General features: G+C 71.3%; 222 protein-coding genes, 1 tRNA gene and 3 pseudogenes (2 of these 226 cut by a window edge). 122 read left to right on the forward strand and 104 right to left on the reverse strand.

Going from position 1 to position 224,619, the window contains the following annotated elements:
* Positions 1–118: the 5' end (the start) of a 4a-hydroxytetrahydrobiopterin dehydratase gene (locus ACIBZJ_RS22155; protein WP_395932427.1), read on the reverse strand. Its footprint begins 164 nt before the window's first position; 118 of the gene's 282 nt are visible here — the first part of the coding sequence; it begins with the start codon at positions 116–118; its stop codon lies off the left edge, out of view.
* A gap of 135 nt (positions 119–253) precedes the next feature.
* Between ACIBZJ_RS22155 and typA the strand changes: the two genes are divergently transcribed.
* The 6 genes from typA (at position 254) to ACIBZJ_RS22185 (ending at position 8,555) form a co-directional block, all read left to right on the forward strand.
* Entirely contained in the window at positions 254–2,146 is a 1,893-nt protein-coding gene (gene typA, locus ACIBZJ_RS22160) for a translational GTPase TypA (RefSeq protein WP_395932429.1), read from the forward strand.
* Positions 2,147–2,489: 343 nt separating this feature from the next.
* Positions 2,490–3,569: an ABC transporter permease gene (locus ACIBZJ_RS22165; protein ID WP_395932431.1), complete on the forward strand. Its 1,080-nt coding sequence runs from the start codon at positions 2,490–2,492 to the stop codon at positions 3,567–3,569.
* An 86-nt stretch (positions 3,570–3,655) separates the two neighbouring features.
* Positions 3,656–5,398, forward strand: a complete 1,743-nt coding sequence (locus ACIBZJ_RS22170) for an ABC transporter substrate-binding protein (RefSeq protein ID WP_395932433.1) — start codon at positions 3,656–3,658, stop codon at positions 5,396–5,398.
* An 81-nt stretch (positions 5,399–5,479) separates the two neighbouring features.
* Positions 5,480–6,469: an ABC transporter permease gene (locus ACIBZJ_RS22175; RefSeq protein WP_395932435.1), complete on the forward strand. Its 990-nt coding sequence runs from the start codon at positions 5,480–5,482 to the stop codon at positions 6,467–6,469.
* Entirely contained in the window at positions 6,466–7,533 is a 1,068-nt protein-coding gene (locus tag ACIBZJ_RS22180; RefSeq protein WP_395932437.1) for an ABC transporter ATP-binding protein, read from the forward strand. Before ACIBZJ_RS22175 ends, ACIBZJ_RS22180 begins: the two co-directional genes overlap by 4 nt.
* Positions 7,534–7,541: 8 nt before the next feature.
* Positions 7,542–8,555 (forward strand): ABC transporter ATP-binding protein, encoded by a 1,014-nt coding sequence (locus ACIBZJ_RS22185; protein ID WP_395933217.1) that lies wholly within the window; start codon positions 7,542–7,544, stop codon positions 8,553–8,555.
* A gap of 157 nt (positions 8,556–8,712) precedes the next feature.
* On the opposite strand, the gene ACIBZJ_RS22190 is transcribed toward ACIBZJ_RS22185, so the two are convergent.
* Complete coding sequence (locus ACIBZJ_RS22190) at positions 8,713–10,806, reverse strand: prolyl oligopeptidase family serine peptidase (protein WP_395932439.1); 2,094 nt, start codon at positions 10,804–10,806, stop codon at positions 8,713–8,715.
* A 52-nt stretch (positions 10,807–10,858) separates the two neighbouring features.
* Between ACIBZJ_RS22190 and mshB the strand changes: the two genes are divergently transcribed.
* From mshB to ACIBZJ_RS22205, 3 genes are read left to right on the forward strand one after another with little or no spacing between them, the layout of a single operon-like run.
* Entirely contained in the window at positions 10,859–11,710 is an 852-nt protein-coding gene (gene mshB / locus ACIBZJ_RS22195; RefSeq protein WP_395932441.1) for an N-acetyl-1-D-myo-inositol-2-amino-2-deoxy-alpha-D-glucopyranoside deacetylase, read from the forward strand.
* Positions 11,707–12,084 carry a hypothetical protein gene (locus tag ACIBZJ_RS22200; RefSeq protein WP_395932443.1) on the forward strand — a complete coding sequence of 126 codons (378 nt, stop codon included), beginning with the start codon at positions 11,707–11,709 and terminating at the stop codon, positions 12,082–12,084. Before mshB ends, ACIBZJ_RS22200 begins: the two co-directional genes overlap by 4 nt.
* 42 nt (positions 12,085–12,126) lie before the next feature.
* Positions 12,127–12,618: a hypothetical protein gene (locus tag ACIBZJ_RS22205; protein ID WP_395932444.1), complete on the forward strand. Its 492-nt coding sequence runs from the start codon at positions 12,127–12,129 to the stop codon at positions 12,616–12,618.
* Here ACIBZJ_RS22205 and ACIBZJ_RS22210 read toward each other — a convergent pair.
* Positions 12,608–13,561: a GNAT family N-acetyltransferase gene (locus ACIBZJ_RS22210; RefSeq protein WP_395932446.1), complete on the reverse strand. Its 954-nt coding sequence runs from the start codon at positions 13,559–13,561 to the stop codon at positions 12,608–12,610. The two genes, ACIBZJ_RS22205 and ACIBZJ_RS22210, sit on opposite strands and share 11 nt — an antisense overlap.
* 119 nt (positions 13,562–13,680) lie before the next feature.
* On the opposite strand from ACIBZJ_RS22210, the gene fdxA reads away from it, so the two are divergent.
* A complete protein-coding gene (fdxA, locus tag ACIBZJ_RS22215; protein ID WP_395932448.1) occupies positions 13,681–14,007 on the forward strand; it encodes a ferredoxin in 327 nt (108 codons plus the stop codon).
* Positions 14,004–15,104, forward strand: coding sequence for a succinyldiaminopimelate transaminase (gene dapC / locus ACIBZJ_RS22220; RefSeq protein ID WP_395933220.1), 1,101 nt, complete (start codon positions 14,004–14,006; stop codon positions 15,102–15,104). The genes fdxA and dapC overlap by 4 nt, the downstream gene beginning before the upstream one ends.
* Positions 15,105–15,114: 10 nt before the next feature.
* On the opposite strand, the gene dapD is transcribed toward dapC, so the two are convergent.
* Positions 15,115–16,098: a 2,3,4,5-tetrahydropyridine-2,6-dicarboxylate N-succinyltransferase gene (dapD, locus tag ACIBZJ_RS22225; protein WP_395932450.1), complete on the reverse strand. Its 984-nt coding sequence runs from the start codon at positions 16,096–16,098 to the stop codon at positions 15,115–15,117.
* A gap of 24 nt (positions 16,099–16,122) precedes the next feature.
* Between dapD and dapE the strand changes: the two genes are divergently transcribed.
* From dapE to ACIBZJ_RS22245, 4 genes are read left to right on the forward strand one after another with little or no spacing between them, the layout of a single operon-like run.
* Positions 16,123–17,184: a succinyl-diaminopimelate desuccinylase gene (gene dapE, locus ACIBZJ_RS22230; RefSeq protein ID WP_395932452.1), complete on the forward strand. Its 1,062-nt coding sequence runs from the start codon at positions 16,123–16,125 to the stop codon at positions 17,182–17,184.
* 31 nt (positions 17,185–17,215) lie between these two features.
* The gene (locus tag ACIBZJ_RS22235; protein ID WP_395932454.1) at positions 17,216–17,995 is read left to right on the forward strand and encodes a TIGR00730 family Rossman fold protein; all 780 of its coding nucleotides are present in this window, start codon (positions 17,216–17,218) and stop codon (positions 17,993–17,995) included.
* Positions 17,996–18,595: a TIGR00730 family Rossman fold protein gene (locus tag ACIBZJ_RS22240; RefSeq protein ID WP_395932456.1), complete on the forward strand. Its 600-nt coding sequence runs from the start codon at positions 17,996–17,998 to the stop codon at positions 18,593–18,595.
* Positions 18,596–18,641: 46 nt separating this feature from the next.
* The gene (locus tag ACIBZJ_RS22245) at positions 18,642–21,611 is read left to right on the forward strand and encodes a BTAD domain-containing putative transcriptional regulator (RefSeq protein WP_395932458.1); all 2,970 of its coding nucleotides are present in this window, start codon (positions 18,642–18,644) and stop codon (positions 21,609–21,611) included.
* Positions 21,612–21,614: 3 nt separating this feature from the next.
* On the opposite strand, the gene ACIBZJ_RS22250 is transcribed toward ACIBZJ_RS22245, so the two are convergent.
* Entirely contained in the window at positions 21,615–21,782 is a 168-nt protein-coding gene (locus ACIBZJ_RS22250; RefSeq protein WP_395932460.1) for a hypothetical protein, read from the reverse strand.
* 208 nt (positions 21,783–21,990) lie between these two features.
* Between ACIBZJ_RS22250 and ACIBZJ_RS22255 the strand changes: the two genes are divergently transcribed.
* The 5 genes from ACIBZJ_RS22255 to ACIBZJ_RS22275 all read left to right on the forward strand — a co-directional run bounded on the left by ACIBZJ_RS22255 (position 21,991) and on the right by ACIBZJ_RS22275 (position 26,654).
* The gene (locus tag ACIBZJ_RS22255; protein WP_395932462.1) at positions 21,991–22,122 is read left to right on the forward strand and encodes a hypothetical protein; all 132 of its coding nucleotides are present in this window, start codon (positions 21,991–21,993) and stop codon (positions 22,120–22,122) included.
* Between the two features lie 52 nt (positions 22,123–22,174).
* Positions 22,175–22,306, forward strand: a complete 132-nt coding sequence (locus tag ACIBZJ_RS22260; RefSeq protein WP_395932464.1) for a hypothetical protein — start codon at positions 22,175–22,177, stop codon at positions 22,304–22,306.
* A 63-nt stretch (positions 22,307–22,369) separates the two neighbouring features.
* The gene (locus ACIBZJ_RS22265; RefSeq protein ID WP_395932466.1) at positions 22,370–23,614 is read left to right on the forward strand and encodes an FxsB family cyclophane-forming radical SAM/SPASM peptide maturase; all 1,245 of its coding nucleotides are present in this window, start codon (positions 22,370–22,372) and stop codon (positions 23,612–23,614) included.
* Positions 23,611–25,404: an HEXXH motif domain-containing protein gene (locus ACIBZJ_RS22270; RefSeq protein ID WP_395932468.1), complete on the forward strand. Its 1,794-nt coding sequence runs from the start codon at positions 23,611–23,613 to the stop codon at positions 25,402–25,404. Before ACIBZJ_RS22265 ends, ACIBZJ_RS22270 begins: the two co-directional genes overlap by 4 nt.
* A complete protein-coding gene (locus tag ACIBZJ_RS22275; protein ID WP_395932470.1) occupies positions 25,401–26,654 on the forward strand; it encodes an MFS transporter in 1,254 nt (417 codons plus the stop codon). The genes ACIBZJ_RS22270 and ACIBZJ_RS22275 overlap by 4 nt, the downstream gene beginning before the upstream one ends.
* A gap of 3 nt (positions 26,655–26,657) precedes the next feature.
* Here ACIBZJ_RS22275 and folP read toward each other — a convergent pair whose 3' ends face one another.
* Positions 26,658–27,521 (reverse strand): dihydropteroate synthase, encoded by an 864-nt coding sequence (gene folP / locus ACIBZJ_RS22280; RefSeq protein ID WP_395932472.1) that lies wholly within the window; start codon positions 27,519–27,521, stop codon positions 26,658–26,660.
* 56 nt (positions 27,522–27,577) lie between these two features.
* Here folP and ACIBZJ_RS22285 point away from each other — a divergent pair, with 56 nt between their 5' ends.
* From ACIBZJ_RS22285 to ACIBZJ_RS22305, 5 genes are all read left to right on the forward strand, one after another.
* Complete coding sequence (locus tag ACIBZJ_RS22285; protein WP_395932474.1) at positions 27,578–28,057, forward strand: DivIVA domain-containing protein; 480 nt, start codon at positions 27,578–27,580, stop codon at positions 28,055–28,057.
* On the forward strand, positions 28,054–28,548 hold the full coding sequence (locus tag ACIBZJ_RS22290; protein WP_395932476.1) for an SRPBCC family protein: 495 nt from the start codon (positions 28,054–28,056) through the stop codon (positions 28,546–28,548). The genes ACIBZJ_RS22285 and ACIBZJ_RS22290 overlap by 4 nt, the downstream gene beginning before the upstream one ends.
* Positions 28,545–29,138 (forward strand): DNA-3-methyladenine glycosylase I, encoded by a 594-nt coding sequence (locus ACIBZJ_RS22295; RefSeq protein ID WP_395932478.1) that lies wholly within the window; start codon positions 28,545–28,547, stop codon positions 29,136–29,138. The genes ACIBZJ_RS22290 and ACIBZJ_RS22295 overlap by 4 nt, the downstream gene beginning before the upstream one ends.
* A 212-nt stretch (positions 29,139–29,350) precedes the next feature.
* On the forward strand, positions 29,351–29,518 hold the full coding sequence (locus ACIBZJ_RS22300; protein ID WP_142703152.1) for a DUF3117 domain-containing protein: 168 nt from the start codon (positions 29,351–29,353) through the stop codon (positions 29,516–29,518).
* 113 nt (positions 29,519–29,631) lie between these two features.
* Positions 29,632–31,239: a leucyl aminopeptidase gene (locus ACIBZJ_RS22305; RefSeq protein ID WP_395932480.1), complete on the forward strand. Its 1,608-nt coding sequence runs from the start codon at positions 29,632–29,634 to the stop codon at positions 31,237–31,239.
* A gap of 119 nt (positions 31,240–31,358) precedes the next feature.
* Here ACIBZJ_RS22305 and glgA read toward each other — a convergent pair whose 3' ends face one another.
* Positions 31,359–32,510 (reverse strand): glycogen synthase, encoded by a 1,152-nt coding sequence (gene glgA / locus ACIBZJ_RS22310; RefSeq protein ID WP_395932482.1) that lies wholly within the window; start codon positions 32,508–32,510, stop codon positions 31,359–31,361.
* Positions 32,511–32,634: 124 nt separating this feature from the next.
* On the opposite strand from glgA, the gene glgC reads away from it, so the two are divergent.
* A complete protein-coding gene (gene glgC / locus ACIBZJ_RS22315; protein WP_395932484.1) occupies positions 32,635–33,849 on the forward strand; it encodes a glucose-1-phosphate adenylyltransferase in 1,215 nt (404 codons plus the stop codon).
* Here the strand turns inward: glgC and ACIBZJ_RS22320 are convergent.
* The gene (locus tag ACIBZJ_RS22320) at positions 33,839–34,486 is read right to left on the reverse strand and encodes an O-methyltransferase (RefSeq protein ID WP_395933222.1); all 648 of its coding nucleotides are present in this window, start codon (positions 34,484–34,486) and stop codon (positions 33,839–33,841) included. The two genes, glgC and ACIBZJ_RS22320, sit on opposite strands and share 11 nt — an antisense overlap.
* 203 nt (positions 34,487–34,689) lie before the next feature.
* Here ACIBZJ_RS22320 and sigE point away from each other — a divergent pair, with 203 nt between their 5' ends.
* From sigE to ACIBZJ_RS22345, 5 genes are all read left to right on the forward strand, one after another.
* Complete coding sequence (gene sigE / locus ACIBZJ_RS22325) at positions 34,690–35,328, forward strand: RNA polymerase sigma factor SigE (RefSeq protein WP_395932486.1); 639 nt, start codon at positions 34,690–34,692, stop codon at positions 35,326–35,328.
* Entirely contained in the window at positions 35,325–35,948 is a 624-nt protein-coding gene (locus tag ACIBZJ_RS22330; RefSeq protein ID WP_395932488.1) for an anti-sigma factor family protein, read from the forward strand. The genes sigE and ACIBZJ_RS22330 overlap by 4 nt, the downstream gene beginning before the upstream one ends.
* Complete coding sequence (locus tag ACIBZJ_RS22335; RefSeq protein WP_395932490.1) at positions 35,945–37,114, forward strand: sigma-E factor regulatory protein RseB domain-containing protein; 1,170 nt, start codon at positions 35,945–35,947, stop codon at positions 37,112–37,114. Before ACIBZJ_RS22330 ends, ACIBZJ_RS22335 begins: the two co-directional genes overlap by 4 nt.
* Before the next feature lie 592 nt (positions 37,115–37,706).
* The gene (locus ACIBZJ_RS22340; RefSeq protein ID WP_395932492.1) at positions 37,707–38,813 is read left to right on the forward strand and encodes a S1C family serine protease; all 1,107 of its coding nucleotides are present in this window, start codon (positions 37,707–37,709) and stop codon (positions 38,811–38,813) included.
* A 130-nt stretch (positions 38,814–38,943) separates the two neighbouring features.
* Positions 38,944–39,348: a sec-independent translocase gene (locus ACIBZJ_RS22345; RefSeq protein WP_395932494.1), complete on the forward strand. Its 405-nt coding sequence runs from the start codon at positions 38,944–38,946 to the stop codon at positions 39,346–39,348.
* A gap of 281 nt (positions 39,349–39,629) precedes the next feature.
* On the opposite strand, the gene ACIBZJ_RS22350 is transcribed toward ACIBZJ_RS22345, so the two are convergent.
* Positions 39,630–40,775, reverse strand: coding sequence for an Mrp/NBP35 family ATP-binding protein (locus ACIBZJ_RS22350; RefSeq protein WP_395932496.1), 1,146 nt, complete (start codon positions 40,773–40,775; stop codon positions 39,630–39,632).
* A 45-nt stretch (positions 40,776–40,820) separates the two neighbouring features.
* Here ACIBZJ_RS22350 and ACIBZJ_RS22355 point away from each other — a divergent pair, with 45 nt between their 5' ends.
* Entirely contained in the window at positions 40,821–41,498 is a 678-nt protein-coding gene (locus ACIBZJ_RS22355) for an AzlC family ABC transporter permease (protein ID WP_395932498.1), read from the forward strand.
* Positions 41,495–41,800, forward strand: a complete 306-nt coding sequence (locus ACIBZJ_RS22360) for an AzlD domain-containing protein (RefSeq protein ID WP_395932500.1) — start codon at positions 41,495–41,497, stop codon at positions 41,798–41,800. Before ACIBZJ_RS22355 ends, ACIBZJ_RS22360 begins: the two co-directional genes overlap by 4 nt.
* 13 nt (positions 41,801–41,813) lie before the next feature.
* Here the strand turns inward: ACIBZJ_RS22360 and ACIBZJ_RS22365 are convergent, their stop codons facing one another.
* The 3 genes from ACIBZJ_RS22365 to ACIBZJ_RS22375 all read right to left on the reverse strand — a co-directional run bounded on the left by ACIBZJ_RS22365 (position 41,814) and on the right by ACIBZJ_RS22375 (position 44,236).
* Positions 41,814–42,386, reverse strand: coding sequence for a DUF1003 domain-containing protein (locus ACIBZJ_RS22365; RefSeq protein WP_395932502.1), 573 nt, complete (start codon positions 42,384–42,386; stop codon positions 41,814–41,816).
* An 18-nt stretch (positions 42,387–42,404) separates the two neighbouring features.
* A complete protein-coding gene (locus ACIBZJ_RS22370) occupies positions 42,405–43,655 on the reverse strand; it encodes a magnesium transporter MgtE N-terminal domain-containing protein (protein WP_395932504.1) in 1,251 nt (416 codons plus the stop codon).
* A gap of 80 nt (positions 43,656–43,735) precedes the next feature.
* Positions 43,736–44,236 carry a hypothetical protein gene (locus tag ACIBZJ_RS22375; protein ID WP_395932506.1) on the reverse strand — a complete coding sequence of 167 codons (501 nt, stop codon included), beginning with the start codon at positions 44,234–44,236 and terminating at the stop codon, positions 43,736–43,738.
* Positions 44,237–44,255: 19 nt separating this feature from the next.
* On the opposite strand from ACIBZJ_RS22375, the gene ACIBZJ_RS22380 reads away from it, so the two are divergent.
* Together ACIBZJ_RS22380 and ACIBZJ_RS22385 are read left to right on the forward strand one after the other, a co-directional pair.
* Complete coding sequence (locus ACIBZJ_RS22380) at positions 44,256–45,149, forward strand: DMT family transporter (RefSeq protein ID WP_395932508.1); 894 nt, start codon at positions 44,256–44,258, stop codon at positions 45,147–45,149.
* 91 nt (positions 45,150–45,240) lie between these two features.
* Entirely contained in the window at positions 45,241–46,200 is a 960-nt protein-coding gene (locus ACIBZJ_RS22385; RefSeq protein ID WP_395932510.1) for an HpcH/HpaI aldolase/citrate lyase family protein, read from the forward strand.
* Between the two features lie 33 nt (positions 46,201–46,233).
* Here the strand turns inward: ACIBZJ_RS22385 and ACIBZJ_RS22390 are convergent, their stop codons facing one another.
* Positions 46,234–46,725, reverse strand: coding sequence for a DUF4190 domain-containing protein (locus ACIBZJ_RS22390; RefSeq protein WP_395932512.1), 492 nt, complete (start codon positions 46,723–46,725; stop codon positions 46,234–46,236).
* A gap of 108 nt (positions 46,726–46,833) precedes the next feature.
* Between ACIBZJ_RS22390 and ACIBZJ_RS22395 the strand changes: the two genes are divergently transcribed.
* Positions 46,834–47,622, forward strand: a complete 789-nt coding sequence (locus tag ACIBZJ_RS22395) for an SDR family NAD(P)-dependent oxidoreductase (protein ID WP_395932514.1) — start codon at positions 46,834–46,836, stop codon at positions 47,620–47,622.
* Positions 47,623–47,883: 261 nt separating this feature from the next.
* Positions 47,884–49,086 (forward strand): acyl-CoA dehydrogenase family protein, encoded by a 1,203-nt coding sequence (locus ACIBZJ_RS22400; protein WP_395932516.1) that lies wholly within the window; start codon positions 47,884–47,886, stop codon positions 49,084–49,086.
* A 205-nt stretch (positions 49,087–49,291) separates the two neighbouring features.
* Here the strand turns inward: ACIBZJ_RS22400 and ACIBZJ_RS22405 are convergent, their stop codons facing one another.
* Positions 49,292–50,323, reverse strand: a complete 1,032-nt coding sequence (locus ACIBZJ_RS22405; protein WP_395932518.1) for an Rv2578c family radical SAM protein — start codon at positions 50,321–50,323, stop codon at positions 49,292–49,294.
* Between the two features lie 121 nt (positions 50,324–50,444).
* Between ACIBZJ_RS22405 and ACIBZJ_RS22410 the strand changes: the two genes are divergently transcribed.
* Positions 50,445–51,545 (forward strand): DUF2332 domain-containing protein, encoded by a 1,101-nt coding sequence (locus tag ACIBZJ_RS22410; protein ID WP_395932520.1) that lies wholly within the window; start codon positions 50,445–50,447, stop codon positions 51,543–51,545.
* A gap of 47 nt (positions 51,546–51,592) precedes the next feature.
* Positions 51,593–52,003, forward strand: coding sequence for a thiol-disulfide oxidoreductase DCC family protein (locus ACIBZJ_RS22415; protein WP_395932522.1), 411 nt, complete (start codon positions 51,593–51,595; stop codon positions 52,001–52,003).
* On the opposite strand, the gene ACIBZJ_RS22420 is transcribed toward ACIBZJ_RS22415, so the two are convergent.
* Both ACIBZJ_RS22420 and ACIBZJ_RS22425 read right to left on the reverse strand, forming a co-directional pair.
* Positions 51,960–52,808, reverse strand: a complete 849-nt coding sequence (locus ACIBZJ_RS22420; RefSeq protein WP_395932524.1) for an MFS transporter permease — start codon at positions 52,806–52,808, stop codon at positions 51,960–51,962. The genes ACIBZJ_RS22415 and ACIBZJ_RS22420 overlap by 44 nt on opposite strands.
* Positions 52,805–53,251 (reverse strand): hypothetical protein, encoded by a 447-nt coding sequence (locus tag ACIBZJ_RS22425; RefSeq protein WP_395932526.1) that lies wholly within the window; start codon positions 53,249–53,251, stop codon positions 52,805–52,807. The genes ACIBZJ_RS22420 and ACIBZJ_RS22425 overlap by 4 nt, the downstream gene beginning before the upstream one ends.
* A gap of 87 nt (positions 53,252–53,338) precedes the next feature.
* Here ACIBZJ_RS22425 and ACIBZJ_RS22430 point away from each other — a divergent pair, with 87 nt between their 5' ends.
* The 7 genes from ACIBZJ_RS22430 to ACIBZJ_RS22460 all read left to right on the forward strand — a co-directional run bounded on the left by ACIBZJ_RS22430 (position 53,339) and on the right by ACIBZJ_RS22460 (position 58,228).
* A complete protein-coding gene (locus ACIBZJ_RS22430; protein ID WP_395932528.1) occupies positions 53,339–53,848 on the forward strand; it encodes a MaoC family dehydratase in 510 nt (169 codons plus the stop codon).
* 69 nt (positions 53,849–53,917) lie between these two features.
* On the forward strand, positions 53,918–54,565 hold the full coding sequence (locus tag ACIBZJ_RS22435) for a TrmH family RNA methyltransferase (protein ID WP_395932530.1): 648 nt from the start codon (positions 53,918–53,920) through the stop codon (positions 54,563–54,565).
* A 56-nt stretch (positions 54,566–54,621) separates the two neighbouring features.
* Positions 54,622–55,284, forward strand: a complete 663-nt coding sequence (locus tag ACIBZJ_RS22440) for a DUF6758 family protein (RefSeq protein WP_395932532.1) — start codon at positions 54,622–54,624, stop codon at positions 55,282–55,284.
* A gap of 86 nt (positions 55,285–55,370) precedes the next feature.
* Positions 55,371–55,523 (forward strand): hypothetical protein, encoded by a 153-nt coding sequence (locus ACIBZJ_RS22445; RefSeq protein WP_169745130.1) that lies wholly within the window; start codon positions 55,371–55,373, stop codon positions 55,521–55,523.
* Between the two features lie 116 nt (positions 55,524–55,639).
* Positions 55,640–56,359: a PH domain-containing protein gene (locus ACIBZJ_RS22450; RefSeq protein ID WP_395932534.1), complete on the forward strand. Its 720-nt coding sequence runs from the start codon at positions 55,640–55,642 to the stop codon at positions 56,357–56,359.
* Positions 56,360–56,450: 91 nt separating this feature from the next.
* A complete protein-coding gene (locus ACIBZJ_RS22455; protein ID WP_395932536.1) occupies positions 56,451–57,338 on the forward strand; it encodes a PHP domain-containing protein in 888 nt (295 codons plus the stop codon).
* 56 nt (positions 57,339–57,394) lie between these two features.
* Entirely contained in the window at positions 57,395–58,228 is an 834-nt protein-coding gene (locus ACIBZJ_RS22460) for a RecB family exonuclease (RefSeq protein WP_395933224.1), read from the forward strand.
* 322 nt (positions 58,229–58,550) lie between these two features.
* On the opposite strand, the gene ACIBZJ_RS22465 is transcribed toward ACIBZJ_RS22460, so the two are convergent.
* Together ACIBZJ_RS22465 and ACIBZJ_RS22470 are read right to left on the reverse strand one after the other, a co-directional pair.
* Positions 58,551–59,411: an oxygenase MpaB family protein gene (locus ACIBZJ_RS22465; protein ID WP_395932538.1), complete on the reverse strand. Its 861-nt coding sequence runs from the start codon at positions 59,409–59,411 to the stop codon at positions 58,551–58,553.
* A gap of 32 nt (positions 59,412–59,443) precedes the next feature.
* Positions 59,444–60,286, reverse strand: a complete 843-nt coding sequence (locus tag ACIBZJ_RS22470; protein WP_395932540.1) for an alpha/beta fold hydrolase — start codon at positions 60,284–60,286, stop codon at positions 59,444–59,446.
* A gap of 139 nt (positions 60,287–60,425) precedes the next feature.
* Here ACIBZJ_RS22470 and ACIBZJ_RS22475 point away from each other — a divergent pair, with 139 nt between their 5' ends.
* Positions 60,426–60,962, forward strand: a complete 537-nt coding sequence (locus ACIBZJ_RS22475) for a DUF2231 domain-containing protein (RefSeq protein WP_395932542.1) — start codon at positions 60,426–60,428, stop codon at positions 60,960–60,962.
* Between the two features lie 12 nt (positions 60,963–60,974).
* Here the strand turns inward: ACIBZJ_RS22475 and ACIBZJ_RS22480 are convergent, their stop codons facing one another.
* Together ACIBZJ_RS22480 and ACIBZJ_RS22485 are read right to left on the reverse strand one after the other, a co-directional pair.
* Entirely contained in the window at positions 60,975–61,430 is a 456-nt protein-coding gene (locus ACIBZJ_RS22480) for a hypothetical protein (RefSeq protein ID WP_395932544.1), read from the reverse strand.
* A gap of 10 nt (positions 61,431–61,440) precedes the next feature.
* On the reverse strand, positions 61,441–63,396 hold the full coding sequence (locus tag ACIBZJ_RS22485; RefSeq protein WP_395932546.1) for a DEAD/DEAH box helicase: 1,956 nt from the start codon (positions 63,394–63,396) through the stop codon (positions 61,441–61,443).
* 293 nt (positions 63,397–63,689) lie between these two features.
* On the opposite strand from ACIBZJ_RS22485, the gene ACIBZJ_RS22490 reads away from it, so the two are divergent.
* On the forward strand, positions 63,690–64,388 hold the full coding sequence (locus ACIBZJ_RS22490; protein ID WP_395932548.1) for a ferritin-like fold-containing protein: 699 nt from the start codon (positions 63,690–63,692) through the stop codon (positions 64,386–64,388).
* 69 nt (positions 64,389–64,457) lie between these two features.
* On the opposite strand, the gene ACIBZJ_RS22495 is transcribed toward ACIBZJ_RS22490, so the two are convergent.
* Both ACIBZJ_RS22495 and ACIBZJ_RS22500 read right to left on the reverse strand, forming a co-directional pair.
* Entirely contained in the window at positions 64,458–64,685 is a 228-nt protein-coding gene (locus tag ACIBZJ_RS22495) for a DUF3107 domain-containing protein (RefSeq protein ID WP_395932550.1), read from the reverse strand.
* Positions 64,686–64,768: 83 nt separating this feature from the next.
* Complete coding sequence (locus ACIBZJ_RS22500) at positions 64,769–65,431, reverse strand: TetR/AcrR family transcriptional regulator (protein ID WP_395932552.1); 663 nt, start codon at positions 65,429–65,431, stop codon at positions 64,769–64,771.
* A 210-nt stretch (positions 65,432–65,641) separates the two neighbouring features.
* Here ACIBZJ_RS22500 and ACIBZJ_RS22505 point away from each other — a divergent pair, with 210 nt between their 5' ends.
* From ACIBZJ_RS22505 to moeZ, 4 genes are all read left to right on the forward strand, one after another.
* On the forward strand, positions 65,642–68,176 hold the full coding sequence (locus tag ACIBZJ_RS22505) for a hypothetical protein (RefSeq protein WP_395932553.1): 2,535 nt from the start codon (positions 65,642–65,644) through the stop codon (positions 68,174–68,176).
* Between the two features lie 48 nt (positions 68,177–68,224).
* On the forward strand, positions 68,225–69,187 hold the full coding sequence (locus ACIBZJ_RS22510) for an alpha/beta hydrolase (RefSeq protein WP_395932555.1): 963 nt from the start codon (positions 68,225–68,227) through the stop codon (positions 69,185–69,187).
* A gap of 123 nt (positions 69,188–69,310) precedes the next feature.
* The gene (locus ACIBZJ_RS22515) at positions 69,311–70,255 is read left to right on the forward strand and encodes a DUF3152 domain-containing protein (protein WP_395932557.1); all 945 of its coding nucleotides are present in this window, start codon (positions 69,311–69,313) and stop codon (positions 70,253–70,255) included.
* Between the two features lie 68 nt (positions 70,256–70,323).
* Positions 70,324–71,484, forward strand: a complete 1,161-nt coding sequence (moeZ, locus tag ACIBZJ_RS22520; protein ID WP_395932559.1) for an adenylyltransferase/sulfurtransferase MoeZ — start codon at positions 70,324–70,326, stop codon at positions 71,482–71,484.
* Between the two features lie 81 nt (positions 71,485–71,565).
* Here moeZ and ACIBZJ_RS22525 read toward each other — a convergent pair whose 3' ends face one another.
* Together ACIBZJ_RS22525 and ACIBZJ_RS22530 are read right to left on the reverse strand one after the other, a co-directional pair.
* Positions 71,566–73,053 carry an amino acid permease gene (locus ACIBZJ_RS22525; protein WP_395932561.1) on the reverse strand — a complete coding sequence of 496 codons (1,488 nt, stop codon included), beginning with the start codon at positions 73,051–73,053 and terminating at the stop codon, positions 71,566–71,568.
* Between the two features lie 51 nt (positions 73,054–73,104).
* A complete protein-coding gene (locus ACIBZJ_RS22530) occupies positions 73,105–73,446 on the reverse strand; it encodes an MGMT family protein (RefSeq protein WP_395932563.1) in 342 nt (113 codons plus the stop codon).
* A 66-nt stretch (positions 73,447–73,512) separates the two neighbouring features.
* Between ACIBZJ_RS22530 and ACIBZJ_RS22535 the strand changes: the two genes are divergently transcribed.
* The 6 genes and pseudogenes from ACIBZJ_RS22535 to ACIBZJ_RS22560 all read left to right on the forward strand — a co-directional run bounded on the left by ACIBZJ_RS22535 (position 73,513) and on the right by ACIBZJ_RS22560 (position 78,099).
* A complete protein-coding gene (locus ACIBZJ_RS22535) occupies positions 73,513–74,928 on the forward strand; it encodes an MFS transporter (RefSeq protein WP_395932565.1) in 1,416 nt (471 codons plus the stop codon).
* Entirely contained in the window at positions 74,925–76,370 is a 1,446-nt protein-coding gene (locus tag ACIBZJ_RS22540) for a pyridoxal phosphate-dependent decarboxylase family protein (protein ID WP_395932567.1), read from the forward strand. The genes ACIBZJ_RS22535 and ACIBZJ_RS22540 overlap by 4 nt, the downstream gene beginning before the upstream one ends.
* Positions 76,371–76,458: 88 nt before the next feature.
* Positions 76,459–76,686, forward strand: coding sequence for a hypothetical protein (locus ACIBZJ_RS22545; RefSeq protein ID WP_395932569.1), 228 nt, complete (start codon positions 76,459–76,461; stop codon positions 76,684–76,686).
* 10 nt (positions 76,687–76,696) lie between these two features.
* A pseudogene (locus tag ACIBZJ_RS22550) lies at positions 76,697–76,993 on the forward strand (Clp protease N-terminal domain-containing protein); the annotation flags it as partial.
* A 99-nt stretch (positions 76,994–77,092) separates the two neighbouring features.
* Positions 77,093–77,275 carry a Clp protease N-terminal domain-containing protein gene (locus ACIBZJ_RS22555; RefSeq protein WP_395933225.1) on the forward strand — a complete coding sequence of 61 codons (183 nt, stop codon included), beginning with the start codon at positions 77,093–77,095 and terminating at the stop codon, positions 77,273–77,275.
* Positions 77,272–78,099, forward strand: a complete 828-nt coding sequence (locus tag ACIBZJ_RS22560; RefSeq protein ID WP_395932571.1) for an alpha/beta fold hydrolase — start codon at positions 77,272–77,274, stop codon at positions 78,097–78,099. Before ACIBZJ_RS22555 ends, ACIBZJ_RS22560 begins: the two co-directional genes overlap by 4 nt.
* Here ACIBZJ_RS22560 and ACIBZJ_RS22565 read toward each other — a convergent pair.
* From ACIBZJ_RS22565 to ACIBZJ_RS22575, 3 genes are read right to left on the reverse strand one after another with little or no spacing between them, the layout of a single operon-like run.
* Positions 78,068–80,224 carry an FtsX-like permease family protein gene (locus ACIBZJ_RS22565; protein ID WP_395932573.1) on the reverse strand — a complete coding sequence of 719 codons (2,157 nt, stop codon included), beginning with the start codon at positions 80,222–80,224 and terminating at the stop codon, positions 78,068–78,070. The two genes, ACIBZJ_RS22560 and ACIBZJ_RS22565, sit on opposite strands and share 32 nt — an antisense overlap.
* Positions 80,221–80,892 carry an ABC transporter ATP-binding protein gene (locus ACIBZJ_RS22570; RefSeq protein ID WP_395932575.1) on the reverse strand — a complete coding sequence of 224 codons (672 nt, stop codon included), beginning with the start codon at positions 80,890–80,892 and terminating at the stop codon, positions 80,221–80,223. Before ACIBZJ_RS22570 ends, ACIBZJ_RS22565 begins: the two co-directional genes overlap by 4 nt.
* On the reverse strand, positions 80,889–81,413 hold the full coding sequence (locus tag ACIBZJ_RS22575) for a PadR family transcriptional regulator (protein ID WP_395932577.1): 525 nt from the start codon (positions 81,411–81,413) through the stop codon (positions 80,889–80,891). Before ACIBZJ_RS22575 ends, ACIBZJ_RS22570 begins: the two co-directional genes overlap by 4 nt.
* Before the next feature lie 237 nt (positions 81,414–81,650).
* Between ACIBZJ_RS22575 and ACIBZJ_RS22580 the strand changes: the two genes are divergently transcribed.
* Together ACIBZJ_RS22580 and ACIBZJ_RS22585 are read left to right on the forward strand one after the other, a co-directional pair.
* Positions 81,651–84,770, forward strand: coding sequence for an ATP-dependent helicase (locus tag ACIBZJ_RS22580; protein ID WP_395933227.1), 3,120 nt, complete (start codon positions 81,651–81,653; stop codon positions 84,768–84,770).
* Positions 84,767–88,003: an ATP-dependent helicase gene (locus tag ACIBZJ_RS22585; RefSeq protein ID WP_395932579.1), complete on the forward strand. Its 3,237-nt coding sequence runs from the start codon at positions 84,767–84,769 to the stop codon at positions 88,001–88,003. The genes ACIBZJ_RS22580 and ACIBZJ_RS22585 overlap by 4 nt, the downstream gene beginning before the upstream one ends.
* On the opposite strand, the gene ACIBZJ_RS22590 is transcribed toward ACIBZJ_RS22585, so the two are convergent.
* Positions 87,981–88,814 (reverse strand): alpha/beta fold hydrolase, encoded by an 834-nt coding sequence (locus ACIBZJ_RS22590; protein WP_395932581.1) that lies wholly within the window; start codon positions 88,812–88,814, stop codon positions 87,981–87,983. The genes ACIBZJ_RS22585 and ACIBZJ_RS22590 overlap by 23 nt on opposite strands.
* Positions 88,811–89,524 (reverse strand): VOC family protein, encoded by a 714-nt coding sequence (locus tag ACIBZJ_RS22595; protein ID WP_395932583.1) that lies wholly within the window; start codon positions 89,522–89,524, stop codon positions 88,811–88,813. Before ACIBZJ_RS22595 ends, ACIBZJ_RS22590 begins: the two co-directional genes overlap by 4 nt.
* 285 nt (positions 89,525–89,809) lie before the next feature.
* Between ACIBZJ_RS22595 and ACIBZJ_RS22600 the strand changes: the two genes are divergently transcribed.
* Both ACIBZJ_RS22600 and ACIBZJ_RS22605 read left to right on the forward strand, forming a co-directional pair.
* Positions 89,810–90,052 (forward strand): hypothetical protein, encoded by a 243-nt coding sequence (locus ACIBZJ_RS22600; protein ID WP_395932585.1) that lies wholly within the window; start codon positions 89,810–89,812, stop codon positions 90,050–90,052.
* 36 nt (positions 90,053–90,088) lie between these two features.
* The gene (locus ACIBZJ_RS22605; RefSeq protein WP_395932587.1) at positions 90,089–90,991 is read left to right on the forward strand and encodes a hypothetical protein; all 903 of its coding nucleotides are present in this window, start codon (positions 90,089–90,091) and stop codon (positions 90,989–90,991) included.
* A 138-nt stretch (positions 90,992–91,129) separates the two neighbouring features.
* On the opposite strand, the gene ACIBZJ_RS22610 is transcribed toward ACIBZJ_RS22605, so the two are convergent.
* Positions 91,130–92,980 (reverse strand): AMP-dependent synthetase/ligase, encoded by a 1,851-nt coding sequence (locus ACIBZJ_RS22610; protein WP_395932589.1) that lies wholly within the window; start codon positions 92,978–92,980, stop codon positions 91,130–91,132.
* Positions 92,981–93,156: 176 nt separating this feature from the next.
* On the opposite strand from ACIBZJ_RS22610, the gene ACIBZJ_RS22615 reads away from it, so the two are divergent.
* The 4 genes from ACIBZJ_RS22615 to ACIBZJ_RS22630 all read left to right on the forward strand — a co-directional run bounded on the left by ACIBZJ_RS22615 (position 93,157) and on the right by ACIBZJ_RS22630 (position 97,516).
* Positions 93,157–94,482, forward strand: coding sequence for a M16 family metallopeptidase (locus ACIBZJ_RS22615; protein ID WP_395932591.1), 1,326 nt, complete (start codon positions 93,157–93,159; stop codon positions 94,480–94,482).
* Positions 94,479–95,822 (forward strand): M16 family metallopeptidase, encoded by a 1,344-nt coding sequence (locus ACIBZJ_RS22620; protein ID WP_395932593.1) that lies wholly within the window; start codon positions 94,479–94,481, stop codon positions 95,820–95,822. The genes ACIBZJ_RS22615 and ACIBZJ_RS22620 overlap by 4 nt, the downstream gene beginning before the upstream one ends.
* On the forward strand, positions 95,819–96,895 hold the full coding sequence (gene nudC, locus ACIBZJ_RS22625) for an NAD(+) diphosphatase (protein ID WP_395932595.1): 1,077 nt from the start codon (positions 95,819–95,821) through the stop codon (positions 96,893–96,895). Before ACIBZJ_RS22620 ends, nudC begins: the two co-directional genes overlap by 4 nt.
* A 171-nt stretch (positions 96,896–97,066) precedes the next feature.
* On the forward strand, positions 97,067–97,516 hold the full coding sequence (locus ACIBZJ_RS22630) for a hypothetical protein (protein ID WP_395932597.1): 450 nt from the start codon (positions 97,067–97,069) through the stop codon (positions 97,514–97,516).
* Here the strand turns inward: ACIBZJ_RS22630 and ACIBZJ_RS22635 are convergent.
* Positions 97,467–98,051: a uridine kinase gene (locus ACIBZJ_RS22635; protein ID WP_395933229.1), complete on the reverse strand. Its 585-nt coding sequence runs from the start codon at positions 98,049–98,051 to the stop codon at positions 97,467–97,469. The two genes, ACIBZJ_RS22630 and ACIBZJ_RS22635, sit on opposite strands and share 50 nt — an antisense overlap.
* A gap of 111 nt (positions 98,052–98,162) precedes the next feature.
* Between ACIBZJ_RS22635 and ACIBZJ_RS22640 the strand changes: the two genes are divergently transcribed.
* Entirely contained in the window at positions 98,163–99,575 is a 1,413-nt protein-coding gene (locus ACIBZJ_RS22640) for an MFS transporter (protein WP_395932599.1), read from the forward strand.
* 9 nt (positions 99,576–99,584) lie between these two features.
* Here the strand turns inward: ACIBZJ_RS22640 and ACIBZJ_RS22645 are convergent, their stop codons facing one another.
* Positions 99,585–99,836 carry a mycoredoxin gene (locus tag ACIBZJ_RS22645; protein ID WP_395932601.1) on the reverse strand — a complete coding sequence of 84 codons (252 nt, stop codon included), beginning with the start codon at positions 99,834–99,836 and terminating at the stop codon, positions 99,585–99,587.
* 91 nt (positions 99,837–99,927) lie between these two features.
* On the opposite strand from ACIBZJ_RS22645, the gene ACIBZJ_RS22650 reads away from it, so the two are divergent.
* The 3 genes from ACIBZJ_RS22650 (at position 99,928) to ACIBZJ_RS22660 (ending at position 102,919) form a co-directional block, all read left to right on the forward strand.
* Positions 99,928–102,024 (forward strand): ATP-dependent DNA helicase UvrD2, encoded by a 2,097-nt coding sequence (locus tag ACIBZJ_RS22650; RefSeq protein WP_395932603.1) that lies wholly within the window; start codon positions 99,928–99,930, stop codon positions 102,022–102,024.
* Positions 102,025–102,232: 208 nt separating this feature from the next.
* Positions 102,233–102,520 carry a hypothetical protein gene (locus ACIBZJ_RS22655; protein ID WP_395932605.1) on the forward strand — a complete coding sequence of 96 codons (288 nt, stop codon included), beginning with the start codon at positions 102,233–102,235 and terminating at the stop codon, positions 102,518–102,520.
* 111 nt (positions 102,521–102,631) lie between these two features.
* Positions 102,632–102,919: a WhiB family transcriptional regulator gene (locus ACIBZJ_RS22660; RefSeq protein WP_395932607.1), complete on the forward strand. Its 288-nt coding sequence runs from the start codon at positions 102,632–102,634 to the stop codon at positions 102,917–102,919.
* 220 nt (positions 102,920–103,139) lie between these two features.
* On the opposite strand, the gene ACIBZJ_RS22665 is transcribed toward ACIBZJ_RS22660, so the two are convergent.
* Genes ACIBZJ_RS22665 through ACIBZJ_RS22675 form a run of 3 tightly spaced genes read right to left on the reverse strand, consistent with a single transcriptional unit; the run spans position 103,140 to position 105,891 of the window.
* The gene (locus ACIBZJ_RS22665) at positions 103,140–104,519 is read right to left on the reverse strand and encodes an ABC1 kinase family protein (RefSeq protein ID WP_395932609.1); all 1,380 of its coding nucleotides are present in this window, start codon (positions 104,517–104,519) and stop codon (positions 103,140–103,142) included.
* A gap of 4 nt (positions 104,520–104,523) precedes the next feature.
* Positions 104,524–105,723, reverse strand: coding sequence for a thiamine biosynthesis protein ThiF (locus tag ACIBZJ_RS22670; protein WP_395932611.1), 1,200 nt, complete (start codon positions 105,721–105,723; stop codon positions 104,524–104,526).
* 15 nt (positions 105,724–105,738) lie between these two features.
* Positions 105,739–105,891: a DUF5679 domain-containing protein gene (locus tag ACIBZJ_RS22675; RefSeq protein WP_169745129.1), complete on the reverse strand. Its 153-nt coding sequence runs from the start codon at positions 105,889–105,891 to the stop codon at positions 105,739–105,741.
* A gap of 507 nt (positions 105,892–106,398) precedes the next feature.
* On the opposite strand from ACIBZJ_RS22675, the gene ACIBZJ_RS22680 reads away from it, so the two are divergent.
* Positions 106,399–106,950, forward strand: a complete 552-nt coding sequence (locus tag ACIBZJ_RS22680) for a M48 family metallopeptidase (RefSeq protein ID WP_395932613.1) — start codon at positions 106,399–106,401, stop codon at positions 106,948–106,950.
* A gap of 1,404 nt (positions 106,951–108,354) precedes the next feature.
* On the opposite strand, the gene ACIBZJ_RS22685 is transcribed toward ACIBZJ_RS22680, so the two are convergent.
* A complete protein-coding gene (locus ACIBZJ_RS22685) occupies positions 108,355–109,566 on the reverse strand; it encodes a zinc-dependent metalloprotease (protein WP_395932615.1) in 1,212 nt (403 codons plus the stop codon).
* A 44-nt stretch (positions 109,567–109,610) separates the two neighbouring features.
* Between ACIBZJ_RS22685 and ACIBZJ_RS22690 the strand changes: the two genes are divergently transcribed.
* Positions 109,611–110,699, forward strand: a complete 1,089-nt coding sequence (locus ACIBZJ_RS22690; protein WP_395932617.1) for an NAD-dependent epimerase/dehydratase family protein — start codon at positions 109,611–109,613, stop codon at positions 110,697–110,699.
* Between the two features lie 28 nt (positions 110,700–110,727).
* Positions 110,728–111,747, forward strand: a complete 1,020-nt coding sequence (locus ACIBZJ_RS22695) for a PDZ domain-containing protein (protein ID WP_395933231.1) — start codon at positions 110,728–110,730, stop codon at positions 111,745–111,747.
* Between the two features lie 2 nt (positions 111,748–111,749).
* Here ACIBZJ_RS22695 and ACIBZJ_RS22700 read toward each other — a convergent pair whose 3' ends face one another.
* On the reverse strand, positions 111,750–112,304 hold the full coding sequence (locus tag ACIBZJ_RS22700; RefSeq protein WP_395932619.1) for a PPA1309 family protein: 555 nt from the start codon (positions 112,302–112,304) through the stop codon (positions 111,750–111,752).
* A 125-nt stretch (positions 112,305–112,429) separates the two neighbouring features.
* Here ACIBZJ_RS22700 and ACIBZJ_RS22705 point away from each other — a divergent pair, with 125 nt between their 5' ends.
* Entirely contained in the window at positions 112,430–115,459 is a 3,030-nt protein-coding gene (locus ACIBZJ_RS22705) for a UPF0182 family protein (RefSeq protein WP_395932621.1), read from the forward strand.
* A 35-nt stretch (positions 115,460–115,494) separates the two neighbouring features.
* Here ACIBZJ_RS22705 and ACIBZJ_RS22710 read toward each other — a convergent pair whose 3' ends face one another.
* Both ACIBZJ_RS22710 and ACIBZJ_RS22715 read right to left on the reverse strand, forming a co-directional pair.
* Positions 115,495–115,923 carry a hypothetical protein gene (locus tag ACIBZJ_RS22710; protein ID WP_395932623.1) on the reverse strand — a complete coding sequence of 143 codons (429 nt, stop codon included), beginning with the start codon at positions 115,921–115,923 and terminating at the stop codon, positions 115,495–115,497.
* Positions 115,920–116,135 carry a DUF2945 domain-containing protein gene (locus tag ACIBZJ_RS22715; protein ID WP_395932625.1) on the reverse strand — a complete coding sequence of 72 codons (216 nt, stop codon included), beginning with the start codon at positions 116,133–116,135 and terminating at the stop codon, positions 115,920–115,922. Before ACIBZJ_RS22715 ends, ACIBZJ_RS22710 begins: the two co-directional genes overlap by 4 nt.
* Before the next feature lie 146 nt (positions 116,136–116,281).
* Between ACIBZJ_RS22715 and ACIBZJ_RS22720 the strand changes: the two genes are divergently transcribed.
* Positions 116,282–116,358 (forward strand) — tRNA-Met (locus ACIBZJ_RS22720).
* Positions 116,359–116,406: 48 nt separating this feature from the next.
* Positions 116,407–116,904 (forward strand): hypothetical protein, encoded by a 498-nt coding sequence (locus ACIBZJ_RS22725; protein ID WP_395932627.1) that lies wholly within the window; start codon positions 116,407–116,409, stop codon positions 116,902–116,904.
* Between the two features lie 73 nt (positions 116,905–116,977).
* On the opposite strand, the gene ACIBZJ_RS22730 is transcribed toward ACIBZJ_RS22725, so the two are convergent.
* The 4 genes from ACIBZJ_RS22730 to ACIBZJ_RS22745 form a co-directional block, all read right to left on the reverse strand.
* A complete protein-coding gene (locus ACIBZJ_RS22730) occupies positions 116,978–117,181 on the reverse strand; it encodes a cold-shock protein (RefSeq protein WP_395932629.1) in 204 nt (67 codons plus the stop codon).
* A gap of 192 nt (positions 117,182–117,373) precedes the next feature.
* Entirely contained in the window at positions 117,374–117,712 is a 339-nt protein-coding gene (locus tag ACIBZJ_RS22735; protein WP_395932631.1) for a hypothetical protein, read from the reverse strand.
* 94 nt (positions 117,713–117,806) lie between these two features.
* On the reverse strand, positions 117,807–117,989 hold the full coding sequence (locus ACIBZJ_RS22740) for an antitoxin (RefSeq protein WP_395932633.1): 183 nt from the start codon (positions 117,987–117,989) through the stop codon (positions 117,807–117,809).
* A gap of 12 nt (positions 117,990–118,001) precedes the next feature.
* Positions 118,002–118,889 (reverse strand): hypothetical protein, encoded by an 888-nt coding sequence (locus ACIBZJ_RS22745; RefSeq protein ID WP_395932635.1) that lies wholly within the window; start codon positions 118,887–118,889, stop codon positions 118,002–118,004.
* Between the two features lie 87 nt (positions 118,890–118,976).
* Between ACIBZJ_RS22745 and ACIBZJ_RS22750 the strand changes: the two genes are divergently transcribed.
* A complete protein-coding gene (locus ACIBZJ_RS22750; RefSeq protein WP_395932637.1) occupies positions 118,977–119,468 on the forward strand; it encodes a winged helix-turn-helix transcriptional regulator in 492 nt (163 codons plus the stop codon).
* A gap of 27 nt (positions 119,469–119,495) precedes the next feature.
* Positions 119,496–120,260, forward strand: coding sequence for a GntR family transcriptional regulator (locus tag ACIBZJ_RS22755; RefSeq protein ID WP_395932639.1), 765 nt, complete (start codon positions 119,496–119,498; stop codon positions 120,258–120,260).
* Between the two features lie 261 nt (positions 120,261–120,521).
* Here the strand turns inward: ACIBZJ_RS22755 and ACIBZJ_RS22760 are convergent.
* The 5 genes and pseudogenes from ACIBZJ_RS22760 to aroA all read right to left on the reverse strand — a co-directional run.
* A pseudogene (locus tag ACIBZJ_RS22760) lies at positions 120,522–121,472 on the reverse strand (hypothetical protein); the annotation flags it as partial.
* Between the two features lie 101 nt (positions 121,473–121,573).
* Positions 121,574–122,368: a histidinol-phosphatase gene (gene hisN / locus ACIBZJ_RS22765; protein WP_395932641.1), complete on the reverse strand. Its 795-nt coding sequence runs from the start codon at positions 122,366–122,368 to the stop codon at positions 121,574–121,576.
* A gap of 16 nt (positions 122,369–122,384) precedes the next feature.
* Positions 122,385–122,723 (reverse strand): hypothetical protein, encoded by a 339-nt coding sequence (locus ACIBZJ_RS22770; RefSeq protein ID WP_395932643.1) that lies wholly within the window; start codon positions 122,721–122,723, stop codon positions 122,385–122,387.
* 224 nt (positions 122,724–122,947) lie between these two features.
* The gene (gene rsgA / locus ACIBZJ_RS22775; RefSeq protein WP_395932645.1) at positions 122,948–123,967 is read right to left on the reverse strand and encodes a ribosome small subunit-dependent GTPase A; all 1,020 of its coding nucleotides are present in this window, start codon (positions 123,965–123,967) and stop codon (positions 122,948–122,950) included.
* Positions 123,940–125,223 carry a 3-phosphoshikimate 1-carboxyvinyltransferase gene (gene aroA, locus ACIBZJ_RS22780; protein ID WP_395933233.1) on the reverse strand — a complete coding sequence of 428 codons (1,284 nt, stop codon included), beginning with the start codon at positions 125,221–125,223 and terminating at the stop codon, positions 123,940–123,942. The genes rsgA and aroA overlap by 28 nt, the downstream gene beginning before the upstream one ends.
* Before the next feature lie 55 nt (positions 125,224–125,278).
* On the opposite strand from aroA, the gene ACIBZJ_RS22785 reads away from it, so the two are divergent.
* From ACIBZJ_RS22785 to ACIBZJ_RS22795, 3 genes are all read left to right on the forward strand, one after another.
* Positions 125,279–125,992, forward strand: coding sequence for an SOS response-associated peptidase (locus ACIBZJ_RS22785; protein WP_395932647.1), 714 nt, complete (start codon positions 125,279–125,281; stop codon positions 125,990–125,992).
* Positions 125,993–126,163: 171 nt separating this feature from the next.
* Positions 126,164–126,559, forward strand: a complete 396-nt coding sequence (locus ACIBZJ_RS22790; RefSeq protein ID WP_395932649.1) for a WhiB family transcriptional regulator — start codon at positions 126,164–126,166, stop codon at positions 126,557–126,559.
* Complete coding sequence (locus ACIBZJ_RS22795; protein ID WP_395933235.1) at positions 126,556–127,176, forward strand: alpha/beta family hydrolase; 621 nt, start codon at positions 126,556–126,558, stop codon at positions 127,174–127,176. Before ACIBZJ_RS22790 ends, ACIBZJ_RS22795 begins: the two co-directional genes overlap by 4 nt.
* Here the strand turns inward: ACIBZJ_RS22795 and ybaK are convergent.
* Positions 127,173–127,652, reverse strand: a complete 480-nt coding sequence (ybaK, locus tag ACIBZJ_RS22800) for a Cys-tRNA(Pro) deacylase (RefSeq protein WP_395932651.1) — start codon at positions 127,650–127,652, stop codon at positions 127,173–127,175. The genes ACIBZJ_RS22795 and ybaK overlap by 4 nt on opposite strands.
* 273 nt (positions 127,653–127,925) lie before the next feature.
* Here ybaK and ACIBZJ_RS22805 point away from each other — a divergent pair, with 273 nt between their 5' ends.
* Complete coding sequence (locus ACIBZJ_RS22805) at positions 127,926–128,573, forward strand: sigma-70 family RNA polymerase sigma factor (protein WP_395932653.1); 648 nt, start codon at positions 127,926–127,928, stop codon at positions 128,571–128,573.
* A complete protein-coding gene (gene rsrA / locus ACIBZJ_RS22810; RefSeq protein WP_395932655.1) occupies positions 128,570–128,878 on the forward strand; it encodes a mycothiol system anti-sigma-R factor in 309 nt (102 codons plus the stop codon). Before ACIBZJ_RS22805 ends, rsrA begins: the two co-directional genes overlap by 4 nt.
* Positions 128,879–128,931: 53 nt before the next feature.
* Here rsrA and ACIBZJ_RS22815 read toward each other — a convergent pair whose 3' ends face one another.
* The 3 genes from ACIBZJ_RS22815 to bioD form a co-directional block, all read right to left on the reverse strand.
* Positions 128,932–129,006, reverse strand: coding sequence for a 50S ribosomal protein bL37 (locus ACIBZJ_RS22815; RefSeq protein WP_376981713.1), 75 nt, complete (start codon positions 129,004–129,006; stop codon positions 128,932–128,934).
* Between the two features lie 32 nt (positions 129,007–129,038).
* Positions 129,039–129,560 carry a GNAT family N-acetyltransferase gene (locus ACIBZJ_RS22820; protein WP_395932657.1) on the reverse strand — a complete coding sequence of 174 codons (522 nt, stop codon included), beginning with the start codon at positions 129,558–129,560 and terminating at the stop codon, positions 129,039–129,041.
* A 101-nt stretch (positions 129,561–129,661) separates the two neighbouring features.
* Entirely contained in the window at positions 129,662–130,396 is a 735-nt protein-coding gene (bioD, locus tag ACIBZJ_RS22825; protein ID WP_395932659.1) for a dethiobiotin synthase, read from the reverse strand.
* Positions 130,397–130,519: 123 nt separating this feature from the next.
* On the opposite strand from bioD, the gene ACIBZJ_RS22830 reads away from it, so the two are divergent.
* The 3 genes from ACIBZJ_RS22830 (at position 130,520) to ACIBZJ_RS22840 (ending at position 132,780) form a co-directional block, all read left to right on the forward strand.
* Positions 130,520–131,383, forward strand: a complete 864-nt coding sequence (locus tag ACIBZJ_RS22830; protein ID WP_395932661.1) for a helix-turn-helix domain-containing protein — start codon at positions 130,520–130,522, stop codon at positions 131,381–131,383.
* A gap of 831 nt (positions 131,384–132,214) precedes the next feature.
* On the forward strand, positions 132,215–132,415 hold the full coding sequence (locus ACIBZJ_RS22835) for a DUF397 domain-containing protein (protein ID WP_395932662.1): 201 nt from the start codon (positions 132,215–132,217) through the stop codon (positions 132,413–132,415).
* Positions 132,416–132,579: 164 nt separating this feature from the next.
* Positions 132,580–132,780 (forward strand): DUF397 domain-containing protein, encoded by a 201-nt coding sequence (locus ACIBZJ_RS22840; protein ID WP_395932664.1) that lies wholly within the window; start codon positions 132,580–132,582, stop codon positions 132,778–132,780.
* 135 nt (positions 132,781–132,915) lie between these two features.
* Here the strand turns inward: ACIBZJ_RS22840 and ACIBZJ_RS22845 are convergent, their stop codons facing one another.
* Complete coding sequence (locus ACIBZJ_RS22845) at positions 132,916–133,386, reverse strand: SMI1/KNR4 family protein (RefSeq protein ID WP_395932666.1); 471 nt, start codon at positions 133,384–133,386, stop codon at positions 132,916–132,918.
* 545 nt (positions 133,387–133,931) lie between these two features.
* On the opposite strand from ACIBZJ_RS22845, the gene ACIBZJ_RS22850 reads away from it, so the two are divergent.
* The gene (locus ACIBZJ_RS22850) at positions 133,932–136,364 is read left to right on the forward strand and encodes a lysylphosphatidylglycerol synthase domain-containing protein (protein WP_395932668.1); all 2,433 of its coding nucleotides are present in this window, start codon (positions 133,932–133,934) and stop codon (positions 136,362–136,364) included.
* A gap of 152 nt (positions 136,365–136,516) precedes the next feature.
* Entirely contained in the window at positions 136,517–136,966 is a 450-nt protein-coding gene (locus tag ACIBZJ_RS22855; RefSeq protein WP_395932670.1) for a hypothetical protein, read from the forward strand.
* Between the two features lie 7 nt (positions 136,967–136,973).
* On the opposite strand, the gene ACIBZJ_RS22860 is transcribed toward ACIBZJ_RS22855, so the two are convergent.
* Positions 136,974–138,137, reverse strand: a complete 1,164-nt coding sequence (locus ACIBZJ_RS22860) for an 8-amino-7-oxononanoate synthase (protein ID WP_395932672.1) — start codon at positions 138,135–138,137, stop codon at positions 136,974–136,976.
* Positions 138,138–138,405: 268 nt separating this feature from the next.
* On the opposite strand from ACIBZJ_RS22860, the gene ACIBZJ_RS22865 reads away from it, so the two are divergent.
* Positions 138,406–139,881, forward strand: a complete 1,476-nt coding sequence (locus ACIBZJ_RS22865) for a sensor histidine kinase (protein WP_395932674.1) — start codon at positions 138,406–138,408, stop codon at positions 139,879–139,881.
* A 55-nt stretch (positions 139,882–139,936) separates the two neighbouring features.
* Here ACIBZJ_RS22865 and ACIBZJ_RS22870 read toward each other — a convergent pair whose 3' ends face one another.
* A complete protein-coding gene (locus tag ACIBZJ_RS22870) occupies positions 139,937–140,185 on the reverse strand; it encodes a WhiB family transcriptional regulator (protein WP_395932676.1) in 249 nt (82 codons plus the stop codon).
* A gap of 444 nt (positions 140,186–140,629) precedes the next feature.
* Positions 140,630–141,592: a diacylglycerol/lipid kinase family protein gene (locus ACIBZJ_RS22875; RefSeq protein WP_395932678.1), complete on the reverse strand. Its 963-nt coding sequence runs from the start codon at positions 141,590–141,592 to the stop codon at positions 140,630–140,632.
* Between the two features lie 33 nt (positions 141,593–141,625).
* On the opposite strand from ACIBZJ_RS22875, the gene ACIBZJ_RS22880 reads away from it, so the two are divergent.
* A complete protein-coding gene (locus tag ACIBZJ_RS22880; protein ID WP_395932680.1) occupies positions 141,626–142,042 on the forward strand; it encodes a hypothetical protein in 417 nt (138 codons plus the stop codon).
* Between the two features lie 21 nt (positions 142,043–142,063).
* Here ACIBZJ_RS22880 and ACIBZJ_RS22885 read toward each other — a convergent pair whose 3' ends face one another.
* The 5 genes from ACIBZJ_RS22885 to sodN form a co-directional block, all read right to left on the reverse strand.
* Positions 142,064–143,059 (reverse strand): SigB/SigF/SigG family RNA polymerase sigma factor, encoded by a 996-nt coding sequence (locus ACIBZJ_RS22885; protein ID WP_395932682.1) that lies wholly within the window; start codon positions 143,057–143,059, stop codon positions 142,064–142,066.
* Complete coding sequence (locus tag ACIBZJ_RS22890) at positions 143,056–143,448, reverse strand: hypothetical protein (RefSeq protein WP_395932684.1); 393 nt, start codon at positions 143,446–143,448, stop codon at positions 143,056–143,058. Before ACIBZJ_RS22890 ends, ACIBZJ_RS22885 begins: the two co-directional genes overlap by 4 nt.
* A gap of 241 nt (positions 143,449–143,689) precedes the next feature.
* Positions 143,690–144,172, reverse strand: coding sequence for a GNAT family N-acetyltransferase (locus tag ACIBZJ_RS22895; RefSeq protein WP_395932686.1), 483 nt, complete (start codon positions 144,170–144,172; stop codon positions 143,690–143,692).
* Entirely contained in the window at positions 144,169–144,804 is a 636-nt protein-coding gene (locus tag ACIBZJ_RS22900) for a histidine phosphatase family protein (RefSeq protein ID WP_395932688.1), read from the reverse strand. The genes ACIBZJ_RS22895 and ACIBZJ_RS22900 overlap by 4 nt, the downstream gene beginning before the upstream one ends.
* Positions 144,801–145,205 carry a superoxide dismutase, Ni gene (gene sodN / locus ACIBZJ_RS22905; RefSeq protein WP_395932690.1) on the reverse strand — a complete coding sequence of 135 codons (405 nt, stop codon included), beginning with the start codon at positions 145,203–145,205 and terminating at the stop codon, positions 144,801–144,803. Before sodN ends, ACIBZJ_RS22900 begins: the two co-directional genes overlap by 4 nt.
* Between sodN and ACIBZJ_RS22910 the strand changes: the two genes are divergently transcribed.
* Both ACIBZJ_RS22910 and ACIBZJ_RS22915 read left to right on the forward strand, forming a co-directional pair.
* The gene (locus ACIBZJ_RS22910) at positions 145,204–145,641 is read left to right on the forward strand and encodes a S24 family peptidase (protein WP_395932692.1); all 438 of its coding nucleotides are present in this window, start codon (positions 145,204–145,206) and stop codon (positions 145,639–145,641) included. The genes sodN and ACIBZJ_RS22910 overlap by 2 nt on opposite strands.
* A 159-nt stretch (positions 145,642–145,800) precedes the next feature.
* Complete coding sequence (locus tag ACIBZJ_RS22915; protein ID WP_395932694.1) at positions 145,801–146,994, forward strand: NADP-dependent malic enzyme; 1,194 nt, start codon at positions 145,801–145,803, stop codon at positions 146,992–146,994.
* A gap of 51 nt (positions 146,995–147,045) precedes the next feature.
* On the opposite strand, the gene ACIBZJ_RS22920 is transcribed toward ACIBZJ_RS22915, so the two are convergent.
* Positions 147,046–147,291: a cell division protein CrgA gene (locus ACIBZJ_RS22920; RefSeq protein ID WP_395932696.1), complete on the reverse strand. Its 246-nt coding sequence runs from the start codon at positions 147,289–147,291 to the stop codon at positions 147,046–147,048.
* Between the two features lie 110 nt (positions 147,292–147,401).
* Here ACIBZJ_RS22920 and ACIBZJ_RS22925 point away from each other — a divergent pair, with 110 nt between their 5' ends.
* The 3 genes from ACIBZJ_RS22925 to ACIBZJ_RS22935 are packed head-to-tail and all read left to right on the forward strand — an operon-like array spanning position 147,402 to position 150,120.
* Entirely contained in the window at positions 147,402–148,556 is a 1,155-nt protein-coding gene (locus ACIBZJ_RS22925; RefSeq protein ID WP_395932698.1) for an alkane 1-monooxygenase, read from the forward strand.
* Positions 148,537–149,163 carry a TetR/AcrR family transcriptional regulator gene (locus ACIBZJ_RS22930; RefSeq protein WP_395932700.1) on the forward strand — a complete coding sequence of 209 codons (627 nt, stop codon included), beginning with the start codon at positions 148,537–148,539 and terminating at the stop codon, positions 149,161–149,163. Before ACIBZJ_RS22925 ends, ACIBZJ_RS22930 begins: the two co-directional genes overlap by 20 nt.
* 9 nt (positions 149,164–149,172) lie before the next feature.
* On the forward strand, positions 149,173–150,120 hold the full coding sequence (locus ACIBZJ_RS22935) for a zinc-binding dehydrogenase (RefSeq protein WP_395932702.1): 948 nt from the start codon (positions 149,173–149,175) through the stop codon (positions 150,118–150,120).
* 175 nt (positions 150,121–150,295) lie between these two features.
* Here ACIBZJ_RS22935 and ACIBZJ_RS22940 read toward each other — a convergent pair whose 3' ends face one another.
* The 6 genes from ACIBZJ_RS22940 to ACIBZJ_RS22965 form a co-directional block, all read right to left on the reverse strand.
* On the reverse strand, positions 150,296–150,865 hold the full coding sequence (locus ACIBZJ_RS22940; protein ID WP_395932704.1) for a hypothetical protein: 570 nt from the start codon (positions 150,863–150,865) through the stop codon (positions 150,296–150,298).
* A gap of 392 nt (positions 150,866–151,257) precedes the next feature.
* A complete protein-coding gene (locus tag ACIBZJ_RS22945; protein WP_395932706.1) occupies positions 151,258–151,572 on the reverse strand; it encodes an acyl carrier protein in 315 nt (104 codons plus the stop codon).
* A gap of 167 nt (positions 151,573–151,739) precedes the next feature.
* On the reverse strand, positions 151,740–152,459 hold the full coding sequence (locus ACIBZJ_RS22950; RefSeq protein WP_395932708.1) for a hypothetical protein: 720 nt from the start codon (positions 152,457–152,459) through the stop codon (positions 151,740–151,742).
* A 68-nt stretch (positions 152,460–152,527) separates the two neighbouring features.
* Positions 152,528–152,707: a DUF6104 family protein gene (locus ACIBZJ_RS22955; protein ID WP_395932710.1), complete on the reverse strand. Its 180-nt coding sequence runs from the start codon at positions 152,705–152,707 to the stop codon at positions 152,528–152,530.
* Entirely contained in the window at positions 152,707–156,612 is a 3,906-nt protein-coding gene (locus tag ACIBZJ_RS22960; protein WP_395932712.1) for a multifunctional oxoglutarate decarboxylase/oxoglutarate dehydrogenase thiamine pyrophosphate-binding subunit/dihydrolipoyllysine-residue succinyltransferase subunit, read from the reverse strand. The genes ACIBZJ_RS22955 and ACIBZJ_RS22960 overlap by 1 nt, the downstream gene beginning before the upstream one ends.
* Positions 156,613–156,853: 241 nt before the next feature.
* Positions 156,854–157,261, reverse strand: a complete 408-nt coding sequence (locus ACIBZJ_RS22965; RefSeq protein WP_395932714.1) for a DUF3052 domain-containing protein — start codon at positions 157,259–157,261, stop codon at positions 156,854–156,856.
* 184 nt (positions 157,262–157,445) lie between these two features.
* Between ACIBZJ_RS22965 and ACIBZJ_RS22970 the strand changes: the two genes are divergently transcribed.
* The 6 genes and pseudogenes from ACIBZJ_RS22970 to cydD all read left to right on the forward strand — a co-directional run bounded on the left by ACIBZJ_RS22970 (position 157,446) and on the right by cydD (position 166,564).
* Positions 157,446–158,150 carry a hypothetical protein gene (locus tag ACIBZJ_RS22970; RefSeq protein ID WP_395932716.1) on the forward strand — a complete coding sequence of 235 codons (705 nt, stop codon included), beginning with the start codon at positions 157,446–157,448 and terminating at the stop codon, positions 158,148–158,150.
* Between the two features lie 120 nt (positions 158,151–158,270).
* Complete coding sequence (locus tag ACIBZJ_RS22975) at positions 158,271–160,145, forward strand: MFS transporter (RefSeq protein WP_395932718.1); 1,875 nt, start codon at positions 158,271–158,273, stop codon at positions 160,143–160,145.
* Entirely contained in the window at positions 160,142–160,621 is a 480-nt protein-coding gene (locus ACIBZJ_RS22980; protein WP_395932720.1) for a MarR family winged helix-turn-helix transcriptional regulator, read from the forward strand. The genes ACIBZJ_RS22975 and ACIBZJ_RS22980 overlap by 4 nt, the downstream gene beginning before the upstream one ends.
* A gap of 104 nt (positions 160,622–160,725) precedes the next feature.
* Positions 160,726–162,153, forward strand: a complete 1,428-nt coding sequence (locus tag ACIBZJ_RS22985) for a cytochrome ubiquinol oxidase subunit I (RefSeq protein WP_395932722.1) — start codon at positions 160,726–160,728, stop codon at positions 162,151–162,153.
* A 13-nt stretch (positions 162,154–162,166) separates the two neighbouring features.
* Positions 162,167–163,213, forward strand: a complete 1,047-nt coding sequence (cydB, locus tag ACIBZJ_RS22990) for a cytochrome d ubiquinol oxidase subunit II (protein ID WP_395932724.1) — start codon at positions 162,167–162,169, stop codon at positions 163,211–163,213.
* Positions 163,210–166,564: pseudogene (cydD, locus tag ACIBZJ_RS22995) on the forward strand (thiol reductant ABC exporter subunit CydD). The gene cydB and the pseudogene cydD overlap by 4 nt, the downstream one beginning before the upstream one ends.
* 73 nt (positions 166,565–166,637) lie before the next feature.
* On the opposite strand, the gene ACIBZJ_RS23000 reads toward cydD, so the two are convergent.
* The 8 genes from ACIBZJ_RS23000 to ACIBZJ_RS23035 form a co-directional block, all read right to left on the reverse strand.
* The gene (locus tag ACIBZJ_RS23000; protein ID WP_395932726.1) at positions 166,638–166,901 is read right to left on the reverse strand and encodes a hypothetical protein; all 264 of its coding nucleotides are present in this window, start codon (positions 166,899–166,901) and stop codon (positions 166,638–166,640) included.
* 106 nt (positions 166,902–167,007) lie between these two features.
* Positions 167,008–169,563 (reverse strand): valine--tRNA ligase, encoded by a 2,556-nt coding sequence (gene valS, locus ACIBZJ_RS23005; RefSeq protein WP_395932728.1) that lies wholly within the window; start codon positions 169,561–169,563, stop codon positions 167,008–167,010.
* Positions 169,564–169,584: 21 nt separating this feature from the next.
* A complete protein-coding gene (locus tag ACIBZJ_RS23010) occupies positions 169,585–170,226 on the reverse strand; it encodes a response regulator transcription factor (protein ID WP_395932730.1) in 642 nt (213 codons plus the stop codon).
* A gap of 3 nt (positions 170,227–170,229) precedes the next feature.
* Entirely contained in the window at positions 170,230–171,423 is a 1,194-nt protein-coding gene (locus ACIBZJ_RS23015) for a sensor histidine kinase (protein ID WP_395932732.1), read from the reverse strand.
* The gene (locus tag ACIBZJ_RS23020) at positions 171,420–172,709 is read right to left on the reverse strand and encodes an FtsX-like permease family protein (RefSeq protein ID WP_395932734.1); all 1,290 of its coding nucleotides are present in this window, start codon (positions 172,707–172,709) and stop codon (positions 171,420–171,422) included. The genes ACIBZJ_RS23015 and ACIBZJ_RS23020 overlap by 4 nt, the downstream gene beginning before the upstream one ends.
* Entirely contained in the window at positions 172,706–173,416 is a 711-nt protein-coding gene (locus ACIBZJ_RS23025) for an ABC transporter ATP-binding protein (protein ID WP_395932736.1), read from the reverse strand. The genes ACIBZJ_RS23020 and ACIBZJ_RS23025 overlap by 4 nt, the downstream gene beginning before the upstream one ends.
* A 74-nt stretch (positions 173,417–173,490) precedes the next feature.
* Positions 173,491–173,694, reverse strand: coding sequence for a DUF3072 domain-containing protein (locus ACIBZJ_RS23030; protein WP_395932738.1), 204 nt, complete (start codon positions 173,692–173,694; stop codon positions 173,491–173,493).
* Positions 173,695–173,697: 3 nt separating this feature from the next.
* The gene (locus tag ACIBZJ_RS23035; protein WP_395932740.1) at positions 173,698–174,354 is read right to left on the reverse strand and encodes a dienelactone hydrolase family protein; all 657 of its coding nucleotides are present in this window, start codon (positions 174,352–174,354) and stop codon (positions 173,698–173,700) included.
* A 62-nt stretch (positions 174,355–174,416) separates the two neighbouring features.
* Between ACIBZJ_RS23035 and ACIBZJ_RS23040 the strand changes: the two genes are divergently transcribed.
* Positions 174,417–175,187, forward strand: a complete 771-nt coding sequence (locus ACIBZJ_RS23040) for a helix-turn-helix transcriptional regulator (RefSeq protein WP_395932742.1) — start codon at positions 174,417–174,419, stop codon at positions 175,185–175,187.
* Positions 175,188–175,233: 46 nt separating this feature from the next.
* Here ACIBZJ_RS23040 and ACIBZJ_RS23045 read toward each other — a convergent pair whose 3' ends face one another.
* Positions 175,234–175,959: an ABC transporter permease gene (locus ACIBZJ_RS23045; protein WP_395933237.1), complete on the reverse strand. Its 726-nt coding sequence runs from the start codon at positions 175,957–175,959 to the stop codon at positions 175,234–175,236.
* Between the two features lie 53 nt (positions 175,960–176,012).
* Complete coding sequence (locus ACIBZJ_RS23050; protein WP_395932744.1) at positions 176,013–176,996, reverse strand: ABC transporter ATP-binding protein; 984 nt, start codon at positions 176,994–176,996, stop codon at positions 176,013–176,015.
* 116 nt (positions 176,997–177,112) lie between these two features.
* Here ACIBZJ_RS23050 and ACIBZJ_RS23055 point away from each other — a divergent pair, with 116 nt between their 5' ends.
* A complete protein-coding gene (locus tag ACIBZJ_RS23055; RefSeq protein WP_395932746.1) occupies positions 177,113–178,102 on the forward strand; it encodes a YihY/virulence factor BrkB family protein in 990 nt (329 codons plus the stop codon).
* 26 nt (positions 178,103–178,128) lie between these two features.
* Here the strand turns inward: ACIBZJ_RS23055 and ACIBZJ_RS23060 are convergent, their stop codons facing one another.
* Together ACIBZJ_RS23060 and ACIBZJ_RS23065 are read right to left on the reverse strand one after the other, a co-directional pair.
* On the reverse strand, positions 178,129–181,647 hold the full coding sequence (locus ACIBZJ_RS23060) for a BTAD domain-containing putative transcriptional regulator (protein ID WP_395932748.1): 3,519 nt from the start codon (positions 181,645–181,647) through the stop codon (positions 178,129–178,131).
* A 10-nt stretch (positions 181,648–181,657) separates the two neighbouring features.
* Positions 181,658–182,095 carry a GNAT family N-acetyltransferase gene (locus ACIBZJ_RS23065; RefSeq protein WP_395932750.1) on the reverse strand — a complete coding sequence of 146 codons (438 nt, stop codon included), beginning with the start codon at positions 182,093–182,095 and terminating at the stop codon, positions 181,658–181,660.
* A gap of 143 nt (positions 182,096–182,238) precedes the next feature.
* Here ACIBZJ_RS23065 and ACIBZJ_RS23070 point away from each other — a divergent pair, with 143 nt between their 5' ends.
* Entirely contained in the window at positions 182,239–183,606 is a 1,368-nt protein-coding gene (locus ACIBZJ_RS23070) for an FAD-binding oxidoreductase (protein WP_395932752.1), read from the forward strand.
* 17 nt (positions 183,607–183,623) lie between these two features.
* On the forward strand, positions 183,624–183,962 hold the full coding sequence (locus ACIBZJ_RS23075) for a hypothetical protein (RefSeq protein WP_395932754.1): 339 nt from the start codon (positions 183,624–183,626) through the stop codon (positions 183,960–183,962).
* Between the two features lie 12 nt (positions 183,963–183,974).
* Here the strand turns inward: ACIBZJ_RS23075 and ACIBZJ_RS23080 are convergent, their stop codons facing one another.
* From ACIBZJ_RS23080 to ACIBZJ_RS23090, 3 genes are read right to left on the reverse strand one after another with little or no spacing between them, the layout of a single operon-like run.
* Positions 183,975–184,862, reverse strand: a complete 888-nt coding sequence (locus tag ACIBZJ_RS23080; protein WP_395932756.1) for a hypothetical protein — start codon at positions 184,860–184,862, stop codon at positions 183,975–183,977.
* 13 nt (positions 184,863–184,875) lie between these two features.
* Positions 184,876–185,649 (reverse strand): sulfotransferase family protein, encoded by a 774-nt coding sequence (locus ACIBZJ_RS23085; RefSeq protein ID WP_395932758.1) that lies wholly within the window; start codon positions 185,647–185,649, stop codon positions 184,876–184,878.
* 57 nt (positions 185,650–185,706) lie between these two features.
* Entirely contained in the window at positions 185,707–187,965 is a 2,259-nt protein-coding gene (locus ACIBZJ_RS23090) for a transglycosylase domain-containing protein (RefSeq protein WP_395932760.1), read from the reverse strand.
* Between the two features lie 182 nt (positions 187,966–188,147).
* On the opposite strand from ACIBZJ_RS23090, the gene ACIBZJ_RS23095 reads away from it, so the two are divergent.
* A complete protein-coding gene (locus tag ACIBZJ_RS23095) occupies positions 188,148–189,668 on the forward strand; it encodes a potassium/proton antiporter (protein ID WP_395932762.1) in 1,521 nt (506 codons plus the stop codon).
* Between the two features lie 29 nt (positions 189,669–189,697).
* Positions 189,698–190,474, forward strand: coding sequence for an ANTAR domain-containing protein (locus ACIBZJ_RS23100; protein ID WP_395932764.1), 777 nt, complete (start codon positions 189,698–189,700; stop codon positions 190,472–190,474).
* 22 nt (positions 190,475–190,496) lie between these two features.
* Here ACIBZJ_RS23100 and treZ read toward each other — a convergent pair whose 3' ends face one another.
* Genes treZ through glgX form a run of 3 tightly spaced genes read right to left on the reverse strand, consistent with a single transcriptional unit; the run spans position 190,497 to position 196,689 of the window.
* A complete protein-coding gene (treZ, locus tag ACIBZJ_RS23105) occupies positions 190,497–192,224 on the reverse strand; it encodes a malto-oligosyltrehalose trehalohydrolase (RefSeq protein ID WP_395932766.1) in 1,728 nt (575 codons plus the stop codon).
* Positions 192,225–192,283: 59 nt separating this feature from the next.
* Positions 192,284–194,581 carry a malto-oligosyltrehalose synthase gene (gene treY / locus ACIBZJ_RS23110; protein ID WP_395932768.1) on the reverse strand — a complete coding sequence of 766 codons (2,298 nt, stop codon included), beginning with the start codon at positions 194,579–194,581 and terminating at the stop codon, positions 192,284–192,286.
* Positions 194,578–196,689 (reverse strand): glycogen debranching protein GlgX, encoded by a 2,112-nt coding sequence (glgX, locus tag ACIBZJ_RS23115; protein ID WP_395932770.1) that lies wholly within the window; start codon positions 196,687–196,689, stop codon positions 194,578–194,580. Before glgX ends, treY begins: the two co-directional genes overlap by 4 nt.
* Positions 196,690–196,855: 166 nt before the next feature.
* On the opposite strand from glgX, the gene ACIBZJ_RS23120 reads away from it, so the two are divergent.
* The 4 genes from ACIBZJ_RS23120 (at position 196,856) to ACIBZJ_RS23135 (ending at position 201,778) form a co-directional block, all read left to right on the forward strand.
* Entirely contained in the window at positions 196,856–198,403 is a 1,548-nt protein-coding gene (locus tag ACIBZJ_RS23120) for a Na+/H+ antiporter (RefSeq protein ID WP_395932772.1), read from the forward strand.
* A gap of 365 nt (positions 198,404–198,768) precedes the next feature.
* Positions 198,769–199,101 carry a hypothetical protein gene (locus ACIBZJ_RS23125; protein WP_395932774.1) on the forward strand — a complete coding sequence of 111 codons (333 nt, stop codon included), beginning with the start codon at positions 198,769–198,771 and terminating at the stop codon, positions 199,099–199,101.
* A gap of 71 nt (positions 199,102–199,172) precedes the next feature.
* Entirely contained in the window at positions 199,173–200,186 is a 1,014-nt protein-coding gene (locus tag ACIBZJ_RS23130; RefSeq protein WP_395932776.1) for an SDR family oxidoreductase, read from the forward strand.
* On the forward strand, positions 200,183–201,778 hold the full coding sequence (locus ACIBZJ_RS23135) for a phytoene desaturase family protein (RefSeq protein WP_395932778.1): 1,596 nt from the start codon (positions 200,183–200,185) through the stop codon (positions 201,776–201,778). The genes ACIBZJ_RS23130 and ACIBZJ_RS23135 overlap by 4 nt, the downstream gene beginning before the upstream one ends.
* A gap of 65 nt (positions 201,779–201,843) precedes the next feature.
* Here ACIBZJ_RS23135 and ACIBZJ_RS23140 read toward each other — a convergent pair whose 3' ends face one another.
* From ACIBZJ_RS23140 to ACIBZJ_RS23160, 5 genes are all read right to left on the reverse strand, one after another.
* Positions 201,844–202,317, reverse strand: a complete 474-nt coding sequence (locus tag ACIBZJ_RS23140; RefSeq protein ID WP_395932780.1) for an SRPBCC family protein — start codon at positions 202,315–202,317, stop codon at positions 201,844–201,846.
* Between the two features lie 16 nt (positions 202,318–202,333).
* The gene (locus tag ACIBZJ_RS23145) at positions 202,334–203,560 is read right to left on the reverse strand and encodes an alpha-amylase family glycosyl hydrolase (protein ID WP_395932782.1); all 1,227 of its coding nucleotides are present in this window, start codon (positions 203,558–203,560) and stop codon (positions 202,334–202,336) included.
* A 36-nt stretch (positions 203,561–203,596) separates the two neighbouring features.
* Complete coding sequence (locus ACIBZJ_RS23150; protein ID WP_395933239.1) at positions 203,597–204,394, reverse strand: RNA polymerase sigma factor SigF; 798 nt, start codon at positions 204,392–204,394, stop codon at positions 203,597–203,599.
* A gap of 173 nt (positions 204,395–204,567) precedes the next feature.
* Positions 204,568–205,044, reverse strand: coding sequence for an ATP-binding protein (locus ACIBZJ_RS23155; protein WP_395932784.1), 477 nt, complete (start codon positions 205,042–205,044; stop codon positions 204,568–204,570).
* 61 nt (positions 205,045–205,105) lie between these two features.
* Positions 205,106–205,675, reverse strand: coding sequence for an SRPBCC family protein (locus ACIBZJ_RS23160; RefSeq protein WP_395932786.1), 570 nt, complete (start codon positions 205,673–205,675; stop codon positions 205,106–205,108).
* 335 nt (positions 205,676–206,010) lie between these two features.
* Between ACIBZJ_RS23160 and ACIBZJ_RS23165 the strand changes: the two genes are divergently transcribed.
* Positions 206,011–207,270, forward strand: coding sequence for a glycosyltransferase (locus ACIBZJ_RS23165; protein WP_395932788.1), 1,260 nt, complete (start codon positions 206,011–206,013; stop codon positions 207,268–207,270).
* A 4-nt stretch (positions 207,271–207,274) separates the two neighbouring features.
* Here the strand turns inward: ACIBZJ_RS23165 and ACIBZJ_RS23170 are convergent, their stop codons facing one another.
* Positions 207,275–207,694 carry an STAS domain-containing protein gene (locus ACIBZJ_RS23170; protein WP_395932790.1) on the reverse strand — a complete coding sequence of 140 codons (420 nt, stop codon included), beginning with the start codon at positions 207,692–207,694 and terminating at the stop codon, positions 207,275–207,277.
* Between the two features lie 237 nt (positions 207,695–207,931).
* On the opposite strand from ACIBZJ_RS23170, the gene ACIBZJ_RS23175 reads away from it, so the two are divergent.
* From ACIBZJ_RS23175 to ACIBZJ_RS23195, 5 genes are all read left to right on the forward strand, one after another.
* Positions 207,932–208,912 (forward strand): YihY/virulence factor BrkB family protein, encoded by a 981-nt coding sequence (locus ACIBZJ_RS23175; RefSeq protein ID WP_395932792.1) that lies wholly within the window; start codon positions 207,932–207,934, stop codon positions 208,910–208,912.
* A gap of 17 nt (positions 208,913–208,929) precedes the next feature.
* A complete protein-coding gene (locus ACIBZJ_RS23180) occupies positions 208,930–209,367 on the forward strand; it encodes a phage holin family protein (RefSeq protein WP_395932794.1) in 438 nt (145 codons plus the stop codon).
* Positions 209,364–209,795, forward strand: coding sequence for a DUF3618 domain-containing protein (locus tag ACIBZJ_RS23185; RefSeq protein ID WP_395932796.1), 432 nt, complete (start codon positions 209,364–209,366; stop codon positions 209,793–209,795). The genes ACIBZJ_RS23180 and ACIBZJ_RS23185 overlap by 4 nt, the downstream gene beginning before the upstream one ends.
* Positions 209,792–210,061 (forward strand): DUF4235 domain-containing protein, encoded by a 270-nt coding sequence (locus tag ACIBZJ_RS23190; protein WP_395932798.1) that lies wholly within the window; start codon positions 209,792–209,794, stop codon positions 210,059–210,061. Before ACIBZJ_RS23185 ends, ACIBZJ_RS23190 begins: the two co-directional genes overlap by 4 nt.
* Before the next feature lie 158 nt (positions 210,062–210,219).
* Positions 210,220–210,444, forward strand: coding sequence for a hypothetical protein (locus tag ACIBZJ_RS23195; RefSeq protein WP_395932800.1), 225 nt, complete (start codon positions 210,220–210,222; stop codon positions 210,442–210,444).
* On the opposite strand, the gene ACIBZJ_RS23200 is transcribed toward ACIBZJ_RS23195, so the two are convergent.
* Positions 210,441–211,424 carry a Gfo/Idh/MocA family protein gene (locus ACIBZJ_RS23200; RefSeq protein ID WP_395932802.1) on the reverse strand — a complete coding sequence of 328 codons (984 nt, stop codon included), beginning with the start codon at positions 211,422–211,424 and terminating at the stop codon, positions 210,441–210,443. The two genes, ACIBZJ_RS23195 and ACIBZJ_RS23200, sit on opposite strands and share 4 nt — an antisense overlap.
* 147 nt (positions 211,425–211,571) lie before the next feature.
* Between ACIBZJ_RS23200 and ACIBZJ_RS23205 the strand changes: the two genes are divergently transcribed.
* Positions 211,572–211,781, forward strand: a complete 210-nt coding sequence (locus tag ACIBZJ_RS23205; protein ID WP_395932804.1) for a hypothetical protein — start codon at positions 211,572–211,574, stop codon at positions 211,779–211,781.
* Positions 211,782–211,792: 11 nt separating this feature from the next.
* Here the strand turns inward: ACIBZJ_RS23205 and ACIBZJ_RS23210 are convergent, their stop codons facing one another.
* From ACIBZJ_RS23210 to ACIBZJ_RS23230, 5 genes are read right to left on the reverse strand one after another with little or no spacing between them, the layout of a single operon-like run.
* Entirely contained in the window at positions 211,793–212,461 is a 669-nt protein-coding gene (locus tag ACIBZJ_RS23210; protein WP_395932806.1) for a glycosyltransferase, read from the reverse strand.
* A complete protein-coding gene (locus ACIBZJ_RS23215) occupies positions 212,455–213,063 on the reverse strand; it encodes a methyltransferase (RefSeq protein ID WP_395932808.1) in 609 nt (202 codons plus the stop codon). Before ACIBZJ_RS23215 ends, ACIBZJ_RS23210 begins: the two co-directional genes overlap by 7 nt.
* Positions 213,060–213,773 carry a PIG-L deacetylase family protein gene (locus tag ACIBZJ_RS23220; RefSeq protein ID WP_395932810.1) on the reverse strand — a complete coding sequence of 238 codons (714 nt, stop codon included), beginning with the start codon at positions 213,771–213,773 and terminating at the stop codon, positions 213,060–213,062. Before ACIBZJ_RS23220 ends, ACIBZJ_RS23215 begins: the two co-directional genes overlap by 4 nt.
* Positions 213,770–214,822: an acyl-CoA dehydrogenase family protein gene (locus tag ACIBZJ_RS23225; protein ID WP_395932812.1), complete on the reverse strand. Its 1,053-nt coding sequence runs from the start codon at positions 214,820–214,822 to the stop codon at positions 213,770–213,772. The genes ACIBZJ_RS23220 and ACIBZJ_RS23225 overlap by 4 nt, the downstream gene beginning before the upstream one ends.
* 51 nt (positions 214,823–214,873) lie before the next feature.
* Positions 214,874–215,608: an ATP-binding protein gene (locus tag ACIBZJ_RS23230; protein ID WP_395932814.1), complete on the reverse strand. Its 735-nt coding sequence runs from the start codon at positions 215,606–215,608 to the stop codon at positions 214,874–214,876.
* Between the two features lie 182 nt (positions 215,609–215,790).
* Between ACIBZJ_RS23230 and ACIBZJ_RS23235 the strand changes: the two genes are divergently transcribed.
* Complete coding sequence (locus ACIBZJ_RS23235) at positions 215,791–216,447, forward strand: hypothetical protein (protein ID WP_395932816.1); 657 nt, start codon at positions 215,791–215,793, stop codon at positions 216,445–216,447.
* Here the strand turns inward: ACIBZJ_RS23235 and ACIBZJ_RS23240 are convergent.
* From ACIBZJ_RS23240 to ACIBZJ_RS23255, 4 genes are read right to left on the reverse strand one after another with little or no spacing between them, the layout of a single operon-like run.
* Positions 216,399–218,351 carry an acyltransferase family protein gene (locus ACIBZJ_RS23240; protein WP_395932818.1) on the reverse strand — a complete coding sequence of 651 codons (1,953 nt, stop codon included), beginning with the start codon at positions 218,349–218,351 and terminating at the stop codon, positions 216,399–216,401. The two genes, ACIBZJ_RS23235 and ACIBZJ_RS23240, sit on opposite strands and share 49 nt — an antisense overlap.
* Positions 218,352–218,398: 47 nt before the next feature.
* Entirely contained in the window at positions 218,399–220,102 is a 1,704-nt protein-coding gene (locus ACIBZJ_RS23245; RefSeq protein WP_395933241.1) for a CheR family methyltransferase, read from the reverse strand.
* On the reverse strand, positions 220,033–220,242 hold the full coding sequence (locus ACIBZJ_RS23250) for a hypothetical protein (RefSeq protein WP_395933243.1): 210 nt from the start codon (positions 220,240–220,242) through the stop codon (positions 220,033–220,035). The genes ACIBZJ_RS23245 and ACIBZJ_RS23250 overlap by 70 nt, the downstream gene beginning before the upstream one ends.
* Before the next feature lie 57 nt (positions 220,243–220,299).
* Entirely contained in the window at positions 220,300–221,295 is a 996-nt protein-coding gene (locus ACIBZJ_RS23255) for a chemotaxis protein CheB (RefSeq protein WP_395932820.1), read from the reverse strand.
* A 170-nt stretch (positions 221,296–221,465) separates the two neighbouring features.
* On the opposite strand from ACIBZJ_RS23255, the gene ACIBZJ_RS23260 reads away from it, so the two are divergent.
* Genes ACIBZJ_RS23260 through ACIBZJ_RS23270 form a run of 3 tightly spaced genes read left to right on the forward strand, consistent with a single transcriptional unit; the run spans position 221,466 to position 223,810 of the window.
* A complete protein-coding gene (locus tag ACIBZJ_RS23260) occupies positions 221,466–221,939 on the forward strand; it encodes an ATP-binding protein (RefSeq protein WP_395932822.1) in 474 nt (157 codons plus the stop codon).
* Between the two features lie 28 nt (positions 221,940–221,967).
* Positions 221,968–222,795 carry an MBL fold metallo-hydrolase gene (locus ACIBZJ_RS23265; RefSeq protein ID WP_395932824.1) on the forward strand — a complete coding sequence of 276 codons (828 nt, stop codon included), beginning with the start codon at positions 221,968–221,970 and terminating at the stop codon, positions 222,793–222,795.
* Positions 222,782–223,810, forward strand: a complete 1,029-nt coding sequence (locus ACIBZJ_RS23270; RefSeq protein WP_395932826.1) for an iron-containing redox enzyme family protein — start codon at positions 222,782–222,784, stop codon at positions 223,808–223,810. The genes ACIBZJ_RS23265 and ACIBZJ_RS23270 overlap by 14 nt, the downstream gene beginning before the upstream one ends.
* Here ACIBZJ_RS23270 and ACIBZJ_RS23275 read toward each other — a convergent pair.
* On the reverse strand, positions 223,736–223,903 hold the full coding sequence (locus tag ACIBZJ_RS23275) for a CDGSH iron-sulfur domain-containing protein (RefSeq protein ID WP_395933244.1): 168 nt from the start codon (positions 223,901–223,903) through the stop codon (positions 223,736–223,738). The genes ACIBZJ_RS23270 and ACIBZJ_RS23275 overlap by 75 nt on opposite strands.
* A gap of 17 nt (positions 223,904–223,920) precedes the next feature.
* Positions 223,921–224,619, reverse strand: the 3' portion of a protein-coding gene (locus ACIBZJ_RS23280) for a Rieske 2Fe-2S domain-containing protein (protein WP_395932828.1). 201 nt of this gene lie beyond the right edge of the window; 699 of the gene's 900 nt are visible here — the last part of the coding sequence; its start codon lies beyond the right edge, outside the window; its stop codon occupies positions 223,921–223,923.

Here is a 224,619-nt window from a genome sequence, read left to right on the forward strand (position 1 = left end):
GCGCGATCGCGTCCGGGAACGAGGCCGCCTCGACGGTCCGGCTGAGGGCCGAGGTGTCGCCGGCCCAGCCCGGGAGCCGGGCCAGCCCCGCCGTCACCTCGGATTCACTGAGAGTCATAAGCAACGGTAGCGCCGAAGGCAGAGAGTCCGTCCGGCAGCGTCGTTCACGAAGCGCCGTGCACCGTAGAATGGTCGGTGGCCCGGTGTCGAGAAGTCGCGGGCGCAACCCGAAAACTCACAGGAGCGACCTCGCATGCCCGCCCACTCCGACGACACGGTGCTCTCGCGCCGCGACGATCTGCGCAACGTGGCGATCGTCGCCCACGTCGACCACGGTAAGACCACGCTGGTCGACGCCATGCTCTGGCAGTCCGGTGCGTTCAGCGCCCACCAGAAGGAACAGGGCGACGTCGACGACCGGGTCATGGACTCGATGGACCTCGAGCGCGAGAAGGGCATCACGATTCTCGCGAAGAACACCGCCGTGCGTTACGGCGAGACCACGATCAACATCATCGACACCCCCGGCCACGCCGACTTCGGTGGTGAGGTCGAGCGCGGCCTGTCGATGGTCGACGGCGTCCTGCTGCTGGTCGACGCCAGCGAGGGTCCGCTGCCGCAGACCCGGTTCGTGCTCCGCAAGGCGCTCGAGGCCAAGCTCCCGGTGATCCTGGTCGTCAACAAGGTCGACCGACCCGACTCCCGGATCGCCGAGGTCGTCGACGAGGCCTACGAGCTGTTCCTCGATCTGGACGCCGACGAGCACCAGATCGAGTTCCCGATCGTCTACGCCAGCGCGAAAGCCGGCCGGGCGTCGCTGGAGCGGCCCGCCAACGCGAGCCTGCCGGACGCCGAAGACCTCAAGCCGCTGTTCGACGCGATCCTGGAGACGATCCCGGCGCCGCGATTCGACCCGAACGTGCCGCTGCAGGCCCACGTCACGAACCTCGACTCGTCGCCGTACCTGGGTCGTCTCGCGCTCTGCCGGGTGCACAACGGGACGATCAAGAAGGGGCAGCAGGCCGCCTGGTGCCGCACCGACGGCACGATCGAGCGGGTCAAGATCACCGAGCTGCTGATGACCGACGCGCTCGAGCGCCGGTCGGTCGAGTCGGCCGGTCCCGGCGACATCATCGCGATCGCGGGTATCCCGGAGATCACGATCGGCGAGACGCTGGCCGACCCGGACGACCCCCGTCCGCTGCCGGTCATCACGGTCGACGAACCGAGCATCTCGATGACGATCGGTATCAACACGTCACCACTGGCCGGTGAGAGCGGCAAGAAGCTCACGGCCCGCCTGGTGAAGAGCCGGCTCGACGCCGAACTCGTCGGCAACGTCAGCATTCGTGTGCTGCCGACCGAGCGGCCCGACACCTGGGAGGTCCAGGGCCGAGGCGAACTGCAGCTCGCGGTGCTGGTCGAGATCATGCGCCGGGAAGGCTTCGAGCTCACCGTCGGCAAGCCCCAGGTCGTCACCCGGGAGATCGACGGCAAGGTGAACGAGCCGATGGAGCGGCTGACCATCGACATCCCGGAGGACTACCTCGGGGTCGTCACGCAGCTGATGGCCCTGCGCAAGGGCCGGATGGAGCAGATGGTCAACCACGGCACCGGCTGGGTGCGGATGGAGTACCTGGTGCCGGCGCGGGGCCTGATCGGTTTCCGTACCGAGTTCCTCACCGACACCCGGGGCACCGGCCTGCTGCACCACGTGTTCGAGCGGTACGAACCCTGGCACGGCGAGCTGCGCACGCGTCCGACCGGGTCGCTGGTGGCCGATCGGCGCGGTCCGACGACCGGCTTCGCGCTGGCCAACCTGCAGGAACGCGGCGTGATGTTCGTCGGTCCGGGTACCGAGGTCTACGAGGGCATGATCGTGGGTGAGAACTCCCGGCAGGACGACATGGACGTCAACCCGACCAAGGAGAAGAAGCTCACCAACATGCGCCAGTCCTCGGGCGACATCCTGGTGCCGCTGATTCCGCACCGCCAGATGTCGATGGAGCAGGCGCTCGAGTTCTGCCGTGAGGACGAGTGCATCGAGGTCACTCCGGCGACCGTGCGGATCCGGAAAGTAGTTCTCTCCGGGCACGAGCGCGAGAAGACCCGCGGCCGTCGCAAGTGGGCCAACCCGCCCGCCTGATCGTTCTGCGGAAGAGACATCGAGCCCGGCTGCGAGAGCGGCCGGGCTCGTTCTCGTTAGCGAATTGATACTTCGGCCGAATCCGTGGACGTAGAGCTACCCACTGTCGCGTCGGCGCAGCGCTCGTGATTGAGCTGTTACACGATTGTGGGCACATGCCGCCTCGCCGTTATGAACATTCGCGTAGCTTTTCGGCGGGGCGGCGCAGATCGGCATGTGCACGTCACAACAGGGACGACCTACGCGGGTCGTCTGCGCAGCCGCGTCCTTCGGAGGACGCTGTCTCACATAGGTCGTTCCACGTCCGGTGTGGGCCGCTACGGCAAGGAAGGAGACGCCAGCGATGAGCACTGTCGGCGGCGATCGATCCGCGACGGAGGCAGCGGGCAGCCTCAGTGGCCCAGGCCCCGTCCTGCCGCTCGACACGGAGGCCGTGCTCGCGCCTGCTTCCGGCGACGAGCCTGGCGACATCGGCCGAGGTGACGCGCCCAAGATCGAGGGACGCTCGCCCGGCCAGATCGCCTGGGCGCGCCTGCGCCGCGACAAGATCGCGGTTGCCAGTGCCGTTGTACTGGTGTTCTTCGTCCTGGTGGCGATCTTCGCAGACCTCATCGTGTCTGCCTACGGAATTAACAAGGACCAGCTCTTCCAGGACCAGCTCGACTCGCTGGGCTACCCGCTCGGCTACCTCGGCGGCGTCGGTGGCGACCACTGGTTCGGCCTCGAACCGCAGCTCGGCCGCGACATCTTCGTGCAGCTGGTCTTCGGTGCCCGTACTTCGCTCGGGATCGCCCTCGCGGCGGCTCTGTTCAGCACCATCGTCGGCGTGATCATGGGCCTGGTCTCGGGTTTCCTGGGCGGCTGGGTCGACTCGGTGATCAGCTGGATCACCGACCTGTTGCTGGCGTTTCCGTTCATCATCTTCTCGCTTGCCGCTATTCCGATCATCAACACGTTGATCACCGGTTCCGTGCAGAAACAACCGAGTGTGGAATCACGGATCTACGTCGTCGTCGGAGTGCTGGTGACGTTCGGCTGGATGAGCACCAGCCGGCTCGTCCGCGGTCAGGTTCTCTCGCTGCGCGAACGGGAGTTCGTCGACGCCGCCCGCGCGGCCGGCGCGGGGACCAGGCACATCATTTTCCGTCAGTTGCTCCCGAACCTCTGGGCGCCGATCCTGGTGACGTTCTCGCTGGCGGTTCCGCAGTACGTGACCACCGAGGCGGCACTGTCTTTCCTCGGTATCGGCGTCACCGAACCGGTGCCGGACTGGGGGCGGATGATCTTCCGCTCGACCAGCTTCGTGTCCGCCGACCCGGCGTACGCGTTCTTCCCTGGCATCGCTCTGTTCTTGCTCGTGCTGGCGTTCAACCTCTTCGGAGACTCGCTGCGCGATGCGCTTGATCCCCGGTCTGCGCGATGACCGGTCGTTACGGGCAAAACCCACCCTCCGCGCGGCGGACGATCTTCGGACGCTCAGTGGTGTGCCCAATGGAAAGAGAGGTACTCGTGCGACGACCAGTACGTACGCTGAGCGTCGGCATCCTCGCAGTGGTGCTTGCCGCTGCCGGTTGCAGCAAGAACACCGGTGAGAACAATTCCACCGGAGATGACACCAAGGCGTCGAAGCAGACCGCCACCCTCGCGGAGAACTCCGACGGACCAGCTCCGGCGGTACCCGGTGCCAAGAAGGGCGGCACCGTAACGATCTACACCAGCGGGGACTTCGAGCACATCGACCCGCAGCAGAACTACGTCGTCCCGGCGCAGACCACCGGTACGAACCTGCTCTACCGGTCGCTCACGACGTACCGCGAGAACGGGGACGGCAAGCTGGAGGTCGTCGGTGACCTCGCCACGAACACCGGCGAGGAGTCCAACGGCGGTAAGACCTGGAAGTTCACGCTGAAGGACGGGCTGAAGTACGAGGACGGCACGCCGATCACGGCGAAGGACGTCGCGTACGGCATCTCCCGGTCGTTCAGCCCCGACCTGCCCAACGGCCCGCACTGGTGGGCGCAGTGGCTGTCCGGCGACCCGGACTACAACAAGACGTACAAGGGTCCGTACAACGGTGGCGCGCTGATTCCGCCGAACACCCAGGTGCCGGACGACAAGACGATCATCTTCAACTTCCCGGAGCCGCACGCGGACACTCCGTTCGCGGCCGCGCTGTCGACCACGGCGCCGGTGCCGCAGGCTCGGGACACGAAGATCCAGTACGACAACCGGCCGTTCTCGTCCGGTCCGTACAAGATCCAGACGTACCAGCGGACCCAGAAGATGGTGCTGGTCCGTAACCAGTACTGGGACCCGAAGACCGACCCGGCGCGTCACGACTACCCGGACTCCTACGTCGTCGACTTCACCCGGACCGCGGAGCAGGCCAGCGAGCTGCTGATCTCCGACGCCGGCACGGCGCAGACGGGTCTGACGTTCCAGGACATGACGATCCCGGCCAGCGTGTACCCGAAGGCCGTTTCGCAGGCCAAGGACCGGATCCTCACCGGCCCGGACCAGTTCGTCTGGCAGTTCAACTTCAACACCCAGCGGGTGACGGACGTCAAGGTCCGGCAGGCGTTGAACTACGCGATCGACCGCCAGGGCCTGCTGAAGGTCTGGGGCTCCTACGCCGGTGACCCGGGCACGACGCTGCTCTCGCCGACGACGTCGGGCTACGAGAAGTACAACGCCTACGACGGTGGCCCGACGGGCAACGTCGCGAAGGCCAAGGAACTGCTGGGTGGCAAGACGATCACGCTGACCTACGGCTACCGCAACACCGAGCGCAACCAGGCGATCGCCGCGTTCCTGCGCAGCAGCTTCAAGCAGGTCGGCGTCAACCTGAACATCCAGCCGATCGACGAGGACCAGTACTACACAGTCATCGGCAAGAAGAACAACCAGTTCGACATGTACATGTACGGCTGGGGTTCGGACTGGCCGGGAGCCGGCACGGTCATCCCGCCGCTCTGGGACGGTAAGCGGATCACGCCCGAGGGCAACAACAACACCGCGTACCTGAACGACCCGAAGACCAACGCGGAGATCGACCGGATCCTGAAGCTGTCCGACCTGACCGAGGCCGACAAGGCCTGGGCCGCGCTGGACAAGGACATCATGACCCGCCTCGCGCCGGCCATCCCGGTCATCTACGACAAGCAGACGACCCTGTACGGCTCGAAGATCGGCGGCATCTACCTGAGCGCGCCGTACGGCAACTCGGGTCTGAACAACCTGTACGTGAAGTAAGTAGTACCAACCCGCTGATCCGGTCGGCCGCCCCTGCGGCGGTCGGCCGGATCGGGTCGAATTCCCTGGTGGGAGAGGCTCGTGGTCCGGTTCATCCTCCGGCGAGGATCGCTCGCGCTGCTGACGTTGTTCGGCGTGAGCATCCTGACCTTCGCAATGTTCTTCGCGGTTCCGACCAGCCCGGCCGAACTGCAGTGCGGACGGGACTGTCGTCCTGCCCAGGTTCAGAACATCGAGAAGCAGTTGGGTCTCGATCGTCCGATCTATGTGCAGTACGGCGAGTACATGAAGGGCATCGTCGCCGGCCGGACGATCGGCTCCGGTGACACCGCGATCGAGTGCAACGCTCCCTGCCTGGGCTGGTCCTTCCGTAGTAGCGAGGCCGTGACCAGCATCGTCGGACGCGCTCTTCCGGTGACGATCTCGATCGTGGTCGGTGGTGCCGTGCTCTGGGCACTGCTGGGCGTCTCGCTGGGCTTCGTCTCGGCGTTGCGCCGGGGTACCTGGATCGACCGTTCGGCGATCGGGTTCTCGCTGGCCGGTGCTTCGCTGCAGATCTACTTCGTCGGCCTGCTGCTGCAGGTGTTGTTCGTCTACACCTTGAAATGGCTACCGACGCCGACGTACACGAGCCCGTTCGAGAACGTCGGTGACTGGTTCCTGGGGATGATCCTGCCCTGGACGACGCTCGCGTTCCTGAACTCGGCGATCTACGCCCGGCTCACCCGCGCGCAGATGCTCGAGACGCTGTCCGAGGACTTCGTCCGGACCGCTCGGGCGAAGGGACTCCCGTCCCGCCAGGTCTACCTGCGCCACGCGCTGCGGGCCGGCATCACGCCGATCGTCACGATCTTCGGTCTCGACCTGGGCGTCTCGCTCGGTGGTGCGGTGATCACCGAGAACGTGTTCGGTATGCCCGGGCTGGGCTTCACCGCGGCCGAGGCGGCCCGCCAACTCAACCTGCCCGTCGTCATGGCCACGGTGCTGCTGGCCGCGTTCTTCATCATCCTGACGAACGTCATCGTCGACTGGCTCTACGCGTATATCGACCCGCGGGTGAGGCTCGGATGAGCAACAACGAAGCTGACACCGACTCTTCAGCGGACTACCTGGAGGTCGAAGACCTCAAGGTGAGCTTCCGGACGATGGACGGCGTGGTGCGTGCCGTCGACGGGGTGTCGTTCGGCGTCCGGCGTGGACAGACGCTCGGCATCGTGGGCGAGTCCGGGTCCGGCAAGTCGGTCACCAGCATGTCGATCATGGGCCTGCACGACGCGCATCGCGCCGAGATCACCGGGCACATCCGGGTGGGCGGCAACGAGATCGTCGGCTGCCCGGACGAGCAGATCCGGAAGCTCCGCGGTCAGACGATGGCGATGATCTTCCAGGACCCGCTCTCGGCACTGCACCCGTACTACACGGTCGGGCGCCAGATCGTCGAGGCGTACCAGATCCACCACCCGGGTGCGTCGAAGAAAGTCGCCCGCAAGCGCGCGGTCGACATGCTCGACCGGGTCGGCATCCCGCGGCCGGACCGCCGCGTCGACAGCTACCCGCACGAGTTCTCCGGCGGTATGCGTCAGCGCGCGATGATCGCGATGGCCCTGGTGAACGACCCCGACCTGCTGATCGCGGACGAGCCGACGACCGCGCTCGACGTGACCGTGCAGGCGCAGATCCTGGACCTGCTCGAGGATCTGCAGCGTGAGTTCCACTCGGCGATCATCATCATCACGCACGACCTCGGCGTGATCAGCCAGATCGCGGACGACGTCCTGGTCATGTACGCCGGGCGCGCCGTCGAGACGGGCTCGGTCGAGCAGGTGCTCCGGCGTCCGCAGCACCCGTACACGTGGGGTCTGCTGAACTCGGTGCCGTCGCTGCACGGGGACGCGGAAGCAGACCTGGTGCCGATCAAGGGCAGCCCGCCCAGCCTGCTGAACCGGCCCTCCGGGTGCGCGTTCCACCCGCGCTGCCCGTACGCCGGCCAGAACGGCGACCGCTCGTTCACCGACGTGCCCGAGCTGCTGCCGGTGCTGGACGACGCCGGGCACGCGGTGGCGTGCCACCTGCCGGCGGACCGCCGGCGCGAGATCTACCAGCGGGACGTCGCTGAGGCAGGGGTGGCGCTGTGAGCGAGAACGTGGGCGTGGCCGAGAAACCGGCCGAGGAGTCGAAACCGGCGAAAGACGCGCTGCTGAGCGTCCGTGGTCTCACGAAGCACTACCCGGTGACCGGCGGCCTGTTCGGCGAGAAGGCGGTCGTGCGCGCGGTCGACGGCGTCGACTTCGACGTGTCGGCCGGTGAGACCCTCGGGCTGGTCGGCGAGTCGGGCTGCGGCAAGACCACGACCGGCCGGATGGTGATCCGGCTGCTCGAGTCGTCGGGGGGCTCGATCACGTTCGAAGGCAAGGACGTGACCAAGGCGCACGGGCGGTCGCTGACCCAGCTGCGCCAGGACATGCAGATCATCTTCCAGGACCCGTACTCGTCGCTGAACCCGCGGCACACGGTCGGCCGGATCATCGAGATGCCGTTGAACGTCAACGGGATCGATCCGCCGGGCGGCCGCAAGAAGCGCGTCCAGGAGATGCTCGAGATCGTCGGCCTCAACCCGGAGCACTACAACCGGTACCCGCACGAGTTCTCCGGCGGGCAGCGGCAGCGGATCGGGATCGCGCGGGCCCTGGTCGTGCAGCCGCGGTTCATCGTCGCGGACGAGCCGGTCTCGGCGCTGGACGTGTCGATCCAGGCGCAGATCATCAACCTGCTGCGGAAGCTGCAGAGCGAGCTGGACCTGGCGTTCCTGTTCATCGCGCACGACCTCGCGGTGGTGCGGCACTTCTCGCAGCGGATCGCGGTGATGTACCTCGGGAAGATCGTCGAGATCGGCGAGCGCGAGGCGATCTACGAGCGGCCGTCGCACCCGTACACCCGGGCGTTGCTGTCGGCGGTGCCGGACGTGACGAAGCTCGGTAACGCCGACTCCAAGCGGATCCGGCTCGCCGGTGACGTGCCGACGCCGCTGGACCCGCCGTCCGGCTGCCGGTTCCGCACCCGCTGCTGGAAAGCCCAGGACAAGTGCGCCACCGAGGTCCCGCTTCTCACGATCAAGAACGGCGGCAGCCAAGCCGCCTGCCACTTCCCCGAGACCTAGTGGGCGGCCCGCCCAGGACAACGCTGCCGAGCGGGCGCGACCACTTGAGTACTAGCTTGTACGCGGCGTGTACGCGCCCGGTCGGCAGCGCTGCCCTGGGCGGGCTCCAGGTCAGGACGAAAGGCCCCCGCGGCGGCGGGGGCCTTTTCGGTTGCGGCTACGGCGCCAGTGAGCGGTGGAGGAAGTCGAGCTGTAGCAGGAGCAGGTTTTCCTTGACCGACTCGTCCGTCGCCATGTGGGTGATGCCGGTCAGGGGCAGCACCTCGTGGGGGCGGCCGGCCGCCAGCAGCGCGGAGGAGAGCTGCAGCGTGTGCGCGGCCACGACGTTGTCGTCCGCGAGGCCGTGCACGATCATCAGCGGCCGGGACAGCTTCCCGGCGTCCGGGATCAGCGACGACCGGCTGTACGCCTCCGGCTGTTCGGACGGCAGTCCCAGGTACCGCTCGGTGTAGAACGTGTCGTACAGCATCCAGTCGGTCACCGGCGCACCGGCGATCCCGGCGTGGAACACGTCCGGCCGCCGCAGCACGGCGAGCGCCGCCAGGTAGCCGCCGAACGACCAGCCCCGGATACCGACCCGTCCCAGATCCAGGTCCGGGTGGTCCTTCGCCACCGCCAGCAGACCGTCGACCTGGTCGTCGAGCACCGCGGTCGCGAGGTCGAACCGGATCGCCTGCTCGAACGACGGCGACACGCCGGGTGTCCCTCGCCCGTCGACGACCACGACCGCGAACCCCTGGTCGGCCCACCACTGCGGCTCGAGCCACATCGTCCCGGCCGCCATCACCTCCTGGTGGTGCGGCCCGCCGTACGGGTCCATCAGCACCGGCAGCCGGGTGCCGGGCACGTGGTCACGGGGGTAGAGCACGGCCGCGGGCAGCCGCCGGTCGGTGACCCGGGTCAGCACCGGCGCCGCCACGAACGGCGGCACCGCGGCCGAGGACTCGAGCGTGTGGGCCCCGATCGTGTAACGGACCCCGACGGTGTCGAGCGTGCGCCGGATCTCGACGGTCGTCGCGCCGCCGGACACCGAGCTGAACCAGCCGACGCCCTCGGTGAGCCGCCGCGCCGTACCGTCCGGGCCCACCCGGTACACGTGGTTCTGCTCCGGGGCGTCCTCGGTGCCTTCGACCAGGAAATCGTCGCCCTCCTGACCGACGTACCGGCGCACGTACAGACCCGCCGGAGTCACCCGCGAGCCGCCGACGGTGAGCTGCCGGGCGTCACCGTCGGAGGAACCGAGCACCAGACGGCCGTCGCCCAGCATCGCCGGGGTTCCCGGCAGAAGCTCCAGCCAGGGTGCACCGGACAGCGACGAGTGCGTGGTGAGCTCGCCGGTATCGGGGTCGGCGCCGAGGACCAGCGCCGTCGACTGACGGCGGTCCATCACCGTGAACAGCGGGCAGCCGCTGTCGTCCCAGCCGCCGGTGACCAGGTAGGGGTAGGCCGCGGTGTCCCAGGCGAGGTCGAGCCGGTCGCCTGCCAGCGGAAGCACGTGCAGGCTGACGGACGCGTTGGGGCTGCCGGCCCGGGGGTAGCGGATTTCCGTCGGCTTGCGGCCGGGCTGCGCCGGGTCGGCGATGTACCAGGTCTGCACCGGGGACTCGTCGACCCGGGCGGCGAGGATGCGCGAGGAGTCCGGCGACCACCAGTAGCCGCGGAACCGGTTCATCTCCTCGGCCGCGGCGAATTCGGCGACGCCCCAGGAGACGCCGTCCTCGGCGATCAGCGTGCGGTCGGTCCAGGTCTCGTCGAGCCGCTCCAGCACGTGCAGTGCGCCGCCGGTGACGTACGCGACCCGCTCGCCGGTCGGGGACGGACGCGGGTCGAGCACCGGCCCGGCCACCGGCAGCTCCACCGGGGTGGGCTCGTCGCCGGGCAGCAGACCGATCCGGAACAGCTTGCCGCCGAGCGTGAACACCACCGTGCGGGTGTCCTCGTCGGTGGCGTACGAGACGATGCCGCCGCCGGCCTCGCGACGCCGCTCGCGCAGCGCCTTCTCCTCGGGCGGGAGGTCTTCGTCGTCGGAGTCACCGGAGTCACGGAACGCGCGCGGATCGGCGACCACCCGCTCGGTGCCGGACCCGACGTCGTACACCCAGAGCGCGTGCACGGGATCGGTCGGGCCGGAGGATCGGAGGAACACGACGCGCTCGCCGTCGCCCGACACGGCAACGGTGCGCGGCGCCCCGAGCGTGAAGGTGCGGGTGCGCGCGGCCAGACGGGGGAACGACGTCGTCTGCGAGTTCACCCGGTCCATAGTGCCAAAGGGCCTGGACGGCCCCGGCCGTACCCTTGAACCCATGACCGCCCGCCGCCTCCTGCTCGTGCACGCACACCCGGACGACGAGACGATCACCTGCGGCGCGACGATGGCCCGGTACGCGGCCGAAGGCGCGCACGTCACGCTCGTCACCTGCACTCTCGGCGAGGAGGGCGAGATCCTGGTGCCGTCGCTGGCCGGGCTGGCGGCAGACCGGGCCGACCAGCTGGGCGGGTACCGGATCGGCGAGCTGGGCCGGGCCCTGGAGGCGCTCGGCGTCACCGACCAGCGGTTTCTCGGCGGTACCGGTCGCTACCGCGACAGCGGCATGATCGGCACCCCGCAGAACGACCACCCGCGCGCGTTCTGGCGGGCCTCCGTCGACGAGGCCGCATCCGAGCTGGCCGAGGTGGTGCGCGAGGTCCGGCCGCAGGTCGTGATCACCTACGACCCGGACGGCCTGTACGGCCATCCGGACCACATCCAGGCCCACCGCGTGACGATGCGGGCCCTCGAACTCGCCGCGGACGAGTGGCGAGTGGAGAAGGTCTACTGGCCGTCGGAGCCGCGCTCACTGCTGGCCCGGGGCATCGAGCAGTTCGCGACCTCGAAGGAGAACCCGTTCGCCGGGGTCCGCGACGTCGACGCGCTGCCGTTCGTCACGCCGGACGAGAAGCTGGGGGCCCGGATCGACGCGTCCGCGTTCGCGCCGGCCAAGCAGGCCGCGATGCGGGCGCACGCGACCCAGGTCGACCCCGGGACGTGGCTGCACGTGCTCGCGGAGAACCTCGGGGTCGAACCGGTCGGCGTCGAGTACTTCATCCGGGCCGTGGGCGAGGCCGGCACCGGCGGCGAATGGGAAGACGATCTGTTCGCGGGGGTCGCGGAGTGAACCCGGACTGGGTGTTGCGGATCTCCGCGGTGTTCGTCGGCACCGTGCTGATCGCGGTCACCGCGATCCTCGCCGCGTTCCTGACGCCGTTCGCGATCGGTACGACCCCGATCCCGATCAGCTGGGTGATCACGGTGGCCGGCATCGTCGCCGGGATCTGGGTCACCGGATACGGCTCCGGAGTGACGCTGCTGACCGGGATCCCGGCGCTGGCCTGGTTCGGCGTGATGCTGACGCTGTCGTCGAAGACGTCCGAGGGCGACCTGCCGGTAGTGGGCAACTGGGTCGGTTACGGGCTGCTGCTGATCGGCATGGCCGCGATCATCGTCACGATTGCGGCGTTCGTCACGAGTACCGCACGCAGAATTTCCTGAGGACCCGGACCGGCCTGGCGCGGATGTCCTAACGTTCCGAGGATGCAGAACAGGTGGACCCGCGTCGGCGTGGTCGTCGCGGTGCTGGTGGCGGTCAATTTCGGCGCACGGATCGTGCTGCGGATCGCGAGTGGAACGAGTGAAGACACCGAGCTCCGGACCGGCATCGTGTCGCTGGCCGGGATGGGAGTCGTGCTCGCGGTCGCCGCGTTCCTGACCGCCCGGCGGTTCCTTCCCGCGGTCACCTCCGGTGACCTGTTCTTCGACATCGTCGTCACGTCGCTCCTGGTGACGCTCGTCGGCCCGTTCATTTCCGGTGGGACGCCGTTCGTCGACGGGCCGGGCCAGTGGCTGCTCCAGCTCGTGGTGTGCGTGGGCGTCCTGCTGGTCGGGGCCGCGCTCGGGGGGCTGCTGGCGGTGGCGTTCGGCGTCGACCCGAAGAGCCGTGCCTGGGGTGCCTACGCGTCCCAGGTCAAGCTCCCGGCCAACGCCAAGCGCCCTGGCAAGGCCCGGACCAAGCCGGTCAAACGGTAGGGCGGTAGTAGCGGTAGGTGTGGTGCTGCCGGAAGCCCAGCTTTCGGTAGAGCGCTACGGCGATCGTGTTGCCGGGGTCGACCTGCAGGTAGACGGCCCGGGCGTCGGTGCGGTCGAGTACGCCGGCCAGCAGGTGGGTGGCCAGCCCGCGTCTGCGGTGCGCAGGGTCGACCTCGACCGCGGTGATCCCGAGCCAGCCCTCGTCGAGCACGGTCCGGCAGATCGCGAGCGGGACGCCGTTCTCCCGCACGGAGGCGAAGCCCGGAGCGTCCGCGGTCCGCAGCACCTCGACGGCGACGTCGGGGATCGGCCGGCCCCGGTACTGGTAGCCGGCCAGCCAGGCGGCGTCCGGGTCGTCGTCGACGGTGACCGGGGGCAGGCCGGGGACCGCCAGGCGGGCGGCCCGGAGCGCGGGCACGCTCGCGACCAGCACCAGCGCGCCCCAGCGGTCGGTCCAGCCGCGGTCTTCGAGTTGCTCGCGGAGGTCGTCGCGGGCGGGGAGCGGGAGCTGGATCGTGGGTTCGAGGCCGCGTTCGGCGTACCAGGCCCGGACGGTGTCGAGCGCGGTGTCGAGCGGGACGCCGGGGTCGCCGAGCGGAAGCACGGAGTTCGCGCGTCCCGTCCACCCGCCCGCGGCCCGCAACTGCCAGCCGCCGAGCGTCGCGGTGTCCAGGCCTCGCCACCCGAGTGCGGCGATCCGCTCCAGCTCCAGCGCGTCGATCCGGGGCACGGGCTTCGGCGGCACCCGTTTCGCCGCCACCACGTCGGCCACGGCCACGGCGACGTCGCCCGCCGCGGTTCTCACCACCACCCGCTGGCGATCCGGGTCGAGCTCGATAAGCTCCCCGAGAAGGTCGCCGAACTCACGCCGACCGTCGTTCTCCTCGCCGAGGATCCGGCGTACGACGACGCGGTGACCGACATCGGTCGGGCGGAGTGACATCCCAAGACCCACCTCTGCATCAGGTTCCGCAGCCAGCGATACTAGATCTCGCAACGGCGGCACTGCACTGCAGTAATGATCCGAAGCAAGCCGCCACCGCGCCTGGAAGGACTACCTACGTGACGTACGTCATCGCCGAGCCCTGTGTCGATGTCAAGGACAAGGCGTGCATCGAGGAGTGCCCCGTCGACTGCATCTACGAGGGGGAGCGGATGCTCTACATCCACCCCGACGAGTGCGTCGACTGCGGTGCCTGCGAGCCGGTGTGCCCGGTCGAGGCGATCTTCTACGAGGACGACGTGAAGGAAGAATGGCGCGAGTACTACAACGCCAACGTCGTCTTCTTCGACGAGATCGGTTCCCCGGGTGGCGCGTCCAAGCTCGGGCTGATCAAGCACGACGCTCCGCTGGTGGCCGCGCTCCCGCCGCAGGAGGCTGAGCACTGAGCGGCCGGCCCAGCCGTTCCGCGTCGCTGCCCGACTTTCCCTGGGACACGCTGGCGCCCTTCGGGAAGCGGGCCCGGGAGCACCCGGACGGCATCGTCGACCTCTCGATCGGAACACCCGTCGACCCGACGCCCGCGGTCGTGCGCGACGCGCTGGTCGCGGCGGCGGACGCACCGGGTTACCCGCTGACGGCGGGAACTCCGGCGCTGCGGGCCGCGATGTCGGCCTGGGTGGCGCAGCGGCTCGCCTGCTCGGCGACGGTCGGCGTACTGCCGACGATCGGGTCGAAGGAGCTCGTCGCCTGGGCGCCGACGCTGCTCGGCCTCGGGCCGTCCGACACCGTGCTCTTTCCCGAGCTGGCCTACCCCACCTACGACGTGGGCATCCGGCTGGCGGGCGCCGTCGGCCTGCGCTCCGACGCGACGACCGCGGCCGGTCCGGGGCGGGTCGCCGCGATCTGGGTGAACTCGCCGTCGAACCCGACCGGGCGGGTGCTCGGCGTCCCGCACCTGCGCAAGGTCGTGGCCTGGGCGCGCGAGCGGGGCACGATCGTGATCTCCGACGAGTGCTACCTGGAACTGGGCTGGGACGTCGAGCCGGTCTCCGTCCTGTCCGACGAGGTGAGCGACGGCGACGTCACCGGGCTGATCGCGGTGCACTCGCTCTCGAAGCGCTCGAACCTGGCCGGCTACCGGGCCGGGTTCGTCGCCGGCGACCCGGCGATCGTCGGCGAGTTGCTCGCGGTGCGCAAGCACGGCGGGATGATCGTGCCCGGGCCGGTGCAGGCCGCGATGGTGGCGGCGCTCGGTGACGTGGAGCACGTCGCCGAGCAGCGTGCGCGCTACGCGGCCCGCCGCACCGTGTTGCGGGAGGCGTTGGTTTCCGCGGGCTTCCGCATCGACCACTCCGAAGCCGGCCTCTACCTGTGGGCCACCCGCGGTGAGCCCTGCTGGGACACCGTGGCCTGGCTGGCCGACCGGGGGATCCTGGTGGCGCCGGGGGCGTTCTACGGCCCCACCGGCGCCCAGCACGTCCGGGTGGCGCTCACCGCCACCGACGAGCGGGTGGCGGCGGCGGTGAAACGGCTCGGAGCCTGAGGGCATCCGTTCAGTTCGCGTGCAGGGCCTCGTTCAGGCCGCCCCAGGAACGCCCGGCCCGGGGTACGGCCTCGAGTGCGCCGGTCAGCGAGTTGCGCCGGAAGAGGATGCCGTCCGCACCGGCCAGCGCCGCCGCCTTCACGACGCTCCCGTCGGGCAGCGTCACTTTCGACCCGGCCGTGATGTAGGTACCGGCCTCCACCACGGAGTCGTCGCCGAGCGGGATGCCCAGCCCCGAGTTGGCCCCGAGCAGGCACCGCTCGCCGATCGAGATCACGGTCGTGCCGCCTCCCGACAGCGTCCCCATGATCGACGCGCCGCCACCGACGTCGGAGCCGTCGCCCACCACGACGCCGGCCGAGATCCGGCCTTCGACCATCGACGACCCGAGCGTGCCCGCGTTGAAGTTGACGAAGCCCTCGTGCATCACGGTCGTGCCGGACGCGAGGTGCGCACCGAGCCGTACCCGGTCGGCGTCGGCGATCCGGACGCCGGACGGGACCACGTAGTCGGTCATCCGCGGGAACTTGTCGACGCCGTACACCTCGAAGTGCGTCCGGGAGGCCCGGGCCCGCGCCCTGACGTCTTCCACCGCCGCGACCGCCACCGGCCCGGCGGAGGTCCAGGCCACGTTCGCCAGGTGCCCGAAGATCCCGTCGAGGTTCACGCCGTGCGGCTTCACCAGCCGGTGCGACAGCAGGTGGAGGCGCAGGTACACGTCGGCGGCGTCCACCGGGGCGGCGTCCGGGTCGGTGACGACCGACACGGCGAAGACCTCGACGCCGCGCAGCGCGTCGGGCCCAACCGCCCCGGCCAGTTCGGGGCCGAGAACGGTCTCTCCCTGGGCCTTGTCGAGCCGCACGACGCCGGGGCCTGTCTGTGGTACCCCCGGTTCGCCCGATCCCAACTTCCCGGCGGGAAACCACACGTCCAGAATCTGCCCGGCGAACTCGGTCGCGAGGCCCACACCCCAAATGCTCGTCACGGACGTCACCCTATCGAGCGCTAGCGTGGCGCCATGACGTTGGACCTCGCCGGTGACCCGATCGCGCTCACGACCACCCTGGTCGACTTCCCTTCGGTCTCGGGTACCGAAAAGCCGCTCGCCGACGAGGTGGAAGTCGCGTTGCGCGCGCTCGACGGCTTCGGCGTGGACCGCGACGGCGACACGATCGTCGCCCGCACCGACCTCGGGAAGTCCCACCGGATCGTGCTGGCCGGCCACCTCGACACGGTGCCGATCGTCGGCAACGTCCCCTCCCGGCGCGACGGTGATCTGCTCTACGGCTGCGGCACGTCGGACATGAAGAGTGGCGTCGCGGTGCTGCTGCACCTGGCCGCGACCGTCGAGGATCCGGTGTTCGACCTCACGCTGGTCCTCTACGACAACGAAGAGGTCGAAGCGGTCAGGAACGGGCTCGGCCGGGTCGGCCGGAACCACCCCGAGTGGCTGGCCGCCGACTTCGCGGTGCTGCTCGAGCCGACCGGCGGGACGGTCGAGGGCGGCTGTCAGGGCACCCTGCGAGCCCGGGTGACGACGCACGGCAAGCGGGCGCACTCGGCCCGGAGCTGGTTCGGCGTCAACGCGATCCATGCGGCGGCGAGCGTGCTCGACCGGCTCACCACGTACGAGGCCAGGACCGTCGACATCGACGGCTGCGTCTACCGCGAGGGGCTGAACGCGGTCGGCATCGAGGGCGGAGTGGCCGGCAACGTGATCCCGGACCGCTGCGACGTCGTCGTCAACTACCGCTTCGCCCCGGACCGGTCGGAGGCCGACGCCGAGCGGCACGTCCGCGAGGTGTTCGACGGGTTCGACGTCGAGGTCACCGACTCCGCGCCCGGTGCGCTGCCCGGCCTGAACTCACCGGCGGCCGAGAGCTTCATCGCGGCACTGGAGGCGCCGGTACAGGCGAAACTGGGTTGGACCGACGTGGCCCGGTTCGCGACGCTCGGCGTCCCGGCGGTGAACTTCGGCCCCGGCGACCCCGGCCTGGCCCACCAGGCCGGGGAGTACGTCGACGTCCGGCAGATCACCGACGCCGCGGCTGCGCTGCGCCGATACCTCACTGCCCACTGACGTTCACCGCCTGCGGGATACGGTGACGGGCATGAGCAGTAGCCCCGAACACCAGCGTGGACCGGTCACGCTCCGCCGCAAGCAGGTGCCGTCGAGCACCACCGACCAGCGTCTGCTCGACAACCGCAGCGGCCGGGCGGATTTCATCCACTCGGACACCTGGCGGGTGCTGCGGATCCAGAGCGAGTTCGTCGAGGGGTTCGGTGCGCTCGCCGAGCTCGGCCCGGCGGTCAGCGTGTTCGGCTCGGCCCGCACGCCCGTCGGGCACCCCGATTACGAGCTGGCCGAGCGGCTGGCACGCGCGCTGGTCGAGGCCGGCTTCGCGGTGATCACCGGCGGCGGCCCGGGCACGATGGAGGCCGCGAACAAGGGCGCCAGCCAGGCCGGCGGGGTCAGCGTCGGGCTCGGCATCGAGCTGCCGTTCGAGCAGTCGATGAACAAGTGGGTCGACGTCGGGGTCGACTTCCGGTATTTCTTCGCCCGCAAGACGATGTTCGTCAAGTACGCCCAGGCGTTCTGCGTCCTCCCCGGCGGGTTCGGCACGCTCGACGAATTGTTCGAGGCGCTCACGCTGGTGCAGACCCGCAAGGTGACCCGGTTCCCGGTCGTCCTGATCGGGACGAAGTACTGGGGCGGGCTCGTCGACTGGCTGCGCGCGACCATGCTGGCCGACGGCAAGATCTCCGAGCAGGACCTCGACCTGATCCAGCTCACCGACGATATCGACGAGGCCGTCGCGGCCGTGCTCTCGGCCGAGCGGCTGACTTCCGACCAGGCCACCGGCATCAACGATGCCCCGGTGGAGGCCTGAGTGGCGGCGGTCTGCGTCTACTGCGCTTCCTCGACGTCGATCGGGCCGTCGTTCGTGGAGCTGGCGCGTCAGGCCGGGGTGGAGCTGGCCCGGCGGGGACACACGCTGGTGTCCGGCGGCGGCCGGGTCTCGATGATGGGCGCGGTCGCGGCCGCGGCGCGGGCCGGGGGAGCACGCACGATCGGCGTCATCCCGGAGGCCTTGAGCAGCCGGGAGATCGCGGATTTCGACTCCGACGAGCTGATCCTCACGACCGGCATGCGGGAGCGGAAGGCCGCCATGGACGCCCGTGCGGACGCGTTCCTCGGCCTCCCCGGCGGGATCGGGACGCTCGAAGAGGTGTTCGAGGTCTGGACGTCCCGATCGCTGGGCATGCACGCCAAGCCGGTCGTGGTGCTGAACGCCGACGGGTTCTACGACGGGTTACTGAACTGGCTGCACGAGCTCGCCGGTTCGTCGTTCGTGCGTCCGGAGGCGCTCGCGCTGCTGATCGTCGTCGAGACGGTACCGGCCGCGTTCGACGCGATCGACGAAGGACTTCGTCATACCGCCCGAATCGAAGCCGGACCGTCTGCTCCGGTGCGAGTGCAGCCCGAATAGACGCAACTGCCCCCACCGGCACCGGCCGTTGTGGACGATGTGAGGCGTGGCCGTTCCCCACTCCGTCGCGCTGCGCCTGCTCGGCGCGGTGGGCCTGCGCACCCGTGAGGTCGAGCACCGCCTCGGCGGCCGGAAGATCCGAATCGTCCTGGCGTCGCTCGGCCTGCGGTTGAACCAGACGGTGCCGGTCGGCCAGCTGATCGCGGACGTCTGGGGCGAGGCGCACCCGGCCACCGCGCGCAATACCGTCCAGGTCTACCTCTCCGGCATCCGAAGAGCCTTGGAGACGACCGGGCACCCGTTCCAGCTCGATCGGTTGCCGGGCGGCTACCGGCTTTCCGGCCGTCCCGAGCAGGTGGACTGGCTGCGTTTCGAGCTGCTGGCCGGCCGGGCCCGGACCGCCGGTCGGAACGGGGAGCACGAGGCCGCGCTGAGCACGCTCACCGAGGCCCTGCTGCTGTGGGAGGGTGCTCCGCTCGCCGACATCTTCGGGTCGCCGTTGCACACGGCGTTCGCGGCCCGTCTGGACGCCGCCCGCCTCGGCGCGCTGTCCGACCGCTTCGGCGCCGACCTGGCGCTGGGGACCCCCGGCCTGGTCGCGGAGCTGGCCGAGCTGGTGGCGGCCCACCCGCTGGACGAGCAGTTCACCCGGCACCTGATGCACGCGCTGGCGAACGACGGCCGGCCGGCCGAGGCGCTCGCGCTGTACGCCGAGTTCCGCGACCGGCTGTTCGCCGAGCGCGGGGTGGAACCCAGTGTCCGGCTCACCCGCCGCTACCAGGCCATTCTGACGAACGACAGGCCGGATCCGGTCGCCGTGCGCCCGGTCGGGCCAGTGCCGCCGCGGGTCTCCGGTGACCTGATCGGGCGGGAGATCGAGGTCGCCCAGGTGCTCGGCCTGCTCACCGAACCCGGGCTGGTGACGCTGACCGGCCCGCCGGGCGTCGGCAAGTCCCGGCTGGCGGCCGAGGTGATGGCGCGGTGCACGAGCCTTCACCCGCTGGTCGTGCGGCTCGACGCGGTATCGGACGCGGCCGATGTCGGCACCGCCGTCGCCGACGCCTGCGGACCGCAGCCCGCGGCCGTGGCCCGGCGATCCGCGCGGGAGCGGATCCGGTACTCGCTGGTCGGGAGCTCGGCGCTGCTGGTGCTCGACAACTGCGAGCACGTCGCGGCCGAGTGCGCCGACCTCTGGAACGACCTGCTCTCCGACGGGTCGCTCCGGGTGCTCGCGACCAGCACGCGTCCGCTGCACGCGCGAGGTGAGACCACGGTCCGGCTGTCACCGCTGGCTGTCCCGCCGGCCGACGGTGTCACCGCCGCCGAGATCGGCGGGGTCGACTCGGTGGCGCTGTTCTGCGCCCGGGCCCGTGCGCTGCGTCCGGCGTTCGTGCTGACCGACGACCTGGCGCCGGCCGTCGGTGAGATCTGCCGTCTCGTCGACGGGATTCCGCTCTCGCTGGAGCTGGCCGGCAGCCGGACCCAGGTCCTGAGCCCGGCCGAGCTGGCCGAGCGGCTCGGCGACCAGCTCCAGATGCTCCGCTCGGTGCCCCGCCGACCGGACGATCGCCACGATTCGCTGGTCTCCGCGGTGGCGGCCGCCGTAGCGCCGCTGGACGCCGACGAACGCACGCTGTTCGCCCGGCTGTCGGTGTTCTCGGACTCGTTCACGTTGCGCGCCGCCGAGGCGGTGGCCCCGCCCGGTGCGCCGGTCATCGACGTGCTGCACGGTTTGGTGGACGCATCGCTGCTGGTCGCCGACGTGTCCGGCCGGGAGAGCCGATTCCGGATGCTGGAGTCGGTGCGGCAGTTCGGCCGGTCGATCCTGAGCACGAGCGAGACCGCGGAGGCCAACGAACGCCGCGCCGTGTACCTGCGGGACCTGGCCGACCGCGCGGCCGCCGGACGCCATGGCCCGGACCGCCTGATTTGGCGACGGCGGCTGGACGGGATGCGTCAGGACCTCCGGCACACCCTCGACGACACGTTGCGTGCAGGGCGGCTGGACATCGCTTTACCGCTGGTCGCGGCGTTGGGCTGGTGGTGGTCGAACACGCCGCAGACGGGTCTGGAGTGGTACCGCCGGGCGCTGTCGGCAGCCGGGGAGACCACCGCCGTCGTACCCGCCCAGCTGCTCGCCGTCGAGTTGTCGGCGGCGGTCATCGCGTCGTATCTGGTCCTGCCGGAGGCGCTGGAGTACGCGCGGGCCGCGGAGGCGACCGCCGACCGGCTCGCCGACAGCGCCGGGCGGATGCGTGCGCTCCAGCACCAGGCGGACATCGCGCACGAGCTGGGTGACCTCGACCGGGCCCGGGAAGCGGCCGACGAGGCCTGGCAGCTCGCGGCCGCCCGCGGTGAGCCCTGGGCGGCCGGTCGGTGCGGGCTGTCGGTCGCTTACAACCACCTCGCGGCCGGCGCGGCCGATCAGGCCGAACGCTGGGCCGCCGACGCCGCCGGGCACTTCGGCCGGGCCGGGGACGAAGGAGGCCGGGCCGACGCGCGTCTGCTGATCGCCGAAGTGCGCCTGCACGAGGGAGCCCACCAGGAGGCCGAGGCGCTGCTCACCGAGGCCCTCGAGGTCTTCCGCGCCCAGGAGGACGACGAGCAGACCGCCCGCGCAGCCACGCTGCTCGCGGACGCGGTCCACCGGCGCGGAGCCCGATCGGACGCGGAGGACCTGATGGAGGACGCGTTCGATCATCACGCCGAGATCGGACACCCCTGGGCGATCGCCCATGACCTGGACGTCCTGGCGTCGGTTTGCGCCCGGCAGAACTCGAGCCGGGACGCAGCCGTGCTCCTGGGAGCCGCCGACGCCGTGCGTACCTCCGCGGGCCTGACCCCGACGCCGTACGACGACGCCCGCCGGGCGAGCGTCGCGGCCGCCTGTGAACGGGTGCTGGGCCAGCGGGGAGCACGAGAGGCCGTGCGGGCCGGCGCGACCAGCGACCCCACTGCCGTGCTGGGTGATGCCCGGTCGGTGCTACGCCGCCCGGCCGAGACTTCGGTCGCCTGAGCGCTACGGCTTCGGGGTGGCCGAGGGGGACGGCGTGGGCGCCCCGTCGTCGAGGTTCCATTTGTTGGGGCACGGGAGCGCCGAGGCCGGTGAACTGACGAGGAAGAACGTGGCCGACGCGGTGAGGACGGCGAGCAGTACGGAGAGGGCCAGCTTCGTGGACGTTGGCATGATGCTCCGATCCAAGGCGGTCTCCCGTCAGGCTAGGTCGACTCGGCAGCCATCGGAAGCCGGACCGCCTTTCAGGATTTCTTCAGGGTTTTCGCCGCTTTCGGCGTGAGCCTTTCAGGTCGTTTCAGGATTCCCGCCGGACCTGTTCACCGTGACGCTTTCGTCAATAGAGTGCTGCTCATCGACCTCCCGGAAGGAGGTGAAGGAAATGCTGGATCTGGAGTTCGTCGAATACGTCCGCTTGGACAAGATCCCGGCCGGACTCGCCTGTGAACTCATCGAACTGGACTCGCAGGTCGCCGAAGAAAGTCAGTGGAACGGATTCCTGAGCTGTATCTGATCGTTCGTGCACCAACCGGAATCAGTGCATTTTCACACGGAGGAGAACCGACATGCTGGACCTCGAGAACATCGAAGAAGTGAACCTGACCGACCTTCCGGACGCGCTGGCGGGTGAGGTCACCGACGCCGAGGCGCAGGTCGCCGGGGAGCTGCAGTGGAACGGGTTCGGCAGTTTCATCTGATCGTCCGACCCGGCCCGGGCCCAGTGCCCGGGCCGGGTTCCGCGTCCGGCGAGGAGAACGCACATGGCTGCGATCGAGTTGGAAATGCCTACCTCGGGCCCGGTCGAGGAATGGCCGGCCCAATTGTTGGACGTCGGTGCATTGACCCGGGACGGATGGCGTCCGGAGCCGTTCGGTGAATTCGTCGTCAAGGTGCACAGTAGATGCAATTTGGCGTGCGACTACTGCTACATGTACGAGATGGCCGACCAGAGTTGGCGCTCGCAGCCGGCGGTCATGTCGGACCGGGTGATGGAGCAGGTCTGCTTCCGGATCGCCGAACACGCGGCGACTCACCAGCTCGACGTCGTTTCGATAGTGCTGCACGGCGGGGAGCCGCTCCTGGCGGGGGCGACCGCGATCCGCCGGTTCATCCGGCTCGCCCGCGAGGTCGCCGCGCCGACCCGGGTCGAGTTCGGCGTGCAGACCAACGGCATCCTGCTCACCCGCGAATTCCTCGACCTGTTCGGCGAGTACGGCGTCCGGATCGGCGTGAGCCTGGACGGGGACGAGGCCGGGCAGAACCGGCACCGCCGCTACGCGAACGGCCGGGACAGCTACGACCGGGTCGCGGCGGGGCTGCGCCTGCTGACCTCGGACGAGTACCGGCCTCTGTTCAGTGGTCTGCTCTGCACGATCGACGTCGACAACGATCCGCTCGCGACCTATCGGGAGATGGCCGGCTGGGGGCCGCCGAAGGTGGACTTCCTGCTTCCGCACGGGACCTGGGAGACACCGCCGCCGCGGCGGACTCCGGACCCCTCGTCGACGCCGTACGCCGACTGGCTGATTCCGATCTTCGACCACTGGTACTCCGGTGCCCGGCCCGCGCCGCGCGTCCGGATGTTCAGCGCGATCATCCGCCTGCTCCTCGGACGCGCGGCTGCCAGCGAACACGTCGGCCTCGGCCCGATCCGGCTGCTCGTCGTCGAGACCGACGGCACCCTGCAACAGGTCGACACGCTGAAGAGCGCCTACGCCGGAGGGCCCGACACCGGACTGACCGTGGCCGCCAACGCCCTGGACGACGCGCTCTTGCACCCCTCGATCGTCGCCAGGCAGATCGGCGTCGAAGCGCTCGGCCCGGCCTGTCGGTCGTGCTCGCTCCGCGACGTCTGCGGCGGCGGCGACTACCCGCATCGCTACCGGGCGGGCTCCGGCTTCCGTCACCCGTCGGTCTACTGCCCGGACCTGATGCGGCTGATCACGCACGTCAAAGACCGCGTTCGCGTCGATCTCGTCGTCGCCCGGAAGGAGACCCGCTCATGAGCGCACCCACTCGGGCTTCGTCGGTGGAAGAGCTGGCGTCTGCCCTCGCCGCCGGAACCGGACCCGCGGTGTCGGTCGGCCGGCTGTACTCCGGGCAGCTGAAAATTCGGACCAGTCGCCTGCGCGCGCTGGTCGCGAAGGCCGGCGACGCCGATCCGTCGGGGTTGCTCATCGAGAGCTACGCCACCCTGCGCGCCGTCCAGGCGAGTCACCCGCGGATCGTCACCGCGTTGCTGCTCTACCCGCACGTCGGGGCCTGGCTGGCGGACAGCCTTCGCCGGCTCGACCCGGCGCGGGCGACCGACGGCGCTCCGCACGCCGGACCGGGATACCTGTCCGGGCTGGCCGCCGCGGCCGTCCTGCGCGCAGGCACCGGGGCTACCGCCCGGCTGACCGTCACCGAATCCGGGCAGGTGTTCCTCCCGACGCTCGGCACGTGTCTGCTGCCCGCCGGTCCGGCGTCCACCTGGAGGTTGGAGGGACACCGGATCACCGACGGACAGCGGGATGTTCCGCTCCCGGCGGATCTCTCCGAGCAGACCGACACGTGGGTGCCGATCCGGCGGTTGCGGTCGGACCACGGAGCGCCGATCGACGTCGCTTTCGACGACCAGGACCCCGCACGGACCTGTGGGCCGCACCTCACGCTCAGCTCACGGCTCGGTGAGGTGGAGTGGGCAGCCTGGCAGCGGGCGTTCGACGACGGGTGGGCGATGCTGCGCGCCGATCACCCGGAGTACGCGGACGGCATCCGGGCCGGCTTGCAGTGCGTGGTGCCGCTGGACGCGCTCGGCGGCGGAAGCAGCTCGAGCCTGACCGTCGGGGACGCCTTCGGCGCGGTGGTCACGACGCCGCCGGCTGACGGCGGGGCGATCGCGCTCACGCTGGTCCACGAGTTCCAGCACAACAAACTCTCGGCCCTGCTCGATCTCGGTCCCCTCTACGAAGGGGACTCGGACGAGCGCTTCTATGCGCCCTGGCGGGACGACCCACGTCCGTTCGGCGCGGTGCTGCAGGGCGTGTACGCGCACCTGGGCGTGACCGATTTCTGGAGGGTCCACCGCTGGTCGGCCCCGGAGGAGTCCGCGGCGCTGGCTCATCTCGAGTTCACTCGCTGGCGTCAGCAGACCGAGGAGGCCGCAGCCGAGTTGGCGCGGGCGTCCGTGGTCACCGACCTCGGACGGGACTTCCTCGCGGTCATTTCGGGGCGATTGGCGCAGTGGGGTACCGAACCGGTTCCCGGCTCCGCCGAGGCGGCCGCGGCCGCGGCTCGCTTCGAGCACCGGATCGGCTGGCGGCTGCGGAACATGCGGCTCACTCCGGCCCAGATCGCATTGCTGGCGGACGCCGTGCGCGACGAGCCGTTGACGCCGCTGGACGCCCCGGTCGACGCCCGCGCGATGACCGTTCCCTGGACCCAGGTGTGGAGCGCCCGGCTGCGGCTGATGTACGCGGCGGTAGACCGGCCGGACTTCTACGAGCGGCTGCGCAGCGGTGCCGAGACGGTGGACGACCCGGTGGCGGTTTCCGACGCCGATCTCGCGTGCCTGGTGGGCGACTACCAGGCGGCCGAGCCGATCTACGAGGCGGAAATCGCCGCCGGTGGATCGTGGGAGACCGGCGCGTCGTGGGAAGCCTGGGCCGGTCTCGTGCATTGTTACCGGATCACCCGTCCGGGGCCGGCCGCGGACTTTCTCCGGACCCGTCCCGAGGTGGTCGCGGCGGTGCACGCGGTGGTCGGCCTCTCGCCGTACGAGACGGCCCGGCGACTCGCGGAGGTTTGGCCATGACCGCGCCGACCAACTGGCGCCGGGATTTTCACCTGCTGTGGACCGGGACGACGCTGACCCAGCTCGGCGGCGCCGGGTCGGTCTTCGTCTACCCGCTGCTCGCGCTGGCGCTGACCGGGTCGCCGGTGCTCGCGGGCTGGGTGGTGTTCGCGGCCCTGGTGCCCGCGACGATCCTGTACTTGCCCGCGGGGGTCCTCGCCGACCGGCTCGATCGGCGGACGGTTCTGGTGGTCAGCGCCGGTGTACGGGGGGTTGCCGCGCTGAGTCTGCCGCTGGCGCTCGGGACCGGCCACGAGTGGGTCTGGATGCTGCCGATCGTCGCGCTCGTCGATGGCGCCTGCGCGACGCTGTACTCGGTGACCGAGGCCTCGTACGTCCCTCGGCTGGTTCCTCCCGAGGCGCTCTCCGGCGCGATCGCACGCAACGAGGCGCGGTTCCACCTGGCGACGCTGCTCGGGCGTCCGCTGGGCGGACTGTTGTTCGGCCTGGCGCAGATCCTGCCGTTCGTCCTCAACGCGGTGTCGGGGATTGCCGCGGCGATACTCGCCGGGCTGGTGCGGGGTCCCCGGGCAACCGGTACCCGCACGTTCTCCGGGCTGTCGGCGGACCTGCGGGGCGGGCTGGTCTGGGTGGCCCGCCAGCGGGTCGTCCGCCTCGGGATCGCACACGACACCGTGCAGAACTTCCTCATGCAGGCGGTAGGTCTGACGGTGATCGCCCGGGCTCTCGAGCAGGGGATTTCCGGGTGGGTCATCGGGATCGTGATGGCTGCCGGGGGAGCGGGCGGGGTGCTCGGGGCCTGGATCGCGCCGACGACGCTGCGCGGCCGGAGCGTCCGGCAGGTACTGGTCGCTCTGGGTTGGGCCTGGGTGGTGTTCGCGGGCTGTCTGACGGCCGCGCCGCAGCCGGGCGCACTGGTCGCCGCCTTCGTGCTCTTCGGGTTGATCTCGGCGCACACGAACGTGGCGATGGTGAACTACCAGGCTCGAGAGGTGCCGCCCGATCTGCTCGGGCGGGTCATCAGCGTCGACCGGTTCGTCTCGATGTGCATGGTGCCGGTCGGTGCTCTCGTGGCCGGGTACGCGCTGCCGACGGTGGGCGCCCAGTGGACCTTGGGACTGCTCACGATGGGCGGAGTGGCGTGGGCGGCGCTGCTGACCGTGGTGCTCGGCCGGATGCCGGCGGCGGACGTCGGAGTGGCGGCGGTGCCGGAACGTGCCCCGGCCGTACCGGAGCAGGTGCCGGCCTGAGCGTCAGGCCAGTCCCCGGCGGGTGAAAGCGGGCGGCCGGGTGCCTCGGATGGACGCGACCATGTCGAGCACCCTCCTGGTGGCCAGGACGTCGTGGGCCCGGAACACCCGGGCCCCGAGCCACGCGCTCACCGCCGTCGCGGCCAGCGTGCCCTCCAGCCGGTCGTCCACCGGCAGGTCGAGCGTCTCGCCGACGAAGTCCTTGCGGGAGAGCGCCACCAGCACCGGCCACCCGGTCGCGACCAGCGCCTCCAGTTCGCGGGTCAGCGTCAGCGAGTGCCAGGTGTTCTTGCCGAAGTCGTGCGCCGGGTCGATCAGGATCCCGTCCGGCCGCACGCCCGCCTCGACCGCCGCCGAGGCCAGGCGCGTCACGGTCGCGACGACGTCCGCGGTGACGTCCGGGAACGTCGGCCGGTGCGGACGCGAGCGGGGCGTCAGCCCGCCGGCGTGGGAGCAGATCAGCCCCGCGCCGGTGTCGGCGGCCACCCGGGCCAGTCCGGGGTCGGCACCCGACCAGGTGTCGTTGAGCAGGTCGGCACCGGCCTCGACCGCCGCCTCGCCGACCTCCGCGCGCCAGGTGTCGATGCTGATCACCAGGTCGGGGTAGCGGCCGCGCACCTCCCGGATGAGCGGAACCGTGCGGCGCGCCTCCTCGGCGGCGTCCACCACCGCGCCGGGGCCGGCCTTGACCCCGCCGATGTCGACGATCTGCGCCCCGTCGCGCACCGCGGCGTCGACCGCGGCCAGCGCGGCGTCGTCGGTGAACGTGGCTCCGCGGTCGTAGAACGAGTCGGGTGTGCGGTTGACGATGGCCATCACCAACAGGTCATCGTCGTCGAACTGCTGGCGGCCGAGCCGGAGTGGCATGCCCTCATTCTGCGTCGGGCTGCATGGTCTCGTGACAGGCGTGCCACGATGCGGGGGTGGGAAGCTTCCTCCTCATCGTCGTGGCCGCGATCATCCTGGCCGGCATCGTGTTCGGTGCCGCCGCGTTCACGCTGGGCCGTGACCGCGGGCTGACCCCGCCACGACCGGACGGCGTGCCGTTCGACCTGCCGGCCGACCGGCCGCTCGACCGGGCCGACGTCGACGTGCTGCGGTTCGACACCGGCCTCCGGGGCTACCGGATGGACCAGGTCGACGACCTGCTGGCGCGCGTCGCCGACGACTTCGATTTCCTGCACACGCGGATCATCGATCTGGAGGATCAGCTCGCCGCCCGCAGAGGCGACAGCGAGGACGACGAACGTCCGTTCGACTTCCCGTGGGCGAACGAAGACGGCTCCGGGAAAGCCACCGCGCCGCCCGCGGAGACCGGCGTGGCCGGCACCACCGAGGCCGACGACGCCGAGGTGCTCGAGTCCGGCGACTCGGTGCGGGCCACGTCCGAGCAGGCCCGATGACGTCGGCCGCCGACGTACCGGCCGACCTGGCGAGACCCGGGCCGGGGCGGGTCTCCGTCCGGGTGACGGTCCCGTCCGACCTCGAGACCGCGTTCGCCGCCGCGACCGACTGGCCGGCCCAGGGCAGGTGGATCCCGTTCACGCACGTCCGCGTGGTCGAGGGAGACGGCCGCAGCCCCGGTAGCGTCGTACACGCGTTCACCGGGATCGGGAAGGTCGGGTTCCTCGACGTCTTCACGGTGGTCGGCTGGGAGCCGCCGCACCGCGTCGACGTGGTGCACACCGGCCGCGTGGTGCGGGGTCCGGGCGCGTTTCAGCTGGTAGAAAGAGGTCCCGAGCGCACCGACATGATCTGGAGCGAAGACCTTCACCTGCCGTTCGGCGCGGTGGGCGAGTTCGCGTGGGCGGTGGTCGGCCCGCTCGCGGCCGCCGGACTGAAGGTGGGCCTCCGGCGGTTCGCCCGGTACGTCGGCACGCTGGCACGGGCGTGACCGAAGAGCTCGCGCTCGCCGAGACCGGGCTGGTCCGCGGCGCGGACGGCCGGTTGCGCTGCTCCTGGGCGGGTTCGACCGAGGATTACGTCGCTTACCACGACGACGAGTGGGGCCGCCGCCTGACCGGCGACGACGCGCTCTACGAGCGCGTCTGTCTGGAGGCCTTCCAGTCCGGCCTCTCCTGGATCACGATCCTGCGCCGCCGGGAGGGCTTCCGGCGTGCGTTCGCGGGCTTCTCGATCGCGTCGGTGGCCGCTTTTGATCAATCGGACGTCGAGCGGCTGCTCGCCGACACCGGCATCATCCGCAACCGGGCGAAGATCGAGGCCGCGATCACGAACGCCAGGCTGGCCGCCGAGCTCCCGGAGGGCCTGTCCGCGCTGCTCTGGTCGTACGCGCCGCCGCCGAGGCCCCGGCCACGCGCCCGGGCGGACGTTCCGTCGATTTCGGCGGAGTCGACCACGCTCGCCAAGGACCTCCGCAAGCGTGGTTTCCGGTTCGTCGGGCCTACCACCGCGTACGCCCTCATGCAGGCAACCGGTATGGTCGATGACCACATCCAGGGCTGTTTCGTAGGCGCCGAGTAACCGGCGGCGACCCCGTCCGAACCGCGCCCGGCCTCTTTTGCGCAGGTCCGGCGGGTGCTTGTCCACTGTGTTTAGCCGGGTCGAGTTTGGGACGCCAGCAGGTATGGGCGAGAATAAGACAGTAGTGAGATGTCCCGGGCACGTGAGATCCAGCGAGCCTGCAAGGAGTGACCGGAGTTGCACCGACGGTCACCGGTCGAGGGGAGCACGAGATGGCGGCCATGAAGCCGCGGACAGGTGACGGTCCGCTCGAAGTCACCAAGGAGGGCCGCGGCATCGTGATGCGCGTACCGCTCGAGGGTGGTGGGCGCCTCGTCGTCGAGATGAACGCCGACGAGGCCAGCGCGCTCGGGGACGCTCTGAAGAACGTCGTGGGTTAATCGCCCCGAGGGCAGCCGGCTCGGGCCGGCACGGTGCCGCTCCGTGCCAGGCCGAGCCGGCTGACTCTTGTTCCGGGCTAGCGCTGCCTCTATCCGCAGATCGGGAGGGTCCCGTGCTCGACGTCCGTCTGGTGGCTGTTGCCGATCTGCCTGCCGACGCTCCGCCCCTGGTGCTCGCGCTACCTACCGTGCCCCCGGCCACGCCGGAGGACTCGACGCCGGACGGCTCGACGCCGGACGGCTCGACGCCGTCCGGCGACACGCCGGTCGGCGACACGCCGGACGACGGTGAGGAGCGCAGGGCGGAGCCCGCGGTGCTGCCCGAGACGCCCTACGGCTATCCGGAGCACCTGCAGAACCTGATCGCGGCCTGGCTGGACGACGAGCGGCTCCCGGAGCCGCCCGCCAAGGGCAAGGCCGGCGAGATCGCACCGCTCCCGCTGCCCGGCGGCGTGCCGGCCGTGCTCCTGCTGGCCGGTACCGGCGACGGTACCGAGGCCGACTGGCGCAAGACCGGCGCCGCCCTGGTCCGGGCCGCCTCGTCGAACCCCGAGGTGACGCTCGCGCTGCCGTCGGACGCCACGCCTGAGGCCGTCCGCGGTCTGTTCGAGGGCGCGCGGCTGGCCTCGTACCGGTTCACGCTGGCGTCCGACCCCAAGCCGCCGAAGCTGACCAGGGTGAACGTCGTGGTCGACGACCCGGCCCGGTTCGCCGACGCGGTCGCGCGGGCCGAGGCGGTGACCCGAGGCACGGTGTTCGCCCGAGACCTGGTCAACACGCCGAGCAACATCAAGAGCCCGGAGTGGTTCGCCGACCAGGCGGTCGAGGCGGCCGCGGTGCTGGGCATCGACGCGCAGGTCCGCGACCCCGAGTGGCTGGCCGCCAACGACTTCGGGGGCATGCTCGCGGTCGGCGGCGGCTCGACCCGCGGCCCGCGCCTGCTCGAGCTGCGCTGGGCGCCCGAGGGCGTCGAGCTGCACACGCTGCGTCACGTCGTGCTCGTCGGCAAGGGCATCACGTTCGACACCGGCGGTATCTCGATCAAGCCCGCGCAGGGCATGCAGATGATGAAGAAAGACATGGGTGGCGGCGCCGCGGTCGTCGGCGCGGTGCTCGCCGCGGCGACGCTGGAACTGCCGCTCCGGGTGACCGTGCTCGTGCCGCTGGCCGAGAACATGCCCAGCGGTACCGCGTACCGCCCCGGCGACGTCGTCCGCCATTACGGCGGGCGCACCTCGGAGATCTTCAGTACCGACGCCGAGGGCCGGATGGTGCTCGGCGACGCGCTGGCGTACGCGGTCGCGACCCTGCGGCCGGACGTCCTCATCGATCTGGCCACGCTGACCGGCGGTCAGGGGGTCGCGCTCGGTAAGCGCACCGCGGCGTTGTTCTCGGAGAACGACGACCTGGCGAAGGCGCTGTTCGAGGCGGCCGAGCAGGCCGGCGAGCGGGTCTGGCAGCTTCCGCTGCCGGAGGACTACCTGGACCAGATCGATTCGGACGTCGCGGACGCCAACAACTCCGGCGGACGTGGTGCGCAGACCGCCACCGCCGCACTGTTCCTGCGGCCGTTCACCGGCGAGGCGCGCGACCGCTGGGTGCATGTGGACATGTCCAGCCCGGCCTGGTCCGACGCCCCCAACGACGAGCTCACCAAGGGCGCCACCGGCTGGGGCGTCCGCACCCTCACCCGCTGGCTCGAGTCGGCGGCGGCACGCTGAGAACGGCGCTGACAAGCGAGCGCGCCTCCTTGTGACGCTTCGCTGACGTCACGGCGTCGGCGCGCTCGATTGCCAGCGCCGCCCTCAGCGCGCTCAGCGCAACGCGCCTTTGGCGCGGTTTAACCCAAGCCCATGTAAACGGTGAGGGTTTGTTCGGCGATGGCTTCCCAGCTGAACAGGTCGACGGCGCGCTGACGGCCGGCGCGGCCCAGTTCGCTGCCGCGCAGCGGATTGCCGACGACGGTCGCGAGCGCCTCGCCGAACGCGACCTCGAAGGCGGGCAGGTCGTCGGGGGTGTACGGCACCAGCAGCCCGGTCACGCCGTCGACCACGACCTCGGGGATGCCGCCGACCGCGCTGGCCACCACCGGCGCGCGGCAGGCCATCGCCTCGAGGTTGACGATGCCGAGTGGCTCGTACACCGACGGGCAGGCGAACGCCGACGTGTGGCTGAGCAGCGAGATGACCTCCTCGCGCGGCAGCATCTCGGTCTGGTGCAGGACGGTGTGCCCGTCGGCGCGCAGGCGCTCGATCCGCCCGGTCACCTCGGCCGCGATCTCCGGCGTATCGGGCGCCGAGGCGCACAGCACCAGCTGGATGTCTTTGTCGATCCGCTCGGTCGCGGCCAGCAGGTGCGTGATGCCCTTCTGCCGGGTGATGCGTCCGACGTAGAGCACGTACGGCCGGTCGGCGTCGATGCCGATTTTCGCCAGCACCGCGTCGTCGCTGGTCGGCGCGTACAGCTCGGTGTCGACCCCGTTGTGGACGACGTGGACCCGTTCAGCGTTCAGCGCCGGGTAGGCGGTCAGCACGTCTTCGCGCATGCCGTTGCTGACCGCGATGACCGCGTCGGCGCCCTCGTACGCGGTCTTCTCGGCCCAGGACGAGATGCGATAGCCGCCGCCCAGCTGCTCGGCCTTCCACGGCCGCAGCGGCTCCAGCGAGTGCGCGGTGACGACGTGAGGCTTGTCGTGGAGCAGTTTCGCGAGGTGGCCGCCGAGGTTCGCGTACCAGGTGTGCGAGTGGACGACGCCGACGTCGCCGACCCCGTCGGCCATCTCGAGGTCGATGGAGAGCGCTCGGATCGCACCGTTCGCGTCGGCCAGCGATTCCGGCGCCGTGTAGGCACGGGCGTCGGGGCGGGGCTTGCCGAAGCAGTGCACCTCGACCTCGACCAGGCGTCGCAGCTCGCGGACGAGGAAGTCGACGTGGACGCCCGCGCCCCCGTAGACCTCGGGCGGATATTCGTTGGTCAGGACCGCGACGCGCATAGCGCACACCCTACGGCCAGGGGATGGGTTCCTTACTGTGTCGCCGGTGTTAAACCAGCAGCCATAAACCCGACTAGGACGGCGAGCAAGTGGGAACTAGGGTCGCACTATGGTGGGTGGCTCGGTGACACGTTCAGTGCTCGGCATCGTCCTGGCTGGTGGCGAGGGCAAACGGCTGATGCCGTTGACAGCGGACCGGGCCAAGCCCGCGGTTCCGTTCGGCGGCCCTTATCGGCTGATCGACTTCGTTCTCTCGAATCTGGCGAATGCGGAGATCCGCAAGATCTGTGTGCTGACCCAGTACAAGTCGCACTCGCTCGACCGGCACATCAGCACCACGTGGCGGATGAGCACGCTGCTCGGGAACTACGTGACTCCGGTCCCGGCCCAGCAGCGGCTCGGCCCGCGCTGGTACACCGGTTCGGCCGACGCGATCTTCCAGTCGCTGAACCTGGTGTACGACGAGGATCCGGAGTACATCGCGGTCTTCGGTGCCGATCACGTGTACCGCATGGACCCGGCGCAGATGATCGAGCAGCACGTGTTCTCCGGCGCGGGCGTGACGGTCGCCGGCATCCGGGTGCCTCGTCACGAGGCGACGGCGTTCGGCGTGATCAAGACGGCCGACGACGGCCGGACGATCGCCGAGTTCCTCGAGAAGCCGGTCGACCCGCCGGGCGTCCCGGACGACCCCAACGTCGCTTACGCGTCGATGGGTAACTACGTGTTCACCACGAAGACGCTGCTGGACGCGCTGCGGCTGGACGCGGAAGACCCGGCGTCCGCGCACGACATGGGCGGCAACATCATCCCGATGCTGGTCGGGAAGGGTGAGGCCGCGGTTTACGACTTCTCCGACAACGAGGTACCGGGCGCGACCGACCGCGACCGCGGCTACTGGCGTGACGTCGGGACGCTCGACTCGTACTACGAGGCCCACCGCGACCTGGCGTCCGTGCACCCGGTGTTCAACCTCTACAACCGGGCCTGGCCGATCCTGACGTCGATGCCGCAGCTGCCGCCGGCGAAGTTCGCGCTGACCGGGCGGGCGACCGAGTCGATCGTCTCGGCCGGCTGCATCGTCACCGGCGAGGTGCGCGACTCGGTGCTCTCACCGGGCGTGCTGGTGGGTGCCAAGGCCGAGGTCGCGGAGTCGGTGCTGCTCAACGGCGTGGTGATCGGTGAGGGCGCGATCGTGCGCAACACGATCCTCGACAAGAACGTCGTGGTGCCGCCCGGTGCCCGGATCGGCGTCGACGAAGAGCTGGACCGCCAGCACTACCGGGTGAGCGAAGGCGGCGTGGTCGTCCTCGGTAAGGGCCAGCCCGTCATCCTCTGATCGCCACCAGCAGACCGTCGTCGACCGGCAGGATCGCCGGGGTCAAATCGGGGCGGTCGCGGATCGTGCGCAGCAGCTCACGGGCGACCAGGGTGACCGGGTCGCGAGCCTGGGAGTCGGCGACCCGTCCGCCGAGCAGCACGCCACCGAAGGCGACCGCACCGCCCGGCCGCAGTAATCGCAGCGCCTCGACGAGGTAGTCCGGGTACTCCGTCACCGGGGCGTCGCTGATCAGCACCAGGTCGTAGTAGCCGTCGGCCAGCCGGGGCAGGACGTCCAGCGCCCGGCCGTTGATCAGCCGGGCCCGGCCGGCGGTCACCCCGGCCTCACGGAACGCCAGCCGGGCCGCACGCTGCAGCTCGGACTCCGAGTCGATGCTCGTGAGGACGCCGTCCGGCCGCATGCCGCGGAGCACCCAGAGTCCGCTGACGCCGGCACCGGTACCGACCTCGACGACGGCTTTCGCCTGCAAGGCGGCGGCGAGCATCCGTAACGCGGCGCCGCACTCGGCGGAGAGCGCCAGGCAGCCCAGCTCGTCGGCGCGGGCGCGGGCGGCGGTGAGCACCGCGTCCTCGGGAGCGACGTCCAAGGGGACTTTCGTGCTGGTTTTGCCGGTTCTTTCGGGAAATGAGGGCATGCCGGGCCGCGCTGAGGCATCCATCACAGTCCTCCCGTCCCAGCACTGCCTCGGACAGGGTAGGGGAACGCGCCCGGGCCGCGATCCGTTGGCAGGCAGGAAGCACCTGGCGCGGCGGATGTTCTCAGCCGCGCCTCAGCGAGGAGTGGGAGGGTCCGGGCACAATGGTGATCACACCAGTAGCGCCTATCGAGGAGGTCGCGGTGAGCACTCCCCGTGAGTCCTCCGAGGACCCCACTGATTTCCACGGTCCGGTCGAAGACCCGGCCGGGGTTCCGACCGAGGCCGGGTTCACCGAAGGCGTGGTGTGGGATCCGCCCGCGTGGGACGAGGTGGTCCGAGACCACTCGGCCCGGGTCTATCGCTTGGCCTACCGGCTCACCGGCAATCGCCCCGACGCCGAAGACCTCACGCAAGAGGTCTTCGTCCGGGTGTTCCGCGCGCTCGACCGGTACCGCCCCGGCACGTTCGAGGGCTGGCTCCACCGCATCACGACCAACCTCTTCCTCGACCTGGCGCGCCGCCGTGCGCGCATCCGCTTCGAGGCGCTGCCCGACGACGCCGAGCGCGTGCCCGGCCGCGAGCGCAGCCCCGAGCAGGTCTACGTCGACGAGAACCTCGACGACGACGTCCAGCGGGCGCTGGCCGCCCTGCCGCCCGACTTCCGGGCTCCGGTCGTGCTCTGCGACATCGAGGGTCTCTCGTACGAGGAGATCGCGGCGACGCTGGGCGTGAAGCTCGGCACCGTCCGCAGCCGGATCCACCGGGGCCGGAGCCAGTTGCGCGAGGCCCTGGCGCACCGTGCACCCAAGAACTCCCCGTACGGCGAGGCCGCGTCATGACGGGCCCGCGTCGAGATCCGCATCTCGGTGAGCTCGCGTCGGCGTTCGCCGACGACGCGCTCGACCCGACGGCCCGCGACAAGGTGCTGGTCCACCTGGCGCACTGCGCCGAGTGCCGCGCCGAGGTCGACGGACACCGCCAGGTGAAGGCCCGGCTGGCCAAGCTCGAGTCGCCGCCGTGCCCCAGTTCGCTGCTCGACCGGCTCCGGGCGCTGCCCGAGTGCACACCGACCGAGCGGTCCGTGCCCGAACTCACACCGCCGCCGGTCCGCCTGGAGGCCAGCTTTCGCTCGGTGGCACCGCCGGGGCGTACGCCGGTCGGCCGACGTCCGGTAACGGTCGCGGTCCCCGGGCGTCGCCGTCCGACCGGCCGCGGCCCGGCCGTCTCCCGGCCCGGAGGGCGTCGGCTGCGCCGCAAGGTCATGGCGACGGCGGTCGGCGGTGTGGCGGCGTTCGCGCTGAGCCTCGGCACGGTTGTCGTGCTCGGCGGCGACCAGCAGCCGAGCACGGTGAACCCGCCGATGCTGACGTACATCAAGGAGCACGGTGCGGCGACCGGGGGCGTGCCCGGTGGTGATCGCGAGGCCTCCGTCGTCGACGTCGCGGACAATCACGAGTGAAGCGGGTCGACCCTCGTGTCGGGCTGCTCCGCGCGGCCCGTCGCCTGGTGCTCGTGATGGGCGCCGGTGCGCTCGGCGCCGTGGTGTGTTCCACCGGCGTCTACCTGTTCGTCCCGGCCCCGGTCGAGACGACCGGTGCCGGTCAGTCCGGTGGCGGGACGACGCTCCGCAGCTCACCGGCCAGCGTCATGGGGACGTCGGAGCGGCGGGCGCTCGACCTGCTGCGGCGGGCCGGCCGGGCGCCCTCGGTGATCAACTACCAGGGCACCAAGCTCTTCAAGAGCTGGTCGCGCTGGGGACAGATCACCACGACCGCCTACGTCCGCAACGTGCCGGGCCAGGGCGTCACGGTCATCGCCCACGACGGGACGGGCCGCGGCGTCTCCGGTGAGCGCGGGTCGCAGCTGGTGAGCGCCGACATCCGGCCCGACTTCTCGGACCAGGCGCTGGCCACGCTGACCCAGGCCTACCAGCTGCGGGTCGCGGCAACCGAGCGGTTGCTCGGCCGTTCCGTGACCCGGATCGACGTCCTGCGCCTCTCCGGCACGGTGGTGGGCAAGATCTGGCTCGACGACTCGACCGGGCTGACCGTCCAGCGGGAGCTGCTCGACACGGCCGGTCGGGTGATCCGCCGGTCGGCGTTCACCGGGCTGAGCATCCTGGCGGACCCGGTGGTGTCGCAGCCCTCACCGTCCCCGTCACCGGCGGCCGACGATTCCGGCTGTGACGGCGGGCTCTCGGCCGACGAACTGGCCGGGCTCGCGGACCAGGGCTGGGACCTGCCGGGAACCCAGCTCGCCGGGCTCACCCGGATGTGCGCGCGGACGGTCGGGACCGGTGACGACAGATCGATCCAGCTGAGCTACTCCGACGGCCTGTTCACGCTCTCGCTCTTCGCTCAGCAGGGCAGGCTCGACTCCGCGATCCCGGCCGGTTTCCGCCGCCGCCAGGTCGGCACGACCGACGTCTACCTGCGGTGCGGCCTCTACCGCGAGCTCAGCTGGGCGCGGTCCGGGATGGTCTACACGATGGTCACCGACGTCCCGGACGCCACCGTGGTGTCGGTCGTCGACGCGGTTCCGACGGTTTCTCCGGACAACGGTGTTCTCGCCCGGATGAGCAAGGGAATCCGGAGAGTGGGATCCTGGGTCGATCCATTCCACTGACTCGCTCGTGTGGACTAGGCGAGGAACACTGGAGTTGAAGCACCCGGCGGCCGAGCCGGGGGCCCGAGGCGGAGGTACCCCCTTGACCGACGCGAGCCGGGCCGGCGGACAACCGGCCGAGCCGCCCGCAGCAGGGTCTGCGGCGCCGGGCAGCGGCTCGCCCTGGATCAACCCGGAGCCCGGGAACGGTCCGGCCCCCGGTAGCAGCGGGGGGTCCTGGGCGAACCCGCAACCGGAACCGGGTTATGCGCCGACGGGCGAGGTTTACGGGCCGCCCCGCACCAACGGGTATCCGTCCGGCAGCTACCAGACCGGCCCGGTGCCGGTCCCGGGTAGCGGAATGCCCCCCGGCGGTGGGATGCCGCCGGGTGGGGGGATGCCGCCCGGTGGGGGGATGCCGCCGGGTGGGGGGATGCCGCCCGGTGGGGGAATGCGTCCGGGCGGGGGGATGCCTCCCGGTAGTGGGGGGCCGCCTCCCGGGTCGCCGTTCTGGTCGCAGGCCGGGGCCAGGGACCCGTGGCGTGACCCGTCCGCCGCGCCTGCCTGGCTGGCGCCGACGCCATCGGGTACTCCGCCACCCGCCGGCCCGCGGATGTCCTCCGACGGTCCCGGCCGCCGCGGCGGCCTGGGCTCGATCCTGCTCATCTCGATCGTCGTCGCGGTGGTCGCGGGCCTGCTCGGCGGTGCACTCGGCTACGTCGTGGCGGCCCGGACCGCGGGTGACACGTTCTCGCTCGGCAAGAGTTCTGGCTCGACACCCGAGCTCGCGGAGCGTCCGCCGACCTCGCTGGCCGGCATCGCGAAGCTGGTGCAGCCGAGCGTCGTCACGGTCGTGATCCGTTCGGCCAGCGGCAACGGCAACGGCTCCGGGTTCGTCATCAACGACAAGGGCTACATCCTGACGAACAACCACGTGGCCGCTCCCGCCGCCGCGGGTGGCACGCTCCGGGTGGTGTTCAGCGACGGTTCGTCGGTCGCCGCGTCGATCGTCGGACGCGACGCGGGCTCGGACATCGCGGTGCTGAAGATCCAGAAGGCCGATCTCAAGCCGGTGAAGTTCGGCGACTCCGACAAGATCGCGATCGGTGACCCGACCGTGGCCTTCGGCTCGCCACTCGGGCTGGCCGACACCGTGACCAGCGGCATCGTCAGCGCGGTCGATCGTCCGGTGCGCACCGGCGCTGACAACGGGGCGGCCCAGGGCAACGAGGACGCGGCGTTCATGGCCGCGATCCAGACCGACGCGGCGATCAACCCCGGCAACTCGGGCGGGCCGCTCGTCGACGGCGCCGGCCGGGTCATCGGCGTCAACTCGGCGATCGCGGCGCTGCCGAGCCAGAACAGCACGAGCGGCAACATCGGCATCGGTTTCGCGATCCCGATCAACCAGGCGAAGCGCGTCGCCGAGCAGATCATCTCGTCCGGCTCGGCCCGGACGACCGTGATCGGCGCCGAGGTCGACCTGAACGACGAGAACTCGGCCGGTGCGCCGATGAGCACGGTCGTGGCCGGTGGACCCGCCGCCAAGGCCGGGCTCAAGCCCGGTGACGTCGTGACGCGGTTCGCCGACCGCCCGATCGAGGACGGAGTGGCGCTGATCGCGCTCGTCCGGAAGCAGAGTCCGGGCACCAAGGTCGGGGTGACCTACCGACGGGGTAGCCAGACGACGACGACAACTGTGACGCTGGGCCAGCGATAGCCGTACGTTCGGTTCGCACAGCAAACTGTGCCCTGGGGCGTCTGCCGGTCGTCAGGCGCACGGATTAGGCTGCGGGTGAGCGGCCAGGGACAGCTGTTTGACACGGCGGTGACCGCGGTGAGGAGCAGCAGTGTTCGAGAACCTCGGTTGGTCGGAAATCATCGTCCTGGCGTTGATCGGGTTGTTCGTTTTCGGGCCCGATCGGCTTCCCAAGGTCATCGGTGAGGCGGGTCGGATGCTGCGGACCCTGCGGCAGATGGCGCGCGGGGCGAGCGCCGAGCTGCGGGATGAGCTCGGCACCGACTTCGAGATCGAAGATCTGCATCCGAAGCGGTTCGTGCGCAAGCACCTGCTCAGCGAAGAAGACGAAGCGGCGTTGCGCAAGCCGCTGCGCGATGCGATGCGCGACTTCGAAGAGCTCCAGCACGTCGACGAGGTGACCGAGGCCTACCGCGACGAGCCGTCGTCCTCCAACGGAAAAGCCCCGGACACCACCAAGTCCCGCGCCGCCCGCTACGACGACGACGCCACCTGAGTGGGCGGCCCGCCCAGGGCGACGCTGACAGCCGCGCCACACGACTTGAGTACGAACGTGTACGCGGCGTCGAGTGGCGCGGATGTCAGCGTCGCCCTGGGCGGGCTCCAGGTCAGAACTTGAGTGGGTGGCCCCGCTCGGGACTGGGTGGCCCGCGCGGGTCAGCCGCGCACTGGGTGTGCTCTAGGTCAGAGCTTGAGTGGGTGGCCCGGACGGGTCGGCCTCGCGCTGGGCGGCGGGCCCAGGGCGGAGCTTGAGTGGGCGGGCCGCTGGGGCGGGGGTTAGCGGCGGGCTGGGGTTAGGCCCAGGCTCATTCCGGCTAGGCCTCGCTGGCGGACGGCCAGCTTGTCGGCTACCGCGCTCAGGGCCTTGGCGGCCGGAGCGTCCGGGGCCGCCAGCACCAGAGGGGTCCCGGAGTCGCCGCCCTCGCGGACCCGCGGGTCCAGCGGGATCTGCCCCAGCAGCGGCACCTGCGCGCCGAGCGTCTTCGACAGCGCCGCCGACACGGCCTCGCCGCCGCCGGACCCGAACACGTCCATCCGCTCGCCGTTCGGCAGCTCGAGCCAGGACATGTTCTCCACCACCCCGACCAGCCGCTGGTGCGTCTGGAGCGCGATCGAGCCGGCCCGCTCGGCCACCTCGGCCGCGGCCTGCTGCGGCGTCGTCACGACCAGGATCTCCGCGCCCGGCACCAGCTGAGCCACTGAGATCGCGATGTCGCCGGTACCCGGCGGCAGGTCCATCAGCAGCACGTCCAGGTCGCCCCAGAACACGTCGGCGAGGAACTGCTGCAGCGCACGGTGCAACATCGGCCCGCGCCACACGACCGCGGTGTTCCCGGGCGTGAACATGCCGATCGAGATCACCTTCACGCCGTGCGACTGCGGCGGCATGATCATCTGCTCGACCTGCGTCGGGCGGCCGTCCACGCCGAGCATGCGAGGAATCGAGAATCCGTAGATGTCCGCGTCGAGGACGCCGACCGAGAGCCCGCGGGCGGCCAGCGAGGCCGCGAGGTTCACGGTCACCGACGACTTGCCGACGCCGCCCTTGCCGGACGCGACCGCGTACACCCGGGTCAGCGAGTTCGGCTGGGCGAACGGGATGACCGGCTCGCCCTTGCCGCCCCGAAGCGTCGACTGCAGCTCCTTGCGCTGGGCGTCGCTCATCACGCCGAAGTTCACCCGCACTCCGGTGACGCCGTCGAGCCGGGCCACCGCCGCGGTCACGTCGTTCGTGAGCGTGTCGCGCATCGGGCAACCGGCGACCGTGAGCAGCACCGCGACTTCGACCACGCCGTCGGGGTGAACGGCCACCGATTCGACCATGCCGAGTTCGGTGATCGGCCGGCGGATCTCGGGGTCGTTGACCGCCGCGAGCGCCGTACGGATGTCGGCTTCCGCGGGCAGCGTTGAAGAGAGCGACATGACTCCCATGCTACGTGCGGGTAACGCCACATCTAGCGTGCGGGCATGGAGCCAAGCCTTGATCCCGCTCACTCCCGGGGCATCGTGCGCGACGCGGTCGGCGTCGGCCTCGCTACCGGGGCCTACGGCATCGCGTTCGGCGCGGCCGGGGTGGCGGCCGGGTTCAGCGTCCTGCAGACGTGTCTGAGCAGCCTGCTCGTGTTCACCGGTGCGAGCCAGTTCGCACTGGTCGGCGTCATCGGGGCCGGCGGTGGCGTGGCCGCGGCGGTGGGGTCGGCACTGCTGCTCGGCGCACGCAACGCGCTGTACGGCGTCCGGCTCTCGTCGTTGCTCGGGTGGACGGGCTGGCGTCGCGCGGTCGCGGCGCAGGGCGTGATCGACGAGTCCGCGGCGATGGCGCTCCCGCGCACGACGCCGGAGGCGTCGCGCCTGGCGTTCGTCTCCACCGCGCTGAGCGTGTTCCTGCTCTGGAACCTGGCGACGCTGATCGGAGCGGTCGGTGCGACCGCCGTCGGTGATCCCGCCGCGCTCGGTCTGGACGCCGCGGCGCCGGCCGGGTTCCTCGCGCTGCTCGCCCCGCGCCTGCGGGAAGGCGGCGGAGCCTGGCGGGTGGCCGCCGCCGGTGCGGTGATCGCACTGGTCGCGACGCCGTGGCTGCCGCCGGGCGTGCCGGTGCTGCTGGCCTCGTTCGGCGTCCTCGTGCTGGTCGGCCGGGCGCGATGATCTGGCTCGCGCTGGGCCTCGCCGCAGCGGGGTGCTACCTGTTCAAGTGGGTCGGGCTGTCGCTGCCGTCGCACTGGCTGGACGATCCACGGGTGCTGCGGGTGGCGATGATGCTGCCGGTCGCGCTGCTGGCGGCCCTGGTCGCGGTGCAGACGTTCGGCGACGGCCGCTCGCTCGTCCTGGACGCCCGGGCCGCCGGTATCGGCGTCGCCGCGATCGCCGTCCTGCTCCGGGCCCCGTTCCTGCTCGTCGTCGTCCTGGCCGCGGCGACCGCGGCAATCGTCCGGGCGGTCAGCGGCTGAGCCGTCCGGGCGGTCAGCGGGTGAGCTTGGCCCGGCGACCATCGGCGTCCCGGCGGTTCTCCGCGGGTGCCGATCGCCGATCGGCGCCGGAGGGGCGTCCCAGCTCGGTGTCCGGCCCGTCCTTCAGCTCGTCGACGATCCGTCCGAGCTCCGTCCGGAGGTACTCGCGGGTCGCGACCTCGTTCAGTGCCAGCCGCAACGCTGCCAGCTCCCGGGCCAGGTACTCGGTGTCGGCCTTCGACGCCAGCGCCCGCTGCCGGTCTTCCTCGAGCGAGATCCGGTCTCGGTCGGCCTGCCGGTTCTGGGCCAGCAGGATCAGCGGTGCCGCGTACGCGGACTGCGTCGAGAACGCGAGGTTGAGCAGGATGAACGGGTACGGATCCCAGCGCAGTTGCACGGCGAAGATGTTGATGAGCACCCAGATGATGACGATGCATGTCTGGATGATGATGAAATTGCCGGTTCCGAGGAACTGAGCGACCCGCTCCGACAGGCGTCCGAACGCGTCGGCGTCCATTCGTGGAAGTCGTCGACGATGCTCGCGAGGCTGATCCAGCCGGCTCCGAGACCGCGTGGCGTCCGACATGTGCCTCCTCCGCTTTCTCTAGCCGTCCCGGTCGCGCCAGTCCTCCGGCAGCAGGTGGTCGAGGACGTCGTCCACGGTCACGGCACCGAGCAGCCGGTCGTTCTCGTCCACCACCGGAACCGCGACCAGGTTGTAGGCCGCCAGGTAGTGCGCGACCTGGGCGAGCGTCGCGTCGGCGTCGAGCGGATCGAGGTTCGCGTCGACGACCGCACTCACCAGCGTGCCAGGCTCCTCGCGGAGCAGCCGCTGCAGGTGCGCGATACCGAGGAATCGCCCGGTCGGCGTCGCGGACGGCGGACGGCACACGTAGACCTGGGACGCCAGCGCCGGGGTCAGGTCGGGATCGCGCACCCGGGCCAGCGCGTGGGCGACCGTGGCGTCCGGCGGCATGATCACCGGCTCGGACGTCATCATGCCGCCCGCGGTGTCTTCGGTGTAGTCGAGCAACCGCCGCACCGGTGCGGCCTCGGACGGCTCCATCATCGCGAGCAGCCGTTCCTGCTCGGTTTCGGGCAGCTCGCCGAGCAGGTCGGCCGCGTCGTCCGGGTTCATCTCCTCCAGGACGTGCGCGGCGCGCTCGGCCTCCAGCGACTTCAGGATCTCGATCTGGTCGTCTTCGGGGAGCTCTTCCATGACGTCGGCCAGCCGGTCGTCGCCGAGCGCAGCCGCGACCTCGACCCGCCGCTTGTCCGACAGACCTTGCAGGACGTTGGCCAGGTCGGCCGCGCGGAGCTGGTCGAACACCGCCAGCAGGTTCGCGGCGCCCTGCCGGTCCTGGGTGCTGATCACGCCGTCGACCTCGCCCCAGTCGACCTGGCGCAGGTGCCCGCGACGCTTGCCCAGGACGCCCTGGAGCTGTTCGCGGGCGGCGACCTTGACCAGCTCCCACTCCCCGGTGCGGGAGCGCTCCATGGCCACGTCGACGACGACGGCCTTGACCGGCGACTGGGCGGCGAGCGTCACCTGCCGGTCGAGCATGTCGCCGAGCGCCATCAGCTCGCCGGTGCGCTGCTCGAAGCGGCGCAGGCTGATCGTGCCGGTGTTCAGCATCACGGCGTCCGGATCGAACGCGGTCACCCGGCCGAGCGGGACGAAGATCCGACGCCGGTGGACGATCTCGACCACCAGGCCGGTGACGCGCGGCGGGCGGGTGATCTCGGCCCGGGGGCGGACCACCGCGTCCCGAACCCGGCCCAGCTGGTCACCGCTCGGGTCGAAAACCGCGACGCCGGCCAGGCGAGCCAGGTAGATCCGCGTGCCGGTGGTCACTGAATTCTTTTCGACCGACCCCAGCGGACGACGTTCCGCTGAGGAAATATGTGAGGTTGAAAAGAGTTCACTGGCGCAGCTTACGCGCCCGTCGTGTCGCGTCGGCGGCGGTGGAATGTCCGCGGGACCGGCGTCGGGGTCACGGCCGAGGTCTCGCGGGGCGGGGCGGCACCGGAGCCGGTCGGCAGCGAGTCGCCGGCCTCCACCGGGTCGCCCACGGGTACGAGCCGGCTGATCCGTGCGTCCGTGGCCCAGCGCGACGGCGCCCCGACCGGGTCGGTCGCGTTGAGCCGTTTGGCCGCGAGCTGCGGTGCGACCTGGTCCCAGGCCTCGGTGCCGGGCCCGACCCGCTCGACCGTGGCCCGCCAGGTCAGGATCCGTCCGCCGTGCTCACCCCGGACGCTCACCCGGCAGGCGTCCGCCTCGGCCAGGCCCGGCACCGGCTGTTCGGGCCCGCCGTGCACGACGTAGGCGGCGTCGTCGATCCAGGTCAGCCACGCGGCGGTCGCCGGGCCGTCGCCGATCGCGAGCCAGCCGACGGCCGCCTTCTTCATCGCCTCGCCGACGAGTGGGTGCGCCATGGGTGGAAGTCTGACAGCCGTGAGTCGTGCCACCTGGGTGATGCTCGGAGTCGCGGTGGCCGCGGTGGCCACGTCGGGGCCGATGATCGCGGCGATCGTGGCGCCCCCGCTCGCGATCGCGTTCTGGCGTCTGGGACTGGCCGCGATCGTCCTGACGCCGATCACCACGGTCCGGCTCTGGCGTCAGAAGGACGAGCGTCCCGACCGCCGGACGCTCGGCGCCTGCCTCCTGGCCGGCGCACTGCTCGCCGGTCACTTCGGCTTCTGGATCCCGAGCGTGACGATGACCAGCGTCGCGACGTCGACCGCGCTGGTGTGCACGCAGCCGATCTGGGCCGCGATCATCGCCGCGATCGGCGGTCAGCGTTTCGTGCGGCGATTCTGGGTCGGTGTGCTGCTCGCGGTCGTCGGCGCGACGGCGATGACCGGCGCCGACGTCTCGGTGTCGGGGCGGGCGCTGGCCGGCGACGCGCTCGCGGTCATCGGTGCCGTGCTGATGGCCGCGTACGTGACCGTCGGCTCCCGGGTACGGGCCACGACCAGCACGACCACGTACACGACGTTCTGCTACGGGGTCTGCGCGCTGGTGCTGCTGGTCGTCTGCCTGGTGTCCGGCGCTGACCTCGGCGGATACCCGGCACACTCCTGGCTGCTGCTGGCCGCGCTGACGCTCGGCCCGCAGTTCCTCGGGCACTCGCTGATCAACCGGGTGCTGGCGTCGCTGTCGGCGACCACGGTCAGCGTCGCGATCCTGTTCGAGGTGCCGGGTGCGGCGCTGCTCGCCTGGATCTTCCTCGGCCAAGCCCCGCCCGCACTGGCCTGGCCCGGCATGGTCGTGCTGCTCGCGGGCCTGGCACTGGTCGTGTTCGCGGGCCGGAACGCCCAGCCCGGTCACGTCGAAATAGATGTTTGAGGTCACAGTCTGAACCGGTTCCGCACCCGCGAAGCGGGGCGTCGCCGTCGGTAAGTTACTGGTCAGTTGGCCCACCGTGAGGAGTGCACCCATGTCTGAGCCTCGAACCCTGCGGCCGCGCCGCTCCAGCCTGGCGGTGCCGGGCTCGAACCCGCGGTTCCTGGAGAAGGCCAAGGGCCTCCCCGCTGACCAGGTATTCCTCGACCTCGAGGACGCGTGCGCGCCGCTGGCGAAGCCGGAGGCGCGGAAGAACATCGTCGCGGCGCTGAACGAGGGTGGCTGGGGCGACAAGATCCGGGTCGTGCGGGTCAACGACCTCACCACGCACTGGACCTACCGGGACGTCGTCGAGGTCGTCGAGGGCGCCGGCCCCAACCTCGACTGCATCATGCTGCCGAAGGTCCAGAACGCCGCTCAGGTGCAGTGGCTGGACATGACGCTGACCCAGATCGAGAAGACGATGGGCTTCGAGGTCGGCCGGATCGGCATCGAGGCCCAGATCGAGAACGCGAAAGGCCTGATCGAGGTCGACGCGATCGCGCAGGCGTCGCCCCGGGTCGAGACGATCATCTTCGGGCCGGCCGACTTCATGGCCAGCATCAACATGAAGTCGCTGGTGGTGGGTGCGCTGCACCCGGATTACCCCGGCGACCCGTTCCACTACATCCTGATGAAGATCCTGATGGCCGCCCGGGCCTACGACAAGCAGGCCATCGACGGTCCGTTCCTGCAGGTGCGCGACGTGGACGCGTTCCGCGAGGTCGCGAAGCGGGCCGCGATGCTCGGGTTCGACGGCAAGTGGGTGCTGCATCCGGGGCAGATCGACGCGGCGAACGAGATCTTCGCGCCCAGCCAGGAAGATTACGACCACGCCGAGCTGATCCTCGACGCGTACGACTACGCCACGTCCGAAGCGGGCGGGAAGAAGGGCTCGGCGATGCTCGGCGACGAGATGATCGACGAGGCCAGCCGCAAGATGGCCCTGGTCGTGGCCGGTAAGGGGCGCGCGGCGGGGATGTCGCGGACGTCCGCGTTCACGCCGCCGGAGTGACTCGCGGGGGCCCGGCGGGAAGCCGGGCCCCGGTCACGGACTGGTCGACGCGGAAAAGAAGCCGACGACGATCACGACGATCACGACGGTGATGTACGCCATCGCGATACCGAATCCGATCCAGCCGACGACGATGCCCGCGGTCGCGAAGCCCTCGCCGTCTTCTCCGGTCTGCCGGATCTCCTTCTTGGCGGAGTGACCGAGCAGGGCGCCGACGATGCCGGTCAGGCCGCCGCACGAGACGATCGACACGATCGAGACGATCATCGCGGCGAGCGCCTTGCCGTTCTGCTTGCGCGGCGGCCGGTAGCCGTAGGCCGGGTACACCGGCGCCGGCGCGCCCCACGCCCCGGGCTGCTGCTGATACCCGGCGTTCGGGTGGTACGGGGCCGGCGTCGCCCCGTAGCCCGAGGTCGGATCCGGATAACCCGAGGTCGGCGCCGGGTAGCCGGATGTGGGGTCGGGGAACCCCGAGGTCGGCTTCGCCCACGGGTTGGACTCGTCCGGCGGCGGACTGTAGGTCATGGGCGGGTCCTGTTCCAGTGGCGGCGGGCTCGGTCCAGGGTATTCGCGGATGCACGTCCACCTCGGGCGGGGCGTCGCCGTCGGAATCACGTACGACACAATCACCGCATGAGTGAGCACGCCGCCCCGACGGTTAACCCCACCGACCGCCTCGACGGCAGGGTCGCGCTCGTCACCGGCGCGGGCAGCCCGGACGGCATCGGTTACGCGATCGCGCGCCGCCTGATCGCGCTCGGCGCCCAGGTGGGCATCGTGTCGACGACCCGCCGGATCCACGAGCGCGCCGCCGAACTCGGCGCCGCCGGGTTCGTGGTCGACCTCGTCGACCCGGCCGAGGTCGAAGCGTTCGCGGACGCCGTCCGCGACGCGCTCGGTGACGTGGAGGTGCTGGTGAACAACGCCGGCATGGCCAGCGTCGCGAGCCCCGAGGTGCTGCGGCCGGTGAGCCAGCTGAGCGACGACGACTGGCGTACCGAGATCGACCGCAACCTGACCAGCGCGTTCAACACCAGCCGGGCGTTCGTCGGCGGGATGACCGAGCGCGGCTGGGGCCGCATCGTGAACATCGCCTCGACGACCGGGCCGGTCAACGCGATGCCCGCCGAGGCGGGGTACGCGGCGGCCAAGGCCGGCATGGTCGGCCTGACCCGGGCGCTGGCGATGGAGGTGGTGGCCGACGGTGTGACCGTCAACGCGGTGGCGCCGGGCTGGATCCACACCGGGTCGTCGACGGTGAGCGAGTTGCACTACGGCCGGTTGACGCCGCTGGGTCGCCCCGGCTCGCCGGACGAGGTGGCGGCGACCGTCTCGTTCCTGACGACCCCGGCCGCCTCCTACGTCACCGGCCAGATGCTGGTGGTGGACGGCGGCAACTCCACCCTGGAGTCCAGGGGGTAGCGGGGGTAGCGGCCCGCCGAGAACGACGCTGACAGCCGCGCCACCCGACTTGAGTATGACCAATACGCGGCGTCGGGTGGCGCGGATGTCAGCGTCGCCCTCGGCGGGCTCCAGGTTTCAAGCAATAGCGTTCGGGCGTACGGCGGGGGGGCTGTTAGGGGCTTCACAGCGGGCTTGATCGGTTCGGTGGGCGATACTCGGCGGTAACAATCGGCTGGCGCGACCCGGTCGCCGGCTGTCCGCTGACGGAGGGAGCGCCCTGTGGCCCGTCTCGCGCAGACCCACGGGTTGACCGAAATCCAGACCGACATCCTCGCGACGGTCCGGACCTTCGTCGACAAAGAGATCATCCCGCACGCCCAGGCGCTCGAGCACGCGGACGAGTACCCGACCGAAATCGTCGACGGGATGAAGGAGATGGGTCTGTTCGGGCTCATGATCCCGGAGGAGTACGGCGGTCTCGGCGAGTCGCTGCTCACGTACGCACTGGTCGTCGAGGAGATCGCCCGGGGCTGGATGAGCGTCTCGGGCATCATCAACACCCACTTCATCGTCGCCTACCTGCTGCGCCAGCACGGCTCCGACGAGCAGAAGCAGCGGTTGCTCCCGAAGATGGCCACCGGCGACGTCCGCGGCGCGTTCTCGATGTCGGAGCCGGCGCTCGGCTCGGACGTCTCCGCCATCTCCACCCGCGCCAAGAAGGACGGCGACGACTACCTCATCACCGGCCAGAAGATGTGGCTGACCAACGGTGCGCAGTCGTCGGTCGTCGCCACGCTGGTCAAGACCGACCAGGGCGAGGAGTCGGTCTACCGGAACATGACGACGTTCCTGGTCGAGAAGGAGCCGGGCTTCGGCGAGACGGCGCCGGGCGTCACGATCCCGAAGAAGATCGAGAAGATGGGCTACAAGGGCGTCGAGACGACCGAGCTCATCTTCGACGACGCCCGCATTCCGGCGACGTCGATCCTCGGCGGTCCCGACAAGGCCGGCCGCGGCTTCTACCAGATGATGGACGGCATCGAGGTCGGCCGCGTGAACGTCGCGGCCAGGGCCTGTGGCATCGCGATCCGGGCGTTCGAACTGGGTGTCGCGTACGCCCAGCAGCGCCGGACGTTCGGCAAGGCGATCGTCGACCACCAGGCGATCGCGTTCAAGCTGGCCGAGATGGCGACGAAAATCGAGGCGGCGCACGCCCTGACCGTGAACGCCGCCCGGCTGAAGGACGCCGGCCTGCGCAACGACGTCGAGGCCGGCATGGCCAAACTGCTGGCCAGCGAGTACTGCGCCGAGGTCACGCAGGAGTCGTTCCGCATCCACGGTGGCTACGGCTACTCCAAGGAGTACGAGATCGAGCGGCTCATGCGCGAGGCGCCGTTCCTGCTCATCGGCGAGGGCACGTCCGAGATCCAGAAGACGATCATCAGCCGTGGCCTGCTCCGTGAGTACGGGATCAAGGGCTGAAGCAGAGGCCCGGGCGTGGGGATGCCGCGCCCGGGCCGCCGGTGCACCCCGCCCGCCTGCGCAGACCCGGACCCCGTACGCGGGCCGGGCGCGGTGCACTGCCCCCGCGCCCGGCGAGCGCACCGCCGCAGAACAGCGCGCCGCCGGATCACGGGGTCTTACGGTGTCCGGACCGGTCCCCAGGCCGGGCCCGGACGTCTGTGGGCTACAGCAGCGTGAGCTGCTGTGCCGCCGGCGCGGCCTCCTCGATCGCGCGTGCGTTCCCGGGCGTGCGGTTCCCGATCCCGTACGAGTCGGCGAGCTTCCGCACCCGCGCGGTGAGCTCCTTCGTGTACTCGGCCGGCGCATAGGCCGACTCGCGATACAACCGGTGGTACTTGGGCACGAGATCGGGCCGGGCCCCGCGGAGCCATCCGTAGAACCACTCCCGGGCCCCCGGACGCAGGTGCAGCGTCAGCGGCGTGACCGCGACGGCCCCGGCTTCGGCGATCGCCGCCACTCCTGCCTCGAGGTGCTCGTCGGTGTCGGTGAGAAAAGGCAGCACCGGTGCCATCAGGACGCCGCACTCGATGCCGGCGTCGGTCATCGCCCGGCAGACGCCGAGCCGCGCTCGTGGGTTCGGGGTACCCGGCTCGACCTGACGCCAGAGCGCCGCGTCGACGAACCCCACCGAGACGTTCACCCGCACGTCGGTGACGCGGGCCGACTCGGTCAGCAGGTCGAGGTCGCGCAGCACGAGCGTGCCCTTAGTCAGGATCGAGAAAGGGTTCGCGTGGTCGCGGAGCGCGGTGAGCACCTCGCGCATCAGCCCGTAGCGCCCCTCGGCCCGCTGGTAGGGATCGGTGTTCGTACCCATCGCGATGTGCTCGCCCGCCCACGACCGCGCGGCCAGTTCGCGACGCAGCAGCTCACCGGCGTTGACCTTGACGACGATGCGCGAATCGAAGTCGTGGCCCGAATCCATGTCCAGATAAGTATGGGTATTTCTGGCGAAACAATAGGTGCACGCGTGCGTACAACCGCGGTAAGGATTCACCGTCCAGCGGAACGGCACCGGCGACGAGCCCGGCACCCGGTTGAGAATCGACTTCGCCCGGATCTCGTAGAAGGTCACCCCGCGGAACTCGGGAGTGTCGAACGTGCGGACCCGGACGCCGGCGCCTTCGAGCGGCAGCGGGAGCGGGCTCGAAGCCGGTTCCCCATCGCTCGGCAGCAACCGCATGTGGTCCCAGCGCATCGCCTCTCCCGTTCTGATCGTCGCCCCGTTGGAGACCACCGTATTCGAACATGCGTTCGAGCGCCAGCAGCATACGGCTGTGTCGGAAGTCTGTTTTGTCAGCCGACTTTGGAGGCCCGTCATGACCGCTCCGTCTCCCTCCGTCGACCTTCCGCCGTTTCCGCCGAACGGTGATCTGCCCGCCTCTCTGCGCTGGCAGGCGGCGGCTTGCGGCGACCGCTCGCCGCTCTACCGCGCGCTGCTCGAACACGCGGCGGTGGACGTCGAGGAAGGTGGCCCGGTCGCGGCGCTGCTGGCCCCGTACGCCGACCGGCTGACCGCGTCACCCGGCCTGCGTCTGCTCGGCGCGGTCCACCGTCTGGTGCTCGACGGTGCGCTGCCCGAGCTCGCGCCGCTCTACCCGAGCGTCGGCGGTGCCGGGGCGCCGGAGCAGACCTGGCCGGTCGTCCGGAGCGTGCTGGCCGAGCGGACCGGCGAGATCGCGACCGCGATGGAGGCCTCGGTCCAGACGAACGAGACCGGTCGCGCGGCGGTCCTCTACGCCGGTCTGCTGACGCTGGCCCACCGGACCGGTCTGCCGATCCGGCTGCTCGAGATCGGCGCGTCCGCCGGTTTGAACCTGCGGGCCGATCGCTACGGCTACCGGACGTCCACCGGCGTCTTCGGTGACCCGGACAGTCCGGTGGTGCTCGACCAGCCGTGGGAGGGCGAGCCACCGGTGCCGCTGGGCGCCCGGGTGCGGGTCGTGGAGCGGCGGGGTTGTGATCCGGCTCCGCTCGATCCGGCGTCGCCCGCCGACCGGCGTCACCTGGAGTCGCTCGTCTGGGCCGATCAGGTCGATCGGCTGGCCCGGTTGCGGTCGGCGTTCGTGGTCGCCGAGCGTGTTCCCGCGCCGGTCGAGCGCGTCTCCGACACGGCCGCCTGGCTCGCCGACCGCCTCTCCGAGACGTCGAGCGGAACGCTGACCGTCGTGTGGCACTCGGTCGTCAAGGGCTATGTCGATCCAGACGCCTGGGAAGCGATCGGTTCGTTGCTGGCGGACGTGGGGGAGCACGCCGGCGGTGACGCCCCGCTGGCGCGTCTGGGCTTCGAGCCGGAGACGGACGAGCACGGACGCCCCCGGTTCGCCGCCTGGCTGACGCTCTGGCCCCACGGAGAACGCCGCCTCCTGGGCACCGCTGACGCCCACGGTCTTCCGTTCCGGTGGAGCCGGTCCGCCTGAGACCCGAGCCGTCCGGATCACGAGCCCGCGGCGCCGGACCGGACTCGATGGTCGGGCCGGTCGGGCCGCGGGATACTGGAGGTGTGGCGACTTTCGTGTACGACGGCGACTGTGCGTTCTGCTCGACGTGTGCGCGGTTCATCGAGCGGCGCATCCCGACGTCGGCGGACGTCGTCGCCTGGCAGCGGACGGATCTGGACGCGCTCGGCCTGACCGTCGAGGACGCCGAGACCGCGGTGCAGTGGGTGGCTCCGGACCGGCGGGCCGCCGGTCCGGACGCGATCGCGGCGCTGCTGATCGACGCGGGCTCGTTCTGGCGTCCGCTGGGGTGGGGCCTGCGTGCCGTCCGCCCGGCGGCCTGGCCCGTCTACCGCTGGATCGCCCGCAACCGCGACAAGCTCCCCGGCGGCACCGCTACGTGTGCTCTTCCGCAGGCCGAACGCGATCTCTTGCCCTGATCCGCTGGAGCGGATTCCCGATCCGCTCCAGCGGCAGCAGGGCCGCGAGCGCGACCAGGTGGGGCCAGAACGCGATCGTCAGGCCGGCGTAGACCATCGCGTGGAAGCCGAACAGGAACAGCACCCCGTACGTGAGCCAGCGCCCGCGCAGGAACAGCAGCACCGGGCTGCCCAGCTCGAACACGATCGTGCCGATCTGGGCGAGCACGAGCAGGTACGGCACGTGCACGGTCCAGTCCGAGAAGATCGTCCCGCGGCGCAGTACGGCCTTGGTGTACGTCGCCCCGGTGAGCCAGTCGATGCCGCCGAACCGGAACTTCGCCCACGACGCGAGGAAGTACGTGCAGACGACCGCGATCGCGGTGGCCTTGATCGCCCAGCCCGCCCGCTCCGAGGGCGTCCGGTCGCCCCGGCGCGCCGGCCCGACCGTCGGCAGCACCGCCAGCAGCACGAGGTACGAGACCCGGTCGTGGTCGACCTTGCCGTACGACATCGCGACGAGCATCCAGGCCAGGTACAGCACCGCGACGAGCGTCCCGAGCACGCGGGGGGCACGGCCGGTGGCGGCGGCCAGCGCGCAGGCCACCAGCGCCACGCACAGCCCGACGACGAGCGCGTGGGTAGGCGTGGGCAGTTCCAGCAACCGCGCGACCCGCAGCGGCTGGTACAGCGCCGGGGGAACGTCCCGGTGGGCCAGTGCCCACGGCGTGATCAGGAAAACGTCCACCGGAACGAAGAGATAGGCCACGGTCCGCAGGACCGCGATCCGGCCGAGGGCGACGGGGGAGAAGAACCAGGCGGTCACGCGACCTCCCGGCGGACGGTGGTGGTGTCCGCCCACTCCCCGGTCGGACGCCCGTCCCGCAGCTGGATCAGCCGCACGACGATGTCCACCTCGGTCAGGCGTGGCCGGTCCGGGTGGCGGGTGTGATAGGCGGTCGCGACCGCGTCGAGCAACGCCGGGTCGTCCTTGATCCGCTCCTGCTGGCCCTCGATCTCGGCCCGGCGCAGGCCCGTGTCGGAGTCGGTCAGCACGATCCGCTTGCCGTCGACGGTCACGGCCTCCACCCGGAGCGACTTCACCGGAGCGTCCAGGCGGTCGGTGGTCGAGTACATCCGGAACGGCGCGAACGGGAAATCGTCGTCCTGTCCGAACAGCGTGCCGAGGACCAGCAGGAGCAGTCCGAGTAGTGCCGCACCGATTCGAATCCGGCGCCCGGCCGGTCTCAGCGTCTCCGTGTGCTCCACGGAGGGCAGTGTGACACTCCTCGCTGCAGGCCCCCGGTGGCCCCGGCAGAATCCGTGGCTACCAGCGAGTAGCAGAGGAGCATTCGCATGCAGTTCGGGCGGTACTACGAGGAGTTCGAGGTCGGCGCGGTCTACAAGCACTGGCCGGGCAAGACCGTGACCGAGTACGACGACCACCTGTTCTGCCTGATCACGATGAACCATCACCCGCTGCACCTCGACGCGAACTACGCCGAGGAGACGACCGACTTCAAGCGCAACGTCGTCGTGGGCAACTACGTCTACTCGCTGCTGCTCGGAATGTCGGTGGCCGACGTCTCCGGCAAGGCGATCGCGAACCTCGAGGTCGAGTCGCTCCGGCACATCGCGCCGACGTTCCACGGCGACACGATCTACGGCGAGACCGTGGTGCTCGACAAGACCCCCTCGAAGTCGAAGGACGACCGGGGCGTGGTCCACGTCGAGACGAAGGGCTACAAGCAAGACGGCACCGTGGTGTGCGTCTTCCGTCGCAAGGTGATGGTTCCGAAGCGTTCCTACGGCGACGCCCGCGGCGGCGAGCAGCCCGGAAGGCCGACACCCCGGGCGGCCCGCTGAGGACGACGCCGGCGTGCGAGCGCGCCTCCCGGCCCTCAGCGGGCTCCATCGCCGTTGAATACTGACGCGGTGGATGACGAGGAGCCCGAGCTCGCCGTCGGGGTGGGGCCGTGGGACGGCCCGTGGCCGGACGACCCGAAGTACGACGCCGAGCTGCTGGCCGCCGGTGACCGGCGGAACGTCGTCGATCGCTACCGGTACTGGCGGCGCGACGCGATCGTCGCCGATCTCGACCGCGTCCGGCATCCGTTCCACGTCGCCATCGAGAACTGGCAGCACGACTTCAACATCGGGACCGTCGTGCGGACCGCCAACGCGTTCCTGGCGCGCGAGGTGCACATCGTCGGGCGCCGGCGGTGGAACCGCCGCGGTGCGATGGTGACCGACCGTTATCAACATATCCGTCACCATGTCGACGTCGATGAGCTGCTCGCCTGGGCGTCCGGCGACCAGCTTCCGGTGATCGGTATCGACAACCTGCCCGGCGCGGTGCCGCTGGAGACCGTGGAACTGCCGCGGGCCTGCGTCCTGCTGTTCGGGCAGGAGGGCCCGGGACTGTCGGACAGTGCCAGGGCCGGCCTCGACCTGGTGTGCTCGATCGCGCAGTTCGGGTCCACCCGCTCGATCAACGCCGGGGTGGCGTCCGGCATCGCGATGCACGCCTGGATCCGGCGGTACGCCACGCCTGGTGAGGAAGACCCGACAGACTTGCACTAAATGTCCAACCGTGTCAGGTCTTGACGGGACGCGGTCCCAAGGCGGACCGTTGCGCTGTGTCAACACCGCCCTGCTGTCCACGCTGTGCGCTCGGGGTCCGCGGCCCCGACCTGATGCACAGTGACTGGCGCTGCGCCGTGCACGGCTCCGTCCCGCCGCTGCACGTCGCCCGCCAGTTGGGCATGGACGTCCTGGACGCGGTCCGGGTGGACGCCGGCGTGCCGGTCTGGCTGCCGTGGCCGATGCTGCCCGACTGGACGATCACCGGGCTCGCCTGGGCCGGCGACGACCGGCGTCCGATCGTGGCCACCGCGGTGGCGTGCACCGGCCCGGCGCCTCTCGGCGGCGTGGCCGACGTCGTGCTGGTCGCCGAGGAGCCGGGAGTCGGACTGGGGGCACGGTTCGCGGGCCTGTCCGGACTGGACCCGGGTGAGGTGCTCTGCGACGGACTGCTGAACACCAACGCGCACGCCAAAGTGGTCGCCGCCGGCCACCCGACGCCACTGTGGTCGATCGAAGCGGAGGGCGACCGCTGCGCGTACGTCGGCGAGGCGCGAGGCATGTGGTTGTGGGCCGTCGCGTGGCCCGCGGAGGCCGGCTATGTGTTGGCAGAACACTTTGTGTTGCTAGATGGTCGCGATGGGCTACCAGGACCGTTGCCCTTCGGGGCGCTGTCGCCGTACCTTCAATGGGGGCCGCCCGAGGAAGGAGTCAGCTGACGCGCCGACACGGCCTGCGCATGTTCGCTCCTGCTTGCTCGCGATGGTAAAACGACGTTCGTCGTCGAGCGGGAGGTAGGGCGGCAGTGAAGAAGGCCCTTGGTTGGATCGCGGTCGCCTTTCTCATCTTCTACATCGTGACCCAGCCGGGAGACGCCGCGAATTTACTGCGGTCGCTCGGCGATGGCTTGCGTGACATCGCCACCGGTTTCGGGACGTTCGTGTCTAACGTGTTCTAGTAGCGACTTCCGTCCCCCCGTGGAGGTGTGCGATGCCCGAAGACGAGACGAGTCCTGGGCCGAGCCCGGAACGCGATCTCGGTCGTCGGACGTGGAGCGAGCCTCCGCCTGCCCGGATGGGAATCACCCCGGTACCGACCGATGAGGATCCGCCGTCCTCGGCCCCTCCGCCACCACCACCGCCCGGCGGCAGTGGCGGAGGAGGAGGCAGTGGCTTCGGCGACGACGACTACGACATCGGCCGCCCGCCGCCTCCGCCGCCACCCCCGGGCAGCGCGCCCGGGCCGCCGCCTCCGCCCCAGCCGTTCCGGCAGGTTCTGGAGCCGTCGCGCCACGTCGCGCAGTACCTGTTCGACAGCGAGCGCTACTGCGGCGAATGGCGACGCCACTGGATCCACGTCATCCGCTGGCTCGTCGCGCTGGCCGTGGGCACGCTGCTGCTGGGGTACCTCGTCGGGGCGATGCAGAACGTCCCGTACGTCATCGGCACGGTGACGCTGCTGTGGGTGGTACTGCTGATCGCCGCCGCCTACCGCATCGGCGACTGGTACTTCGACAAGTTCGTACTCACCGACAAGCGGGTCATGCTCATCGAGGGCATCGTCACCCGCCGGGTCGCGATGATGCCGCTGGCCCGGGTCACCGACATGGCGTACCAGCAGAGCCCGCTCGGCCGGGTACTCAACTACGGCACGTTCGTGCTCGAGTCCGCCGGCCAGGAGCAGGCGCTCCGCGAGATCGCCCCGCTGCCGTACCCGAACGAGCTCTACCTGCTGTTCTGCCAGGTCATGTACGACCCCGAGGAGATGCTGGCGGTCGGCGACGAGGGCGACTGACGGTGTTGGGCGCGGCGTGGTTAGGGTGAGGTGAGGGCACATCCGTGCCCGAAGTCACCCGTCTGTCCCCAGTTCGCGAGGCCCGCCGTCCATGCGTATCGATCTGCACACGCATTCGACGGCGAGTGACGGGACGGTCCGGCCGGAGCAACTCGTCCTGGACGCGGTCGTCGCGGGCCTCGACGTCATCGGGCTGACCGACCACGACACGACGGCAGGGTGGCGCCCCGCGATCGAGGCGCTGCCACCCGGCCTGACGCTGGTTCCCGGCGCCGAGCTCTCGTGTTTCTGGACGCCCGAGAGTGGCTGGCCGATCAGCCTGCACCTGCTCGCCTACCTCTTCGACCCGGCCGAACCGGCGTTCGCGGCGGAGCGGGCGATGGTGCGCGCGTCCCGGCTGAGCAGGGCCGAGGAGATGGTCGGGATGCTGGTCGCCGACGGAGCCCCGATCACCTGGCCGGGTGTGCTGGCGATCGCCGACGGTGCGCCGGTCGGGCGTCCGCACATCGCGCAGGCGCTGGTCGCCGCGGGCGTGGTCCGCGACGTTCCGGACGCGTTCCGCTCGGAGTGGCTCGGGGCCAGGTACCACGTCCCGAAGCGCGACATCGAGGTGCTGGAGGCGCTGCGACTGGTGAGCGGCGCCGGCGGCGTCACCGTGCTCGCGCATCCCAAGGCGTCCAAGCGCGGGCGGGTGATCGACGACGACGTGTTCACCGAGCTCGCCGGCGCCGGGTTGATCGGCGTCGAGGTCGACCATCCCGATCACGACGCGTACGAGCGGGCTTCGCTGGCAGTCCTGGCCGCGGACCTGGGGCTGCTGCCGCTCGGGTCGAGCGATTTCCACGGGACGAACAAGACCGTCCGGCTGGGTGAGCACACCACTCGCCCGGAGGTCTACGAGGAACTGGTCTCCCGGGCCACCGGCGCGTCGCCGGTCAGTTCTCCCGATCAGTGGCCGCTGCGCCTGCGCCACCACTGACTCGGCCCCACCACTGACCCCCGGGTTGTCGCACCCGCGTGGAAGGATGGGCGGTGATGGAACAGCTTGGCTTCGCCGGGATGCCTACCCGGCTCTTCTCCTGCACGCCGTCCAAACTGGCGGCGTTCGCCGAGTGCCCGCGCCGGTACCGGATGTCCTACGTGGATCGCCCGTCGCCCCCGAAGGGCGCGCCCTGGGCCCACAACGCGCTCGGCGCGAGCGTTCACAACGCGCTGCGCGCGTGGTGGCTGCTGCCGAGAGAGCGGCGGACGCCGGAGGCGAGCCGGAAACTGCTGGCCGATGCCTGGATTTCCGACGGTTATCGCGACGCCGAACAGCAGGCCGCGGTGAAGGAGCGGGCCGTCGGCTGGCTGGAAGACTATCTGCGCACGGTTGATCCCTCGGCCGAGCCGTTCGGGCTCGAGCGCACGGTGGCGATGCGCACCGACCGGCTCGTGGTCTCCGGCCGCATCGACCGGCTGGACGATCGCGACGGCGAGCCGGTGGTCGTCGACTACAAGACCGGGCGGTCGGCGTTGTCCGAACAGGACGCGGCCGGGTCCCAGGCGCTGGCCCTGTACGCGCTGGCGGCCGCGAAGACGCTCCGGCGCCCGTGCCAGCGGGTCGAGCTGCACCACGTGAGCGCGGGCGAGGTCTACAGCCACGTTCACACGCCGGAGCGGCTGGAGCGGCATCTGCGCCGGGCCGAGCAGACCGCTGCGGACGCGGTCGACGCGGAGGCGCGGTTCCGGGGCGGCGCGTCGGCAGATGAGGCGTTTCCGCCGGAGCCCGGGATGCGGTGCTCGTGGTGTGACTTCCGGCGGCACTGCCCGGAGGGTCAGGCCGCGGGGCCGCCCAAGGAGCCGTGGGCAGCCCTACCCAGCACCTGACCCAAGCCCCCGGCCCCTGACCGCCGGGGCCGGGGTGGGGCCGCGGCCGAGCGGCGGGCCGGGGCCGAGCGGCGGCGCGGGGCCGGTGGGCCGCGGCCGGCGGCGGCCGGGCGGGGTGGGCAGGCTGCGCGGCGCCGGGCGGGGTGGGTGATGCCCTGGGTTGTGCCTGGCTCAGGTGGTGCCGGTGGCGGCACCGCGAGGGCGGTGCCCTTGGGTTGTGCCGGCGGCGAGGCCGGCGAGGGCGGTGCCTCGGGTAGTGCCCGGCTGGGGCTGGTCTGGGGTGGGGCCGGAACGCGCGGGAAACCGGGGCGCCATCGGCGGGTCAGGCTGGTAGCGCGTCCAGGCGCCTCACGGGCACGGCGGCCACCCGGGCCCGGGCCTCCTTGAGATGAGGGCCCTCACGCACCGAGGCAGGCAGGGCCAGCACGGCGGTGCGCAGGGCACGGAGGCTCGCTGTGGCGGTGAGCTCACTGCCCGGCACCACCGGCAGGTGCGTGTACATCTGCTTGGCCCAGCCCGGCAGCAGACCGAACGACATCGCGACGAGCGCGCCCCAACTGGGCGCCGCCGGGGTCGCCCAGCGCACCCACCAGCGCATCGGCGGGGCGCTCAGCAGCTTGAGCCCCTCGTACGCCGGCCTGGTCGCCCGGAGCTTCGGCCGGGCTTCGGCGAAGTACGCGGCCAGTTCGGCGGTCGTGCGCGGCACCGCGATCGCGTCCGGGGCCAGACCGATCAGCCGCGCCTGACGGACCTGCTCGGCGACGTAGCGGTCGGCGTCCGCATCGGAAAGGCGGAGACCCCCACGGCGGGCCGCGTGCAGGAACGAGTCGACCTCGCAGCAGTGCACCCACAGCAACAGAGACGGGTCGTCGACGGGGTGGATCTCGCCGCTGTCGGGATCGACGGCGGTCAACCGCCGGTGCACCCGCCGGACCTTGCTCGCGAGTTCCTCGGCCGCGTCCGTGGTGCCGAACGTGGTGACCGCGACGTACTCGGTCGTGCGCTGCAGGCGCCCCCACGGGTCGTCGCGGTAACCGGAGTTCGCGGAGACGCCGGCCATCGCGACCGGGTGCAGGGCCTGGAGCAGCAGGGCCCGCAACCCGCCGATCGCGAACGACGGGTCCGCATGGATCCGCCAGGTGACGCTCTCCGGCCCGTAAAGGCCGAGCTCCGGGATCGCCATTTGGTTTCACCTCCGACTATTGGTCCTCCAGATCAGTGTGCCGCCCAGAACCGATCAAGTGCCACTGCGGTCGCCGCCGTGTTCTCGATCGCCGGGGAATGCGCGGCCGACGGGATGACCTCCTCGCGTGCGCCGAGACGGCGGGCCATGTCCGACTGCACCGGCGGCAGCCAGGCGTCGTCGTGCTCGCCGTAGCAGACCAGCAGGGGGACGCCGGCCGCGGCCAGATCGGCGGTGCGGTCGGGCTCGGTGCGCAGCGCGTCACCCATGCCTCCCAGCCCGGCCGCCGACGAGGCGACGAACCGCTTCCGCAGGAACGCCTGGACGTCCTCGGGCGGGCTCTGCCAGGCCGGGTCGAGGCGGGCGGCCTGGTCCATCGCCGCGTAGATCGCGGTCATGCCGAGCGGGAGGAGGGGCTCGAGGCGCTCCATCCGCTCGCGCCGGGCACCGGCGATCGCGTCCGGGCCGGAGCCGAGCAGCGTCAGCGAGCGGAACGCGGACGGGTCGGCGAGCACCGCTGCCCGGCCGACCAGGCCGCCGAACGAATGGCCGACCAGGTGGACGGGGCCGTCGCCGACGGCGGCGGTGACCGTGCGGACGACCTCGCCCAGCCACTGCACCGAGTACCCGACCGCGTCGTCGGGCCCGGGTGACTCGAACTGGCCCGGCTGGTCGATCGCCACGACCCGGTACCCGGCGGCGGTCAGCGGGTCGAACAGCGGCGCGAAGTCTTCCTTGCTGCCGGTGTAACCGGGGACGAACAGCGCCGTGGCGCGGTGGGAGCCGTCGACGGGGGCGGCGTCCCAGGCGGCGATCGGGAAGCCGGCGGCGTCGAGAGTGCGGCGCGCGGCGCGGTGAGGGGCGAGCTGGGTCACGAATTCAGTGTGCCCGCGAACCTGTTGGCGCTGTTCTCCGTGTGGCTAGTGCTTCTGAGGCGTCAAGTGACTCCTGTGCTCACGTGTGCACCACTGATCGCACTAGGGTACGGCTGCAACCCCGTTATCGGAGGTCACGGTGTTCGAGAAGGTTTTCGGCCTGCCGGCCCACCCGCTGGTAGTGCATGCAGCGGTCGTGCTGGTGCCGATCGCGGTGCTGGCCTCGTTCGCGTACGTCCTCGTGCCGCGTCTGCGGCCGAAAGTCGGCTGGGTGCTCGTACTGAGCGCGTTGGGTGGTGCCGGCGCGGCGGTCGTGGCCTACGAGACGGGCGACCGGTTCGCGAAGTACCTCGGCGGCACACCGGCGATCGATGAGCACGGCGGGTTCGGGAAAGACACCCGGAACATGGCGGTGCTGCTCGCCGTCGTGGCGGTCGTCCTGGTGCTCGTCGAGCGGTCCCGCAACTCCCGGCGCGCCGGGCAGCCGCGTTACGACGAGCGCAACCAGTGGACGATGGTCGGCGAGCCACGCCAGAACAGCAGCGGCTCGACCGTGCTCACGGTCGTCTCGATCGTGCTGATGCTCGCACTGCTGGCGACCGCGGTGGGTGCCGCGGTGTCGGTCGTCCGGGCCGGGGACACCGGCGCCCGGATGGTCTGGTCGGGCGTCGGTTAACCAGTCGGTCAACTACGCGCCCGCGGCCGCGCTGGCCCGGATGACCATCATCAGCAGGAGCAGGAACAGCACCACGAGCGTCATGATGCCGACGCCGACCGTGACGGCGCGCGCCTGCGCGTCGTCGCGATCGAGCGCGTCGTGGTCCTGGTGGGGGAGGGCCCGCGGAACCGGGCCGGATGAGATCACGGGCCCCCAGCCGACCGCCGCCGACGGGCGGTTCATCCGCGGCGGGCCGCCGTAGGCGGGTTCGGTGGCCGGTGGCGGCGGCACCGCGATCGGCGCTCCGGCCGGGCGACGCCAGGCGGCGTCTCCGGCCGTGCCACCGGGCGACGCCCAGCCGCTGGGTGCCCCACCGTTGGCACCGGATCGCGAACCGTTGACGGGCGCCGCCCCGTTCCGGGCGGCGCCGTAGGGAACGGGGCCAGTGGGAACGGGGCCGGTGGGGCGCGGGTCGCCCGGCGTCATCGTCGGATCCCTACTCGGCGGCCGACGCGTCGGCGGGGGCGTCGGCGGCCTCCGAGCCCGTACGGCGGGTGCGGGTCACACCACCCCGGCGGCGACGCCGGCGGCGCGGAGCGTCGCCCTCAGCGGCGTCGTCGACGTCCGCATCGACGTCCTCAGCCGCGATCTCGGCCTCGGGGACCGGGTCGGGCGTACGGAACAGCGGCGGCGCGAGCGTGGCGACCGCGCCCAGGGCAGTCGGAGCCTCGGCGGCCGCGGTGCGCCTGGCGCGCTTCGGGGCTTCGACGACGGGAGCCTCGTCGGGCTCGGACGGGGTTTCGGCCGCGCCCTCCGGTGCCGGTGCGGTGCTCAGCAGCTCACCGCCACGGGTGCGGCGACGCGCCTTGGTGCGGCGACGAGCGGGCAACTCCTCGTCGGTGCCCCCGTCGGCCTCGGCGGCCGGGCGGCGGTCGAGGTCGCTGCCGCCACGACGGCGGACCCGCGTCTGGCGGGCCTTCTTGCCGCCGGTCTCACCGAGGTCTTCGACCTCCTCGGCGTCGAGGCCCGCCCTGGTGCGCTCCTTGCGCGGCAGCACCCCGGTCGCGTCGTCGGGGATGTCGAGCTCCTGGTGCAGGTGCTCGGACGTCGAGTACGTCTCCGGCGGGTCGGCGAACGGCAGGTCGAGGGCCGTGTTGATCATCGTCCAGCGGGTCAGCTCGTCCCAATCGACGAACGTGACCGCGACGCCGTCGGCCCCGGCCCGCCCGGTGCGGCCGATCCGGTGCAGGTAGGTCTTCTCGTCTTCCGGGCACTGGTAGTTGATGACGTGGGTGACGCCGGTGACGTCGATACCGCGGGCGGCGACGTCGGTGGCGACCAGCACGTCGACCTTGCCCGACCGGAACGCGCGTAGGGCCTGCTCACGGGCGCCCTGCCCGAGGTCGCCGTGCACGGCCGCGGCCGCGAAGCCGCGCTCCTCGAGGTCGTCGGAGACCTTCTGCGCGGTGCGCTTCGTGCGGCAGAACACCATGGTGAGGCCACGGTCGCGAGCCTGCAGGATGCGCGCGAGCATCTCGGCCTTGTCGAGCGAGTGCGCGCGGTAGATGTGCTGGGCCGTCGTCGGGACCGTGCGGCCCGCGTCCGGCTCCTCGGCCCGGATGTGGACCGGCTGCCGCATGAAGTGGCGGGCCAGCGCCACGATCGGGCCCGGCATCGTCGCGCTGAACAGCATCGTCTGCCGTGCGGACGGGATCGTGGCCAGGATCCGCTCGATGTCGGGCAGGAAGCCCAGGTCGAGCATCTCGTCGGCCTCGTCGAGCACCAGGATCGACACCGCACCGAGGTGCAGGTGACGTTGCTCGACCAGGTCGAGCAACCGGCCCGGCGTGCCCACGACGACCTCGACGCCCTTCTTCAGCGCCGCGATCTGCGGTTCGTACGCACGTCCGCCGTACACCGAGAGGACACGGACGCCCCGCGTCTTGCCGGCCGCGGCGATGTCTCGGGTGACCTGGACGCACAGCTCGCGGGTGGGGACGACGACCAGCGCCTGCGGAGCGCCGCCCGCCGACCGGTCACCCTCGCCGGGCGCCACGATCCGCTGCAGCAGCGGGACACCGAAGCCCAGTGTCTTACCGGTGCCGGTACGGGCCTGGCCGATCAGGTCGTTGCCCGCCAGCGCGATCGGAAGCGTCAGCTCCTGGATCGCGAACGCACGGGTGATGCCGACCGAGGCCAGCGCTTCGACGGTCTCCGCGCGGACGCCGAGGTCGGCGAAGAGCGGGTTCTGCTCGCTGACCGGTTTGGTCGCGGCCAGTTCCTCGACCGCTTCGACGTCCGGAGCGCCGGTCGTGGCGTGCTCCAGCTCGACCGGGTCGAGGTTCTGGGCGGACGCGCTGTCGGCGTCCGGGGTGTTGTTGTCGGTATTCAGGGGTCTTCGCCTCTCTCCGAGTGCGCAGACGCCCTGGTAGATCCCGGTAGTGACAGGCATTGCGCCACTCGATGAGCCACACGCGCGCCGCAGATGCGACGGCGGGCTCAGGGTGAGACGCCCTGGACTGGGGTCCGCGCTCGATATTCAGTACTGCTGTTTGTGCTGGTACTACCGTCAAAGGTCCAACTCGATGCCGGAGCGCGTGAGCGCTGCCTGACGGCGCGAGTTAGCGCGGTGACGGGTGTCACCTGCCTCATAGCCTACCGCGACGGTTTTCGCACACGTAGGCGCGTGGTGGGGTGATCTGCGATCTGTGACGAATCCCGCCACCCGGCGCGAGGCTCTACGGTATGCACGTGCAACCCCTGGCCTCGTCCGAGGAGCCCCTGCTGAGCACTCCGAGTCGCGACGAAGCGGCGGTCCCCGACCTACTCGGTGTCCTGTCTTACGGCGCGCTGGTCGCGTTCGACAACCTCGGCGCGGACGCCCGGCTGGCGCCGGATCTGCGTCGCCGCGCCGCACTGAGCGAGATGGCCGCCGCGGAGCTGGTGCACTACCGCCGGCTCGCCGACCGGCTCACCGAGCTCGGTGTCGACCCGGTCGAGGCGATGACCCCGTTCGTCGAGTCCCTGGACGCCTACCACGAGTCGACCCGGCCGTCGGACTGGCTCGAGGGCCTGGTCAAGGCGTACATCGGAGACGGGATCGCGGACGACTTCTACCTGGAGGTGGCGGCCGGGCTGGCCGAGCCCGACCGGGCTCTCGTCCTCGAGGTGCTGCACGACGACCGGCACGCGGAGTTCGCGGTGAGCGAGGTGCGAGCGGCCGTGGACGCCGACCCGCAGCGGGCCGACCGGCTCGGGCTGTGGGCCCGGCGGCTGGTCGGCGAAGCGGTCGCCCAGGCGCAGCTGGTCGTGGCCGCGCGTCCGGCGCTGGTGACGCTGGTCGAGCCGTTCGTCCCGGACGGGCCCGACGGCCTCACCGCGCTGATCGACCGCCTGACGGCCAGCCACGCGAACCGGCTAGCCACCCTGGGCCTGCGCTCCTGAAACAAATGCCCGCGGCTACGAGCCGCGGGCATTGTTTGTACGAACCTGGAGCCCTGGACGGGCCGCCCACTAAGGCGTGCCGAAACCTACTCGGCGTAGCTCGCTCTCGGCGATCTCGATGTACGCGATCTTGTCGGCCGGGACGACCACCCGCCGGCCCTTCTCGTCGACCAGGGACAGCAGATTCGTCACGCCGGCAAGCGCGTCGGCGACCGCCTGCTCGACTTCGTCCTGGCTCTGGGTGCTCTCCAGCACGAGCTCGCGCGGGGCGAACTGCACGCCGATCTTGACCTCCACCGCAGTGCCTCCTAGGGAACGGTTCTCAACCGTTGTAGAAGCTATCCGATCCGAGCCCAGGTCGAGCGGCCCGGGGAGCGGTGTCAGCGCTGAGCGGAATTCTCCGGCTCGCGATCCAGCGGGAAGTCGGAGATTCCGCGCCAGAGCAGGGCGCTCAGCAGCGCGACGGCTTCGTCCTTGGGAATCGACCGGTTCGCGTTCAGCCAGTAGCGCGCGGCGATCTCGGACGCGCCGGTGAGCCCGACGGCGAGCAGTGCGGCCCGATCGCGGGAGACACCGGTGTCGTGCCCGATCGTGTCGGCGATCGCCTCCATGCACAGCTGGGAGGCGCGCTCGACCCGCTCTCGGACGGCCGGCTCGTTACGCAGGTCCGACTCGAACACCAGCCGGAACGCTTCGCCGTCGCTGTCGACGAAGTCGAAGTAGGCCCGGATCGCGAGATGGACGCGTATTTTGTTGTCAGTCGTACCGGCAAGTGCATTTGTGACATGGTTCACGAGCGCTTCGGTGTGCTGGTCGATCAGCGCCAGGTAAAGGTCGAGCTTGCCGGGAAAGTGCTGGTAGAGCACCGGCTTGGAGACCCCGGCCCGATCCGCGATGTCGTCCATCGCGGCGGCGTGATAGCCGTTCGCGACGAACACCTCCTGCGCGGCGGTGAGCAACTGACGGCGGCGCGCAGATCGAGGCAGCCGGCCTGTCCTGCCACTGGTCGCAGCGACGGAATCGCTGCTCACCGGGGTAGCCATGGTCTCCTCCAGTCCTTGCGGACCATCCGCACTTACCGCCGGGTAGCAAGACTACGCGAGGTGGCCCGAACTCATCGCCCGCTCGCCCGGAACCACCGTTCGGTCTGTCCGTTTCTCCCTTCGGTGCCGGACCGATCCCCCTCAGGTGCCTGACCGGAGGGGGATTCCGTCGGTAGCCTGCTGGGAGGTCGACGAGACAGGAGCACGTTCGTGACCACTGCTCCGCACCGCAGCCGCTCCCTGGCCGGTGCGCGTCCGGTGTTCACGGTGCGGGCCCCCGGGCCGGGATGTTCCCGGCCGATCGCCGTGGCCGCGTTGCTCGAAGCCGTGCGCGCGGTGATCGGGGTGCGTGCCGCTGAGCTCCGGACGTCGGCCGACGGAGACCGTACGCTGCACCTGGAACTCGTCGAAGGGGCGGACGAGACAGCAGTGGCGTGGTCAGTGACCCGGATCCTGGACGAAAGGCTCGGCGTGGAGGTGGACCAGACCCGGTCGGTTCTGGTGGACGACAGTGTCGACGAGACGCGGAGCGTCCCGCTCGACGGGCCCCAGCGTCGCGTCCACCTCGAGCGTTTACAGGTCGTCACCGGCGGCTTGGACGTCCGGGTGGACGTCGCGCTCGCGACGGCGGGCGCTCGTGTGGTCGGCTCGGCGAGCGGCCCCGCCGTCGAGCGAACCGTGCTGCGAACGGTGGCCGGTGCGACGCTGAACGCGGTCGACGCCCTCCTGGAGGGACGGGCCCGTTGTGGCCTCGACCAGGCCGAACTCACCGACATCGGCTCCGACAAGCTGGCGATCGCGGTCGTCACGCTGCTCACGCCGGGCCAGGTCGACCGGCTCGCCGGCGCCGCGCTGGTGCGCGGCGACGCCCGCCAGGCGATGGTCCGCGCGGTGCTCTCGGCGCTGAACCGGCGGTTCGAGTCGCTGGTCCCGGAGCGCGGCGCGTCGTCGACCTGGGCGCAGAGCTTCCCGCACTCGGCCCCGCTCGCGGTGGAGAACACGGCCACCTACCGGACGCTGTCCGCCGGGCCCGAGGACGCTCCGTACCCGGCCGCCGGTTTCTCGAACCGCTCCACGCCCGCGGCGTCCGCTTCGGTGGACTCCTCGACCGGCGCGGTACCCGCGTACGACGCCGACACCGAGCTGGCCGAGGCCGTCTCGGCCGACGACACCGGTAGCCACCACCAGTACTCGGCTCCGGCTGCTGACCAGGGCCGATCCGAGGTCACGAAGCCGGAGTTCACCCGGCCCGAGTTCACCCGGCCCGAGTCGACGCGTCCGGGCGCACGCGGTGGCCGGGCGGCCCGTCGCGCGGCCGCGGCCCAGCGTGACGCCGGCCAGGTCTCCGAAACCGGCCGGCCCGATCCGGCGGCCCGGTACGGGTCGGCCTCGCCGCCCGAGTACGCGCCGAGCACGCCGTTCGTCGCCCCCGCGCCGTACTCCGACCCGATCGCGTCGCCGACCGGAGAGCTGGAGCTGGCGTCCGAGCCGAACGCCGACCTCGGCGACTGGGCCGCCGCGACGTGGGACCGGCTGGTGGCCAACGATCCGGTCCGGGAGAAGCAGGCGCCCGCCGCGGCGGCCGACGATCCGCTGTCGCAGCCGTCCGGCACCTACCCGGGGGTCAGCGACCCCGACCGCACCAGCGGTTCGATCCTCGAACCCGAGTTCGACGCCCGCACCAGCGGCGATCTGCCCGGCGTGAAGACGTCCGGCGTGTTCACCCCGCCGGCCGAACCGACGTGGACGCCGCCCGAGGAGCCGGTGTGGGGCTGGCCGGCGTCCGAACAGCCGGCTCCGGCCTCGGCGGCCTGGACGCCGCCGCAGTGGGACGAGGGAACGTCGTCCCCGGCCGCGCCGACGGAGCAGCCCGGCAACGTCGGGTCGGTGCCGCCCTACGGGCGGGGTACGAACGGAACGGCGGCGAACGGCTCCGGCGGGCTGAACGGCGGGGCTCCGCTGGGTGGTCGGTCGGGCCTGGGCGGCAGCTATCTGGAGCGGGAGTACGGCGGGCTGGGCACGCCACCCCGGCGGGCTCCGGAGACGAACGGGTACGGCGGCGAGCCGCCGTCGTCCGGCGCGGGCGCCGGGTGGGGGTCGGGCCGGCACGGCCGGGCCGAGAACCCGGTATCGGGCCAGCCCGCGGCGAACAACGGCTTCGCCAACCCCGGCGGCCTGGGTAACCCGAGCGGCTCGGGCACCCCGAACGGCCGGGGGACATCGAACGGTCTCGGTGCACCGAACGGGCTCGGCCACCCCAGCGGCCTCGGCGGCCTGGGCGCAGCTCCCACCGGCCCCAGCGGCCTGGGCGGGCTCGGCCCCGCCTCACCGGCCGCCGGCTACGGCGTCCCCAACCCCTACGGCCAGAACGGCGCGGCCGCCCGCGGCCCTGGTGGTCCCGGTCCCGGCGGCTCGGGTGTCCCGGGCCTGGGCTCGGCCCCCCGGCGGCGGCACGCCGCCGAGCCGACCGGCACCTGGCCGGTCCACGACCCGCTGGGTCCCGGCGGTGGCTCCTGGGCCGACCCGCAACCCGGCCCGCCCCCGCAACCCGGCCAGCCGCACTCCGGCCAGCAGCAGCCGGGGCAACAGTTGCCTCCCCAGCGCGAGCCGGGCCCGGCCGAGCAGCGCGGCTACCGCAACGGGCCGCCGGGTGAGAACCCGGAGCGCCGCGACCAGCCGCCGGTGCCCCGCGCCCGCCGTCGTTACGCGGACGAAGACTCCGGCCGTCACGGCGGCACCTGGTAGGTCGACGCCGAGGAGCAACCGGCGGGTCGGCAAGGCACACTCAGAAACGTGACGCCTGCACGACTCGCCCCCGACCTCTCCGTCCGCCCCACCTCCGACCCGCAGGTACCGCCGTGGCCCGGCCGCACCGTGCAGCTCGACGGGAGCGTGCAGCTCCACGTCCGCGACACACCCGCCACCGCCCCCGGAGCTGAGCCCGCGCTCTACGTCCACGGGCTGGGCGGCTCGGGCCAGAACTGGACCGACCTCGCCGACCTGCTCTCCGACCGCCTCGAAGGCCAGGCGATCGACCTGCCCGGCTTCGGCCGGAGCGGTCCCGCGCTGGCCGGTGGCTACAGCCAGCCGAGCTACGCCGACCTCGTGGTCCGCTGGATCGAGGAGTCCGGCCGTGGCCCCGTCCACCTGTTCGGCAACTCGCTCGGCGGCGCGGTCGTCGTCCGGGTGGCCGCGCTGCGTCCGGATCTCGTCCGCTCGCTGACGCTGATCTCGCCGGCGATGCCGGTGTACCGCCCGCGGGCCGAGCACCGGCCGATGCTGCCGGTGCTGGTCCTGCCGCGGGTGGACCGGATCGTCGACCGTGTCATCCGCAGCGCGACACCGCACCAGATGGCACAGGGCATGGTCGACGTCTGCTTCGGCGACCCCACTGCGGTGTCGAAGCAGCGCTGGGACGAGGCCGTGGAGGAGGCCGAACAGCGGCTCTCGGTGCCGTGGGGAGCCACCGCGTACGTCGGTTCGCTGCGCGGGCTGGTCGGCTCGTACCTGGCGCCGCCCGGACGCTCGCTCTGGCGGCTGGCGCACCAGATCCAGGCGCCGACGCTGGTGATCTGGGGCCACCGCGACCGCCTGGTCGACGTCAGATTGGCTCGAAAGACCGCAAAAGCGATACCAGACAGCCAGTTGCTCGTTCTACGCGGTGTGGGACATACGGCGCAGCTCGAGTGTCCCCGTATCGTGGCGCGAGCAGTGATTCCGCTTCTCGACCGGGTTGCCCCTGCGGTAGCGGTATAACGGCACGGCATTCTCTGCCAGGTACGGGGGTACCGCTGTGGCCATCGCGATCGGGAGGGCGAACTGAGCGAGCGGACCACCCAGACACCGGGCCGGGCACGGCACGCGAAACGAGCCGGCGGTGTGGAAGAGGCGAGGCGGGCGGTACGGCGGGAGATCCGTCGTGGACGCCGCCCCGGCGACCGACCGGCGTCGGCGCCTCCACACGGCACGGTCTCGGCGGCCTACCTGCGGGCCCAGCGGGCGGCTGCCCGCCGCCGGAAGGCCAGGCGTCGCCGCCGTTTCCTGCTCCTGGTCATCCTGCTGACCGGCGTGCTGGTCGTCGTCGACGTGGCGAAGGGAAACAAGACCGAGCACGAGCAGGCCGAGCGGGTCCGGGCCGGTGCCCAGGCGTCACCGTCCGCCTCGCCCTCCGTTCTCGCGTCCGCGGAGGAGAACCCGAGCGCGGAGGCGGTGCAGCCGGAAACGAGCCCCAGCACCCCGACGAAGGTCTCCGTGGCGCGGCGCGGCGCGGGAACGTTCACGACCGCCGGCGGATCGACGGCCGTGCGCGGGAGCACCGGAGCGCTGGTCCGCTACCAGGTGCGGGTCGAGAAGGGCTCCGGGCAGAAACCCGACGAGTTCGCCGCCGCGGTCGATGCGACGCTCTCCGACCCCCGGGGCTGGACGGCGGCGAAGAAGTGGCGGTTCCAGCGCGTGTCGGGCGGCAACGCGGACGCGGTGATCCTGCTCGCGACCCCGGAGACCACGAACCGGATCTGCCGGGCCGGCGGCCTGGACCCCGGCGGCTACACGTCCTGCCGGACCGGCGACCAGGTAGTGATCAACCTCGCACGGTGGTTGCTCGCGGTCCCGGCGTTCGGCGGTGACCTGGCCACCTACCGCCAGTACGTGGTCAACCACGAGATGGGCCACCAGCTCGGGCACGGCCACGTGCTTTGCGGCGGATCGGGCAAACCGGCCCCGGTAATGCAGCAGCAGACTCTGGGCCTGCAGGGATGCACGCCGAACGCTTGGCCGTTCGTCAACGGGAAGTACCTGACCGGTGCGCCCACGGCCGGTCAGTAGTCGGGAACAATAGGCCGCGAGACCCGGTTGCCACCGGAGAAGACTTTCTCGTATGGAAGGAGCAGCTCGTGGCCCTGCCACCGCTGGTCGAGCCGGCCGCGTCGCTGTCCGTCGAAGAGGTGCGTCGCTATTCGCGGCACCTGATCATCCCCGACGTCGGGATGGACGGGCAGAAGCGGTTGAAGAACGCCAAGGTGCTGTGTGTGGGCGCGGGCGGTCTCGGTTCACCCACGCTGATGTACCTGGCCGCCGCGGGCGTCGGGACGCTCGGCATCGTCGAGTTCGACACCGTCGACGAGTCGAACCTGCAGCGCCAGATCATCCACGGTCAGTCCGACATCGGCCGCAGCAAGGCCGAGTCGGCGCGCGACTCGGTCAAGGAGATCAACCCGCTGGTCGACGTCATCCTGCACGAGGTCCGGCTGGAGTCGGAGAACGTGCTCGACATCTTCCGCGACTACGACCTGATCGTCGACGGCACCGACAACTTCGCCACCCGGTACCTGGTGAACGACGCGTGCGTGCTGCTCGGCAAGCCGTACGTGTGGGGCTCGATCTACCGGTTCGAGGGCCAGGTCAGCGTCTTCTGGGACGAGTACGGCCCGAACTACCGCGACCTCTACCCGGTGCCGCCGCCGCCCGGCATGGTGCCCAGCTGCGCCGAGGGTGGCGTGCTCGGCATCCTCTGCGCGTCGATCGCGTCGGTGCAGGCCACCGAGGCGATCAAGCTGATCACCGGCATCGGTGACACGCTGCTCGGGCGTCTGATGGTCTACGACGCCCTGGAGATGTCGTACCGCACGATCAAGATCCGCAAGGACCCGGCGGCCGAGCCGATCACCGAGCTCATCGACTACGAGGAGTTCTGCGGCACGGTCTCGCAGGAGGCCGTCGACGCCGCCCGCGGCTCGACGATCACCGCGTCCGAGCTGAAGGACTGGGCCGACGCGGGCAAGGACTTCTACCTGGTCGACGTCCGCGAGCCGGCCGAGTTCGAGATCGTGTCGATCCCGGGCGCGACGCTGATCCCGAAGGGCGACATCCTCTCGGGCGCGGCGCTCGCGCAGCTGCCGCAAGACAAGCAGGTCATCCTGTACTGCAAGACCGGAGTGCGGTCGGCCGAGGCGCTGGCCGCGGTCAAGCAGGCCGGGTTCAAGGACGCCGTGCACGTCCAAGGCGGGGTCATCGGCTGGGTCAAGCAGATCGACCCGTCGCTCCCGGAGTACTGAGCACGGATTTTCCCCGTCTGTACGCACTGGGGCCGGTCGCTTCCGCGACCGGCCCCAATGCTTCGTGTGCGGTCCCCGGCGTCAGTCGACGCGTGCGGGCGCGGACTCGCGCTCCTGGTTGGCCAGGCGGCTGTGCGTGCGCCCGTAGCCGAAGTAGATCGCGAATCCGGCCGCCATCCAGACCAGGAACCGCAGCCAGGTCGCGACCTCCAGGAACAGCATCAGGATGACGCACGACACGACGGCCAGCCCGGCGACGACCGGCAGGCCGCGGACCCGGAACGCGCGGTCCAGGTCGGGCCGGGTCCGGCGCAGGATCAGCGTCGAGATCGAGACCAGCACGAACGCGAACAGCGTGCCGATGTTCACCATCTCGGCCAGCGCCGACAGCGGCAGCAGCCCGGCCAGGATCGCGACGACGATACCGACGAAGATCGTGATCCGGTAGGGCGTCCCGAACTTCGGGTGCACCTTGCCGAGCTTCGGCGGCAGCAGGTGGTCGCGGCTCATCGCGAACGCCACCCGGCTCTGGCCCAGCATCAGCACCATGATCACGGTCGTCAGACCGGCCAGCGCCCCGACCGTGATGAAGTCCGCGAACAACGGATGGCCGACGTCGCGGAACGCCGTAGCCAGCGGTGCCTCGGGATCGAGCTCGCTGTACTTCTGCATGCCGACCACGACCAGCGAAACCGCCACGTACAGGATCGTGCAGAGCACCAGCGATCCGAGGATCCCGCGCGGGACGTCCCGCTGCGGGTTCTTGGTCTCCTCGGCCGCGGTCGCGACGACGTCGAACCCGATGAAGGCGAAGAACACCAGCGCCGCGGCGGCGAGAATGCCGCTCACGCCGAACGCGGCCGGTCCGGAGCCGAACACGGCCTGGACCAACGTCTGCGACAGCCCGGACTCACCTTCCGACGGCTTGCTCGGCGGGATGAACGGCGTGTAGTTGGACGCCTTGATGAAGAACAGCCCGGCGACGATCACGAACAGCACGACGATCAGCTTGATCGCCACGATCACCGCGTTCAGCCGGGACGAGATCCGCACCCCGGTGACCAGCACGGCGGTCAGCACCAGCACGATCACCGCGGCCGGCAGGTTGAAGACGCCGTCCTCGGCGTTCGAGATCGCGGTCGGGAGGCTGATCCCGAGGGTGTCCAGCAGCACGCTCAGATACTGCGACCACCCGACCGAGACCGTCGCCGCACCGATCAGCAGCTCGAGGATCAGGTCCCACCCGATGATCCAGGCCACCAGCTCGCCGATACCGGCGTAGGAGAACGTGTACGCGCTGCCCGCGACCGGCACCGTGGAGGCGAACTCCGCGTAGCAGAGCCCGGCCAGGGCGCAGGCGATCGCGGCCAGGACGAACGAGATCGCGACGGCCGGGCCGGCGGACTCCTGTGCGGCCTCACCGGTCAGGACGAAGATCCCGGTTCCGATGATGACGCCGACCCCGAAGACGGTCAGGTCCAAACCGGAGAGATCTTTTTTCAGTTGATGCTCGGGTTCCTCGGTTTCCCGAATCGCTTGTTCAACCGATTTCGTGCGCATCACGCTCATGGGGCACCTCCCGGTCCGGATGCCGGTGCAGGTTCCCGTTGACAGCGTGTGCTAATCCGATTCCTCGCCGGGCCACCAGCGCGCGGCGGCCATCGCGACTTTCTCGCCGCGGAACGCGACACCCTCGGCGCGGAGTCTTCTGGTGGCCTCGGCCTCGTGGCCGGGGGGCAGGCGTCCGTCGGAGGCGACGACGCGGTGCCAGGGCACGGCGCTGCCGTAGCGGGCCATCACCGTGCCGACCGTGCGGGCCGAGCCCCGGCCGGTCCGTTCCCGGACGATCTCGGCGATCATGCCGTACGTCATCACCCGCCCCGGCGGGATGTCCTCGACGACGTCCAGCACCTGCTCGACGTATTCGCCGGGCTTTTCGTCCCGGGGCGGTGCTGCGGTCACGCGATCATTCTGCCGTGCGGGTGAGAATGCTTCCCCTACCGCCATCGGAGCCACCAGGATGCAAACGTGACAGTTACTCCGGTTCCCACGGGCTCTCCGGTCTCCGCGAGGCTCGGCCGGGGCACCCGGGTCGGCTACTCGGCGGGCTCGCTGGTGAACGGCGCGTTCGGCACGGTTCCGGGGCTGCTGTTGCTGCCCTACCTCACCGACACGCTGGCGGTCGCGGCCGGCCTGGCCGGCTTGCTGGTGCTGCTGCCCAAGGCCTGGGACGTCGTCCTCAACCCGATCGCCGGGCGGATCTCGGATCGGACGACGACCCGCTGGGGTGCCCGGCGTCCGTACCTGCTGGTCGGGGGGCTGGCGACCGCGGTGACGTTCGCCGCGTTGTTCGCGGGGCCGTTCTCCGGCGCGGCCGGCGCGGTCTACGTCACCGTCGCGTTCCTCGCGACCGCGACCGCGTTCGCGTTCTTCCAGGTCCCGTACGTGGCGATGCCCGCGGAGATCACCGCGGGCACGGCCGACCCGTACGCCGAACGCACCCGCTTGATGACGTGGCGAATCGCGGTGCTGGCGCTGGCGATCCTGGCGTCCGGCGGGGTCGCCCCGGCGATCAGGGACGCCGCCGGTGGAGGTCCGGCCGGATACCGCGTGGCCGGGCTGGCCGTGGCGGGCTTGATCGCGGTCGGCGCGCTGGCGGCGTTCTGGGGAACCCGGCGGGCGCCGGTCGGGGCCGTCAGCGAGAGCGAGCCGTCGCTGCGGCGGCAGCTCGCGGTGGCCCGGGCGAACCGGCCGTTCGCGCTGTTGCTGGCGTGCTTCGTGGTGCAGGCGGTGGGGATCGGCGTGATGCTCGCCGGCACCGACTACGTCGCGGCGGGGCCGCTCGAAGACAGCGCGGTGACGTCGCTGCTCTTCGTGTGTTTCGTCGGACCGGCGCTGGTCGTGATGCCGGCCTGGGGAGTCATCGGCAACCGGATCGGGAAGCGGGCCGGGTACGTGGCCGGCTCGGTCCTGTTCGCGCTCGGCGGTCTGATGATCGGGATCTCGTTCGCGGGTGGGTCGGCCCCGCTGCTCCCGGTGCTGCTCTCGACGGCGGTGGTCGGCTGTGGATACGCGGGTCAGCAGGTGTTCGGGCTGGCCATGCTGCCCGACACGATCGCCGCGGACGAGGCGGTGACCGGGCGTCGTCAGGCCGGAGTGTTCACCGGGCTGTGGACCGGTGGGGAGACGCTCGGGCTCGCGCTCGGGCCGGGGGTGTTCGGGTTGGTGCTGCAGCTCGGCGGGTACCGGTCCGGGATCAGCGCCGTGGATCAGCCGGGCAGCGCCCGCACCGCGATCGTGCTCGGCTTCAGCGTGCTGCCCGCCGTGATCATGCTGATCGCCCTGCCGTTGCTCCGCCGCTACGACCTGACGCCCGCGCGCCTGGCGGCGCTCACGGCCGGGCCCGCCGGCGCGGCGGAGACCTCTACCTCCGGAGAATCATGAGCCTTCCGAAGCGCGGTGCGTCGACCGGAGACGTGCTCGCGGAGCTCTCCGCGCTGCGCGCCGCAGACCTGCCGACGCACGGCGGGCGGACGTGGGCCTACGTCTACGACTCGGGGCTCGACGGGCTCGACGGGCTGGCGCACCGGGCCGCCGAGGCGGTCACCGGGCTCAACGGGCTGGACCCGACGGTCTTCCCCTCACTGCTCGCGATGGAGAACGAGGTCGTGGGCGCGGCCGCGGCGCTGCTCGGCGGCGGCCCGGAGACGGTCGGCACGGTGACGTCCGGCGGCACCGAGTCGATCCTGCTCGCGGTGAAAGCGGCCCGCGACGCCCGCCCGGACGTCGAGCGTCCGCAACTGGTCGCGCCGGTCACCGCGCACGCCGCCTTCGCGAAGGCGGCCGAGTACTTCCGGGTGGAGCTGGTGCCGGTCGCGGTCGACCCGGAGACGTTCCGGCCTTCGCCGGCCGAGATCGCGGCGGCGATCACCGATCGGACCGTGCTCGTCGTGGCCAGCGCCCCGTCGTACGCGCACGGCGTGATCGACCCGGTCGCCGAGATCGCCGCCGCGGCGGCGGCCCGTGACGTCCGGTGCCATGTGGACGCCTGCATCGGTGGGTGGGTGCTGCCGTTCTGGCGCCGGCTCGGCGTCCGCCTGCCGGATTTCGACCTGAGCGTGCCCGGCGTCACCAGCCTCTCGGTCGACCTGCACAAGTACGCGTACGCCCCGAAGGGGACGTCGGTGCTGCTGCACCGCAGCGCGGAACATCGGCGCAGCCAGTACTTCGCGTTCGCGGACTGGCCGGGCTACTCGATGATCAACGCGACGATGCAGTCGACGAAGTCGGCGGCGCCGCTGGCGGCAGCGTGGGCGGTGCTGCGGCATCTCGGCGACGAGGGCTACCTGCGGCTGGCGGAGCAGACGCTCGACGCGACCCGGACGTTGATCACCGGCGTATCGGCCGTGGACGGCCTGCGCGTGCTGGGGCCGCCGGAGGCGAGCCTGGTGGCGTTCGGGGCTGCGCCGGGCGGCCCGGATCTGTTCGTGCTGGCGGACGAGCTGACCGCCCGGGGCTGGTACGTGCAGCCGCAGTTCGCGCTGGGAGACCTGCCGGTGAACCTGCACCTGACCGTGACGGCGGCGAGCGCGCCGCGGATCGAGCCGTTCCTGGCCGACCTGCGCGACGCGGTGACGGCTTCGCTCGCGCACGGGCCGGTGCAGGTGGACGCCGGGATCGTCGAGTGGCTGCGGGTCCTCGACCCGTCGGCGTTGACGTCCGAGGAGTTCGGGTCGTTGCTGGCCGGCGCAGGTCTGGCACCCGGTGCGGGTGGATTCGCGCTGCCCGGGCGAATGGCCGAGATCAACGCACTGCTGGCCGCGGCCCCTCCGCGCCTGCGCGAGCGCCTGCTGGTCGAGTTCTTCGGCCTGCTCTACACCCCGTAGTTCGAGTCCCCGTAGATCGAGTGCGGACGCTTCAGGTTGTTGTCAACTTCAGTTGACGCGGCCGTCATCGTCAACTAGCGTTGACGGCATGAGCGAAGCTACGGAGCTGGCCGCGGCGGCCAGCAGCGGGGACGCCCGGGTCGGCCTGCGGGCCGTCCGCGCCCTCCGCCGACTGGCCGAGACGCTGGAAGCCGTGCAGGTCGAGAACGCACGCCGGTCGGGCTGGTCCTGGCAAGAGATCGCCGAGGTTCTCGAAGTCAGCAAGCAGGCCGTGCACAAGAAGTACGCCCGGCGCGATCCGGGCCCCCGGACCTAGAGGAGCAGCGATGTTCGAGCGATTCACCCACGATGCCCGCGACCTGGTCGTCGACGCCCGAGAACAGGCCCGCCAACTCCGCCACCCGATGATCGGCACCGAGCATCTGCTGCTGGCGATGCTCGCGAGCGACACCGCCGGCGCCGGGATCGTCCTCCGCGCGGCCGGCCTCGGCTACGACCGCATCCGCAACGATCTCCAGCAGGCCGCCGGCTGGTCCGGCAAGCTGCTCTCCGACGACGACGTCGAGGCGCTCAAGACGATCGGCATCGACCTGGACGCCGTACTGGCCAGCATCGATCGCACGCTGGGCCCCGAGTCCTGGTCGACGCCGATTCCCGAGGAGAAGCGGGGGCTGTTCCGCCGCGGCAACGGAAGCGGCCGGTTCGGGCCGCGCGCCAAGAAGGTGCTCGAGCTCTCGCTCCGCGAAGCCCTCCGCCTGCAGAGCCGCGATATCAACAGCGACCACATCCTGCTCGGGCTGATCCGCGAGGGCGAGGGACTCGGCGCCAAGCTGATCGTCGACGCCGACGTGAAGCTCGACGACCTGCGCGAAGCCACCCTCGAGCACCTGAGGAAGGCCGCATGAGCGCCCCCGCCCGGACGGCCGGCCCCCGGGATGCGGTCCACCCGGCCACCGAGTCGCTCTACTCCGAGCGGATCGGCGACGGTCCGGTGCTGCTGCTCATCCCCGGCGGTACCGGCGACGCGGCGAGCTTCGGCGCGTTACCCCGGCTGCTCGCCCGCGAGTTCACGGTCGTCACCTACGACCGCCGCGGCTTCGGGCGCAGCGCGTCCGGCGGCCCGGTCGACGACGACCGGCGCCTGACGATCGACGTCGAGGACGCGCTGCGGCTCCTCGGAGACTCCCCGGGCTACGTCCTCGGCAGCAGTTCGGGCGCGATCGTCGCGCTGCACCTGCTGGCGCGCCATCCCGAGCGGGTCGCCAGGGTGATCGCGCACGAGCCGCCGCTGATCCCGCTGCTCCCGGACGCCGGCCGCTGGCTCGACCTGCTGGACGACGTCCACGCCACGTACCGGGCCGAAGGCGCCGCGACCGCGATGCGGGTGTTCAGCGCCGCCACCGGCGCGGAACCGCCGCCGGGCGACGCGCCGGTGCTCGCGCGGCTGGCGTCCGCCCAGGACTTTTTCTTCGAGCACGAGCTGCGGCAGTACGTCCGGCAGGTGCCGGACCTCCGCGCGCTCAAGCGCGCGAAGACCCGGCTCGTGCTGGCCGGCGGACGGAACTCGGACGGCCCCGGCGGGCGGCTCCTGCCGTACCGGCCGAACCAGGTCCTCGCGTCCCGGCTCGGCCTCAGCATCACCGAGTTCCCCGGTGCCCACGCCGGGTACCTCACCCATCCGGCCGAGTTCGCCGCGCTCATTCGTTCCGTGCTGACTCCGGCTCGGTGATCCGCCGCAGCAGCGGCAGCGTCGAGGCGATCAGCCCGAGCGACGCGATCAACCCGAAGCCCACCACCAGGTAGTACTCCGCCCCGGGCGCCCGGAGCGAGATGTTCAGCTGCGACCGCAGGAACAGGTGCGCGGCCAGCAGTCCACTCCCGATCGCCACCGCGGACACGACCAGCAGCGGGAGCGCGCTCTCCATCGCGACCACCCGGCGCAGCACCCGCAGCGGTGCCCCGCTCAGCCGCAGCAGGCTGAACGGACGCCTCCGCTCGATCAACCCGCCGACCACGCCCACCGCCAGGCTGCAACCGGCGATCGGCAGGCTGGCCAGGATGATCACGCTGGCGACCTGCCGCCAGACCGCCATCGCCCGCAGGAAGCTCGAGTTGCGGTCGGCCTCGGAGCTCGGCGGCTGGGCGTAGTCTCCGAACCCGGCCTCGAGTGCCGTCCGGACCTGCTCCACAGCGACGGCCGACCCGTCGGTCTGGACGAACATCTCGGCCAGCGGAAGGCGCGCGAGCTCCTCGGCGCTCACCGTCGACGCCGGCCAGACCGTCCCCGGCTCGAGCTCGGCCGACTGCACCTCGACGACCGCGGCACCGGCCGGGCAGCGGCCCAGGTCGGGCCATCGGGCCAGGTCGGCGCAGGACGCCAGCGTCGTGTAGCCAGAGCCCCCGGCGACCTTGACCCCGACGATGTGCGTCACTCCGGAGGTGGCCCGGAGCCGGGCGTCGACCGAGGCGGGCACCGCGGTCACCCCCTCGGGCACGTACAACTGCAGGCGACTCGCGTCGCCGGGGCTGCTCTCGGCCCGGCGCTCGGAGGTCATCGTCGTGATGACGCCGATCGCGACCGTCGTGACGAACAGCGCCAGCACCAGGCCGCTGACCGACCGGAACGCGCCCTTCGGGTCGTCGGCCAGCCGCCGGGCCGCGATCAGCGTCGACGTTCGGCTCGACCGTGCGGCCAGCACCTGCGACAACGCCATCGTCAGCCACGGACCGGCCAGCATCAGCCCGATCATCACCAGCAGGATGCCGCCCAGGTACGCGTAGGTCTGCTCGTCGGTCGAGGCCGGCCGGTGCCCGACGAACCACGCCAGCTCGGCGAGGCCGACGATCAGCGGAACGATCCGCCAGATCCCCGGCGGCCGGGGTGTCACCCGCCGGGTCACGCCGAGCGGCGAGATCCGGACCCGGCGCAGCGCGAACAGCGAGGAGAACGCCGCCACGACCGGCACGCCCAGCCCCACCAGCAGTGCGTTGCCGACCGTCAGCCGGACGTCGTCCGAATAGGACGCGGCGCCGGTGAACGGGATCTCCGCGATCGGGCCGCGCAGGGCCGCGTAAAGAGCGAAACCGACGACGGTGCCGATCGTCACCGCGACGGTCGACTCGACCGCCGCGACCCAGGAGACCTGCCGAGGGGTCGCCCCGACCAGCCGCATCGCGGCGAATCGCTGCTCCCGGCGGGCGGCCGCGAGCCGCGTCGCGGAGTTGATGAAGATCAGGATCGGGAACAGCAGCCCGATCGCGACGATGCCGAGAATGGCTCTGATGACCGACGCGTCGGACTCCGGCGTCTTGGTGCTGATCGCCGAGATCCGGTCGACGCCCCCGATCGACGTCAGGTCGTCCGGCGCGCGGCCGACCAGCACGATCAGGTCGTCCGGCGCCGGCACCGCGTCCTTGGAGAGGACGCCTGCCTGCCGGCCGGGGAACCGGTCGGCGAGCTGTTCGGCCGATGTGGACGCGAGGAGCGTGCGCAGCGCGGGGGAGACGTAGTACTCCCCGGGCCCGGGGAGTCGCTCGACGCCGGGCGGCACGGGGGCGTCCGGACCGGCGGCGGCCACGTCGATCCGCTCGATCTCGTGCCCACGGAAGAAGTCGTGCCGGTCGAGCCACCAGAGCGACCCGGACGGGTCTGAATCTTCCCCCCGCGTGGAGAGCCAGGCCGTCCGGTCGTTCTGCGTGGTCACCGCGTTGATACCGGCCACGATCGCGAGCAGCATGCCGACGCCGAGGGCGACCGCGCTCGCGATCAGCACCAGGCGGGCCACCGATTCGCGTCCGCCGGTGACCGACAGCCGGAGCCCGAACCGGGCCATGGCCAGTCGATGGGTCCTCATGCGGTCAGCGCCGGGCTGTTGACGCGCCCGTCACGCACGACGACCTCGCGATCCGCGTACGCCGCCACCCGCGGCTCGTGCGTGACCAGCACGACGGTCGTCCCGTCCGCCCGTGCGACGCCGACCAGCAGATCCATCACCTGCTCACCGGTCAGCGAGTCGAGCGCGCCGGTCGGCTCGTCCGCGAACAGGACCTCCGGGCCGGCGACGAGCCCGCGCGCCAGCGCGACGCGCTGAGCCTGCCCGCCCGAGAGCTCACCCGATCGGCGACGCTCCAGCCCGGCGAGCCCCAGCCGCTCGAACCACGGCGTCGCTCGCCGGACGGCCGCACCCCGCCGGACCCCGTTCAGCAGGAGCGGCAGAGCGACGTTCTCCACCGCGGTGAGCTCCGGCACGAGCTGCCCGAACTGGAACACGAATCCGAACCGTTCCCGCCGCAGCGCGCTGCGCGCGTCTTCCGACAACGTGTCCAGCCGCGACCCGGCGAACTCCACCGAGCCCGACGACGGCGTCAGGATTCCGGCCAGGCAGTGCAGCAGTGTGGACTTACCGGAGCCGCTCGGCCCCATGATCGCCAGCATCTCCCCGCGCTCCACCTGGAGCGAGGCGCCGCGCAGCGCTGGCGTCTCGCCGAACGAGAGCTCCAGCTCGGAAGCCGTCAGGATCATCGCTGCACCGCCTTGGCGAGGGTGCCCAGCCGGGCACTGGTCAGGTCGATCCACCGGAGGTCGGCCTCCAGGTGGAACAGCGCGTGGTCGGCGAGCAACGCGTCGACCAATTCGCCGGAGCGCTTGAGCTCGGTGAGCTCGCGCATCCGGCGCAGGTGCGCCGCCCGCTGCCGATCGAGGTACTCCTCGGCCGGTCGCTCGAGCATCAGGCTCAGGACGACCTTGGAGAACAAGATGCTCTGCAGGGTGGGTTCGGGCTCGACCGGCTCGGTGAGCCAGGTGTCGACCTCGGTCGCCCCGCGCTCGGTGATCAGGTAGCGCTTCCGCTCCGGGCCTTCGCCCGGAGCGACCTCGCCGATCACCACTTTGCCGTCCCGGGCCAGGCGGCCGAGCGTCGAGTACACCTGGCCGAACGAGAGGGGCTTTCCGCGACCGAAGAACGTGTCGTAGTCGCGCTTGAGGTCGTAGCCGTGGCTCGGCTCGCGTTCGAGCAGGCCAAGGAGGGTCAGTGGAACGCTCATGAGCGCGACTATACGCTGAGAGTATACGCCGCGTACATAGCCAGATTCGGAAGCCTGCGGTGGGGCGAGGCAACTCTTGTCGTGCGCGCGAGGTCTAATGCGAAGGTGGGTGAGAGAGAGCCGCGTAGGGTCGGCGCGGTCCCGCCGGCCTTCGCCGGTGCCGCCGCGCTGGCGGCTGCCCCCGCGCCCGCACCGGCCCGGCCCCGGCCTCGCCGCGGCGAGAACCGCTACCGGCTCGTGCGTCCGTCCACCGTGCCGGCCGAGCGCTTCGCACTCGATTCCGATCAGCTCGCGGTCACCGAGCACGACGCCGGGCCGCTGCTCGTGCTCGCCGGGCCCGGCACCGGAAAGACCACCACGCTCGTCGAGTCCGTGGTGGCCCGCGTCGAAGCCGGCGCCGACCCCGAATCGGTGCTCGTACTCACTTTTGGACGCAAGGCCGCCGGCCGCCTCCGCGAACGGATCACCGAGCGCCTGGGCACCACCACCACCGAGCCGCTCGCCCGCACGTTCCACTCGTACGCCTGGGGTCTGCTCCGGCGTGACTCCTCGCTGCGCGGCGAACGCCCGCCCCGCCTCCTCACCGGCCCCGAGCAGGACGCGCTCATCCGCGACCTGCTGGACGGAAACGTGGACGGGGTCGGCGTCCGCTGGCCCGACCCGGAGCAGCTCGAGGCACCCCGCGGTTTCGCCGCCGAACTGCGTGACCTGATGCTCCGCGTGATGGAGCGCGGCATCGATCCGGTCGGCCTCGACGAGCTGGGCCGGCAGCAGCAACGGGCCGACTGGCGCGCGGCCGCGCTCTTCCTCGAGCAGTACTTCGACGTGCTGGAGCTCCGCGACGCGGAAAGCCTGAACCAGGGCCCCGGCTACGACAACGCGCTGATCATCCAGGAAGCCGTCACGCTGCTGCGCAACGATCCCGAGTTGCTCGCGCAGGAGCGCCGGTCCCGCCAGTACGTCTTCGTGGACGAGTACCAGGAGACCGATCCGGCCCAGCGCGAACTGCTCCGGCTGCTCTGCGACGGCGGCCGGTTCCTGGTCGTCGCCGGAGACCCCGACCAGTCGATCTTCTCGTTCCGCGGCGCCGACCCGGATGGCGTCCGCACGTTCGTGGACGACTTCCCGTCCGCCGACGGCGAGCCGGCCCCCGCGATCATCCTGAACACCGCCCACCGGGCCGGTCCCGCGCTGCAGGAGGTGGCCGACCGGGTCGCCACCCGCCTGCGCGGCGGCGTCCGGCAGCGCACTCCCCACCTAGGGGCGGAGACCCCACCTGGCCTCGCCGACGGCGTGGAGGTCGCGATCGTGCGCAGTGCCACGCAGGAGGCCGCCTACGTCGCGCACCGGCTCCGCCGCGCACACCTGATCGACGGCGTGCCCTGGTCGCGGATGGCGGTGCTGGTCCGGTCCGCTCCCCGCTCGGCGTCCACGCTGCGCCGCGGGCTGATGCACGCCGGCATCCCGGTCGAGATCGACACCGACGAACTGCCGCTGGCCCAGCAGCGCGGGGTCGCGCCGCTGGTCAAGGCACTCGGCGTGGCGCTGCATCCGGAGCGTCTGGACGACGGAGCCGCGGTCGGCCTGCTCACGTCCCCGCTCGGCGACGCCGACGCGCTGAGCCTGCGGCGGCTCCGTCAGCAGCTCCGGCTGGTCGCGTCGGCCGGTGGCGACGTCCGGTCGTCGGCCGAGCTGCTGCCCGAGGCGCTCGCCGACCCGCGCGACCTGATCCCGATCGACTCGGAGTGGGGCCGCCCGGCCCGGCGGGTCGCGGCCGTGCTGCAGGCCGTCCGGGAAGCGACCGAGGCGCCCGGTGCCACTCCCGAGTCGGTGCTCTGGGCCGCCTGGGAGACGTCCGGCCTCAGCGCCCGCTGGGAGGAACAGAGCCTGCGCGGTGGCTCCGAGGGCGCCGACGCCGACTCCGCCCTCGACGCTGCGGTTGCGCTGTTCGACCAGGCCGCCCGGTTCGTCGACGGTCTGCCCGGCGCCACCCCGGCGATGTTCCTCGACTACCTCGAGCACCTGCGCATCCCGGCCGACTCGATCGCGCCCACCGGGCGCCGCGCCGAGGTCGTCCGCATCCTCACCGCGCACGGAGCCAAGGGCCTGGAGTGGGACGTCGTGGCGGTGGCCGGCGTCCAGGAGGGGCTCTGGCCGGATCTGCGTCCGCGGGGCAGCGTGCTGGGCTCGGAAGAGCTGGTCGACGTCGTCGCCGGGCGTCCGCACCAACCGGCCGGGCACCTGTCCGCGCTGCTCGACGAGGAGCGGCGGCTGTTCTACGTGGCGGTCACCCGGGCCCGGCGGGCGGTGCTGATCACCGCGGTCGACACCGTCGACGGCGAGGACGCCGAGCAGGCGTCCCGGTTCCTGGACGAGGTCGACCCGCTGCTCGAGCCGGAACGGCCCACCGCGGTGGTGCCCCGTCAGCTCACGCTGCCCGCCCTCGTCGCCGAGCTGCGTCGCGTCGTACTGGATCGCGAGGGCGATCCGGTGCGGCGCAGAGCCGCCGCGCGGCAACTGGCCCGGCTGGCCGGTGCCGGGGTGCCGGGCGCCGACCCGGCCGAGTGGTGGGGTTTCGCACCGCTCTCCGACGCGCAGGCGCTGCGCGGCCCGGACGAGCGGGTCTCGGTCTCGCCGTCGCGCGTCGAGGCGTTCCAGACCTGCGCGCTGCGCTGGCTGCTGGAGACCAGCGGGGGCGGTACCACCAGCACCGCCCAGGGCATCGGTACGGTCGTGCACGACGTCGCCGCCGAGGTCAGCGCCGTGCAGACCGTGCCCGACCTGCACGCGCTCTCCAGCCGGCTGAACGAGCGCTGGCGCCGGGTCGACGTCACCGGCTGGTACGGCCGCAAGCAGCACGAACGCGCCACCCAGATGGTCGACCGGCTGGCCGAATGGCTGGCCGGCAACCCGCGTCAGCTGATCGCGGTCGAGCGCGAGTTCTCGGTCGACGTCGGGCGCGCGACGATCCGCGGCCGGGTCGACCGCCTCGAACGCGACGACGACGGCCGGCTGGTCGTCGTCGACCTCAAGACCGGGGCGAGCAAGCCGCCGGAGGAGGCCGTCAAGACCCATTCCCAGCTCGGCGTCTACCAGCTGGCGGTGGAGCAGGGCGCATTTGGGGAGCACGGCTCCGAGACCGGCGGAGCCTCGCTGGTCCACATCGGTATGCCGACCAGGCGCGCCTCCGAGCAGAAGCAGGATCCGCCCGAGACGAACTGGGCCGAGCACCTGGTCCGCGACGTCGCCGACGGCATGGCGGGCAGCGTGTTCGAGGCCACCCAGAACAACTACTGCCGGATGTGCGCGGTCGCCTCGTCCTGCCCGATCGTCTCGGGACAGGTGACCGACGAGTGACCGACGGCTGGCCGGCCGGGTCGTTCTCGGCGTTGGAGATCGCCGAGCGCCTCGACCTGCCCCGGCCGACCGACGAGCAGGTCGCGGTGATCGAGGCGCCGCTCGCACCGGTGCTCGTGGTGGCCGGGGCCGGCTCGGGCAAGACCGAGACGATGTCCGCCCGGGTCGTCTGGCTGGTCGCGAACGGCCTGGTGCGGCCGGAGGAGGTGCTCGGCCTCACGTTCACCCGGAAGGCCGCGGCCGAGCTCTCCAACCGGGTCCGGCACCGGCTGGGGCAGTTGCGCGGCGTCATGCAGGGTGGCGTCCAGGTCGGTGACCCCACCGTGGCCACCTACAACGCATACGCCGCCCGGGTGGTCGCCGAGCACGGGCTGCGGGCCGGGTACGAGCCGTCCGCCCGGCTGCTCACCGACGCCCGCACCTGGCAACTGGCCAGCGGTTCGGTCCAGATCTACGACGGAGACATGTCCCACGTCGACTGGACCCCGCCGACCGTCTCGACCGCCGTACTCGACCTGGCCGGTCAGCTCGCCGAGCACCTGCGCACCACCGACGAGCTGGTCAGCTGGACCGAGGCGTTCGTCCGCCGGATCGTCGCGCTGCCCAAGGGGCCGCGTCAGCGCAACGACCTGGCGCCCGAGCTGAAGAAGGTGCTCGACGTCCAGCGCGCCCGCCTGCAGTTGCTGCCGCTCGTCGAGGAGTACGACCAGCACAAACGCCGGGACGAGCTGATGGACTTCGCCGACCAGGTGTCGCGGGCCGCACGCGTCGCGAGCAACCACCCGGAGGTCGGCCGGGTCGAGCGGGCCCGGTACCGGATCGTTTTACTCGACGAGTACCAAGACACCAGCCACGCGCAGCTGGTGCTGCTGCGCTCGCTGTTCGGTGACGGCCACCCGGTGACCGCGGTCGGCGATCCCTGCCAGTCGATCTACGCCTGGCGCGGCGCCAGCGCGGGCAACCTGACCCGTTTCCCGGAACACTTCCCGCGTCGCAGCGGGGACACGCCCGTGCTGCCGCTCACCACCAGCTGGCGCAACGGGCCGCGGATCCTCGACCTGGCCAACGCACTCTCGGCCCCCCTGCGTGGCACCCCGGGCCCCCGCGCCTGGGTCACCGACGCGATCGTCGGCACCCCGGTGCCCGAACTGCGGGCCGCACCGCACCGCACCGACCCCGGTGAGCTGCTCTGCGCCCTGCACGAGACCGTCAACGACGAGGCGGTCTGGATCGCGTCGCAGATCGCCACCCGCTGGCGCGCCGCAGACCAGCCTCCCACCGTCGCGGTCCTCGCCCGGACCAGGAACCAGTTCGAGCGCCTGGCCGACGCGCTGCGGGCGGCCGGTCTGCCGGTCGAGGTGGTCGGTCTCGGCGGTCTGCTCGCCACCCCCGAGGTCCGCGACCTCGTCGCGACGCTGAACGTCCTCATCGATCCGACAGCCGGTGCCGCGCTGATCCGGTTGCTCTCCGGTGCCCGGTGGCGGTTCGGTCCCCGCGATCTGGACGCTCTGGGGCGGCGCGCCCGTGAGCTCGCGCAAGCGCACGAAGGCCCGGACTCCGCGGCCAGTGACCTGCCGATCGAGAAGGCCGAGGAGCGCAGCGTCATCGAGGCGCTCGACGACCTCGGGCCGGCCGAGGCGTACTCCCCGGTGGGACACGAGCGGCTCACCGTATTCGCCCAGGAGCTGCGGCGGCTGCGGCTGCGGGTCAACCAGCCGGTGCCCGACGTGGTCGCCGAAGTGGAACTGGCGCTCGGCCTCGACATCGAGGTCGGCAGCCGGACGCTGGACGCCGCGGCGCCCGGCACCGCGTCGCTGGCCCGCGCGCACCTCGACGCGTTCGCCGACGTCGCGGCCGACTTCGCCGAGGCCGCCGAACAGCCGACGCTGAGCGCGTTCCTCTCCTACCTGAGCGCCGCCGACGAGCGCGAACGCGGGCTCGCGCCGGGTCAGGTCGACGTCCGGCCGGGTGCCGTGCAGGTGCTCACCGTGCACGCCGCCAAGGGCCTGGAGTGGGACGTGGTCGCGGTGCCCGGCTTGTCGGAGAAAGTGTTTCCCGGTGCCGCGAAGATGTCCGACACCTGGAGCCGCGGCCTCGGCGTCCTGCCGTTCGAGTTGCGCGGCGACGCGTCCGACCTGCCGTCGCTGGTGCTCACCGGAGTGACCGACCAGGGTGAGGCCAAGGCCGCGCTGGCCCGGTTCGGTGACGCCTGGAAGGCTCGGGCCACCGCCGACGAACGTCGGCTGGTGTACGTCGCGGTCACCCGCGCCCGGCACGCGCTGCTCTGCTCCGGGGCCTGGTGGGACGCCGGTGTCGAACCCCGGGGCCCGTCCCAGTTCCTCCTCGAGGTGCACGAACACAGCGTCGCGGGCGGCGGCGTGGTCGACGTGTGGACCGAGGAGCCGCCGCCGGGCACCGAGAACCCGCTGCTGGCCGCGGGCCGGGTCGCGCTCTGGCCGTTCGATCCGCTCGGCGCCCGCCGGGACGAAGTGGAGGAAGCCGCCGCTCTGGTCGTCGCGGCAGCGACCGCCGACGAGACCGAGGCCGAGCGGGAGGCCGGCGACGCCTGGTCGGAGGAGGCCGAGATGCTGCTCGCCGAGCGCGAGGCGGCCCGGCCCGACGACCTCGTCGAGGTGCCGCTGCCCGGTCAGCTGACCGTCTCGCAGCTGGTGCTGCTCCGTCGCGACGCGGACGAACTGGCGCGCGTGCTGCGGCGGCCGGTGCCGTCGCCCCCGGCCCCGCTGGCCCGCCGGGGCACCGCGTTCCACGCCTGGCTGGAGCGGCGGTTCGGCGCCGACCGGCTGCTCGACCTGGACGAACTGCCCGGTGCCGCCGACGCCGGTGAGTCACCGGACGACGAACTGCCCGCGCTGCAGGAGGCGTTCCTGCGCAGCGAGTGGGCCGACCGGGTGCCGCAGCACGTCGAGGTACCGTTCGCGACGCTCCTGGGCTCAGTGGTCCTGAGGGGCCGGATCGACGCGGTGTTCCGCACCACGTCCGGCTGGGAGGTCGTCGACTGGAAGACCGGACGCCCGCCGACCGGCCCGGCCGCCGATGCCGCTCTGGTGCAGCTGGCCGCCTACCGGCTGGCCTGGGCCGCCCTCGCCGGGTGCGGGGTGGACGAGGTCAGTGCGGCGTTCCACTACGTCCGCGCGGTCCGGACCGACCGGCCGGCCGACCTCCTCGACTCCGACGGGCTGATCGCGCTGATCAGCGCGCTGCCACGCGTGTGACGATCAGTTCGGCGATGCGGTCGGGTACCTGGTCGGGCAGCCAGTGGCTGAGCCCGTCGAGCTCCACGAACTCGTAGTCGCTCTCCACATAGGTGCCGCAGAGTTCGGCCCCGGCACGGCCGAGCGCCCGGTCGCCGTCGCTCCAGACGTACGTCGTCGGGACGCGGACCGGTTCGGCCTCGGCGGCGTCCCGGCCCGACATCGCCCGGTACCAGTTCAGCGCGGCGGTGAGGGCGCCCTTTTCGCGCAGGGGCTCGACGTACGCGTCGACCTGCTGCGGCGTCAGCCCCGAGCCGTCGAACACCTTGCGCAACTGCCGGGCGCCGAACGCCAGCAGAGCGCGCTCGGCCACCCACTTGCGCTTGAAGAACAGCATGTACGTCGACCTGCGCCGCTGCTCGGAATTTTCGCGCAGTGCGGTGCGGAACGCGCGCGGGTGCGGCACCGACAGCGCGGTCAGCGTCCGGACACGATCCGGGTGACGTCCGGCGAGGTGCCAGGCCACGACCGCGCCCCAGTCGTGCCCGACGAGATGCGCGGACTCCAGCCCGAACGCGTCGAGCAGCGCGACCGCGTCGGCCACCAGGTGGTCGGTGCGGTAGTCCGCGATCTCGCGCGGGCGCGCCCCGGGGGAGTAGCCGCGCTGGTCCGGCGCGAACGTGCGGTACCCGGCCTCGTGGAGCGGTTCCACGACCCGGTCCCACTCGCCGGCGTTTTGCGGAAAACCGTGCAGCAGGACGATCGGCTCCCCGTCGGCCGGCCCGCCGATCGTGACGTCGAACGTGAGGCCGTCGGCGGTGTATCGCGTCATCGGGTCTCGCTCCCGAACGCGTCGAACTCGTTGCCCTCGGGGTCGGCCAGTACCCACCAGAAGATGTCGGTGTCGGGGCGCCGGAGCAGCGTCGCCCCGGCGTCGATCAGCGGTCCGGGATCGGCGCCGGCCAGGTCGACGTCCCAGTGGAGGCGGTTCTTGACGGTCTTGGGTTCGGGGACGGGGTCGAAGACCCAGTCGTTCCAGGGGAAGCCGGCCGCACCCTCGATCCAGGCGTAGCCCTTGCTCTCGGCTTCGTGCACGGTGCCGCCGACCTGAGCCGCCCACCAGGTCGCCTGCGCGAGCGCGTCGGAACAGTCGACGACGAGCTCGAACGGTGTCGTTCGCGCCGGAGGCGTCTCCCCGGGAGGGAAGGCGCAGAACAGGTTGCCGTCCGGGTCGGCGAGGACCCACCACGGGTCGGTGCCGGGCTCGGTGACGATCCGGGCGCCGAGCGCGACCAGCGGAGACGGATCCGGTTCCGGAAGCCGCAGGTCGAGATGGACGCGGGTCTTCCCGGCTCGTGGCTCGGGGACCGGGTTGACCCAGATCTGGCTGGCGCGCGGCTCTCCCGGCCGGGCTTCGACGCGGTAGCCGCGGGTCGCCTCGGTGCTCACCGTGCCCAGCACGTCGGCCCAGAACCGGCTGAGCTCCTCCGCGCTGTTCAACGGGGCGTCCAGACACAAATCGCGAAACGAGGCGTTCGGCATATCAGTCACTGTGCCGCAGCCCGGACATGGTCGCCGAGCTGTTACCAGTGAGGCGTGAGATGTGCATCACATCCCGAGTCCGGCTTGCGGCGAATGTCAGGGAACTAGCGGGCCGCAGTGACCGGATCGCGACATTAGTACGTTGCCCCGCTGACAGATCGCCGACGGCGAACGCAAGAGACTAGCTCTTGAATGCAACCGCAAGGAGTCTCGGAGCGTCTGACGGCGTGAGGGACTTTTACTCCGGGCGGGGCGACGTCCGGAGACGACCGGGAGGTGTCGAGGATGCGCTTGTACCGGCGAGCCCAGGCTGCCGGGTGGTCGACGGTGGTGTTCAGTGCCACGGTAGGCCTGGCGGTAGCGGCCCTGGTCGCCCTGACACCCTGGCAGGTGCCAGACCTCTCCGCCGCGCGTGACCGGACGCAATCCGTGAGGGACAATCAGACGGTCGAGCGCAGCGAGGAAGTGCGGAGCTTCGTCGCTGTCACCCGGGTTTTCCAGGGCGTGAGCTGGTTCGAGCCGCGCTGATCCGACCCCGGGCGGAAGTCCACGGGAGCGGAGAGCATGACGACGCCCGGAGAGCCGAGCCCATGGGCCCGCCCGACCGAGGGTGGCCGGCCGCCGTCCGGCGTCACGTGGGTGTCGCCCACCACCGGTGCGCCGGTTTCCCCGCGATTCCGGCCGCCCGCCGCCCCGTCGCCCCGGGTGCCGCCGCCGGCCTCCGGATCCGGGCTGCGGTGGCTCATCGGCGGTGGGGTCGGTCTCGCTGTGGTGCTGGTCGTGGTTCTCGTTCTCGCACTCACCGGGGTTTTCCGCACTGAGCAGTCGTCGTTGTTCGGGCCGTTCGGGGGCGGTGATCCGGAGCCGTCCGGGCCGCCGCTCGCCCAGCTGTGCCCACCGGCGTCCGCAGATCCGGCGCCGGGCGGCAAAGAGGAGCCGCCGGTCGAGGGGCCGCGCATCGACGACCGTGACTCCGGCATCTCGTACCTGCGCCTGGGGCAGCCCTGGGTGACCTGGGACCGCGGCTCCTGGGGCCAGGGGACCCTCGGCGTCGACTTCCGGACCGGCTACTACTTCGTCACCGAGTCGTACTCACAGGGTGACTACCTGGCGTCGGTGCTGTCCGGGAAGGTTCCGGCCACGGTCGGCGACAGCCTCACGCTGAACCTGCCCTGCGCCGGACGCCAGGTCGCCGAGGACGTCCGGCGGGCGTACTACCCGCAGCCGAACGTCAAGGAGCAGGCCCGCGACGAGCAGGTCATCGTCGGCGGCCGCCCGGCCTGGGTGTCGACGTTCCACCTGACGTTCCAGGCGAGCGGCCTGCAGGCGCGCGGCGAGCAGGTCGCCGTCGTCCTGGTCGACGTGGGCCGCCCCGACGCGGCCGTCCTCTACATCTCGATCCCCGACACCCACAAACAGCTGGACCCCGAAATCGACAAGGTCATCGCGAGCATCCAACCCGCCTAGTCGTGCTCGCGGGCGGGTGCCGTGGTTGAACCCTTGCCCCGGTCCGGGCCTGGGCGAGGGTTCATTCACGCATACCGGGAACGACCGCGCCGGTCGCGGAAGCGACCGGCGCGCGCCCTGCAGGCGTCAGGATGATCGTCAGTCGGAAGGGGAGCCGGCGTAGAGGCCGTCGAGCTCGCTGGAGTACTTCTCCTCGACGAACTTGCGGCGGACCTTCAGCGAGGGGGTGATCTCGCCGTTGTCGACCGACAGGTCCTGGGGCAGGATCACGAACCCCTTGATCGACTCCCAGCGGTTCACCTGGCCGTTGAGCTGGTCGATGCCGGCCTGGACGTGCGCCCGCACCTGCGGATGGCCGGCCAGCTCGGCCGTCCCCAGCGATTCCAGCCCGGCACCCTGCGCCCAGGTCCGCATCTCGTCCTCGTCGAGCGTGATCAGCATCGTGCAGAAGTTCCGCGTGTGCACGAGCACCTGACTCACCTGCGGAACGATCGTCTTGAACAGACCCTCGAGGTACGACGGGGCGACGTACTTGCCACCCGACGTCTTCACCAGGTCTTTCTTCCGGTCGGTGATGCGCAGGAACCCGTCGTCGAGCTCGCCGATGTCGCCGGTGTGGAACCAGCCGTCGTCGTCCAGCACCGCGTCGGTCTCTTCGGGCAGGTGGTGGTAGCCACGCATGACGTTGCCGCCGCGCAGCAGGATCTCCCCGTCCTCGGCGATCTTCACCTCGAGGTCGCCTAGCGGCAGGCCGACCGTGCCGAGCCGGAACCGCTCGGGCAGGTTGACGAACGCGCCGGCCGCGGTCTCGGTGAGCCCGTAGCCCTCGTAGATCGGGATGCCCGCCGCGTGGAAGAACTCGTTGACCTCGCGGGACAGCGGCGCCGCACCGGAGATCATCCCGCGCATCTTCCCGCCGAACCGCGCCTGCAGCTTGCTGAACACGAGCTTCGTCGCGATCGAGTACTTGAGCGCCAGCAGCCCGGACGGCTGCTTGCCCTGCTCCCGCAGCGCCACGACCTCACGGCCGACGCCGAGCGCCCAGTTGAAGATCTTCCAGGTCGCGCCGCCCTTGTCGTGCGCCATGCCGCGGACGCGGTTGTAGACCTTCTCGTAGATTCGGGGCACACCGGCCATCACGGTCGGCCGCACGGTGGCCAGGCTGTCGACGATCTTGTCGACCCGGCCGTCCACGTAGCTCTCGAACCCGAGCGTGAGCTGCGCGCAGAGCAGAACCTTGCCGAACGAGTGGGCCATCGGCAGCCAGAGGTACTGCAGATCGTGCTGCTCGATGATGCCGAGGCCGGCCTGCGCCTCGGACTCCCAGATCCAGTTCGCGTGCACCAGCCGGACGCCCTTCGGCCGGCCCGTGGTGCCGGACGTGTAGATCAGCGTGGCCAGGTCTTCCGGCCCGATACCGGCGATGCGCTCCTCGATCAGCGTCGGCTCGGCGATCAGCCGGTCGCTGCCCCGGTTGAGCAGGTCGGACAGGCTGAGCACCTCGGGACCGTCGTCGCCGGCGGTCTCGACCGGCTCGAACGTCACGATCGCTCGCAGGTCGGGCAGGTCGTCGAGCCGCTCCTGGAACTTCGCGAGCTGCGTCGCGTCTTCGGCGAACAGGACGACGCTGCCGGAGTCGGCGAGGATGAACGCCGCGTCACCGGCCTCGGTGGTCGGATAGATCGTCGTCGTCGCACCACCGGCACACATCACGGCGAGGTCGGCGAGGATCCACTCCACCCGGGTGCCGGCCGCGATACCGACCCGGTCGCCCGGGCTCACGCCCAGCTCGACCAGGCCCGCGGCGAGCGCGAACACCTGGTCGGCGGTCTCCTGCCAGGTGAGGCTCGTGGTGCCGATGGCACCCTCGGCGGTCGTCGTGGTGATCGGCGCCGGCCCCGAGAACGCCCGCCCGGTCGGGTTCTTCGTCACCTGAGCGACAAAAAGCTGGCCGATCGAGCGATGTCCGGTGTCAACGGTGACGGTCATGCTGGGCGCCCCCTTGGAGTGTGATGTCGCACACGGTACGGGCGGACATACGCACGTGTGCGGAGATTGCCGAGGTGGGGGAACTGCATCGATCCGGGTGACGGCCCGCATACCCGATGCGTCGCGGGGGCGGGCGTCGCAGTCGTCAGCCGCTGCAGACAGCTAGGGTCGGGGACGTGTCTGCACCTACCTCTGCCGGTGCGCCGGTCACGATTCCCGCCACCGGCTTTCCGGTCGAGCGGTTCACGCTGCCCAACGGCCTCCGGGTCGTCCTCACGCCGGACCGTTCCGCTCCGGTGATCGCGGTTGGCGTCGTCTACGACGTCGGCATCCGATCGGAACCCCAGGGCCGCACCGGGTTCGCGCACCTGTTCGAGCACCTGATGTTCCAGGGCTCGGAGAACCTCGAGAAGCTCGCGCACTTCCGGTACGTGCAGGCGTCCGGTGGTGTCTTCAACGGGAGCACCCACCTCGACTACACCGACTACTACGAGACGCTCCCCAGCAATGCGTTGGAGCGCGCGCTCTTCCTCGAAGCCGACCGGATGCGCCGGCCGGAAATCACCGAGGAGAACCTCGCGAACCAGATCGCGGTGGTGAAGGAAGAGATCCGGGTCAACGTCAAGAACCGGCCCTACGGCGGGTTCCCCTGGCTGCTGCTGCCGCCGGTCATGTTCGACACGTTCGCCAACGCCCACGACGGCTACGGCTCGTTCGAAGACTTGGAGTCGGCCACCGTCGAGGACGCGCAGAGCTTCTTCTCCACGTACTACGCGCCGGGCAACGCGGTGCTCGCGGTCGGCGGCGACCTGGACGTGGCCCGTGCGACCGAGCTGATCGAGCTGCACTTCGGTGACGTGGACGCGCGTCCGGTGCCGGAGCGGCCGTCGTTCGCCGAGCCCGACCTGACGTCCGAGCGCCGCGCGGTCCACCACGACGCGATGGCGCCGCTGCCCGCGGTCGCGATGGCCTGGCGGGTGCCCGACCCGATCGACGATCTGAAGGCCTATCTCCCGTACGTCGTGCTCGCCGAGGTGCTGACCGACGGCGACGCGTCCCGGCTGGTCGGGCGTCTGGTGCTCACCGACGCGATCGCGACCAGCATCTCGGGCTACCTCGGCTTCATGGGAGACCCGTTCGACGTCCGCGACCCCACCGCGTTCCTGCTGCAGGCGCACTACCCGCCCGCGGTGAAGTCCGAGACCGTCATCACCGCCATCGACGAGGAACTCGACCGGCTGGCCAACTCCGGTCTCACGCCGGGGGAGCTCTCCCGGGTGCAGGCCCGGCTGGCGGCTCATCTACTGCGAGAGGTGGACGCGGTGCTCGGCCGTACTCTCACCACCGCCGTGCTCGAGCAGCAGCGCGGGCGGGCGGAACTGATCAACGACCTGCCGCATCTGCTGGCCGAGGTCACCTCCGAGCAGGTCGTGGCCGCGGCGCAGCAGTTGCGCCCGGCCCGCCGGGCCGTGCTCGAGCTGGTTCCCGGAGGTGCCCAGTGAGCCCGTCGCACGCCGCGCCCCGCCGTGCGGTCCCCGCGCTCGACGAGCCGCGGGCGCTGCCGGAGCCGGAGGTCGCCGAACGCACGCTCTCGACCGGCCTGAAGGTCGTCGCGGTCCGCCGCGGCACGGTCCCGCTGGTCGAGCTGCGCCTACGGGTCCCGTTCGCCGGTGCCGACGCGCAGGACGACGTCTCGGTGGCCGCCGTGCTGGCGAACACGCTGATGTCCGGCACCGAGGCGCACACGAACGTCGAGCTGGCGGCCGAACTGCAGACGATCGGCGGCGGCCTCTCGGTCGGCGCCGACCCCGACCGGCTGGTCGTCTCGGGCAACACGCTCGCGGACGGGCTCGGGCGGTTGCTGGAGGTCCTCAACGAGGTCCTGACGACCGCGACCTACCCCGAGCGGGAGGTGCGCACCGAGCGCGACCGGCTCGCCGACCGGATCCAGATCGCGTTCTCGCAGCCCGCGCAGGCGGTCCGCCGGGCGCTGCTGCGCCGGGTGTACGGCAGCCATCCGTACGCGATCGAGACGCCGGAGCCGGCCCAGGTGCGGGCGATCGAGTCGCCGGCGCTGCAGACCCTGCACGCCGAGCGCGTCCTGCCGCTCGGCAGCATCCTGGTGGTCGTGGGCAGCATCGACCCGGCCGCCACGCTCGACCTGGTCGAGCGGACGCTGGGCGGCTGGTCGCCGACCGGCAGCGCGCACCGCACCCCGCCGGTACCGGCGCTGACGACCGGGCCGCTGCTGCTCGTCGATCGCCCCGGCTCGGTGCAGTCGTCACTGCGGGTGGCGTTGCCGGCCGTGCCGAGGGCGAACCCGGACTACGCGGCCTTCCAGCTCGCGAACCTGATCTTCGGTGGCTACTTCTCCTCCCGGCTGGTGGAGAACATCCGCGAGGACAAGGGCTACACGTACTCACCGCACTCGAGCGTCGACCACTCCGCCGCCGGCTCGATGACGCTGGTCAGCGCCGACGTCGCGACCGAGGTGACCGCGCCGGCGCTGCTGGAGATCGAATACGAGCTCGGCCGCATCGCGACGCTGCCGCCGACCGCGGAAGAACTCGAGCAGGCCCGCCAGTACGCGATCGGGACGCTCGCGCTGTCGGTGTCTTCGCAGGCCGGGCTGGCCGGCATGCTGATCGCGCTGGCCGGCACCGGGTTGGACCTGAACTGGCTGGCCGAGCATCCGATCCGCCTGGCGAAGGTGACGCTGGAGGAGGTCGCCGCCGCCGCGGCCGGCCACCTGGCCCCGTCCGGCGGCGTGACGGTCGTGCTGGGTGACGCCGGCGTGGTGACCGGCCCGCTCGGCGCCCTCGGTCCGATCGACCGGCCGTGAGCACGTCGGAGCGGGAGGGCTCGGAAGCCTCCGAAGGGGTACCGCTCGATTCCGAACGCACCGCGTCCTGGTCGACGAGTGCCGAGCCGGCCGACGACGACTGGCCCGCCGACAGCGGGTCCGGTCCGACCGGCGGTGATCCGGCCGCCCCGGTCTGGCGGCGGCTGGCGCTGGGCCGGGCCATGCCGGAGCGGGCCGCCCACCGGCGGCTCGACGGTCCCTGGCTCGACGACGCCTGGCAGCGGGGCCGCATCCTGCTGCTGGACGAGCGCGGCCGGGTCGTCGTCGAGGGCCCGGCCGAGGCGCCGCGGATGGTCTGGTTCGCGAGCGACGACCCCTCGGCGTCGGTCGCCGACGCCGACCGGCTGTTCCTGGCCGAGGAAGACGGCATCCCGTACTTCGCGCTGCTGGCCGCGCTGCCGGAGAAGCTGCCGGACGGACAGCGCACGGTGAGCCTGCGCGAGGTCGGCGCCGAGCTCGTGCCGTTCGAGTCGTCGCTGCTCACCGCCGCGATCGGGCTGGCCAACTGGCACCGCGACTACCGGTACGGGCCCCGCACGGGCACCCGCCTGGGCTGGCGTGCGGGCGGGTGGGAGGCCGAGGCCGTCGACGGTTCGGAGATCGTCTACCCGCGGACCAACCCGGCGATCATCGTCCTGGTGCACGACGGCGTCGCCGGCGACGAGGGGCGCTGCCTGCTCACCCGCGGCCTGACCTGGCCGGAGGGCCGCTACTCCTGCGTCGCCGGGTTCGTGGAGCCGGGCGAGGCGGCCGAGGCCGCGGTGTTCCGCGAGGTCGCGGAGGAGACCGGGGTCCGGATCAGCGAGGTCCGCTACCTGGCGAGCCAGGCCTGGCCGCTCCCGGCATCGCTGATGCTCGGCTTCTACGCGCTAGCCGAGTCCGACCAGCCGGTGACCGTCGAGGAGGCCGAGCTCGCCGACGCGTGCTGGTTCTCCCGCGGGCAGCTGCGCGGACGCGGCCCCGGACCGGCGCCGATCGTCCCGCCGCCGCTCTCGATCGCGCACGAACTGCTCACCGCCTGGCGCGACGAACGGATCGAAAACCCGTTCTGACCTGACGTATCACCGGCGGCGGCCGGGGCTCTGTGGAAGTGAGGCCGCCCCGGTGAGCCCCCTCTTCTCTTCGGGGCGGCCCTTCGTACTCAGGGCCAGCGGAGGTCAGTCATGTCCAGTGAGTTGAAACGGCGTACGCCGGTTCGGGTCGTTCCCCCTCGGCCGAGGCCGATGCCCCTCGTCGCTACCACCCCTCGGCGGAGCCGGGCCGCGCGGCGGGTCGCCGCGGGCGCGTTGCTCACCGCGGTTTTCGTGGGCGGCTCGGCCGGTACCGCATTAGCCGCCGGGCCCGACGTCCGAATGGAGTCGTTGGCCTGGACGCGCCCCGCCGGGGTCGTGCCCACGAGCACGTCGGACGTGGCGCCCAGCGCCGGAACGATGGTCGTGACCTGGCCGGCCACCTCGTCGACGAAGTCGACCGCGGCGCCGCTGATCGACCCGGAGCAGGGCATCGTCCGCCGCGAGGGAACCGCGACCCGGCTGGCCGTCGTCTGGGCGACCGCCGCCACCGTCGCAATGGCCGGCATTCTCCTCGGGTCGCTGTACCGCCGCCGCGCGCTCCGGCAGGCCCTCAGCTACCCCGCACCAGTACGGCTGGATGCCTGGCGTCGTCGGCCCTGACCACGACCTCGGCGATCGCGGTCGGCTCGACCTCCTCCTCGTAGCGTTCGAAGGCGGGGAGGGTCCAGGCCTCGTCGGCGGACGTCCGGCGGCGGAGCGCGCCGCCGGAGAGCCGGACGTGGACCGCGAGGTCGAACGGCAGGCCGCGGCCGAGCAGCAGCGGCCCCTCGACGAGCACGACTCCGCGCGGCGGCACCGGTCGGTAGTCCGCGCGTACGGCCCGGTCGGTGGCCACGTCCCAGAGCGCGGGCAGGTACCGGCCACCGGCCGCCCACGGGGTCAGCACCTCGCGGGTGAGGCCCCGCTCGTCCAGCCACAGGTCGTAGAACGAGTCCGGGTCGGTCTTTCCGTACTCCAGGCGCAGCGACGCCGGACGCAGGAAGTCGCGGGCGTGCACCACCGCCACCGCGATACCGCCCGCGCGTAACGGTTCGACGAGGCTCTCGGCGAGACGGCCGGGTTCGGCCGCGTCGGCGCCGTCGATCGCGACCCGGAGACGGCTGTTCTCCCGGCCGCCGATCACCGCCGAGATCATCTCGCTGAGGAGGTCGGAGAGCGCCTCGGGGGAGACGGGTACCGGCTGGCTCACCCGTACGAACGTACTCCGCTCGTCCTGAACGCGTTGAACCCGACCTATCTGACGGCTATGTTCCCCAAGAGTGGCTGGGCGTGGCTGACCGGGTTGCCGCCACGACCGGGGGTGACGATGGCGCTCGCCAGACTGTTACGCCGCACCGATTTCCGGCTGTTGTTCGCCGGGCAGGCGCTCTCGATGTTCGGCGACTCGGCGATGCTGCTGGTGCTGGCGATCTGGGTGAAGGAGCTGACCGGCAGCAGCGGCATGGCCGGCCTCACGCTGGTGTTTGTCGCGGCGCCGTCGTTGATCGGGCCGCTCGGCGGCTGGCTGGTCGACCGGGTCCGGCGCCGGTTGTTCCTCGTGGTCACGAACCTCTGCTCGGCCGTTTCGGTGGTGCCGCTGCTGTTCGTGCGGTCCGAGCGTCACGTCTGGGTGATCTACGGGGTGGCGACCGTCTACGGGACGCTGCTCGTGCTGCACATGGCGGCACTGAACGCACTGCTCAAGACGATGCTCCCGGACAGCTCGCTGGGCGAGGCCAACGCGGTGCTGCAGACCGTGAAAGAGGCGCTCCGGCTGATCGCGCCGCTCACCGGCGCGGCGCTCTACGCGCTGATCGGCGGCAGCGGCGTCGCGCTGCTGGACGCCATGACGTTCGTCGGGGCCGCTCTTGCGCTCGGAGTGCTGAAGGTGCACGAACCGTCGCCCGTCGCCACGCGGGAGTCGATCCGGGCCGAACTCGCCGCCGGGCTCCGGTTCCTCTGGCGGGCCCGGCCCCTGCTGCACGTGACCGTGGCGCTGGCGCTCGCGCTGCTGGTGATCGGGATCGCGGAGTCGGTCGTGTTCGCGATCGTCGATTGGCTGGGACGGCCGCCGGAGTTCGTCGGGGTGGTCGTCGCGGTGCAGGGGGTCGGCGCCGTGGTCGGCGGCTTCGCGGCGACCTGGCTGATCCGCGCGGCCGGTGAGGTGCGCACGGTGATCATCGGTCTGGGGACGTTCTCGGCCGGCACGATGACGATGATCGTCAGCTGGTTACCGGCGGTGGTGGGCGGTGTGGTGCTCGCCGGATTCGGGCTGCCGCTGGTGCTGGTCGGGTTCGTCACGAGTCTGCAGCGCAGCACGTCCGGGGCGCTGATCGGCCGGGTGACGACCGCCGCGTACCTGGTGATCGGGGTGCCGCAGACCGTGTCGGTGGCGCTGGGCGCGCTGCTGGTCGCGGTGATCGACTACCGGGTGCTGCTCGGCGTGATGGCCGTCGGCACGTTGCTCGCGGTCGTGTACCTGCAGCTCACCGCGGGCGGGAGTGCGTCGCGCGGTGGCCCGGGCCCGGGCCCGAAGCCGGGACCGGGGCCGATCTCGGCGAGCGGGGCGATGGGGTGGGCGTTGCCACCCGCGCCCACGCCCGCCGACGAGGCCACGTTGCCGGCCGACCTCGGCGCGGACGCCGACCGCACGGTGTGGGATTCGGCGCGGCGGCGCTAAGGCCTGGGGTCAGCGGCCCAGTTTTGTGCGGACGTCCGCGATGGTGGGGTTCGTCAGGGCTGAGCCGTCCGGGAAGCGGACGGTCGGGACGGTCTGGTTCCCGCCGTTGACGCTCATCACGAAATCCGCGGCCTGCGGGTCCTGCTCGATGTCGACCTCGGTGTACTCGATGCCTTCGCGTGCGAACTGGCTCTTCAACCGGCGGCAGTAACCGCACCAGGTCGTGGAGTACATCGTCAGCGTCGTAACCGCCGCGTCCATTGAGCGTCCTTCCTCGTGGAACTCACCGGTTGCGTAACACCGGCTGGGGACGGAGCCTTCCCGCCTCCGAGCATTTGGCAGTATCGAACGTGTGACCGCGCCTGTTGATACCGATGTTCTGGCTGAGCTCGACGACGAACAGCGCGCGGCGGTGCTGGCCCCGCGGGGGCCGGTTTGCATCCTGGCCGGTGCCGGCACGGGCAAGACCCGGGCGATCACGCACCGGATCGCCCATGGAGTGTTGACCCAGGCCACTGCTCCCAACCACGTCCTCGCGGTCACGTTCACCGCGCGGGCCGCCGGCGAGATGCGGGGGCGGCTGCGGGCACTGGGCGTCTCCGGCGTCCAGGCCCGGACGTTCCACGCGGCTGCGCTGCGTCAGCTGCGGTACTTCGCGCCCCGGGTCTTCGACGGGCGGGCGATGCCCGACCTGATCGAGTCCAAGGCCCGGGTGGTCGGCCAGGCGGCCGCACACGAGCGGGTGAAGCTCGACCGGACCGGTATCCGCGACGTGACCGGCGAGATCGAGTGGGCCAAGTCGGCGATGGTGGAGCCCGACGGCTACGCGTCGGCGGCGGCCGACGCGTCCCGGGAGACGCCACTCCCGGCGGCCCAGGTCGCCGAGCTGTACGCCGGGTACGAGCGGCTCAAGCGCCGGATGGGCGTCATCGACTTCGAAGACCTGTTGCGCGCGACGATCTGGGCGATCGAAGACCACCGGGACGTGGGCGACCAGATCCGGGCCCAGTACCGGCACTTCGTCGTCGACGAATACCAGGACGTCAACCCGCTGCAGCAGCGGCTGCTCGAGGCCTGGTGCGGCGGCCGCGACGATCTCACCGTCGTCGGCGACGCCAGCCAGACGATCTACTCGTTCACCGGCGCCAGTGCGTCGTACCTGATCGACTTCCCGCGGCGCCACCGCGGTGCGGTGGTGATCCGGCTGGAGCGGGACTACCGGTCCACCCCGCAGGTGGTCGGGCTCGCCAACGACGTCATCGCCGCCGGGAGCGGCGTCGAGGCCTCGGTCCGGCTGCGGCTGGTCGGTCAGCGGTCGGGTGGCCCGAAGCCGCGCGTCTCCCACTACCCGGACGAGCCGGCCGAGGCGTCCGCGGTCGCGTCCCGGTGCCGCGAACTGATCGCCTCCGGGGTACCCGCGGCGCAGATCGCGGTGTTGTTCCGCACCAACGCCCAGTCGGAGACGTACGAGCAGGCCCTCGCCGACGCCGGCGTTCCCTACGTCGTGCGGGGCGGCGAACGCTTCTTCGAGCGTCCCGAGGTCCGCGAAGCGATGATGCTGCTGCGTGGTGCGGCCCGTGCGGCTTCTGACGACGAAACCGCGGTGGACGCCGTGACCGGCGCGCTGTCCGGCCTCGATTGGCGTCCGGATGCTCCGCCCGCGGGTGGCGCGGCCCGCGAGCGGTGGGAGGCGTTGGCGGCGCTGCGCCGGCTGGCCGAAGAGACCGTGGGTTCGTCGTCCGCAGTGGACGGGCTGCCGGCGTTGGCCGAGGAACTCGCGGCTCGGGCCGCCGCCCAGCACGTGCCCACCGTCGACGGCGTCACGCTGGGGTCGCTGCACGCCGCCAAGGGTCTGGAGTGGGACGCGGTGTTCCTGGTCGGGCTGGCCGAGGGCACGTTGCCGATCTCGTACGCGAAGACCCCCCACCAGATCGAGGAGGAGCGTCGGCTGCTCTACGTCGGGGTGACGCGGGCTCGCGAGCACCTGTGGCTGTCCTGGGCGGCGGCGCGTTCGCCGGGCGGCCGGGGAAGCCGCCGTCCGTGCCGCTTCCTGCCGGCGGCGGCGCTGCCGGTCGGCGTGCCGGGCACGTCGGTGGCGCCCACGTCGAAGGTGTCGTCCGCGCAGCCGCGGAAGCGGTCGCTGCCGACCTGCCGGGTCTGCGGCGTCGCGCTCTTCGATCCGACGCACCGCAAGCTCCGCCGCTGTGGCAACTGCCCCGCGGACTACGACGAGGAGCTGTACGAGCGCCTGCACACCTGGCGGGGCGCGCTCGCCAAGGAGCAGAAGCTGCCGCCCTACGTCATCTTCACCGACGCGACGCTGACCGCGGTGGCCGAGCAGCAGCCGAGCAGCGAGGTCCAGCTGGCGGAGATTCCGGGTGTCGGCCCCCGCAAGCTGACGCTCTACGGCGAGGCGCTGCTGGCGATCGTCGCGGGGAAATCTGTTTGATTTTCTCCGGCGGATTTCGGGGGTTTTTGTCGGCGTGTCGGGCTCGGCGCGCCGTACGTTCTGTCGGGTGGCAGACACCTGTCGAGGTATGGCCGGAAAATAGGTTGGCCCGCGGCCCGGCCCGGGCTTAACCTGCCTTTGCGCCGGGAGACCGGCGTTCAACCCAAGAGGACTCCGTCTTCTTATCCGATCGAGGGGAGTGGCCACAGTGAACAGCAACCTGATGTTGACGCCGATGGCTGCCGCCATGCCCTCGATCTGGTCCGGCAAAGCCGTGCCCATGACCGCGCGCGAGCGAGTTGCCCTGACGGCGCATGCGCACTGCGCACAAGTCCACGCGATCCAGGTCTCGGAGGAGAAGTCCGTCCTCCAGGCGGCCAATGCCGAGTACGGCAATGGCACCACCTTCGGTACCCCGGTTCAGGCCCAGCTGAGCGTTGACGCCCTGCGCGTCGACGGTCGAGCGGGATCTCCGCCTCGAGGTACGCCAGCCTAAAAGGCTGGCGGCGCTTCGAGGCCGTGGATCCCGAACCGGGATCCACGGCCTTTTTGTTTGTCTCCACCACCCACGCGGATGCCAAAGCACGACGGAAGAGGAGATCCGGTCATGACGGCAATCGATCTCGCCCCGATGGACTTCGGGGTGATCGACCCGGACGAAGCGCTGCCCTGCCGGCGGGAAGACCCGGAGCTGTGGTTCGCGGAAACCCCCGCTGACCTGGAGCTCGCCAAGGGTCACTGCCAGGAGTGCCCGCTCCGTGAGGCGTGCCTGCAGGGCGCGATCGAGCGGCGCGAGCCCTGGGGCGTCTGGGGCGGCGAAATCTTCGAGCGCGGAACCGTGATCGCGCGCAAGCGGCCCCGTGGCCGCCCGCGGAAGAACACGGTCGCAGCCTGATGAGCCCCCAGTCCCCGCCCCTCGAAATGAGCACTTCGTTGAACCACGAGAAGACCTGGAGCACGGAAATGTTACTGCTGAACGAAGCACTGGCCCGATCTCGAATGCAACAGGCCGTGCCGCGCCGCATCCGTCAGGGTGCGCGCCGGCCGGCCCGCGTAGTGGCCGCAGCTGCTGCCCGCCTCCGAGACCGTCTCTGATCAGTGAAGACCCACCCCGGCTACGGCTGGGGTGGGTCGTCCTTTTCGACGAAGCCGGACTGGTCCTTGTCGACGAAGTCGGGCTGGTTCTTTTCGACGAAGCCGGGTTGCCACCGCTCGACGACCGCGCGGTAATGCGCCTTGGCCTCGAGCTGGCAGAGCACTCCGATCGAGCCGAGCGTCACCCGGTGGATCAGCAGATACGACGGCGGCAGGTTGAGCTGCCGCCCGACCGAGTACGCCGGGCTGCGCGGGTCTCCCAGCCGGGTGGCCTCCTTGCGCAGCCAGGCCCGGGAGAACTGGAACTCCTCCACCGCGAGCGGATCGAGCATCGGCCGCACGTAAGCGAGCAGCGCGTCCGCGTCGATGTCGGCGTCGGGCTTGACGAAGCCCTCCCGGCGGAGGCCGGCGAGCACCTCCTTGGCGTCGCCGGCGATCGCCTGGCGGGCCAGCCGGCCGACCGGCTCGGGAAGACCCTCGGGCAGACGCGCGACCGCACCGAAGTCCAGGACGCCGAGCCGGCCGTCGGGCAGCAGGCGGAAGTTGCCCGGGTGCGGGTCGGCGTGCAGCATCCCGGTGCGGGCCGGGGCGGCGAAGTGCAGCACGGCCATCCGCTCACCGGCGAGGTTCCGGTCGGTCTCGGAGCCGTCGGCGATGATCGCCGACAGTGGCGTTCCGTCGATCCAGTCGGTCACCAGGACGCGCGCGGTACCGGCGAGCACCCGGGGTACGGCGATCTCCGGGTCGTCGCGGTACTCCTTGGCGAACACCCGGGTGGCCTTGGCCTCGAGCTTGTAGTCGAGCTCTTCGGCCACCCGGGCCTTGAGCTCGGCGACCAGCGGCTTGATGTCGAGCCCCGGCTGGACGACGGTGAACAGCCGGGCCATGCGCCCGAGCTGGTTGAGGTCGGCCATCAGAGCCGGGCCGGCGCCCGGGTACTGGATCTTGACCGCGACCGGCCGGCCCGAGGACCAGACCGCGCGGTGCACCTGCCCGATGCTCGCCGCGGCCGCCGGGGTGTCGTCGAACTCACGGAACTTCTTCCGCCAGTCGGGTCCCAGCTCTTCGGCGAGGACGGCGTGGACCTGGGCCACCGGGAGCGGCGGTGCCGCCTCCTGCAGCTTGGTGAGCGCCGCCCGGTAGGGCTTGGCGAGTTCTTCCGGGAACGCGGCTTCGAAGATGCTCAGCGCCTGGCCGAACTTCATCGCACCGCCCTTGAGCTGGCCGAGGACGCTGAAGAGCTGCTCGGCCGTGCGCTGCTGGACTTCGCGGGCGACCGCCTCGGCCGGGGCGCCACCTAGACGCTTGCCGAGGCCGAGAGTGGCGCGGCCCGCCATTCCCAACGGCAGCGCCGCAAGCTTGGCTGTGCGGGTGAGCGCACGCCGGGGGATGTCGGTCACCCACCTATTGTCGCGCGCTCCGGCCGGAACCGCCGGTGAGGCACCCGCAGCGCGGATGCGGAGACCACGATCGCTGCCGGAGCGGGACGCCCGGCGGTCCGGCTTCCAGCGAGACGCCGAGCGCCGCGGTCGGTACGCCTTCGAGGTGGCCGGTGGCTTCCGCCGAGGCCAGCGCCGCCGCCAGGCTGACGACCGACGCGTCGGCGAGCTCCGGACGCTGCTCGGTGGCGAGCTGCGCGGCGAGCACCGGCCACACCGGGTCACGGTCGAGGCGGTGCGCCTCGACGCACGACAGGCACGCGGTACGGCCGGGAACGACCAGCGGCCCGACGATCGCCACGCCGTCCCGGAGCAGGACCGGCAGATGCGGTACGCCGCTCGACGTCCAGCGCACCTGGTCGGCGGGGAGCGGGAGCGGCCCGGCGGCGAGCACCACGAAATCGGGAGCGGCGCCGGTGGTGGGATTCCGGGTGTCGACGGTCGGGGAGGCTCTTCTGACCGCGTCGATGGCGGCGAGGACGTAGGGGCGCCCGATGTCGTCGGGGGTGAGGCCGCCCACCGTGACGTCGTCCGGCGCGACGACGCCCGAGCCGGTGACCGTGACCCGGCCGACGCCTCCCGCGGCCAGCAGCGCGGCGATCACCGGCCCGACGCGGCCGCGGCAGCGCACCAGGACGTGGGCCCGGCGGCGGGCGGTGACCCGGTGGACGGCGTCGGGGCCGTGAGTGAGCAGTGCGGACGCGAGCTCGGGCGGGAGCGGGGGCAGGTCGGCGTCGGCATGGGGTGTGGTTGCGGTGGGCGCCAGCGGGGTGGCGTCGACTATCGCGCCGTGGGCGAGCAAGCGGGTGATCAGCTCTTGCGCCGGTAGGCCGGCCGGGGCGTCGGCGACCACGCGGTCGAGCGGGCGGCGGCCGTCGAGCGAGGTCAGGAACGTGGCGAGGGCCGGATCGACGGCCGTGAGGACGACCGCGCGCTCGGGGTCGACGCCGAGCTGGAGCGTGGTCGCGTCCCGCCAGAGCCGGGGGAGCGCGGGGATCAGGAGCGGACGCATGCCGATGAGAGTGCCGTGATCGGCCGGGCTCGGGCTGGTCGTCCACAGGCCGGTCGTCCGGAGGCTGGTCGTCCACAGGCCGGTCGTCCAGAGGCCGGTCGTCCACAGGTGGAAATGATGGCGGCCCGCCCGGAGGGGCGGGCCGCCGGCCACGGGGGCCCGGGAGACTCAGGCCTTGCCGAGGATCCGGTTCATCTTGGTACCGCATACCGGGCAAGAGCCCTTCGCCATCCGGCGCCCGGATTCACTCGTCGTGACTTCACCTTCGAAGTCACGCTTTTCTTTGCACTTCACGCAGTAGCCGTTGTAAGTGTCGGCCACAGTGCCTCCTCGGCGGCTGGACAGGGTCGGCCGACGGTGGAGCTCCGCCGGATCGCCCGACCTTATCCGGCAAAACGGGCATAACTGCCTAGAGGCTCGCCGGGAGAATTAGCCGTGTCGCCGCCGCGTGAGCCTGCTGTGTCGCGGGCCCAGGCAGGCGTGTCGTGGAGCGCGGGGGGCGTGTCGCGCGGAGCGCGGGAGGCGTGTCGCGCGGAGCGCGGGAGGCGTGTCGCGCGGAGCGCGGGAGGCGTGTCGTGGACACGAAAGGGCCCCTGGACGGCGCCCGTCCCGTCACCTTCCCCACGTGCCGGGGCGGACGGTCGCCACAGGGGCTCTTGTGACGCTAGGCCGCGACGGCCCTCCGAGTCAACGCCGGGGGCCATTCAGGGTGAGTCACGGGACCTCTGTGAGGGGTCTCGCGGAGGACATCCACCCTGTGGAGGAGGCTCGTCCACAGGATTCACGACACGGCAGACGGACCGGCCGATCGAGGGCTAGCGTGCCTCTATGGACCCCGGCCACTCGCTCACCGTGCAGGTCCGGCGCAGTGCGCGTCGGCGCCGCACCGTCGCCGCGTATCGAGACGGTGACACGGTCGTCGTGCTGATCCCGGCGCGCTTCAGCGCCGTGGAAGAGCGCGAGTGGGTCAAGAAAATGCTCGCGCGTCTCGATGCGCGTGATCGGCGTACCCGGCGGCCGCGTGGCGACGCCGAACTCGAGGCACGCGCGCTCCGGCTGGCGCACCTGTTCCTCGACGACGAGGTGCGTCCGGTGAGCGTCCGGTGGGTCAGCAACCAGCGGGGCCGCTGGGGCTCCTGCACGCCGGCCGAGGGGACGATCCGGCTGTCGTCGCGCCTGCGAGGTATGCCCGACTGGGTGATCGATTACGTACTGGTGCACGAGCTGGTGCATCTGCGCGTCCCGGGCCACGGGTCCGACTTCTGGGAGCTCGTGGAGCGGTACCCGAGAGCCCAGCGCGCGAGGGGTTATCTCGAGGGCGTCGCGGCGGCGGCGTCACTGGATCTGAGCGACGAGGCCGACCCGGCCCTCGGCGCGTAGAAAGGCCCCCCGGCTCGGCCCGGCTGCCCTGCGGCTCGGCCCGGCTGCCCTGCGGCTCGGCCCGGCTGCTCTACGGCTCGGCCCGGCTGCCCTGCGGCTCGGCCCGGCTGCCCTACGGACATGCCGCACCCGCCCGCGCCGGGGCAGGCGTTGGTTGTCGGCCAACCGGCCTTCGCCGCGGGCCCCCGCCGCTCCACCCGCTTGCCGGGCGACCAAGGCCGCCTCCGTGTAGCCCGCCACGGGCGCCCCGCCGGCGAACCCGCCCGCTCCCGCGCACCCGGGCCCGGGTGCCTGAGCCCCGCTTCTGGGTGCCGGTGACCCGCTCCGGCGCACCCGGCTGCTTCCGCGTACCCGAGCGTCGATCCGGCTGCTTCCGCGTAACCGCCCGATCCGCCGCACCCAGGCCTGTTCCTGTGTGTCCGAGCCCCGTTCCTGTGGGCCGAGCCCGGGCCCGGGTGCCGCAGCCGCGCTTCTGGGTGCCGGTGACCCGCTCCGGCGCACCCGACCGCTTCCGCGCACCCTGGCGTCGGACCCGACTGCTCTCGCGCATCCGAGCGCTCTCGCACCCGATCGTTCTGCGCACCGAACGCCGCGTCCGGCTGCTTCCGCACCCGAACGCCGCGTCCGGCTGCTTCCGCACCCGAACGCCGCGTCCGGCTGCTTCCGCGCACGTGATGGCGGTTCCCGGGTGCCCGAGTGAGGCCTCCGCCGCTTCCGCGTACCGAGGACCTCCGGCTCCTTCTGCGTGCGCATGTGGCTCCGTGCGCCAGGGGGCGCTCCCGGCTGCTTCTGCGTGCCCGAGGGCGGTTCCCGCTGTTCCGGGCGGTGTTTCCGCCGCTGCCGTGTCGCCGAGGGCTACCTGATCGCATCCGGCTGATCGCATCCGGGCGCCGCCCCCAGCCGCCGCGCCGAGGGTCCGTCGCGGCAAATGGCTGTATCGGCGGGGGTCGATACAGCCATTTTCCTGCGACGGCCGAAGGGCGCCGCCCGAGCATCGTCACGCCGGAGGGTGCGCCCGGGGCCGTCTCGGCCGAGAAGCGCCGCTCGAGCGTCGTCACAGCGAGGGGTGCCGCTCGGGGGCGGTCGCGGGGGAGGGCTGCCGCCCGGGCCGTCACAACGGAAGGGCGCCGCCCGCGCCGGCCCGCCCGGCCCGCGCCGGCCCGCCCGGCCACGGCGGCCCCTCGGCCACGCCGGCGCGCCCGCCCGGCCCGCGGCGGCGCGCCCGGCCACGGCGGCCCCTCGGCCACGCCGGCCCGCCCGGCCCGCGGCGGCGCGCCCGGCCACGGCGGCCGGGCCCGCGCGGCGGCCGGGCGGTGCGCGGCGGCCGGGCGGTGCGCGGCGGCCGGGCGGTGCGCGGCGGCCGGGCGGTGCGCGGCGGCCGGGCGGTGCGCGCGAGCTGCTGGCCTACTCCAGTTCGCTGATGTCGAAGTCGGTTCCCGAGTCGTCCCGGGTAGCGAACGCCACCGGATCGTCCAGGTCCGACGACGTCGGCACCAGGTCCGGGTGCGCCCACACCGCGTCACGGCCCTCGGCGCCGCGGTGCTCCAGCAGCGCGCTCCAGACCGTCGCCGCGTCGCGCAGCCGCCGCGGGCGCAGCTCGAGGCCTACGAGCGTCGCGAACGTCTGCTCGGCGGGTCCGCCCTCGGCCCGGCGCCGGCGGAACGTCTCGGTGAGCGCCGCGGCGCCCGGCAGCCGCTCGGCCGCCACCTGGTCGACGACGTGCGAGACCCAGCCCTCGATCAGCGCCAGCGCGGTCTCCAGCCGGGCGAGCGCCGCCTGCTGCGCGGGCGTGTCCTCCGGCGTGAACATGCCACCGGTCAGCGCCTGCTGCATCGACTCGGGGTCGGACGGGTCGATCTCCCGTACCGCCCGCTCGATCGTGTCGGGATCCACCGTGATGCCACGCGCGTACGCGTCGACGGCGTCGAGCACGTGCGCCCGGACCCAGGTGACGTGCCCGAACAAGCGGGCGTGCGCCGCCTCGCGCAGCGCCACGTAGAGGCGCACCTGGTCGACCGGCTGCTCCAGGCCCTCGCTGAACTTCGCCAGGTTCGCCGGCAACAGCGCGGCGGTGCCCGCCGCCCCCAGCGGCAGACCGATGTCGGACGAGGTGAGCACCTCACCGGACAGCTGCCCGATGCCCTGGCCGACCTGTCCGCCGAACATCATGCCGCCGATGCCGGCCAGCATGCCGGTCATCGGGCCCAGCTGAGCGGCCGCCTCTTCGGGCAGCATCTTGCTCATCGCGCCGACGACTCGCTCGGCCAGCGGGTCGCAAAGCCGCTTCCAGGTCGGAATCGTCGCGTCGATCCACTCGAGCTGACTCCACCCGACCGCGTGCGAGACGCCAGAAGGCAGACTGGTGACCAGGTCGAGCCAGACATCGGCGAGCCGGAGGGCGTCCACCGCTTCGGTCCGCTCGGCAGCGGTGAGCGAACGGTCGCTTTCCCGGGCCAGGCCGGTGGCGACCTGTTTGGCGAGGTCCCAGTTGACCGTTCCGTCAGACTGAGACGACGAGAGGATCTGCTGCAGTTGAGCCATCATCGCTGCCCACTGCGGGTCATTGGGGTTGGGTTGGCCCCCCGGAAGCGCGAAGCCGAACGGAATGTCGGTCATGACTGGCTCACCATGCCGTCAACCGTAGCTCTGGTAGGCCCGTCATGACCCGTCCCCTCCGCGCGGCGCGTGCGGCCGCGGCACCGTCGGCCGGTCTCACCGTCGCGGTGACCGGTGCTGCGTCCCCGATCGGGCAGGCGGTGTGCCGACGACTGGCCGGGGCCGACGGCATCCGGCAGGTGATCGCGCTCGACGTGAAGAAGCCGGGCGTCCCCACCGTGCGCTGGCGCAAGGCCGACCCGACCGATCCGGGGCTGGCGTCCGCACTGCACCGGGTCGACGCGCTCGTGCACGTCGCGGTGGCCGACGATCCGGCGCTCGACCGGGCTGAGCAGCGCCGACGCACGGTCACCGGCGCCTCGGTGGCGCTGACGGCAGCGGCCGCGACCGGCATCCGGCACGTCGTCCTGCTGTCCTCCGCGAAAATCTACGGAGCGTTCGCCGACAACCCGGTACCCGTCCCGGACGGCGCGCCGATCCGGGCCCGGCCGGACGGCAGCGCGCTCGACGACCTGCTCGCGGTCGAGGAGTTCGCTGTTCGCGCAGGGCGTATGTATCCACAGGTGGAGACCGCGCTGCTGCGGCCGGCGACGGTCGTCGGACGAGGTATCGACCACCCGGCCGGCGGCGCGCTGGACGGCCCACGGCTGCTGGTCGTCCGGGGGACGAAGCCGATCTGGCAGTTCTGCCACTCCGAAGACCTGGCCGGCGCCGTGCTCACCACGGTGCTGGCGCGGCTCACCGGGCCGCTCAACGTCGGATCGGAGGGGTGGCTCGAGCAGACCGAGGTCGAACGGATCCTCGGCCGCCGTCGGGTCGAGCTGCCTGCCGACGCCGCGGTCGGCACCGCCACCCGGCTGCACGCCCAGGGCATCAGCGGTGATCCGGCCAGCCAGCTCGACTACCTCATGCACCCCTGGGCGGTGGACGCCGACCGGCTGCGCGCCGCCGGTTGGGAACCGGCGTACACGAACGAGGAGGCGCTCAGCAGCTGGGCGCAGGGACGTCCGCTGCGGATCACGGTCAAGGGCGCGGCAGTGGCGGGCGGCGCGGCGGCCGGTGTGTCGGTCGCGCTGGTCGGCACCGCGGCCCTCGTCCGGCGGGCCAGACGCAACCGCAAGAACCGCCGGTGAGACACACGCGGATACGCTGACGCCCATGATGTTGCGGCGCGGCCTGACGGTGTTCGTGGGCGCCATTCTCGCGTTGATGCTCTCGCTGGGAATGGCGCTGCTCCCGGTGCCGTACGTCGCACTCGGCCCCGGTCCCACCGTCAATACGCTCGGTGAGCGCGACGGCCACGAGATCATCACGATCACCGGGACGAAGACCAGCACGTCCAAGGGCCACCTGAACCTGACGACGGTCTCGGTCAGCCCCGACCTCAACCTCGGGAACGCGCTGGTCGGCTGGTTCGACGGCAGCGTCGCGGTGGTGCCGCGGAACGTCGTCTACCCGCCGGGAGAGAGCCGGGAGAAGGTCAACGAAGAGAACGCGCAGGCGTTCAAGCAGTCCCAGACCTCGGCCGAGACGTCTGCGCTCCGCGAGCTCGGCTACCCGGTCAAGGTGACGGTCAGCACGGTCCAGCCCGACTCGCCGTCCACCGGCAAGCTCGCCGCGAAGGACATCCTGACGTCGGTGGACGGCACGACGGTCACCAGCGGGCAGAAGCTGCGTGAGCTGCTCGGCACCAAGAAAGCCGGCCAGACCGTGAAGATCGGCTACCAGCGGGGCGCGACCACGGGCACCGCGGACATCAAGCTCGCCCCGGGTGGCCAGGACGGGCGCCCGCTGATGAAGATCGAGACGAAGGACGAGCAGCCGCACCCGTTCCAGGTCTCGTTCGACCTGGACAAGATCGGCGGCCCCTCGGCCGGGCTGATGTTCGCACTGGCGGTCATCGACAAGATCAAGCCGGAAGATCTCACCGGCGGCATCTTCATCGCCGGTACCGGCGAGATCGACGACGAGGGCAAAGTCGGCGCGATCGGCGGCATCTCGCAGAAGATGTTCGCGGCCCGGCGCGCGGGCGCGACCGTGTTCCTCGTCCCGGCCGACAACTGCCTGGAAGCCAAGGGATCCGCGCCGAGCGGCCTGGAGCTCGTCCGGGTGCAGAACCTGGACGGCGCGCTGGACGCGCTCGCCCAGGTCCGCGGCGGGAAACGGCCTCAGGGCTGCTGAAGTCAGTCCAGCGTCGCCCGCAACGCCACCACCAGGTTCGGCGCCAGATCGGCGCCGTACACGACGTCGATCGGCTCGTCGCCGTCGTCGGGTCGCATTCGGAGCGCGCAGGCGCTCGTGCCGTCGCGGAGCACCCCGGCCACCATCCGGACCTCGCGTCGGTCGGCGTGGCCGGCCGCCCATTCGACCGGGTCGGCGTCGTCCGGACGCGAGTCCTCGGCGTCCGGAGGCAGGACGAGGACCTCCTGCACCAGCGCGCAGCCGAGCACGCTCTCCGGCCAGGCGATGCGGGCCAGCGTCTCGTCCAGAGGCCCGTCGCCGAGCGACTCCTGTTCCACCGGGGTGATCGAACCCGGTTCGACCTCGGTGGCCGACAGGCCCACCTGGTCAGCCAATCCGGGTTCGGCGGCCAGCAGTTCCGCGGTGTCGACCAGGGCATAGAGCGTGGGCGGCTGGTCCCACCCACCCTCGGCCGCGTGGCGTTCGAGTTCGAGGACGACGGCGTGCAGGGGATCGGGGAGCGGAACCCCGTTCACGCCGGAGTGGACGTCGGTCATGGCCCCCATGCTGGCACGGAGCTGAGAGCACCGTGGTCCGCGCCCGGTTCCCTGGTCGTCGCAGGGTAGGTTTGGCCCCACGCTTCACCTGCCTCGCCAGATTCACACCGGGAGTGCCCGTGGTCATGCGTTCGCCGCTGCCGTCGGTGAGCCGACGCGCCCGGCGTGTCGTCATCCTTCTCGTAACGGCCGTCGTGCTGCTTTTCGTCCTGACGGCCGGGAGCAGTCTGTACGCGGATTGGCTCTGGTACGACGAGGTCGGCCTCACCCGGGTCCTGACGACCCAGCTCCAGACGCGTCTGCTGTTGTTCGTCCTCTTCGGCGTCATCACGGGTGCGATCGTCGCGATCAACTTGTACGTGGCGTACCGGTTGCGGCCGATCTTCGCTCCGATGTCGCTCGAGCAGCAGAACCTCGAGCGGTACCGGATGGCGATCGCGCCGCGCTTCGGGCTGCTGACGCTCGCCGCGGGCGCGGTCGTGGGTGTGATCACCGGCCTCTCCGCGCAAGGGCAGTGGAAGACCTGGCTCCTCTTCGTCAACTCGACGCCGTTCGGCCAGACCGACGCGCAGTACAACCGCGACATCTCGTTCTACGTGTTCGAGTACCCGTTTTACCGCTACGTGCTGAGCGTCGCGTTCACCGCGATCGTGCTGTCGGTGATCGGCGCGCTGGTCGTCCACTACTTGTTCGGCGGCATCCGGCTGCAGGCCGGCACGGGCGGACGCCTGGGCACCGCGGTCATCGGCCACCTCTCGGTGCTGCTCGGCCTGTTCGTCGCGCTCAAGGCGGTCGCGTACTACTTCGACCGCTTCGGGATGCTGTTCGGTTACAACGACGCGACGAAGACCCACGGCGCGTCCGCGGCCGACATCGAGTTCCTCCTCCCGGCGAAGAACATCCTGCTGTGGATCGCCGCGCTCTGTGCGCTGGTCTTCTTCGCCAACCTGGGCTTCCGCCGGGTGCTGCCACCGGCGATGGCGCTGATCCTGCTCGGCATCTCGGCCATCGTCATCGGCGGCGCGGTCCCCGCGCTGGCCGAGCAGTTCACGATCAAGCCGAACGCGGCCGACCGTGAGGCCGACTACATCGAGCGCAGCATCACCGCCACGCGCGACGCGTACGACATCGCGGACGTCCAGCGCGAGGACTACCAACCGAGTACCAGCGCCACCCCGGCGCAGGTCTCCGAGGAGGCGGGCACGGTCCGCAACGCGCGCCTGCTCGACCCGAACGTCCTCTCCGACACGTTCACGCAGCTCCAGCAGGTCCGGACGTTCTACCGGTTCAACTCCAGCCTCGACATCGACCAGTACACGGTCGACCAGCAGCTGCAGGACTACATCGTCGCCGTGCGCGAGATGGACACCAGCCGCCTGGACGAGGGCCAGAAGAACTGGATCAACCTGCACACCGCCTACACCCACGGCTACGGGCTGGTGGCCGCACCGGCCAATCAGGTGACCGAGGGCGGGCAGCCGTACTTCGTCTCCGGGCAACTGGGTGACCAGACGGCCGCGACCGACAGCGAGGCGTCCGAGCAGCAGGCGCAGAAGTTGTCCACGGCGTTCAACAAGGACAACCCGGTCAAGCAGCCCCGGATCTACTACGGCGAGCTGGCCAGCGACTACGCGGTCGTCGGCAAGGCGCCCGGCGGCAGCGACCGGGAGTTCGACCGGCCGACCAGCCAGGGCGGCGACCAGAGCGAGCAGATCAGCTACACGTACAACGGCAAGGGCGGCGTCGCCGTCGACTCGCTGACCCGCCGGGCGCTGTTCGCGCTGTACTTCCGCGAGCGCAACTTCCTGCTCTCCAGCCGGCTCAACGAGAACTCCAAGGTCATGTACGTCCGGAACCCGCGCGAGCGGGTCGAGAAGGTCGCCCCGTTCCTGACGCTGGACGGCGATCCGTACCCGGCGGTGGTCAACGGCCGGATCCTCTGGATCATCGACGGCTACACGACCAGCAACTTCTACCCGTACTCCCAGCGCGAGACGCTCGGTGCGACCGCCGTCGACTCGCGGACCGGAGCGGGTACGGCCGCACAGCCGAACGACCAGATCAACTACATCCGGAACTCGGTGAAGGCCACCGTCGACGCGTACGACGGCACGGTCACCCTGTACCAGTTCGACGACACCGACCCGGTGCTGAAGGCCTGGAACAAGGCCTTCGACGGGATCGTGAAGCCGAAGAAAGACATCCCGGCCGACCTGGCGTCGCACTTCCGCTACCCGGAAGACCAGTTCAAGGTCCAGCGGTCGCTGCTGGCGAAGTACCACGTCAGCTCTCCCGGTGACTTCTTCACCGGGCAGGACTTCTGGCAGGTCCCGGACGATCCGACGCCGGGCCGCGGCGGGAAACAGCCACCGTTCTACGTCGTCGCGCAATGGCCACAGCAGAACAAGGCCACGTTCCAGATCACGACGCCGATGGTCGCCAATCAACGGAACAACCTGACCGCGCTGGTCAGCGCCCATTACGACGACAATTACAAACCGGTGATCCAGATGCTGGAGCTACCGGGTGACTCCCAGATCGCCGGTCCAACACAGGCGCAGAACAAAATGCGAAGTGAGGATACGGTCCGCGACAATCTGAACGTGCTCGACCTGGGCGATTCCCAAGTCGTCTACGGCAACTTGCTGACGTTGCCGGTGGCCGGGGGATTGCTCTACGTCGAACCGATCTACCAGAGAGCCAGCGGCCAGGATTCGATTCCGCTGTTCCAGAACGTGCTGATGCTCTACGGCGAAAAGGTCGCGTACCAATCGACCTTGGGCGGTGCACTCGACAACCTCTTCGGGGCCGGTGCGTCCGAGGACGCACCCGAGGGCCAGCAACCCGGAGACAGACCGAGTACCACTCCGTCCGGCGGGACGACGCCGTCGCCGGGCGCGACCCCGACGCCGTCGACGTCGGGCACTCCACGCCCGTCGACGAGTCCGACGCCGGTGTCGCCACCGAGCGGGACGAGCGTGGACTCCGCGGCAGCCGCGGTCGACAGGGCGTCGGCCGATCTCAAGGCCGCGCAGCGCAGCGGAGACCTGGCGGCGATCGGTAAGGCGTCGCAGGATCTGCAGAACGCCGTCAACGCCTGGCAGGCCGCGAGAGCGAGAGCCAGCACGAGTCCATCGGCCTCACCGGGACGCTAGAGACGAAGGGCCCCGCCACGTGGCGGGGCCCTTTCTCATGGCCGGGCTTCGTGGTGGCGACGGCCGTGGGTACGCCGTCGCTCCTTCATCTCCGACTCGAAGACGTGCCTGCGCCCGCCCAGCAGCTCGTCGCGGGCGTCCTTCTCGACGCCGCGGAACGCCGCGTAGTACCCGTCGTCGAACTCCTCGACGATCTGGAACGTCCAGCGACCTTCCAGCAGGTTCCGGCCGACCAACTCGGTCTCGACGCGGTCGGCCAGCCGATCGTGCCCGGCTTTCCGGAGCGACTCGACCGCGTCGTCGAGCATCAGGTCGGCGTGGCCGGTCAGCTGATGCATCGCGTACAGGTGCCCGCGTGCCTGCTCGATCGTCTCCAGCGCCTCGCTGAGCTTCCCCACCGCCTCGACGGTGGTGTCGTCCACCCCTTCCGGCCGTTCGTGCGCCGGGTCGGGCGTGGCCGTCACGTGCCCTCTTTGGTCAGGGCGGACGGCTTGTGCACCGCCGTCCGGCCGCTCTTCTCGCTCCGGACGAGGTACTGCGGGTCGTCGACGCTCGCACGCACGGTCCGCCCGCCGGCTTCGGTGTCTTCGGTCAGCTTCTTCTCGACCGTACCGACCGCCTCGCCGCCGTGGCTCTTCCAGCTCACCCGGTCACCCTTGCTGAACGACGTGGTCATAGGGCGGTGATGCCCCCGGCGCTGAGGCACAAACCCAGCGTATTCGCCGGTGGCGGGCGTCACGGGGGGCCGTTTTGCAGTTCCTGGGAACACCGCGCTATGGTTATGGAGCAACACAGCAAGGGGCCCGGAAGTTAGGGCAACGGCGCGGGGTGGAGCAGCTCGGTAGCTCGCTGGGCTCATAACCCAGAGGTCGCAGGTTCAAATCCTGCCCCCGCTACCACACGAAAGGGCCCGGACATTGTCCGGGCCCTTTCGCTATCCGCGCAGGGTGGTCCGGGTACAACTGCTCAGGTCCGGACGCCCGGCGACCGGCACTCTCGAAGCCATAACGACGACGGCTTCGCACCACCCCGCACCCACCCGATTCCCGCGCGCCGCCGTGGGGCTGCTGCTGACCCTCCTGGCCGGGGCCGGCCTCGCCTGGGCGGCGCTGGCCTTCGCCGACGGCGCGGTCGCGCTCACCGACATCGACTACCGCACCGAGTTCGTCGACGACCGCTGGTGGGCCGCGAGCCTGCTGCTCGTCGTCCCCGTCTTCCTGCTCTCGCGGACGTGGGGCGGGCTGGGCGTCGCGGTGACGGCGTACCTCGGCGTGATCCAGTTCGTGATCGCGGCGGTCACCGTGCACCGGTACCAGGTCAGCGGATGGAGCGACGGCCTGGAGTCGTTCGCCTACGTCGAGGCCACGGGGTTCACCGCCACGTTCGCGGTCGCTGCGTTCCTCGGCTGGGCCGCCGGGCGCCGCAAGCGCACGCGACCGGTCTGAAAGGGCCCAGAAATCAAAAGCGGAGGCCCGCACCGAGGTGCTGGCCTCCGCCCTGTTCAGCGGTGGTGCAGGATCACACGGGGCGGATGTTCGCCGCCTGCGGGCCCTTCTGGCCCTGCGTCACGTCGAACTCGACCTGCTGACCGTCGGTCAGCTCCTTGTAACCCTGGGTCTGAATCGCTGAGTAGTGGGCGAAGACGTCGGGGCCTCCACCGTCCGGCGCGATGAAGCCGAAACCCTTTTCCGCGTTGAACCACTTGACGGTACCGGTTGCCATGCACGTTCTCCCTCTGGCGGGCAGTGTCGGGCCCACACTTCATGAGCCCCGTGTCGCGGTCGTGCTCGCCCAGCTCCACAAGGAGACCAGAACAAACAAAGAGCGCCTGGATTACAACCCCAGGCGCTCTTTTCATGCGAACCAAAGACTGCAACGGCGGTAACCGTAGCACGCGGACTGGCGTCCGGCATGTCACCTGCCAGGTTCATCCCCCTTGCGCGTACGGGCGGCCAACGGTGCCCCGGCCAGGTCTTCTTCATTGCAGAGAAGCTTGACCTCGTAATAGGGCGCGCCGTCGTCGTCGTCGTAGTCCAGGTGGATGGCGATGACGTCCACCGGCTCCGCGAGCCACGTTTCGGTTTCTCGGAGCCAGGCCGCCGCACGTTCCAGGGCGGTGGGGAGGTCGTCGTCCCGGAACTGGACCGGGCGGTAGGGCACCCCCTCGACGCGGTCATTCGGGTGCGCCGGAGCAGGAAGGTCGACTGCCAGGCCGGACTCGTCGAGCCGCAGCTCGATCGTCTCCTCGATCACCTGACCGAGTTTTCGCCATTCCGCGCCGGTACACAAGCCACGAGCGCTCTGGAGACGATGCGGCGGGCCTGGATCATCAGGCCCGCCGAGTCGGTCAGCGCTTCGTGGTGTCTCCGTCGCCGGTGTACTTCTGGGCCGCGTCGACGGCCTTGTCGATGTTGCCGCTGTGCTTGTGCCCGGTCTTGTCGTCGATCAGGTCACCGGCTTTCTCCAGGCCCTGGTCGATCTTGTCGTCGTGCTTGTCGACGAAGTCCTTGGCCTTGTCGAGAAATCCCATCTGTGCCTCCTGTTACTCGCCCCCTGGGGCGGGGACCCCGACCGGGTTGGGGAACGGAACTACCCCTGCCGCCACGATTGTCCTCGCCAGCGGCGTTAGCAACTCCGTGAGCTCGACGGTTCGCTCTGCTCCGAGCACGCGGTACGGGCCTGCAGCCAGGCGATCCGTGTCGTCCTCGAGGGTTTCGCGGGCCTCCGTGCCCTCCGCCGTGAGCGTCCAGTCGTCCCGGAGCAAGCCTTGCGCGACGAGGTTCTCGACCCCGGCGTCCCACTCGTCGTCGGACCACTTGCGCGCGGTGCGCAGCAGTTCCGCGGAGGACCGGCCGGACGAGATCGACAGGATGTGCGCCTCGACCGGACCGATTTCACCGGCCACCAGCAGCGCGACGTGGCCGTCGCCGCGGTGCTCGCGGAGCACGGTCAGCGCGTGCCAGAGCGCCAGGTGCGGCACGTCCGGCGGCGTGAGGGCCGCGTTGGCGGCGGCCAGCGGCCGCCCGGAGACCTCCGCGCCGCGGACCGCGGCCGCGGCCTCGAGCGCCAGGTCGGCCGCGCGGCGGACGGTGGCCTCGTCGGCCAGCCAGTCGCCGGCGATCCGGCGGAGAGCACCGTCGATGGCGGTGAGCCTGGCCTCGATCAGCTGCTCCGGGGTGGCGTAGGTCCAGACGTCGGGCACCGCGCGCTCGACCATCGCCGGGTTGAAGTTGTGGAACGTCGCGATGACGGTGCCCGCCGAGACCGCGCCCATCGGCGCGGCGCGGCAGCCGAAGTACCCCATCCAGTAGCCCTTGAGCCCGAGCGCGTCGGTCGCTTCGCGGGTCTCCGGAGCGAAGTAGCTCAGGATGTGCACGGGCTCGAGTGCCTGCCAGGCGTGGCGTGCCAGCGTGGGGAACGAATCGGTCACGGATGCTCCCGGACGGAGGAGGGGTAGGCGCGTTCAGCGTGCCACAGACGTTGGGCAATGTCGGTTTGACATGGCAACCTCGTGAACGTGAGTGACGATGTACTGGACTTCGACGCCACGGCCCTGCCCGGAAGACCGTGCTCGATGGCGGCGGCGCTCTCGCTGGTCGGCGAGAAGTGGGCGCTGCTGGCGGTCCGCGAGATCTTCTGGGGTAACCACCGCTTCGACGAGATCGCCCGTAACACCGGTGCGCCACGAGACCGGCTGGCCGCCCGGTTGCGCTCGTTGGAGGCGGTGGGCGTGGTCGAGCGCCGGCCCTACTCCGAGCGTCCGCCGCGGTACGAGTACCACCTGACGCCGGCCGGGCGCGATCTGTCGACCGTGATGCACGCGCTGCGCAGCTGGGGCGACCGCTGGCTGGAGGGGGAGCCGCCGTCGGCGGTCGCGCACAGCTGCGGTGAAGACCTCGATGCGCTGTACGTGTGCCGCCACTGCGGTGACGAAGTTCGCAACCGCGACCTCGAACTCCACATGAGGACCCCCGAATGGGACCGCACCGGCCCTACTATTGGGGGTTAGTGTACCCACAATAGGGTGGAGGCCGGCATGGCAGCCGCGCACGATGAGCAGTCGCCGCGGTACCAGACGATCGCCAACGATCTGCGGGCCCAGATCCACCGGCGGGATCTCGCACCGGGTGACCAGGTGCCGACCGAGAAGGAACTCGCGGCGGAGTACCGCTGCTCCCGCAACACGGTCCGGATGGCGTTGCTCGCGCTGGCCAACGAGGGCCTGATCTCGGCCGGTCGGGCGCGGGCCGGGCGTACCGTCCGACGCCGTGAGCAGTTCGTGCTGGCCCACCGGGTCGAGAACGACCTCGGCGCGACCCGGCTGCGCGGGCCCGACAGCTTCGCCGACCAGGCGTTCCGGATCGGTCGCACGCCGAGCCAGACGATCCGGATCGCGGTCCACCAGGCGGGCCCGGAGATCGCGAACCGGCTGGAGATCGCCCCGACCGAGCAGGTGGTGCTGCGGAGGCGCGTGCGGTATCTCGACGGGGTGCCCTCGCACCTGTCGGAGTCGTTCTACCCGCGGGCTCTGGTGGCGGGGACGCCGATCGAGCAGCAGGCCGAGATCGTGCCGGGCGTGGTGCCGCTGCTGGCGGCGCTGGGGCACCGGCAGGTGCGGTTCACCGACGAGATCGTCAGCCGGATGCCTGACCCGGAGGAGAGCCGGACGCTGGAGATCGGCGTCGGCATTCCGGTGATCGAGCACTACCGGACGGGGTGGAGCGAGGACCGGCCGGTCCGCCTGACCCGGACGGTCCTGCCGAGCGACCGTCACCAGCTCCGGTACGAGCTACCGAGCTGAGGCCCGGCCGGTCTGCACGTGGGTCCGCCGGTTGGCGCCCGCCCCGCCGTTCGTCCCTGCCGGGACGCCGTTCTGGGGCAGGCCGTTCTGGGGGACGCCGTTCTGGGCGACACCGTTCTGGGGGACACCGTTCTGGGGGACGCTGCGCGGCGGGGCGTCGGCGGCGGGGCCGGTCTCCGAGGAGGTACGCCGAGCCTCCGAGGTGCGGCCGTCCTCGGCGCTCGCCTCGGGGGCCGAGCCGGTGCCGGGCTCGGACTCGGTGACGCGATGGGCGTCCGGCCCGCGGCCGGCGTCGGTCGTCCGGCGGGTGCCGGCACCGGTGGCGCCGGGGGCACAGCGGCGGCGCTCCTTGCCCTCGTACTTCTCGCGGACGTGGTGCTGGGGCTCGGCGTACCGGCTGAGCAGCAGCACCGACCCGAGCGCGAGCACGAACCCGATGGCGGCGAGCCACCCCCGCCCAGGCGCGATCCGGTCACCGAGCAGCAGCAGGCCGACGAGCGCGGGCGGGATCGCCGCCGCCGCGTCCATCGCCGCGACCGCCGCGGTGGTGGAACCGCGCTGCATCGCCAGCCCGAGCAGCAACTGCCCGACCACGGTGTGCGCGAGCAGGATGTAGAGCAGCGGGTCGGTGACGAACGCGCTGAACGAGTGCGCACCGGCCAGCGGACGCGACGCGATCGCCACCGCGCCGAACGACAACCCCGACAACGCGCCGAGCGCCACCGACCCGGGTGCGCCGTGCAACTTCACGCCGAGACGCCCGAGCAGCCCGACCGCGGGCACGCTGAGCGCCAGCGCCGCCACCTCGGGCCCGTTGAGCGGCCTCGACTGGCTCACCTCGGCCGAGATGATCAGCGCCGTCAGCCCCAGGACGAGCGTCCCGAGGAGAACGACCTCACTCGCCGGGTGCCGCCAGTGCAGCAGCGCCACCCCGAGCAGCACGGTGACGCCCAGCCCGGCCGCGACCGCGGTCTGGACGAGGAACAGCGGCAGATCACGCCGGGCGAAGAACGCGAACGCGAACGCGGCCAGCTGGCACAGCAGCCCGGCGACGTAGATGCGGTGCCCGGCGAGTTTCAGCAGCAGCCCCGGATCGAGTTTCGAGTGCACGCTGACGCGAGCCGCGGCGACCGACTGCAAGAAGTTCGCGACGCCGTAGCCAGCCACCGAAGCGGCCAGGAACACCCATCCGAGGGACACCTCTGCGAGGATAAGCCCCCACCTCACCAGCCGCGCGCGGAGGCGTGCGCACCGGCCGTTCGGGCTATCGGACGCTGTCGATCGCTCGCCATCTGTACCGGAATTTCCCTCAACTAGGCGTGGTCGCTGCCGATGACCTTCAGCACCGGCTCGTGCAGCAGGCCGTTGGTGGCCACCGCACTCCCGCCGTGCGGGCCGGGCCGCCCCGAGAGGTCGGTGAAGCGTCCGCCGGCCTCGGTCACGATCGCCGACAGCGCCGCGAGGTCCCAGAGCGACACCTCCGGCTCACAGGCGACGTCCACCGCGCCCTCGGCCAGCAGCACGTAGCTGTAGAAGTCGCCGTAGGCCCGGGTGCGCCAGACCGACCGGGTCAGATCGACGAAGTCGCCGAGCGCGCCGCGTTCCTCCCAGCCCGACAGCGACGAGTAGGAGAGCGAGGCGTCGGACAGGTCGCCGACGCCCGACACCTTGATCGCCGCGCCCGCGGTCGGACGCCGCCCGGCGTACGCGCCGCAGTCTTTCGCCGCCCACCAGCGTCGGCCCAGCGCCGGCGCGGTCACCATGCCCGCGACCGGCTCGTCGTTCTCGAGCAGCGCGATCAGCGTCGCCCAGACCGGCACACCACGGACGAAGTTCTTGGTTCCGTCGATCGGGTCGATCACCCAGCGACGGACGCCGTGACCGGGGACTTCGCCGAACTCCTCGCCGATGACGCCGTCGCGGGGCCGGGCGCGGCTGAGCGTCGAACGGAGCGCCTGCTCGACCGCGGTGTCGGCGTCGGTCACCGGCGTCATGTCGGGCTTCGACGAGACGCGCAGATCCTGCGCCTTGAAACGGGCCGTGGTGATCCGGTCGGCCGTGTCGGCCAGGACGTGGGCGAACGCCAGATCGTCGGAGTAGCGGGACATGGGTGGAGGCTACCGCTCAGAGCCGGACGAGCTGTTCTGCCGCGTTCGGGTCGTCGTACGCGCCGTAGTGCAGCAACACCGAGGCGGGCCGGGCCGGGAACGAGCGGAGGGCCGGTTCCATCGCGGCGAACAGCCGGTTGGCGTCCGGGCCGTAGGCGGAAAGCACCAGCTCGTTCTCGCCGGACTCGTCCCGGCCGAACTGTGGTTGTTCGAACTCGCCCGCGCCGGAGGTCTCGATCGCGCTGGCCAGCTGCTCTTCGAGCTGGTACACGTTGGCCAGGTTGGTCGCCGTGCCGCTCGGCCCGGCGGCGAGACGGTACCGCGCGACGACGACGTGCTCGGCGACGTCCGCCATCGCGAAGGGTTGCTTTCGGGAGAAGAATCCCAATTCAGTGTCCCTACCTCTGGGTGGCACCGCGCACTACGGGCCAACCGCTGCGACCCCCCGCGGGCGCACTGTATCGCTCCGAAGAATTCGGTCGCACAGGACACGAACACATCGGACCGGGCGGACGGGGTGGCATCAGCCGGTCGTCGGATAGCCCCCGTATCTGCTCTTACCAGTACCTTTCGAGCGTCTTACGACTGTCCCAAATCGCTGCGGCTCTCGAGGAGGCGGCGGTACGACGCCAACCGTTCCGGGCTCGCGTGTCCGGCCTCGACCCAGGCGTCCAGAGTGCAGCCTTCGGCGGCGGACCGGTGCTCGCATCCCGGTGGGCACTCGGTGGCGCCGGGCGCCAGATCCGGGAATCCGGCCAGCACGCTGGCCGGCGACACGTGCGCCAGGCCGAACGAGCGGACGCCAGGGGTGTCGATGACCCAGCCGCCTGCCGGCAGCGCCAGCGCGACCGCCGACGTCGACGTGTGCCGTCCCTTGCCGATCGCGCTCAGCCCCCCGATCGCCCGTTCGGCGTCCGGTACCAGACGATTGACCAGCGTCGACTTGCCGACGCCGGAGTGACCGATGAGGACCGACAGGCGTCCGGTGAGCCGCTCCTCGAGAGTGGCCGGCTCTTCGTCCCGGCGGGTCGTGACGACCCTGAGGTCGAGCGCGGCCCAGTGCTGCCGGAACTCGTCGGCGGCCCCGGGCGGTGCGAGGTCGGCTTTGGTCAGGCACAGCAACGGTTCGACCCCGGCGTCGAACGCCGCCACCAGGCAGCGGTCGACGAAACCGGTACGGGGCGGCGGGTCCACCAGAGCCGTGACGATGACGAGCTGGTCGGCGTTGGCGACGATCACCCGCTCGTACGGGTCGTCGTCGTCGGCGGTGCGCCGCAGCACGCTCCGCCTCTCCTCGATCCGGACGATCCGGGCCAGCGCGTCCGGACCGCCGGAGACGTCGCCGACCACCGCGACCCGATCACCGACCACGACCGACTTGCGGCCGAGTTCGCGGGCCCGCATCGCGGTGATCTCGTGGTCGTCCAGCCAGCAGGTGTACCGGCCTCGATCCACCCCGATGACCATGCCGGGGCGGGCGTCCACGTGGCTCGGTCGCGTGCGGGTACGCGGCCGGGATCCGGGCCGGGCGCGGACCCGGACGTCGTCCTCGTCGAGATCTCGGCGGGGGCTCAGTGCGAACTCACCAGTTCGGTCCACACGGTGGTGAACGTCGGCATCGTCTTGCCGGTCGTGGCGACGTTCTCCACCTCGATGTCGTCGACGACGAGCCCGAGCAGGACGCCGGCCTGCGCCATCCGGTGGTCTTCGTAGCTGCCGAAGACCCCGCCGTGCAGTGGCCGGGGCTCGATCGCCAGCCCGTCGTCGGTCTCGGCGACCTGACCGCCGAGGTTGTTCAGCTCGGTGGCCAGCGCGGCCAGCCGGTCGGTCTCGTGCCCGCGCAGGTGCGCGACCCCGCGCAGCCGGGACGGGGTCTCGGCCAGTGCGGCCAGTGCGGCCAGCACCGGCGTGAGCTCGCCGACGTCGTGCAGGTCGGCGTCCAGACCGAGGAGACGGTCACCGGCAGCGACCGTGAGCCCGTGCACGTCGAGGGTGACCTCGGCGCCCATCCGGGTGAAGAGGTCGCGGAGCGCGTCGCCGGGCTGGGTCGTGCGGGCCGGCCAGCCGGTCACCGTGACGCGGCCGCCGGTCGCCAGCGCGGCCGCCAGGAACGGGGCGGCGTTGGAGAGGTCGGGCTCGACGTCGAGGTCGAGCGGGGCGATCGGGCCCGGCTCCACCCGCCAGGTGTTCGCCTCGCTGTCGTCGACCGAGACCCCGGCGTCCCGGAGCATCGCGACCGACATGTCGATGTGGGGCAGGCTGGGAACCGGTTTGCCACTGGGGGTGCTGTGGTGGATGACCACTCCCTTCTCGTAGCGGGCGCCGGACAGCAGCAGGCCGGAGACGAACTGCGAAGACGCCGACGCGTCGATCGTCACGTCGCCGCCGGGGATCGTCGCGGAACCGTTCACCGTGAACGGCAGCGAGCCGCGGCCCTCGTCGTCGAGGTCGGCGCCGAGGCCGCGCAGCGCGTCGAGCAGGCGTCCCATCGGGCGGGCCCGGGCGCGTTCGTCGCCGTCGAGCGTCACCGGCCCGGCGGCCAGGACCGCGGCCGGCGGGAGGAACCGCATCACGGTTCCGGCCAGGCCGCAGTCCACGGTGGCCGGCCCGCGCAGCGGAGCGGGCGTCACCAGCCACGACCCGCCCGGCCCTTCGGCGATGCCGATGCCGAGCGTCCGCAACGCGGTGGCCATCAGCTCGGTGTCGCGGCTGCGGAGGGGCGCGCGCAGGGTCGACGGCCCGGATGCGAGCGCGGCGAGGATCAGCGCCCGGTTGGTCACGGACTTCGAGCCCGGCATGGTGACCGTGCCGACGACGGGAGCGGTCGCGCGCGGGGCCGGCCACGGATCAAGCATCTGCATGGTCGTCAGTCTGCCGGAAGTGTCGGTGGAGCTCAGTAGCCTGGCTGGTATGTGCGGTCGATATGCCTCAACTCGCAGCGCCGATCACCTGGTGGCCGACTTCGACGCGATCGGCTCCGACGTCGACGAGTCGCTCCGGCCGAGTTACAACGTGGCGCCGACCGACACCGTGCCGGTCGTCCGGGTGTCGAAGTCGCAGGGCGGCCGGGTGGTCGACGCGGTGCGCTGGGGCCTGGTGCCGTCGTGGGCGAAAGACCTTTCCGGCGGGGCCCGGATGATGAACGCCAGGGCCGAATCGGTCACCGAGAAGCCCGCGTTCCGGTCGGCGTTCGCCCGGCGGCGCTGCCTGGTGCCCGCCGACGGCTGGTACGAGTGGTCACCCAAGCCCGACGGGCCGGGCAAGCAGGCCTGGTACCTGAACCGGGCCGACGGTGAGCTGTGCGTGTTCGCCGGGCTCTGGGAGGTCTGGGGTTCGGGCGAGCAGCGGGTGGCGACCTGCTCGATCGTCACGACGGCGGCGTCGGCGCCGCTGGACGGCGTCCACGACCGGATGCCGTTGATGCTCGCGCCGGAGCGGTGGGCGCAGTGGCTGGGCGAGACCGGGGAGGCCGACGCGGCGGCGCTGCTGGCGCCCCCGTCGGCAGCCGTGCTGGCCGGCATCGAGCTCCGGCCGGTCGGGCCGGCCGTGGGAAACGTGCGGAACAACGATCCGTCGCTGCGCGAAGCGGTGGTTCCGGTGACGGAGCCGGTAACCCTGTTCTGACTTTTTTTCGACGGCGGGCGAAACCCCGTAACGCCCCCTTGCCCTCCTCGTTGTGCTGACGTAGCGAGTTCGGCCCGTGGCAATCAGTTCGCTTCCTCCGGGGGTTGCGCGCCCAGTCACGGTGACACCGGTACAGGCACGCACGCACCGTGCAGGAAGGAGAGCAGACACGTGACTCGGGCCAGGCTGCCGAGGCCACACGAGGTCCTCGCGGCGAGCCGCGATCCCCGGTTGCTGGCGGCGAGGGCGGCGCGTCCCGCCGATCCGACGTGGCGTACCCGCGGACGCTGCCGCACCGTCGACCCGGAGACGTTCTTTCCGCTCCCCACTGAACCGGCGGATCCCGCGCTCAGTTTCTGCCACGGCTGTGACGTCCAGGCGGATTGCCTGGCGGCGGCACTCAACGCGGGCGACTGCGAAGGCGTGTGGGGCGGCACGACTCCGCGCGAACGACGGGCCATGCTGGTGGCATGGCGGAATCGGACCGGAGTGGCCGGCGCACCGACGTCGTTCTCCACCGCGCGGGCGCGGGCGGAACGCGCGGAAAGCGCTCGGCGCGAGAACTGACGCCGAAGGAGCCCGCCGGGGGGCTCCTTCCCACTCGTCGCGGCCCGGCGCGGATCCAGGTGGATCTGCCGAGCGGTGCGCCGCGGTCGTTGCTGATCCTCGGCCACGGCGCGGGCGGCGACGTCGACGCGCCCGATCTCGTTGCGGTGACCACGGCGTGTGTGGCCGCAGGCGTGGCGGTGGCCCGGGTGACTCAGCCGTACCGGGTGGCCGGCCGCCGTGCTCCCGCTCCGGCGAACCATCTGGACGAAGCGTGGGTGGACGTCGTGTCGGCGGTGGCCAGGGAGGGCGTTCCGCTGGTGGTGGGCGGGCGCTCCAGCGGGGCTCGGGTGGCGTGCCGCACCGCGGTCGCCCTGGGCGCTTCCGGCGTGCTCGCGCTGGCGTTTCCGACGCACCCGCCGGGTAAGCCGGAGCGGTCGAGGGTGGACGAGATCCCGCTCGGCCTGCCGGTACTGATCCTGAACGGCGACCGCGACCCGTTCGGCGTCCCCCGAGTGGGTGGGGAAGCCACCGTGACGGTGCTGCCGGGCGCGGACCACGGTTTGAAGAAGGCCGCGGAGGCCGCCGCCACCGCGGCGGTGGCCTGGCTCGGTGTGCGCGGGTGGGCCGAGGCCTAACCGGCCGCGATCGCCGCGACGGTGGCGCCGGTCAGGCGGGTCAGGTCGGCGGGGGCGACCTCGACCTCCAGGCCGCGGCGGCCGGCCGAGACGAAGACGGTGTCGTACGACTCGGCGCTGGCGTCGACCACGGTCGGCAGGCGCTTGCGCTGCCCGAGCGGACTGATCCCGCCGCGGACGTAGCCGGTGGTGCGCTCGGCGAGCGCCGGGTCGGCCATCGCGGCGCGCTTCTTGCCGACCGCGGACGCGAGCGCCTTCAGGTCCAGTTCGCCGGTGACCGGCACCACCGCGACGTGCAATGCGCCGTCGATCTGCGCGACCAGCGTCTTGAACACCCGCCCGGCCGGGACGCCCAGCGCCCGCGCCGCTTCCTCGCCGTACGAGCCGGATGCCGGGTCGTGCTCGTATTCGTGGACGGTGAAAGCGGCCTTCGCCTTCGTCAGTGCTTGTGTCGCGGGGGTTCCTCGGCCGGCCATGGGCGGAACATACCTCCGGCTGCGCGTGTTGAGTCGGGCGTGTGGGATGAGAGAGGTTTGCCCATGGAGCTGATGGGAACCCGGGGCTGGACGCCGAGCGTTGTCCTGGGTGACGTGTCCGATCCGAAAGCAGTTGCGCTGGACGGGATGGTTACCGTCAGCGGTGATGCGGGTTACGGCAGTGGGGGCGTGATCGACCTATCCTCTCTGACGAGGCCGGTATCGGTCCTCCGGTCGGGTTCGGTCCCGACGCCCATCCAACCGGGAGAAGACTTGCCCACAGCTCCTCAGCCTGACGACGCTGCCGACGAGGTTGCGCCGGCTGCGTCCACGGAGACGGCGGCTGAGCGTAACGCCCGGTTCGAGCGGGATGCGCTGCCGTTTCTCGACCAGCTCTACGCCGCCGCGCTGCGGATGACGAGGAACCCGGCCGACGCCGAAGACCTCGTCCAGGAGGCGTTCGTGAAGGCCTATGCGGCCTTCCACCAGTTCCAAGAGGGCACGAACCTCAAGGCCTGGCTGTACCGCATCCTCACGAACACCTTCATCAACAACTACCGCAAGCGCCAGCGGCAGCCCCAGCAGAGTCCGACCGAGCAGATCGAAGACTGGCAGCTCGCCGCGGCCGAGTCGCACTCCTCCTCGGGGTTGCGCTCGGCGGAGGTCGAGGCCCTCGATCGGTTGCCGGACTCGGACGTCAAGGACGCCTTGCAGGCGCTGCCGGAGGAGTTCCGCCTGGCGGTCTACCTCGCCGACGTCGAAGGCTTTTCCTACAAGGAGATCGCCGACATCATGGGGACGCCGATCGGCACCGTGATGTCGCGCCTGCACCGTGGGCGTCGCAACCTGCGTAGGCAGCTGGAGCAGTACGCGTTGGATCGCGGAATCGTCCGCGCCGCACCCGAGGGGGTGTCGTCGTGAGCTGCGGTGGACCACACGAGGTCGACTGCGCCGAGGTGCTGGCCGAGGTCTGGCTTTACCTGGACGCCGAAGACGACTCACTGGGACGCGAGAAGATCGCCGAGCACCTGGACGAGTGCGGGCCGTGCCTGCGTGAGTACGGGATCGAGCAGGAGGTCAAGGCGCTGGTCGCTCGCTGCTGCGGTGGCGAGGTGGCGCCGGACGGGCTGCGTAGCCGGCTGGTCGCGACGATCCGGCAGGCGGTGGTGACCGACGACGGCACCGTTTACTCGGAGACGTCCGTCGAGGTTCGTCGCGAGGCCTGACGAGTTCTGAGAGTTACGCCCCCGCCGGGTCGACCCGGCGGGGGCGTTCTTTTTCAGCTGTTGGGACGACGACCGTGGTTCGCCTTCTTGTTCTTTCGGGCCTTCTTCTTCCGCGCGCGCCGAGCCATGGTGGCTCCCTTCCGTAGACGTTGCTCCCAGTTTAGAGGGGGCGTGCGTACGCCAGGAGTTCGACGCCGGGCATCGGGTTCCAGTCGAGCTGTTCGGTGCGGTGGAAGCCGAATCGCTCGTAGAGGCGCTGCGCCGAGTGCATCTGTTTTTTGGTGGAGAGCACGACGCTCGTGGCCTCGTGCCGGGCCGCGCGATCGAGGCACTCCCGGACGAGGCGCGAGCCGACCCCGCGGCTGCGATGCTCCGGTGCGACCGCCAGCATCCGGAATTCGGCCTGGCCTTCGGAGGAGAGCTCGGCGTAGGGGGAGCCCGGGAGGCAGAACGTCACGGTGCCCAGGAGCCGACCCTGTTCGTCGGCGGCGACCAGCAGGTCGCAGTGGTTGGCCCGGTGCTCGGCATCGCGGAGCTCGTCGGCGTAACCGGAATCGTTGGCCAGAAGGCCGTCGGCCGCATAGGCGTGGAACGTGAGAGCACCGATTTCCGCGTACTCGGCCGGCCGGGCCGTACGGATGGTGATCACGCCGACGGGCGGCGGGTGGGACGACGTTGTCACACCGCTTGTGTACCAGAGCCGTGGTAGCGATCTCATCAGCTCACCGGGGGACTGACCGCCACAATGTAGTCAAGAACACCGCCATCAGCGCTTTTCCGAGCTCAACTTGTGCAGGTTCCCGCAGGTTCGGGCGTGTTGTCGTCGCGGAAAGCAGCGCCGTCGAACGTGCCGTCCCACTCGGACGCGAGGCCCGCGCGGGCCGTGGCGAGGAAGTCGGGCTGGTTGGCCGCGTCGTGGGGAAGCACGCCGTCGATCGGGTGACCGACGAGGGCCTCGAGATCGGCGAGGTTGGAGCGGGCGGCGAGGTCGGGCTCTTCCGGCCACTCGCCGATGACGAGAGCCTTGACCGGGACACCCCGGGCGGCGAGAGCCTCGAGCGTGAGCGCGGTGTGGTTGAGCGTGCCGCAGCCCGGCGCCGTGACCACGACCGCCGGTGCCTGGAGTGACCACGCGAGCTCGGCGAACGTCCAGCCGTCCGGTCCGAAGCGGGTGAGGACGCCGCCGGTGCCCTCGACCAGGACGAGATCGAAGGCGGCATCGAGCGCGGCGAGGCTCTTGGCGACCGTGGTGAGCCGGAGCGGACGGTCGCCGGCGTAGCGGGCGGCGGCCTCGGGGGAGAGCCGGCTGGCGTAGCGGGCGTACTCGTACGTGGCGACGCCCGGTGCGAGCCGCTCGATCTCGGCCAGATCACCGGGTTCGCCCGGTCGGAGTCCGGTCTGGGCCGGCTTGACCACGGCGACCGAGCGTCCGTGTGATCGGGCGAGCGTCGCGACGGCGGCGGTGGTGACGGTCTTTCCCGCTCCGGTCGACGTGCCGACGATGGCGATAATGCCCACACACCCCACCCTACGTCGGCGGCTGTGTGCTTGCCGCATTCATCCCCCAGTTTGGTACCAACCATACTGGACTTTGGATATACCATCAGGGATGTTCGGCTCGGACAATTGCAGGAGCGCGCCATGCCACGTACCAGTCCCACCGTGCGCCGCCGTCGCTTGGGGCAGGAGCTGCGGGCGCTCCGGGAATCCAAGAGTATGACCGTCGAGCACGTGGCGAAGGAGCTCGACTGGAGTCCGTCGAAGGTGAGTCGCATAGAGACCACCGCGATCAAAGTGGGCACCGTAGACCTACGGGCGCTGCTGGACGTTTACGAGGTGGTGGACAAAGAGCGCCGGGACGGCATGCTCGAGCTCGGCAAGGAGTCGCGGGAAATCGCGTGGTGGATGCGCATCACCGATCCGGGACCGGTACGCACCTTCAAGGACTTCATCGGTTTCGAAGCCGAGGCGCGTCAAATTCTCACCTACGAGCCGTCACTCATTCCCGGATTGCTTCAGACGGAGGATTACGCGCGGGCGCTGCTGACCGCGTTGTACGTCGAGAAGCACGATATCGAAGACGGAATAAAGACTCGACTGACTCGGCAGGAATTGCTCTCGCGTCCGGACGATCCGGTGAAGTACGTCGCTATCATCGACGAAGCGGCGCTCCGCCGGCCGGCCGGCGGAAAGCGGCGAACCCAGGTGATGCGGGAGCAGATAGAGAAACTCATCGCGCTTTCGGATCGCTCGAACATCGCCATACGGATTTTGCCGTTCGACAACGGGCTCCATCCGGGCATGAGTGGTGCCTTCACCATCCTCGAGCTCGCGCATCCGGACGACCCGAATTTCGTGTACGTGGAGGCCGGCACGGTCGGGGTACTACTTACCGAAAAGTCGGACCTCACCCGCTACAACCGACTATTCGACGGAGTTCAGCAGGAATCGCTCGGCCGTGACGCGTCGGAAGATTTTCTGCATCGAGTGCTCAGTACCTATTGACCGGGCACACCACAGCGCCCTCCTCCGCTTCGCCGGGGAGGGCGCCGTCGGTTGCGGGGAGTAGGGGCGGTAGGTTCTGGTCGCGGTTGGTCCGCGGTGGCCGCGTTCACGGCCGGACCAGTCACTCATCGGCGTAACCGGTGCCTCGGATCGCTGCGTTTCGTCTACCCGCCCTCACTGTCCGTATGCCGACTTGCGTGCATGCGGAAGCTTGCAATTTGTGAGCTGCAAGCCATAGGATCGTGACACTCGGCGCGCCGTGTGTCACCACACGGGTTGGCACGGCGCGCGCAAGGGGTTTGGGGGCCCGCACAAATGATGTTCCCGTCTGGCGACAGAACCATGCGGATCCACCTCCGTGCGGCTGTTGTCGCTCCTCTGTCGGCTTGATCGGAACGCCGATCGAACCATGACGAGACACTCGACGTCGTTTGCGGATAGGGGAGCCGTCCGGATCCGCGAAGTGCGGGCGTCGGCGAGGGCCTGGACGGGCATTTGTGGCGACGCGTGGCGAGCCATTGTCGGCCGCCGCGCAGACGCGTTGCCGCCCGCTCCATCCCCGAGCCGAATCCTTGCGTCGTCCCGCCGGCACCAGCCGGGCGATCGATGCAGGGTGCACGCGCGAGCCAGCTGCGTGGTGTGCGATTTCGCATTAAGTGCGTACTCGCGAGCGTTCGCTGCGGCCGTCGGGGCCACCGAGCGCGAACTGTGTACCTAGTGTCGGTTCGGCGCTGTGGGGCCGTCTTTGCGGGACCTCGCCCCTGAGTCGGTAGTCACCTATCTGTTCATCATTCGCAATTGACTGAAGTTCATTCGGAAGGATCGCCTGATATGAAGAACGACATCTCGCTCGAGGATTCGGCATGGCGTAAGAGTTCGCGAAGCGGTATGGGCAATTGTGTCGAGGTCGCGGCCGATGGTGGGCGGGTGGGTGTTCGCGACTCGAAGCACCGAGAGGGCGCCGTGCTGGCTTTCGATGCACAGGCGTGGACGAGTTTCCTGTCCGGCCTCAAATCTGGTCCGCTGCGCTAATTACGCTCGCAGGTGAGCGTCGAGGTTACGGAAGAAATCCTTCCGTAACCTTCCCTTCCGAGACCGCGGTTCTGCATACTGGTGGAGCCGCGGTCACTCGTCTGTGTAGTAACAGTCACGGTAAGTGAGCTACATGCACGGGCCCGTGGGGAAGGGAGCGGGGTGTGGCGGAGAAAGACGGCGTATTCCGGAAGGCGAAAGCCAGCGCCATGGGTAACTGCGTCGAAGTCGCATTTACCCAAGATGACGTCAGGGTGCGCGACTCCAAGCAGGTTCCGGGTGGAGCAGTCTTAGCTTTCTCCACGTCGGTGTGGCTCGACTTCACCAGGGGGGTGAAGGAAGGCCATTTCGATCCGCCGAGATGAGTTATCGGTACCGCTGCGTTACTGGTGCCACTGAGTAACTCTCTCGCACGTCACAGGACTGTCCCCTCTGCGCAAGGCCAAGATGCGCAGAGGGGACAGTCTTTTTCTCGGCCCCCCACCCCTGTGGGCCGAGGCTCACCCCGTGATCAACGTCCGTACGTTCGGCCCCGGCAGGCGCGCCAGCAGATACCCGGTGGTCGTCACCTCGTGGACCGTCAGTGCGTCCAACTCGGCCGAGAGCACGACCACCGGCCACTCGTCGGGATCTTCCGACGTGACCGCCCACCCGACGATCTGTCCGCCGTTCACGGAGCCCCACGGGAGGACCCCGGCCGGCTCCGGGTGGAACGCCGGTGGATAGGCGTCGCGGCAGATGTCTCGGATCGACTCGATCAGCCGGTGGATTCCGTCGTTCCACGCGACCAGATCGAGCGGCCCGCCGTTGTCCGGGCCGTAGACGACCACGTCGGCGACGATGCCCGGACCGCGATCGTCGATCAGTTCCCGGTAGTCCGTCGGCAACCTGGTACCGAGTGCGTGTTCCACTTCGAGCCAGTCGGCCGATCGGCCGTTCTCGCGCTGCGGCGGGGCGACTCGCCGCAGCACCTGGGCCGCACTTCCCGGAGCGGGTGCGGCGGTGCGCCCCCGTAAGTCAGGCCACACGGCCGAGCGATCGGCCGCCGACCCGTGCCCTACTGACCCGTGCCCTAACGAGCCGTGCCCCACGGGCCCGTTCGGCCCCGAAGAGCCGTGCTGCATTCCGTCGTGCTGCATCCCGCGCCAGTAGTGGTAATCGGGATAGTCGGCAACAACCCAGACCTTCGTCCGCTGAAGCCGGGGCGGGGCCCCGAGGATTCTGCGTCTCAGCCGACCGAACGTTCCTGTCCACTCCACTTCCATCTCTACCCCCTTGACGGTCCCGGTCGTGCATCCGTCCACGAGCAGTGTGCAACATGCAGAGCGGAACACGCAAGGCGCAATCCTTAAATCAGCAAGGCCCGTGTCGCAAACCTGCTTGCGCAAATGTCCAGAAGCAAGATGTGCCCAGTGGGGGCGATGAGGCGCGCGAAATCAGGAGGAACAAAGGAGAAACCTGTCCGGCCCTGAGGTCACGGTCCACCGCCTCGCCCCCAGATGACACCATCCACTTCATGACGACGTCGGGACGGTCCGAGTCACCGGCCGCGCCACCGCGCACCTCTGAAGACCTCGAAGAGCCGGAAATCGCCCCGCTCATCGAAGCGCCCGAGCCGCCGCGCCGTGTCCACCGGCCGCTCGACCTCGTCCGCCTGCTGGTCTCGTCCGCCGGCCTCGTCGTCGCGATGCTGGTCGGCGCTTTCACCACGAACACGGTCGCGGGCATCGACAAGGACGTCACCAACGCCACCGAGCCGCTCCCGACCGCGCTCGGCGTCCTGATCACCACCGGATCCGGCCTGCTCATGCTGGCCCTGCCCGCCGTGATCGTGGTCGACCTGCTGATCCGCCGCCGGCTCCGGATCCTCGCCGACGGCGCGCTCGCGTTCCTGGCCTGCCTGGCCTGGGTCGCCGCGCTCCAGTCGGTGCTGCGGCAGGTCGCCAACGCCGACGCGCTCGCCGCCTCGCTCACCGCGGCCCAGGCCGCGGACCCGGCCATCACCGGCTTCAGCGCCGGGGTCGCGGCGATCGCGACCGTCGCCCAGGTCGGCCGTCAGCCCCGTCTGCGTGTCCTGGCCACAGTGGTGTTCGCGCTCTTCGGGCTGGCCCAGGTGACGCTCGGCGCCACCGCGGTCGCGGTGCTGATCTCGTTTCTCATCGGCCGGGTCGTCGGCATGTTCGTACGCTGGGCGGCCGGCACGAATCCCTCCCGCCCCAGTCCCCGCGCGGTGGTGGCCGAGCTCCGCCGGGCCGGTGTCGAGCTCGTCTCGCTGCGTCCGCGTCACCTCGACACCGAGGACCCGGTCTTCTTCGACGCCGTCGACACCAACGGCCGCGCGCTCGTCGTCCACGTGCTCGACCGTGACCACGAGGGCGCGGGCGTCCTGCAAGCGTTCTGGCGGACGTTGCGGTTCCGCGAGCCGGCCGGCCGCAAGGCGCTCGTCTCACTGCGGCGCGCCGTCGAGCACGAGGCGCTGATCAGCGCGGTGATGGCGGCCACCGGCGCCCGGGTGCAGGCGATGGTCGCCGCCGTCCCGGTCGAGCCCGACGCGGTCGTTCTCGCCTACGAGGACGTCCCCGGCCCGTCGTTGGACGAGATCGAGGAACTCGACGACGCCCGGCTCGACGCGACCTGGCAGCAGGTCCTGCTGTTGCACCGCCGGGCGATCGCGCACCGCGCCCTGACCGGCTCGAACATCGTCTTCCCCCCGGACGGCGGCGCCGGCCTCCGGTTCAGCGGCGCGGCCGGGCTGATCGCCGCACCGGTCGCCGCGCTCCGCATCGACCTCGCGCAGCTGCTCGTGACGCTGGCGCTCAAGGTCGGCGTCGACCGGGCCGTCGACAGTGCACTCCGCGAGCTCGGCACCGGCCGGCTGGCCGAGGCGGTCTCCGCGCTGCAGCCGGTCGCGCTCGGCCGGACCAGCCGCCAGGCGCTCCGTCGCGACAAGACACTGATCGACACGCTCCGCGACCGGATCCTCGACCTGCTCGGCGCCGTCCCGCCGGCCGAACCGGTCCGGCTGGAGCGCCTGCGCCCCCGCACGATCATCTCGGTCGTCGCGCTCACGGTGGCCGCGTACATCCTGCTCGACCAGATCGCCGGTCTCGACCTGGTCGCGGTCATCACCAGCGCGAACTGGCTCTGGCTGGCGGTCGCGGTGCTGCTCGGCGGAATCCGGTTCGTCGGCGCGGGGATCGCGCTCACCGGCTTCGTCGCCGAGCGTCTGCGGTTCGCCCGGACGTTGATCGTCCAGGTGGCCTCGTCGTTCCTCGGGCTGGTCGCGCCGGCCGGGGTCGGTGGCGCGGCGCTCAACGTGCGCTACCTGCAGCAGGCGGGCGTGCCGGCCGCGGCCGCCGTGGCCGCGGTCGCGCTCTGGCAGATCGGGACGGTCGGCGTCACCGTGCTGCTGCTCGTCGTCGTCGGGCTGATCGCGGGGAACGACCAGGCCCGCTCGCTGGAGGTCCCGGACGGCGCGTTCTACACGCTCGGCGGCGTGGTGGCGGTCGTCGCCATCGTGTTCATGATCCCGGTCGGCCGCCGGTTCCTGCTGGCCCGCCTGCGCCCGTACCTGGCCCAGATCACGCCCCGGCTGGCGACGGTCTTCACCCGCCCGGCCCGGCTCGGTGCCGGGGTCTTCGGCACGATCCTGCAGTCGGTGGCCACCGTCCTGGTGATGAGCGCCTGCATCGAGGGCTTCGGCGGCTCACTGTCCTGGTCGGTCGTCGCGGTCGTGGTGCTCGCGGGAACCGCGCTCGGATCCGCGGCCCCCACGCCCGGCGGCCTCGGCGCGGTGGAGGCGGTCCTCTCCGCCGGCCTGACCGCCGGCGGTCTCGACGGCGCGACCGCGGTCTCGTCGGTACTGCTGTTCCGCATGCTCACGTTCTGGTTGCCCGTGCTGCCCGGCTGGTTCGCCTTTACCTGGCTGTCCCGCAAACAACTCGTTTAGCGGACGCCTGCCCGCGCGCGAAATCAGCGGGCCGCGAGTCCACTTGGCACCGCCGTGCGCTTGTGCATGTTGCAGATCTGGTTCATGCTTTCTGCAATCACTCGAACGCATAGTTATCCCTGCGGTTTGCTGCTCGACGGGGGGTGTCTGAAGTGGATGCGCAGGTGTGGATCGGCCTCGTGACCGCGGTGATCGCGGTTCTCACGATCGGCGTGATGTACCAGCTCGCGCGGCGGGAGCGGGACGACCCGGGCTTCTGCGTGTTACGGATGCCGACGCCCACCGGCTGGCAGTTGACCGCGTACAACGTCGGACGCTCCGAGGCGCTGCTGGCCTGGTTCGAGCTGGTCCCCGACGCGTACGGCCGCGCGGGGGAGTTGCGGCCGGGCACGGCGGCGGCGCGCGTACCAGCCGGCGGGCACCTGCGGACCGAGGTCATCACGGCCCGGCAAGTGCCGGGCCTGGGCGTCGACCTGTGCTGGGTCGACCGGACGCGCGGCGAGCACCGCCTCCCGATCCCGCTGCCCGACCTGTCGCCGACCGCACCGCCGGAGCCGGCGCCCGAACCCGGGATCGAGCCGGAACCCGAGATCGGGACCTGACGGGCGGTCAACGGCGGCTGGGAATGCGCAGCATCCGGGCCACCGCGGCGAACGCCCGACCGGCCAGCGCGATGTCGGCGTCGGTCAGCGTCGCCCGGGCCGTCAGACGCAGGCAGGAGCGCCCGTCGGGTACCGACGGCGGCCGGATGCACCCCACCTTGACCCCGAACTCCGCACACACCGCCTGCGCGTGCAGTGCCGCGTGCGGATCGCCGATCGTCACCGTGAGCACCGCCGCGTCCGGCCGGGTCACCGGCAGGCCCGCTGACCGCGCCGCCCAGGCGAGCTCACCGGCCCGGGCCCGCGCGCTCACGATCAGCTCCGGCGTCGACGACAGGATCCGCAGCGCGGTCAGCGCCGCGGCCACCGACCCCGGCGCCAGCCCGGTATCGACCATGAACGGCCGGGCCCGGTCGATCAGCTCCTGGATCACGTCCGGAGCTCCGACGACCGCACCGCCCTGCGACCCGAGCGACTCCGACAGTGCGATCGTCCGGACGACGCCCGGCTCACCTGCCAGCCCGGCCGCGTAGACCGCGCCCCGCCCGCGCTCGCCGACGATTCCCAGCGCGTGTGCCTCGTCGACGACGAGCAGCGCGCCGTACCGGCGGCACACCTCGGCGAGCTCCGGCAGCGGCGCGAGGTCTCCGCCGATGGCGAACACCCCGTCGGTGACGACGACCGCGTGCTCTTCCGGCCGCCCGGCCAGCGCCCGTTCGGCCGCCCCGACGTCCCGATGGGGAACGACGGTCACCCGGGAACGCGACAGCCGGCAGGCGTCCACCAGGGAAGGGTGGTTGAGCTCGTCGGAGACGACGAGGACCTCCGGGCCGCCGAGGGCCGCCAGCGCGCCGAGGTTGGCGAGGTAGCCGGACGAGAAGACCAGCGCGTCCGGCGCACCGGAGAACCGGGCCAGCGCGGCCTCGAGTTCGGCGTGCAGCGTGGTCGTGCCGGTCAGCAGACGCGAGCCGGTCGCGCCGGCCCCCCAGGTGAGCGCGGCCGCCGCAGCGGCGGACACCACCCGCTCGTCGGCGGACAGCCCCAGGTAGTCGCTGCCGGCCAGGTCGGTCAGGCCGTCGCCACCCACCGGTCGTGGCCGCAGCCGCCGGGTGAGCCCGGCGACCGTCCGCACCGAGTACGCGTCCCGCAGACGCTGAAGAGGATCACTCACCTACGCGCCTCGACTGTCCGTTGTGTCCCGTCCCTTACACCCGCAACCTGCGGTTTTGCCTCGTGGGCGGAGTGTGACACAAGAACCTGGGCCCTCGGTACGAGTCTGGGTGATCCCCATACCGGCCGGTAGCCCGTACGGAGCCCCGGTTGCGTACCGCGACCAGCGCAGCACCCTCCGAAGGGAGGATCACGCTTCGCGGTCGTGATTCCACCCGTTCGGCCGATCAGCTCACAGGCCGGAAAACTGCGCGTGCAACGATCGGAGCGTGTCGACACTGCGGGACCTGGTTGAAGAGCACACGTCGCTGTCCGCGGAGGACCTCGATCACCTGCACCGGCTGGCCGGCGACTGGCAGCTGCTCGCCGACCTGAGCTTCGCCGACCTGCTGCTCTGGCTCCCGGTGGCGGAGAGCGGTTTTCTCTGCGCGGCCCAGGTGCGCCCGACGACCGCGCCCACCGCGTACCACGACGACATGGTCGGCAAGATGGCGATCGATTCGGTCGTCGAGCAGCTCACGACCGCGATGATCGAGCGACGGATCTGGCGCGAGGGCGACCCGGTCTGGCACGACGGCGTCCCGGCCCGTCAGGAGGCGGTCCCGGTGCGGCACGGCGACCGGGTGATCGCGGTCGTCGGGCGGGTCACGAACCTGGCCGCGACCCGCGTGCCGAGCCAGCTCGAGCTCAGCTACCTGCAGGCGGCGGACGACCTGTGCCTGATGGTGGCGGGCGGGTCGTTCCCGCCGCCGCCGACCGAGGAGAAGACCGCGTCGGCGCCCCGGGTCGGCGACGGGCTGGTCCGGCTCAACTCGCTCGGCATCGTGACGTACGCGAGCCCGAACGCCCAGTCGGCCTACCGGCGGCTGGGGCTGGCCGGCGACCTGGTGGGGGAAGACCTGGCGACGCTCACCCGGGGCCTGGCGACCGACCCGCTGGACGGCGGCGAAGTGTGCTCACGGATCCTGGCCGCGGTGCGCGGCGAGGTGAAGGGACGCACCGAGGTCGAGGCCCGGGGCGCGACCGTGCTGATCCGGGCGCTGCCGCTGCTGCCGGACGGGATGCCGATCGGCGCGCTGGTGCTCGTCCGGGACGTGACCGACGTCCGGCGCCGTGACAAAGCATTGGTAACCAAGGATGCGACGATCCGGGAGATCCACCACCGGGTGAAGAACAACCTCCAGACGGTGGCGGCCCTGCTGCGTCTGCAGGCCCGCCGGGTCGGCACCGCGGACGCCCGGGCGGCGCTGGAGGAGTCGGTGCGGCGGGTCGCGTCGATCGCCATGGTGCACGAGACGCTGGCGTCGTCGCTGGACGAGACCGTGGACTTCGACTCGATCGTCGACCGGGTGATCTCGATGGTCGCCGACGTCGCGGCACCGGAGTCGCGGGTGCGGGTGCGTCGGGTCGGGTCGTTCGGCGTGCTGGCAGCGCAGATCGCGACGCCGCTGGTGACCGTGTCGACCGAGCTCGTGCAGAACGCGGTGGAACACGCCTACGGGCCGGGGCAGGCGGGCGAGGTGACGGTCGCCGCGCACCGCTGGCGCGGGCGGCTGCACGTACGGATCACCGACGACGGCAAGGGGCTGCCGGACAACTTCGAGCTCGACAGCTCGGAGCGGCTCGGTCTGCAGATCGTCCGGACGCTGGTGACCGGAGAACTGAACGGGACCCTGGAGCTGCGCCCCCGCCCCGAGGGTGGCACCGAAGCGGTGCTCGTCGTTCCTCTGATTCCGTCGCGTTAGAACGTGAACGGCCCGGATCCCAAGGGATCCGGGCCGGTCAGGCTCGTGCGAAGGTTTAGGCGGTGCGGGCGCGCTGACGGTTGCGGCGCTTGAGCGCCCGGCGTTCGTCTTCGCCCAGACCGCCCCACACGCCGGCGTCCTGACCCGACTCGATCGCCCACTGGAGACAAGACTCCGTGACCGAACAGCGGCGGCAGACAGCCTTCGCCTCTTCCACCTGCAACAAGGCCGGTCCGGTCGTCCCGATCGGGAAGAACAGCTCCGGGTCCTCGTCGCGGCAGAGGGCGCGGTGGCGCCAGTCCATGCCAATTCTCCTTGTATCGATCTGGGTTGTCGCCGTCCATGCCCACACCGAGCCGGACGGCGGCTGGTAGCTCATGTGTGGTGTTGCTTGTGAATGCTTTCACGAACTGCGGCTATGTCAAGGGGTTGTGAACCTTATTTAGGACGGCGGTGAGTCGACTCACCTGCGGTTAGATCGGACAATACGCCAGTAACGGCGTACTTCACCCTCATCTGAGGTACAAGCCGCCGGGAGAGTTACGCTCCGCAGCCACCGGTTGTGCGTCCGAACCGCAGGAGTGTGCCAACTGACCCGCCTACGGCCGGTCCGGTCAGTAACGCCCCTCGCTGCTATGAACGCTTACGGGACGGTGGTTTCCGCGCTTCTTAACGCCTAAAACGTTTCCACACGAGGAACTTTTAAGGCTTCTTCGTCGCTGTGTCGGAAAATTACCGAGCGGTGAACTCAGACCACGACGCGCAAGGCGTCGGGAACGCCACTAAATCGCATCTCGGTCAGTTCACCGAGATAGTCGCCGTCTACCTGAGCCGCCAGCGGAGTGTCCGTTCGGAGCACGAACCCGGAGAGGTCGTGGCGCCGCAGAATCTGGCGTCCGTGGGGGTCGGGGCGGGGAGACAGGATCTGCCAGACCGTCCGCAGCGTGCTCGGCAGCCGCCACGCGCGCAGTGCCAGCAAATCCAGCCCGGTCTCGAACGAGGCGTCCGGGCACGGATTTACCGGACGTGCCCCCAAATAGGTCCACGGCGAGCAGTTCTGCACGATCACCGCGGCGAACCGGCCGTTCGGCTCCGACGTTTCCCGATCCGCTGTTCTGCCGAGGGCGGCATCGGGTGGATCGATTTTCAGTTCGACGTTCGCGGCCTGCCGTTCCGGGCCGGTGAGGTACTGCGCCACGGCCGAACGGACGTAGAGGCCCGGTGTCGCGGTCCGTCCGGTGCTCCGCGCACTCTCCACCCGGCTCACCACGGCCGCGTCGAGGCCGTAGCCCGCACAGAAGATGAACCAGCGGTCGTTGACCCGGCCGAGTCCGATCGTCCGCCTACGGCCCTCTCGGAGGGCTTCCAGCAGCAGCCCGGTGGCGTCGACGGGGTCGCGTGGTGCGCCCAGCGCGCGGATGAACACGTTGGCGGATCCGCCCGGCACCACGCCGAGTGACGGCAGGTCGGCCCGCGGTCCGTCCACCAGCAGGCCGTTGACGACTTCGTTCACGGTGCCGTCGCCGCCGAGCGCCACCACGACGTCGTAGGACTCGCGGGCGGCACGGGTGCCGAGTTCGATCGCGTGGCCGCGGTGGGTGGTCTCGACGATCTCCAGGTCGAGCTCGGCCGAGAGGGCGGAGACCAGCACCTCACGGGTGCGGGGTCGCGTGGTCGTGGCGGTAGGGTTGACCACCAGAAGTGCACGCATAATGGCGATTCTACTTGTCGGTAGGCTTGAGCTGTGACTGACCGTCCGGAGCCGGTAGCAGAAGCGGAGGCCGGCCCCCTCGTCCTGCGCTGGGGCGTTCTCGTCCTCTGGATCCAGGCCGCGCTGGTCGCGGTGCTGGCGATCATCGAGTTGGTCCAGTTGATCCGGAACGGCACCGACCAGTTCGAATGGGCGGCCTGGATCATCGCCGGCCCGCTGGTCGCGGCGGCCGCGCTGTTCTACGCCGGTCGTCTGCTGGTGAACCGCAAACCGGCTGGGCGAGGGCTCGCGGTCGCCATCCAGCTGTCGGCCGTCCCGGTGGTGTTCTTCATGATCACCGGCGACAGCGACGCCTGGGTGAAGGTGCTCGGCGCCGTGATCGGAGCCTCGGTGATCGCGTGCGTCGCACTGGTCACCGCCCCGGCGTCCCGCCGGGCCATCGGGCTCTGACGCTCCGTCACCGGGCCGCCACTACTCAGGGTGTTCCAGACCCTCACGCAAGTGTGCCAACGTCCGGCTGAGTAGTCGCGAGACGTGCATCTGGGACACGCCGATCTCCGCGGCGATCTCCGATTGGGTCATGTTCGCGAAAAATCGGAGCGCCAGGATCTGCCGCTCGCGGGACGTCAACCGGCTCAGGAGCGGGCGCAGTGAGGCTCGGTGCTCGACGTTCTCCAGCGCGGCCTGGGCGTCGCACGCGGCCGGGTGGGCGGCGCCCCCGGGCGCGTCGTCCGCCAGTTCGACGTCGAGCGAGACGGTGGTGTACGCGTGCGCGGAGCCGATCGCCTCGAGGACCTCCTCCTCGGTGAGCTGCGTGTAGCCGGCGAGCTCGGCGATCGTGGGGGAGCGGGAGAGGCGGCCGAACAGGTCGCCGGTGGCCCGGGAGACGGCGAGGGTGTGCTCCTGCATCCGCCGCGGAACGCGGATCGCCCAGCCGCGGTCGCGGAAGTGCCGTTTGACTTCGCCAACCACCGTAGGTGTTGCATATGTGGAGAATTCGACCCCGCGTTCGAGATCGAAGCGGTCCACCGCCTTGATCAAGCCGATGGTCGCGACCTGCACCAGGTCGTCCATCGGCTCGCCCCGGCCGGCGAACCGCCGGACGAGGTAGTGGGCCAGCGGCAGGTGCCGCCGGACGAGTTCGTCCCGGTGGGTCCGCCACTCCGGGGTGCCCGGCACACAGGCCTGCAGCCGCCGGAACAGTTCGTGGGACGCGTGCCGGTCACGCTCGGCCGCGGTGACCACGACGTCGGGCGTGTCGGATTCGGACGGCGCCTGGCGGCGCATCGGGGCCCGCCGCAGCGGCGCCCGTTCCTCCGGATGTCCCTCGTCGGGCGTGTGGTCGTCGGCCGGACCGGCCGGGACCGGGACCCGCGAAGACTCGTGCTCCGCCCGGACCTCACGCCGACCGGCCGGACGTACGGCCGGGTCGGACGAGGGGTTGCCGGGACGTCGCGAGTTGTTCACGGAGTCCGGCTCCGCCGCTTGACCAGCCCGATGGTGAGCTGGTCGTTGCTGACCTCGGCGTCCACCTCGCCGGTCAGGGCCGTGAGGACCTGCCAGGCGAACGTGTTCTGCGGGGGCAAGCTGCGGCGGACGCCGGGAAGGGTGACGGTGACGGCGATCTCGTCGGGGGTGAGGGTGAAGCGGCAGTGCAGCTCGGAGTCGGGAAGCTCCTCGCCGTCCAGCAGCATCGCGCAGGCCTCGTCGACCGCGATCCGCAGGTCTTCGATCTCGTCGAGCGTGAAGTGCAGCCGGGCCGCGAGCCCGGCCGTCGCAGTGCGGAGCACCGATAGGTAAACGCTGTTCGCGGGAAGGGTCAGTAGAACGAGGTCCGCATCAGGATCGCCGTCCACGCTCTGTCCCTCCGCGAGAGGGCCTCCGGCCCGCGGTGCCGCCGAAAGGCTGCTGGTGGCGTCTCCTGGTGCCCGGGAGCCGGGTACGTATGCTGCCGTCGCCTCCACGCCACCCCTCCCCGTGTGCCGTCGCGCACTATGGTCTTTGTCTCGCTATGCGGTGTTCCCCCGACCGCACTTTACGGCTCAGCCGGTTCTGAGGGGAGTCCACACGCGAGTCGCTCGGGTGATAGCTGTGGACTCACTCGCCGGCCAGGCGTCCGAGCGCCTCGCCGTCGACCCGGTACGGGATCCATTCGGTGAGGGCTTTCGCGCCCATCGCGGCGTACGCGTCCCGGGCCGGGGCGTTCCAGTCCAGCACCCACCATTCGAACCGGGCGTAGCCGCGCTCGGTGCAGATCCGGGCCAGCCGGGAGAGCAGTGCGCGGGCTGCGCCGCTGCGGCGCGCCTCCGGACGCACGTAGAGGTCTTCCAGGTAGATCCCGTGGACGCCACGCCAGGTGGAGAAATTCAGGAACCAGAGGGCGAAGCCGACGGTGCTGCCGTCGTCGCCGCTCACGACGTGCGCGTACACCGCCGGGGCCGGGCCGAAGAGGGCCGCCTCCAGCTGGCCGGACGTGAGCGTGCATTCGTCCGGGGCCTTCTCGTAGGCGGCCAGCTCGTGCACCATCGCGACGATGTCGGCCACGTCGTCCGCGGTCGCCTCGCGAACCTGCCAGCTCACGACCAGGCCGCCGGGAGGTTCCAGTGGCGGATCACCGGCGCGTCGTGCTCGGTGTCGAGCACGCTCACGGTGGCGGTGCTCAGTGCGAACAGCCGGCCGCCGGAGGCCGGCAACCCGAGCCAGCGTGCGGTCAGCACCCGCAGGATGTGGCCGTGGGCGAACAGCACCACGTTCCCCGACGTCAGCGCGGCCCGCGTCCGTTCGAGCACCCGGTCGACGCGGTGCCCGGCCTGCTCGACGGTCTCGCCGCCGGGGTTCGGGCTGGTCCAGACCGACCAGCCGGGCTCCTGCTCGCGGATCTGCGCGGTGGTGATGCCCTCGTAACGGCCGTAGTCGACCTCGCGGAGGTCGTCGTCGGTCTCCACCGGGACACCGGCGAGCTCGGCCGTGTTCCGGGCGCGCCGGAGCGGGCTCGACAGCGCGAGAGCGGGGGTTCGGGTGCCGAGCAGTTCGGCGAGCAGCGGGCGGAGCGCCGTCGCCGCGGCTTCGCCGACCTCGGTCAGCGGCAGATCGGTGTTGCTGGTGTGCTGGCCGGACTTCGACCATTCCGTCTCGCCGTGGCGGACCAGGAAGACGGCAGCGCCGGCCGCCCCCACGGACGTGGAGGCGGCCGGCGAACTGTCGGGCGTCACGCCTTCTTGGTCTCCCAGAAGATCTCGGCGATCTCGTCGATCTTGCCGAGAAGCTGGTCGGCGACCGCGACGTCCAGCGTGCCCTTGCCGCCGGACGCGCCGGCGAGCTTCGTGGCCTCGTTGAACAGCGTGTGCAGCTGCGGGTACTTCTCGAAGTGCGGCGGCTTGAAGTAGTCGGTCCACAGCACCCACAGGTGGTGCTTGACCAGCTCGGACCGCTGCTCCTTGATGACGATCGCCCTGGTGCGGAACACCGGGTCCTCGTTGCCGTGGTACTTCTCGATGATGGCCTTGACCGACTGCGCCTCGATCCGGGCCTGGGCCGGGTCGTAGACGCCGCAGGGCAGGTCGCAGTGGGCGTGTGCGACAGTGCGCGGCGCGAGGAAGCGCGGCAACCGCATGGGATCAGTCCTCCGGTGGGATGATGCGTCCGACGAACGACTACTTAACGAACCCTACTCCGGGTGGTACGTGCCTCCTCTCACCCCTGCCGAGCGGTCGCTCGGACGGTCTCGCTGGGTTCACATCCTGGTGAGCGGCCCGTCGATGGTTCCTACCCTCAAGCACGGTGACCATGTGCTGGTCCGTCGCACGGCGAGGGTCCACGCGGGCGACGTCGTGGTCGGCGCGTTCCCCGCGCGTCCCGACCTGCTGGTGGTCAAGCGCGCGGTGCGGCGCGTCGACGACGGCTGGTGGCTCTCGTCCGACAACGAGGCGGTCGCCGACGACTCGCGTCGGTACGGTCCGGCCGCCGTGTACGGACGTGTCGCTCTGCGCTTCTGGCCGCTGTCGCGGCTGGGTATCCTGACCAGGAAGGATTTCGCAGGGACGCAGTGACTTACCGCACCCGTCCCAATACGTGGTACACCTGATCGATCCACTCGTGCGAGAATCCTGTGTCTCTCTCCGGGCGACCCCCGGGTGACGCGACCGCCGCACCCACGACCGTGGGGTCCTGCCGCACCGTCCGCCGCGCCCGTAGTCGAGGAGCCCCTTGTGAGCGCCCTGCCCATCAACCCCTCCGTCTTCGACAGTGAGAACGGTCCCGATCCGGTCTTCGCCGCGCACCGCGGCGGAAAGATGGAGATCGCCGCGACGATCCCGCTGGAGAACCGGGACGACCTCTCGATCGCCTACACGCCCGGTGTCGCCCGGGTCTGCAGCGCGATCGCCGAGGATCCGGCGCTGTTCGACGAGTTCACCTGGGCGTCGCGCACGGTCGCCGTGGTGACCGACGGCACCGCCGTGCTCGGCCTCGGCAACATCGGTCCCAAGGCCGCGATGCCGGTCATGGAGGGCAAAGCTGTCCTCTTCAAGAAGTTCGGCGGCATCGACGCGATCCCGATCTGCCTGGACACGACCGACCCCGACGAGATCATCGAGACGGTCGTGCGGCTCGCACCCTCGTTCGGCGGCATCAACCTCGAAGACATCAGCGCGCCGCGCTGCTTCGGGATCGAGGCGGCGCTCGCCGAGCGGCTCGACATCCCGGTCTTCCACGACGACCAGCACGGCACCGCGGTCGTGGCGACCGCGGCACTGGAGAACGCGGCCCGGCTCACCGGGCGCAACCTGGCCGACCTGCGGGTCGTCGTGTCCGGCGCGGGTGCGGCCGGCGTCGCGGTGACCAAGATGCTGCTCGCGGCCGGTGTCGGCGACATCGCGGTGGCGGACTCGCGGGGCATCATCCACCTCGGCCGCGGCAACCTGACCCCGGTCAAGAGCGAGGTGGCCGCGATCACGAACCGCTCCGCGATCACGGGTTCGATCGAGGAAGCGCTCAAGGGTGCGGACGTGTTCGTCGGCCTGTCGTCCGGTCAGGTCCCGGAGTCGGCGGTGGCGACGATGGCGCCCGGCTCGTTCATCTTCGCGATGGCGAACCCCGACCCCGAGGTTCACCCGGACGTCGCGCACAAGTACGCCGCGGTGGTCGCCACCGGCCGGAGCGACTACCCGAACCAGATCAACAACGTGCTCGCGTTCCCGGGCATCTTCCGCGGTGCGCTCGACGTCCGGGCGACGTCGATCACCGAGGGCATGAAGCTCGCCGCGGCCAAGGCACTGGCCGCTGTCGTGGCCGACGAACTGCGGCCCGACCACATCATCCCGAGCCCGTTCGATCCCCGCGTCGCCCCAGCCGTCGCCGCCGCCGTCTCTTCTGAGTGGGCGGCCCGCCCAGAACAACGCTGACAGCTGAGTGGGCGGGCTCCGGGTCGCTACTTCTCGCCTGCGGCGTGTTTTCTAGAGGCGGGACGTGTGGGTGGGGCGGGCGTAGGGGGTGCCTCGCCAGGTTCGGCCGACGATCGTGTTGAGGACCACGAGCCCCAGCACGCCGACGTAGTTCCAGGCGCCCAGTGCTTCGACCGGACGCACGTCGAGCAGCGTGTAGACGAGGATCCAGGCCGCGCTGCCGAAGATCAGCGCGGTGCTGAGCGCGCCGTGCCAAGGGCCGGACGGCGGCTTCGGGTTGCTCTCGCGGTACGACACGGCGCCCCCTCGTGACAGTTGCGCTGACATTCGCTGCCCTCTTGTCAGCGCAGTATCTCGGATGCCATCGTTCGTTGTCGAGGTTTTCCTCCACGGAGAGGACCGGGTCCATGACGACGAACTCGTGGCGGGACGGGCGGCGGTACCTGTGGCCCTCGGCGGTCGTGGTGCCGATCCTGCCGTTCCTGAGCTACGGCATCGTGTCGCAGACCGGCGTCCAGGGGTGGTGGTGGTTGACGCCCCTGCTGGTGTTCGTGCTGATCCCACTGGTCGATCTGGTCGGCGGAGACGACGTCGGCAACCCTCCGGAGGAGGCGGCCCGCGGCTTGCAGGCCGACCGGTACTACCGCTGGCTGACGTTCCTGTACCTCCCGCTGCAGCTGGGCGGCCTGGTGCTGGGCTGCTGGCAGTGGCGGGACGGCGGGCTCGGCTGGGTCGGCAAGCTCGGCGTGCTGGCCTCGCTCGGCACGGTGAACGGCATCGCGATCAACGCCGCCCACGAACTCGGACACAAGCGGGAGAACGTCGAGCGCTGGCTGTCGAAGATCGCGCTGGCGCCGACCGGCTACGGCCACTTCTACGTCGAGCACAACCGCGGGCACCACACCCGGGTCGCGACGCCGGAGGACCCGGCGAGCTCGCGGCTCGGCGAGAGTTTCTGGCGGTTCTGGCCGCGGACGGTGTGGGGGAGCCTGGTCTCGGCCTGGCGACTGGAGTCCTCGCGGTTCGCGTTGCGGAGCCGGAGTCGCTGGACCTGGCGCAACGATCTGCTCAACGGGTGGGCGATGACCGTGGTGCTGTTCCTGCTGCTGTCGATGGTTTTCGGGTTCTCCGTGATTCCTCTGCTCGTGGCCCAGGCCGTGCTCGGGTTCTCGTTCCTCGAGGTCGTGAACTACCTGGAGCACTACGGACTGCGTCGTTCGTTCAACGGCAAGCGCTACGAACGGGTCGACGAGCAGCACAGCTGGAACTCGAACCGGCTGGTCACGAACATGTTCCTGTACCAGTTGCAGCGCCACAGCGATCACCACGCGAACCCGGTGCGGCGCTACCAGGTGCTGCGCACGTACGACACGTCTCCGCAGCTGCCCGCGGGTTATGCCACGATGATCGTCGTGGCGTTGTTCCCGCCGCTCTGGCGCCGGATCATGGATCCGAAGGTGATCGCGCACTACGACGGCGATCTCGACCGGGCCAACCTGCACGAGCCCGCGCGGGCGTCGCTCGAGGCCCGCTACTCCCGCGGTGAGCTCGCCTTTGAGTAGACGCGACTACGTCGAACGGGCCAGGGCCGGGATGCGCCAGGCGATCTTCGACGCCGTGGAGCAGCTCGTTCGCGACCGGGGCTGGCAACAGACCCGGATGTCCGACGTCGCCGACGTCGCGGGCCTCAGCAGGCAAACCGTCTACCAGCTGTTCGGCTCGCGTGAGGAGCTGGCCCAGCAGTACGTCCTGCGCGAGGCCGACCGGTTCCTCGGCACGGTCTCCGACGCGGTGGCCGCACACGCGGACGACCCGTACCTGGCCGTCGAGTCGGCGCTGGACGTCTTCCTCGCCGGCGCGGCCGACAACCCGATGGTGAAGGCGATCCTCTGCGGGGACGATCTGCTGCCGCTGGTCACGACACGCGGCCTACCGGTGATCGAAATGGCCAGGGACCGTCTGGTCACGGTGATCGGCACGCACTGGCCCTCGCTGGACGCCGGTGACGTGGGGCTGTTCGCCGAGACGATCGTCCGGCTGGCGATCAGCCACGCCACGGTCGGCAGCGGCGACGCCGTGCGTGACATCGCGCGGGTGCTGCGGCCGTTCGTCACCGAGGTCTTCGCGCGTGCTGCGGTTCACAGCGACGCCGGGCCCACCCGTCGATAGTTTGAGAAAATGTTCGCCGCATACGCCGCACGCTTCGATGACGCCGATCCGCTGTCCGCGCTCGAGACCGGCGAAGTGCCGGACCCGACGCCGCCCGACGGCTGGGCGGTGGTCGACGTGGTCGCCGGCGCCCTCAACCACCACGACCTCTGGTCGCTGCGGGGCGTCGGTCTCGCCGCCGCACAGCTGCCGATGATCCTCGGGTGCGACGCGGCCGGCCGTGACCCGGACGGCAACGAGGTCGTCATTTACTCGGTCGTCGCCGATCCGGAGAGTGGCAAGACCTCGATCCTGTCGGAGAAGTTCCCCGGCACGCTGGCGCAGAAGGTCGCGGTGCCGCAGGCGTCGCTCGTGCCCAAGCCGGCCGAGCTCTCGTTCGCCGAAGCCGCGTGCCTGCCGACGGCGTGGCTCACCGCGTACCGGATGCTCGTGTCCTGCGGGCAGGTGGGCGCGGGTTCGTCCGTGCTGGTGCAGGGGGCAGGCGGCGGGGTCGCCACCGCGGCCGTCGCGATCGGCAGCGCGCTCGGCGCGACCGTGTACGCGACCAGCCGGGACGCGTCGAAGCGGGAGCGGGCCGAGAAGCTCGGAGCGGTCGCGCTGGAGAGCGGCGCCCGGGTGCCCGAGCGTGTCGACTGCGTGATCGAGACCGTCGGCGAGGCCACGTTCGACCACTCGCTGAAGTCGCTGAAGCCGGGCGGGCGGCTGGTGGTGTCGGGGGCGACCTCGGGCCACCTCCCGACCGTCGACCTGCGCCGGGTGTTCTTCCTCGACATCTCGATCCTGGGGACGTCGATGGGGTCGGCGGAGGAGCTGGCCGGTCTGATGGACCTGTGCGCCCGTACCGGCCTCCGTCCGATCATCGACTCGACGTTCCCCCTGTCCCGGGCCCGGGACGCCTTCGCCCACCTGCAATCGGGAGACGTCTTCGGCAAGGTGGTGCTGGAGAACGACTTCTAGCCCACGTCGGCGCGCTCGGTCGACTCGGCTACCGGAGCGTCAGCTCGCCACACGCCGCGTACAGTGCGGCCATCGCATGGCGGCTCTTGTCGGCCCAGTGCCGGGCGCCGAGCCGGTCGGCCAGCCGCACCGCGGCCCGGTAGTGCTCGGCGGCGGCCGCGGGGCGGCCGGCGCCTCAGGCGCGGTGCGCGACGGTCGTGATGCGACGTCCGCCGGCCAGCGTCTCGGCCATGGCCAGGAGGCGCTGTTCATCCGGGCTCTGCTCGACCAGCGCCCGGCTCTCGACCGTGTTGAACGCCACGTGCAACTCTCCGAGGACGAACCGGTACCGGCCCTGGTTGATCGCCTCGGCCGACGGCGCCGCGATCATCATGTCGGGGGAGTGGGTCAGGCCGCCGACCCAGGCCGGCCGGGGCGACGCGAACTCGGCGGCAACGGCGGCGGCGATGTCCGCGACCCGGACGTCGTGGCGTGTGACACCGGCGGGAACCCGGAGCACGGTGCGCCATTTGTGCTGGAGCTCGGCGACCGCGTCCGCCACCACGGGTGGCATCCGCGCCTCGGTGTAGAAGTCGCGGGTCGCGAGCGCCAGCAGGCCGGCGAGCGCGATCGGGTCGCCGTCGGCGCGCCGCCGTTTCCGGTCGTAGTACTCGCCGAAGCGGTCGAGGCATTCTGCCCCGACGCGGGCCGCCAACCAGCGCCCGCTGTCGAGGACCAACGACAGCGGCGGACCGAGTTCGCGCAACAGCTCGGGCCCGAAGCGGACGTCGACCTCCCTGGTCGGTCGCCGCCGGTCCCGTCGGGTGCCACGACGCCCAGCCGACCGGACCGAAGAATCCGATCGACTCGTTCTTGGCCGCGTACCGCTGGGCATAGCTGATGATCGCGGCCTCGCGACGGCGCACGCTACCGTCCCGTCGCGGATGCCTGGACCGGCGATCGACGCAGGTGGCCAGGAACGTCCGGTTCTGCCAGGCCAGCGCCTCACGGAAGCGCGCGTCGTGGGCCAGTTCCTCGGTCACGGTGGCGACTCGGCCGGCCGCACGAAGTCGCGGTCCGGCCGGAGCCGATCGGACGGTGCCCCGCCGGCCTCCGCGACGCCGTTCCGTACCTTGGCGCCGGGCGCGGGTCCCGCGTTCACGCGAGCGTGTCCGGCGACGGTGGGCCGATCGGCTCCGGCCGGACCGGGCTACCTGCCGGTGACCTCGGGCTGTCCGCCGGTGACCCCGCCGGTGACCCCGCCGGCGGTGTCGCGCCGAGTTCGGTCAGGGCCACCGCCATCCGGCGCGGCGTCGAATAGTCGAAGACGAGCAGGACGTGCGGCTCGACGCCGAACCGCTCCTCGATCTCCGGCACGAGCCGGATCGCGGCGATCGAGTTCCCCCCGAGGTCGAAGAAGTCGTCGTCGAGCGTGATGTCGTCGGTGCGCAGGATCTGCTTCCAGAGCTCCAAGAGGTGGTCCGCGACGGCGTCGGTCCGCTGCTCGACAGCCGCCTCCGTTCCACCCCGGCCTGCCGGCTTCCTCGTCCGAGCCAAGATCACCCCTCCACCGTCACGCCGTCAACCGACGGTGTCACGCCGCATTGCAAGGGGATTGCACCCGGGCACTGATCGGTCGGTCAGGCTGAGAGATCGGCGATGATTCCGTTGATCACGGGCTCGAACGTCTTCTGGGGGTCCTCGGAGGACGTGCTGGTCTGGACGGCGGTGATCAGGTTGTGGCCGAACGTGGCCTCGAACACCGAGAGGTACACCGTCACCCCGCTGTTGGTGGCGTAGAACTGCATCGCGACCTGCTTGTCGCCGAGCGGTAACGGCGTCAGGCGCTTCGCGGTGATCGTCTGCACGGTGCCGTCGGCGTACGTGCCGGTGATCGTCGACGTGCATTTGTCGATGAGCGCGGACGCGTCGATCGGCAGCGCGCTGTCGGCCGCGTTCGTCCAGGACGCGACCTCGAAGTTGAGGTCGGTGTAGCCCGAGGACTCGTTCGTGAACGTGACCTCTTCCCGCACCGCCAGCTTCGACTTGTAGTCCGGGAAGTCGGCCGAGGTGGCGGTGACGAGCGGGGCGCACTCGGCCGGCGTGACGCTCGGCTGGTCGTCGTCAGCCGTCGGCGTGCCGGGTTTCCACCCGGAGCCGGTCAGGTCGGTGAGGACCGGGAGCGCGGACTTGGCCTCCGGAGAGGTCAGCACCCGGCCTTCCCGGGCCTCGGTCGGGGAGGGTGACGGTGAGGCCGACGCGGTGGCGTCCGCGACCGCGTCAGAGATGGTGCCGCACCCGCTAAGGGCGGCGGCGAGGGCGACAGCAGTCGCCACGGAGAGACTCAGACGTGTGAACACCCGGGCACCATAAGGGACGGTGCCCGGGTGTCTCTGTCATGCGCGGAACGGCCGGACCGTTCGCCGGACTACTCGTCCTCGTCGTCGTCGCTGCGGGCGAGGTACGTGGCCAGCCGCTCGATCGGAACCTCGAAGTCGGGGTTGAGATCGACGAAATCGCGGAGCTGATCGGCGAGCCAGCCGAGCGTCACGGTCTCTTCCCCGCGACGCGCGGCCAGCTCCTCGATGCCTTTGTCGGTGAAGTACATCAGCGCTGAGTCGGCAGAGCCGCCTCGATCAGCGCCTTCTGCTCCTGCTCGTGCACCTTCGCCGAGCCGACGGCCGGCGAAGCGGCAGCCTTCCGGGAGACCCGGCGCAGCCGGATGCCCTCGAGCTGCTCGAGCAGGTTCAGCGCGACGAAGCTCCAGGCGCCCTGGTTCGCGGCCTCCTCCTGCACCCAGACGTGGTCTTCGGCGTTCGGGTAGCGGCCGAGAACACTGCGCGCCTCTTCCACCGGCAGCGGGTACAGCTGCTCGAGCCGGATGATCGCCACGTCGTCGAGCTGACGCTGCGCCCGCGCCGCGGCCAGGTCGTAGTAGAGCTTGCCGGAGCAGAGCAGGACCCGCTTCACCTTCGCCGGGTCGGGCTTCACGCCGTCGACGCCCGGGTCGTCGATCACCGGCTGGAAGCGGCTGCCGTCCGTGAACTCCTCCAGCGAGGAGACCGCGGCCCGGTGCCGGAGCAGCGACTTCGGCGTGAACGCGATCAGCGGCCGGTGCAGGCCGGAGAGCGCCTGGCGCCGCAGCAGGTGGAACCAGTTCGCCGGCGTCGTGCAGTCGACGACCGTCATGTTGTCTTCGGCGCACATCTGCAGGAACCGCTCGATCCGGCCGGACGAGTGGTCGGGGCCCTGGCCCTCCTGGCCGTGCGGCAGCAGCAGGCCGACGCCCGAGCGCTGACCCCACTTCGCCTCACCGGACGAGACGAACTCGTCGATGACGGTCTGGGCGCCGTTCACGAAGTCACCGAACTGGGCCTCCCAGAGGACCAGCGCGTCCGGCATGGCCAGCGAGTAGCCGTACTCGAAGCCCATCGCCGCGTACTCGCTCAGCAGCGAGTCGTGGACGAAGAACCGTCCGGTGCCCTGGTTGTTGCGCGCGCCGAGCAGGTCGAGCGGGGTGAACTCCGACCCGTTCTCCTTGTCGATCAGCACCGAGTGCCGCTGGACGAACGTCCCGCGGCGGGAGTCCTGACCGGCCAGCCGGACGATCCGGCCTTCGGCCACCAGCGTGCCGAGCGCGAGGATCTCGCCGAACGCCCAGTCGACGTTGCCCTCCCGGGACATCTTCCGGCGCCGCTCCATCAGCGGCTTGACCCGCGCGTGCGGGTGGAAGCCCTCGGGGTATTCGACGTGTGCGTCGCCGACCCGGTGGATCAGCGAGAGCGGCACCGCGGTCTCGACGACCTGCGACGACGGGTTCGACTGCAGCGTCGGCTCGCGCCTGGCGGTCTGCGTCGAGTCCTTGGTGGCGCGGAAAACCTGCTCGAGCTTGCCCTGGAAGTCTTTGAGCGCTTCCTCGGCCTCGTCGACGGTGATGTCGCCGCGGCCGATCAGCGCCTCGGTGTAGAGCTTCCGGACGCTCCGCTTGTTGTCGATGATCGCGTACATCTCGGGGTTGCTCATCGAGGGGTCGTCGCCCTCGTTGTGTCCCCGCCGGCGGTAGCAGACCAGGTCGATGACGACGTCCTTGTGGAACGCCTGGCGGTACGCGAACGCGAGCCGGGCCACCCGGACGCAGGCCTCGGGGTCGTCGCCGTTCACGTGGAAGATCGGCGCCTGGATCATCCGGGCCACGTCGGTCGAGTAGAAGCTCGATCGCGAGTACGCGGGCGCGGTCGTGAACCCGACCTGGTTGTTGACGACGACGTGCACGGTGCCGCCGGTGCGGTACCCGCGCAGCTGGGACAGGTTGAGCGTCTCGGCGACCACGCCCTGACCGGCGAACGCGGCGTCGCCGTGGAGCAGGACCGGCAGCACCGTGAAGCCCTCGAGGCCCTTGTCGAGCACGTCCTGCTTGGCCCTGACGATGCCCTCGAGAACCGGGTTCACGGCCTCGAGGTGGCTCGGGTTGCTGGTCAGCGACACCGTGATCGTGTGCTGGCCGTCAGGCGTCGTGTACTTCGACTCGGCGCCCAGGTGGTACTTCACGTCGCCGGAGCCCTGGGTGGACTCCGGGTCCATGTTGCCCTCGAACTCGTTGAACACCTTCTCGTACGGCTTGCCGACGATGTTCGTGAGCACGTTCAGGCGGCCGCGGTGGGACATGCCGATGACCAGCTCGTCGAGGTCTTCCTCGGCGGAGGCCTGCAGCACCTCGTCCAGCAGCGGGATGACCGCCTCGGCGCCTTCCAGCGAGAACCGCTTCTGGCCGACGAACTTCGTCTGCAGGAACGTCTCGAAGGCCTCGGCCTCGTTCAGCTTCGACAGGATGCGCTTCTGCGTCTCGGTGTCGGGCTTGGCGTGCTTGACCTCGACGCGCTTGGCGATCCAGGCGCGCTCGGCCGGGTCCTGGATGTGCATGTACTCGACACCGACCCGGCGGCAGTACGAGTCACGCAGCACCCCGAGGATCTCCCGGAGCTTCATCGTCTTCTGACCGGAGAAGCCGCCGACCGGGAACGACCGGTCGAGGTCCCACAGCGTCAGGCCGTGCTCGAGGATGTCGAGGTCGGCGTGGCGGCGCTGGCGGTACTCCAGCGGGTCGGTGTCGGCCATCAGGTGGCCGCGGACCCGGTAGGAGTGGATCAGCTCGAGGATGCGCGAGGTCTTGTCGATCTCGCCCTCGTGCACGGTCGTGACGTCCCGGACCCAGCGCACCGGCTCGTACGGGATGCGCAGCGACGCGAAGATCTCGTCGTAGAACCCGTCGGAGCCCAGCAACAGCTGGTGCATCCGCTTGAGGAACTCACCGGACTGGGCACCCTGGATGATGCGGTGGTCGTAGGTGCTGGTCAGCGTGATGACCTTGCTGATCGCCGCCGCGGCCAGCTGCTCTTCGGAGAGGCCGGAGAACTCGGCCGGGTACTCCATCGCGCCGACGCCGATGATCGCGCCCTGGCCCTTGGTGAGGCGGGGCATCGAGTGGACGGTGCCGATGCCGCCGGGGTTCGTGAGGCTGATCGTGGTGCCGGCGAAGTCGTCGGTGGTCAGCTTGCCGTTACGGGCGCGGCGGACGATGTCTTCGTAGGCCTGCCAGAACTGCGAGAAGTCCATCGTCTCGCACTTCTTGATGCTGGCGACGACGAGCGAGCGGCTGCCGTCTTTCTGCTGCAGGTCGATCGCGAGGCCGAGGTTGACGTGGTCGGGGATGACCAGCGCGGGCTTGCCGTCGACCTCGAGGTAGGAGTTGTTCATCTCCGGGTGGTCGATGGCGGCCTTGACCTGGGCCCAGCCGATCAGGTGGGTGAAGCTGACCTTGCCGCCGCGCGAGCGGGCCAGATTCGAGTTGATGACGATCCGGTTGTCGGCGACCAGCTTCGCCGGTACCGCCCGCACGCTGGTGGCGGTCGGAACCTCGAGCGAGGCCTCCATGTTCTGGACGATGCGCGCCGCGGCGCCTCGGATCGTCCTGGTCTCCGGACCGGTCTTCTCGGGCTTCTCCGTCGCGGTTTCGGCCGCAGCCGGCTTCGACGCAGACGCAGACGCAGCCGGCTTTGCCGGTGCGGGGGCCGCCTTCGCCGGGGCAGGGGCCGACTTCGCGGGCGCCGGAGAGGTTCCACGCGGTGGCGCGGGCCTCGCGGCCGGTGGCGCCGAGGCCGCCGGAGCCGCCGGAGCCGCCGGGCCGGGCTTCGGCGCCGACGCGGCGGGCGTGCCACGCGGCGGCGCGGGCTTCGGGCCGGTCTTCGCGGCGAGCGTGGCCGGGGTCGGCACGGAACCGTTCGACGAGGGAGCGCGGTCGGCGGCCGGAGCGGCGGTGCCGTTCCCGGACGAGCCGCCCGCCATGGCGCCGCCACCGTTCGGCTTGTAGTCGGCGAAAAACTCGTGCCAGGCCGGATCGACGCTGGCCGGGTCGGCGAGGTACTGCTGGTAGATCTCCTCGACCACCCATTCGTTGGCCCCGAAGGCCGCCAGTGAGTCCTCGGTCTGTGTGGAGGTGCTGTTCTGCGTCGACACGGCCGCGTGTTCGCCTTCTTCTCAGCTACTCGTGCGTACGGTTCGTAGTTTTTCGCGGCCGGGCAAGCCGGTAGCCGCAACTGCCCAGGCTACGCCGCGACCCTGTCCGATGCCGAGCATGCCCACTGCGGGTAATGGATATCGAGTGCACTACGACACTCGATATCCGTAAGTTCTGGTGCTCGGTATCGGTTCAGTTGACCTATTTCACTATCGCGACAAGTGGACACCGGCGTCGCGGTCAGCGATCGGCCACCCGGATCACGAACTTGAGCCCCGACCAGGTCTCGTCGACCGCGCACACCTTCGTGTCGACCCGCCCGTGCGTCAGCCCGTACTCCCGCACCACGCCGTCGTCCAGGTCGGTGGGGATCTTCGCGGCGCGCTTCGGCCAGGCCACCCAGAGCGCGCCCGCGGACGTCGTCCGCCGGTGCAGGACCGGCCACCGTTCGTGCAGCGTCGCCGCGTCCGCGCAGAAGACCAGCGCGACGTCGTAGGGCTCGCCGTCGGCGGGCGCGCGGTCGATCGTGACGCCGTCCGGGAGGTCGTCCAGCGCGAACGCCTCGGGAGCGTGGTCGAGCAGGACTCGGAGCCCGGGCTTCACCCCTAGTTTGCGAGGCAACGGCGTGCCGCTGTAGCCCGAGTTCACGCAGACACGTTAGTGGCCGGCCGGCCTGTGACGGAAGAAGGCTCCTGTTTCCAGCGGATTTCAGTGCTTAGCCGGGAAGATGCGGACTCCTCAGAAGTAGCTCAGATCTGCGGCCTAGCGGTCGGGCTGCGCGGATGCTCTGCGGCAACGGAGAACACGGGACCTGACGGGCTGGGAGGTCACCATGATCCGCACGGAGGTGGACGCGCTGCGCGCAGCGATGGTCCGCGCACCACTCGATCCCGCATGGGCGCCGTTCGAGGCGGCCATGCTGGTTCGTTCGGCGGCGCGGCCCGGAGTGTGCCGCTCGCCCAGTACTCGACCCACCGTCCACCACTCACGTCCGGAGCGCGTGTCGGTCGAGCCCGGCCTGCTCGCGGAGTTCGACACCGACGCCGCCGCGCGCCGCTTGGTCGCGGCGCTGGCCGCGGTCGCGCCGCTGGCCGCCGTCGAGTCGGGGTACCAGGGCGGTCGCCACCGCTACGAGATCCACCGGGTGACGGTTCCCCGGGAGTCCGGCGCCCAGGTGCAGGACGTGCTGTCGCGGTCGGCGTCCGCGGGGGCCGCCGCGCTGCGGACGGTCGGCCCGGCGGTCGGGCCGGGGCGGCGTCGCCGGGAGCTCGTGGTCGCGGCGGCCGCCTGGCGGGCCGCGCTGCTGGCGGTCGGGCCCGGACGCGGGGGTCCGGACGGGCTCGCGGTGCGGGTCGGCGACCCGTGGTCGGCCGGAACGCTGGTGCGGGCCGCGGACCTGCTGGAGGTGCCGGTCCGGGCGGTGCGCCGGCCGGGTGGCCAGCTGTTGACCGTCGACGGCCGGGCCGCGCTGACCGTCCTGATGCAGGTCGTGACCGGCGGAGTTTCCACCGGTGTGCTCACCGCCGTAGCCGGCTGAGCACTGCCGCACGGTGACCGGCTCCACGGGGGAGCCGGTCACCGCTGCTTGTAAGGCCTGTCACAGAAGTGGCCGCACCGCCGAAATGATTAGTACGCATCAAGCAACTAATCTGGGAGCATGCCACCTCGCTCGTCGACGTCTGCGCCGGATGTGCCCTCCGCCTCGCGCTACGACCGCGATCACCCGCGTTACAAGTGGATCGCGCTCTCGAACACCACCGTCGGCATGCTCCTGGCCACGGTGAACTCGTCGATCGTGCTGATCTCCCTGCCGGCGATCTTCCGCGGTATCGAGCTCAACCCGCTGGACGAGAACAACGTCAGCTACCTGCTGTGGATGATCATGGGCTTCCTGCTCGTGTCCGCGGTGCTGGTCGTGACGTTCGGCCGGCTCGGCGACATGTACGGCCGGGTGCGCCTCTACAACCTGGGCTTCGTCATCTTCACGATCTCGTCGGTCGCCCTCTCGCTCGATCCGGCGGTCGGCGACGCCGGTGCGCTCTGGCTGATCGGCTGGCGGGTCGTCCAGGGCATCGGCGGCTCGATGGTCATGGCGAACTCGACCGCGATCCTCACCGACGCGTTCCCGAACAACCAGCGCGGGATGGCGCTCGGCATCAACCAGGTGGCGGCGATCGCCGGGTCGTTCATCGGGCTGGTCCTCGGTGGCCTGCTCTCCGAGTGGCACTGGCGAGCGGTGTTCTGGGTCAGCGTCCCGCTCGGGATCATCGGCACGGTCTGGTCGTACCGGTCGCTGCGCGAGCTCTCCAAGCGCGAGACCGACCCGGTGGACTGGCTCGGCAACATCACGTTCGGTGTCGGGCTCGGGGTGCTGCTGGCGGCGATCACGTACGGCATCCAGCCCTACGGCGGCCGTTCGACCGGCTGGACGAACCCCTGGGTGGTGAGCGGCCTGGTCGGCGGCGTGGTTCTGCTGGCGGCGTTCGTGGTGATCGAGACCCGGGTGAAGTTCCCAATGTTCCAGATCTCGTTGTTCACGAACAAGGTGTTCGCGGCCGGGAACTTCGCCGGGCTGCTGTCCGCGATCGGCCGCGGCGGTATGCAGTTCATGCTGATCATCTGGCTGCAGGGCATCTGGCTTCCCCGGCACGGCTACGACTACGAGTCGACGCCACTCTGGGCCGGGATCTACCTGCTGCCGGTGACGATCGGCTTCCTGGTGGCCGGCCCGGTCTCGGGGTGGCTGTCGGACCGGTTCGGCTCGAAGCAGTTCGCGGTGGGTGGCCTGTTGCTCGTCGCGGCCTCGTTCGTCGGGCTGCTGCTGATCCCGGTGAACTTCCCGTACTGGGTGTTCGCCCTGCTGACGCTGCTCAACGGCATCGGTTCGGGCCTGTTCAGCTCGCCGAACACCGCGGCGGTGATGGGGGCGGTACCGGCCGATCAGCGCGGTGTCGCGTCCGGGATGCGGGCCATGTTCCTCAACGCGGGCTCGGCGCTCTCGATCGGCGTGTTCTTCTCGCTGATGATCGCCGGGCTCTCGTCGCACCTGCCGCAGACGCTCGACCAGGGCCTGCAGTCGCAGGGCGTCTCGCCCCAGATCGCCGGGCAGGTCGCACAGCTGCCACCGGTCGGGACGCTGTTCGCCGCGTTCCTCGGGTTCAACCCGCTGGCCGAACTGCTCGGGCCGACCGGTGCGCTCGACCAGATCCCGGCGGCCAACGCGGCCACGCTGACCGGCAAGGAGTACTTCCCGGCGCTCATCTCGGAGCCGTTCCACAACGGGCTGGTGGTCGTGTTCGTGACAGCGGCCCTCATGATGGTGGTGGCGGCGCTCGCGTCGCTGGTCGGCGGAAGCACCGGCACCCGCCGGCTCGCTGCCGCCGCGGCCGCTGCCGACGGTGGTGCCGCGGCTGCCGCCGCCGAGGATCTCGAAGCCGATGTGGAGGGCGCCGTGCCGCTTACCCCAGTCGTCCCCGGAGGGGAGCCGGCAGCGACGGCCGCCGCGGGCCGCCGCGGAGACGGTGCACCGTGACCGCGCCCTCCGTCACCGCGTCTTCTGCGATCGCAGAAGACGCCGTGGCCGCGCAGGACCAGGTGGCGATGCGGCTGCCGGGCGCGCTGGCCCGGCTGTCGCGGGCGCTGCGCCGCACCGAGCCGACCGAACTCGGGCCCGGCTCGGTCGCGGCGCTGGGCACCGTGCGCCGCGAAGGCCCGATCCGCCCCGGTGACCTGGCTCTCCGCGAGGGTGTCACCCCGTCGACGATGACCCGGATCGTCGCGCTGCTGGAGAACAACGGATTCCTGGCGCGGGAGAGCGATCCGGCCGACCGGCGTGCGTATCTGGTACGCGTCACCGACGAGGGCGAAGCGTTCCTGACCCGGTTGTCGGGCGTCCGATCGAAGGCACTGCAAGCACAGCTCGACCTGCTGACGCCGGAGGAGCGGGCCGCGATCGACGCGGCGCTACCGGTGTTGGAGACCCTCGCCACCCGGCTCTGCGCGAGTTAGCTCAACGTCGTTCCGCGAGGCGCCCCGGCCATCGGCCGGGGCGCCTCGCGCGTGTGTGGCACGCCATGTTGGCGGGCCAGTCGTCTACGTGGTGTAGTCATTCTATGAACGAGCTGGATCTCGCGCGCTGGCAGTTCGGCATCACGACCGTCTACCACTACGTCTTCGTGCCGCTGTCGATCGGGCTGTCGTTGCTGGTCGCGATCTTGGAGACGGCCTACGTCCGGACGAGACGACAGCACTACCGGCGCGCGGCGAAGTTCTGGGGCAAGCTCCTGCTGATCAACTTCGCGATCGGCATCGCGACCGGTCTCGTCCAGGAGTTCCAGTTCGGAATGGCCTGGAGCGACTACTCGCGCTACGTCGGCGACATCTTCGGCGCACCGCTGGCGATCGAGGCGCTGCTCGCGTTCTTCCTCGAGTCGACGTTCCTCGGGCTGTGGATCTTCGGCTGGGACCGGCTGCCGAAGTGGGCCCATGCCGGGTGCATGTGGGTCGTCTCGATCGGGACGATGCTCTCCGCGTACTTCATCCTGGCCGCGAACTCGTGGATGCAGCACCCGGTCGGGTACCGGATCAATCCGCTCAGCGGACGGGCCGAGCTGACCGACTTCCTCGCCGTGCTGACGAACCCGACGCTGCTCTCGGCGTTTCCGCACGTGTTGTTCGCGTGCTTCATGACCGGAGCGGCGCTGGTGATCGGGGTGTCGGCGTGGCACCTCTCGCGCGGCCGGCACCAGGACGTCATGCGGCCCTCGTTGCGGCTGGCGTCCTGGGTGATGCTGTTCGCCGCGGTCGGCGTCGCGCTCAGCGGTGACACGCAGGCCCGGATCATGACCCAGCAGCAGCCGATGAAGATGGCGGCGGCGGAGGCGTTGTACGACACGGTCGCCCCGGCGTCGTTCTCGGTGTTCACGATCGGGTCGCTGAACGGCGACGACGAGATCTTCAGCATCCGGATTCCGCGCATCCTGTCGTTCCTCGCCACCGGCACGTTCGACGGTGAGGTCGAGGGGATCAACGACGTCCAGCGGCAGGAGCAGGCCCGTTACGGCGAGGGCGACTACCGCCCGATCGTCCCGGTCACCTACTGGACGTTCCGCCTGATGATCGGCGTCGGCATGCTCGCCGCGGTCGTCGCCGCCGTATTGCTGGCCCTCACCGGGGCGCCGGGGAGGTGGCTTCAGCGGCTACGCCGCAGAACCGGCGATCCGACCGTGCCCCGGTGGGTGTGGCGGGCCGCGGTCTGGGTGATCCCGCTGCCGGTGCTCGGCAACTCGTTCGGGTGGATCTTCACCGAGATGGGCCGTCAGCCCTGGGTGGTCTACGGCATGCTCCGCACCGCCGACGGCGTCTCGCCGAGCCTGTCGGTCGGCACGGTCGCGATCTCGCTGTCGGTGTTCACGCTGCTCTACGCGATCCTCTTCGTCGTCGAGACCCGTCTGCTGCTCTCCTACGCGAAGGCTGGCCCCGAGGCTCCTGCGGAGCCGGTCGAACAAGACGCCGAGCGCCAGCTCGCCTTCGCCTACTGATCCGGGGGACGAAATGGAGCTCACCACCGTCTGGTTCGTCGTCCTGGCGTTCCTGTGGACCGGGTACTTCTTCCTGGAAGGCTTCGACTTCGGCGTCGGCGCGCTGTTGCCCGTACTGGGCCGCGACGACACCGAGCGGCGGGTGCTGATCAACACGATCGGACCGGTCTGGGACGGCAACGAGGTCTGGGTGGTCGCGGCCGTCGGTGCGACGTTCGCCGCGTTCCCGGAGTGGTACGCGACCCTGCTCAGCGCGTTCTACCTGCCGATGCTGCTGCTCCTGGTCGCGCTGATCGTGCGGGCGCTCGCGTTCGAGTACCGGGGCAAGCGGACGGATCCGGGCTGGCAGCGCCGCTGGGACCGGTGCATCGTGTTCGGCTCGGTGGTGCCCGCTTTCCTGTGGGGGTTCGTGTTCGGGAACCTGCTGGGCGGCCTGCCCATCGACGCCGACGGGGAGTTCGCGGGGTCGCTGCCGGACCTGTTCACGGTGGCCGGGCTGCTCGGCGGCCTGACGTCGCTGACGCTGTTCGTGCTGCACGGGGCCGCGTTCGTCGCGCTGAAGACGCACGGGGAGATCCGGGAGCGGGCCCGCGCGCTGGCCGGGCGGGTGCTGCTCGTGACGCTGGTCGTGGCGGCCGTCGCGCTGCTGTTCGCGCAACTCGGGGCCGGGAAGCCGGGCACCTGGGTGACCGCGGCCGGTGCTCTGGCCGCGCTGGGAGCCGTCGGGGCGGTGAACGCCCGCGGGCGTGAGGGCTGGGCGTTCCTGGGGACCGGGGCGGCGATCGTGCTCGCGGCGGTCACGCTGTTCGCGCTGGTGTTCCCGGCCGTGGTGCCGTCCACTCTGGCCGACGCGAACAGCCTGACGACGACGAACGCGGCGGCGACGCCGTACACGTTGAAGATCATGTCGTGGGCGGCGCTGGCGTTCACGCCGCTGGTACTGCTCTACCAGAGCTTCACCTACTGGGTGTTCCGGAAGCGGATCGGGGTGCGGGACATCCCGCCGCCGGCCGGTGCCGCACTGGCTCCGCGTGCCTCCACGTCGGCCGGCCCGCGATGAAGCCCCTGGATCCGCGATTGCTGCGGTACGCGCGGGCGACGCGCTGGTTCCTCGTCGCGAGCGTGGTGCTCGGGGCGGCGTCCGCCGGATTGCTGGTAGCCCAGGCGACGCTGCTGGCCTCAGCCATCGCGGGGATCGTCACCGGGGACGGTGACGGGGTCGGAACCGCGCTGGCCGGGCTGGCCGCGGTGACGGCCGGTCGCGCCGCGGTCGCGTGGGCCCAGGACGCGGCCGCGCACCGGACCGGCGCGTCGGTCGTCTCCACCCTGCGCCGGGCGCTGCTCGCCCACGCGATCGCGCTCGGGCCGCGCGAGGGCTCGGCGGAGCTGGCGACGTTGGCGGGGCGGGGGGTCGACGCACTGACGGGGTACTTCGCCCGGTATCTACCGCAGTTGGTGCTGGCCGTGGTGGTGCCCGTGCTGGTCGGGGCCCGGCTGCTGGCGGCGGACTGGCTGACGGCAGTGGTGCTCGCGGTGACGGTTCCGCTGATCCCGATCTTCATGGCGCTGATCGGCTGGTACACCCAGGGCCGGACGAAACGGCAGTGGGACGCGCTCTCCCGACTCTCCGGGCATTTCCTGGACGTTGTCGCCGGACTGCCCACGCTGATGGTCTTCGGGCGGGCGAAGGCGCAGGTGAGAACCGTCCGGCGGATCACCGACGACTACCGGCGCTCGACGATGGGCGTGCTCAGGGCGGCGTTCCTGTCGTCGCTCGCGCTCGAGCTGCTGGCGACGCTGTCGGTCGCGCTGGTCGCGGTCTCGGTCGGGCTGCGGCTGGTCGACGGTTCGCTGACCCTGCGGACCGGGCTGCTCGTACTGATACTCGCGCCCGAGGTGTACCTGCCGTTACGGCAGGTCGGCGCGCAGTTCCACGCCAGCACCGAGGGTCTGGAGGCGGCGAACTCGGTGTTCGCGGTACTGGAGACGCCGGTGCCCGCCGCCGGGACGCGGACCTCGGTACCGTCCGGCGCGCTGGCGTTGGACGACGTCACCGTGCGGTACCCGGATCGGGACGGCCCTGCCCTCGACGGCGCCTCGCTCCTCGTCCGCCCGGGAACCGTCACGGCGCTGGTCGGACCGAGCGGAACCGGGAAATCGACGGTGCTGGCCGTGCTTCTCGGGTTCGTGCGTCCGGAGGCCGGACGCGTGCGGATCGGCGACACGGACCTGGCCGGCCTCGACCCGGCGGTGTGGCGTGCGCACGTCGCCTGGGTACCGCAGCGGCCGACGTTGATCGCCGGGACGATCGCGGCGAACATCCGGCTGGGCCGCCCGTCGGCCTCCGACGACGACGTCGCCGGAGCCGCGTCGGACGCGGACCTGGACGACGTGCTGGCCGCGCGTCCGGACGGGCTGGAGACCCGGCTGGGGGAGGACGGGGCCGGGCTGTCGGCGGGGGAGCGGCAGCGGGTCGGGCTGGCGCGGGCGTTCCTTCGCGACGCGCCGATCGTGCTGCTCGACGAGCCGAGCGCGAACCTCGACGGCGAGGCCGAGGAGCGGGTGGTCGCGGCTCTGCGGCGGCTGGTCCACGGCCGGACCGCGGTGATCGTGGCGCACCGGCCGGCCCTGCTGGCGCTGGCCGACCACGTCGTGCGGATGGGTGGTGTCCGGGTTGCGTAGGTTGGTCGCGGCGGGCGCGCTGGGCGCGGGCGCGCTCGGGTGCGGGGTGGCGCTGCTGGCGACGTCGGGGTGGCTGATCAGCCGGGCATCGGGGCAGCCGCCGGTGCTGACGCTGGCGGTCGCGGTGACCGCGGTGCGGGCGTTCGGTCTCGGACGCGGGGTGCTGCGGTACGCGGAGCGGCTGGTCGGGCACGATGCGACGTTCCGGATCCTGGCCGCGTTGCGATCCCGGGTGTACGCGCGGCTGGAGGCGCTCGGGCCGGCCGGGCTACCGGCGTTCCGGCACGGGGATCTGCTGGCGCGGTTCGTCGACGACGTGGATCAGGTGCAGGACCGGTACCTGCGGGTTCTTCTACCCCGATGGGCGGGGGGCGTGGTCGGGCTGCTGGCGGTGGCGGGATCCTTCGCACTGCTGCCGGTGGCCGGCGTGGCGCTGGCGGTGGCCCTGCTGGTGGGCGGCGTCCTGGTGCCGTGGGTCTCGCTGCGGTCGGCCTCGCGGGCCGAGCAGGCGACGGTGGCCGACCGGGCGTTGCTGACGAGTTCGGTGGTCGAGCTCGTGCGGGGTGCGCCGGAGTTCATCGCGTACGGGTCGGCGGCGGAGCGGCTGGCGTCCGTGGAGGGGGTGGACCGGCGGCTGGCGCAGTCCCGGGCGCGGTCGGCGGCGGCGGCCGGGCTCGGCGCGGGGCTGACGGCGCTGGCGACCGGCGGGGCGGTTCTCGCGGCGCTGGCGGCGGGGGCGGCGGCGGTTTCCGGTGGGCGGTTGGACCCGGTGCTGACGGCGGTGGTGGTGCTGCTGCCGCTCGCGGCGTTCGAGGCGGTGGCGGCCCTTCCGGGGGCGTCGCTGGCGGCGGCTCGGGTGCGGACGTCGGAGGCTCGCCTGGCGGAGGTGCTGGATTCCGCGCCGCCCGCGGTCGTCCCGGCGTTCACGTCCGAGGTGGGGGAGGTGTTCCCGGTGGAGCTCCGGGGGGTTTCGGCCCGGTGGCCCGCCGCGGTTTCGGAGACCGCGGCGTTGGCCGGGGTGGACCTCCGGCTGACCGCCGGGCAGCGGGTGGCGGTCGTGGGGGCTTCGGGGGCGGGGAAGAGCACGTTGGCCGGGGTGTTGGTGCGGTTCCTCGACGTCTCGGCGGGATCGTTCACCGTGGGCGGGATCCCGGTCGCCGACCTCGACCCCGACGAGGTGCGTCGTCACCTCGGATGGTGTGCGCAGGACGCGCATCTGTTCGACACGTCGATCCGGGAGAACCTGCTGGTCGCGCGTCCGGCCGCGACCCCGGCCGAACTCTGGGCGGCGTTGCGGGCGGCGCGGCTCGACGACTGGGTGCGGTCGCTGCCGTCCGGGCTGGACACCCGGGTCGGCGAGCGCGGCTCACGGGTCTCGGGCGGTCAGCGGCAGCGGATCGCGCTGGCCCGGATGGTGCTCGCGGACTTCCCGGTCGTCGTGTGGGACGAGCCCGGTGCCGGGCTCGACCCCCCGACCGCGGACGCCCTGACCGCGGATCTACTGGCCGGGACGGCCGGCCGCGCGACGGTGATCATCACGCACCGGCTGGCCGGATGCGAGGACGTGGACGAGATCCTGGTGCTGGAGAACGGCCGAGTGAGACAACGCGGAACGCATGACGCCCTGCTGTCCGTTGACGGTCCGTACCGCGCGGCGTGGTGGCGAGAGCGACGGAGCGACGCTTTGTTGATCGGGGCACCCGCGGAGCCCGAACGAGTGGGAGACTGACAACCGTGTCCGGAGAACGCAACCTCCATCTCGTCGGCGGCTCAGGGGATCCCGAGCGGCCCGACCAGCCCGATCAGAACGCGGCGGAGACGTCGCTGACCGCCCGGACGTCGGTCGGCTCGAAGGCGTCGATCGGCTCGGCCGGGAGCATCTTCTCGTTCGGCAGCGCCGGCTCGATCGCGAGCATCGGCTCGGCCGGGAGTATCGCGTCGATCGGGTCCGCGGGCAGCATCGCGTCGGTGGGCAGCCTCGGCTCGATCGCCAGCGTCGGTTCGGCCTGGAGCATCGCGAGCGTCGGATCGTTCGGGTCGATCGCGTCGAAGAACGGCTTCGGCACGATCTTCAACCTGCCGGTGGCCGACTGGTGGCTCAAGTGGTACGGCCGCCCCCGCAAACCCAAGCACTGACCGGACCCGTGGGCCCGGCGGCCGGGTCGGGGCCGGTCAGGGGGCCAGGGTGACGGTGAGGTCGCCGGTCGTCTCGAGCACGGCGAGTTCGGTGGCGTGCGCGGCGTCGCGCAGGTCTCCCGCCACGGCGCGGATCGCGTCGAGCGTCGCCGCGGGTGCCGCGATCTCGATGCGCTGGACTTCGGTCCGGGGCGAGAGCCGCGCTGCCGACTTGGCCTTGCGGATCGCCGCGACCGCCAGCGAGGCCGCGGCCATCACCGCCGCGGCGCTGTCTTCGGCAGTGGCGCAGTCGGTGGCGCAGTCGGTGGCATCCGGCCACGGGGCGGCGTGGATCGAGTCCTGATGGCTCCATGACCACGTCTCTTCGGTGACGTACGGGAGCATCGGCGCCAGCAGGCGGAGGACGACGTCCAGGCCCCGGCGCAGCGTGACCCTCGCGGACTCCGAGCCCTCGTACGCCCGGGCCTTCACCAGCTCCAGGTAGTCGTCGCAGAACAGCCAGAAGAAGCGCTCGGCCCGGTTCAGCGCGGTCGCGTAGTCCAGCGCCTCCAGCGCCGCCGTGCACTCCGAGACCACCCCGGCCAGCGTCGCCAGCAGCGCCCGATCCAGCGGCTCGGTGACCTCGGGGTCCCTGCCACCCGGCTCCCCGATCACCTGCTGCTCGGTCACCGGCTGCTCGGTCACCTGTTGCTCGGTCACCAGGAGCACGAACCTGGTGGCGTTGAGGATCTTCGTCGCCAGCCGGCGACCGATCTTCATCTGGGCCACGTCGAACGCGGTGTCGGTGCCCGGCCGCCCGCCCGCCGCCCAGTACCGCACCGCGTCGGCGCCGTACTCGTCGAGCAGGTGCGTCGGCGTCACCACGTTCCCCTGGGACTTCGACATCTTCTTGCGGTCCGGATCGAGGATCCATCCGGAGAGGGCCGCGGCCTTCCACGGGAGCACGCCGTGTTCCAGTTCCGACCGCACGACGGTGTCGAACAACCAGGTCCGGATGATGTCGTGCGCCTGCGGCCGCAGATCCATCGGAAACGTCAGCGCGAACCGCCCGGGATCCGTGAGCCACCCGCACACCAGCTGGGGCGTCAGCGACGACGTCGCCCAGGTGTCCATCACGTCGGAGTCGCCGACGAACCCGCCCGGCTCCCCGCGCTGCGACTCGTCGTAGCCCGGCGGGCAGGACGACGCCGGGTCCACCGGCAGCGACGCCTCGTCCGCGAAGATCGGGTCGGCGTACCGCGCCGAACCGTCCGGCCCCACCGGGTACCACACCGGAAACGGCACGCCGAAGAACCGCTGCCTGCTGATCAGCCAGTCGGCGTTCAGGCCGCGCACCCAGTCGTCGTACCGGGACTTCATGTACCCCGGCGTCCACGACAGCTCCGCACCGCGGGCCAGCAAGCTCTCCCGGTGATCCTGGGTGCGGATGAACCACTGCCTGCTGGTGACGATCTCCAGCGGCCGGTCGCCCTTCTCGTAGAACTTCACCGGCCGGGTCGTCGGGCGGGGCTCCCCGCGGACGGCGCCGGCTTCCCGCAACCGGTCGAGGACGATTTCCCTGGCCGAGAACAGCGTCTTCCCGACGAGTTCGTCCATGAGCTTCTGCGCGGCCGGGGTCGGGAACTCCAGCGGCCGGATCCGTCCGTCGCGTCCGACGATCGGCCGGGTCGGCAGGTGCGCCTCCCGCCACCAGAGCACGTCGGTGACGTCGCCGAACGTGCACACCATCGCGAGGCCGGTGCCTTTGTCGGGCGCGGCCGCCGGATGCGCGATGACCGGCACCTCGACGTCGAACAGCGGCGTCCGCACGGTCGTGCCCACCAGCGACCGGTACCGCGGATCGTCCGGGTGAGCCACCAGCGCCACACACGCGGGCAGCAGCTCGGGCCTGGTCGTCTCGATCAGCGCGTCGCCGAAGGCCAGCGTGTGGAACGCCCCGCTGACCTCCTTGTCGACGACCTCCGCGTTCGCCACCGCGGTCTGGAACGTCACGTCCCACATCGTCGGCGCCTCGGACTGGTACGCCTCGCCCCGCCGCACGTTCCGCAGGAACGCGGTCTGCGAGATCCGCTGCGCGGCCGGGCCCACCGTCGTGTAGCTCATCGACCAGTCGACGGAAAGCCCCAGCCGCCGCCACATCTGCTCGAACGCCTTCTCGTCCGCACCCGTCAGCCGCTCGCACAGCTCGATGAAGTTCCGCCGGGAGACCCGCACCGCCCGTGCCCCGCGCTCCGGCGGCGTGGACGGCGGCTCGAACGACGGGTCGTACGGCACCGACGGGTCGCAGGTCACGCCGTAGTAGTTCTGCACCCGCCGCTCGGTCGGCAGCCCGTTGTCGTCCCACCCCATCGGGTAGAACACGGCCTTGCCGCGCATCCGCTGGAATCGCGCGATCACGTCGGTGTGGGTGTAGCTGAAGACGTGCCCGACGTGCAGCGACCCGCTCACCGTGGGCGGCGGCGTGTCGATCGAGAAAACGTCACCCCGTACGACCGCGCCCGAGAACCGGTACCGGCCGGACGCCTCCCAGGCGTCGGACCACTTCGTGTCCAGGCCCTCCAGCGAGGGCTTCTCCGGCGGTCGCGTGTTCACGGAAACAGTCAACCGGCCCGGTCAACGGTTTTCCAGGTAGCGCAACACCGCCAGCACCCGCCGGTGGTCGGTGCGCGCCTGGGGCAGGTCGAGCTTGGTGAAGATCGCCGTGACGTGCTTCTCCACGCTCCGGGCGGCCAGGTGCAGCTGCTCGGAGATCGCGATGTTCGAGCGTCCCTCGGCGAGCAGCCCGAGGATCTCGTGCTCCCGGGCGGAGAGCCGCTCCAGTCCCGGATCCTTCGGGCGGACCGCGATCAGCTGGCGGACCACCTCCGGGTCGAGCGCGGTGCCGCCCTCGGTGACCCGCCGCAAGGCGTCCAGAAAGTCTCCGGTCCGGACGATCCGGTCCTTCAACAGGTAGCCGACACCGGTCGGATGCTCCGCGAGCAGCTGACGGGCGTAGCCCGTCTCGACCCACTGCGAGAACACCAGCACGGGGACGCCCAGCGCGCGGATCCGGACCGCGGCCCGGATGCCTTCGTCGGTGTGCGTCGGCGGCATCCGGACGTCGACGACGGCGGCGTCCGGCGCGTGCGAAGCCACCGCGGTGAGGAGGTCGGCGGCGTTGTCGACCGCGGCGGTCACCTCGATGTCGTGGTCGTTGAGCAGCAGCCGGATCCCGTCCCGGAGCAGCGGGTTGTCTTCGGCGATGACGACGCGCACGGCTCAGCCTTCCTGGGGGAGCGTCAGGGTGACGGTGGTGGGGCCGCCGGCCGGGCTGTCGATCGCGAACGTGCCGTCGAGCGCGACCGCGCGCCGCCGCAGGCCGGCCAGGCCGGTTCCGGCCGGATCGAGGCGTGCGCCGCCCCGTCCGTCGTCGGTGACGACCAGGCGGACGAACCCGTCCGCGGTCCGGAGGTCGACCCGGGCCCGGGTGGCTCCCGCGTGTCGCGACACGTTGGTCAGCAGCTCTCCGACCGTGAAATACACGGCGGACGCGATCACGTCGGTCGGTTGCCCGGCCAGATCGATGTGGACGTCGACGGGCACCGCGCCGCGGCCGGCCAGCGTCTCGATGGCCATCGGGAGGCCGTCGTCCAGCGCGGGCGGGTGCAGGCCGCGGACGATGTCCCGCAGCTCGGTGAGCGCCTCCACGACCGAATCCTGGGCGTCGGTGACCAGACCGAGGACGGTCGGGTCCTCCACGCGGGCCTCGATCCGGGAGAGCGTGACGCCGAGCGTGACCAGGCGGGCTTGCGTGCCGTCGTGCAGGTTGCGCTCGACCCGCCGGAGCAGCGCGGCCGAGTCGGCCCGCAGCGCGGCCTGGTTCGCCTCCAGCATCGCGATCCGGAGCCGGTCGGGGGTGGGCGCCAGGAGCGCGCGGATCAGCAGCCGGTCGAGGCCCACCAGGATCCGCGTCACCCACGGGAACACCAGCACGAGCCCGAGGCCCTGCAGCGCGAGCAGCCACGAACCGGCCCAGGTGCTGTCGAGCGGGACGACGAACCACCAGGCCGGGAACGTCATCGCGAGGACGCCGACCAGGACGCCACCTCCACCGAGATAGGCCGCGCCCACCGTCAGCGGGAACTTCAGCAGGCCGTAGAACAAGGCCCGCCATGCGGTGCCGTCGGTGAGCGTGGCCAGGAAGAATCCGCGGGCCGGGCGCCGGGGCGGTGGGTCGGCCCAGTCGAGGCCGAGGAGCAGGCGGGCCGGCACCCGGAACCACGCCACGGTGTGCCGCAACAGCCAGAGGGCCCCGATCAGCACCGGGAGGCCGACCGTGACCACCGAGTAGACCGCACCGACCGCACCGGCGACCGCGACGACGAACACCGGCAGCGCGAAGAACACCCCGGCGAACGCGTACCCGAGTTCGCGCCAGGTCCGCGCTGCGATCGGCGCGCGGAGCACGATCACGGGCCGTCCCCGAGCGACGCGATCGCCGGGCGGCGCATCACCCCGAGGGCCGGGATCGCCATGCCTGCGGTCACCACGAGCGCGACCCCGAGCACACCGGCCACGACCACCGGCGGCGGCAGGTACGGCGCCGTCGGCAGCATCGGGAGCAGCGTCGCCGCCGCGGCGCCCGCCGCGACCAGCAGTCCGGTGACCGTCACGACCAGAGCCTCGCAGACGATGACGCCGAGCGCGCTCGATCGGGTGGCGCCGGCCAGCCGCAGCAGCGCGAGTTCGCGCCGTCGGCCCAGCACCACGGTGATCAGCGTGGTGAGCGCCGCGACCGTCGCGAACACCACGTAGACGGCGGTGCCGGAGTAGTCCAGCCAGACGTCGGCGGCGGGTTCCGGATGCCCGGTCACGTGCTCGGCCGTCGTGTGCACGGCGATCTTGATCGTCGCGAACGCGGCGGCCAGCACCAGCGGCACGAACGCGCCCGAGAACGCCTTCGCCCGCGCGGCCAGGTTGTCCGCCGCCAGGACGCCGGTCCGGCCGGCCAGCCGGGCGAACGGTGCGGTCAGCCGTAGCAGCGCGGGCGCGAGCAGCCCGGCGCCGACGCACATCGCCAGCAGGACGAAGAACACGGCCTGCTCGGCGTCGTCCGCGCCGAGCCGGGAGACGGCCACCGACCCGGTGATCCCCCCACCGACGAACAGGACGCCGAGCCCGGCGCGGATCGGCCCGATCCGGCGCCGGGGCGCCGCCGTGTCGGTGAGCGCGACCGCGGGCCGCACCCGGGACGGGCGGATCGCCGCGATCAGCGCGCCGAGGACCGAGGTGCCGACCACGATGGCCAGCGCGATCGGCAGCGCGGCCCCGAACGTCCGGAACGTCGTGCCGGCCGGTGCGGCGCCGTGCGTGGCCAGGCTCTCCACCCAGAGCCGGCCGCCGACCGCTCCCAGCGGGACGCCGATCAGCGTCGCCGGTACCGCGATCACCGCGGCCTGCCCGGCGACCGCCCGCCGGACCTGGCCGGGCGTCGCTCCGATCGCGCGAACCAGGGCGACGTCCTGCGCCTGGCGGGCGATCGTCGAGCTCATCGTCACGCCGACGAGGATCGCCGCGAGGTACACCGCGAGGCCGACCAGGACGCCCGCGAACTCGTGCAGGTCGGTACCGGACGGCAGCGACCGCAGCGCTCCGAGGGCGCCGGAGACCAGTGCGGCGGCCAGGCACTGGGTGATGAACGGCCCGGCGAACGACCACGGGTGCGCACGCAGCGCCTGGCGGATCAGCCCGGCCTTCATGCGGCTTGGAAGACATTCTGGAGCCGGGCGGCGATCGCGTCGGCCTGCGGAGTGGGGTCGTCGGCGACGACGCGTCCGGCCCGGAGCAGTACCAGCCGGTCGCTCCAGGCCGCGGCGACCGGGTCGTGGGTCACCATCACGACCGTGACGCCGTCGTGGTCGCAGGCCCGCCGGAGCAGGCCCAGGACCTGGCCGCCGGTGGTCGGGTCGAGCGCGCCGGTCGGCTCGTCGGCGAAGACCACGGTGGGGGCGGTGATCAGCGCACGGGCCAGCGCGACCCGCTGGCGCTGACCCCCGGACAGCTCACCGACCTTGCGTCCGCCCAGACCGCCCAGCCCGACGGCGTCCAGCGAATCGTCGACGCCACGGCGGCGGGGCGCGCCGAGACGAACCGGTAGCAGCACGTTCTGCCGGACGGTGAGCTCGGTGAGCAGGTTGTACGACTGGAACACGAAGCCGACCCGGTCCCGGCGCAGCCGGGTCAGCCGTCGTTCCCGCATGCGGGTGATGTCGTGCCCGGCCAGCCGAACGTGTCCGGAGGTGGCCCGGTCGAGGCCGGCGGCGCACTGCAGCAGCGTGCTCTTGCCGGAGCCGGTGGCACCCATGACGGCTACGAACGAGCCGGCCGGGATGCTCAGCGAGACACCGTCGAGCGCGGTGATTCTGCCGTAACGCCTGCTGACCTGATCGAGTTCGACTGAGTTCATGCATTTCAGCCTCGCCGGGACCGGTCTCGCGCACAGCCGGGCAGGCCGCTCCGCCGGGGTGCGGACAGCCGCACCTACCGGTCGAGCTCCTCGCGGAGCTCGTCGATCTTCTCGGAGGCCTCGGCCTTCGTGAGGTCGTCCGGGACCTCCTCGCCCGCCTGCCGGGCCAACGTGTGCAGGTACGAATCCTGCGCGCCGGTCGCCGGCTCGTCGCCGGTCACCCAGTCGGCGGGGTCCTTCTCCAGGCTGCGTTGCTGCTGGACCTCGGAGTCAGCCACGGGTTAGCTCCTTTCGCACGTATGTACGGCACTGGACATACCCGCGAACTCACCCGCCACACGCGCCCAGGTATCTTTCGCGGGTTCGGGGCGGTAGGTGTCCCGTTCGTCGCAGAGATAGCCGTGCGGAGTGCCGGGGTAGACGACGACCTCGGCGCTCTCCGGGAGTGCCGTGACGTCCACCAGGTGGTCGTCCGCGCCGGTGAGGATCACCGTGCGGGAAGCCCGGAGCGGGAGCGAAACCGTCGGCTCCGGTCCGGCGAACGGGAACGGGCCCCCGGTCAGCCAGCCCGGATACACCGCGATCAGCGTCTCGATCTCCAGCCGGGTAGCGGCGTAGTAGAGGAAGTGGCCGCCGACCGACAGGCCGAGTCCGGCGATCCGGGTGGCACCCCGGCGTCGAAGTTCCTCGATCGCGCCGGCGGTGCCGGCCTCGATCGCGGGCCGGTCGATCGTCCGCAGCAGCGCGAAGCCCTGCTCGCGGCCCTCGGCCGTCGCCGGGAGCGTGATCCCGTGGTAGTAGTCGGGGACGATCGCCAGGTGGCCCAGCGCGGCCACCCGGTCGGCGACCCGCCGGACGTAGCCGGTGATCCCGAACATCTCGAATCCGATCAGGACGCCGACGCCGGACGCGGTGGCCGGGCGGGCCAGGTAGCTCATGGCTCGAGCTTGCGCGTGCGAGCCCGCGGTAGCCACCGCACGTCGTTAGTAGGATCGGGGTCGTGACCGAGCTCGGGGCGTTCCTGCGCTCACGGCGCGAGCGGCTCCGGCCCGCCCAGGTCGGGTTGCCGCCCGGTTCCCGGCGGCGGGTCCGGGGCCTGCGCCGCGAAGAGGTGGCGGTGCTCGCCGACGTCTCCGCGCCCTACTACGCGCTGCTCGAGCAGGGACGCGAAGTCCGGCCGTCCGCAGGCGTTCTGGACGCCCTGGCGCGGGCGTTGCGACTGCCGCCGGCCGAGCACGCGCTGCTGTACCGGCTGGCGTCCGCGGAACCGCCGGGCCCGGCCGGGCCGGAGAACGCGGCGGACGGCGTCGTGGACCTGGTCGAGCGGCTCGACCCGTGCCCCACGTACGTGACCGGCCGTAACTGGGACGTGCTGGCCGCGAACCGGGCCGCCAGGGCACTGTTCACCGGCCCGGGGCAGAACTTGCTGTGGTTCATGTTCACCGACCCGCGAGCCCGGCACGTCTACGTGGAGTGGGAGCGGGAATCCGCCGCCCAGCTGGCCCGGTTCCGAGCCGCGTCCGCGCACCGGCGGGCCGCGCCGGACGTCGTCGCGCTGGTCGAGCGGCTGTGCGCGGCGAGCCCGGACGCGGCCCGGTGGTGGGCGTCACCGGCCGTCGCGCCGCTCGCGGCCGGGTCGAAACTGCTGCGGCACGAGACGTTCGGCGAGGTGCGGCTCGAGCACCTGGTGCTCACGGTCGCGGACGCCCCGGAGCAGAAGCTGGTGACGTTCCGGGGCGAGGACGCGCTGCTGCGGCGGCTGCTCAGCTGAGGAGGTCAGCGAGCTCGTCCATTTGCTCCGCGTTTGAACCGGGACGTCACTCCCAGCGGAAGTAGCGGACCGCGGCGGCCAGCGACACGACGGCCCAGGCCGCCAGCGTCAGCGCGTCGCCGAGCGGGAACGGGCCGCCTTCGCCCAGGACGGCACGCAGGCCGTCGGCGAGCGCGGCGCTCGGGAGGAACCCCAGGACGTCGGCCACGCCCGACGGCAGCGACGTCAGCGGGAAGATGATGCCGCCGGTGAACAGCAGCAGGAACCAGACGACGTTCGCCGCCGCCAGCGTCGCCTCGGCGCGCAATGTGCCGGCCATCAGCAGTCCCAGCCCGGCGAAGGCCCCGGTGCCGAGCACGACCAGCACCGCCACCGACAGCGGATTGCCGTGCGGGCGCCAGCCCAGTGCCACCCCGACCCCGCTGATCACCGCGATCTGGATGACCTCCAGGCACGCGACCGCCAGCGTCTTCCCGCCGAGCAGCCCCCACCGCGGCAACGGCGTCGCCCCGAGGCGCTTGAGCACGCCGTAGCGCCGCTCGAACCCGGTCGCGATCGCCAGCCCGGTGAACGCCGCCGACATCACCGCCAGTGCCAGGATGCCCGGCACCAGGAAGTCGACCTTGGACAGGCCGTCGGTGGTGTCCAGCTCCAGGAACGGCTGGGTGACCAGCGCCACCGTCAGCAGCACCGGGATGATCAGGTTCAGCAGCAGTTGCTCACCGTGGCGCAGCGTCAGCTTCAGCTCGATCGCGGTCTGCGCGAGCAGCATCCGCTGCCGGGACGCGGGCCCGGGATCCGGCGCGAACAGGCCCGGAGCGAGCGTCACCGCAGCTCCCGGCCGGTCAGGTCGAGGAACACGTCTTCGAGCGTCCGGCGGCCGACCTGCAGATCACTCGGCATCACGCCCCGGTCGGCGCACCAGACGGTCACCGCGGCCAGCAAGTGCGGCCCGATCGCGTCCGGCGGCCCGGTGACCTGGTACCCGCCGTCGCCCGCGCTGCCGGCCACGCAGCCGGCCGGCAGCGTCGCGGTGAGCGTCAGCAGGGCCTCGGCGTCGAGGTCGGTGTCGGTACGGAAGCGCAGCGTCGGTTGCTCACCGCGGGTCAGCGCGGCCGGCGTGCCCTGGGCGACGGACTGACCGGCGTCGATGATCAGGACCTCGTCGGCGAGGCGTTCCGCCTCGTCCAGGTGGTGCGTCGTGAGCACGGTCGTGACCCCGTCGGCGCGGAGCGCCTCCACGATCTGCCAGACCGCGTGGCGCGCCTGCGGGTCGAGGCCCGCGGTCGGCTCGTCCAGAAAAACCAGGTCCGGACGCCCGACGACGGCCATCGCGAGCGACAGCCGCTGCTGCTGGCCACCGGAGAGCCGTTTGACCGTGGTGCAGGCGACCGAGGTCAGGCCGAGCAGGTCGAGCAGCAGGTCGGGATCGATCGGATTGCGGCAGTAGGACGCGACCAGGCGCAGCATCTCGGCGGCCCGGGCGCCCGGGTAGGCGCCGCCCCCGGCCTGCAGCATCACACCCACCCGGGGACGCAGCGCGGAGGAGTCGCGCACCGGGTCGAGCCCGAGGACGCGGACCGTCCCGGCATCCGCACGGCGGAAGCCCTCGCAGGTCTCGATCGTGCTGGTCTTTCCGGCGCCGTTCGGGCCGAGAACCGCGAAGACGACGCCGCGCGGGACCGAGAAGCTGAGCTCGTCGACCGCGACCTTTTCGCCGTAGCGCTTGACCAGCCCGCTCACCTCGACGGCGGGGTCGCCGCGCTTCTCCGGTGCGGCGAGGGTGCGCACGCGGGCGAAGGAGGTCACGTCGACAGAGTGTAGGCGCCCGGCGCTCGCGCCGGTGAGTCGAGCCGTCGCGTACCGCATCACACCTGGACCACGTCGACTGGGCGGAACTCGTTCACGTCCGCGACGATGGGAGCGTGAGCAGCACCAACCGGGTTCCGGAAACCAGGCTGATGGGCGACGAGGAGCTCTCGGCCGACGACGCGTGGGAGACGCTGCGCCAGTACGGGCGGTGGCACCTGCTCCGCGACGCGTTCGTCCGGTTCCGGTACGGCGACGGGTTCAGCCACTCGCGCGCGCTGGCGTTCCAGCTCTGCCTGGCCGCGGTGCCGTTCCTGATCGCGCTGACCGGCCTGGCCGCCGACCTGGGCGCGGAGAAGGGCGGCAAGATCGTCGCCGACACCGTGCTGGAGCTCACTCCGGGCAGCAGCGACGCGCTGGTGCAGCAGACGCTGGGCGGCGGCGAGTCGGCCGAAGATACGGGCGAGTTCGCGCTGGTGCTCGGGCTGATCACCGGGATGGCGGCGCTGGCGACCGCGATGGCGCAGGTCGAGCGCGGCGCGAACCGGATGTACGGGGTGGAGCGAGACCGGCCCGCGCTGCGCAAGTACGTCCGGGCCGTGGTGCTCTCGCTGGTCGCCGGGCTACCGGCGTTCGGCGGGTTCCTGGTGCTGGTGGCCGGGGAGCCGTTCGGCGACGCGGTGGTCGCCGAGACCGGCTGGCCCGGGTGGATCGAGACCACCTGGGACGTCGTCCGGTGGCCGATCGGGCTGGTGCTCACGGTCGTGTCGATCGCGCTGCTGTTCGAGCAGGCGCCGCGGCGGCGGCAGCCCGGCATGTCGTGGCTGGTGTTCGGGGCCGGGGTGTCGACCGTGCTGTGGCTGGTGGCGACGCTGGGCCTGGCGTTGTACGTCCAGGGCAGCGGGTCGTTCGGGGCGACGTACGGGCCGCTGACCGCGATCATCGCGCTGCTGCTGTGGGCCCAGCTGACGTCGATCGCGCTGTTTCTGGGGCTGGCGTTCGCCGCGCAGCTGGAAGCGCTGCGGGTGGGCCGCCCGGATCCGGCCGAGCCCGACCGCTGGCGCCCGCTGCCCCAGGGGGAGCCGGCCGCGCCGGCGCCCGGATAGATGGCCGCGCCCCTGGACCCAGCCCTCTAGGAGAGCTGGGCGAGGAGGTTGTCGGTGCGCTGGGCCAGCGTGGGGAATCCGAGCGACTGATGGACGGCGAGCGCCTTGCCCGCGTGGCCCCGGGCCTCGTCGGTGCGGCCGAGCGCGGCCAGGACGGCCGCGATGTGGTGGTGCGTCGACCCCCAGCACGTGCCGGACGTCCCCAGCGTGGCCAGCCAGTCGCCGTACGGCATCAGCTCGGCGAGCACCGCCTCCGGGTCGGGCGTCCCGAGCTGGGCCCCGACCAGCGCCCACTGCACGAGCAGGAAGTCCGTCGCCCAGTTGGACTTGATCGTGGTGCCCCAGCGGCCGATCAGCCGGCGGGCGTACCCCTCGTCGCCCCCTTCGACCGCCGCCAGGATAGTCGCCGGTCGCAACACCTCGAAAGCGGGTTTGCCGGCGTACTCCAGCAGCTTCTCCAGCGCTTCGCCCGAGCGTCCCTGGGCCCGGCGGCTGGTGAACAGCTGGACGAGGTGCGGCAGTTCGCCGCCCCAGAGGCTGGTGCGGTGATGGAACTCGAGCGCCTCCGCGGAGAGCCGCTCGCCCTCCTCGTAGCGTCCTGCCAGCATCGTGCGGGTGGCCTCGGCGAACCGCAGCACGCCGTCGAGCTCGGGCCGGTCGACCTCGCCGGCCAGCTCGCGGGCGCGCGCCAGGTCGGCGTCGAAACCGGGCAGGTCGCCGGCCCGCATCAGGTTGCCCATCCGGTGGATCCGGGCGACGAGCTCGTGCGGCCTCGGCAGGCCGGGCAGCGCGATCGCCTCGGTCGTGGCCCGGGTGCGTTCGGCTTCCCGTTCCGGGATCCAGGCGGCGATGTAGTAGTTGTTCAGTGTCTGCCCGAGTAGCGCCGGGTCGTTCAGCGGTCGCGCCAGGCCGACCGCGCGGGCCGCGTGCTGCTCGCCTTCGGCCCGCTGCGGCCCGTAGTACAGCTCGACGCCGAGCGTCCCCAGCATCGCGGCCCGCTGCGCGTCGGTGAGCCCGGGAGCGTCCACCCGGTCGCGGAGGATCTGCACCATGCGCTCGTCGACGACGCCGTAGGGCCGCCAGTTCCAGGCGGTGACGCCGCCGAACACCGTGACCGCCTCGATGACCGCGTTCTCGTCGCCGTCGGCCAGTGCGAGCTGGACGGCCTCGTCGAGCGCCTGGCGGGCGCCTTCGGTGTCGCTGCACGCCCGGCGGGCCCGCCCGAGGTCGATGAGCAGGTCGCGGCGGCGGACCGGCCCGTTCCTCTCGAGCGCGGCGAGCGCGAGTTCCCAGAACTCGACCGCCTCCGGGTGGGCGCGCTGGCCGGCGGCCTGGCGGGCCGCGAGCATCGCGTACCGGACGGCCTTCGCGCTGCTGCCGACGCGGGCGGCCAGGCCGAAGTGGTGAGCGAGTTCGGCCGGCCGGTCGGCGGCGCGGGGCTCCAGCGCCTCGCCGACCCGGCGGTGCAGGCGGGCGCGCTGCAGGCGGCTGAGCCCGACGTAGAGCGCGTCCCTGACCAGCGCGTGCGCGAACCGGTAGTCCCAGCCGTCGGGCAGCTCCTCCACCAATCCGCTGGCGACCGCGGGCTCGAGCAGCGTCAGCACCCGCTCGTCGTCCAGCTCCATCACGGCCTGGAGCACGTCGACGTCGATGTCGCGGCCGCCGACCGCGGCGGCGCGCAGCAGCGCCTGGGTGTCTTGCGGGAGCCGGGCGACCCGGCGGTCGATGACCTCGCGCACCCCGGCCGGCACCGCGGAGGCGGCGGCCTCGGTCGGGGTGCTGCCGGCCAGGGCCGCCGGGTGTTCGCTGTTCAGCAGGCGGAGCAGTTCGCCGAGATAGAACGGGTTGCCGCCGGTGCGGTCGTGCAGGACCCGTACCAGGCCGGGGGTGGCCTCGACCTGCTGGGCGGCCAGGTACTGCTCGACGTCACCGGCCGAGAACGGATGGACGCTGATCCGCTCGACGCCGGGCTGGCGGGCCACGTCTCCGAGCGTGTGGTGCAGGGTGGCGGCCTGGTCGCCCGGTTCCTGGCGGAGCGTCACCAGGATCAGCGTCGGGGAGCGGTGGAGCTCACCGGCGACGAACGCGAGGAGCTCCAGGGAGGACGCGTCGGCCCATTGCAGGTCCTCGATGACGATCAGCGCCGGGGCGTCGCCGGAGAGCAGTGCGTTGGCGACACCGGCGTGCAGCTGGAAACGCGCGGCGTCGGGGTCTTCATCCGGAGTGGGGGTCGCGCCCGTGAGCAGGCCGAGCGCGGCCTCGGCGCCGGAGGATTCGAGGACCTGGAGCCAGGGCCAGAACGCCGGGGAGGCGCTGCTCTCGACGCAGCGGCCCCAGGCGGCGCCGATACCCAGGCCGGCAGCGGTGTCGGTCGCGGCCCGGGCCAGCCGGGTCTTGCCGACCCCGGCCTCGCCGGTGAGGAGGATCACGCCACCGCGGCCGCGGGGCAGCTCCTCCAACCGGCTGGTGATCCAGCCCAGCTGGAAGTCCCGTGCGATCAGCGGCAGCGCCCCGTGGCCCGCCGGCGGGGGCGCCGCCGGCCGCGGCTCGGCCGCCGGCCGACTCGCGTGCGGCTGCGCCGGAATGGCGGCGAGCGCCCCGATCCCGGGCGGCGAGTCGTTGGTGGCGCCGGCGCCACCCGCGGCCTGCGCGGGTGAGTCGACCGGTGACGGGAGGTCGGCCGCGCCGTGGGGCGGCGCGGCCGGCCGGGTGTGGAGGCGGGGATCCGGCCGGGTGACGGTGACTCGGGACGCGGGGAGCGCCGGGAGGTCGAGGGAGGGGTCTTGGCGGAGGATCTTGGACTCGACGTCGCGGAGTTCCGGGCCCGGGTCCAGGCCCAGCTCGTCGGCGAGTAGCGACCGGACGCGCTGGAGCGCGCCGAGCGCGTCGGCCTGGCGTCCGCTGCGGTACAGGCCGAGCGCGAGCAGCGCCCAGAACCGTTCCCGGAACCGGTGCCGTGCCACGATCTGCTCCAGCTTGAGCACCGCCTCGGCGTGCCGCCCGAGCGCGAGCCAGGCCTCGATCTGCAACTCGTGCGAGACCAGGTGCTCCTCGTGCATCCGGGTGATCGTGGGCTGGGCGAACGCCAGATCGGAGAAGTCCTGCAGCGCCGAACCGCGCCAGTGCGCCACCGACGCCCGGAAGTGCTCGTCCGCCCCGGCCGGATCACCCGCGTTCAGCGCCTGCCGCCCGGCGTCCACGTCGCGGGTGAAGCGGACGAGGTCCACCTGCGCGGGGTCGATGTCGAGCAGGTACCCCGGCTCACGGGTGAGCAGCGTGCGCGGCGGGGTGCGCGGAGCTCGATCGGGCTCCAGCGCCCGGCGTAGCTGGGAGATGTAGGCCTGCAGCGTGCCGGTCGCGCTCGACGGGGGCTCGTCCGCCCAGAGCTGGTCGATCAGCCGGTCGAGCGGCAGGACCTCACCGGGGGTGATGAGCAGCATCGCCAGGATCGCGCGCTCTTTGCGGGGACCGATCTCGACCGGACGCCCGGCGGCGTCGACCACCACCAGCGGACCGAGTAACCGGAAATCGAGCTGTCCCGGCATCGGTCCTCCGTCAGATGTCGCGGGACAGCCAACGCACCGGACGCCCCCCAGCCTCGGCAGCGTAACTGCCGTCCCCGGGCTCGGGATCCTCCGCAAAGCCGAGCCCGGGCAGGATGTTCGTCAATCGCCCATCGGCGTCGGTACGTAACTCGAGCACCTCACCGGCAGCGTGGACGCTGCGCCGGACGTCGGCCAGGAGCCGGGCGCCCAGGCCGCGGCCGCGCTGCCCGGGCTCCACGGCGATCGCGATCAACCGGGCGAGACCGTTCTCCGGACGCACGAGCGCCGCAGCCAGTGCCTGGTGCGGGTCCTCGGCGGCGACGTCGACCAGGAGGTACCAGCGGCCCGGACCGAACTCCGCGTCCGGAAGGCAACGCCTCAGCAGAGCGGCGGCCGGTCCCGGGGCCGCCGGCGGGGAGATCCGCAACAGCAGCATGTCCGCAGTCACGGTCCCGAGGATCCCGGCGGCGGCTTGGGCGCGACTTGGATCCGGCTAGGGCGCCCGGCGTCCCAAGTGGGGATCAAGTCGCCGCCAAGCGGGTTCCCGCACTGTTCCGATCGTCGAAACAACGGAGCAGTGGGGGACGAACGATGATCACCGCCGACACGGTCGGACACGACCTGGCCCACGTGGTGCGCGGACAGGTACTCACGCCGGGTGACTCCGGGTGGGAGGTGGCCCGGCGTCCGTGGAACCTGCGGATCCAGCAGGAGGTGCGGGCGGTCGTCCTCGCATCGGACGCCTCCGACGTCGCCGCGACCGTGCGGTACGCGGCCCGAAACGGCCTCTCGGTCGCGGCCCAGCCGGTCGGCCACGGCGCGACGACCGCGCTGCGCGACACGATCCTGCTGCGCACCGGTGGGCTGCGCGGTGTCGCGGTGGATCCGGTCGCCCGGACGGCCCGCGTCGCCGCCGGAGCCGGCTGGGCCGACGTGCTTTCCCGCGCCGGAGCGCACGGGCTCACCGGCCTCGCCGGTAGCTCCACCGGCCCGAGCGTGGTCGGCTTCACGCTCGGTGGCGGGCTCTCCTGGTTCGGCCGGAAGTACGGTTTCGCCGCGAACGCGGTCCGGTCGGCCGAGGTGGTGGACGCCACCGGCGAGCGCTACCGCGTCGACGCCGCGAGCGACCCGGAGCTGTTCTGGGCGCTACGCGGAGGCGGCGGCGACTTCGCTCTGGTCACCGAGCTCGAGTTCGACCTGCACCCGGCGCCGCTGCTCTACGGCGGGCGGCTGCTGTGGCCGGTCGAGCAGGCGGCCGCGGTGCTGGAGGCGTACCGGGAGACGGTCGCCGCCGCGCCGGACGAGCTGAGCGTCTGGTACACGCTGCTGCGCTTCCCGCCGATCCCGGAGCTGCCGGAGTTCCTGCGCGGGCGGGCGATGGTGGCCGTGGACGCGACCTACCTGGGCGGGCTGATCCGTGGCCGCGAGTTGCTGGCGCGGCTGCTCGCGGTGCCGGGGGCGCTGCTCGACACGGTCGGGACGCTGCAGGTCGCGGACCTGGGATCGGTCGCGGCCGAGCCGCTCGACCCGGTGCCGGCGATGGAGTACGCGGCGCTGCTGCCCGACCTCACCGACGACGCGGCCGACACGCTTCTCGGGCTGGCCGGGCCGCACAGCGGGTCACCGCTCGCCTCGGTGCAACTGCGGCACCTGGGCGGGGCGCTGGCCCGCCGGGTGGCGGGTGGCGGCGCGGTGGGGGATCTCGACGAGAAGTTCAGCCTGAACGCGATCGGCATGCCGATGGGCCCCGGCATGGCCGAGCAGATCGAGACGCACCACGGGCTGCTGGCGCAGGCGCTGGCCCCGCACGCCAGCGGGCGGATCTTCTTCACGTTCCTCGGGTCGGAAGAGAGCCCGGTCGCGGCGTTCCCGCCCGACGTGCTCGCCCGGCTGCGCGCGATCAAGCGGGCGCGGGACCCGTTCGGCGTTGTCCGCAGCAACCACCCGGTGTTGAGCTGACTTCTTACACTGGGGCCATGACCAGCATCGACGCAGCCCGCCGCCGTCTCGGCGCCCTCACTGCTGCCGCCGTGCTCGCTGTGGGGCTCCTCGCCGGATGCGGCGGAGACAACTCCCAGACCAACTGCGACCTCAACTCGTGCACGATCACGTTCCAGCGTGGGGTCGACGCCAGCGTGTCGGTGCTGGGCGTCGAGGCCAAGCTGGTGAACGTCCGGAACAGCCAGGCGACCGTGGAGGTCGCCGGCCAGCAGGTGACGGTTCCGGTCGGGCAGGACGCCCAGTCCGAAGGCTTCAACGTGAGCGTCCAGTCGATCACCGCCGATCAGGTCGTCGTCGACATCTCGGCGAACTAGAGCAGCGGCGAACTAGAGCAGCTCGGTCCGCAGCTCGTGTGACCCGTCGGCGCGCGTGCCCTCGTAGTAGACGCGGGTACCGCCGCCGGGCAGCGGCACGACCGAGACGTACCTCAGCCCGCCGGGCGCGAACGGGGATCGCGTCGGCGGGCGCGGATCGGCGGTGAACGCCGTGAACAGTCCGTTTCCGCCGAGCCGGCCGCGCGCCAGACCGGTGGCCTCTTCCCAGTTCTCCTCCGCGGTCGCCCGCCCGTCGTAGAGGGCCACCGCGTCGGTTCCGGTGACCAGGACCGAGGAGAACCGCACGCCCCGTGCGTCCCACTCACCCGCGCGCCCGGCCAGCGCCGTGCCCTGCCAGGTCCACTCGACACCGTCCGGACCGGTCGCGTACTCGGTGGTCATCCGGTCGGCGTGCTCGTCGGACTCCAGCGGGTGGCAGGACGCCCAGAGGTGCCACCGGCCGGCCGCGTGCACGACCACCGGATCCTTCACGCCGACCGTCTCGTCGCCCGGCAGCACGGTCCGCGGCGTGGCCAGCGGCAGCTTCTCCGGGGTGTCGGCCTCGAGCAGCACGACCCGCCAGTGCTTCGTGCCCGGCGTGGCGACGCTGACGTACAGGCGCCAGCGCCCGTCCGGGGCCCGGAGCAGCGCGGGACGTTCCAGCGAGTCCGAATCGAACTCCTCGCGTCGCACCTCGGCGACCGGTTCGAAGTGCACACCGTCGTCCGAGCGCGCGATCACGTTCGCGTAGCCGCGGCCCGCGCCGATCGGCAGCCGCAGCCGGTAAGCCAGGTAGAACGCGCCGTCGGCGAGCACCGCGCTGGGAGCTCCGGCCCAGGATCCGGTCCGGGTGTCCGGTGGCTCGACGACGACGGTCGCTCCGTCCCAACGGGGTATCACGCGTGCTGCCTCCTCAGGCTTCCAACCAGTCCTGGTACGACTCTCCGGTCACTTTCTCGAGTAACTCGACGTCGTCGGTGAAGTACGGCGTGATCGTGGCGCGCTCGCGCAACGTCACCCGCGGACGCGGGCCCTTGACGTTCCTCGACGGGATCTCGGTCAGCACCCCGGTGCGGACGCCGAGGAACCCGCAGACCCGGTCCAGCGTCTCGGCCGGTTCGTCGCGCAGGTCGCGGTAGCGCATCAGCAGGACCTGCTCGCGCTCGAACAGCGTGTAGAGGTGCCGGAGCTGCTCGCCGTAGCGTCCCTGGGCGAGGTAGTGCCAGAAATGGGCCCACCCGGCCGCCGTGCGCGCCGGTTCGGCCTCGCACGCGGCCACGAAGTCGGACTCGGGCTCCAGGCCGGCGTCCCACAGGTGGTACCAGTTCGAGTGGGCGCGATCGACCGGGTTGCGCAGCACGACGATCAGCTTCGCGTCCGGGATCGCGCGCTTGATCCGGGCCTGCGCGCCGAGGTCGTACAGGTAGAACGGGGTCGCCTCGCCGGTCAGCGTGCCCGGTGGGGCCGGGGCGAACAGCGCCTCGTAGTCGGCCCGCCGCCAGACGTGCTCGAGGTACGTCTCCGCGTCGCCGGGCCCACCCTCGGTGGGGGGCGGGCCGTCCGACAGGAAGTACTTCGGCTCCTTCACCGCGGACAGGTACAACTCCGGATGGTGCACCAGTGCGGCGTGCAGGGCCGTCGTCCCGGCCTTCGGCACGCCGACGACGAGGAAGTCCGGCAGCGTCATGGAAGCATTGTGACCCGACCGGGCCGAGTTTTCACATCGATCGAGTAGGAAAGCAACTCAGTTCGTGCGGCCCGGCGTGGGTGTGCGGGCGTTGCCGCGCGGCGGCGCGGTGCCGCCGTCGTCCTCGTCCTCGTTGTCGTCACCCTGGTCGCCGCTGCGGGTATCGCGATCCCGGTCGCGGTCCCGCCGGCGCTCGCGGTCACGACGCTGCTGGTCCGGATCCACCGGTCCGCCACCGACGCTCGGGTCGCTCTTGAGCGTCGGAGGTGACCCGTCGGGGCCGTATTTGCGCAGCGTGGACGGCGCGACGAAGTTCTTGGGCGGCACGGTGCTCAGCGCCGTCTGCATGGTCTTGATGAACACCGAGGCCGGCACGCGGTAGTTCGGCACCGGACGTTTCGACGGGTTGTCGGGATCGGAGAAGAACACCGCCGCCGCGAGGTTCGGCGTGAAGCCGACGAACCAGGCCGCCTTGTTCTCGTCGGTCGTACCGGACTTGCCGGCGATCGGCCGGACGAACGCGCCGCCGACCCGCCCGGCGGTCACCCCGTTCTTCCTGGAGCACCCCCCGGCCGCGTCGTCGCCGACCGGGCAGCGGGCGGCGTCGGCCACCGCGTCCGCGATGTCGGGGGCGAGCACCTGTTTGCAGGTCGGGTTGCCGAACGCGATCTGGCGTCCGTTGCGGTCGGCCAGCGAGAGCAGCGGGGTCGGGTCGCAGCGCTTGCCGCGGGCCGCGATCGTCGCGTAGGCGGTAGCCATGTCGAGCGGGGTGACCAACGCCGTGCCCAGCGTGAACGACCCCCAGGCGTTCGGGTTGGTCTGCACGGCGTTGCGCTGGTCGTAGTCGACGCTGGAGCGGAACGTCACGCCGAGGCGCTCGGCCATGTTGACCGCGTTTTTCACCCCGACGCGTTCCTCCAGCTGGACGAAGTACGTGTTCACGGACTCGCCGAAGCCCGACCACATCGTGTGGGTGCCGGTCATCCGCCCGGCGGCGTTCTTCGGGCACCAGTAGTCGCCGTCGCAGGCCACCGGCCCGCTCGCGTTGCGGAACTGGGTCTTGATCCGCCCCGGCGAGTAGATCTTCGTGCCGAGCGGATAACCCTTCTCCAGCGCCGCCGCCAGCGTGAACAGCTTGAACGTCGAACCGGCCTGGTAGCCGGGGGAGACGTTGGTGCCGGTGAGCAGCGGGTTCACGGTGTTCGGGGCCGACTTGCCCCCCGGGTTCTTCTTCAGGCTGTAGGTGCGGTTGATCGCCATCGCGGTGACCCGTCCGGTGCCGGGCTGCTCGAGGACGATGCCGGTGGCGAAGTTGCTCGACCGGCTGACCTCCTGGTCGACCGCCTTCTGCGCGGCCCGCTGGCTGGCCGGGTCGAGCGCGGTGACGATCTTGTAGCCGCCGGTCTTCAGGTTCTGCTCGCGCTCGGTGCGGTTGCGGCCGAACGCCGGGTTCGACTTCCACCAGTCCAGGAACCAGTCGCAGTAGAAGCCGTAGAGCGGGTTGCCGTTCACGCAGGAGCCCTGCGGCTTCTTCGGGTGCAGCACCAGCTTGGTCGCGGCCGCCTCGACGGCCTGGGCGCGGGTGATGTAGCCCAGGTCGGCCATCCGGGTCAGGACGTAGTTCCGGCGGGTCTGGGCGGCGCCCGCGTCCCCGCTGATCGGGTCGTAGGACGTCGGGCTGCGGACCATGCCCGCGAGCATCGCGGCCTCGGCCAGCGTCAGTTGCTCGGGCGTCTTGGAGAAGTACCGCTGGGCGGCCGAGCCGATGCCGTAACCGCCGTTGCCGTAGAACGCGATGTTCAGATACCGCTCGAGGATCTGCTGCTTGGTCAGCTGCTTCTCCAGCGCGATCGCGTACCGCGCCTCGCGGACCTTCCGGCCGACCGTGTCCTCGGTCGCGATCCGGCGCTCGGTCACGGTGTTCGCGGCGTACGAGAGCACGTTCCGGACGTACTGCTGGGTGAGCGTCGAGGCACCCTGCTGGATGTCACCGGCCTGCTGGTTGCGGACGAACGCCCGGATGATGCCCGGCGCGTCGATGCCGTTGTGCTTGTAGAACCGCGCGTCCTCGGCGGCCACGATCGCGTCCTGCATCATCTGCGGGATCTGGGAGATCGAGAGCGGCGTGCGGTTCTCGGCGTAGAACGACGTGATCGGCGAGCCGTCGGAGGCCAGCAGGTACGACGTCTGCGGGAGCGGCGGGGCGGCCAGATCGCTGGGCAGGTTCTCGAACTCGTCCGAGGCCGACTTCGCGGTCAGCCCGGTCACCGCGACGACCGGGAACGCGGCGGCGGCGATCACGACGCCGGTCAGCAATCCACATAGGGCAATTGCGAAAAGCCTGACACGCCTGTCTTTGCCCCGCGATCCCATGCCCTTAAGGCTAGTTTCAGCAATGGGAACAAGGAAGACAAAACTCCGTAACAGCACGAGCAGCATACGTGTCCGGCGTGGCCGGATGTGCTCACCGTGCCGTCGGATGGTAGAGCCTACGGTCAATGGACCTGCTCAATGTCTACCTCCTCGGCGGGGCGGCGGTGCTGCTCGCCGCCGTCATCGCGGTGCGCATCGCGTCCCGGGTGGGAATCCCTGGCCTGCTGGCGTTCCTCCTGGTGGGTCTCGCGCTGGGCGAAGCCGGCCTCGGCATCCGGTTCGACGACGCGGAGGCCACCCAGATCGCGGGCTTCGCCGCGCTGGCGATCATCCTCGCCGAGGGCGGCCTGACCACCCGGTGGCACGACATCCGTCCGGTGGTCTGGCTTTCCGCCATGCTCTCGACCGTCGGGGTGCTGGCCAGCGTCACGGTGATCGCGGTCTGCGCCCACTACGCGCTGGGCTTCGACTGGCGGCTGGGCATCCTGATCGGTGCGGTCGTGTCGTCGACCGACGCCGCGGCGGTGTTCTCGGTGCTGCGCCGGCTGCCCCTCCGGCGTCGGCTGAGCGCCACGCTGGAAGCCGAGTCCGGCTTCAACGACCCACCCACCGTCATTCTGGTGACGGTCGTGGCTTCGGACGCCTGGGAGTCGTCGTCGGTCTGGGAGGTGGGCGGGCTCGTCGCCTACGAACTCGTCGCCGGTGCGCTGATCGGACTGATCGTCGGGTTCGCGGGCCAGTGGCTGCTGAACCGGATCGCGCTCCCGGCGTCCGGGCTGTACCCGGTGAGCGCGATCGCGATCCCGCTGCTCGCGTTCGGAGCCGCCGGGCTGCTGCACGCGAGCGGGTTCCTGGCCGTGTACGTCGGCGGGCTGGTGCTCGGCAACGCGTCGCTACCGCACCGGAACGCGACGCTCGGGTTCGCCGAGGGCCTGGCCTGGGTGGCCCAGATCGGGCTGTTCGTGCTGCTCGGCCTGCTGGCCAGCCCCGACCGTCTCGACGACGCGCTGGTGCCGGCGCTGGTGGTCGGGCTGGCGCTGCTACTGCTCGGGCGTCCGCTGTCGGTGCTGCTGTCGGCCTGGCCGTTCCGATTGCCCTGGCGTGAACAGGCGTTCCTGTCGTGGGCCGGCCTGCGCGGGGCCGTGCCGATCGTGCTCGCGACGATCCCGGCGGTGGCGCCGCTGGCCGGGCGGGCCGGGCTGTTCGACGTCGTCTTCCTGCTCGTGCTGATCTTCACGCTGGTACAGGCGCCGACGCTGCCGTTCCTGGCCCGGCGGCTGGGCGTCACCGCGCCGGACGAGGCCCGGGACGTCGTCGTGGAGGCGGCGCCGCTGGACGAACTGCGGGCCGACCTGCTCGCGGTGGCGATCCCGCCGCGGTCGCACCTGGCCGGCGTCTGGGTGACCGACCTGCGCCTCCCGGACGGCGCCGTGGTGACGCTGCTGGTCCGGAACGGCCGGAGCTCGGTGCCGGACGAGCACACCCGGTTCCGGGTCGGCGACCAGTTCCTGGTGGTGACGACGACCGCCGACCGGCGCGCGACCGAGCGGCGGTTGCGCGCGGTCAGCCGGGCCGGCGCTCTCGCCCGCTGGTGGGGGGAGACGGGCGGCGAGGTCCCGGTTCGGCGTACCGAGCGTCACGATTGACGAGCGGGGAGCGGGGAAATCCTTCGTACGTGGATGACGACAACGAAACCTCTGGCCAGGCGCTCATCGAGCGTCTGCTCGCGTACGCCATGGACGAAGTGGCCGGCGCTACCGGAGCCGGCGTCTCCTTCGTCCGCGACGGGACGATCACGGTGTTCGCCAGCAGCGGGATCGCCGCCCGGCTCGACCGCCTGCAGTGGGAGCTCGGGGAGGGGCCGGTGGTACGGGCCCACGAGATCGAGCAGAGCGTGCTGAGCCGGGACCTGCGCTCCGACGAGGAGTTCCCGGCGCTCGGCCGGGCGCTCGGCGACACGTTCCTGCCCGAGGTCAGCGGCCCGGTGGGCGCCGTCGCGATGCCCGGTTCCTGGGACGAGGGCGGCCCGTCGCAGTTCACGCTCTACCTCGACCGGGCGCCGACCGAGAAGACCGTCGCGGTGCTCGACCGGATCGAACCGATGGTCTCGCACTCGCTGGCCACCGTCGTGTTCTGCCAGCGCGAATCGATGCGCGCCGACCAGATGGCGAAGATGGTCCAGTACCGGCGGGTCATCGAGCAGTGCAAGGGCGCGGTGATGGCCGCCGCCGGCCTGTCCGCGGCCCAGGCGTTCCAGGTGCTCGACAAGGCCAGCCAGCGCTACAACGTCCGGCTGCGGGAGCTGGCGGTCGCGCTGGCCGAGCACGTCGGCAACGCGCCCGCCGAGCACCCGGACGACATCGGGCACGTGCTCGAGCCGGACGAGGCCAGTAAGCAAGCCGCCAAACAACTCTGGGACGGGGTGAGGGCGGCCCGCTCAGGACGACGCTGACAGCCGCATCGCCGTTTCGGGATCAGGCCGGCAGGCGTAGGACGGCTACGGACTCGGGGGGGAGCTCGAGGCTGTCGTCGGCCGGGGTGGCGGGGCCGAACAGGACCTCGGCGGCTCGAACCGGCACTTCGCGCGGCTCGGCCGACAGGTTCGCCGCTACCGCGTGCCGGTCACCCCGGAGGACCACGATCCAGCGGGCGTCCTCGTCGTATTCGACCGATACCCGGTCGAGCCGGGGGTCGGCCAGGTCGGACACCTCACGGCGGAGCGCGATCAGCGTCCGGTAGGCGTCGAACAGTTCGGCGTGCTCGGCCTTGCCGAGCTCCGACCAGTCCAGCTTCGACCGCCGGAACGTCTCCGGGTCCTGCGGGTTCGGCACCTCGGAACCCCACCCGTGCTCGGCGAACTCGGCTTTGCGGCCCTTTTCGACGGCCTCGGCGAGCTCCGGCTCCGGGTGGCTGGTGAAGAACTGCCAGGGCGTGCTCGCGCCCCACTCCTCGCCCATGAACAGCATCGGCGTGAACGGCGAGGTCAGCATCAGTGCCGCGCCGATCGTCAGCAGGGCGGGCGAGAGCGTGGCCGACAGCCGGTCGCCGGTCGCGCGGTTGCCGATCTGGTCGTGGTTCTGCAGGCTCACGACGAACCGGTAGCCGGGTGTGTTGCGCCGGTCGACCGGGCGCCCGTGCACCCGGCGGCGGAACGACGAGTACGTCCCGGCGTGGAAGTACGCGCCGGTGAGAACCGCGGCCAGCGTGGAGAACGCGCCGAAGTCGCCGTAGTAGCCGGTTCGCTCGCCGGTGAGCAGCGCGTGCAGGGCGTGGTGGACGTCGTCGTCCCAGGCCGCGGTGAGCCCGTAGCCGCCCGCCTCGACCGGGGCCATCAGCCGGGGGTCGTTCAGATCGGACTCGGCGATCAGCGAGAGCGGCCGGCCGACGTGCGTGGAGAGGACGTCGACCTCGCGCGCGGCCTCCTCCAGCAGGTGCGCGGCCCGGGTGTCGGCGAGCGCGTGGACGGCGTCCAGCCGGAGCGCGTCGACGTGGAAGTCACGGAGCCAGCTCAGGATGTTGTCGAGGATGTACCGGCGGACCTCGTTCGACTGCGGCCCGTCGAGGTTGACCAGGTCACCCCACGAGTTCGAGCCGGCTTTCAGGTACGGACCGAACCGGGGCAGGTAGTTGCCGGACGGACCGAGGTGGTTGTAGACCACGTCCAGTACGACGCCCAGACCCCGGCCGTGGCAGGCGTCGACGAAGCGCTTCAGGCCGTCCGGGCCGCCGTAGGGCTCGTGCACGGCGTACCAGGCGACGCCGTCGTAGCCCCAGTTGTACTCGCCGTTGAAGCCGTTGACCGGCAGCACCTCGACCAGGTCGACGCCCAGGTCGACGAGGTGGTCGAGGCGATCGATCGCCGCGTCGAACGTGCCTTCCGGCGTGAACGTGCCGACGTGCAGCTCGTAGACGACGCTCCCGGCGAGCTGCCGTCCGGTCCAGGCCGCGTCGCTCCAGTCGAACGCGGCCTGGTCGTACACCCGGCCCGGCCGGTGGACGCCGTCCGGCAGCCAGGTGCCGCGCGGGTCGGGCAGCTCCCCGGGGTCGTCGTCCAGCAGGAACGCGTACTCGGTGCCGGGACCGGCGTCCGGGAGGTCGGCGCGCCACCAACCGTCGGGTGCGCCGGTCATCTCGGTCGTCGTGTCCCCGGCACGGACACGGACCCGGGACGGCTTCGGAGCCCACAGCGCGAACGTCGTCACATTGACGGTCCTTCCCTGGAGTAAACGCCCAAAACCATCCGTGGCGGCGTGTCGTGCCTCTAGACCTGGGTCAGCAGCGCCACCGGGTAGCGGGACAGGACGTCGACCAGGCCGGCCGGGCCGTCGGCGCCGGTCGAGTAGACCGCGCCGGTCAGCTCGTCCTTCCACTCGCCGTCGGGCAGCGCCAGCACGGTGTCGCCCCAGCCGCCCCGGCGCTCCAGGCCCACCGGCAGCCGGGTCGCGACCGCGATCGCGCCACCGCGGTCGAACGCGACCGCGTGCGCCGCGGCCGGCCCGGTCACCGCGACCGGCGCGTACGACTCGAACAGCTCCGGACGCTCCCGGCGCAACCGCAGGGCCCGGGACGTGACGAGCAGCTTCGCCGCGCCCTCGGTGTCGACCGGGGGCAGCCAGCCGTCGTCCAGCCGGGCCAGCAGCTTGCGCCGCGCGTCGAAGTCGACCGGTCGCCGGTTGTCCGGGTCGACCAGCGAGTTGTCCCAGAGCTCGGTGCCCTGGTAGGTGTCGGGGATACCCGGCATCGTCAGCTGCACGAGCTTCTGGCCGAGCGCGTTGGTCCAGCCGTACGGCGTGATGCGCTCCGCGAACGCGGTCACCTCGGACGAGGCCAGCAGAGCATCGACGGCCGCGTTCAGCGCCGACTCGAACTCCGCGTCCGGGTCGTTCCAGGACGTGACGGTCCGGGCCTCGCGGGCCGACTTCTCGACGGCGCCCTTCAGCCGGTCGGCGCTGATCGGGTACGTCCCGGCCACCGTCTGGTAGAGCAGGTGCGCGATCGACCCGTCGGGCACCGGGGCCAGTTCCCGCCAGCGGCGGACGGCGTCGGCCCACTCGTCCGGAAGTTCGGACAGCACCGCGAGACGCGCCCGCACGTCTTCCGAGCGCTTGGTGTCGTGCGTGGAGAGCGTGGTCATCCCCCGCGGCCAGGACGCCTGCCGGGAGCGCTGGGCCTGGTGGAAGTCGTCGACCGTGCCGCCGAACCGCAACGGGTCTCCACCGACCTCGTTGAGCGCGATGAACCGGGTCCAGCGGTAGAACGCGGTGTCTTCGGCGCCCTTGGCCATCACCGCGCCGGACGTCTGCTGGAACCGGACCGCGAGCTGGTCGTCCGGGTCGGTCAGCCGGGGCTCCAGGGCGTCCAGCGCGGGACCCAGGTCAGGACGCCGCTCCCGGGCCGACTCCAGCGCGTCGAGCAGGTGGTCGAGGCCGAACGGGAGGTACGACCGGTACACCGGGAACGCGGCCAGCAACTCGGCCAGCGCGGCCTCCACCTCGGGCACGGCCGACTCGCCCGGCGCGCCGGCCAGCCGGGCCAGCCGGCGCAGCTCGGCCAGCAGCATCCCGGTGGCGACGTCTTTCTTGGACCCGTAGAGCAGCCCGGGGTAGTCGGTCGCGACGCCGGTGAGCTCGGTGTCGAGCGCGGTGAACGCGGCCTCGCCCGCCGGGTCGACGAACAGCGTGCCGACCTCTCCGAGCGCGTCGTAGCCGGTCAGGCCGTCGATCGGCCAGTCCGGCAGCTCCTCGCCCGGCTCGGCGATCTTCTCCACGACCAGCCAGGCCTCCGGGGCGCCCATGTGGAGCCGCTGCAGGTACTCACCGGGGTCGCGCAGGCCGTCCGGGTGGTCGACGCGGAGTCCGTCCAGGCCGCCCTCGGCGTACCAGCGCAGGATCTCGCCGTGGGTGGCGTTGAAGACCGTGGGGTCCTCGACGCGGATCCCGGCCAGGTCGGCGATCGCGAAGAAGCGCCGGTAGGTGATCTCGCCGTCGCCCCGGCGCCAGTCGACCAGCTGGTAGTGCTGCCGGTCGTGCACCTCCTGCGCCGAAACGCTCTCACCGTTGCGCCCGGCGCCGGTGCCGGGCGCGATCGGATAGCGGTGCTCGTAGTACCGCAGTTCCCCGTCTTCCACGGTGAGCGCCGACACGTCGTCGTCCGAGCCCAGCACCGGGACGAGGATGCGTCCTCGGCTCCAGTCGATGTCGAACCACCGGGCGTACTCCGAAGCCGCGCCGAGCTTCAACACGTCCCACCAGGCCGGGTTGGCCGAGGGCACCGCGACCCCGACGTGGTTGGGAACGATGTCGACGACCAGCCCGAGGCCGTGCGCCCGCAGCGCGGCCGTCAGCTCCGCGAGCGCCTCGGCGCCTCCGAGTTCGGTGTTGACGTGTGACGGGTCGACCACGTCGTACCCGTGCTGCGAGCCGGGCGTGGACTGCAGCAACGGCGCCGAGTACAGCTGCGTCACACCCAGATCGCGCAGGTAGTCGGCCAGCCCGGCGGCGGCCCGCAGATCGAACGCGGGCTGCACCTGGACCCGGTAGGTACCCCGGACGACGCTCACGAGAGAACCCGCTGCAGCACGAGCAGTGACCGCGACTCGACCGCGATCGAGCCGCCGGCCTCGGCCACCCGATCTTCCCGCTCGTCCGGGGCCGCGGTGTCGATCGCGACCCGCCACTTCGCCGCGTACTCGCTCGGCGGCATCGTGAAGTCGATCGGCTCCCAGTGCGCGTTGAACGCGAGGACGAACGAGTCGTCGGTGATCTGGTCGCCCTGCGGCCCCAGCTCGCGGATCCCGTCGCCGTTGAGGAACAGCATGATCGCGCGTCCGAAGTCGCTGTCCCAGTCTTCCTCGGTCATCTCGTGTCCGTCCGGAGTGAACCACTCGATGTCGTTGAGCGGGGTGCCGGCCCCGCGCCGCACCGGACGCCCGTCGAAGAACCGGCGCCGGCGGAACACCGGGTGCTCGGCGCGGAACGTCGCCAGGTGCCGGACGAAGTCGATCAGGCCGTCGTCGGCGTCTTTCCAGTCGACGTAGGAGAGGTCGCTGTCCTGGCAGTAGGCGTTGTTGTTGCCCTGCTGGGTGCGGCCCAGCTCGTCCCCGTGCCCGATCATCGGGACGCCCTGGGACAGCAGCATCGTGGCCAGGAAGTTCCGTCGCTGGCGGGCCCGCAGTTCGAGGATCGCCTTGTCGTCGGTGGGGCCTTCGGCGCCGCAGTTCCAGGACCGGTTGTGGCTCTCGCCGTCCTTGTTGTCCTCGCCGTTGGCCGTGTTGTGCTTCTCGTTGTACGAGACCAGGTCGTTGAGCGTGAACCCGTCGTGGCAGGTCACGAAGTTGATGCTGGCCACCGGGCGGCGCCCGTCGTGCTGGTACAGGTCGGCCGACCCGGAGATGCGGGACGCGAACTCGCCGAGCGTGCCCGGCTCGCCGCGCCAGAAGTCCCGGACCGTGTCGCGGTACCGGCCGTTCCACTCCGTCCACAGCGGCGGGAAGTTGCCGACCTGGTAGCCACCGGGCCCGACGTCCCACGGCTCGGCGATCAGCTTCACCTGGCTGACGATCGGGTCCTGCTGGATGACCTCGAAGAACGTCGAGAGCCGGTCGACGTCGTAGAACTCGCGGGCCAGCGTCGCCGCGAGGTCGAACCGGAACCCGTCGACGTGCATCTCGGTGACCCAGTACCGCAGCGAGTCCATGATCAGCTGCAGCGAGTGCGGCTGCCGGACGTTCAAGCTGTTGCCGGTGCCGGTGTAGTCCATGTAGTACTCGGGCTGGTCGTCCACCAGCCGGTAGTACGTGCGGTTGTCGATCCCGCGGAAGCCCAGCGTCGGCCCGAGGTGGTTGCCCTCGGCGGTGTGGTTGTAGACGACGTCGAGGATGACCTCGATGTCGGCCGCGTGCAGCGCCTTCACCATCGCCCGGAACTCCTGGACCTGCTGCCCGCGGGTGCCGGTGCCGCTGTAGCCGGAGTACGGGGCGAGGAAGCCGATCGTGTTGTAGCCCCAGTAGTTCCGCAGGCCCTTCTCGACCAGGTAGTGGTCGTGCACGAAGTGGTGCACCGGCATCAGTTCGAGCGCGGTGACGCCCAGGCGCCGGAGGTGATCGATCACCGACTGGTGCCCGATGCCCGCGTACGTGCCGCGCAGCGCCTTCGGCACGCCGGGGTGATTCATGGTCAGGCCGCGGACGTGGGTCTCGTAGATGACCGTCTCGTGGTACTGGTGGCGGGGTGACCGATCGTCGGCCCAGTCGAAATACGGGTTCGCGACGACGCATTTTGGCAGGTGCCGGGCCGAATCGGTGTCGGAACGGTCGTTCGGCGACTCGAACTTGTACCCGAACAGCGAGTCGTCCCAGTCGACGTCGCCGTCGATCGCTTTCGCGTACGGATCGAGCAACAGCTTGTTCGGGTTGCACCGGACGCCCGACTGCGGGTCGTGCGGGCCGTGGACCCGGAATCCGTATCGCTGCCCGGGCTGGAGACCGGCCAGATAGCCGTGCCACACGAACCCGTCGACCTCGGGGAGGGCGTACCGCTCCTCCGCGCCGCTGTCGTCGAACAGACAGACCTCGACCTTGGTCGCGGCCTCGGAGAACAGCGCGAAATTCGTGCCGACGCCGTCGTAGGTCGCACCCAAGGGGTAACTGGTGCCGGCCCACACCTGCATCGTGCCTCCTCTTCTAGCTGCTGTCGGTGCTTAGCCCGCCGCTGGGCCGTCGGAACGAGACCTGCCCCGAGTCGGCCCGGTGCAATCCTCCGCCCTCCGGGGTCAACTCCGCTGACCGGGGGCCATGAGTGAGTAGGTTTTCGCGTTCACCGGGTAGCTCTGGGTCGTGAACTCTCTGGTCGTCGTCCTGGTGCTGCTTCTCGGGGTGGTGCTCGTCAGCCCGCTGGCCGATCGGTTCGGCGTCCCGGCGCCGGTGGCGCTGACCCTCGTCGGTGCTCTGCTGGCCCTACTTCCGGACGCCCCCACCGAGCTGATCGAGCCCGAGCTCGTTCTTCCGCTGTTCCTGCCGCCGCTCCTGTTCGCGGCCGCGCAGCGGAGCTCCCGCCGGGATTTCACCCGGAATTGGAAGATCCTGCTGGCGCTCGCGGTCGGCCTGGTGCTGGTGACGACCGCGGTGGTGGCGGCCGTCGCCCGCTGGATCGACCCGAGCCTGCCGCTCTGGTCGGCGATCGCGCTGGGAGCGATCGTCTCGCCGCCGGACCCGGTCGCGGCCACGTCGCTGGCCGGGCGGCTCGGGCTGCCGAAACGGCTGGTCTCGATCCTGGAGGGCGAGGGCCTGATCAACGACGCGGTCGCGCTGGTCGTCTACACGATGGCGGTGTCGGCGGCGCTCACCGGCTCGCTCTCGGTGCCGGACGGCGCGGGCACGCTGGCGGTATCGGTGCTGGTAGCGCCCTTGGCCGGTCTGTTCGTCGGTTGGGTCGGCCGGACGCTGATCAGCCACCTCTCCGATCCCAGGGCCGAGGTCGGTCTCTCGCTGCTGCTGCCGTACGCGGCCTACCTCGGGCTCGAGGAACTGGGCGGCTCGGGGGTGCTGGCGGTGGTGGTGGCCGGTCTGATGCTCGGGCAGCACGGCAGCGACGCCTACACCGGCGCCGGGTTCCTGGCCGGTGGCACGGTCTGGCGGGTGCTCGACTGGATGATCGGCGGGTTCGCGTTCGGCCTGGTCGGGTTCGAGCTGGTCAAGGTCGTGGCCGATCCGGGCGTCCCGACCTACGGAGTCGGGGTGGCGGCGGCGGTCTGCCTGGCCGCGGTCATGACCCGCGGGCTGTTCGTGCTGCCGCTCGGGTGGCTGGCGGGCCGCCGGATGCGGAAGACGTCCGAGGGGCACGGCTGGCGGGAGTCGGTGGTCGTGTCCTGGGCCGGGATGCGCGGGGTGGTGACGCTCGCCACCGCGCTGGCCCTCCCCGACGACTTCCCCGGGCGTCCGGTGGTGCTGTTCGCCGCGATCGCGGTCGTCGTCGTGACGCTGATCGGCCAGGGACTGAGCCTCCCGTGGCTGGTGCGGGCGCTCGGCGTCCGGTCGTCGGAGGAGGAACAGGACGACATCGGCCGGGCCCGGGCGCTGGCCGCCGGTGCGGCCCTGGCTCGTCTCGACGAGCTCCACGCCGACGGCCGGGTGGACGACGAAGTGGCCGGCGTCGTGCGCAAGCGGTACGCGCGGGCGGTGCCGGATCTCCGCGAGGACCTGCCCGAAGCGGTTCAGCAGCGGATCTTCGACGTCACGAAGGTGTCCAGGCACCTGCGCGACGCCGAGCAGGCGGCGGTGCTGAGCCTGCGCAGCGAGGGCGAAGTGAGCGCCGAAGCCGCCGACCGAGTGCTCCGCGACATCGCGGCCCGGTCGCTGAGAGACTCCTACCGCCACGGCTCTTAGGGGGCGGCCCGCTGAGGACGGCGCTGACAGGCGAGCGCGCCTCCTTGAGACGGGACCCTGATGTCTCGGCGTCGGCGCGCTCGACTGTCAGCCCCGCCCTCAGCGGGCTCCAGGTCAGAACAGGCCTCCGGGGCCTCTGATTCTCGGCTCGGGGGGCTCGGCTGTCAGCGCCGCCTTCAGCGGGCTCCAGGTCAGAACACCCCGGTCTTGGTGTCGGCGGGCTCGGCTGTCAGCGCCGCCTTCAGCGGGCTCCTGTGCGGGTCAGAGCTTCTGCGCAACCGCTGTGCGCCCGCTGCGCACTTCGGGCGCGACCCCGGGCTTCCGATCTGCCGGGTGTCAGCAACCCGCCCAGCTCAGGAGATTCGATGACGTCTGACCAGCTCTTCGCCGCCGCCTCCGTCTCCGAGACGCCGCTGGTCCGGGACCGCCGCCGCCGCGGCCAGCACGTCGAGCTGGTCGGCACGATCAGCGCGCACGACGTCGCCGAGGGCACGGTCACGATCGTCGACATCCAGGACGGGCGCCGGTTCCACGCCGAGTTGGTCGTACAGCTCACCGCGTCGGCCACGATCACGGTCGACGGCCAGCGCCGGGTGCTGTCCGCGCTGCCGGTCGGGCACAAGCTCATCGTCTCCGGCCTCCTCGACGGCTCCCTGCTGCTCTCCGGCGAGGTGCACGCGCTCACAATCGGGGGCTGAGTCCGTTTGCTCCCCCGATCGCTCGGGCACCTCGACGGTGCACGTGAGCTGAGCCGAGGGAGACGACAACCATGCCGACAGCGACCGGTGCCCCCGTCGTGGTAGTGACCGGTGCGAGCGCGGGTGTGGGCCGAGCCGCCGTGCTGGCCTTCGCGAAGCGTGGGGCGGCGGTCGGACTGATCGCCCGCGGCCACGCCGGTCTCACGGCCGCCTGCCACGAGGCCCAGGAGAACGGCGCTTCCGACGCGTTGGTCGTCGTCGCCGACGTGGCCGACGCGGACGCCGTGGAGGCGGCCGCCGCCCGGATCGAGGCCGAGCTCGGGCCGATCGACGTCTGGGTGAACAACGCGATGGCCAGCGTGTTCGCGTACACCTGGGACGTCACGCCCGCGGAGTTCAAGCGCGTCACCGAGGTCACGTACCTGGGTTTCGTGAACGGCACGCTGGCCGCCCTGAAGCGGATGCGTGAGCGCGACTCCGGCACGATCGTCCAGGTGGGTTCCTCGCTGGCGTACCGGGCCATCCCTCTGCAGGCGCCGTACTGCGCGTCCAAGCACGCGGTCGAGGGCTTCACCGAGGCGCTGCGCGTCGAGCTGCGGGCGACCGGCAGCAACGTGCGGGTCAGCCAGGTGAACCTGCCGGCCATGAACACCCCGCAGTTCGGCTGGGTGCGGACCCGGCTGCCCCGGCACCCCCAGCCGGTGCCGCCGATCTACCAGCCCGAGGTGGGCGCCGAGGCCATCGTCCGCGCGGCCGAGACCGGACAGCGGCTGCTCGACGTCGGCATGATCACGGTCGCCACCCGGTGGGGCCAGAAGTTCATTCCACGGGTGCTCGACCACTACCTCGCCCGGAAGGGCGTCGACAGCCAGCAGACGCCGGAGCGGATCGACGCCGGCGCCTGGAAGGACAACCTGTCCAAACCCCTGGACGACACCCAGGACCGCGGTGCCCACGGCGTGTTCGACGACCGGGCCAAGTCACACAGCTGGCAGGCCTGGGCGGCCGGACGCAAGCCGCTGGTGCTGGCCGCCGGCGGAGGAGTGGTCCTCGCCGCCGCCGTACTCGGGCGCGCCCGCCGATGAGCGGCCCCACCGAGAACGTCGATGCGGTGATCGTCGGCGCCGGCCACAACGGGCTGGTCGCGGCGAACCTGCTGGCCGACCGAGGGTGGCACGTACTCGTGCTGGAGGCGGCCGACGAGCCGGGTGGCGCGGTGCGTAGCGACGAGATCAGCCCGGGGTACACGGCCGACCTGTGCAGCGCGTTCTACCCGCTGGGCGGGGCGTCGCCGGTGCTGGCCGGGCTCGACCTCGAGCAGCACGGGCTGCGCTGGCGCCACGCGCCGCAGGTCCTGGCCCACGTCCTGCCCGACGACCGGGCCGCCGTCCTCTCCCGTGACCTGGACGCGACCGCGGCGTCGGTGGACGCGTTCGCGCCCGGTGACGGCGACGCCTGGCGGGCCGAGGCCGAGCGGTTCCGGGGCATCGCCGACCAGCTGATCAACGCGTTGTTCCAGCCGTTCCCGCCGGTCCGGGCCGCAGCCGGGCTGCTCGGCTCGCTGGGGATCGCGGACGGACTCCGGTTCGCGCGGTTCGCCGTCCAGCCGGTGAAACAGTACGTCTCCGAGACGTTCTCGGGCGAGGGCGCGAAAATCCTGCTCGCCGGGAACGCGCTCCACACCGACCTGCAGCCGGAGAGCGCCGCGAGCTCGGTGTTCGGCTGGCTGCTGGCGATGCTCGGCCAGTTCCAGGGCTTCCCCGTGCCCGAGGGCGGCGCCGGTGCGCTCACCGGCGCGCTGGTGTCCCGGCTGAAGGCGGCCGGGGGAATGCTGCGGTGCTCCGAGCCGGTCGACCGGATCCTGGTCGCGCACGGGCGGGCGCTCGGCGTGCGGACGGCGTCCGGTGCGCTGATCCAGGCGCGTAAGGCGGTGCTGGCCGACGTCGCCGCGCCGCACCTCTACCGGCAACTGGTCGGCGAGAAGCACCTGCCGCCGCGGCTGGTCGACGACCTGAAGCGCTTCGCCTGGGACAACGCGATCATCAAGGTCGACTGGGCCCTGTCCGGGCCGGTGCCGTGGACCGCGGAGGAGGCCCGCCAGGCCGGCACCGTGCACCTCGGCGTCGACCTGGACGGCTTGACCCAGTACGGCGCCGACCTGGCCCGCCGCCGTGTCCCCGGACACCCGTTCGTGCTGGCCGGGCAGATGGCCGTGGCCGACCCGTCCCGCGCGCCGGAGAACGGCGAATCGCTCTGGGCGTACACGCACGTCCCGCACGGCCACGAGTGGGCGCCGGGCGAGACCGAGCGGCATGCCGACAAGGTCCAGGCGCTGTTCGAGAAGCACGCACCGGGGTTCGCCGACCGCATCGTCGCGCGCCGCGTACTCGGCACGAAGGACGTCGCCCACGGGAACCCGTCGCTGCCGGAGGGCGTCGCGAACCTCGGCACGGCCGCGATCCACCAGCAGCTGTTCTTCCGGCCGGTACCGGGGCTCGGCCGGGCCGATACGCCGATCGACCGGCTGTACCTGGCCAGTGCGTCGGCGCACCCGGGTGGCGGGGTGCACGGCGGTCCGGGCAGCAACGCGGCCACGGCGGCCGTGCGTCGCAACGCGCTCGGCGGCTCCGGTTACGCCGCGCTGATCCGTGCGGCGAACCGGGCCGTCTACCGCTAGTCCCTCCCCGGCCGGGCGGCACCGTCGCCGGGCGCGCCCGGCGCACTCGTGCGCCGGGCGCCGGGCTAGGAGTCGAGGCGGTTCGCGCCGCCCGGCGCGTACCGCACATCGTTGACGGCCCGGTCGGCGAGCCGCCGCAGCGACTCCCGGTTCCGGGCCTTCAGCACCGGCGCGATCAGCGGCTCGGGCACGAACCGCCCCGGCCCGTCCACGAACTCCTCGGACATCGTCGCGAGCGTGCCGTCGTCGCCGGTGGGCTCCAGCTCGACCCGGACGATGCCGCCGAACAGCGGCCAGGCCTTGACTTTCAGCACGAACAGCCGGTCCTTCTCCATCTCGAGGACCACCGAGACGTCCTGCACCATCACCGGCCATCCGCCGACGCTGTGGTGGATCCGCGTGCCGACGGCCGGGAAGCCTTCGTCGACGTCCCGGATGTGGCTGGCCCCGACGACCCAGCTGGCGTAGGCCCAGCCGTCGCTGAGCACGGCGAAGACGCGGTCGGGTGTCGCGGGGATGGCCTGGCGCACGGTCTGCATGACAAGCCGGTACCCGTCATTGCGGCAGCAACACCGCGAACCCGTGGCCGGGTACCGAACCGCGCTCGATCGTTCCGGCTCCGACCCGGTATCCGCCCGGTACGGCCAGCGGCTCGTCGCCGACGTTCAGCGCGACCAGCAGGTGCCGGCCGTCCGGTCCGCTGACGCGGTAGATCAGCGCGGTGTTGGCCACGTGTTCGGTGACCGGCACGCCGTGCGTCAGCCACGGGTGGCGCCGGCGCAGGCCGAAGAGCTCCTGGTGCAGGCGGTAGACCGGCCACCCGTACGGCGCGAGGCCGGCGGGCGAGTCGGGGAACGGCGGACGCACGGCGTCGTCGCCGCCGGCCCGGTTCTCCTTGCGCCCCCGGAACGCCTGCTCGTCGCCGGAGTACACGCTGGGGACGCCGGGCACGGTCGCCAGCACGGCGATCGCGTGCCCGAGATGCCGGTCGTCGCCGACCTGGTCGGCCAGCCGGGTCACGTCGTGGTTGCCGAGGAACGTCTGCGGGAGGAACGCGGCGGCGAACTCCGTGTGCCGCTTCAGCGCCCAAGACAGCTCGAAGAGGTTCCGGTCGGCCAGCGAGCTCCAGATCGCCTTCCAGAGCTCGTACTGGGTGATCGAGTCGAGGCCGCTCTCGGCCACGTACCCGGCGTAGTCACCGTGGATCATCTCGCCCAGGAACCAGGCGTCGGGAAACTCCGCGCGCACCCGCCCGACGGTCTCCCGCCAGAACGACGGAGCGACCGCGTACGCCGCGTCCAGCCGCCAGCCCGCGATGCCGAGCCCCAGCCAGTGCCGCATCACGTCGGCGACGTACGACGCCACCGCCGGTTCGTCGTGGTTCAGCTCGAGCAGGATGTCGTGGCCCTCGAACGTGGTGCCGGTGAACCAGTCCGGGTGCTCGTGCACGAGCGGGCTTTCGCGTCCCACGTGGTTGAAGACGCCGTCGAGCAGCACCCGGACGCCCCGGGAGGCCCCGGCCTCGATCAACGACCGCAGGTCGTCTTCGGTGCCGAGCCGCGGGTCGATCGCGAAGTGGTCGACGGTGTCGTAGCCGTGGCTCGACGACCGGAAGACCGGGCCGAGCAGCAGCCCGTTGCAGCCTAATTCGACCAAGTAGTCGAGCCATCCCTCGAGCTGGGGAAGCCGATGCCGCACCGTCGGTGTCGCGGTCTTCTCCGCTCCGAGGAAGCCCAGCGGGTACACGTGCCACCAGATGACGTGGTCGGGCCAGCCGCTCACGAGACGCTCCCGTCGTCGTTGCCCCGCGCGGCCGGCCTAGTCCTCCAGCAGGCCGGCGCGGAGCTTGGCCAGGGTAGCGGCGAGCAGCCGGGAGACGTGCATCTGGGAGACCCCGATCTCGGCCGCGATCTGGGTCTGGGTCTGGTTGCCGAAGAACCGCAGCGCCAGTACCCGGCGCTCGCGTGCCGGGATGCCGGCCAGCAGCGGAGCGAGCGCCTGCCGGTACTCGACCGCGTCGATCGCGGAGTCCTCGCCACCGAGCGTGTCGACCAGCGTGGGCGCGTCGGGCTCGGCCCCGACCGGAGTGTCCAGCGACGTCGACTGGTAGGCGTTCGCCGCCTCCAGGCCTTCGAGAACCTCTTCGCGGGACAACCCGAGGTGGCTCGCCAGTTCGCTCGCGGTCGGCGCCCGCCCGTTGTGCTGGGACAGCTCGGCGACGGCGGCGTTGATCGACAGGTGCAGCTCCTTGAGCCGCCGGGGGACCCGGACCGACCAGCCCTGGTCCCGGAAGTGCCGCCGGACCTCGCCCATGATCGTCGGGATCCCGAACGACAGGAACTCGACGCCGCGGAACGGGTCGAAGCGGTCGATCGCCTGGAGCAGGCCGACCATCGCCACCTGCGCCAGGTCCTCCAGCCGCTCGCCGCGGTTGGCGAACCGCCTGGCGATGTGCCTGGCCAGCGGCAGGTGCACGGTGACGAGCTGTTCGCGCAGGTCCGCGCGCCGGGGGTCGTCCGGGTCGAGGCGGGCGTACTCCTCGAACAGCGGCGCGACCGTCGGGTAGTCGTCGTAGGTCAGGCGCCGGCCGGTGCGTTCGACGAGGTGCGCGGCCAGCGCCGAACCGGCGTACCCGTCGGCGGGTTCCCGGCGGCGGCGTGGTTCGGCCTCGGGCGGGTTGTCGGACTCGGCCCAGAGGTCACGGGCCGGGCGGAGGCCGAGGTCGGTTTCGGGGCTCAGTTCCGGCTCGGCGTCCGGGTTCCGGACGTCGACGCTCGATCCTCCGGACGTCACGGGCGGGCCCCTCGCACGCCGACGAGCAGCGAGGTCCGCAGCTCGTAGCCGTCGTCCAGCGTCTGGGTCTCGGTGGCCAGCCGGTCGGTGAGACTGGCCAGCAACAGCGTGCCCAGCTCGTCTTCCGGCGTCGTCGGGCATGGGGACCAGACCGCGACGACCACCTCCACGGCGTCCGCGTGCCGGACGAACCGGCAGTGCAGCGGCTCACCCGGACCGGCCGCGCGAACCAGGGCCGAGCAGGCCTCGTCCACGGCCAGTCGCAGATCGGCGACCCGGTCGAGGTCGGCGTCGGCGCGGAGCGCGATCGAGGTGGCGATCGCCCTCAGCACCGGGAGTTGCTCGGCGGTGGCCGGGCAGATCACCTCGACCGCGTCGTCGAGGGTGGCTCGGTCGGCGTCGGTGGACCCGGCGGGGGTCCGGTGCGGCGCGGTCGGAAACGCAGATTGTGCTGTGCGAAGAGTCGCGGGCACCGAATCCCCCTCAGGTCACGGCCCGCCGGGCGTTCGCCCGGCGGACCAGGGATGGTTCTGATCAGGTCAGCGGACGGCCCTCGTCGTGGGCCCGCTGGGCCGCTTCCCGCGACAGCGGCGGGACGCCGTGGGCGATCGCGTTCGGGTCTTCCTCGGTCCGCGGAGCGCTGTGCTGCGGGGAGGCGTCGACCCCGCCGCGCCACGCGCCGGTCGCCGTGCCGCGCTCCTCGATGAACGTCTTGAAACGCTCGAGGTCGCCCTTCACCCGGTGGGACACGATGCCGAGCGCGTCGCCCGCCTTCTCGACGACGCCCTCCGGGTGGAAGTCGAGCTGCAGCATGATCCGGGTGTTCTCGTCGTCGAGGCGGTGGAACGTCACGACGCCCGCCTGCTCCTCGCCGTTTATCGACTTCCAGGCCACCCGCTCGTCCGGGCGCTGTTCGGTGATCTCGGCGTCGAACTCACGACGCACTCCGGCGATGTTCGTGCGCCAGTGCGTGCGCAGATCCGACACCTGCGTGATGTCTTCGACGCCTTCCATGAACTGGGGGAACGTCTCAAACTGAGTCCACTGGTCGTAGGCGGTGGACACCGGGACGTGTACGTCGATGGAGCGCTCGATGGTGCTCACGCTTCCTCCTTCGATCGGTGGGAGGGACTCGGCCGACGGCAGACCGGTCCTGTTCGCACAGGACCTCGGACTGGCTCGTCGGTCTCGTCGCGGGGCGCTCGGTCTACACCCGCACGCGACGGAATTCGTCACCGCCCGCAGCAGGTGACCTGCGAAAATCGCATCCAGGTGCTGCCGGGGGCCACAGGACCCATACCCGGGTCCGGGAAGCTCACACACGTGATTGGGGGCGATTTGTGTCGCGCCTCCGAGTGGTGGTTGTGCTTGGCTGGGCTTAGCGTGGGAAGCGGCTCGGAACTCGCCGTTACCGAACCGGGCCAGGAGGGCAGTGCTTGATGAGGATCGCCTTGGTGTCGTCGCCGGCAGAGTTGCTCAGCGCTCGGGAGCGGGAATTCGCCGGTGATCTGCGTTCACTGGCGGCCGCTCTGGCCGTCCAGGGCCACGACGTCGTCGTGTACACCAGGCGCGAGACCCCTGACCGGGCGGAACGGGAGCAGCTCCCGCCCGGAGTCCTGCTCCAGTGGCTCGAGGCGGGCCCGGCCCGGCCGGTCCGCGAGGCCGAGGTAGCTCCGCTTCTCGGTGCGCTCGGCCAGGCGCTGGCCGAGGCCTGGCGCGAGGATCGTCCGGACGTCGTGCACGCCTACACGTGGGGCGCGGGGCTGGCGGCCGCGGCGGCGTGCCGGCAACTGCGAGAGAGCGCGCTGATCGGCGGCGGTCCGAGCGAGGCGCCGATCCCACTCGTCCAGACGTTCGGCTCGTTCGGCGCCGAGCAGCACCGCAGGCCGGGCCGGGTGAGTCCCGGACTCGCGAAGCGGATCCGGCTGGAGGTCGCGCTGGCCCGTACGGCCGACGTGATCGTCGCGCGCAGCGACGACGAGGTCGAGGAACTGGCCCGGATGGGAACCTCCCGGGACCGGATCCGGATGATCCCGGCCGGCGTCGACCTCGAGCGCTTCCACCCGAACGGCCCCGCGGAGGCGCGCACGGCGTCCGTCCGCCTGCTGGCCGTCGGGGAACTGTCGCCGCTGAGCGGCCTGGAGACGGTGATCGCCGCACTACGCGGGCTGCCGGACGTCGAACTGCTGGTCGTCGGTGGTCCGGACGACGCCGAGGAGGTGGAGCGCCTGCAGAAGGGCGCTGCGCACCTGGGCGTCGGGAGCCGGGTCCAGTTCCTCGACGCCGCCGACTACGCGGAGACGGTCCCGGACGCGCGTCCGCGGCTGCTGCGCTCGGCCGACGCGGTGGTCTGCGTCCCGTGGCACGGCCCGGGGAGCGCGGCGGGGGTCCTCGAGGCCATGGCCTGCGGTGTTCCGGTGGTCGTCACCCCGGTGGGAGCCGCGACCGACGTCGTGGTCGACGGGGTCACCGGTCTGCACGTGGCGCCCCGGCGCCCCGATCACCTGGCGGACGCGATTCGCAGCCTGCTCGGGGATCCGGTACGCCATCTCGGGTACGGAGTCGCCGGCGCCGACCGGGTGCGTTCGCGGTACGGGTGGGCCCGGGTGGCCGCCGACACCGAGCGCGTGTACGCGAGGCTGCTCCCGGTGGTGCTCGAACCGGTGGAGGACGAGGTACTCGAAGAAGTGGCCGACTGACGCGCTACCAGGCGTCGACCGGGTCCGTGACGATCGTGAACGCGCTCGACAGGCCGGTGATCTCCAGCGGGCGTAGCACATTCGGGCCCTCCGCGATCAGGCGCAACTGCACCTGATCGGCCGAGCAGCGGCGGGCCATCGCGATCAGCGCGGTGAGCCCGCTCGACCCGAGGAACCGCACCGGCCGCAGGTCGACCAGCAGGCGGGTGCACCCGCGGTCGAGCTCGTCGTCGACCACCGAGCTCAGCATCGGCGCGGTGAGCATGTCGACCTCCCCGTCGACCTTGACGGTCGTGAGGCCGGTGTCGTCCCGGTGCGTGGCGACGGTCAGGGTCTCGCGTACCGGTGAACCGGCGCTCTCCGCGACCGTGCGAACCTCGACTCCGTGCTCGGCCAGCGTCCATTCGGCTTCCGGGGCGGTCATGGCTGCTCCCTCGCTCCAGGCGACCTGGGCGCACGCCGAGGCGCACGGTAGTGGACGGTCTGGCGGCTCAACCACTCCAACTGCGATCAGACTACGGACTTTGACGCCGAGATAACAGGGTGGACCGGACAATCCGCCGACGAAGGCTCTGAACCGATACGACACCCGCGCGTCGACCTCGTCACCCCTGGGTATGAGACCCGTATCGAACGCCTGATCGGAGGGGGTGCGCCACGGATGACCGCGGTATCTGCCGACGGGAACACACGAGGACGTCAGGCGGCTTCGCCGCGCCAGATTCCGGCCCGGGGCTGGAAAGACGTTCTGATCCGCACGATTCGTGAGTTCAAGGACGACCAGATCTCGACGGCGGCGGCCGCCGCCGCGTTCTACGCCTGGCTGGCACTGATCCCGGCCGCGATCGGCGCGATCACGGTCTACGGACTGGTCGCCAGCCCGGACCAGATCGCGAACCAGATCGACGAGCTCACCGCGAGCCTCTCGGCCGACGTGAAGTCGGTGATCACCGACCCGATCACGGCGGCGACGGGGGCGAGCGGCAAAGGCCTGTCGGTCGGCCTGATCATCTCGCTGGCCGCGGTGCTGTGGAGCGCCTCCGGCGGCATGAACGGCATGATCCAGGCCGTCAACACCGCCTACGACGAAGTGGACGAGCGCAACTTCCTCAAGAAGCGCGGCCTGGCGATCGTGATGACGCTCGGCGCCATCGTCGCGTTCGTGGTCGCGATCCTGCTGGTCGCGGTGGTGCCGCCGGTGATGGACGTGTTGCATCTGGGCTCGTTCGCCAGCGCCACCGTGAACATCGGGCGCTGGCTGCTGCTCGCGCTGCTGATGATGTTCGGGCTGAGCCTGCTCTACCGGTTCGCTCCCGACCGGAGCAACGCGCGGTTCCGCTGGCTCTCGTGGGGTGCGGTGGTCGCCACCGTGCTCTGGCTGATCGCGTCGGCGGGCTTCTCGTTCTACGTCAACAATTTCGGTAGCTACAACAAGACTTACGGCGCCCTGGCCGGGGTAATCGTCCTCAACCTCTGGCTCTACATCTCCTGCATGGCGATTCTCTTCGGTGCCGAATTGAACGCCGAACTGGAGGCGCAGACCACGGTCGACAGCACCACCGGCCCGGCGCAGCCCCTCGGCAGCCGCGGTGCCGCCAAGGCCGATGAAGTGGGCCCGAGCACCGAGGGCTCACTCACGTGAACGATGAAAGGATTCCCATGGGCACGCAGACCGAGGTGGCGCCCGCCCCCTCACCCGGGCGCCCGGACCCGGCGAACGCGTCGACGGCCGAGCTCGTCACCCGGCTCAGTGACCAGGTCACCACGCTGGTCCGGGACGAATTGAGACTCGCGCAGCTGGAGCTCACCCAGAAGGGTAAGAAGGCCGGGATCGGCGCCGGGATGTTCGGCGGCGCGGGTGTGGTCGCGTTGTACGGCGTCGGTGCGCTGGTGACCGCGGCGATCGCCGGGCTGGCGGTCGTGCTGCCGGTCTGGGCGTCCGCGCTGATCATCGCCGTCGTGCTGTTCGCGGTCGCCGGAGTGCTCGCGCTGACCGGTAAGAAGGAGTTCCAGCAGGCCACTCCGCCGGTGCCGTCGGAGGCGGTCGACGGCGTCAAGAAAGACATCGACACGGTCAAGGAGCGTGCCCACCGATGAGTGCGGACAAGAGTCCTACCGCCACCGAGGCGACCAAATCCGAGCCGGCCAAAGACCCGGCGCAGCTCCGCGCGGAAATCGCCGAGATCCGGGCCGAGCTGGGCGACACCGTCGAGGCGCTGGCGGCCAAGGCCGACGTCAAGGCGCAGGCGCAGGCCAAGGTCGCGCAGACCAAGGAGCAGGCGCAGGCCAAGGTCGCGCAGACCAAGGAGCAGCTCCGCGAGAAGGCCGCGCAGGCCCGGGTCCAGGTCGGGCACACCGCCGAGACGCTGAAGGCGAAGAGCACCGACCGCGAGACCTGGCCGAAGCTCGCGGCCGCCGCGGGTGTGGTGGCCGCCGTGGTCGTCGCGGTTCTGGGGGGCCGCACAATCCGGGCCCGCCGGGCGTCGAAGACCCAGCGGCTGCTGCGGAAGGCCGGCCGCCGATGAAGGCGGCCGCGCTGGCGTACCGCCCGGTCGGGCTGGCCAGCGGCATGGTCGGCGGCCTGGTCGCCGGCGCCATCTTCAAGCAGGTGTGGAAGCGGGTCTCCGGTGAGGACGATGCGCCGGGAGCTACTCAGAGTGAGTACTCGTGGCGCGAGTTGTTGCTGGCGTCCGCAATCCAGGGTGCGATCTACGGCGTGGTCAAAGCCGCGATCGACCGGGCCGGCGCGCAGGCGTTCGCCCGCTCCACCGGGAGTTGGCCCGGTGACTGAAAGTGCTCCATAATGGAGTCCTGCGCCGGATCCGGCGCAGGACTCCATTTTTTGTGGTCTCCCTCGATACAGCGCCGAGTCGGGGATTGACGTCCCGTGACCCGGGTAGCTGGTCTTGGTCTCTCGTGCTCGGGAGACTTCTCGATGGGGAGAGCGTCATGTCTGAAGTTGCCGGTGTGCGATCGGTCGCGCGGTCCGAACTGACGCTGTGGTTCGCGGTCTGGCGTGGGTGGGCGTCGCGGGTGGCGTCGGCGTCGGCGGTCTGGGCGCGCGCCGAGCGGCACGCGTTCTTCTCCCCGCCCGAAGCCGGCGCGTTTCACGGGGAACCTCGGCGCGATACCGGCTACCTCACCGCGATCCGCGCGAGCTGGGGCCGTCCCTAACCGGTCCGGAGGCGGATCGGGCGGCCCTCGGCCGCCGAGCGGGCGAGGGCGCAGGCCAGACGGTGAGTGCGGACGGCCTGGGCGTAGTCGGCGAGCACCCTGTCGCGGGCCTCCCGTCGGAGGATCGCGTCGACGAACGCGCGGGCGGCGGCCCGGTGCGACGCCTCCCTGTCGACCGCGTGCCACTCGGACTGCCCGCCGACCCGGATCTCGCAGCCGTCCTCGGTGATCGTCACGCTCGCCCCGTCGGCGAACAGCTCCAGCCCGGCCCGGCGCTTGCCCGTGAACCGGCACGTGCTGGCCAGCGTCCCGACGGCGCCGGAGGCGAACCGTAGCGTCGCGACCGTGACCCCGTCCACGTCGGCGTCCGGCACCTGCGGCGGCGGGACGTCGTCGGAGATCGCGTAGACCTCGACGACCTCGCCGACGAGCGTCCGCAGCAGGTCGAGCAGGTGGACGACCTGCTCGATCAGCGGCCCACCGGAGCGGGCCCGCCGGCCCCACCAGGGTGCGTCGTCCGCGGTGTCGAGCCAGGTTCCGCTCACCAGCCGGATCGTGCGCCCGGCCAGTACCGCCCTGGCCCGTGCGACCGCGGCCGAGTACCGCCAGAGGTGTGCGACCGACGTCACGACCCCGGCGGACGCGACCCGGCGGGCCAACTCGTCCGGGGTGTCGCGGTCGACGCCGAGCGGCGTCTCCAGGAACAGCGGCACGCCCGCGTCGAGGATCTGTTCCTCGATCGGGCCATGGACGTCCGGCGGGACACAGACGTACACGGCGTGCGGACGGAGCGCGAGTAGCGCGGCGAGTGAGGTCGCGACGACTCCGCCGCTCGCGGCGGCGAGCCGGGTCGCCGCTCCGACGTCGGGATCGGTGACGCCGACGACCGTCACGTCGTGGAAGGTCGCCAGCGTGGAGGCATGTCTCGTCGCCGCCCGGCCGGCTCCGACGAGCCCGATGCGGCAGCGATTCCCCGTCACGGAGTGATTATCGGATGCGGACGGTCACCGATCGATACGCCGAGTCGTTTTTTGCCGGTGAGGGCCGGCGGTTTCTCCGCGCGCGTTTCCCCGTCCGGCCCGTGGACATCTCCCGATGGAAGAAATCCCCGGCGAACGGAGACGATCATGAGCACCCGGAGAGCACACGTGCCCGACGAGAACTCCGGCGACATCGGATTGCCGACCGGGCCCACCGGCCTCCCGCCCGCGGACGCCGGCGTGCGCCGCGAGGGCGCCGGAGTCTCCGGACGCCAGGCCGGCGAGCCCGACCTGACGAACCCCGGCGGCACCGGTCTCACCACGACCGACACCGAAGGCGACGCCGACCCGGCCTGAAGAAGGCCCGGTCACAGCGCGCGGAGGTAACCCGCGAAGCCCCCCGCCCTGGCATCCCGGCGCGCGCTGGTGAGTACGCGCACGCGCGTGCTGCCGACCACCCGCAGACCGGCGTCCACGGCCGCCCGCACCAGGGCCTGGTCTTCGCCGACCGCGACCGGACGGAACCCACCGGCACGCCGGTACGCGTCCCCGGTCAGGCCGAGGTTGGCGCCGTGCACGTGCCCGTGCTGCTCGCCCCGGACTCCCCGCCGGTAGGCGTCCCGGTACGCGGACACGGTCGCGTCCGGCCACTCCGACCAGTCGTCCACCTCGACGACCCCGGTCACCACCTCGGCGCCGGCCTCGGCCAGCCGCAGCTGCTCGGCCAGCCAGTCCGGACACACCCGCGAGTCCGCGTCGGTGCACGCCAGCCAGGTGGTGCCGGCCTGACCGGCCAGCGCCGCCGCCGCTCCCGCCGCGCGGGCCTGACCGACGTTCCGGGCCCGCACCTCGATCCTGCGGACGCCGGCGGCGGCGGCGGCGATCCGGGCCGTCCCGTCGCGGCACGAGTCGAGGACGACCAGGACGTCGACCGGCAGCGGCACGCGCGAACTCGCCTCGCGCAGAGCGTCCAGACAGGCTGGTAGCAGTTGTTCTTCGTCGTGGGCGGGCACCACGACGGCGATCCGGGTCAGCACAGGCCCTCGGCCTCGGCGACCGAACGTGCGGCCGGCGGGACGCGGGCGTAGACCTCGAGGCGGAAGTCGGCCTCGACGTGCGCGACCGTCCGTTCCAGCCCGGCACGCCCGGCGAACGCGGCGTGCACCGCATCGCCGCCCAGCGGATAGTCGGCGACCGGATGGCGCCAGTGCACCAGCACGAGGTCGCCACCGGGCTCCAGCGCCGTGACCGTGGCCTCGGCCAGGCGGCTCAGGGCGTCCGCGTCGAGGTAGTAGCCGACCTCGGAGAGGACGATCAGGTCGAACGGTCCGTCCGGGAAGTCGTCCGGGATCCGCAGCGCGGCGACCCGGGCGCCCGGCGCTCCGGCGAGCCGGGCCGTGGCGGCTTGCACCGCGGCCTCGGCGACGTCGGTGGCGAGCAGCGTGTCGCAGCGGGCCGCGAGCGCGGCGGAGAGCACGCCGATCGAGCAGCCGGGCTCGAACGCGGCGCGGTAGCGGCGGTGGGGGAGCGCGGCGAGCGTGAGCGCGTACTTGCGCTCCTCGTACCAGCGGGATCCGAAGCCCCAGGGGTCGCCGTCGTCCGCGTACATGCGGTCGAAGTAGTCGGTCGGGAGAGTCATGCGAAGAACACCTCGACGGGTCGATCGAAACGGGCCAGCACGTGCGGCGGCAGGATCGCGGCGTCGTGATCGGCCGGGCCGAGCGGCCGGGTCTGGGTGACGAACGCGTTCAGCGCGTGGCGCTTGGCCGCACGCTCGGCGCCGGTGAGCACCAGGCGGCGGCAGCGGTCCCAGGGGACGCGGGGGTCGTCCGGGGTGGCCCAGTGCCAGGTCCAGATCGGGTACTCGACCAGCACCGCCCCGGTGGCGGCACAGGCCGAGGCGGCAGCTCGGCCGACGGCTTCGTGGTCGGGGTGCCCGTCGTGGCGCCAGCTCGCCAGGCACCAGCGGCCCGGAGTGAGGAGCCGTCGGAGCGCGGTGGTCAGCGCGGCTTCGTCGACGGCTCCGTCGGGGTGGGCCAGGCGGTGGATTGCCGGGGCGGTCCGGCCCAGCCGGGCCAGCGCCTCGTCGGTCTCGGCCCGGCGCAGTGCGGCGAGCGCGGCCGGGCGGTGGACGGTGCTGTGCGGGTGCGACGCCTCCCCGTCGGTCACCGCCACGATCTCGACGTCCGGCAGGCGGGCGAGCAGGCCACCGGCGCCGAGTACCTCGTCGTCGGGGTGCGGGGCGACGACCAGCGGGGACGTGGCCGGTAGTTCCAGGGGTGGCCAGGCCGCGTCCCAGGCCCGCCACTCCGACTCGGCCGTGCCGACGCCGTTGATCAGCGGGGTCACCACCCGGCTCCGGTCTCGACGACGTCGGCACCGAGGTCGGCGAGGTCGCGTTCGGCGTGGCTCTGGCGCAGGTAGACCGTGAGGTCGGCGACTCGGCGGGCGTGGGCGGCGTCCTGGCAGAGCGGTTTCGCGCCGAGCGCGCGCCCGACCCGGTCGAGCGTCGTGGTCGCGGCCGCCTCCACCGTGGCCCGGACCCGCCGGACCGGTCGCCGCAGCCGCTCGGCCGAGAAGTCCGCGTCGATCAGTCCCGCGACCTCCGTGAGCAACGCCGCCGCCGCGCCGAGCGCCGCGTCGACCGCGCCGAGGTGCGCCATCAGGTGCGGATCCGCCGCTCGCGGCTCGGCGCCGGCACCCCGTGGCTCACGTCCACCGCCCGGCGTTTCGGCGTCTGCGGTGACCGCGCGCGGCGAGCCGAGCCCGGCCGCCCGGAGCAGAGCCTGGGCCACGCCGACGGCGGCGCCGTGCCAGCACGCGGCCACACCGGCTCCGCCGGCCCAGAACCCGGGGCGGGCGGTGTAGTCGCCGGGGCCGCCGACCGGGAGGGCGGGGGTCCGGTCGAAACGGATCGTCCGGCTGTCGCTGGCAGCCATGCCGACCGCCGGCCAGGTCCCATCCAACGGCGTGACGCCCGGCCCCCGCACGTCCACCGCGAACAGCCGCACACCGTCCTCGCCGGCCGCGGTCACCAGCGCCCGCTCGCACACCCCGGCTCCCGAGCACCACGGCCGCTCGCCGCTCAGCCGCCAGCCCCCACCGTCGTGAACGGCGGTAACGGACCGGGGAACGGCCGCCCACACCCCCCACGGCGCCTCGCCCGGCTCCGGCCCGGCGAGCTCGGAGAGGATCGCCACCGCGTCCGCGTGGCCTTCGGCCAGCCGGGCGAGCACCGGATCGGCCCGGCCGAGCGCACCGAGCACGGCGAACCGCTCCGCGGTACGTCCCGCACCCGGGAGCGGCAGATCGAGGAACCCGGTCTTGCGGGCGGCGAGGAACGCGTCGGCGGGCGGAAGTCCGGTGAGCTCAGCGGGCAGATCGAGATCGGTTCGCACAGCGATGTTGGTCCCCGGATGGCGCGTATCTATGCGTGAGCTGGGGGGTATTCAGCCGCTCACGCGCAGTGTTGCCCAGACGACCTTGCCCTCGTCGATCGGCAGGTGGCCCCACGCCGTCGCGAACTCCTGCACGAGCATCAGCCCACGGCCGCTCAGCGCGCCGACCGGCGGGAACGCGTCCGGAGCGTGCGGCGGCGTGGGGTTTCCGTCGGCCACCGTGAGGTGCAGCAGCCCGCGGCGCAACACCACCGCGACGGTCAGATCGGTGCCCGCGTGCTGGACCGCGTTGCTGGCGAGCTCCGACATGATGAGCTCGGCGGGCAACGTGAAGTCTCCGAGTCCCCAGTTCGTGCACGCCTCCGAGACCATCGCGCGGGTCTGCGAAAGTGCCATCGTCCCGGGCCGGAGCCGCTTCTCGAGGCGCCGGTGGACGGGGAGCCCGAACGGGGCGGCGTCCAGCGCGGCCTCGACCGAGTCGTGCACCGGGATCTGCCAGATGCGGCCCACGGGCTCGAGCGCGGTCCGGACCGAAGGTGGCTCGGCGACGAGAACCAGTGGCACCGGTGGCCAGGCGACGGCGCGGCGGCTCACCGCACCGAAGACGGTCAGCGCGGCCGGGCGGGCGATCTCGATCCGGGAGAGGTCGACGACCACCGCGTCGGGGCACTCGGCCAGGCATTTGAGCAGCGCGGCGCGCACCTGGGCGACCGTGCCGAGCCGCAGTACCCCGTCCACCTGGATCACGGTGACCGGGGCCGTGCGGTCGATCTCGCAGCTGAGCATCCATGGCCTCGTCTCGCGACGCATCCTGCGGGCGGCTTCTGCGCCCACCGGTCGTGACATGCCCTGACCGACCGAAAGAATTCGTCGAATCGAGATGGTAACTCGGATCCCGGACGGACGGACGGTCGTGTCGGGGACGAAGGGGCGGGGTACCCGGCTCGGCAACGGGGTAAGGGGTAGCCATGAGCGGAGACCCGGACGCGCTGATCGTGACGATGAAACGGGTGGCGAGCACACTCAAGGCGGCGGAACTGCCGTTCGCGCTGGCCGGGGGGTTCGCTGTCTACGCGAGAGGCGGGCCGGCGTCCACGCACGACGTCGACTTCCTGATCCGCCCGTCGGACGTCCGGTCGGCGCTGGGGGCCTGCGTCGAGGCCGGGCTCCGGTCCGAGTTTCCGCCGGAGGATTGGCTGGTCAAGGTCTACGACGGCGACTGCCTGGTCGACCTGATCTTCCGGCCGTCCGAGCGCGAGGTCACGCTCGACATGCTGGAGCGCGCCGAGGAGATGCCGGTCGAGGCGGTGCGGATGCCGGTGCTCGCGGCGACCGACCTGCTGCTCAACAAGCTACTGGCGTTCACCGAGCACTACTGCGACCTGTCCACGGTGTTGCCGCTGGCCCGAGCTCTGCGCGAGCAGATCGACTGGGAGCTGGTGCACGACTCGACCGCGCACTCGCCCTACGCCGAGGCGTTCCTGCTCGCGGCCGAACGGCTGGGGATCGCGCCGGCCGGCACGCTCCGCCTGGCCGGCCTCGGCCACGACGCCGGCCCCGCGAGCACCGGCGCCGCTCAGTCCGCCGCGCTGGTCAGCTCGGGTAGTAGCCAGGGAGCCACGTAGTCGCGGACCCCGGGCGCGGCCAGGTGCAGCCCGTCGCTGCGGAGCGGGATTCCGTCGACGTCGGCGGTGTAGCGGCCTCCGGGGCACAGGCGCGTACCGAGGTCGACGATCCGGACGCGCGTCGGATCGGCCCGGGCGGTCTCCCGGAGCATCCGGTTCCAGGCGTCCATCCGGTCCGGTTCGTCCTCGGGGTACACGCTGCCGTCGCGGCGCTCGTACCGGTGGTTGTAGGGGGCGGTGGCCAGCACGACCCGGGCGCCGTCCGCGGTCAGCACCCGGATCATCGTCGCCAGCTCCGTGCGCAGGTAGGCGTCGTACGACGACTCGCCGATGTGCTGCCACCGGCCGTCGAGCTTCCGGTCGAGCACCTCCCACCGCGCCAGCACGACCAGCGCGAGGTCCGGCCGGTCGGCGCGGACACCCGCGGCCCAGTACGCGTCCCAGCGCGGGCACCGGGCGTAGGGCGGCTGGATCTTCGACGCGTTGCGGACCGGTCCGGACCGGGCGATTCCGCAGCCGATCAGCGATCGGTTGGTCACGGTTGCGTTCCGCAGGCGCGGCAGGCCGACCGCGAGGCTGTTGGCCACGGAGTCGCCGAAGATCGTGATCCGCAGCGGTCCGGGCACCCGTCCCGGCCGGCTGAGCAGAACACCGCTGCGGACGTCCGGCAGAGCGGCGGTGGGTGCGGTCGTCCGGGGCTGCTGGGGCGTGGTCAGCACCACCGAACCCGCGGCGACGCACGCCAGCGCGGTCAGCGTGACGAGCACCGGCCGCGTCCGTGGCCACCGGCGGGCCCGGACCGGGCGGCTGAGCAGCCGGTAGGTCGCCACCGCGAGAACCCCGGTGAGCGCGCACCGAGCGGCCAGCAGCGGCACGCCGGACAGCCCGGTGCGCTCGGCGTCCAGGGCCAGGAACACCGGCCAGTGCCAGAGGTACAGCTCGTACGAGACGCGGCCGAGCGCCGGCAGCGGCCCGGCCGAGAGCACGGCGGCGAGCGGCCCGTCCGGACGACGCTCGGCGGCGCCGATCACGACCGCGACCGCGAGGACGACCGCCACCAGCCCGCCCCGGTACAGCGCCGGACCGGCGTCGTCGAGCAGCAGCAGCGCGGCGGCCAGCGTGCCGAGCGCGATCAGTACCGACGGTGACCACCGCCGGGGAGCCGCGTGCACCGGCCGGTACCGCTGCGCGCTCAGCACCAGCGCGAGCGCGCACCCCACCAGCAGCCCGAAAGCCCGGGTGTCGCTGCCGTAGTAGGCCCGATCGGGCTCGGCGCCGGGGACGTGGAGCAGCGCCATGGCCGTGGCGGACGCGGCCGCCGCGGCGAGCGTGCCCAGCAGCAGCCCCCGGCCCCGCCACCGGATCAGCGCCGCCCCGGCGATCAGCGGCCAGAGCAGGTAGAACTGCTCCTCGAGCGCGAGTGACCAGGTGTGCTGCAGCGGGGACGGCGACGCGGTGAGCACTGCGTAGCCGTCGCCCCGATCCAGCATCCGCCAGTTCGCCACGTACGACAGCGCGGCCAGAGCGTCCCCACGCAGTGGTAGTTGCTCTTCGGGCGCAACCAGCCAGTGCGCGCACCCGGTCACCGCGGTCACCATCGCGAGCAGCGCAGGCAGCAGCCGGCGGGCGCGGCGGCCCCAGAACGCGGCGAGCCGGATCCGGCCGGTCCGTTCGTGCTCGGCGAGCAGCAGCGTGGTGATCAGGTAACCGGAGAGGACGAAGAACGCGTCGACGCCGAGCCAGCCGCCGGGCAGCCACGACACTCCACCGTGGAACAGCAGCACGACGACGACCGCGATCGCCCGCAGTCCGTCCAGCGCCGGCCGATGGGCGAGCCGGAGCCGCTCGGTCCTTTGTGGTCGTTGTACTCGCGGTGACTGGAGGGTGAGTACGGAGTCCGGCATCCGCCGGATGGTAGGTGGACAAACAGCACTAAAGGGCGTACCGGCCGTTACGTGACGATTTGGTCCATCACGACGATCGCTCCGGCGGTCTGGCCCGCGCGGTACACCAGCGGGCTGGCTCCGACCCGGACCTGTACCGACCTTCCCTTGCGGTTTATCGCGTCGACGAGCAGCTCTTCCGGCTCGTCGCCACCGTTGAGCACCTGCCGCACGAGCGGCCGGAGCTGGTCGGTGGAGATGCCGATGTCGAGGTTGAGCAGGTGCTGGCCCACCGCCTCCTCCGGACGCAGGCCCCAGAGGTCTTCGGACTGCCGGTTCCAGACCCGCACGACCAGGTCGGAGTCGACGACGATGACGCCGCTGCGCAGGCTGCGCAGTATCGACTCGAGGAACGCGTTGGCGTCATTGAGCTGGTCGGTGCGTTCACGCAGTTCGTCGTTGATCGACTGGAGCTCGTCGTTCGTCGACTGGAGCTCCTCGTTCATCGTCTCCAGTTCTTCGTTCGCGGACTGGAGCTCCTCGTTGGTCGTCTCGAGCTCCTCGACCGTGGACTGGAGCTCCTCGTTGGTGGTCTCCAGTTCCTCGACCGTGGACTGCAGTTCCTCGTACGCGGTCTCGATCTGACGGTTCGCGTACTCGAGTTCGTCCTGGAGCTTGCGGTAGCGGGTGACGTCGTTGGCGAACACCGCCGCACCGGCGTGCTGGCCGTCGGCGCTGATCAGCGGCACGACCTGGAGATCGAGGAAGAGCTTCTCGCCGGGCGACCGGGGCCACTCGACATCGCGGATCCACACCGGACGCCGGTCGCGCCGCACCTCCTCGAGGTGCGGTCGCAGCTCCACCGGACGGTAGGACAGGTCGAGGTCGAGGAACGGGCACCCGAGGTCGCGGGTGGAGATGCCGAACAGGGCCTCGGCCCGCTGGTTGACCCCGGCGACCGTGCCGTCGTCGGTGACCACGATCGTCGCCACCGGCGCAGTGAGCAGCGCCTCGGTCTGCAGCCGATCGGCACCGAGGAGTTCGCGCAGCGCGTTGCGGGCGCTGTTGCCGCTGGAAATCACGCCGAGTCCCGGTACAGCACGCGGAACCTTCCGGAAAAACCGCCGTTTGAGGTCGAGGGGAGTGAACAGCTGCCCGTGGCTGAGCAGCATCTCGGCCTTGCCGAGAAACAGTACGCCGATGTCGTTCAGTGCGAAATTGAATCGGGCCAGCACCCGGGACTGCGTTTCCGCGTTGAGGTACATCAGCGTATTGCGGCAGGTCAGGAAGTCCACGCGACTGATCGGCGCATCCTGGACCAGGTCGTTGCGGCCGAAGATCACCCCGCGCCGGAGGTCCTTCGCGAACACGTACCGGGTCCCGGACCGCTCGAAGTACCGCTCGAGCAGGTCCGCCGGGACGGCCCGGGTTTCCTTCTCGCCGTAGGTCGCCTGCCGGGCGATCGCGAGCGCCTCGTCGTCGACGTCGGTCGCGTAGATCTTGACCCGGTCGCGGAACTCCTCCGGACCGAGGATGTCGGCGAGCAGCATCGCGATGCTGTAGGCCTCTTCACCGGTGGCGCAACCCGCGCACCAGATGCGGATGGTCTCCGACGGCTTCTTCGCGCTGATCATCTGGGGGATGATCTCGCCGCGCAGCTGGACCCAGGACTCCTGGTCGCGGAAGAACCCGGTGACGTTGATCAGGACCGTGTTGAACAGGATCGTGTACTCGTCCTGGTGTACCTGGAGGTAGGGAGGTACTCGGTCCAGCCGCCCTCGAGGTTCAACGCCTGCGTCCGGCGGGCGACCCGGCGCATGAGGCTCGAGCGCTTGTAGCCGGTGAAGTCGAACCCTCTGCTCTCCTTGAGGAATTCGAGTAGCGCCTCGAAGGCAGGGTCGTCCTCGGTCACAGGAGTCCTCACTGACGGCAGTGCGGGGTCGTGCAGGCAGGGTAACCGGTGAACGGGTCAGCCTTGGCCCGGCGGTTCCCGGGCGAGGAGGTCGCGGATCAGCCGGGCGGATTCGCTGAGCTCGTCGGCCGCGCTGATGTTGCTGCCCGCGGTGAGCGGGGCGCCCCGGTCGAGCGCCGACTCGGCGAGCCGCCGGTGCAGCGCGGCCTTGTCCTCCATCGTGCGCAGGGCCATCCAGAGCGCACTCTCCACCGCGGTGTTCTGCCGGTCGAGCAGGCTGTCGGGCGACCAGGCGTGGCCGACCCGGCAGCGGTAGCGGGTCATCGGCCCTTCGGTCACCGCGAACAGGGCTCCACTGCAATCGGGGCACCCGAGCCCGGCCGGGATGCCCGGCCGGTGGGAATCGTTGAGTTCGTCCATGTTCAGCTCCGCGATCGCGGTCTCGTGCTGCAGCAGCGGATCGGCCGGTTCGGCGTCGGGGGTCGGGTCTTCGCCGACCAGGAGGGCGATGATCGGGCCGATCTTGTCGGCCGGTGCGACGGTGGCACTGCCGCAGACCGCCAGGGCGGCGCGGGGCATCCCGTCGTAGAGCGCGTCGTCGGGATCCTGGACCACGGCGACGCCGGAGTGGCGGGTGATCGTGGCGAGACCGGCGGCGCCGTCGTCGAGCATGCCGGAGAGGACGACGCCGACGACCGCAGAGCCGTGCACCCGGACCGCGGACCGGAACAGCGGGTCGATGGCCGGGCGGTGACCGTTCTCCCGCGGCCCTCGGGAGAGCACGCAATGACCGTCGCTGACGGTCAGATGGTGATCCGGCGGGGCCACGTAGATGTGGCCGGTCCGGAGGTGGTCGCCGTCCTTGACCGTGGTGGCCGGCAGCGGACCGGACCGGTCGAGAATCGACCCGAGCACGCTGGTGCCACCGGGCGAGGTGTGGAGGACGACGAGCACCGAGGCCGGCAGATCCGGGGGGAACCCGCGGACCACTGCGCGCAGGCTTTCCACGCCGCCGGCGGAGGCACCGATGACGACGAGCGGTCGGCCTGGCATGGAGGGGCCCCCTTCGTGGGTGTGTCTCCCCGGGATCGCTGACTGTGACGGACGTTACTCGCGCGGAGCGCCGGAGTCCCCTCCCGGCGTGTGCCCGCTGCGGATCGTGGGTAACTCCTGGCCACAGAAAGATTGCGCGGACCCGGAGGGCGGTGGTGGTCGTGGCGGGGATGCGCGTCGCACCGCGGCTCGACGGGAACGCCGCCGACCTGCTCCATTTCTACCCGGCGATGGAGGCGGGTGTGCGCCACGTCGATGACCGACCGGCACGGGTCAAGCGGGACTGCACGGTTCCGGCCGACCCGTCCGCTTCGGCGACGGCAAGGCGGTTCCTTCAGCAGGCAGCCGCTGACTGGAACCTGTCGCCGGATCTGACCGAGATCGCTCAGCTGGTCGTCAGCGAGCTGGTCTCCAACGCTGTCGAACACGCCGGTACGTCGTCCACCGTCGTGCTCGAGTTGTCCGAGGGAGAGCTCACTGTCCGTGTCCGTGATGGCTCGACCGTCCAGCCGGTGGCCCGGCCCCTGGACATGGTCAGCTTCCGTGGGCGTGGGCTGCCGCTGATCGACCGGGTGAGCGATCGCTGGGGAATCGTGAACGACGACGACGGGAAAACGGTCTGGGCAACGCTGCGCGACGTTTAGACCGCGCTGCCGGGTTACCCGGCGGCGTATGACCTTCGGAAGCCTGATGTTCGTCGGTAACGCCACCGTGCTGTTGCGGCTCGGCGGGTTCACTGTCCTCACCGATCCGAACTTCCTGCACCGGGGCGAGTTCGCATACCTCGGCTACGGGCTCGTCACCCGACGCCTGACCGAGCCGGCGATCGCGCTCGAGTCGTTGCCGCCGCTGGACGCCGTGGTGCTCTCCCATCTGCACGGGGATCACTTCGATCGGCGGGCGTCCCGGGGGCTCGTGCGCACGACGCCGATCGTCACGACGCCGCACGCGGCCGGGCGGCTGGTCAAACGGGGTTTCCGGGCGGCCGAGGCGCTCCGGCCGTGGACCGCGTGGGAGTCGCGCCGCGGGAAAGAGGTCCTGCGGGTCACCGCCGTACCCGGGCAGCACGGCCCGGCGCTCGTCCACCGGCTCCTGCCGCCGGTGATGGGCAGTGTCGTCGATCTCGTGCGGGACGGGACCCGGGTGTTCCGGCTCTACCTCAGCGGCGACACGCTGTGCCGGCCGTGGCTCGGCGAAATCGCCGAACGCTTCGACGGCATCGACGCCGCACTCGTCCACCTGGGCGGGACGAAGGTGCTCGGCGTCCTGGTGACGATGGACGGCAAGCAGGGGGCGGACCTGGTCGAGCTGGTGCGGCCGTCGACGGTCTACCCGATCCATTTCGACGACTACCGGGCGTTCAAATCGCCGCTGGCCGAGTTCGTCTCCGAGGCGGCCCGGCGGGGCATCAACGACGTGCGTGAGCTGCACAGAGGCGACACCGTTCCGCTGTTTCGAACGGAGGGCGACGGGCATCCCGGTTCGCATGCGCCTGCCTGAACCACGTGGTGTCCTCAGCGAATCGCTCGTCGGAGTGCTGGACGGTTCGACGTCCGGGATCCTCGACACTGGGCCGGCGGAAGTCGCCGAGCCCTGGCTGGACGACGATCTGCAACTTTCGCTCTGGATGCTCTACGAACTGCACTACCGGGGCTTCGACGGCGTCGACCCCGACCTGGAGTGGGACCCGGAGCTGATCCGGCTGCGCGGCGGCCTGGAGACCCGGTTCCTGGACGGTGTGCGTGCCGCCGTGACCGTTCCGGAGGCGCGGTCGGTGGCCGCGGGGCTGACTTCGCTGGCCGGCCAGGACACCGGGCCGTCGATGAGCCGGTACCTGCAGCGCACGGCGACGCTCGAGCAGTTCCGCGAGTTCGTCGTCCACCGCTCGATCTACCACCTCAAAGAGGCCGACCCGCACAGCTGGGGGATTCCGCGGCTCGGCGGCCGGCCGAAAGCGGCGCTGGTCGAGATCCAGTCCGACGAGTACGGCGGCGGTCGCCTCGAGCGGATGCATGCCGAGCTGTTCCGCACGACGATGGCGTCGCTCGGGCTCGACACCGGGTACGGCGCCTACCTCGGATCGGTGTCGGCGCCGACGCTGGCGACCAACAACCTGATGTCGCTGTTCGGCCTGCACCGACGCTGGCTCGGTGCGCTGCTGGGCCACCTGGCGGCCTACGAGATGACCTCGTCGATCCCGAACCGGCGGTACGGCAACGCGCTGCGGCGACTGGGCGGCGACGCGAACGCGACCCGCTTCTACGACGAGCACGTGACCGCCGACGCCGTGCACGAGCAGATCGCCGCCCACGACCTGTGCGGTGGGTACGTGGAGCAGAACCCCGCGGCGGCACCGGACGTACTGTTCGGCGCCGCCGCCGGCCTGTTCCTGGACGACGTGGCCGCGTCCTGGATCCTGGCCCGGTGGGAGAGCGGGCGGTCAGCCCTTGAACCCCACGAGCTTGTGAGTCCCGTCGCAGAACGGCTTGCGCCCGGACTTGCCACACCGGCATAGCGCCACGGTGGCCCGCTCCGGATCGATCTCGCCGCCGTCCTGATCGCGGAGACGGAAGTCTCCGCGGATCAGTAACGGCCCGTCCTCGTACATCGTCACCGTGACGTCGTTCAGACTTCCGCGTTCTTCCACACGCTTCCTTCCGCGAACGCCCGGGCGCGCAGGCGTCCGGCGGCAATTTCGGTCCGGAACACCGGCTGGCAGGCGGTCGCCGGGCCGCGCAGCGGCTCGCCGTCGACCAGGCGGAACACCGAGCCGTGCCAGGGACAGGTGATCCGCGGCTCACCCGGCCCATCGGTCACCCCGCCCTCGTGCAACGGCCCGCCGACGTGCGAGCACTCCGACGCCAGGACGTGGACGCCGTCGCCGTTCGCCCGCCGGTAGACGACCACGGTGGTGTCACCCACCTCGCGTCGCACCGGCTCGCCGATCGGGAAGTCCGAGAGCGGGCCGAGGTCGATCCAGCGGTCGCCGGCGCGGCGCATCGCCCCTTCGGCGTGATTGACGCCGCCGGCCTGCGAATACGCGAGGTGGCCGCCCAGCGCGCCACCGAGGCCGACCGCGGCCAGCCCGAGCAGCGCGAGCCCGGCACCTTTGACCTGGTGCCCGTTCTTGCGCGCCGACCAGGACGCGGCGTACAAGGTCACCCCGACCGTGTTCGCGGCAGCGTGGACCAGCCCGACCCGGCGCTGGTCCGGCTCGAGGTCGGCCCAGTCCGCGAACCCGGCCGCCATCGCCGCCGGTGCGGTGAGCAGCCCGAGCGCGATCAACCGGCGCGAGGCATTGCGTCCGCCGGGGGTGAAGTCGAG

The sequence above is a fragment of the Cryptosporangium sp. NPDC051539 genome (assembly GCF_044454545.1).
Classification (GTDB): domain Bacteria; phylum Actinomycetota; class Actinomycetes; order Mycobacteriales; family Cryptosporangiaceae; genus Cryptosporangium.

Bases quoted from the DNA above. Each gene is read 5' to 3' on its own strand.
- typA (WP_395932429.1), top strand. From the start codon at position 254: ATGCCCGCCCACTCCGACGACACGGTGCTCTCGCGCCGCGACGATCTG.
- ACIBZJ_RS22165 (WP_395932431.1), top strand. From the start codon at position 2,490: ATGAGCACTGTCGGCGGCGATCGATCCGCGACGGAGGCAGCGGGCAGC.
- ACIBZJ_RS22180 (WP_395932437.1), top strand. From the start codon at position 6,466: ATGAGCAACAACGAAGCTGACACCGACTCTTCAGCGGACTACCTGGAG.
- mshB (WP_395932441.1), top strand. From the start codon at position 10,859: ATGACCGCCCGCCGCCTCCTGCTCGTGCACGCACACCCGGACGACGAG.
- ACIBZJ_RS22205 (WP_395932444.1), top strand. From the start codon at position 12,127: ATGCAGAACAGGTGGACCCGCGTCGGCGTGGTCGTCGCGGTGCTGGTG.
- ACIBZJ_RS22210 (WP_395932446.1), bottom strand. From the start codon at position 13,561: ATGTCACTCCGCCCGACCGATGTCGGTCACCGCGTCGTCGTACGCCGG.
- dapE (WP_395932452.1), top strand. From the start codon at position 16,123: ATGACGTTGGACCTCGCCGGTGACCCGATCGCGCTCACGACCACCCTG.
- ACIBZJ_RS22235 (WP_395932454.1), top strand. From the start codon at position 17,216: ATGAGCAGTAGCCCCGAACACCAGCGTGGACCGGTCACGCTCCGCCGC.
- ACIBZJ_RS22250 (WP_395932460.1), bottom strand. From the start codon at position 21,782: ATGCCAACGTCCACGAAGCTGGCCCTCTCCGTACTGCTCGCCGTCCTC.
- ACIBZJ_RS22255 (WP_395932462.1), top strand. From the start codon at position 21,991: ATGCTGGATCTGGAGTTCGTCGAATACGTCCGCTTGGACAAGATCCCG.
- ACIBZJ_RS22260 (WP_395932464.1), top strand. From the start codon at position 22,175: ATGCTGGACCTCGAGAACATCGAAGAAGTGAACCTGACCGACCTTCCG.
- ACIBZJ_RS22265 (WP_395932466.1), top strand. From the start codon at position 22,370: ATGGCTGCGATCGAGTTGGAAATGCCTACCTCGGGCCCGGTCGAGGAA.
- ACIBZJ_RS22270 (WP_395932468.1), top strand. From the start codon at position 23,611: ATGAGCGCACCCACTCGGGCTTCGTCGGTGGAAGAGCTGGCGTCTGCC.
- ACIBZJ_RS22275 (WP_395932470.1), top strand. From the start codon at position 25,401: ATGACCGCGCCGACCAACTGGCGCCGGGATTTTCACCTGCTGTGGACC.
- folP (WP_395932472.1), bottom strand. From the start codon at position 27,521: ATGCCACTCCGGCTCGGCCGCCAGCAGTTCGACGACGATGACCTGTTG.
- ACIBZJ_RS22290 (WP_395932476.1), top strand. From the start codon at position 28,054: ATGACGTCGGCCGCCGACGTACCGGCCGACCTGGCGAGACCCGGGCCG.
- ACIBZJ_RS22300 (WP_142703152.1), top strand. From the start codon at position 29,351: ATGGCGGCCATGAAGCCGCGGACAGGTGACGGTCCGCTCGAAGTCACC.
- glgA (WP_395932482.1), bottom strand. From the start codon at position 32,510: ATGCGCGTCGCGGTCCTGACCAACGAATATCCGCCCGAGGTCTACGGG.
- ACIBZJ_RS22320 (WP_395933222.1), bottom strand. From the start codon at position 34,486: ATGCCCTCATTTCCCGAAAGAACCGGCAAAACCAGCACGAAAGTCCCC.
- ACIBZJ_RS22330 (WP_395932488.1), top strand. From the start codon at position 35,325: ATGACGGGCCCGCGTCGAGATCCGCATCTCGGTGAGCTCGCGTCGGCG.
- ACIBZJ_RS22340 (WP_395932492.1), top strand. From the start codon at position 37,707: ATGTCCTCCGACGGTCCCGGCCGCCGCGGCGGCCTGGGCTCGATCCTG.
- ACIBZJ_RS22350 (WP_395932496.1), bottom strand. From the start codon at position 40,775: ATGTCGCTCTCTTCAACGCTGCCCGCGGAAGCCGACATCCGTACGGCG.
- ACIBZJ_RS22355 (WP_395932498.1), top strand. From the start codon at position 40,821: ATGGAGCCAAGCCTTGATCCCGCTCACTCCCGGGGCATCGTGCGCGAC.
- ACIBZJ_RS22360 (WP_395932500.1), top strand. From the start codon at position 41,495: ATGATCTGGCTCGCGCTGGGCCTCGCCGCAGCGGGGTGCTACCTGTTC.
- ACIBZJ_RS22365 (WP_395932502.1), bottom strand. From the start codon at position 42,386: ATGTCGGACGCCACGCGGTCTCGGAGCCGGCTGGATCAGCCTCGCGAG.
- ACIBZJ_RS22375 (WP_395932506.1), bottom strand. From the start codon at position 44,236: ATGGCGCACCCACTCGTCGGCGAGGCGATGAAGAAGGCGGCCGTCGGC.
- ACIBZJ_RS22385 (WP_395932510.1), top strand. From the start codon at position 45,241: ATGTCTGAGCCTCGAACCCTGCGGCCGCGCCGCTCCAGCCTGGCGGTG.
- ACIBZJ_RS22390 (WP_395932512.1), bottom strand. From the start codon at position 46,725: ATGACCTACAGTCCGCCGCCGGACGAGTCCAACCCGTGGGCGAAGCCG.
- ACIBZJ_RS22395 (WP_395932514.1), top strand. From the start codon at position 46,834: ATGAGTGAGCACGCCGCCCCGACGGTTAACCCCACCGACCGCCTCGAC.
- ACIBZJ_RS22405 (WP_395932518.1), bottom strand. From the start codon at position 50,323: ATGCGCTGGGACCACATGCGGTTGCTGCCGAGCGATGGGGAACCGGCT.
- ACIBZJ_RS22410 (WP_395932520.1), top strand. From the start codon at position 50,445: ATGACCGCTCCGTCTCCCTCCGTCGACCTTCCGCCGTTTCCGCCGAAC.
- ACIBZJ_RS22415 (WP_395932522.1), top strand. From the start codon at position 51,593: ATGGTCGGGCCGGTCGGGCCGCGGGATACTGGAGGTGTGGCGACTTTC.
- ACIBZJ_RS22430 (WP_395932528.1), top strand. From the start codon at position 53,339: ATGCAGTTCGGGCGGTACTACGAGGAGTTCGAGGTCGGCGCGGTCTAC.
- ACIBZJ_RS22450 (WP_395932534.1), top strand. From the start codon at position 55,640: ATGGGAATCACCCCGGTACCGACCGATGAGGATCCGCCGTCCTCGGCC.
- ACIBZJ_RS22455 (WP_395932536.1), top strand. From the start codon at position 56,451: ATGCGTATCGATCTGCACACGCATTCGACGGCGAGTGACGGGACGGTC.
- ACIBZJ_RS22460 (WP_395933224.1), top strand. From the start codon at position 57,395: ATGGAACAGCTTGGCTTCGCCGGGATGCCTACCCGGCTCTTCTCCTGC.
- ACIBZJ_RS22465 (WP_395932538.1), bottom strand. From the start codon at position 59,411: ATGGCGATCCCGGAGCTCGGCCTTTACGGGCCGGAGAGCGTCACCTGG.
- ACIBZJ_RS22480 (WP_395932544.1), bottom strand. From the start codon at position 61,430: ATGACGCCGGGCGACCCGCGCCCCACCGGCCCCGTTCCCACTGGCCCC.
- ACIBZJ_RS22485 (WP_395932546.1), bottom strand. From the start codon at position 63,396: ATGCCTGTCACTACCGGGATCTACCAGGGCGTCTGCGCACTCGGAGAG.
- ACIBZJ_RS22490 (WP_395932548.1), top strand. From the start codon at position 63,690: ATGCACGTGCAACCCCTGGCCTCGTCCGAGGAGCCCCTGCTGAGCACT.
- ACIBZJ_RS22500 (WP_395932552.1), bottom strand. From the start codon at position 65,431: ATGGCTACCCCGGTGAGCAGCGATTCCGTCGCTGCGACCAGTGGCAGG.
- ACIBZJ_RS22525 (WP_395932561.1), bottom strand. From the start codon at position 73,053: ATGAGCGTGATGCGCACGAAATCGGTTGAACAAGCGATTCGGGAAACC.
- ACIBZJ_RS22540 (WP_395932567.1), top strand. From the start codon at position 74,925: ATGAGCCTTCCGAAGCGCGGTGCGTCGACCGGAGACGTGCTCGCGGAG.
- ACIBZJ_RS22545 (WP_395932569.1), top strand. From the start codon at position 76,459: ATGAGCGAAGCTACGGAGCTGGCCGCGGCGGCCAGCAGCGGGGACGCC.
- ACIBZJ_RS22560 (WP_395932571.1), top strand. From the start codon at position 77,272: ATGAGCGCCCCCGCCCGGACGGCCGGCCCCCGGGATGCGGTCCACCCG.
- ACIBZJ_RS22565 (WP_395932573.1), bottom strand. From the start codon at position 80,224: ATGAGGACCCATCGACTGGCCATGGCCCGGTTCGGGCTCCGGCTGTCG.
- ACIBZJ_RS22570 (WP_395932575.1), bottom strand. From the start codon at position 80,892: ATGATCCTGACGGCTTCCGAGCTGGAGCTCTCGTTCGGCGAGACGCCA.
- ACIBZJ_RS22575 (WP_395932577.1), bottom strand. From the start codon at position 81,413: ATGAGCGTTCCACTGACCCTCCTTGGCCTGCTCGAACGCGAGCCGAGC.
- ACIBZJ_RS22590 (WP_395932581.1), bottom strand. From the start codon at position 88,814: ATGACGCGATACACCGCCGACGGCCTCACGTTCGACGTCACGATCGGC.
- ACIBZJ_RS22595 (WP_395932583.1), bottom strand. From the start codon at position 89,524: ATGCCGAACGCCTCGTTTCGCGATTTGTGTCTGGACGCCCCGTTGAAC.
- ACIBZJ_RS22600 (WP_395932585.1), top strand. From the start codon at position 89,810: ATGCGCTTGTACCGGCGAGCCCAGGCTGCCGGGTGGTCGACGGTGGTG.
- ACIBZJ_RS22605 (WP_395932587.1), top strand. From the start codon at position 90,089: ATGACGACGCCCGGAGAGCCGAGCCCATGGGCCCGCCCGACCGAGGGT.
- ACIBZJ_RS22610 (WP_395932589.1), bottom strand. From the start codon at position 92,980: ATGACCGTCACCGTTGACACCGGACATCGCTCGATCGGCCAGCTTTTT.
- ACIBZJ_RS22630 (WP_395932597.1), top strand. From the start codon at position 97,067: ATGCCCCTCGTCGCTACCACCCCTCGGCGGAGCCGGGCCGCGCGGCGG.
- ACIBZJ_RS22635 (WP_395933229.1), bottom strand. From the start codon at position 98,051: ATGATCTCGGCGGTGATCGGCGGCCGGGAGAACAGCCGTCTCCGGGTC.
- ACIBZJ_RS22640 (WP_395932599.1), top strand. From the start codon at position 98,163: ATGTTCCCCAAGAGTGGCTGGGCGTGGCTGACCGGGTTGCCGCCACGA.
- ACIBZJ_RS22645 (WP_395932601.1), bottom strand. From the start codon at position 99,836: ATGGACGCGGCGGTTACGACGCTGACGATGTACTCCACGACCTGGTGC.
- ACIBZJ_RS22660 (WP_395932607.1), top strand. From the start codon at position 102,632: ATGACGGCAATCGATCTCGCCCCGATGGACTTCGGGGTGATCGACCCG.
- ACIBZJ_RS22680 (WP_395932613.1), top strand. From the start codon at position 106,399: ATGGACCCCGGCCACTCGCTCACCGTGCAGGTCCGGCGCAGTGCGCGT.
- ACIBZJ_RS22685 (WP_395932615.1), bottom strand. From the start codon at position 109,566: ATGACCGACATTCCGTTCGGCTTCGCGCTTCCGGGGGGCCAACCCAAC.
- ACIBZJ_RS22690 (WP_395932617.1), top strand. From the start codon at position 109,611: ATGACCCGTCCCCTCCGCGCGGCGCGTGCGGCCGCGGCACCGTCGGCC.
- ACIBZJ_RS22695 (WP_395933231.1), top strand. From the start codon at position 110,728: ATGTTGCGGCGCGGCCTGACGGTGTTCGTGGGCGCCATTCTCGCGTTG.
- ACIBZJ_RS22700 (WP_395932619.1), bottom strand. From the start codon at position 112,304: ATGACCGACGTCCACTCCGGCGTGAACGGGGTTCCGCTCCCCGATCCC.
- ACIBZJ_RS22705 (WP_395932621.1), top strand. From the start codon at position 112,430: ATGCGTTCGCCGCTGCCGTCGGTGAGCCGACGCGCCCGGCGTGTCGTC.
- ACIBZJ_RS22715 (WP_395932625.1), bottom strand. From the start codon at position 116,135: ATGACCACGTCGTTCAGCAAGGGTGACCGGGTGAGCTGGAAGAGCCAC.
- ACIBZJ_RS22730 (WP_395932629.1), bottom strand. From the start codon at position 117,181: ATGGCAACCGGTACCGTCAAGTGGTTCAACGCGGAAAAGGGTTTCGGC.
- ACIBZJ_RS22740 (WP_395932633.1), bottom strand. From the start codon at position 117,989: ATGGGATTTCTCGACAAGGCCAAGGACTTCGTCGACAAGCACGACGAC.
- ACIBZJ_RS22755 (WP_395932639.1), top strand. From the start codon at position 119,496: ATGGCAGCCGCGCACGATGAGCAGTCGCCGCGGTACCAGACGATCGCC.
- hisN (WP_395932641.1), bottom strand. From the start codon at position 122,368: ATGTCCCGCTACTCCGACGATCTGGCGTTCGCCCACGTCCTGGCCGAC.
- ACIBZJ_RS22770 (WP_395932643.1), bottom strand. From the start codon at position 122,723: ATGGCGGACGTCGCCGAGCACGTCGTCGTCGCGCGGTACCGTCTCGCC.
- aroA (WP_395933233.1), bottom strand. From the start codon at position 125,223: ATGCTTGATCCGTGGCCGGCCCCGCGCGCGACCGCTCCCGTCGTCGGC.
- ACIBZJ_RS22785 (WP_395932647.1), top strand. From the start codon at position 125,279: ATGTGCGGTCGATATGCCTCAACTCGCAGCGCCGATCACCTGGTGGCC.
- ybaK (WP_395932651.1), bottom strand. From the start codon at position 127,652: ATGGCCGGCCGAGGAACCCCCGCGACACAAGCACTGACGAAGGCGAAG.
- ACIBZJ_RS22830 (WP_395932661.1), top strand. From the start codon at position 130,520: ATGCCACGTACCAGTCCCACCGTGCGCCGCCGTCGCTTGGGGCAGGAG.
- ACIBZJ_RS22835 (WP_395932662.1), top strand. From the start codon at position 132,215: ATGAAGAACGACATCTCGCTCGAGGATTCGGCATGGCGTAAGAGTTCG.
- ACIBZJ_RS22850 (WP_395932668.1), top strand. From the start codon at position 133,932: ATGACGACGTCGGGACGGTCCGAGTCACCGGCCGCGCCACCGCGCACC.
- ACIBZJ_RS22870 (WP_395932676.1), bottom strand. From the start codon at position 140,185: ATGGACTGGCGCCACCGCGCCCTCTGCCGCGACGAGGACCCGGAGCTG.
- ACIBZJ_RS22875 (WP_395932678.1), bottom strand. From the start codon at position 141,592: ATGCGTGCACTTCTGGTGGTCAACCCTACCGCCACGACCACGCGACCC.
- ACIBZJ_RS22910 (WP_395932692.1), top strand. From the start codon at position 145,204: ATGGGATCAGTCCTCCGGTGGGATGATGCGTCCGACGAACGACTACTT.
- sodN (WP_395932690.1), bottom strand. From the start codon at position 145,205: ATGCGGTTGCCGCGCTTCCTCGCGCCGCGCACTGTCGCACACGCCCAC.
- ACIBZJ_RS22925 (WP_395932698.1), top strand. From the start codon at position 147,402: ATGACGACGAACTCGTGGCGGGACGGGCGGCGGTACCTGTGGCCCTCG.
- ACIBZJ_RS22935 (WP_395932702.1), top strand. From the start codon at position 149,173: ATGTTCGCCGCATACGCCGCACGCTTCGATGACGCCGATCCGCTGTCC.
- ACIBZJ_RS22955 (WP_395932710.1), bottom strand. From the start codon at position 152,707: ATGTACTTCACCGACAAAGGCATCGAGGAGCTGGCCGCGCGTCGCGGG.
- ACIBZJ_RS22970 (WP_395932716.1), top strand. From the start codon at position 157,446: ATGATCCGCACGGAGGTGGACGCGCTGCGCGCAGCGATGGTCCGCGCA.
- ACIBZJ_RS22975 (WP_395932718.1), top strand. From the start codon at position 158,271: ATGCCACCTCGCTCGTCGACGTCTGCGCCGGATGTGCCCTCCGCCTCG.
- ACIBZJ_RS22985 (WP_395932722.1), top strand. From the start codon at position 160,726: ATGAACGAGCTGGATCTCGCGCGCTGGCAGTTCGGCATCACGACCGTC.
- cydB (WP_395932724.1), top strand. From the start codon at position 162,167: ATGGAGCTCACCACCGTCTGGTTCGTCGTCCTGGCGTTCCTGTGGACC.
- ACIBZJ_RS23020 (WP_395932734.1), bottom strand. From the start codon at position 172,709: ATGAAGGCCGGGCTGATCCGCCAGGCGCTGCGTGCGCACCCGTGGTCG.
- ACIBZJ_RS23025 (WP_395932736.1), bottom strand. From the start codon at position 173,416: ATGAACTCAGTCGAACTCGATCAGGTCAGCAGGCGTTACGGCAGAATC.
- ACIBZJ_RS23035 (WP_395932740.1), bottom strand. From the start codon at position 174,354: ATGAGCTACCTGGCCCGCCCGGCCACCGCGTCCGGCGTCGGCGTCCTG.
- ACIBZJ_RS23045 (WP_395933237.1), bottom strand. From the start codon at position 175,959: ATGCTGCTCGCGCAGACCGCGATCGAGCTGAAGCTGACGCTGCGCCAC.
- ACIBZJ_RS23060 (WP_395932748.1), bottom strand. From the start codon at position 181,647: ATGCCGGGACAGCTCGATTTCCGGTTACTCGGTCCGCTGGTGGTGGTC.
- ACIBZJ_RS23070 (WP_395932752.1), top strand. From the start codon at position 182,239: ATGATCACCGCCGACACGGTCGGACACGACCTGGCCCACGTGGTGCGC.
- ACIBZJ_RS23075 (WP_395932754.1), top strand. From the start codon at position 183,624: ATGACCAGCATCGACGCAGCCCGCCGCCGTCTCGGCGCCCTCACTGCT.
- ACIBZJ_RS23085 (WP_395932758.1), bottom strand. From the start codon at position 185,649: ATGACGCTGCCGGACTTCCTCGTCGTCGGCGTGCCGAAGGCCGGGACG.
- ACIBZJ_RS23095 (WP_395932762.1), top strand. From the start codon at position 188,148: ATGGACCTGCTCAATGTCTACCTCCTCGGCGGGGCGGCGGTGCTGCTC.
- glgX (WP_395932770.1), bottom strand. From the start codon at position 196,689: ATGCAGGTGTGGGCCGGCACCAGTTACCCCTTGGGTGCGACCTACGAC.
- ACIBZJ_RS23125 (WP_395932774.1), top strand. From the start codon at position 198,769: ATGACGTCTGACCAGCTCTTCGCCGCCGCCTCCGTCTCCGAGACGCCG.
- ACIBZJ_RS23130 (WP_395932776.1), top strand. From the start codon at position 199,173: ATGCCGACAGCGACCGGTGCCCCCGTCGTGGTAGTGACCGGTGCGAGC.
- ACIBZJ_RS23135 (WP_395932778.1), top strand. From the start codon at position 200,183: ATGAGCGGCCCCACCGAGAACGTCGATGCGGTGATCGTCGGCGCCGGC.
- ACIBZJ_RS23140 (WP_395932780.1), bottom strand. From the start codon at position 202,317: ATGCAGACCGTGCGCCAGGCCATCCCCGCGACACCCGACCGCGTCTTC.
- ACIBZJ_RS23165 (WP_395932788.1), top strand. From the start codon at position 206,011: ATGAGGATCGCCTTGGTGTCGTCGCCGGCAGAGTTGCTCAGCGCTCGG.
- ACIBZJ_RS23170 (WP_395932790.1), bottom strand. From the start codon at position 207,694: ATGACCGCCCCGGAAGCCGAATGGACGCTGGCCGAGCACGGAGTCGAG.
- ACIBZJ_RS23175 (WP_395932792.1), top strand. From the start codon at position 207,932: ATGACCGCGGTATCTGCCGACGGGAACACACGAGGACGTCAGGCGGCT.
- ACIBZJ_RS23180 (WP_395932794.1), top strand. From the start codon at position 208,930: ATGGGCACGCAGACCGAGGTGGCGCCCGCCCCCTCACCCGGGCGCCCG.
- ACIBZJ_RS23185 (WP_395932796.1), top strand. From the start codon at position 209,364: ATGAGTGCGGACAAGAGTCCTACCGCCACCGAGGCGACCAAATCCGAG.
- ACIBZJ_RS23190 (WP_395932798.1), top strand. From the start codon at position 209,792: ATGAAGGCGGCCGCGCTGGCGTACCGCCCGGTCGGGCTGGCCAGCGGC.
- ACIBZJ_RS23195 (WP_395932800.1), top strand. From the start codon at position 210,220: ATGTCTGAAGTTGCCGGTGTGCGATCGGTCGCGCGGTCCGAACTGACG.
- ACIBZJ_RS23205 (WP_395932804.1), top strand. From the start codon at position 211,572: ATGAGCACCCGGAGAGCACACGTGCCCGACGAGAACTCCGGCGACATC.
- ACIBZJ_RS23215 (WP_395932808.1), bottom strand. From the start codon at position 213,063: ATGACTCTCCCGACCGACTACTTCGACCGCATGTACGCGGACGACGGC.
- ACIBZJ_RS23230 (WP_395932814.1), bottom strand. From the start codon at position 215,608: ATGCTCAGCTGCGAGATCGACCGCACGGCCCCGGTCACCGTGATCCAG.
- ACIBZJ_RS23235 (WP_395932816.1), top strand. From the start codon at position 215,791: ATGAGCGGAGACCCGGACGCGCTGATCGTGACGATGAAACGGGTGGCG.
- ACIBZJ_RS23240 (WP_395932818.1), bottom strand. From the start codon at position 218,351: ATGCCGGACTCCGTACTCACCCTCCAGTCACCGCGAGTACAACGACCA.
- ACIBZJ_RS23255 (WP_395932820.1), bottom strand. From the start codon at position 221,295: ATGCCAGGCCGACCGCTCGTCGTCATCGGTGCCTCCGCCGGCGGCGTG.
- ACIBZJ_RS23260 (WP_395932822.1), top strand. From the start codon at position 221,466: ATGCGCGTCGCACCGCGGCTCGACGGGAACGCCGCCGACCTGCTCCAT.
- ACIBZJ_RS23265 (WP_395932824.1), top strand. From the start codon at position 221,968: ATGACCTTCGGAAGCCTGATGTTCGTCGGTAACGCCACCGTGCTGTTG.
- ACIBZJ_RS23270 (WP_395932826.1), top strand. From the start codon at position 222,782: ATGCGCCTGCCTGAACCACGTGGTGTCCTCAGCGAATCGCTCGTCGGA.
- ACIBZJ_RS23275 (WP_395933244.1), bottom strand. From the start codon at position 223,903: ATGTACGAGGACGGGCCGTTACTGATCCGCGGAGACTTCCGTCTCCGC.